General features: G+C 59.0%; 186 protein-coding genes and 5 pseudogenes. 89 read left to right on the top strand and 102 right to left on the bottom strand.

The annotated features are described in order from the left end of the window. The 3 genes and pseudogenes from AC5I5B_RS00955 to AC5I5B_RS00945 form a co-directional block, all read right to left on the bottom strand. Positions 1-235: pseudogene (locus tag AC5I5B_RS00955) on the bottom strand (sugar ABC transporter permease); the annotation flags it as partial. A 54-nt stretch (positions 236-289) separates the two neighbouring features. Then, positions 290-1,567, bottom strand: coding sequence for a D-tagatose-bisphosphate aldolase, class II, non-catalytic subunit (locus AC5I5B_RS00950; RefSeq protein WP_111781222.1), 1,278 nt, complete (start codon positions 1,565-1,567; stop codon positions 290-292). After that, the gene (locus AC5I5B_RS00945) at positions 1,564-2,553 is read right to left on the bottom strand and encodes a tagatose kinase (protein WP_111781229.1); all 990 of its coding nucleotides are present in this window, start codon (positions 2,551-2,553) and stop codon (positions 1,564-1,566) included. The genes AC5I5B_RS00950 and AC5I5B_RS00945 overlap by 4 nt, the downstream gene beginning before the upstream one ends. 328 nt (positions 2,554-2,881) lie before the next feature. Between AC5I5B_RS00945 and AC5I5B_RS00940 the strand changes: the two genes are divergently transcribed. The 4 genes from AC5I5B_RS00940 (at position 2,882) to AC5I5B_RS00925 (ending at position 7,383) form a co-directional block, all read left to right on the top strand. Then, positions 2,882-4,195, top strand: coding sequence for an ABC transporter substrate-binding protein (locus tag AC5I5B_RS00940; RefSeq protein WP_174055153.1), 1,314 nt, complete (start codon positions 2,882-2,884; stop codon positions 4,193-4,195). Between the two features lie 260 nt (positions 4,196-4,455). Next, positions 4,456-5,226 (top strand): galactitol 2-dehydrogenase, encoded by a 771-nt coding sequence (locus tag AC5I5B_RS00935; protein ID WP_112958754.1) that lies wholly within the window; start codon positions 4,456-4,458, stop codon positions 5,224-5,226. Between the two features lie 16 nt (positions 5,227-5,242). After that, entirely contained in the window at positions 5,243-6,253 is a 1,011-nt protein-coding gene (locus AC5I5B_RS00930) for a D-altritol 5-dehydrogenase (protein WP_112958755.1), read from the top strand. 116 nt (positions 6,254-6,369) lie between these two features. Further along, positions 6,370-7,383, top strand: a complete 1,014-nt coding sequence (locus AC5I5B_RS00925; protein WP_003510378.1) for a LacI family DNA-binding transcriptional regulator — start codon at positions 6,370-6,372, stop codon at positions 7,381-7,383. Between the two features lie 100 nt (positions 7,384-7,483). Here AC5I5B_RS00925 and AC5I5B_RS00920 read toward each other — a convergent pair whose 3' ends face one another. Next, a complete protein-coding gene (locus tag AC5I5B_RS00920) occupies positions 7,484-8,680 on the bottom strand; it encodes an MFS transporter (RefSeq protein ID WP_003510380.1) in 1,197 nt (398 codons plus the stop codon). Between the two features lie 124 nt (positions 8,681-8,804). On the opposite strand from AC5I5B_RS00920, the gene AC5I5B_RS00915 reads away from it, so the two are divergent. Further along, positions 8,805-9,659 (top strand): AraC family transcriptional regulator, encoded by an 855-nt coding sequence (locus tag AC5I5B_RS00915; protein ID WP_003510382.1) that lies wholly within the window; start codon positions 8,805-8,807, stop codon positions 9,657-9,659. Between the two features lie 137 nt (positions 9,660-9,796). Here AC5I5B_RS00915 and AC5I5B_RS00910 read toward each other — a convergent pair whose 3' ends face one another. Beyond that, complete coding sequence (locus AC5I5B_RS00910; protein ID WP_003510385.1) at positions 9,797-10,687, bottom strand: helix-turn-helix domain-containing protein; 891 nt, start codon at positions 10,685-10,687, stop codon at positions 9,797-9,799. Between the two features lie 92 nt (positions 10,688-10,779). On the opposite strand from AC5I5B_RS00910, the gene AC5I5B_RS00905 reads away from it, so the two are divergent. From AC5I5B_RS00905 to AC5I5B_RS00880, 6 genes are all read left to right on the top strand, one after another. Further along, the gene (locus tag AC5I5B_RS00905; protein WP_112958752.1) at positions 10,780-12,051 is read left to right on the top strand and encodes an ABC transporter substrate-binding protein; all 1,272 of its coding nucleotides are present in this window, start codon (positions 10,780-10,782) and stop codon (positions 12,049-12,051) included. A 261-nt stretch (positions 12,052-12,312) separates the two neighbouring features. After that, entirely contained in the window at positions 12,313-13,173 is an 861-nt protein-coding gene (locus tag AC5I5B_RS00900) for a carbohydrate ABC transporter permease (protein WP_003523586.1), read from the top strand. Next, the gene (locus AC5I5B_RS00895) at positions 13,170-14,006 is read left to right on the top strand and encodes a carbohydrate ABC transporter permease (RefSeq protein ID WP_003510390.1); all 837 of its coding nucleotides are present in this window, start codon (positions 13,170-13,172) and stop codon (positions 14,004-14,006) included. The genes AC5I5B_RS00900 and AC5I5B_RS00895 overlap by 4 nt, the downstream gene beginning before the upstream one ends. Positions 14,007-14,017: 11 nt before the next feature. Further along, on the top strand, positions 14,018-15,103 hold the full coding sequence (locus tag AC5I5B_RS00890; RefSeq protein WP_003510391.1) for an ABC transporter ATP-binding protein: 1,086 nt from the start codon (positions 14,018-14,020) through the stop codon (positions 15,101-15,103). A 36-nt stretch (positions 15,104-15,139) separates the two neighbouring features. Beyond that, positions 15,140-17,143, top strand: a complete 2,004-nt coding sequence (locus tag AC5I5B_RS00885) for an aldo/keto reductase (RefSeq protein ID WP_003510392.1) — start codon at positions 15,140-15,142, stop codon at positions 17,141-17,143. A 328-nt stretch (positions 17,144-17,471) separates the two neighbouring features. Continuing rightward, positions 17,472-18,704, top strand: a complete 1,233-nt coding sequence (locus AC5I5B_RS00880) for a M24 family metallopeptidase (RefSeq protein ID WP_026372461.1) — start codon at positions 17,472-17,474, stop codon at positions 18,702-18,704. A 22-nt stretch (positions 18,705-18,726) separates the two neighbouring features. On the opposite strand, the gene AC5I5B_RS00875 is transcribed toward AC5I5B_RS00880, so the two are convergent. From AC5I5B_RS00875 to AC5I5B_RS00865, 3 genes are all read right to left on the bottom strand, one after another. After that, positions 18,727-19,044 carry a cupin domain-containing protein gene (locus tag AC5I5B_RS00875; protein WP_003508111.1) on the bottom strand — a complete coding sequence of 106 codons (318 nt, stop codon included), beginning with the start codon at positions 19,042-19,044 and terminating at the stop codon, positions 18,727-18,729. A 38-nt stretch (positions 19,045-19,082) separates the two neighbouring features. Next, complete coding sequence (locus AC5I5B_RS00870; RefSeq protein ID WP_003508113.1) at positions 19,083-19,820, bottom strand: FadR/GntR family transcriptional regulator; 738 nt, start codon at positions 19,818-19,820, stop codon at positions 19,083-19,085. 110 nt (positions 19,821-19,930) lie between these two features. Continuing rightward, entirely contained in the window at positions 19,931-20,728 is a 798-nt protein-coding gene (locus AC5I5B_RS00865) for an NAD-dependent epimerase/dehydratase family protein (protein WP_112958751.1), read from the bottom strand. Between the two features lie 139 nt (positions 20,729-20,867). Here AC5I5B_RS00865 and kduI point away from each other — a divergent pair, with 139 nt between their 5' ends. The 5 genes from kduI to AC5I5B_RS00840 all read left to right on the top strand — a co-directional run bounded on the left by kduI (position 20,868) and on the right by AC5I5B_RS00840 (position 25,506). Next, the gene (gene kduI / locus AC5I5B_RS00860) at positions 20,868-21,692 is read left to right on the top strand and encodes a 5-dehydro-4-deoxy-D-glucuronate isomerase (protein ID WP_020812567.1); all 825 of its coding nucleotides are present in this window, start codon (positions 20,868-20,870) and stop codon (positions 21,690-21,692) included. Beyond that, entirely contained in the window at positions 21,689-22,432 is a 744-nt protein-coding gene (gene kduD / locus AC5I5B_RS00855) for a 2-dehydro-3-deoxy-D-gluconate 5-dehydrogenase KduD (RefSeq protein ID WP_020812566.1), read from the top strand. The genes kduI and kduD overlap by 4 nt, the downstream gene beginning before the upstream one ends. Before the next feature lie 114 nt (positions 22,433-22,546). Next, complete coding sequence (gene kdgD, locus AC5I5B_RS00850) at positions 22,547-23,458, top strand: 5-dehydro-4-deoxyglucarate dehydratase (RefSeq protein WP_080867429.1); 912 nt, start codon at positions 22,547-22,549, stop codon at positions 23,456-23,458. Positions 23,459-23,494: 36 nt separating this feature from the next. Continuing rightward, entirely contained in the window at positions 23,495-24,631 is a 1,137-nt protein-coding gene (locus AC5I5B_RS00845) for a D-galactarolactone cycloisomerase (protein WP_080866736.1), read from the top strand. Next, positions 24,628-25,506 carry a D-galactarolactone isomerase gene (locus AC5I5B_RS00840; RefSeq protein ID WP_080570353.1) on the top strand — a complete coding sequence of 293 codons (879 nt, stop codon included), beginning with the start codon at positions 24,628-24,630 and terminating at the stop codon, positions 25,504-25,506. Before AC5I5B_RS00845 ends, AC5I5B_RS00840 begins: the two co-directional genes overlap by 4 nt. A gap of 51 nt (positions 25,507-25,557) precedes the next feature. On the opposite strand, the gene AC5I5B_RS00835 is transcribed toward AC5I5B_RS00840, so the two are convergent. Further along, complete coding sequence (locus tag AC5I5B_RS00835; protein ID WP_003508126.1) at positions 25,558-26,484, bottom strand: helix-turn-helix domain-containing protein; 927 nt, start codon at positions 26,482-26,484, stop codon at positions 25,558-25,560. Between the two features lie 212 nt (positions 26,485-26,696). On the opposite strand from AC5I5B_RS00835, the gene AC5I5B_RS00830 reads away from it, so the two are divergent. From AC5I5B_RS00830 to AC5I5B_RS00805, 6 genes are all read left to right on the top strand, one after another. Next, complete coding sequence (locus AC5I5B_RS00830) at positions 26,697-27,578, top strand: carbohydrate ABC transporter permease (RefSeq protein ID WP_003508128.1); 882 nt, start codon at positions 26,697-26,699, stop codon at positions 27,576-27,578. A 4-nt stretch (positions 27,579-27,582) separates the two neighbouring features. Next, complete coding sequence (locus AC5I5B_RS00825; protein ID WP_003508131.1) at positions 27,583-28,467, top strand: carbohydrate ABC transporter permease; 885 nt, start codon at positions 27,583-27,585, stop codon at positions 28,465-28,467. Positions 28,468-28,469: 2 nt separating this feature from the next. Continuing rightward, positions 28,470-29,570: an ABC transporter ATP-binding protein gene (locus tag AC5I5B_RS00820; RefSeq protein ID WP_099086907.1), complete on the top strand. Its 1,101-nt coding sequence runs from the start codon at positions 28,470-28,472 to the stop codon at positions 29,568-29,570. Positions 29,571-29,613: 43 nt separating this feature from the next. Further along, on the top strand, positions 29,614-30,882 hold the full coding sequence (locus AC5I5B_RS00815; RefSeq protein WP_112958750.1) for an ABC transporter substrate-binding protein: 1,269 nt from the start codon (positions 29,614-29,616) through the stop codon (positions 30,880-30,882). Between the two features lie 114 nt (positions 30,883-30,996). After that, positions 30,997-32,550 carry a polygalacturonase PglA gene (gene pglA, locus AC5I5B_RS00810; protein ID WP_112958749.1) on the top strand — a complete coding sequence of 518 codons (1,554 nt, stop codon included), beginning with the start codon at positions 30,997-30,999 and terminating at the stop codon, positions 32,548-32,550. 8 nt (positions 32,551-32,558) lie between these two features. Then, positions 32,559-33,695: a glycoside hydrolase family 88/105 protein gene (locus AC5I5B_RS00805; protein WP_112958748.1), complete on the top strand. Its 1,137-nt coding sequence runs from the start codon at positions 32,559-32,561 to the stop codon at positions 33,693-33,695. 13 nt (positions 33,696-33,708) lie between these two features. Here AC5I5B_RS00805 and AC5I5B_RS00800 read toward each other — a convergent pair whose 3' ends face one another. Next, positions 33,709-33,945 (bottom strand): acyl carrier protein, encoded by a 237-nt coding sequence (locus AC5I5B_RS00800; RefSeq protein ID WP_020810476.1) that lies wholly within the window; start codon positions 33,943-33,945, stop codon positions 33,709-33,711. A 310-nt stretch (positions 33,946-34,255) separates the two neighbouring features. Here AC5I5B_RS00800 and AC5I5B_RS00795 point away from each other — a divergent pair, with 310 nt between their 5' ends. Beyond that, positions 34,256-35,353, top strand: a complete 1,098-nt coding sequence (locus AC5I5B_RS00795; RefSeq protein WP_112958747.1) for an acyltransferase family protein — start codon at positions 34,256-34,258, stop codon at positions 35,351-35,353. A 380-nt stretch (positions 35,354-35,733) separates the two neighbouring features. Here the strand turns inward: AC5I5B_RS00795 and AC5I5B_RS00790 are convergent, their stop codons facing one another. From AC5I5B_RS00790 to AC5I5B_RS00735, 12 genes are all read right to left on the bottom strand, one after another. Beyond that, positions 35,734-36,021 (bottom strand): hypothetical protein, encoded by a 288-nt coding sequence (locus AC5I5B_RS00790; RefSeq protein ID WP_035213201.1) that lies wholly within the window; start codon positions 36,019-36,021, stop codon positions 35,734-35,736. Between the two features lie 548 nt (positions 36,022-36,569). Then, positions 36,570-36,710, bottom strand: coding sequence for a hypothetical protein (locus AC5I5B_RS00785; RefSeq protein ID WP_003508140.1), 141 nt, complete (start codon positions 36,708-36,710; stop codon positions 36,570-36,572). Positions 36,711-36,806: 96 nt separating this feature from the next. Further along, positions 36,807-37,022, bottom strand: a complete 216-nt coding sequence (locus AC5I5B_RS00780; RefSeq protein ID WP_003508141.1) for a hypothetical protein — start codon at positions 37,020-37,022, stop codon at positions 36,807-36,809. A 35-nt stretch (positions 37,023-37,057) separates the two neighbouring features. Further along, positions 37,058-37,294, bottom strand: coding sequence for a 30S ribosomal protein S21 (rpsU, locus tag AC5I5B_RS00775; protein WP_020810479.1), 237 nt, complete (start codon positions 37,292-37,294; stop codon positions 37,058-37,060). Positions 37,295-37,322: 28 nt separating this feature from the next. Then, positions 37,323-37,712: a cold-shock protein gene (locus tag AC5I5B_RS00770; RefSeq protein ID WP_236775588.1), complete on the bottom strand. Its 390-nt coding sequence runs from the start codon at positions 37,710-37,712 to the stop codon at positions 37,323-37,325. A gap of 10 nt (positions 37,713-37,722) precedes the next feature. After that, a complete protein-coding gene (locus tag AC5I5B_RS00765; RefSeq protein ID WP_003508146.1) occupies positions 37,723-37,932 on the bottom strand; it encodes a cold-shock protein in 210 nt (69 codons plus the stop codon). Between the two features lie 281 nt (positions 37,933-38,213). Further along, positions 38,214-38,384: a hypothetical protein gene (locus AC5I5B_RS00760; protein WP_003508147.1), complete on the bottom strand. Its 171-nt coding sequence runs from the start codon at positions 38,382-38,384 to the stop codon at positions 38,214-38,216. 337 nt (positions 38,385-38,721) lie between these two features. Beyond that, a complete protein-coding gene (locus tag AC5I5B_RS00755; RefSeq protein WP_003508149.1) occupies positions 38,722-39,957 on the bottom strand; it encodes a Gfo/Idh/MocA family protein in 1,236 nt (411 codons plus the stop codon). Between the two features lie 19 nt (positions 39,958-39,976). Beyond that, positions 39,977-40,798 (bottom strand): sugar phosphate isomerase/epimerase family protein, encoded by an 822-nt coding sequence (locus AC5I5B_RS00750; RefSeq protein ID WP_003508150.1) that lies wholly within the window; start codon positions 40,796-40,798, stop codon positions 39,977-39,979. 24 nt (positions 40,799-40,822) lie between these two features. Further along, on the bottom strand, positions 40,823-41,986 hold the full coding sequence (locus tag AC5I5B_RS00745) for a DUF993 family protein (RefSeq protein ID WP_112958724.1): 1,164 nt from the start codon (positions 41,984-41,986) through the stop codon (positions 40,823-40,825). A 10-nt stretch (positions 41,987-41,996) separates the two neighbouring features. After that, complete coding sequence (locus tag AC5I5B_RS00740) at positions 41,997-43,139, bottom strand: Gfo/Idh/MocA family protein (protein WP_020811350.1); 1,143 nt, start codon at positions 43,137-43,139, stop codon at positions 41,997-41,999. 245 nt (positions 43,140-43,384) lie between these two features. Further along, a complete protein-coding gene (locus AC5I5B_RS00735; RefSeq protein ID WP_003508154.1) occupies positions 43,385-44,095 on the bottom strand; it encodes a TetR/AcrR family transcriptional regulator in 711 nt (236 codons plus the stop codon). A gap of 117 nt (positions 44,096-44,212) precedes the next feature. Here AC5I5B_RS00735 and AC5I5B_RS00730 point away from each other — a divergent pair, with 117 nt between their 5' ends. From AC5I5B_RS00730 to AC5I5B_RS00715, 4 genes are all read left to right on the top strand, one after another. Next, positions 44,213-45,502, top strand: coding sequence for an ABC transporter substrate-binding protein (locus AC5I5B_RS00730; RefSeq protein WP_026372436.1), 1,290 nt, complete (start codon positions 44,213-44,215; stop codon positions 45,500-45,502). Between the two features lie 6 nt (positions 45,503-45,508). Continuing rightward, positions 45,509-46,462, top strand: coding sequence for a carbohydrate ABC transporter permease (locus AC5I5B_RS00725; RefSeq protein WP_020810284.1), 954 nt, complete (start codon positions 45,509-45,511; stop codon positions 46,460-46,462). Beyond that, a complete protein-coding gene (locus AC5I5B_RS00720; protein WP_020810285.1) occupies positions 46,455-47,330 on the top strand; it encodes a carbohydrate ABC transporter permease in 876 nt (291 codons plus the stop codon). The genes AC5I5B_RS00725 and AC5I5B_RS00720 overlap by 8 nt, the downstream gene beginning before the upstream one ends. Positions 47,331-47,416: 86 nt before the next feature. Next, positions 47,417-48,490 carry an ABC transporter ATP-binding protein gene (locus AC5I5B_RS00715; protein WP_080866727.1) on the top strand — a complete coding sequence of 358 codons (1,074 nt, stop codon included), beginning with the start codon at positions 47,417-47,419 and terminating at the stop codon, positions 48,488-48,490. 138 nt (positions 48,491-48,628) lie between these two features. Here the strand turns inward: AC5I5B_RS00715 and AC5I5B_RS00710 are convergent, their stop codons facing one another. Genes AC5I5B_RS00710 through AC5I5B_RS00695 form a run of 4 tightly spaced genes read right to left on the bottom strand, consistent with a single transcriptional unit; the run spans position 48,629 to position 53,349 of the window. Further along, the gene (locus AC5I5B_RS00710; RefSeq protein WP_495752196.1) at positions 48,629-49,405 is read right to left on the bottom strand and encodes a sugar phosphate isomerase/epimerase family protein; all 777 of its coding nucleotides are present in this window, start codon (positions 49,403-49,405) and stop codon (positions 48,629-48,631) included. Then, positions 49,402-50,418, bottom strand: a complete 1,017-nt coding sequence (locus tag AC5I5B_RS00705; RefSeq protein ID WP_080864971.1) for a hydroxyacid dehydrogenase — start codon at positions 50,416-50,418, stop codon at positions 49,402-49,404. The genes AC5I5B_RS00710 and AC5I5B_RS00705 overlap by 4 nt, the downstream gene beginning before the upstream one ends. Continuing rightward, a complete protein-coding gene (locus AC5I5B_RS00700) occupies positions 50,415-52,292 on the bottom strand; it encodes a DUF2264 domain-containing protein (RefSeq protein ID WP_495752195.1) in 1,878 nt (625 codons plus the stop codon). The genes AC5I5B_RS00705 and AC5I5B_RS00700 overlap by 4 nt, the downstream gene beginning before the upstream one ends. Next, positions 52,285-53,349, bottom strand: coding sequence for a LacI family DNA-binding transcriptional regulator (locus tag AC5I5B_RS00695; RefSeq protein ID WP_003508175.1), 1,065 nt, complete (start codon positions 53,347-53,349; stop codon positions 52,285-52,287). Before AC5I5B_RS00695 ends, AC5I5B_RS00700 begins: the two co-directional genes overlap by 8 nt. Positions 53,350-53,461: 112 nt before the next feature. On the opposite strand from AC5I5B_RS00695, the gene AC5I5B_RS00690 reads away from it, so the two are divergent. The 7 genes from AC5I5B_RS00690 to AC5I5B_RS00660 all read left to right on the top strand — a co-directional run bounded on the left by AC5I5B_RS00690 (position 53,462) and on the right by AC5I5B_RS00660 (position 61,703). After that, positions 53,462-54,754, top strand: coding sequence for an ABC transporter substrate-binding protein (locus tag AC5I5B_RS00690; RefSeq protein ID WP_026372429.1), 1,293 nt, complete (start codon positions 53,462-53,464; stop codon positions 54,752-54,754). Between the two features lie 180 nt (positions 54,755-54,934). Beyond that, the gene (locus AC5I5B_RS00685; protein ID WP_020812829.1) at positions 54,935-55,864 is read left to right on the top strand and encodes an ArsR/SmtB family transcription factor; all 930 of its coding nucleotides are present in this window, start codon (positions 54,935-54,937) and stop codon (positions 55,862-55,864) included. 121 nt (positions 55,865-55,985) lie between these two features. Further along, the gene (arfA, locus tag AC5I5B_RS00680; protein ID WP_495752194.1) at positions 55,986-57,497 is read left to right on the top strand and encodes an arabinosylfuranosidase ArfA; all 1,512 of its coding nucleotides are present in this window, start codon (positions 55,986-55,988) and stop codon (positions 57,495-57,497) included. Between the two features lie 7 nt (positions 57,498-57,504). Continuing rightward, positions 57,505-58,578 carry an ABC transporter ATP-binding protein gene (locus AC5I5B_RS00675; protein WP_112977690.1) on the top strand — a complete coding sequence of 358 codons (1,074 nt, stop codon included), beginning with the start codon at positions 57,505-57,507 and terminating at the stop codon, positions 58,576-58,578. 75 nt (positions 58,579-58,653) lie between these two features. Next, positions 58,654-59,928 carry an extracellular solute-binding protein gene (locus tag AC5I5B_RS00670; protein ID WP_495752193.1) on the top strand — a complete coding sequence of 425 codons (1,275 nt, stop codon included), beginning with the start codon at positions 58,654-58,656 and terminating at the stop codon, positions 59,926-59,928. 66 nt (positions 59,929-59,994) lie between these two features. Then, on the top strand, positions 59,995-60,879 hold the full coding sequence (locus tag AC5I5B_RS00665) for a carbohydrate ABC transporter permease (protein ID WP_162687303.1): 885 nt from the start codon (positions 59,995-59,997) through the stop codon (positions 60,877-60,879). Continuing rightward, positions 60,876-61,703 carry a carbohydrate ABC transporter permease gene (locus AC5I5B_RS00660; protein WP_003508186.1) on the top strand — a complete coding sequence of 276 codons (828 nt, stop codon included), beginning with the start codon at positions 60,876-60,878 and terminating at the stop codon, positions 61,701-61,703. Before AC5I5B_RS00665 ends, AC5I5B_RS00660 begins: the two co-directional genes overlap by 4 nt. A gap of 12 nt (positions 61,704-61,715) precedes the next feature. Here AC5I5B_RS00660 and AC5I5B_RS00655 read toward each other — a convergent pair whose 3' ends face one another. The 4 genes from AC5I5B_RS00655 to AC5I5B_RS00640 all read right to left on the bottom strand — a co-directional run bounded on the left by AC5I5B_RS00655 (position 61,716) and on the right by AC5I5B_RS00640 (position 65,783). After that, entirely contained in the window at positions 61,716-62,447 is a 732-nt protein-coding gene (locus tag AC5I5B_RS00655) for an ABC transporter ATP-binding protein (protein ID WP_112958722.1), read from the bottom strand. After that, on the bottom strand, positions 62,444-63,313 hold the full coding sequence (locus AC5I5B_RS00650) for an ABC transporter permease (RefSeq protein WP_112958721.1): 870 nt from the start codon (positions 63,311-63,313) through the stop codon (positions 62,444-62,446). The genes AC5I5B_RS00655 and AC5I5B_RS00650 overlap by 4 nt, the downstream gene beginning before the upstream one ends. Then, positions 63,310-64,305: an aliphatic sulfonate ABC transporter substrate-binding protein gene (locus tag AC5I5B_RS00645; RefSeq protein WP_020812836.1), complete on the bottom strand. Its 996-nt coding sequence runs from the start codon at positions 64,303-64,305 to the stop codon at positions 63,310-63,312. The genes AC5I5B_RS00650 and AC5I5B_RS00645 overlap by 4 nt, the downstream gene beginning before the upstream one ends. Before the next feature lie 149 nt (positions 64,306-64,454). Next, complete coding sequence (locus tag AC5I5B_RS00640) at positions 64,455-65,783, bottom strand: LLM class flavin-dependent oxidoreductase (protein ID WP_111821041.1); 1,329 nt, start codon at positions 65,781-65,783, stop codon at positions 64,455-64,457. On the opposite strand from AC5I5B_RS00640, the gene AC5I5B_RS00635 reads away from it, so the two are divergent. Further along, on the top strand, positions 65,782-65,961 hold the full coding sequence (locus tag AC5I5B_RS00635) for a hypothetical protein (RefSeq protein ID WP_107677469.1): 180 nt from the start codon (positions 65,782-65,784) through the stop codon (positions 65,959-65,961). The two genes, AC5I5B_RS00640 and AC5I5B_RS00635, sit on opposite strands and share 2 nt — an antisense overlap. A gap of 248 nt (positions 65,962-66,209) precedes the next feature. Here AC5I5B_RS00635 and AC5I5B_RS00630 read toward each other — a convergent pair whose 3' ends face one another. From AC5I5B_RS00630 to AC5I5B_RS00610, 5 genes are all read right to left on the bottom strand, one after another. Further along, positions 66,210-67,331, bottom strand: a complete 1,122-nt coding sequence (locus AC5I5B_RS00630; protein ID WP_112958720.1) for a sn-glycerol-3-phosphate import ATP-binding protein UgpC — start codon at positions 67,329-67,331, stop codon at positions 66,210-66,212. Positions 67,332-67,364: 33 nt separating this feature from the next. Then, entirely contained in the window at positions 67,365-68,249 is an 885-nt protein-coding gene (locus AC5I5B_RS00625) for an ABC transporter permease subunit (protein WP_003508199.1), read from the bottom strand. 7 nt (positions 68,250-68,256) lie between these two features. Then, positions 68,257-69,147: a carbohydrate ABC transporter permease gene (locus AC5I5B_RS00620; protein WP_003508200.1), complete on the bottom strand. Its 891-nt coding sequence runs from the start codon at positions 69,145-69,147 to the stop codon at positions 68,257-68,259. Positions 69,148-69,228: 81 nt separating this feature from the next. Beyond that, positions 69,229-70,572 carry an extracellular solute-binding protein gene (locus AC5I5B_RS00615; RefSeq protein ID WP_003508201.1) on the bottom strand — a complete coding sequence of 448 codons (1,344 nt, stop codon included), beginning with the start codon at positions 70,570-70,572 and terminating at the stop codon, positions 69,229-69,231. Between the two features lie 248 nt (positions 70,573-70,820). Continuing rightward, positions 70,821-71,294, bottom strand: a complete 474-nt coding sequence (locus AC5I5B_RS00610) for a VOC family protein (protein ID WP_112954108.1) — start codon at positions 71,292-71,294, stop codon at positions 70,821-70,823. 490 nt (positions 71,295-71,784) lie between these two features. On the opposite strand from AC5I5B_RS00610, the gene AC5I5B_RS00605 reads away from it, so the two are divergent. The 3 genes from AC5I5B_RS00605 to AC5I5B_RS00595 all read left to right on the top strand — a co-directional run bounded on the left by AC5I5B_RS00605 (position 71,785) and on the right by AC5I5B_RS00595 (position 75,367). Beyond that, a complete protein-coding gene (locus AC5I5B_RS00605) occupies positions 71,785-73,569 on the top strand; it encodes a methyl-accepting chemotaxis protein (RefSeq protein ID WP_112958719.1) in 1,785 nt (594 codons plus the stop codon). Between the two features lie 325 nt (positions 73,570-73,894). After that, positions 73,895-74,788 carry a lytic transglycosylase domain-containing protein gene (locus tag AC5I5B_RS00600; protein ID WP_112958718.1) on the top strand — a complete coding sequence of 298 codons (894 nt, stop codon included), beginning with the start codon at positions 73,895-73,897 and terminating at the stop codon, positions 74,786-74,788. 267 nt (positions 74,789-75,055) lie between these two features. Further along, positions 75,056-75,367 (top strand): hypothetical protein, encoded by a 312-nt coding sequence (locus AC5I5B_RS00595; RefSeq protein ID WP_236775591.1) that lies wholly within the window; start codon positions 75,056-75,058, stop codon positions 75,365-75,367. Positions 75,368-75,403: 36 nt separating this feature from the next. Here AC5I5B_RS00595 and AC5I5B_RS00590 read toward each other — a convergent pair whose 3' ends face one another. Beyond that, positions 75,404-76,306, bottom strand: a complete 903-nt coding sequence (locus AC5I5B_RS00590) for a hypothetical protein (protein ID WP_112958717.1) — start codon at positions 76,304-76,306, stop codon at positions 75,404-75,406. 190 nt (positions 76,307-76,496) lie between these two features. Here AC5I5B_RS00590 and AC5I5B_RS00585 point away from each other — a divergent pair, with 190 nt between their 5' ends. The 6 genes from AC5I5B_RS00585 (at position 76,497) to AC5I5B_RS00560 (ending at position 82,683) form a co-directional block, all read left to right on the top strand. Then, a complete protein-coding gene (locus tag AC5I5B_RS00585; protein ID WP_112958716.1) occupies positions 76,497-77,477 on the top strand; it encodes a 3'-5' exonuclease in 981 nt (326 codons plus the stop codon). Positions 77,478-77,658: 181 nt separating this feature from the next. Beyond that, entirely contained in the window at positions 77,659-78,744 is a 1,086-nt protein-coding gene (locus AC5I5B_RS00580) for an ABC transporter ATP-binding protein (RefSeq protein ID WP_112958715.1), read from the top strand. A 30-nt stretch (positions 78,745-78,774) separates the two neighbouring features. Continuing rightward, complete coding sequence (locus tag AC5I5B_RS00575; protein ID WP_059758747.1) at positions 78,775-80,064, top strand: ABC transporter substrate-binding protein; 1,290 nt, start codon at positions 78,775-78,777, stop codon at positions 80,062-80,064. Between the two features lie 69 nt (positions 80,065-80,133). Next, positions 80,134-81,045, top strand: coding sequence for an ABC transporter permease (locus AC5I5B_RS00570; RefSeq protein WP_003508215.1), 912 nt, complete (start codon positions 80,134-80,136; stop codon positions 81,043-81,045). Positions 81,046-81,049: 4 nt separating this feature from the next. After that, on the top strand, positions 81,050-81,868 hold the full coding sequence (locus tag AC5I5B_RS00565; RefSeq protein ID WP_004432890.1) for an ABC transporter permease: 819 nt from the start codon (positions 81,050-81,052) through the stop codon (positions 81,866-81,868). Between the two features lie 11 nt (positions 81,869-81,879). Then, positions 81,880-82,683, top strand: a complete 804-nt coding sequence (locus AC5I5B_RS00560) for an aspartate/glutamate racemase family protein (RefSeq protein ID WP_112958714.1) — start codon at positions 81,880-81,882, stop codon at positions 82,681-82,683. Here AC5I5B_RS00560 and AC5I5B_RS00555 read toward each other — a convergent pair. Beyond that, entirely contained in the window at positions 82,575-83,201 is a 627-nt protein-coding gene (locus AC5I5B_RS00555) for a hypothetical protein (RefSeq protein ID WP_112958713.1), read from the bottom strand. The two genes, AC5I5B_RS00560 and AC5I5B_RS00555, sit on opposite strands and share 109 nt — an antisense overlap. A 78-nt stretch (positions 83,202-83,279) precedes the next feature. Between AC5I5B_RS00555 and AC5I5B_RS00550 the strand changes: the two genes are divergently transcribed. The 6 genes from AC5I5B_RS00550 (at position 83,280) to chrA (ending at position 89,641) form a co-directional block, all read left to right on the top strand. Beyond that, complete coding sequence (locus AC5I5B_RS00550; protein ID WP_155272865.1) at positions 83,280-83,447, top strand: hypothetical protein; 168 nt, start codon at positions 83,280-83,282, stop codon at positions 83,445-83,447. Between the two features lie 594 nt (positions 83,448-84,041). Beyond that, positions 84,042-84,944, top strand: coding sequence for a hypothetical protein (locus AC5I5B_RS00545; protein WP_112958712.1), 903 nt, complete (start codon positions 84,042-84,044; stop codon positions 84,942-84,944). A gap of 50 nt (positions 84,945-84,994) precedes the next feature. Next, entirely contained in the window at positions 84,995-86,863 is a 1,869-nt protein-coding gene (locus tag AC5I5B_RS00540) for a tyrosyl-tRNA deacylase (protein ID WP_112958711.1), read from the top strand. A gap of 217 nt (positions 86,864-87,080) precedes the next feature. After that, the gene (locus AC5I5B_RS00535; RefSeq protein ID WP_111781190.1) at positions 87,081-87,623 is read left to right on the top strand and encodes a hypothetical protein; all 543 of its coding nucleotides are present in this window, start codon (positions 87,081-87,083) and stop codon (positions 87,621-87,623) included. A 140-nt stretch (positions 87,624-87,763) separates the two neighbouring features. After that, positions 87,764-88,246 (top strand): hypothetical protein, encoded by a 483-nt coding sequence (locus tag AC5I5B_RS00530; protein ID WP_087745469.1) that lies wholly within the window; start codon positions 87,764-87,766, stop codon positions 88,244-88,246. A gap of 165 nt (positions 88,247-88,411) precedes the next feature. Next, positions 88,412-89,641 carry a chromate efflux transporter gene (chrA, locus tag AC5I5B_RS00525; protein WP_111798448.1) on the top strand — a complete coding sequence of 410 codons (1,230 nt, stop codon included), beginning with the start codon at positions 88,412-88,414 and terminating at the stop codon, positions 89,639-89,641. Positions 89,642-89,644: 3 nt separating this feature from the next. On the opposite strand, the gene AC5I5B_RS00520 is transcribed toward chrA, so the two are convergent. Then, positions 89,645-90,526 carry a LysR family transcriptional regulator gene (locus AC5I5B_RS00520; protein ID WP_099086931.1) on the bottom strand — a complete coding sequence of 294 codons (882 nt, stop codon included), beginning with the start codon at positions 90,524-90,526 and terminating at the stop codon, positions 89,645-89,647. Between the two features lie 133 nt (positions 90,527-90,659). On the opposite strand from AC5I5B_RS00520, the gene ampC reads away from it, so the two are divergent. Both ampC and AC5I5B_RS00510 read left to right on the top strand, forming a co-directional pair. Beyond that, positions 90,660-91,817, top strand: coding sequence for a class C beta-lactamase (gene ampC, locus AC5I5B_RS00515; RefSeq protein WP_112958710.1), 1,158 nt, complete (start codon positions 90,660-90,662; stop codon positions 91,815-91,817). Positions 91,818-92,066: 249 nt separating this feature from the next. Next, complete coding sequence (locus AC5I5B_RS00510) at positions 92,067-93,389, top strand: solute carrier family 23 protein (protein ID WP_111785143.1); 1,323 nt, start codon at positions 92,067-92,069, stop codon at positions 93,387-93,389. A gap of 81 nt (positions 93,390-93,470) precedes the next feature. Here AC5I5B_RS00510 and AC5I5B_RS00505 read toward each other — a convergent pair whose 3' ends face one another. The 4 genes from AC5I5B_RS00505 to AC5I5B_RS00490 form a co-directional block, all read right to left on the bottom strand. Continuing rightward, positions 93,471-94,043, bottom strand: a complete 573-nt coding sequence (locus AC5I5B_RS00505; RefSeq protein WP_080864989.1) for a cytochrome b — start codon at positions 94,041-94,043, stop codon at positions 93,471-93,473. A gap of 66 nt (positions 94,044-94,109) precedes the next feature. Then, on the bottom strand, positions 94,110-95,648 hold the full coding sequence (locus AC5I5B_RS00500; RefSeq protein ID WP_060723478.1) for an MFS transporter: 1,539 nt from the start codon (positions 95,646-95,648) through the stop codon (positions 94,110-94,112). A 164-nt stretch (positions 95,649-95,812) separates the two neighbouring features. Next, positions 95,813-96,877 (bottom strand): ATP-binding protein, encoded by a 1,065-nt coding sequence (locus AC5I5B_RS00495; protein WP_060723477.1) that lies wholly within the window; start codon positions 96,875-96,877, stop codon positions 95,813-95,815. Beyond that, positions 96,874-97,563 (bottom strand): response regulator, encoded by a 690-nt coding sequence (locus AC5I5B_RS00490; protein WP_003508238.1) that lies wholly within the window; start codon positions 97,561-97,563, stop codon positions 96,874-96,876. Before AC5I5B_RS00490 ends, AC5I5B_RS00495 begins: the two co-directional genes overlap by 4 nt. Before the next feature lie 163 nt (positions 97,564-97,726). Here AC5I5B_RS00490 and AC5I5B_RS00485 point away from each other — a divergent pair, with 163 nt between their 5' ends. Both AC5I5B_RS00485 and AC5I5B_RS00480 read left to right on the top strand, forming a co-directional pair. Continuing rightward, positions 97,727-98,893, top strand: a complete 1,167-nt coding sequence (locus AC5I5B_RS00485; protein ID WP_087745456.1) for an efflux RND transporter periplasmic adaptor subunit — start codon at positions 97,727-97,729, stop codon at positions 98,891-98,893. 14 nt (positions 98,894-98,907) lie between these two features. Then, on the top strand, positions 98,908-101,988 hold the full coding sequence (locus AC5I5B_RS00480; RefSeq protein ID WP_174055154.1) for a multidrug efflux RND transporter permease subunit: 3,081 nt from the start codon (positions 98,908-98,910) through the stop codon (positions 101,986-101,988). A 43-nt stretch (positions 101,989-102,031) separates the two neighbouring features. On the opposite strand, the gene AC5I5B_RS00475 is transcribed toward AC5I5B_RS00480, so the two are convergent. After that, entirely contained in the window at positions 102,032-102,916 is an 885-nt protein-coding gene (locus AC5I5B_RS00475) for an SDR family oxidoreductase (protein WP_111794088.1), read from the bottom strand. Positions 102,917-103,023: 107 nt separating this feature from the next. Between AC5I5B_RS00475 and AC5I5B_RS00470 the strand changes: the two genes are divergently transcribed. Further along, positions 103,024-103,842, top strand: a complete 819-nt coding sequence (locus AC5I5B_RS00470; RefSeq protein ID WP_112488830.1) for a helix-turn-helix transcriptional regulator — start codon at positions 103,024-103,026, stop codon at positions 103,840-103,842. 15 nt (positions 103,843-103,857) lie between these two features. Here the strand turns inward: AC5I5B_RS00470 and AC5I5B_RS00465 are convergent, their stop codons facing one another. Together AC5I5B_RS00465 and AC5I5B_RS00460 are read right to left on the bottom strand one after the other, a co-directional pair. Continuing rightward, on the bottom strand, positions 103,858-105,411 hold the full coding sequence (locus AC5I5B_RS00465) for an FAD-dependent monooxygenase (RefSeq protein ID WP_112958775.1): 1,554 nt from the start codon (positions 105,409-105,411) through the stop codon (positions 103,858-103,860). A 322-nt stretch (positions 105,412-105,733) separates the two neighbouring features. Beyond that, a complete protein-coding gene (locus tag AC5I5B_RS00460; protein WP_236760043.1) occupies positions 105,734-106,435 on the bottom strand; it encodes an MgtC/SapB family protein in 702 nt (233 codons plus the stop codon). 224 nt (positions 106,436-106,659) lie between these two features. On the opposite strand from AC5I5B_RS00460, the gene AC5I5B_RS00455 reads away from it, so the two are divergent. The 9 genes from AC5I5B_RS00455 (at position 106,660) to AC5I5B_RS00415 (ending at position 118,821) form a co-directional block, all read left to right on the top strand. Then, positions 106,660-107,181: a YqhA family protein gene (locus tag AC5I5B_RS00455; protein ID WP_003508248.1), complete on the top strand. Its 522-nt coding sequence runs from the start codon at positions 106,660-106,662 to the stop codon at positions 107,179-107,181. Positions 107,182-107,378: 197 nt separating this feature from the next. After that, positions 107,379-108,521, top strand: coding sequence for an efflux RND transporter periplasmic adaptor subunit (locus AC5I5B_RS00450; RefSeq protein WP_060723470.1), 1,143 nt, complete (start codon positions 107,379-107,381; stop codon positions 108,519-108,521). Continuing rightward, the gene (locus tag AC5I5B_RS00445; RefSeq protein WP_112958776.1) at positions 108,518-111,670 is read left to right on the top strand and encodes an efflux RND transporter permease subunit; all 3,153 of its coding nucleotides are present in this window, start codon (positions 108,518-108,520) and stop codon (positions 111,668-111,670) included. Before AC5I5B_RS00450 ends, AC5I5B_RS00445 begins: the two co-directional genes overlap by 4 nt. Before the next feature lie 3 nt (positions 111,671-111,673). Continuing rightward, complete coding sequence (locus tag AC5I5B_RS00440; protein WP_495752192.1) at positions 111,674-113,104, top strand: basic amino acid/polyamine antiporter; 1,431 nt, start codon at positions 111,674-111,676, stop codon at positions 113,102-113,104. A gap of 81 nt (positions 113,105-113,185) precedes the next feature. Further along, complete coding sequence (locus tag AC5I5B_RS00435; RefSeq protein ID WP_099086982.1) at positions 113,186-114,616, top strand: basic amino acid/polyamine antiporter; 1,431 nt, start codon at positions 113,186-113,188, stop codon at positions 114,614-114,616. A 17-nt stretch (positions 114,617-114,633) separates the two neighbouring features. Next, positions 114,634-115,878, top strand: coding sequence for an arginine deiminase (locus AC5I5B_RS00430; RefSeq protein ID WP_112958778.1), 1,245 nt, complete (start codon positions 114,634-114,636; stop codon positions 115,876-115,878). Positions 115,879-115,985: 107 nt separating this feature from the next. Then, positions 115,986-117,422: a metal-dependent hydrolase family protein gene (locus AC5I5B_RS00425; RefSeq protein WP_112958779.1), complete on the top strand. Its 1,437-nt coding sequence runs from the start codon at positions 115,986-115,988 to the stop codon at positions 117,420-117,422. Positions 117,423-117,527: 105 nt separating this feature from the next. Further along, the gene (locus AC5I5B_RS00420; protein WP_112958780.1) at positions 117,528-118,565 is read left to right on the top strand and encodes an AI-2E family transporter; all 1,038 of its coding nucleotides are present in this window, start codon (positions 117,528-117,530) and stop codon (positions 118,563-118,565) included. A 10-nt stretch (positions 118,566-118,575) separates the two neighbouring features. After that, positions 118,576-118,821: a DUF378 domain-containing protein gene (locus tag AC5I5B_RS00415; protein WP_162724196.1), complete on the top strand. Its 246-nt coding sequence runs from the start codon at positions 118,576-118,578 to the stop codon at positions 118,819-118,821. Between the two features lie 101 nt (positions 118,822-118,922). Here the strand turns inward: AC5I5B_RS00415 and AC5I5B_RS00410 are convergent, their stop codons facing one another. Then, a complete protein-coding gene (locus AC5I5B_RS00410; protein ID WP_080570356.1) occupies positions 118,923-119,171 on the bottom strand; it encodes a YXWGXW repeat-containing protein in 249 nt (82 codons plus the stop codon). 20 nt (positions 119,172-119,191) lie between these two features. After that, positions 119,192-120,232, bottom strand: coding sequence for an alpha/beta hydrolase (locus AC5I5B_RS00405; protein ID WP_174055155.1), 1,041 nt, complete (start codon positions 120,230-120,232; stop codon positions 119,192-119,194). Positions 120,233-120,534: 302 nt separating this feature from the next. Between AC5I5B_RS00405 and AC5I5B_RS00400 the strand changes: the two are divergent. Beyond that, a pseudogene (locus tag AC5I5B_RS00400) lies at positions 120,535-120,630 on the top strand (L,D-transpeptidase); the annotation flags it as partial. A 48-nt stretch (positions 120,631-120,678) separates the two neighbouring features. Here AC5I5B_RS00400 and AC5I5B_RS00395 read toward each other — a convergent pair. After that, entirely contained in the window at positions 120,679-121,197 is a 519-nt protein-coding gene (locus AC5I5B_RS00395; RefSeq protein WP_035213215.1) for an Lrp/AsnC family transcriptional regulator, read from the bottom strand. A 161-nt stretch (positions 121,198-121,358) separates the two neighbouring features. Here AC5I5B_RS00395 and AC5I5B_RS00390 point away from each other — a divergent pair, with 161 nt between their 5' ends. Next, complete coding sequence (locus AC5I5B_RS00390) at positions 121,359-121,925, top strand: PPC domain-containing DNA-binding protein (RefSeq protein WP_003508264.1); 567 nt, start codon at positions 121,359-121,361, stop codon at positions 121,923-121,925. Next, the gene (locus AC5I5B_RS00385; RefSeq protein WP_162633726.1) at positions 121,912-122,319 is read left to right on the top strand and encodes a PPC domain-containing DNA-binding protein; all 408 of its coding nucleotides are present in this window, start codon (positions 121,912-121,914) and stop codon (positions 122,317-122,319) included. The genes AC5I5B_RS00390 and AC5I5B_RS00385 overlap by 14 nt, the downstream gene beginning before the upstream one ends. A gap of 38 nt (positions 122,320-122,357) precedes the next feature. On the opposite strand, the gene AC5I5B_RS00380 is transcribed toward AC5I5B_RS00385, so the two are convergent. From AC5I5B_RS00380 to AC5I5B_RS00305, 16 genes are all read right to left on the bottom strand, one after another. Further along, positions 122,358-123,251: a PCC domain-containing protein gene (locus tag AC5I5B_RS00380; RefSeq protein ID WP_112958784.1), complete on the bottom strand. Its 894-nt coding sequence runs from the start codon at positions 123,249-123,251 to the stop codon at positions 122,358-122,360. Beyond that, positions 123,248-124,027: an SDR family NAD(P)-dependent oxidoreductase gene (locus AC5I5B_RS00375; RefSeq protein ID WP_065705476.1), complete on the bottom strand. Its 780-nt coding sequence runs from the start codon at positions 124,025-124,027 to the stop codon at positions 123,248-123,250. Before AC5I5B_RS00375 ends, AC5I5B_RS00380 begins: the two co-directional genes overlap by 4 nt. 31 nt (positions 124,028-124,058) lie before the next feature. Beyond that, the gene (locus tag AC5I5B_RS00370; protein WP_495752191.1) at positions 124,059-125,699 is read right to left on the bottom strand and encodes an acyl-CoA synthetase; all 1,641 of its coding nucleotides are present in this window, start codon (positions 125,697-125,699) and stop codon (positions 124,059-124,061) included. After that, positions 125,696-126,865: an acetyl-CoA acetyltransferase gene (locus tag AC5I5B_RS00365; RefSeq protein WP_003517520.1), complete on the bottom strand. Its 1,170-nt coding sequence runs from the start codon at positions 126,863-126,865 to the stop codon at positions 125,696-125,698. Before AC5I5B_RS00365 ends, AC5I5B_RS00370 begins: the two co-directional genes overlap by 4 nt. Continuing rightward, positions 126,862-127,728, bottom strand: a complete 867-nt coding sequence (locus tag AC5I5B_RS00360; protein WP_495752190.1) for an IclR family transcriptional regulator — start codon at positions 127,726-127,728, stop codon at positions 126,862-126,864. Before AC5I5B_RS00360 ends, AC5I5B_RS00365 begins: the two co-directional genes overlap by 4 nt. Before the next feature lies 1 nt (position 127,729). Beyond that, positions 127,730-128,533, bottom strand: coding sequence for an SDR family NAD(P)-dependent oxidoreductase (locus AC5I5B_RS00355; protein WP_495752189.1), 804 nt, complete (start codon positions 128,531-128,533; stop codon positions 127,730-127,732). A gap of 76 nt (positions 128,534-128,609) precedes the next feature. Next, entirely contained in the window at positions 128,610-129,620 is a 1,011-nt protein-coding gene (locus tag AC5I5B_RS00350; protein WP_112293377.1) for a TRAP transporter substrate-binding protein, read from the bottom strand. A gap of 65 nt (positions 129,621-129,685) precedes the next feature. After that, positions 129,686-131,563 carry a TRAP transporter large permease gene (locus tag AC5I5B_RS00345; protein WP_003508278.1) on the bottom strand — a complete coding sequence of 626 codons (1,878 nt, stop codon included), beginning with the start codon at positions 131,561-131,563 and terminating at the stop codon, positions 129,686-129,688. 742 nt (positions 131,564-132,305) lie between these two features. Continuing rightward, positions 132,306-133,115 carry a cyclase family protein gene (locus AC5I5B_RS00340; protein WP_003508279.1) on the bottom strand — a complete coding sequence of 270 codons (810 nt, stop codon included), beginning with the start codon at positions 133,113-133,115 and terminating at the stop codon, positions 132,306-132,308. Between the two features lie 94 nt (positions 133,116-133,209). Then, positions 133,210-134,322 carry an FAD binding domain-containing protein gene (locus tag AC5I5B_RS00335; RefSeq protein WP_112958790.1) on the bottom strand — a complete coding sequence of 371 codons (1,113 nt, stop codon included), beginning with the start codon at positions 134,320-134,322 and terminating at the stop codon, positions 133,210-133,212. A gap of 110 nt (positions 134,323-134,432) precedes the next feature. Further along, positions 134,433-135,680, bottom strand: a complete 1,248-nt coding sequence (locus tag AC5I5B_RS00330) for an oxalate decarboxylase family bicupin (RefSeq protein ID WP_112958791.1) — start codon at positions 135,678-135,680, stop codon at positions 134,433-134,435. A 1-nt stretch (position 135,681) separates the two neighbouring features. Beyond that, complete coding sequence (locus AC5I5B_RS00325; protein ID WP_087745436.1) at positions 135,682-136,149, bottom strand: hypothetical protein; 468 nt, start codon at positions 136,147-136,149, stop codon at positions 135,682-135,684. 311 nt (positions 136,150-136,460) lie between these two features. After that, complete coding sequence (locus tag AC5I5B_RS00320) at positions 136,461-136,835, bottom strand: response regulator transcription factor (RefSeq protein ID WP_003508307.1); 375 nt, start codon at positions 136,833-136,835, stop codon at positions 136,461-136,463. Between the two features lie 66 nt (positions 136,836-136,901). After that, positions 136,902-137,558 (bottom strand): response regulator transcription factor, encoded by a 657-nt coding sequence (locus tag AC5I5B_RS00315; protein ID WP_060723814.1) that lies wholly within the window; start codon positions 137,556-137,558, stop codon positions 136,902-136,904. Continuing rightward, entirely contained in the window at positions 137,551-139,131 is a 1,581-nt protein-coding gene (locus AC5I5B_RS00310) for a PAS domain-containing sensor histidine kinase (protein WP_112958792.1), read from the bottom strand. The genes AC5I5B_RS00315 and AC5I5B_RS00310 overlap by 8 nt, the downstream gene beginning before the upstream one ends. Positions 139,132-139,381: 250 nt before the next feature. Further along, complete coding sequence (locus tag AC5I5B_RS00305; RefSeq protein WP_112958793.1) at positions 139,382-141,676, bottom strand: FdhF/YdeP family oxidoreductase; 2,295 nt, start codon at positions 141,674-141,676, stop codon at positions 139,382-139,384. 415 nt (positions 141,677-142,091) lie between these two features. Between AC5I5B_RS00305 and AC5I5B_RS00300 the strand changes: the two genes are divergently transcribed. The 4 genes from AC5I5B_RS00300 to AC5I5B_RS00285 all read left to right on the top strand — a co-directional run bounded on the left by AC5I5B_RS00300 (position 142,092) and on the right by AC5I5B_RS00285 (position 144,203). Continuing rightward, positions 142,092-142,610, top strand: a complete 519-nt coding sequence (locus AC5I5B_RS00300; RefSeq protein ID WP_003508311.1) for a Dps family protein — start codon at positions 142,092-142,094, stop codon at positions 142,608-142,610. 19 nt (positions 142,611-142,629) lie between these two features. Continuing rightward, positions 142,630-143,610, top strand: coding sequence for an alpha/beta fold hydrolase (locus tag AC5I5B_RS00295; RefSeq protein WP_112958794.1), 981 nt, complete (start codon positions 142,630-142,632; stop codon positions 143,608-143,610). Positions 143,611-143,677: 67 nt separating this feature from the next. After that, positions 143,678-143,848 carry a hypothetical protein gene (locus tag AC5I5B_RS00290; protein WP_003508313.1) on the top strand — a complete coding sequence of 57 codons (171 nt, stop codon included), beginning with the start codon at positions 143,678-143,680 and terminating at the stop codon, positions 143,846-143,848. Between the two features lie 151 nt (positions 143,849-143,999). Further along, a complete protein-coding gene (locus tag AC5I5B_RS00285; protein ID WP_003508314.1) occupies positions 144,000-144,203 on the top strand; it encodes a hypothetical protein in 204 nt (67 codons plus the stop codon). A 153-nt stretch (positions 144,204-144,356) separates the two neighbouring features. On the opposite strand, the gene AC5I5B_RS00280 is transcribed toward AC5I5B_RS00285, so the two are convergent. The 11 genes from AC5I5B_RS00280 to AC5I5B_RS00230 all read right to left on the bottom strand — a co-directional run bounded on the left by AC5I5B_RS00280 (position 144,357) and on the right by AC5I5B_RS00230 (position 158,665). Further along, a complete protein-coding gene (locus AC5I5B_RS00280) occupies positions 144,357-145,679 on the bottom strand; it encodes an epoxide hydrolase family protein (protein WP_112958795.1) in 1,323 nt (440 codons plus the stop codon). Positions 145,680-145,876: 197 nt separating this feature from the next. After that, the gene (locus tag AC5I5B_RS00275; RefSeq protein WP_112958796.1) at positions 145,877-147,295 is read right to left on the bottom strand and encodes an aldehyde dehydrogenase family protein; all 1,419 of its coding nucleotides are present in this window, start codon (positions 147,293-147,295) and stop codon (positions 145,877-145,879) included. Positions 147,296-147,605: 310 nt separating this feature from the next. Continuing rightward, the gene (locus AC5I5B_RS00270) at positions 147,606-148,022 is read right to left on the bottom strand and encodes an Ohr family peroxiredoxin (RefSeq protein ID WP_112958797.1); all 417 of its coding nucleotides are present in this window, start codon (positions 148,020-148,022) and stop codon (positions 147,606-147,608) included. A 145-nt stretch (positions 148,023-148,167) separates the two neighbouring features. Next, positions 148,168-149,484, bottom strand: a complete 1,317-nt coding sequence (locus AC5I5B_RS00265) for an ATP-binding protein (protein ID WP_112958798.1) — start codon at positions 149,482-149,484, stop codon at positions 148,168-148,170. Further along, positions 149,481-150,221, bottom strand: a complete 741-nt coding sequence (locus AC5I5B_RS00260) for a response regulator (protein ID WP_112958799.1) — start codon at positions 150,219-150,221, stop codon at positions 149,481-149,483. Before AC5I5B_RS00260 ends, AC5I5B_RS00265 begins: the two co-directional genes overlap by 4 nt. 95 nt (positions 150,222-150,316) lie before the next feature. Beyond that, the gene (locus AC5I5B_RS00255) at positions 150,317-151,363 is read right to left on the bottom strand and encodes an alpha/beta fold hydrolase (RefSeq protein ID WP_112958800.1); all 1,047 of its coding nucleotides are present in this window, start codon (positions 151,361-151,363) and stop codon (positions 150,317-150,319) included. A gap of 201 nt (positions 151,364-151,564) precedes the next feature. Continuing rightward, complete coding sequence (locus AC5I5B_RS00250) at positions 151,565-152,323, bottom strand: alpha/beta hydrolase (RefSeq protein ID WP_495752188.1); 759 nt, start codon at positions 152,321-152,323, stop codon at positions 151,565-151,567. A gap of 45 nt (positions 152,324-152,368) precedes the next feature. Then, positions 152,369-154,117 carry a cytochrome c biogenesis protein DipZ gene (locus AC5I5B_RS00245; protein WP_495752197.1) on the bottom strand — a complete coding sequence of 583 codons (1,749 nt, stop codon included), beginning with the start codon at positions 154,115-154,117 and terminating at the stop codon, positions 152,369-152,371. A 172-nt stretch (positions 154,118-154,289) separates the two neighbouring features. Continuing rightward, on the bottom strand, positions 154,290-154,799 hold the full coding sequence (locus tag AC5I5B_RS00240; protein WP_003508332.1) for a cytochrome P460 family protein: 510 nt from the start codon (positions 154,797-154,799) through the stop codon (positions 154,290-154,292). 367 nt (positions 154,800-155,166) lie between these two features. Further along, a complete protein-coding gene (locus AC5I5B_RS00235) occupies positions 155,167-156,375 on the bottom strand; it encodes an MFS transporter (RefSeq protein ID WP_495752187.1) in 1,209 nt (402 codons plus the stop codon). A 520-nt stretch (positions 156,376-156,895) separates the two neighbouring features. Further along, positions 156,896-158,665 (bottom strand): diguanylate cyclase, encoded by a 1,770-nt coding sequence (locus AC5I5B_RS00230; protein ID WP_112958735.1) that lies wholly within the window; start codon positions 158,663-158,665, stop codon positions 156,896-156,898. Positions 158,666-159,078: 413 nt separating this feature from the next. Here AC5I5B_RS00230 and AC5I5B_RS00225 point away from each other — a divergent pair. The 11 genes and pseudogenes from AC5I5B_RS00225 to AC5I5B_RS00175 form a co-directional block, all read left to right on the top strand. Further along, positions 159,079-159,345: pseudogene (locus tag AC5I5B_RS00225) on the top strand (phosphogluconate dehydrogenase (NAD(+)-dependent, decarboxylating)); the annotation flags it as partial. 150 nt (positions 159,346-159,495) lie between these two features. After that, the gene (locus AC5I5B_RS00220; protein WP_099086986.1) at positions 159,496-161,133 is read left to right on the top strand and encodes an ABC transporter ATP-binding protein; all 1,638 of its coding nucleotides are present in this window, start codon (positions 159,496-159,498) and stop codon (positions 161,131-161,133) included. Between the two features lie 301 nt (positions 161,134-161,434). Next, positions 161,435-161,920 carry a MarR family winged helix-turn-helix transcriptional regulator gene (locus tag AC5I5B_RS00215; protein WP_003509618.1) on the top strand — a complete coding sequence of 162 codons (486 nt, stop codon included), beginning with the start codon at positions 161,435-161,437 and terminating at the stop codon, positions 161,918-161,920. Next, positions 161,917-162,630 carry an SDR family NAD(P)-dependent oxidoreductase gene (locus tag AC5I5B_RS00210; protein WP_003509620.1) on the top strand — a complete coding sequence of 238 codons (714 nt, stop codon included), beginning with the start codon at positions 161,917-161,919 and terminating at the stop codon, positions 162,628-162,630. The genes AC5I5B_RS00215 and AC5I5B_RS00210 overlap by 4 nt, the downstream gene beginning before the upstream one ends. A gap of 1 nt (position 162,631) precedes the next feature. Continuing rightward, the gene (locus AC5I5B_RS00205) at positions 162,632-163,963 is read left to right on the top strand and encodes an NAD(P)/FAD-dependent oxidoreductase (protein WP_003509622.1); all 1,332 of its coding nucleotides are present in this window, start codon (positions 162,632-162,634) and stop codon (positions 163,961-163,963) included. 137 nt (positions 163,964-164,100) lie between these two features. Continuing rightward, complete coding sequence (locus AC5I5B_RS00200; RefSeq protein WP_112958734.1) at positions 164,101-165,762, top strand: peptide ABC transporter substrate-binding protein; 1,662 nt, start codon at positions 164,101-164,103, stop codon at positions 165,760-165,762. Between the two features lie 129 nt (positions 165,763-165,891). Next, complete coding sequence (locus AC5I5B_RS00195) at positions 165,892-166,842, top strand: ABC transporter permease (RefSeq protein WP_060723831.1); 951 nt, start codon at positions 165,892-165,894, stop codon at positions 166,840-166,842. A gap of 41 nt (positions 166,843-166,883) precedes the next feature. Next, complete coding sequence (locus tag AC5I5B_RS00190; RefSeq protein WP_003509628.1) at positions 166,884-167,774, top strand: ABC transporter permease; 891 nt, start codon at positions 166,884-166,886, stop codon at positions 167,772-167,774. Between the two features lie 12 nt (positions 167,775-167,786). Continuing rightward, complete coding sequence (locus AC5I5B_RS00185) at positions 167,787-169,112, top strand: NAD(P)/FAD-dependent oxidoreductase (protein ID WP_003509630.1); 1,326 nt, start codon at positions 167,787-167,789, stop codon at positions 169,110-169,112. Between the two features lie 55 nt (positions 169,113-169,167). Beyond that, complete coding sequence (locus AC5I5B_RS00180; protein ID WP_003509631.1) at positions 169,168-169,515, top strand: cupin domain-containing protein; 348 nt, start codon at positions 169,168-169,170, stop codon at positions 169,513-169,515. A gap of 43 nt (positions 169,516-169,558) precedes the next feature. Beyond that, on the top strand, positions 169,559-169,804 hold the full coding sequence (locus tag AC5I5B_RS00175) for a hypothetical protein (protein ID WP_003509633.1): 246 nt from the start codon (positions 169,559-169,561) through the stop codon (positions 169,802-169,804). 102 nt (positions 169,805-169,906) lie between these two features. Here AC5I5B_RS00175 and AC5I5B_RS00170 read toward each other — a convergent pair whose 3' ends face one another. The 25 genes and pseudogenes from AC5I5B_RS00170 to AC5I5B_RS00050 all read right to left on the bottom strand — a co-directional run bounded on the left by AC5I5B_RS00170 (position 169,907) and on the right by AC5I5B_RS00050 (position 196,793). Further along, positions 169,907-170,971, bottom strand: coding sequence for a class I SAM-dependent methyltransferase (locus AC5I5B_RS00170; RefSeq protein ID WP_112958733.1), 1,065 nt, complete (start codon positions 170,969-170,971; stop codon positions 169,907-169,909). A 251-nt stretch (positions 170,972-171,222) separates the two neighbouring features. Continuing rightward, positions 171,223-172,806 (bottom strand): Na+/H+ antiporter, encoded by a 1,584-nt coding sequence (locus AC5I5B_RS00165; protein WP_060723833.1) that lies wholly within the window; start codon positions 172,804-172,806, stop codon positions 171,223-171,225. Between the two features lie 270 nt (positions 172,807-173,076). Then, positions 173,077-173,883, bottom strand: coding sequence for an ethanolamine ammonia-lyase subunit EutC (eutC, locus tag AC5I5B_RS00160; RefSeq protein ID WP_080868580.1), 807 nt, complete (start codon positions 173,881-173,883; stop codon positions 173,077-173,079). A 1-nt stretch (position 173,884) separates the two neighbouring features. Further along, positions 173,885-175,276, bottom strand: a complete 1,392-nt coding sequence (locus AC5I5B_RS00155) for an ethanolamine ammonia-lyase subunit EutB (protein WP_111785482.1) — start codon at positions 175,274-175,276, stop codon at positions 173,885-173,887. 8 nt (positions 175,277-175,284) lie between these two features. Continuing rightward, on the bottom strand, positions 175,285-176,073 hold the full coding sequence (gene hisN, locus AC5I5B_RS00150) for a histidinol-phosphatase (RefSeq protein WP_003509642.1): 789 nt from the start codon (positions 176,071-176,073) through the stop codon (positions 175,285-175,287). Next, on the bottom strand, positions 176,073-177,008 hold the full coding sequence (locus tag AC5I5B_RS00145) for a choline/ethanolamine kinase family protein (RefSeq protein WP_003509644.1): 936 nt from the start codon (positions 177,006-177,008) through the stop codon (positions 176,073-176,075). The genes hisN and AC5I5B_RS00145 overlap by 1 nt, the downstream gene beginning before the upstream one ends. Before the next feature lie 49 nt (positions 177,009-177,057). Next, positions 177,058-178,023, bottom strand: a complete 966-nt coding sequence (locus tag AC5I5B_RS00140; RefSeq protein ID WP_174069896.1) for a phosphotransferase family protein — start codon at positions 178,021-178,023, stop codon at positions 177,058-177,060. Continuing rightward, positions 178,020-179,309 (bottom strand): Zn-dependent hydrolase, encoded by a 1,290-nt coding sequence (locus AC5I5B_RS00135; protein ID WP_003509646.1) that lies wholly within the window; start codon positions 179,307-179,309, stop codon positions 178,020-178,022. The genes AC5I5B_RS00140 and AC5I5B_RS00135 overlap by 4 nt, the downstream gene beginning before the upstream one ends. Beyond that, positions 179,302-180,063 (bottom strand): DeoR/GlpR family DNA-binding transcription regulator, encoded by a 762-nt coding sequence (locus tag AC5I5B_RS00130; RefSeq protein WP_003509648.1) that lies wholly within the window; start codon positions 180,061-180,063, stop codon positions 179,302-179,304. Before AC5I5B_RS00130 ends, AC5I5B_RS00135 begins: the two co-directional genes overlap by 8 nt. A 60-nt stretch (positions 180,064-180,123) precedes the next feature. Further along, positions 180,124-181,962: an ABC transporter ATP-binding protein gene (locus tag AC5I5B_RS00125; RefSeq protein ID WP_003509649.1), complete on the bottom strand. Its 1,839-nt coding sequence runs from the start codon at positions 181,960-181,962 to the stop codon at positions 180,124-180,126. Continuing rightward, the gene (locus tag AC5I5B_RS00120; RefSeq protein WP_112958730.1) at positions 181,962-182,879 is read right to left on the bottom strand and encodes an ABC transporter permease; all 918 of its coding nucleotides are present in this window, start codon (positions 182,877-182,879) and stop codon (positions 181,962-181,964) included. Before AC5I5B_RS00120 ends, AC5I5B_RS00125 begins: the two co-directional genes overlap by 1 nt. Then, the gene (locus AC5I5B_RS00115) at positions 182,879-183,859 is read right to left on the bottom strand and encodes an ABC transporter permease (protein WP_060723840.1); all 981 of its coding nucleotides are present in this window, start codon (positions 183,857-183,859) and stop codon (positions 182,879-182,881) included. Before AC5I5B_RS00115 ends, AC5I5B_RS00120 begins: the two co-directional genes overlap by 1 nt. Positions 183,860-183,934: 75 nt before the next feature. After that, complete coding sequence (locus AC5I5B_RS00110; protein ID WP_112958729.1) at positions 183,935-185,518, bottom strand: ABC transporter substrate-binding protein; 1,584 nt, start codon at positions 185,516-185,518, stop codon at positions 183,935-183,937. Between the two features lie 421 nt (positions 185,519-185,939). Beyond that, the gene (locus AC5I5B_RS00105) at positions 185,940-187,094 is read right to left on the bottom strand and encodes an iron-containing alcohol dehydrogenase (RefSeq protein WP_060723842.1); all 1,155 of its coding nucleotides are present in this window, start codon (positions 187,092-187,094) and stop codon (positions 185,940-185,942) included. A gap of 11 nt (positions 187,095-187,105) precedes the next feature. After that, complete coding sequence (locus AC5I5B_RS00100; RefSeq protein WP_162724184.1) at positions 187,106-188,857, bottom strand: nitrilase-related carbon-nitrogen hydrolase; 1,752 nt, start codon at positions 188,855-188,857, stop codon at positions 187,106-187,108. Between the two features lie 25 nt (positions 188,858-188,882). Next, positions 188,883-189,578: an urea ABC transporter ATP-binding subunit UrtE gene (gene urtE / locus AC5I5B_RS00095; RefSeq protein ID WP_111785478.1), complete on the bottom strand. Its 696-nt coding sequence runs from the start codon at positions 189,576-189,578 to the stop codon at positions 188,883-188,885. Then, the gene (gene urtD / locus AC5I5B_RS00090; RefSeq protein ID WP_112958728.1) at positions 189,578-190,327 is read right to left on the bottom strand and encodes an urea ABC transporter ATP-binding protein UrtD; all 750 of its coding nucleotides are present in this window, start codon (positions 190,325-190,327) and stop codon (positions 189,578-189,580) included. Before urtD ends, urtE begins: the two co-directional genes overlap by 1 nt. A gap of 1 nt (position 190,328) precedes the next feature. After that, on the bottom strand, positions 190,329-191,468 hold the full coding sequence (gene urtC / locus AC5I5B_RS00085; RefSeq protein WP_129566753.1) for an urea ABC transporter permease subunit UrtC: 1,140 nt from the start codon (positions 191,466-191,468) through the stop codon (positions 190,329-190,331). 1 nt (position 191,469) lies between these two features. Further along, positions 191,470-192,363 (bottom strand): urea ABC transporter permease subunit UrtB, encoded by an 894-nt coding sequence (gene urtB / locus AC5I5B_RS00080; RefSeq protein WP_035213515.1) that lies wholly within the window; start codon positions 192,361-192,363, stop codon positions 191,470-191,472. Between the two features lie 155 nt (positions 192,364-192,518). Further along, positions 192,519-193,769: a transporter substrate-binding domain-containing protein gene (locus AC5I5B_RS00075; RefSeq protein WP_035213517.1), complete on the bottom strand. Its 1,251-nt coding sequence runs from the start codon at positions 193,767-193,769 to the stop codon at positions 192,519-192,521. Positions 193,770-194,017: 248 nt separating this feature from the next. Continuing rightward, a complete protein-coding gene (locus AC5I5B_RS00070) occupies positions 194,018-194,626 on the bottom strand; it encodes an ANTAR domain-containing response regulator (RefSeq protein WP_080866655.1) in 609 nt (202 codons plus the stop codon). Positions 194,627-194,637: 11 nt separating this feature from the next. Beyond that, positions 194,638-195,789, bottom strand: coding sequence for a transporter substrate-binding domain-containing protein (locus tag AC5I5B_RS00065; protein WP_080866654.1), 1,152 nt, complete (start codon positions 195,787-195,789; stop codon positions 194,638-194,640). A 149-nt stretch (positions 195,790-195,938) separates the two neighbouring features. Beyond that, positions 195,939-196,178: pseudogene (locus tag AC5I5B_RS00060) on the bottom strand (transposase); the annotation flags it as partial. A gap of 51 nt (positions 196,179-196,229) precedes the next feature. Continuing rightward, positions 196,230-196,454 carry a hypothetical protein gene (locus AC5I5B_RS00055; protein ID WP_080866653.1) on the bottom strand — a complete coding sequence of 75 codons (225 nt, stop codon included), beginning with the start codon at positions 196,452-196,454 and terminating at the stop codon, positions 196,230-196,232. A 129-nt stretch (positions 196,455-196,583) separates the two neighbouring features. Beyond that, positions 196,584-196,793 (bottom strand): cold-shock protein, encoded by a 210-nt coding sequence (locus AC5I5B_RS00050; RefSeq protein WP_003504088.1) that lies wholly within the window; start codon positions 196,791-196,793, stop codon positions 196,584-196,586. 550 nt (positions 196,794-197,343) lie between these two features. Here AC5I5B_RS00050 and AC5I5B_RS00045 point away from each other — a divergent pair. Then, positions 197,344-197,637 (top strand): hypothetical protein, encoded by a 294-nt coding sequence (locus AC5I5B_RS00045; protein WP_080866652.1) that lies wholly within the window; start codon positions 197,344-197,346, stop codon positions 197,635-197,637. Then, complete coding sequence (locus AC5I5B_RS00040) at positions 197,634-197,903, top strand: DUF1488 family protein (RefSeq protein ID WP_111791577.1); 270 nt, start codon at positions 197,634-197,636, stop codon at positions 197,901-197,903. Before AC5I5B_RS00045 ends, AC5I5B_RS00040 begins: the two co-directional genes overlap by 4 nt. A gap of 63 nt (positions 197,904-197,966) precedes the next feature. Here AC5I5B_RS00040 and AC5I5B_RS00035 read toward each other — a convergent pair whose 3' ends face one another. Beyond that, positions 197,967-198,254, bottom strand: a complete 288-nt coding sequence (locus tag AC5I5B_RS00035) for a hypothetical protein (RefSeq protein ID WP_003509678.1) — start codon at positions 198,252-198,254, stop codon at positions 197,967-197,969. A 333-nt stretch (positions 198,255-198,587) separates the two neighbouring features. On the opposite strand from AC5I5B_RS00035, the pseudogene AC5I5B_RS00030 reads away from it, so the two are divergent. Further along, a pseudogene (locus AC5I5B_RS00030) lies at positions 198,588-198,921 on the top strand (adenylate/guanylate cyclase domain-containing protein); the annotation flags it as partial. A 152-nt stretch (positions 198,922-199,073) separates the two neighbouring features. Here the strand turns inward: AC5I5B_RS00030 and AC5I5B_RS00025 are convergent. Then, positions 199,074-200,282: an MFS transporter gene (locus AC5I5B_RS00025; RefSeq protein WP_425904063.1), complete on the bottom strand. Its 1,209-nt coding sequence runs from the start codon at positions 200,280-200,282 to the stop codon at positions 199,074-199,076. 302 nt (positions 200,283-200,584) lie between these two features. Between AC5I5B_RS00025 and AC5I5B_RS00020 the strand changes: the two genes are divergently transcribed. The 4 genes from AC5I5B_RS00020 to AC5I5B_RS00005 all read left to right on the top strand — a co-directional run bounded on the left by AC5I5B_RS00020 (position 200,585) and on the right by AC5I5B_RS00005 (position 203,560). Continuing rightward, positions 200,585-200,836: a ribbon-helix-helix domain-containing protein gene (locus AC5I5B_RS00020; protein ID WP_112958810.1), complete on the top strand. Its 252-nt coding sequence runs from the start codon at positions 200,585-200,587 to the stop codon at positions 200,834-200,836. 2 nt (positions 200,837-200,838) lie between these two features. Further along, positions 200,839-201,195 (top strand): type II toxin-antitoxin system RelE/ParE family toxin, encoded by a 357-nt coding sequence (locus tag AC5I5B_RS00015; RefSeq protein WP_112958809.1) that lies wholly within the window; start codon positions 200,839-200,841, stop codon positions 201,193-201,195. Between the two features lie 128 nt (positions 201,196-201,323). Further along, positions 201,324-202,982, top strand: coding sequence for a putative dsRNA-binding protein (locus AC5I5B_RS00010; protein WP_112958808.1), 1,659 nt, complete (start codon positions 201,324-201,326; stop codon positions 202,980-202,982). A gap of 2 nt (positions 202,983-202,984) precedes the next feature. Then, positions 202,985-203,560, top strand: a complete 576-nt coding sequence (locus AC5I5B_RS00005; RefSeq protein WP_112958807.1) for a hypothetical protein — start codon at positions 202,985-202,987, stop codon at positions 203,558-203,560. The last annotated feature ends 1,057 nt before the right edge of the window (positions 203,561-204,617 follow it).

Genomic DNA, 204,617 nt, shown 5'->3' with positions numbered 1-204,617 from the left:
CGCCGCCGACGATCAGCAGCGTGTTCCAGATCGACTGGAAGAAGGCCGGATCGGTATAGAAATACTGGTAATTGAACAGGCCGGCGAAGCTGACATTGGCAGGGTTGAGCAGATTGTAGTTCTGGAACGAGAACCACAGGGTCATCGCCAAAGGCACGATCATCCATACCAGCAAAAGCAGGACCGACGGCGCTAGCATCACCCGCGCCAGACCGCTCGTGTTCCGTGTTGCCATGATAGTCCCCTCCCAGAAAGACACCCGCTGGGGCATCCAAACTCAATGATTGTCTCAGTGGCGACCTTCGCCCGTTGCTGCGTGGTAGGTCGCCAGTACCTGATCCACCGCCGCGACCAGAACCTCCTCCATATCCTTGCCCGCAACCGTCGCGAGCGGTAGCTCGCCGAGATACTGCCGCAGCAGGGTCTCGGGAATTGTCTTCCCATCCAGTGCCTTGTGCAAGGCGGAAACGGCCGCAAGCGCCTCCGGCCGCGTCCAGTAATAGCGGATACGGTCGCTGTAGCTGTAGTGGCGCTGCAATCGGAGCGTGATGTCATCGCCATGATAATGTCCGCGCCAGTCACCGGGCGAGGAGAGCATCAGCTCTTCCATGGTCCGCGCCAGGGGACGATCGCCATAGTCGCTGACCATCTCGGATGCGATCATGTCGAGAGCGTAAAGCGCCTCGCGATAGGCGAAGGTCAGGCCGGGACCCACTTTCAGGATGGGATATCCATCGCATACCAGTGTCGTGAGAGCGGCCTGTGTCTGGTAATCGGTGGAATGGGCCTCGAAAACCAGTTGTGGTTCGGCATCCAGCACGGCGCTCAAGGCAATGGCTGCCTGTGGATTATAAGCGACGACATTGTCGCTGCCGAATTCCACGCCGGGCTGTACGACGAAGGCGATGACCCGTTCGAACGCATCGGAAAGACCATGCCGTGCGAAGATTTCGCGGTGAAGCTCGATTGTCTGGCGCGCTGCCTGCGGCTCCGTTGGTGCAACCGTGTCGAGCACATGATCGGCGCCGCCCGGCACCGGCACTTCGGTACCGAGAATATAAAGCGGTTTTGGCAAGCCGGACTCGATGGCTGCCTTTTCGGCGACGGCCGCGAGTTTCGCGGCCCGGTTGGCAATCGTGACGTCGTCCAGCGCTGCCGGCTCACCGTCGCAGCCCATCGATGCATCAAGATGGATCTTGCGAAAACCCGCCGCCACATAGGCCTCGACCATCGCGGCGGCTTTTGTCAGCGCATCTTCGGCCTTTTCCCTGCGCCAGGGATTGGGGCCGAGATGATCGCCGCCAAAGATCACTAGTTCGCGGGGCAATCCTTCTTCCTCGGCAATGCTGTTGACGAAGGTGACGAAGTCCCGCGGTGTCATGCCGGTATAACCGCCGAGGTGATTGACCTGGTTGCAGGTGGCCTCGATCAGCACCGGTGTTTTGCCGGCGGCGGCGCGGCGAATTGCGGCGCGCAAAACCACGGGATGGGCGGAGCAGACTGAGGTGATGCCAGCGGGCCTGCCGGAGCGGCGCGCGGCGGCGAGATTTTCGAGTATGCCGGTCACAGGATTTCCTCCGACAGTTGCGCGGCCAGAAAGGCGTCGAGTTCGGAAAGGCTGACGGCGCCCTCCATCGGGCCGCGGCGAGTGACATTGTGCGCGCCGGCGGCATTGGCGTAGGCGAGCGCCTTTTGTGGATGCATGCCGAGGCGGCGGCAGGTGAGATAGGTTGCGCCGAAACAGTCGCCGGCACCGGTCGGGTCGACTTCGCGAACCCTCAGGCCGGGGGCATCGATACGTCCATGGGTACGGCTGAAATGGCTTGCGCCATCCGCACCGCGTTTCAGCACGATCTCGCCGATCCCGGAGGCGAGGAGCTTTTCGATCGCTGCGTCCTCGTCATCCAGACCTGAGGCGGCCTGAAGCTCTTCGCCGGAAGGCAGCAGAAGATCGGTGACACCAAGGAGATCATCGATCAGCCTGCGGCCGGCATCGTCCTGCGCCAGTTCCTTGCGGATGTTCGGATCAAAGGACACCGAGCCGCCGCGCGCCTTGACGCTTTTGATCGCTTCCAGAATGATCTCGCCAATACCGGCAATCGCGAAGGCCGATCCCATGACATGCACATGCCCGGCTTTTTCAATGAGGGCCTGCGCTTCATCCGTCATATGCGTTTCGCGCGCCGCCGAATGGGCTATGTTGAAAACGAAGTCCCGTGCGCCATTTTCCCGGTAACGCACGAAGGCGCTGCCCGTCGGCCGGTCGGCTATTGTGGCGATGGCCGAGACATCAACGCCGTCGCGGCGAAGCCTTTCGACATTGAGACGGCCGAAATCATCGTCACCAACTGCGGCAATGATGCCGGCGCTTCCGCCGCAACGCGCCACCTGATCGGTGAAGATGGCCGGTGCGCCGCTCGGGAAGGGGCCGATCAGCGATTGCGGTTCGAGAAACCCGTCGCCCACCGTCGTCGCCATGATTTCCACGAGGATTTCACCTGCCGTGATGGTCGGACCTTTCGTGTGCGGCGCCAGTGCGGATGTCTGCCTCATCGTCTACTCCTCATGCATTCGGTCCCGGCCTTTCGGGCGAGGAAAATCCCGCCATTTCGCGGACTCTTGCTTTCGGATATCATTCAAAAATTTACGCGCGTCAATATATGTGGTGATAAAAATTTTGCTGCATCGCAGCGGGATGGCTGCTCGATGAAATAATTTTTGAAGATGTTATTCGCGGTAAAACAATCATTTATGGTATTTTCGGCGACGTGGCCGTGATTGGTTTTATTTTCGTATGTTGACAAAGGAGTGAGTTTTGAAGGATAAAAAATTTACGCATGTATTGTTGTGCGTGGACATCCGTAAAGGAGGAGCGGGTATCATGAACAAATTTATGGGAATTCTGTCATCGTCCGTGGTCGGCATCGGCCTTTTCGCCGGTCTTGCGCAGGCGGAAGAAATCAACATCGCCACCGTCAACAATGGCGACATGATCATTATGCAGAAGCTTTCCAGCGCCTGGGAGAAGGAAACGGGCAACAAGATCAACTGGATCGTGCTGGAAGAGAATGTCCTGCGCGAGCGTGTCACCACCGATATCGCCACCAATGGCGGCCAGTTCGACATCATGACCATCGGCGGTTATGAAGCGCCGATCTGGGGTAAGCAGGGCTGGCTGGCGCCGGTCGATGATCTCGGCGACGATTACGATTACGCCGATCTGCTCGATCCGATCAAAAAAGGCCTGACGGTGGACGGTAAGCTTTACGCGGTGCCGTTTTATACCGAAAGCTCGTTTACCCTTTACCGTAAGGACCTGTTCGACGCGGCCGGTCTGAAGATGCCTGATAATCCGAGCTACGACCAGATCAAGGATTTTGCCGCCAAGCTGACCGACAAGTCGAAGCAGCAATATGGCATCTGCCTGCGCGGCAAGCCGGGCTGGGGCGAGAACATGGCTTTCCTCGGGACCATGATCAACACCTATGGCGGACGCTGGTTCGATATGGACTGGAAGCCGCAGCTGACGAGCGAGCCGTGGAAAAAGGCGATCTCGGATTACGTCGCGCTGATGACCTCTTACGGCCCGCCCGGTGCGGCAGCCAACGGCTTCAACGAGAACCAGACGCTGTTTTCATCCGGCCGCTGCGCCATGTGGATCGACGCCACCTCGGCGGCAGGCCGGGTCTATGATCCCAAACAGAGCCAGGTCGCCGACAAGACCGCCTTCACGCGGGCTCCGGTCGAGGCGACGCCGAACGGGTCGAGCTGGTCCTGGTCGTGGAACCTTGCAATTCCGAACAGCACGAAGAAGCTCGAAACCGCCAAGTCCTTCGTCAAATGGGCGACCTCGAAGTCCTATGTGAAGACGGTCGGTGAAAGCGAAGGCTGGGTAGCCGTGCCGCCGGGCACGCGCAAATCCACCTATGAGCTGCCGGAATACAAGAAGGCGGCGCCCTTTGCGGATACGGTGCTGAAGGCCATCATGTCGGCCGATCCGTCGAAACCGACCAAGGATCCGGTTCCCTATACCGGCGTGCAGTTCGTCGCCATACCGGAATTCCAGTCCATCGGCACGGTTGTCGGCCAGCAGATCGCGGCAGCCCTTTCCGGCCAGCAGACCGTCGATGCGGCGCTTGAGGGCGCACAGAAACAGGTCGAGCGTGACATGACCCGCGCGGGCTACATCAAGTAGCCGCGTCCTCCCGGCGTGCCGCCCGTTCGTCACTTTGGCGGCGGGCGGCATGGGTGGCCCCACACCCGCCGCCATCATTCCTGTGCTTGTCACAGGAATCCAGCCAGCCCAAGCCCTTGGGCTGAAAGAACTCTCTCCGCCGCATGAGAGTCACGTCGACTGGATTCCCGTGACAAGCACAGGGATGAGGGGGTGAGAAAATTGCATCTAACAACAAGCGAGCATGGCCGAGTTGTCCGCCATGCATCACGGAGATCGACATGAGATTGAACAACAAGGTCGCGCTGATTACCGGCGCCGCCCGCGGTATCGGCCTTGGTTTCGCACAGGCTTTTGCCGATGAAGGCGCAAAGGTCATCATCGCTGACATCGATATCGCCCGTGCGACGGCGTCTGCCGCCGCCATCGGCCCTTCTGCCAAGGCCGTAAAGCTGGATGTGACTGACCTTGGTCAGATCGATGCGGTGGTGAAGGCGGTGGATGAGGAATTCGGCGGCATCGATATCCTTGTCAACAATGCCGCTATCTTCGATATGGCGCCGATCAACGGTATTACCGAAGAGAGCTATGAGCGGGTTTTCGACATCAATCTCAAGGGACCGCTTTTCATGATGAAGGCCGTCTCCAATGTCATGATTGCCCGTGCACGCGGCGGCAAGATCATCAATATGGCGAGCCAGGCCGGCCGTCGCGGTGAGGCGCTCGTCACGCTTTATTGCGCTTCCAAGGCCGCGATCATTTCCGCCACGCAGTCGGCGGCGCTGGCGCTCGTCAAGCACGGCATCAATGTCAACGCCATCGCGCCCGGTGTCGTGGATGGTGAGCACTGGGAAGTGGTCGATGCACATTTTGCCAAATGGGAAGGCCTGAGGCCGGGGGAGAAGAAGGCGGCGGTAGCTAAATCCGTGCCGATCGGCCGTTTCGCCACGCCCGATGACATCAAGGGGCTGGCGGTTTTCCTCGCCTCTTCCGACAGCGATTATATTCTCGCCCAGACATACAATGTCGATGGCGGCAACTGGATGAGCTGAAAAGCCGGAGATGACCATGCATGCCATTCAATTCGTCGAGAAGGGACGCGTCGTGCTGGCGGAGGTTCCGGTCGCGGATCTACCGCCGGGCCACGCCCTCGTGCGGGTCAAGGCTTCGGGGCTTTGCCACACCGACATCGATGTACTCCATGCACGTTATGGCGACGGTGCCTTTCCCGTTATCCCGGGCCATGAATATGCCGGTGAAGTCGCGGCCGTGGCCGCTGATGTGACTGGCATCAAGGTTGGCGAACGGGTGGTGGTCGATCCCAATCTGCCCTGTGGCGTCTGCGCGAGTTGCAGGAAGGGGCTTACCAACCTCTGCAGCACACTGAAGGCCTATGGCGTCTCCCATAATGGCGGCTTTGCGGAATTCAGCGTGGTGCATGCCGATCACCTGCACCGCATCGGTTCCATGCCCTATCATGTCGCGGCATTGGCAGAACCGCTCGCCTGCGTCGTCAATGGCATGCAGAGCGCGGGCATCGGCGAAAGTGGTATCGTACCGGAAAACGCGCTGGTTTTTGGTGCCGGCCCTATCGGCCTGCTGCTTGCCTTGTCGCTGAAATCGCGCGGCATCAGGACGGTGACGATTGCCGACATCAATGAAAGCAGGCTGGCCTTCGCCGAAGATCTCGGGCTTGAGGTGGCGGTTTCCGGCTCGGAAGCGCTCCTGCGGCAACAGAAATCGTTCGATTTCGTGGCCGATGCGACCGGCATCGCCGCTGTTGCGGAAGCGATGATCCCGCTGGTTGCCGATGGCGGTACGGCGCTGTTCTTTGGCGTCTGCGCGCCGGATGCCCGCATTGCTGTCTCGCCCTTCGAAATCTTCAGGCGTCAGTTGAAGCTTGTCGGTTCACATTCGCTGAACCGTAACATTCCGCAGGCGTTAGCTATTCTGGAGACGGATGGTGATGTCATGGCGCGGCTGGTGTCGCACCGACTGCCGCTTTCGGAGATGCTGCCGTTCTTTACGAAAAAGCCGTCCGATCCGGCTACAATGAAAGTGCAATTTGCGGCCGAATGATCTTTTGGCCGTTGATAACCACATTCGACCGGCTTTTCGTGCGAAGGCCGGTCGATATAGAATACCACATGTAATATTTCATGGGGGCAAGCACTTTGGCCAAATCTATCAGGACGATGGAAGAGTTTTCGGAATTCGTCGGCCTTTCCCGCCCGACCGTTTCGAAATACTTCAATGATCCGGCCTCGGTCCGCAAGAAGACCCGGGATGCCATTGAGGACGCGCTGAAGAAATCGGGCTTCAGGCCCAATATCTTTGCCGTGAACCTCAACCGCCGCCGCTCCAATATCATCGGCATCATCATCCCGAACTCGACGGACCCGTTCTATATGGCGCTGACGAGCCGTATCGAACTCATCGCCAATGAGGCGGGGTTCCTTGCCTTCGTGCTGTCATCTGACGGCAAGGCGGAGATTGAAGACCGCGCCATCCGCACCTTCAAGTCGATGAATGTCGCGGGCGCCATCATCGCCCCGCTCGGTGTCAAATCCCACCGCGCCACGCTGGAGCAGCTCGCGGCCAGTATTCCGATCGTTTATGTGGATTCGCCTCTCGATGAGACCTCGGCCTTTGTCGGCACCGACAACCGCCAGAGTGTCGGGCTGATGGTGGATTATCTCTGCCGTTCGGGCGAGCCGCCCTGTTTCTTCGACATGCCGCAGGTCAACACCAATGCTGCGACGCGCCGCACGGCTTACGTGGAGGCCATGCAGCGTCTCGGTTTCGAGCCGCATGTGATCGATGTCCCTGATATCGTCACCTGGGATTTCGAACGTTTCGCCTTTGATGAAGCCTCCCGGCTGCTTGATGGGGCAGGGCTTTTGCCATCGCGCACCATTCTGTGCGCCAACGACCGTATCGCCTTCGGCGTCATCGCCGCCGCCTTCCAGAAAGGGATCAAGGTTGGTCACGGTGCGGATTACGATCTCCGGGTCGCCGGCCATGATGATCATCCGCTGTCGCGTTACGCCTGCCCGCCGATTACCACGGTGGCGCAGAACTATAACGAGATCGGCAGGCTCTCGATCGAGCTTCTGTTGCAGAAGCTGGATGAAGAGGCGGATGACGCAACCCGGATGCGCGAGCGCATTCTCCTCAGCGCCGATCTGATGTTGCGTAAATCGGCCTGACGGTTTTTGGCGCAGAGTGCGGTCTTCGCTTAACGGATCACGGCGATCACCTGAGTATCACAGGTGACCGCCGTGATGAAAAGCGTTGAACGCAAGGCTTTTAGCGGTGGCTTGGCAGCTTCGGCAGGAACACCGTCAAAAGGCCGAGCAGCGGCATGTAGGAGCAGATGCGATAGACGAATTCAATGCCTTCCTTGTCCGCATAGACGCCCAGAACCGCCGCCCCGATACCGCCGAAACCGAAGGCGAAACCGAAGAACATGCCGGCGATGAGGCCGACGCGACCCGGCACCAGTTCCTGTGCGAACACCACGATGGCCGAGAAGGCCGACGAGAAGACGAAGCCGATCACGACGACCAGAACCGCCGTCCAGAACAGGTTGGCATAGGGCAGCATCAGCGCGAAGGGAATGACGCCGAGGATCGAGAACCAGATGACCACGCGGGAGCCGAAACGGTCACCGATCGGGCCGCCGAAGAACACGCCGAGTGCTGAAGCCCCGAGGAAGAGGAACAGCAGAACCTGCGCGTCCTGCACGCCAAGACCGAACCGGTCGATCGTGTAGAAGGTGAAGTAGCTGGACAGGCTGGCGAGATAGGCGTTCTTGGTTGCGGTCAGGACCACCAGAACGAGAAGCGTCATCATAACCGTGCCGCGTGCCAGCGGCAGGGCGCGGCTGACAGGGGCCTTGCCGACGGTGGCGCGGCGATGGCGGGTATACCAGACGCCGACCCACGAAAGCACGCCAAAACCGACGAGCGCAATCAGCGAGAACCAGCTGAGGCTCGACTGGCCGAGCGGTATGACGATGAAAGCGGCGAGCAGCGGGCCGATGGCCGTTCCGGTATTGCCGCCGACCTGGAAGAAGGACTGTGCAAGGCCGTGACGGCCGCCGGATGCCAGGCGCGCAACGCGCGAGGCTTCCGGATGGAAGATCGCCGAGCCGATGCCGATGAGGCAGGCGCCGATCACCAGAACCTCGAAACTGTGGGCGAAGGCGAGCGTGATGAGGCCGGCGCAGGTGGACAGCATGGCGACGGGCAGGGAGAAGGGCATGGGCCAGCGATCGGTCACCATGCCGACGACCGGCTGCAACAGCGATGCGGTGACCTGAAAGGCGAAGGTCAGCAGCCCGATCTGCATGAAATCGAGCGCGTAATTGGCCTTCAGCAGCGGGTAAAGCGACGTCAGCAGCGATTGCATGATGTCGTTGAGCATATGGCAGAAGCTCGCGGCAGCGATGATTGAAAACGCCGTGCGTTGCGGGTTGAACCCGGCGCTGGTGACGGTGGCCATGGTGTATCCTCTCCAGATTCCCGATGGAAGGGCGGGAAACGTGTCTTTATTTCTTCCCGCTTTTATTCATATTGTTTCTGGCCTGCATTTGTGTTCTGGACGAGTTTCTTTGTGAGTGGGCCAAATGGCAAAAATCAAATCGCGGCCGCCTGCAGGGCTGACGCAGGACGAGCATGAACGCAGTCTGAAATTGATCGACGGCACCAATGAACCGGTGCTGGCGCTTTGCCGCGTCTATCCCACGGGGCACCGAACCCCGCCCCACAGCCACAGCCGGGTGCAGATCTGGTGTGCCCGTCAGGGTGTGGTGCTGGTCAGCACCGCCGATGGGCGCTGGATGATACCGCCCGGTCACGGGCTCCTCATTCCTGCCGGGCTGCAGCACGAGGCCGAGACCATTTCCACGGTGGAGATGCACTCGATCTACGTTCATCCCGATCTCTTCCATGCCGGCGCGCCGCGGGTGGTGGAAATAACCGATCTCGCCTCCAGCCTGATTTCGGAACTGCTGGCTGAGGAACACCAGCCGTCGGCATTTCATCGGCAGGGCCTCGTGCGCGCGCTTTTGCTGGACGAGGTCAACCGCCTGCCGGAAAGGCCGCTCGGATTGCCTTTTCCCGATAATCAGCGTCTGGCTGCGCTCTGCCGCGATTTCCTCAAGAAGCCCGTAGCACGGGTGGAGATCGACGACTGGGCGGCAGCCATGGGAATCAGCCGCCGCTCTTTCACGCGCCTGTTCCGCCGGGAACTCGGGGTGAGTTTCGTCACCTGGCGCCAGCAGGCCTGCATTTTCGCTTCACTGCCGAGGCTGGCGGCCGGCGAGGCGGTGACCAATGTGGCGTTGGATGCCGGTTATGAAAACATTCCCGCCTTCACCACCATGTTCCGGCGGATGCTCGGCAGTTCGCCCCGGGCTTATCGGCAGGCGGCGCGGCAGCGCGGCGGAGCTTTTCCGAAACCGGAAGAAATTGGGGACTAGGCTTCAGGCTCCTCCTCATCCCTGTGATTGTCACAGGGATACAGCCCGCCAAAGTCTTGAGCTGAAAAGAGTCCTCTCGCCGCGTAGACGCGCGTCGACTGGATTCCGGTGACAAGCACAGGAATGAGGGAGGTGCCCTAAGCCGCCGTCGCCCGCATGTCGCGGCGGAAATCGGAAGGTGACATGCCGGCGATCTGGCGAAACGCCTTGTTGAAGGCGCTGACGGAGCCGAAGCCGCTTTCCATGGCGATCTGCAGAATATTGTCCTTGCCGGTCATCAGCATTGCCTGTGCACGCGAAAGGCGTAGCAGGGTCAGATATTTGATCAGCGTCATGCCTGTGGATTTCCGGAACAGGTTCATCGCGTATTTCGGATGCAATGATGCGGCGCGGGCAATATCGGTCGCGTCGATATCGTCGAGGAAATTGGCGGCGATGAAATCGCACATGCGCACCACGCCGATGGATGGCGCCATGCCTTCCTCATCCTCTCTGTGTTTTGCATCGGCGGCGGACGATACGACGGAATAGGGTTCGAGAAACATCCGTTCCACCCGCAGCAGCAATTCCTCCACCGCATGTTGCGCTCTGGCCGGATCACCCGAGGCGACATAGCGGAACCAGCGGCCGAAATTCTCCTTATCCGCCAGGTCAGTTTCGGCGCTCACCATTGTGGCGCCACCCATCAACTGGCTGGAGACGGCGGCAGGCAGGCGCATACGGAAGAAATGCACGAGCGGCAGATGCGCGCCCGCATAAAAGGAATCGTCGGAGGAGCGGTCCATCTGGTGCGGCTGGCCACCCCAGAAAATGCACATCTGGCCGGCCTCGAGCGAGAGTTCATGATCGCCCATGCGGTAATGCACCGATCCCGACATCACATAATTCACCTCGACCTGCGCGTGCCAGTGGGGGCGGAGCATGATGGGCGGGTGATTATGAAAGAGCTGAAGCGTTGTCGGCATGCCTTCGATGCTGCTCGCACCCGGTTGGTAGAAGGCTCTTTCGGCAATCTTACTTTCCGCCAAATCGGTGTTCCCTTTTTACGAGACAGATTTCCTGCCGCCGCTAATGTGCCCATGTTCGCTTAAGAACGGCAATTGAAAAAGGGAGGTTTTCAATGTGCTTGAAATTTCTAGGCGCGTCTACCGCTATGCTGCTTCTTGCAGCCCCGGCTTTCGCGCAAACCGAGACCGTCACCATCTGGAGCTGGAATGTCGCGGCTTCCGCGCTGAAATCCACGGTGGAAGGTTTCAATAAACAGAATCCGGATATCAAGATCGTCGTTGAAGACCTTGGAAACAATCAGGTTTTTGACAAGACGCTTGCCGCCTGCGCAGCCGGTGGTGATGGTCTTCCGGACATTGTCACCATAGAGAATTTCGAGGCGGAGCTGTTCTGGAGCCGCTTCCCCGATTGTTTCGCCAATCTGACCGAGCTTGGCTACACGCCTGAGAAACAGGCGCTTTTCCCTGATTTCAAGCGCACGGAACTAGAGGTTGACGGCGTCGCCTATGCGGTTCCGTGGGACTCGGGTCCAGTGGCGGTGTTCTATCGCCGCGACTTCTATGAAAAGGCGGGTGTAGATCCCGCCACCATCAAAAGCTGGGATGATTTCATCGCTGCGGGCAAAAAGGTCATGGCTGCCAATCCCGGCACGGTGATGGCGCAAGCCGATTTCAACGGCGACAGCGAATGGTTCCGCATGATCGCCAATGAACAGGGATGCGGTTACTTTTCGACCGATGGCCAGAGCATCACCATCAACAAGCCCGCCTGTGTCGCGACCCTTGAAAAGGTCAAGGAGATGAAAGACGCCGGCATCATCACGGCCGCGATCTGGGATGAAAAGATCCAGGCCAATACGGCAGGAAAGGCCGCAAGCCAGATGTATGGCGCCTGGTATGAAGGCACGGTGCGTTCCAGCTCTCCTGATCTTTCCGGCAAATGGGGCGTCTATCTGATGCCGAGCCTGACGCCGGATGGCCCGCATGCGGCCAATCTCGGCGGTTCGTCACTCGCAATCAGCTCGACATCCCAGCACAAGGAGGCCGCTTGGAAATATATCGATTACGCGCTGACCACCAATGAAGGGCAGGTGACGATGTTGAAATCCTTCGGCCTCGTTCCCTCGCTGCTGTCAGCCATTGACGATCCTTTCGTCAAGGAAAAGCAGGCCTATTGGGGCGGGCAGGCTGTGTGGACCGATATTCTCGCCACCCTGCCGAAGATTGTGCCAAGCCGCGGCACGGCGTTCCAGTCGGATGCCGATGCGATCTACAAGGCGACGCAGACGAAGTACTTTGCGGGCGGGTACCCCGATGCGAAGGCCGCGCTGGATGATGCGGCCAAGCAGATCGAAACGGCAACAGGTTTGCCGGCCGCGGAGTAAACAGTCGGTAGCTGATGGACCGAGCGGGTGCCGCGCGTTTCTTCTCCCCGAGGGGGAGAAGTCCGCGGCAGCGGGATGAGGGGCGAGGCCAGCGATAGACCGCGAGCTAGCCCCCTCATCCGGCCCTTCGGGCCACCTCCTCCCCCACTGGGAGAAGAAACGCGCGGTACCGCCTTGCCATGGCCTCGCCCTCAAACGGGGGCAGGCCTCTTTCAAACTTTTCCATTTACCCGGCAAAACCGCCGGCATCTGGAGGTCGTCATGCCGTCAAGGAACAGGATCGCTTATGCGTTCCTTGCGCCCTATCTCCTGATTTTCGCCACCTTCTGGGTCTGGCCGATCATCAGCTCGTTCATGCTGTCGTTCCAGAATACACGCATCAATCCGTGGCGGTTCGCCCCCTCCATGAACTGGGGGCGGCTCGTCTCCGACCCGGCTTTTTATAATGCGCTCTACAATACGCTGATCATTCTGGTCATTCAGGTGCCCGTCATGATCGCGCTCGCCACCGTCATGGCGGTGCTCCTGAATTCGCCGCTCCTAAAGGCGCGGCCACTCTACCGCTTTGCCTTTTTCGCGCCTGTTGTTGTCGGCGAGGTTGCCTATGCCGCCGTTTTCCGGCTGATGTTCAGCGCCGATTTCGGCATCATCAACAAGCTCATCACCTCCGTCGGCCTTTCGCCCATTTCGTGGTTCGACAATGCCAATGCCGCCATGGCGCTCGTCATCATCGCGGTTACCTGGCGCTGGGCGGGGTATAACGCCATCATCATTCTGGCCGGGCTGCAATCCATCCCGGGTGATGTCTATGAGGCGGCGACGCTGGACAAGGTGAGCAAACGGCAGCAGTTCTTCTACATAACCCTGCCGCTCCTCAAACCCATCATCCTCTTCTGCGTCGTCCTGTCGGTCATCGGCACCATGCAGCTTTTCGCTGAACCCTTCCTCATCACCAACAGGGGCGGGCCAGGCGGCGGCACGGAGACGCTGGGGCTGTTCCTTTACCGGCAGGGCTTCACCTCGCTCAATTTCGGTTATGCCTCGGCCATTGCCTACACCATGGCGGCGCTCGCCATCGCCATTTCGCTGCTCAATCTATGGGTCGGGAGGGAGCCGAAATGAGATCGAAATCGAGATCGCTTTTCTGGCAGAAGATCGCGCTGCATGCGGCGCTGACGCCGCTCGCCATCATCTGGCTGTTTCCGCTGTGGATGATGTTCGTGTTCTCGACGATGCCGGATTACGGCATTTTCAGCCCGGACATTGTGCTGGTGCCGTCCACCAACTTCATCGATAATTTCGAGAACCTTCAGGCGGATACGAATTTCCTGCGGGCCATGTTCATCTCGATCACCGTCGCTGTCATCTACACTGTCCTTTCGGTGTTCCTGACCTCGATGGCGGGCTGGGCGCTGGCGCGGTACCGCTTTGCGGGACGCGGGGTGGTGATCGCCATCATTCTCGGCACCATCACCCTGCCTTTTGCGGTCGTCGTCATCCCGCAGTTCATCATGGTGGCGCGCGAATTCAAGCTCGCCAATACCTGGGTGGCGCTGATCGTGCCGCCGCTGTTCAATTCGCTCGGCGTGCTGTTCATGCGGCAATCCTTCTCGATGATGCCGACGGAACTCTTCGATGCGGCACGGGTGGAGGGCGTCAAGGAGTGGCAGATATTTCTGCGCATCGCCCTGCCGCTGGCGCGTCCCACCATGGCGGCGCTGTCGATCATCCTCTTCCTGGCCTCGTGGAACAACTACCTCTGGCCGCTTCTCATCAATTCCCGCCCAGGAATGATGACCGCACCCGTGGCGCTTGGCACCCTCATCGGGCTCACCAAAGTGTCATGGGGCGGCATCATGGCCGGCGCGGTGCTGCTCACCGCACCCATCCTCGTGGTTTTCGTGGCCTTGCAGCGTCACTTCATCGCCGGCATTTCCGCCGGGGCAGTCAAGTAAGGGGAGGCCGCATGGCGGAACTTTCGCTCAAGAACGTGGTCAAGCGTTACGGCGCGCTCGAAGTCATCCACGGTGCCGATCTGGATATTGCCGACGGCGAATTCGTCGTCTTCGTTGGCCCCTCCGGATGCGGCAAATCCACGCTGCTGCGCATGATTGCCGGGCTGGAAGACATATCGGATGGTGATGTCAGCATCGGCGGCAGGACGGTCAATGATGCCGATCCGGCGGATCGCGGCATCGCCATGGTGTTCCAGTCCTATGCGCTTTATCCGCATATGACGGTTGCCGAAAACCTGTCCTTCGGCCTTCGAATGAATGGCAATCCCAAGGCCGATACGCAAAAGCGGGTCAACCGCGCCGCCGAAATCCTGCAGATCAACGAGTTGATGGAGCGCCGGCCGAAGCAACTTTCCGGCGGCCAGAGGCAGCGTGTCGCCATCGGCCGCGCCATCGTGCGTGAACCGCAGGTTTTCCTGTTCGACGAGCCGCTCTCCAACCTCGATGCGGAGCTGCGGGTGCAGATGCGCGTCGAGATATCGCGGCTGCACAAGCAGCTGGGGACAACGATGATCTATGTGACCCATGACCAGACCGAGGCGATGACGCTGGCCGACAAGATCGTCGTCCTGCGCGCGGGCAATATCGAACAGGTCGGCGCGCCGCTCGATCTTTACGATGATCCCGCCAACCGTTTCGTTGCCGGTTTCGTCGGTTCGCCGAAGATGAATTTTCTCGACGCCACCATCATCGGCAGCGGCGCGGAGAGCGTGACGCTCTCGCTCGACAGCGATCCTGCGGTGCGGCTGACCCTGCCGACAAAGGCCCGCTTGAACGACGGAGCCCGTGTTTCGCTCGGCATCCGGCCCGAACATTTTTCCGATGCGGGGCAGGGCGATGCCGATCTCACCGTGCATGTCGATGTCGCCGAACATCTCGGCAATACCAGCTACGTTTATGCCCGTACCGAAGGCGGCGAGCAGCTCATCATCGAGAGGCCGGAATCGCGCGACGTCGGCAATCGCGACCGGCTGACGGTCGGTCTTTCCGCCCGCCGGGCCTTCCTTTTCGACAGCAAGGGCGAACGCCTGCGCTGAACCTTTTCCCAAGCACCTACATAAGACGAGGATTTCATGACGACCGAACAACCGATCCGCTGGGGCATCATCGGCCCGGGTACTATCGCGAAAACATTCGCTGACGGCATCGCCCATTCCCGTACCGGCAGGTTAGAGGCCATCGCCACCCGCAATCCGGACAAGCCCGGCCTGGCCGAGGCCTTCGCCGGTGCGCGCATCATCCATGGGTACGATGCGCTGCTTTCCGATCCCGATATCGATGCCGTCTATATCGCCACACCCCATACCGGCCATGCCGAATGGGCGATCAAGGCCATCCGCGCCGGCAAGAATGTATTGGTGGAGAAACCGATTGCGCTTTCCGCCTACGATGCCGACGCCATTTTCCACGAGGCGAGAAAGGCAGGCGTCTTTGCCGGCGAGGCCTATATGTATCGCCTGCACCCGCAGACGGCTAAATTGCTCGAACTGGTCAAGAGCCGCGCGGTTGGCGATATCCGGATCATCCGTTCCAGCTTCGGTTTCAACATGGGTTCGTTCCGGGCCGATCACCGGCTCTTCGCCAATGAGATGGCGGGCGGCGGCATTCTCGATGTCGGCGGTTATCCGGTCTCGATGGTGCGGCTGATTGCCGGCGCGGTGGATGGCAAACCCTTTGCCGAGCCGGAAAAGGTGGCGGGCGCTGCCCATCTCGGCCAGTCGGGTGTCGACGAATGGGCCTCGGCCGTGCTGAAATTTTCCAACGGCATCGTCGCCGAAGTGTCCTGCTCGATCATGGCGGGGCAGGACAATGTGCTGCGCATCATCGGTTCGGAGGGCCGGATCGAGGTCAAGGATTTCTGGTACGCTTCCGGCCATAAGGGCGGCACCGGCCGGATTGATATCTTCAGGGGCGACAAGGTGGAAACCATCGAGCTGCCGGAGGATCGTTGGCTTTATTCCTTTGAGGTCGATGCAGCGGGTGAGGCGATCCGTGAGGGCAAAAAGGAATTCGATGCACCGGGCATGGGCTGGGCCGACAGCCTCGGCAATCTGCGTGTCATGGATCAATGGCGCGCCTCGGTCGGCCTTGAATACAGCGTCGAAAAGGCAACCTCGCGCGTTGCCAACATTACCGGCGGCAAGGTCGTGGCTGGAAACGCGGTTCCGAAGCGGCAGATTCCGGGCCTTGCCAAGCCCGCCTCCGTGGTCGCGCTCGGTTTCGAATTTTTCCCCAATTTTGCCTCCGCGTCCCTGACGCTCGATGCCTTCTACGAGGCGGGCGGCAATCTGTTCGATACGGCTTATGTCTATGGCGCAGGCAGGACCGAGGCGATTTTCGGTGACTGGCACACCAGCCGCAATGTGCCGCGCGAGGAGATCGTGCTGATCGGCAAGGGTGCGCATTCGCCGCTCTGCTATCCTGATATGATCGCCAAGCAACTCGACCAGTCGCTGGAACGTCTGAAGACGGATTATGTCGATGCCTATTTCATGCATCGCGATAATCTGGATATTCCGGTCGGTGAGTTCGTCGATGCCATGGATGCCGAGGTTCGGCGCGGCCGCATTCGCGGCATTTTCGGTGGTTCGAACTGGACGCGCGAGCGCATGGACGAGGCGGCCGCCTATGCTCAGAAGAACGGCAAACAGGCCCCGGGCGCGCTTTCAAACAATTTCTCGCTCGCCGAAATGCTCGATCCGATCTGGGCGGGATGCGTGGCGGCATCGGATGACGAGTGGAAGGAATGGCTGAAATCCCGCCAGATCCCCAATTTTGCCTGGTCCAGCCAGGGGCGCGGTTTCTTCACCGACCGGGCAGGGCGCGACAAGCAGGATGATGAGGAAATCGTCCGCGTCTGGTATTCCGACCGCAATTTCGTCCGCCGCGACAGGGCGATCGAGCTTGCGCAGAAACTTGAGCGGCACCCGATCCATATCGCGCTCGCTTATGTCATCGCCCAGCCTTTCCCGGTCATCCCGCTGATCGGACCGCGCACGATTGCGGAGCTGGAGGATAGTCTTTCGGCGCTGGATATCAGGCTGACGGCCGAGCAGGTGAAGTGGCTGGAGGCGTGAAAGACAACGAGCGGTGGATTTATCCGCCGCTCGTTCGGATAGGGCAAGGCATTGCGGCATATTTCTTCTCCCCGCCGGGGAGAAGGTGGCCCGAAGGGTCGGATGAGGGGGCAAGCTCTCCGCATATCTCGACGCTTGCCCCCTCATCCCGCTGCCGCGGACTTCTCCCCGGTGGGGAGAAGAAACAAGGGGCATCCGCTCGCTCCAACTGACGATCTTCGGGGTGGAGACATCATCTTCCACCTTCTTTCCTCTCACGGTGACTGCTAAAGCGTAGGTTCATAAACCTGCAGCGAAACACCGCAGCTAAACAGTCACCGGGGTTCCCATGAGCGATATCGACCGAAGCCGTGCCCAGCAGTTGATGCGAGAAGCGGGCATGGATGCGCTGGTGCTTTTCCAGCCCGAAGCCTTTCGATATGCGGTCGGCGCGCATGCCGGTGTGGCAACCATGTGGGGCAGGGCGGGTTCGGCGATTGCGCTGGTGCCGGCCGATACGGGGGCGGGGATTGCCGCCGTCGTCAGCGATCACGCCGCCCCGACCATCAAAAAACTCGCGCCTGATGTCGATCTGCGCTGCCATCGCATCTGGATCGATATGGTCGATCTGTCGGGTGTGGGAACCATCGCGCAGGTGGACGATGCCTATCGCCGCAATAATTGCGGCGGGCCGAGGCCGGAGACATTCGACCGCGCCGCCTGTTTCGGCCTGCTCTCCGATCTGCTGCGAGAGCGCGGGCTGTCTGCGGCGCGCATCGGTGCGGACCTTGAATTCATGCCCGCCGCCGATTTTTCAGCGCTAAGGCAGGCGCTGCCCGACGTGAAATGGATTGATGGTTCGACGGCGCTGAAACGTCTGAGGGCAGTGAAATCCGAACGCGAGATAAAACTTCTCAGGAAGGCCGCCGCCGCCGCCGAGGCAGGCTTGGTCGAGATGGCAGCCGCCGTTCGACCGGGCGCGATGCTTGGCCAACTCTCCGACGCCTGGAAATCCGGCGTGCAGGCATATGCCGCGAAATCCGGTTTTTCGCTGAGCGGGCATTGGGATTACATATCCGTGGGGCCTGCCTTGTCGGATATGGCGGCGGCTGTGACGCCGGGTGCGCTGATCAAGGCCGATGTCGGCACGCTGGTCGACGGTTATTCATCGGATGGCGCGCGGAGTTTCTCGTGGGGACCGGTCTCGCCTTTGGCGTCCGATATCTTCAAAGCGCTTGAAGCGGCCTTCGCCTGCGGGCTGGAAGCGCTTCGCCCCGGTAACAGCTTCGGTGCGGTGCACGCCGCCATGCTCGCCTCGATGCGCAAGGACGGTTTCAGCGAATATTATCGCGGCCATTTCGGCCATTCCGTCGGCGGCGGTGTGGGTATCGAGGAATGGCCATTCTTTTCCCACGACAACCCGGAAATCATTCTTCCGGGCATGGTGGTCGCGCTCGAAGCACCTTTTTATGGCGAAGGGCTGGGGGCTTTGATGATCGAGGACCAGTTTCTGGTCACACCTTCAGGGGTGGAGTGCATGAACAGCCTGCCACGCACCCTGCGGGATTTGTCACTGGAGTGACGACCTGCCGCCGCGCTCTGCCTCAGAGAAAATCGTCGCGGCGCGGGGTGAAGCAGTCGATCAGCTCGCCCTCTTCCAGGCACAGGCAACCATGCTCGATATGGCCGGGCACAATAAGGCTGTCGCCCTTCTGCAGGTCATAGGCTTCACCATCGCGGTAAAAACGGAAACTGCCGCTGGCGACATAGGTGGATTGCACATGCGGATGGCTGTGCAGCTTGCCTTCGGCACCGGTTTTGAAACGGAACGAAACCACCATCAGCTCCGGCGCTTCGGAAAGCACGGTGCGTTCGACACCATCGTCGGGTGAAATGGTGGGGAATGTCGGTAGCTGCTGCATGTCGTTCTCCTCAATCATGTAATGCGGTTTAGGCAGTTTCAGCGTGGTGCGCGCAGCATGGCGCGATACCGCGTCTGGCTGCTTTTCAGGTGGTTGCGCATGGCGCTTCGCGCCGCATCCTCGTTGCCGTCCTGTATGGCGATCAGGATCGCTTCGTGTTCGCCGACGAGACGGCTGAGATCGGCAGGTGAAAGCACGGTTTCCGAGCCGTTTTCGGCCACGGCGCGGCGTGGAATGACGGTCGGCCCCAGCACCTGCAGGAACTCGCTGAAGCGGGGATTGTTGGTCGCCTCGGCCACGGCGAGATGAAAGGCGAAATCGGCTTCGGCCGTCGGGCTGCCCTTGGCGGCGCTGGCGCGGAAGGCATCGAAGGCCTCGATGATCTTTTCTTCCTGCGCCGGTGAACGGCGAATGGCGGCAAGGCCGGCGGCATCGCCTTCCACGGCCGTGCGTAGCTCCAGCATCTCGATCAGCGAGGAGACGCGTGCGAGATCAACATTGTGGAAGGGCCGCCGCTCCGCAGGTGCGGGCTCCAGCACGAAGACGCCGGCGCCCTGACGGGGTTCGACCAGACCGTCGGATCGCAGCGAAGCGATAGCCTCGCGCACCACCGTGCGGCTGACGCCGAATTCCTGCGTCATCTGCGCTTCGGAGGGCAGGCGGTCGCCCGTCTTGTAACGGCCCTTGGCGATCTGGCTGCGGAGTTCCTCCGAAACCTTCACCACAAGCGTTCTGCCCTGTGGAGCGCCCGGTTCGGAGGTTGTCGCTTTTGTCATCTTGGTCGCCGTTCTAAAAAATGTCGGTTGCGTGCACCGGTCCTCGATACGTCATTCGCTGCCCGGCTTGCAATCCCGCCGCTTGCGCCGGGAATGTTTCATGCGGCATCTCAGCTTTCCTTGAAGATCGGATTGTCGACGAACACACCGCCCTGAAACCGCACCAGCGCATCCTCAGGGGCAGGCTTCGGCGTTGTCGCTGATATATGCTGCCGGAAGGTCTCGGCATTGTCCTTCGGTTTCCAGCCGAGATAACCGAGATGCGAATTGTCCCACCAACCGGCATCATTGGCCGATGCGCCCCAGACGACCGGGCAGCCGAGCACCGGCGCGCGAAACACCGCTTCGATCAGCGATACGAAATCATCGTATGAGAACCAGGTGGACAACATACGGTAATTGGTCGGTTCCGGCGTGCAGGAGCCGATGCGCACCAGCGCCGTCTCCTGCCCGAACTTCTCGAAATACATGCGGGCAAGGCTTTCGCCGAAACATTTGGAAACGCCGTAAAGCCCGTCCGGCCGGACGGGCACGTCGGGACCGAGCCTCTCGGTCTGGGAATAATAGCCAATTGTATGGTTTGAGCTGGCAAAGACGATGCGCGGCCGGCCATGGGCGCGGGCGGCCTCGTAGAGATTGTAAAGCCCGATGATATTGCCCTGAAGGATTTGTTCGAAGGGCTTCTCCACCGAAATGCCGCCCAGATGAACAATGCCGTCGCAACCGGCGACCATGGCATCCACGGCATTCGCATCCGCAAGGTCGCATTGCACGCATTCCTCGTTCGGCCCTGCCGGGTTGAGCGGGGCGAGATCGGCAAGACGCAATATCTCGGCCATCGGTGCAAGGCGTTCACGCATCACGCGGCCAAGCTGGCCCGCCGCACCGGTAACAAGAAGCCGTTTCATTGCAATTCTCCCAAGCCTGTTCCACGTCCGCAGCGTGGTCGAGATATGCCGGCACCTCTTGACCTTGTCATACAGATCGTACAAAAAGCGGATAACATATATTATGTGCCATACGCAACAATCATGAAGGATGAGTTTGATGCTGACCGTCGAGACAAGGCAGGCCGTGAACCCGGAATATGCAAAAACGCTGGATACCGAAGGGCTCCGCCGGCATTTCCTCGCCAACGACATGTTCCGTTCCGGTGAAATCAGGCTGATCTATACCCATTACGACCGTTTCGTCATGGGCGGCGCGGTGCCAAATGGTGCGCCGCTGACGCTGGACAAGGTGGAAGAAACCAAGACGCCGTCCTTCCTCGACCGGCGTGAAATGGGCATCGTCAATATCGGCGAGGCGGGCACCGTCAGCGCCGGCGGCGAGACCTACACACTCAATCGCGGTGACGTGCTTTATCTCGGTGCGGGCAGCGGCGCGGTAACGTTTGATGGTGCCGGCCGATTCTACATCACGTCTTGCCCGGCGCATCGCAGCCTGCCGGCAAAGCTCGTCAGCCTTGCCGACAGCAAGGAGGTCAAGCTCGGCGCGACCGAAACCTCCAACAAGCGCACCATCAACCAGTTCATCCATCCGCTTGTCATGGAAAGCTGCCAGCTGGTGCTGGGTTATACGATGCTTGAGGACGGCTCCGTCTGGAACACCATTCCCTCGCATATTCATGACCGCCGCATGGAAGCCTATCTCTATTTCGGCATGGATGAAAAGTCGCGCGTCCTGCATCTGATGGGCGAGCCGCAGGAGACCCGCCATCTGTTCATTTCGAACGAAGAAGGCGCGATTTCGCCGCCCTGGTCCATCCATTCCGGTGCCGGCATCGGTTCTTACACCTTCATCTGGGCCATGGCGGGCGACAATGTCGACTATACCGACATGGACTTCATCCAGCCGGGGGATCTGAAATGAGAAATCCCTTTTCGCTTCAGGGGCGTAAGGCGCTCGTGACAGGCGCGAATACCGGTCTTGGTCAGGCGATTGCGGTGGGGCTCGCCGCAGCCGGTGCGGAGGTGGTCTGCGCCGCGCGCCGCGCACCGGATGAAACGCTTGATATCATCGCGAAGGATGGCGGCAAGGCGAGCGCCCTGTCGATCGATTTCGCCGATCCGCTGGCGGCGAAGGACAGTTTTGTCGATGCCGGCTTCGATATTCTCGTCAACAATGCCGGCATCATCCGCCGTGCCGATTCAGTCGAGTTTTCCGAACTCGACTGGGACGAGGTTATGGATGTCAATCTCAAGGCGCTGTTTTTTACCACGCAGGCCTTTGCGAAAGAGCTGTTGGCAAAAGGTCGGCCCGGCAAGGTGGTCAATATCGCCTCGCTCCTGTCGTTTCAGGGCGGCATTCGCGTCCCGTCCTACACGGCGGCGAAACATGGCGTTGCCGGTCTCACCAAGCTTCTGGCGAATGAGTGGGCTGCGAAGGGCATCAATGTGAATGCCATCGCGCCCGGTTACATCGAAACCAACAATACCGAGGCGTTGCGCGCGGATGCCGCCCGCAACAAAGCCATTCTCGAGCGTATTCCGGCCGGCCGTTGGGGTCATTCCGAAGATATCGCCGGTGCAGCGGTCTTTCTGGCTTCGCCGGCGGCGGATTACGTGCATGGCGCCATTCTCAATGTTGATGGCGGCTGGCTGGCGCGTTGATCTGTGACAGATTTTCGAAATTCATCATACAAGATGTATGATGAGTTGTTGACAAAGATGCGGCAAGCGGCTTAGGTGGCTTTCAGTCAGTGAACTTGCAGAGGAATTTCGATGATGAACCCTGAACAAATCAAGACGGCGCTTGGCTCCGGTCTGTTGTCTTTCCCGGTCACCCATTTCGATGCCGAGGGTCGTTTTGCGGCCGATAGCTACAGGGCGCATGTCGAATGGCTCGCCGGATACAAGGCGCCGGTGCTGTTTGCCGCCGGCGGCACGGGTGAGTTCTTTTCGCTGAAGCCGGATGAGATCCCCACCATCGTCTCCGCCGCCAAGGAAGTTGCCGGCGAAACCGCCATTGTTTCCGGCTGCGGTTACGGCACCGAGATCGCCGTTGATATTGCCCGCTCTGTCGAAAAGGTCGGTGCTGACGGTATCCTGCTTCTGCCGCATTACCTCATCGATGCGCCGCAGGAAGGGCTTTACGCCCATATCAAGAAGGTGTGTCAGTCGGTCGGCATCGGCGTCATGGTCTATAACCGTGACAATTCCGTGCTGCAGGCCGATACGCTGGCGCGTCTCTGCGACGAATGCCCGAACCTCGTCGGTTTCAAGGACGGCACCGGCGATATCGGCCTTGTGCGCCAGATCACCGCCAAGATGGGTGACCGCCTGATGTATCTCGGCGGCATGCCGACGGCGGAACTGTTTGCCGAAGCCTATCTCGGCGCCGGTTTCACCACCTATTCCTCGGCGGTCTTCAACTTCGTGCCGGGCCTTGCCAATGAGTTCTATGCGGCGCTGCGTGCCGGTGAGCGCGCCACCTGCGAGCGCATCCTGACGGAGTTCTTCTATCCGTTCATGGCGATCCGCAACCGCGCCAAGGGTTACGCCGTCTCCGCCGTCAAGGCCGGCGTGCGCCTGCAGGGCTTCAACGCCGGTCCGGTGCGTGCGCCGCTGAAGGACCTGACGAATGAGGAAATCGGCATGCTCGATGCCCTGATCGGCACGCATAAGCGCAAAGCCTGATTAGGGGGCCTGATCGAGACAAGCGGGAGGGGAGCCATGAAAATCACGGCGGTGCGCACGCATCTGCTCGAGCACCGGCTGGACACGCCGTTTGAAAGTGCATCCATGCGCTTTGATCGACGCGCCCATATTCTGGTTGAGATCGAATGTGACGACGGGACCGTCGGCTGGGGTGAATGCCTCGGCCCGGCACGGCCGAATGCCGCCGTGGTTCAGGCTTATGCGGGCTGGCTTATCGGCCAGGACCCGCGCCAGACCGAAAAAATCTGGGCCGTGCTTTATAATGCCCTGCGCGATCAGGGCCAGCGCGGCCTCAGCCTCACTGCCTTGTCCGGCATCGACATTGCGCTCTGGGACATCAAGGGCAAGCACTACGGTGCTTCCATCTCGATGCTGCTCGGCGGGCGCTGGCGCGAAAGCGTTCGCGCCTATGCGACTGGCAGTTTCAAGCGCGATGGCGTTGACCGCGTCTCCGACAATGCCTTGGAGATGGCGGAACGCCGGGCAGAGGGTTTTCACGCCTGCAAGATCAAGATCGGTTTCGGTATCGAGGAAGACCTCAGGGTCATCGCTGCGGTGCGGGAGGCCATCGGGCCGGATATGCGGCTGATGATCGACGCCAATCACGGTTATACCGTCACCGAAGCCATCACGCTCGGCAAGCGCGCTGCCGATTATGGTATCGACTGGTTTGAGGAACCGGTGGTTCCGGAACAGCTTGATGCCTATGCCCGGGTGCGGGCGGGCCAGCCAATCCCGGTTGCGGGCGGCGAGACCTGGCATGGACGTTATGGCATGTGGCAGGCGCTTTCCGCCGGTGCTGTGGATATTCTCCAGCCCGATCTATGCGGCTGCGGCGGCTTTTCCGAAACACAGAAGATTGCGACGCTTGCCACGCTGCACGGCGTGCGCATCGTGCCGCATGTCTGGGGGACCGGCGTGCAGATCGCCGCCGCGCTGCAATTCATGGCGGCGATGACGCCAGATCCGGTGCGGGTCAATCCGATAGAGCCGATCATGGAATTCGACCGCACCTATAATCCGTTCCGCCAGGCCGTGCTTAGCAAGCCGATCGAGGCGGTAAACGGCATTGTCGCCATTCCCGATGGTCCCGGTCTTGGAATTGAGATCAACCGCGACGCATTGCTTGAATTCAGGATGCCAGACCCGTGAGCGAACTCGTCAGAAAACTGAGCGGCACAGCACCTCGGCCCGCCTTCCCGAAAGGGGCCGTCGACACGCAGATGCATATGTATCTGCCCGGTTATCCGGCCTTGCCGGGCGGGCCGGGCCTGCCGCCGGGCGCCCTGCCGGGACCGGAGGACTATCGCAAGCTCATGCAATGGCTCGGCATCGACCGGGTCATCATCACTCAGGGAAACGCCCATCAGCGCGATAATGGCAACACGCTCGCCTGTGTTGCTGAGATGGGCGAAGCGGCCCGCGCCGTGGTCATTATCGATGCGAGTACGACCGAGAAGGACATGGAAAAGCTTGCCGCCGCCGGTGCCGTTGGCGCGCGCATCATGGATCTGCCTGGCGGTGCGGTGAACCTTTCCGAGCTTGAGGCGGTGGATGAGAGGGCGCACGCGGCTGACTGGATGGTGGCGGTGCAATTCGACGGCAATGGTCTTCTCGACCACCTGCCACGTCTTCAGAAAATCCGCTCACGCTGGGTGTTCGATCACCACGGCAAGTTCTTCAAGGGCATCAAAACGGACGGTCCGGAAATGACTGTTCTTCTGAAGCTGATGGATCGCGGCAATCTCTGGTTCAAGTTCGCCGGCGTCTATGAAAGTTCGCGGGAGAAGTGGCCCTATGAGGATGTCGCCGCCTTTTCGCGGGTGATCGCCGCCCATGCGCCGGAGCGCATCGTCTGGGGCACCAACTGGCCGCATAATTCGGTGCGCGAAACGGCTGCCTATCCGGACGATGCTCGCCTTGCTGAACTGACGCTCGGCTGGCTACCAGATGAGGCGGCCCGTCATCGTGCACTGGTGGAAAACCCTGAGGCCCTGTTCAAGCTGCGGCCATTTACGACGGCATAGTTCACACCGGGATGGCCGATAGCTTCCAGGCCCCGTCGCAATAAGGCCCCGCTATGCCGGGGCCGTTTCCGTTTCGGCGGCAAGCAGCCTCTGCTGTTCGTGCTCGTCAAACGCCATCAGGTTGCCATGCCGGCTGCGGCGTATGCGGTTCATATGCTCGCGCGGACTTAGCCCCAGCGTGCGTTTGAACATGCGCGAGAAATAATAGGGGTCGCCATACCCCACCTCGGCGGCGGCCGCCGAGACTGAAAGCCCTGCCTCGAGAAAATGCATGGCGCGTTCCATGCGCTTGAATTCCTGATATTTCCGCGGCGTCCGGCCAACCCGTTTCTGGAATTCGCGCAGGAAATAATCGCGATTATAGGGGGCTGCATCGGTCGCCCTGCCGGCAATATCAGGGTCCAGCGGATTGGCCGAAATCATGGTGATCGCCTTCATCACCGCAAGGTCGAGGCCTTCCGTGCCTTCCGGCTGGAAACTCGGGCGGTCAACCCATCCGAGGAAGGCATCGTCGATGAAGGCGATCAGAAGCACCATGAAAAGATGGTGCTGGCCGAGTGTCACGGAAGAGGGCGGGGCGCTCTGCCGGTAGTGACGCACGAGCGGCTCCAAAAGCGCCCAGCGGCTCAGCCGTAGTTTCGGCTTCAGGTCCATCTGCGCGATCAGGTTGTGGCGGCCATAAATATCGAGCGTGAAATGCTGCGCCACGCCGCGATAGGTCACGGCCTGCTCGTTCCAGCCAACAAAGCGCTGCCCCTCCAAAATCAGCATCGCATCACCGGGCTCCAGCACCCGTGATTCGCCATCGACGAGATAATGCCCTCGCCCTTCCAGGCAGATGATGAGGTCGTCTACCTGGTTGGATTTGTCGATCTGCCAGGTGCGCGAATGTTCCATCTTGATCGTCGCGCGCGTCAGGTTGAGGTTCAGCGCCGCAGGTGGAACGGACGACAGAATACCACCTTCGATTTCGTCCATCTTTTTCCTCGTCTTTGTTAATTCACCTTGGCGCGGAAATTTGGTTTTGTCATCGGATAAATAGCTTTTACGCGCCGTATCAATGAGGGAGGAGATCGGCCGCGGTGAGAAATTGCGCCATCATACGCCCGCCGCCGGCCGTTCCGGGAGATTCACTTGTACGAAATTGTATTCTGTCATTCGCGTTCCATCGGGGCGCGGGGAGGAGCATCATGAAATCTCAGCGCTTCCTCGGGCTGGGATATCTGACGCCTTACATCATCGGGCTGCTGGTCTTCACGGCAATCCCGTTTCTCGGCTCGCTCTATCTCAGCTTCACCCGTTACGACCTGATGAGCGATCCCAGCTGGGCGGGGCTGGCCAATTACGAGCGGCTCTTCACCCGCGACCGCACCTTCATGAAATCGCTGAACGTTACCCTGTTTTACGTGTTTCTGACGGTGCCGCTGAAGCTTGCCTTCGCCCTCTTCATTGCGGCTATACTCAATTACAAGCTGCAATTCATCAACTTCTTCCGCACGGCCTTTTACGTGCCGTCCATCCTCGGCGGCTCGATCGCGATTGCGGTGCTGTGGCGCTACATCTTTGCAAGCGAGGGGCTCGCCAATATGGCGCTTGCCGCCATCGGCCTGTCGCCGGTGGACTGGTTCGGCGATCCCGGCAACGCGCTTTTCACCATCACGCTGCTGCGCTGCTGGCAGTTCGGTTCGGCGATGGTGATCTTTCTCGCCGCCCTGCAATCCATCGACAAATCGCTTTACGAGGCGGCCGCCATCGATGGCGCGGGCAAGGTCAGGACCTTCTTCTTCATCACGCTGCCGCTTTTGACACCCGTGATCTTCTTCAACCTCATCATGCAGATGGTGCAGGCATTCCAGGAGTTCAACGGACCTTACATCATCACCCAGGGCGGGCCGCTGAAGTCCACTTACCTCCTGCCACTTTATATCTACGACGAGGCCTTCAAGAAGTTCAACATGGGCTATGCCTCCGCCATCGCCTGGGTGCTTTTCACCATCATCACCGTGCTGACCCTCGTGGCCTTCTGGTCCTCGAAGAAGTGGGTCTATTACGCCGGCGACAAGCGGAATTGATGCCATGACCGATATCGCAACCCTAAACGACATGCAGGCGGCCCGCCGGGCACGGCTCAGGCTGCTCTCCACCTCCGTCCGCTACGTGCTGCTGTTCGCCGTCGGCCTTGTCATGCTTTACCCGCTGATCTGGCTGGTGGGCGCAAGCTTCAAGACCAATTCGGAAATCTTCTCCGGCGCCGGCTTCATCCCGGAAAACCCGACGCTGGATGGCTATATCCGCGGCTGGGAAACCTCGACGCCCTATACGTTCGGCCGGTTCTTCTGGAATTCCTTCCTGATCATCCTGCCGAAGGTCATCGGCACGGCGATTTCCTGCACCATGGCGGCCTATGCCTTTGCCCGCTTCGATTTTCCGCTGAAGAAAATCCTGTTCGGCTCGGTCATCGCCATCTTGCTCCTGCCGAATGTCGTCACCCGCATTCCGCAATATATTCTGTTCCGTGATCTCGGCTGGCTGGATAGTTTCCTGCCGCTCTGGGTTCCTTCGGCGTTCGCCGGTGATGCGTTTTTCGTCTTCATGCTGGTGCAGTTCCTGCGCTCGCTGCCATCGGACATGGAAGAGGCCGCCCGCGTGGATGGCGCCAACAGCCTGCAGACGCTCATCTATATCGTCGTGCCGATGCTGGCGCCGGCGCTGATCTCGGTCTGCCTGTTCCAGTTCATGTGGACGATGAACGATTTCCTCGGGCCGCTGATCTACCTGTCCTCGGTCGACAAATATCCGGTGAGCCTTGCGCTCAAACTCTCCATCGACACCACCGAAGCCTTTGAATGGAACCGCATCCTGGCGATGTCGGTGCTGACGATCGCACCTGCGCTGATCGTGTTCTTTGCGGCGCAACGGTATTTCATTGAAGGGATCTCGTCTGGCGGGGTCAAGGGCTGACAATGGCAAGCGTTCAACTTAAAAATCTCGAAAAAATCTATGGCGGCAGCTTCAAGGCCGTGCATGGCATCAATCTCGACGTCGAGGATGGTGAGTTCATGGTGTTTGTCGGCCCCTCCGGCTGCGCCAAATCCACGACGCTGCGCATGGTGGCGGGGCTGGAGGAAATCACCGGCGGCGAAATCCTCATCGGTGACCAGCGTGTCAACGACCTGCCGCCCGGCAAGCGCTCCATCGCCATGGTATTCCAGAATTATGCGCTTTATCCGCATATGAAGGTGCGCGGCAATCTCGCCTTCGGCCTGAAGATCGCCGGTGTCGCCAAGCCTGAGATCGAAAAGGCGATCGACAATGTCGCGCGCATTCTCGAAATCGAGCCGCTGCTCGACCGGTTGCCGAAGCAGCTTTCCGGCGGACAGGCGCAGCGTGTGGCGCTGGGTCGCGCGCTCATCAAGAAACCTGGCGTGTTCCTGTTCGATGAGCCGCTGTCCAATCTCGATGCCAAGCTGCGCGCCTCCATGCGGGTACGCATCACCGATCTGCACCGCCAGCTGAAGGCGGAAGGTCTGTCCTCCACGGTCATTTACGTTACGCATGACCAGACGGAAGCCATGACCATGGGGGACCGCATCTGCGTGATGCAGGCCGGGCGCATCATGCAGGTCGCGACGCCAAAGGAGCTCTACAACCATCCCGCCAATCTGTTCGTGGCCGGTTTTATCGGTATGCCGGAAATGAACCTCGTGGATGTGACCATCGACGGTGCGGAATTCGTCATTGGCGGGCAGCGCCTGCCGATCGGCGCGCATCTTGAAAGGCGTCTTTCAGCAAAGCCGGTAGATGCCGTCATCGGCATTCGCCCGCAGCATCTCTCGCTGGCAGGCGAGGCTGATGGTCCGGTCTTGCAGGCGAAGCTGACCAACGCGGAATTCATGGGTCATGAGGTCTATCTGCACGCCGATCTCGGCGGCCAGAAGCTGGTGAGCGTGGTGGGGGCGGCGGAGTTCGAAGCGCTCGGACGCGACGGTATCCTACGGCTGAAGCCGGACCCGGAGAAGCTGCATATTTTCGACAAGGCCGATGGCCGCAACGTCTCGCTGTGAGGAGGGGACGCGCGTGCCTGATTTTTCGAGGAGGAGAAGAACAATGAAGACGATGACAAGAATGATGGCGATGCTCGCCGGTGCCGCCTATGTCGCCATGGCGGCGGCCCCCGCGGCGAATGCTGCGGAACTGCGCATGTCGTGGTGGGGCGGTGAAAGCCGCCATGTCGCCACCCAGAAGGCCATTGCCGCCTGCGGCGAGAAATACGGCCACACGGTGAAGGGGGAATTCACCGGCTTCGATGGCTATCTGGAAAAGCTGACCACGCAGATGGCCGGCAAGACGGAAGCCGATATCGTTCAGGTCAACTGGCCATGGCTGCCGCTGTTTTCCAAGAACGGTGAAGGTTTTGCCGATCTGCGCCAGCTGAAACCGCTCGATCTTTCGCAATGGGCAGAGAGCGATCTGGACGCTGGTTCGATGAACGGCGTGTTGCAGGGGCTTTCCGTCTCCACCACCGGCCGCGTCTTTTTCTTCAATGCCACCACCTTCGAAAAGGCGGGTGTTGAAATCCCCAAGACCTGGGATGAGTTCTTTGCGGCAACCAAGACCATCAAGGAAAAGCTCGGCAAGGACTATTACACCTTCAATGCCGTGAAAGAGACCGCCCAGCTGCTCGTAACGCTGGCCATCGTGCAGAAGACCGGCAAGGATCTGGTCGACCCCAAGACCAACCGCGTGGCCTGGACGCCGGAGGAGCTGGCAGAGGGGATCTCCTTCGTCGGCAAGCTGGTCGAAACCGGCTCCATCCGCTCCCAGAAAGAGGAAGCGGCCGATGGCAACGTCAATCTCTATGAAAAGCCGTCCTGGTCCGAAGGCCGCATCGCCGGCTCCTATGAATGGGATTCGACCTATTCGAAATATGCCGATCCGCTCAAGGAGGGGCAGGTTCTGAAACCGGTGCCGATGCTGAAGCTTGCTGATGCCGCGACTGAAGGCGTTTATCGCAAGCCCTCCATGGTGTTTTCGATCTCGAAAAACTCCAAAAATCCAGAAGCGGCTGCGCAGATTCTGAATTGCCTGCTTAACGAGCCGGAGGGCGTCGACGCGCTTGGCACCTCGCGCGGTCTGCCGGCGTCGAAGGCTGCGGCGGCGCGTCTGGGTGACAAGGGCGAGCCGGAAGTGCGCGCCGCCAACGCCATCGTCATGGCGGCATCGGGACCGGTGGTTTCCCCCTTCAACGAACATCCGGAAATCCGCTCGGGCTTTATCGATACGCTTGAAGAATATGCCTATGGCCAGCTGACGGCGGAACAGGCAGCCGAGCAGATCATCGATACGACCAACGATGTTCTTGCCAAGTTCGATTGACGACAATGGCCCGCCGCCTCTGGATAGTGGCGGGCCCTTTATCCGGCCGCCGGATGATATGAAGCATGTCCGCCAAGGGTTTGGCCGGCCATTCACGAAAGACGAGAAGAGAGCATGAACGAACCCCTTGTCATCGCGTCTTCGGCGCGAACGGCAGCGCTTTGCCTTGCCGCGCCCGGCGCTCGATATTTCCTTCCGTCCAGAACGGAATGGCGTCTGACGTCGCCGGATGGCGACGAACGGAGCGGCGAAACCGCGACCGTCGTGACGCTGCTGCATGATCTATCCCCGGATACGCGCTATATCTTTAAAGCGGAAGGGTTCGGAAGGCTGGAGTTCAGAACTTCTCCCTGTGCCGGGCTTGTGGAGGCTGCGGCATTTCCCCTGACGCCGGATGTCGCGCTCGATGATGAAGAGGGTGTGCGCGCCAATGCGCAGGTGCTGGAAAGGGCGATTGCCGCCGTGCCGCAGGGCGGCGCGTTGCGGCTTGCAGCCGGTGTCTGGACCGCCTTTCCCGTGCGCCTCAAAAGCAACATGACCTTTCACCTTGCGCAGGGAGCCGTGCTGCGCGCACCCTCCACCCGCAAGGGTTGGCCGATATTGCCCGCACACGATGAGGCCGGCCGCATGCTGGGCAGCTGGGAAGGATTACCGGATGCCTGTTTTGCCGCGCCGGTTCATGCCATCGGGGCAGATAAACTCGTCATCGAGGGCAGGGGCATTCTCGATGGCTCCGGCGACGCGGGCGACTGGTGGAGCTGGCCGAAAGAAACCCGCGATGGCGCGCGCCGACCGCGCGGCCTTCACCTCGTCTCCTGCCGGAAGACAAATCTGCTCGGTTTCACCATCCGAAACGCCGCCTCATGGACGATCCATCCGCAGGGCTGTGAAGAGATGATCGCCGCCGGTCTCAGCATCGTCGCGCCGCATGACAGCCCGAACACCGATGGTTTCAATCCAGAAAGCTGCCGCAACGTCACGATATCAGGCGTGCGCTTCTCCGTCGGAGACGATTGCATCGCGGTGAAGGCGGGAAAGCGAGGCCCTGACGGCGAGGACGATCATCTTGCGGAAACACGCGGCGTGCGTGTAGGTCATTGCCTGATGGAGCACGGCCATGGCGGGCTGGTGATCGGTTCGGAAATGTCCGGCGGCGTGCATGACGTGGCGGTTGAGGATTGCGACATGATCGGCACGGATCGCGGCCTGCGCCTCAAGACACGGCGCGGGCGGGGCGGCACCGTCAGCAACATCGCCATGCGCCGGGTGCTGCTGGATGGCGTGAAGACCGCGCTTTCCGCCAATGCTCACTACCATTGCGACGCCGACGGACATGATGACTGGGTGCAGTCGCGAAACCCGGCGCCGGTCGATAGCGGTACTCCCTTTATCGACGGCATTACCGTGGAGGACGTGGAAATCCGCAATCTCTCCCATGCTGCCGGCGCTTTTCTCGGTCTTGCCGAAGCGCCCATCCGCAACGTCACCATCCGCAACGTCACCATCGTCTCGCGCGATCTGTCGGCCATCGCAACGCCGCCGATCATGGCCGACCGGGTGCGCCCCATGCGCCATGAGGCGATTGTTTTCGAGCAGGCGCATATAGTCTGCGATAATCCCGCCCTGCTGAGCGACGCTTCCGTTTCCATTGTGTCAGATTTCGATTGAGAAACTCCATGAAAGCCAATGAATATTTTGATCAATTCTCGAGCCGCTATCGTTACTACAAGGGCGGAAGCTGGTGTTATGAGGATGGATGTGTCTATCGCGGCTTGCAGCAGCTGTTCGAGGCGACCGGAGAGGCGCGCTGGAATGACCATCTGCACCGTCTGGCCGATGCACAGATAGCGGCTGACGGAACGCTCGCCGGTTACGATCCGCAGGAATATAATATCGACCATATTCTCGCCGGCCGCATTCTCTTTCCCCTTGCGGTGGAAACGGATGATCCGCGTTACCTCGCTGCGGCGGAACATCTGGCGGGACAACTCCGCAGCCATCCGCGTATTGCCTCCGGGAATTACTGGCACAAGAAGCGTTACCCGCACCAGGTCTGGCTGGACGGGCTTTATATGGGGCTCCCTTTCCAGATCGAATATGCGCAGGCGACGGGCCGAACAGAACTGATCGACGATGCGCTGCGGCAGTTTTCAGCGGCGCTCGCGGCCACGGCGGATAGTGGCGGGCTTTATGCCCATGGTTACGACGAGAGCCGCAGCCAGCGCTGGGCCGATCCTCAGAGCGGCAAGTCTCCCGCCATCTGGGCGCGCGCGGTGGGCTGGCTCGCCATGGCGCTGGTGGACGCACTGACCATCCTGCCTGAGGATGGAGCGACGGCGGAGCTTCGGGAGAGCACACGGCGTCTTCTGGCGGGCATCATCGCACGGCAGACTAAGACGGGCCTCTGGATGCAGGTTCTCGACAATCCGGGCCTTGCGGGCAATTATGAGGAAACATCCGCCTCGGCGATGTTTGCCTATGCCTTGCTGCACGCAGTGCGACTGAAGCTTGTGCAGGGCGAAGAGGCGAATGCCGCCGTTTCGGCGGGTCGACGCGCGCTTGAGGCGCTTCTGGAAACCCGGCTGAAAGCCGATGAAGAGGGCGTGATGCGCCTCACCGGCATCGTGCATGTCGCGGGCCTTGGCGGCTTCGAGGGCAATTATCGCGATGGAACGCCGGAATATTATCTGACCGAACCGGTGGTGTCCGATGATGCCAAGGGTGTCGGGCCGTTGATGATGGCCTATGCCGAAAGCCTGCTTCTGGCCAAGCCGCAGGCGCAGGCTGTTTCAGCGGCGTCATCTGCGGGGTAAATTCCCCCGTCGGTCACGCCTTGTTTTTTTCGATGAAACGGATGGCGTCGCCGACGGTCAGGATCGTGCTTGCGGCGGAATCTGGAATTTCCACTCCGAATTCCTCCTCGATTTCCATGACGATCTGAACCGTCTCCAGGGAATCCGCACCGAGATCGTCAGCAAAATTGGCATCGTCCACCACATTGGCGGGGTCGGCGCCAAGCTGGTCCACGATGATTTTTCTGATACGTTCTGCAATGGTGGACATGGTGAGACTCCGAGAAAGTTGTTTGCCGCCGAACCCGCCCGATCTGAATTTGCGCCGAAGATATCCAAGTGAAATCAAGCTGAATTCAAAAGGACAGGCCGCAGAGTCAAAGGGTCAAAAGATCGATGACATCCGGACGTAGCACGCCTTTCGCAGCCGCGAAAGGGTGTCGATCACCCTTTAGTACCCTATAATAATACGGGATGTTTGCCACGTTAACCAGTTTGTGACTGGCAGCGGCAAACCGCTACGCGCTAAAGCTCGTTGCTTGTGAACTTTTAAATCCACCAGCCACACCGAGCCTCACGCCATGGTCCAGTCGTCCCCGGAACGCTTCATATTACTCGACGGCATAAGGGGAGTGGCTGCCCTTTTCATCGTCCACCGCCATGCCGAGGATCTGTTCGGGAAAAGCACGGCTTCGAGCTATCTCGCCGTGGATTTGTTCTTTGCGCTCAGCGGTTTCGTGTTGGCGCATGCCTATAGCCGGAAGCTGAGCGAAGGGGCGATTACACCGGGCTTTTTTTTGAAGGCGCGCTTTGCGCGTCTTTACCCTCTTTATGCGCTGGCGCTGGCGTTGATGGCGGCTTATTTCATCTGCCTCTACGTGCTGGGCGTGCCGACGCCGATCGACGATCTGCATCGTCTGGTCGATCCCGGCGAGCTCGCTTTTGCCCTTTTCACGGGGCTGCTGTTTTTGCCGGCGCCCTTCACGTTGACCCTGAACGGCGCGTTGTTTCTCGTCAGCCCTGCATGGTCGCTTTTCAACGAACTGGTGGTGAATGCGTTTTATGCCCGCTGGGGTGTTCGGGCCACGATGAGACAGACCGCTGTGGTGCTCACCGTCAGCGCGCTTGTGCTGATGGTGGCGGCCGCCGAGTTCGGCCGTTTGCATGCGGGGTTTCGCTGGCACGAAATGTATGCAGGCATGGGCCGGGTGTTCTTCTCGTTTTTTGCCGGCGTGCTGATTTACCGTTTCCGCAATCGCGTACCGCAGTTGAAACCCTTTCAGGCGGCGCTTTGCCTTCTGCTGGTCTGTTTCATTCTGGCTGTGCCCATGTCGCGCGAGCTTCGGCCGTTCTTCGATCTTGCGGTTGTCCTGTTTGTCTGGCCGCTGCTGCTATTCGTGGCCAGCAAGACGGTTCCGGGGCGCGGGGTGGGAATGGTGTCGGTGTTTCTCGGCACGGCGTCCTATGCGGTCTATGTGCTGCATATTCCGCTTCTGGCCTGGACGGAGTTTCTGATCCCGGCGGGGCACAGGGAAAATCTCGCTCTGCCGGCGGGCATTGTTTTTCTCATCGCCACGACGTGCCTGTCATGGTGGCTGACGGTTTATTATGACCAGCCCGTTCAGAAATGGTTGAAGAACCGGTTGAGAAAGCGGAGTGAAATCCGCCAGCCGGTATGATCCTGCCTTGCGGCTGCGAACCTCAATAATGGGCGAAAATCGGGGCTGTCAGCACGAAAGCTGCGACGAGGCTGATGATCGTCAGTTTCGCCGCTCGCATGCGGCGCATTTTGCGGCCGCTCCAGTCATACGTCATACTCACCTCCACGCAGACGCAAAACTTACCGGCATGGGGACAGTCGGGACCCGGCGCAGGCCGGTCATGGTCCCGCAACTCACCTGATGCACATTCCATACCCAAGCTTCCCGGATGCGCCTGATCGCGCGCGGGACGCTCAATTTCAGTGTTGCCTGATATATGGCTTTTGCCAAGCCGTTATTTTCATCGGTGATTTTGAAGGCCGATTCGCGTGGTTGCCACGAAAAGGGCGGCAACAGCATCACCGGTAAAGAGGCGGCAGACCCTGGATGGCATAACGCGGCAGCGGTCTCCACGGTCTTACGCGTTCATGTTTGTGAACCCCGAACAGAAACAGCATTTCCTCCGAGATATCGGCGGGGTCGGTCAAGCCATCCTGAAAGAGCTGGATCACCTTGCGGGCGGCATTGTTGTAGAGAATGATTTCGTCATCCATGGTGTGGCGATCATAACCGAGACCTTCCAGCACGGACTGGAGCATTTTGAGGTCCTGCGATGTGATGATGCAATTTTCATATGCGGAAGACATGGCGTCCTCCTTTCTTGTGAGGTTCACAAAAGCCGGAGCGTCGCGCTGCCATCCGGAGATGGTGCGAGGACGCTTCAACGCCTTGAGACGCGGGCAGCGCCAGGGAAACCGTTGCCGGCCCGTGGCGTCATGCATGTCGCGTGAATTCCGAATCGCTTCCCTGGTGGTCAGCAGGCGGGACAGGGCTGGAAATGCAGCAGGCCTGACGGTGGCAACGCCCTTTAATTACCGATGAAGAAGCGTGCGCCGTTTATGGGGAATAGGCAAGTTAATTCCGTTACCGCAGGGAAGATGCAGCATTCGCTGCCGCAGGCAACAAAAAAGGCCGGGGCAATATTGCACCGACCTTCCTCATATCGCTCTCAACACCAGTGCCAGTACATCCGTGGTCAAAAGTCTGAAGCGACTAAAACAACTGCGAACATCGATTTCATTCGCGCTCACCAGCAGTTGCCATGAGAGCTATTTAAACTGGCAATGTGGCCAAAACAAGTCCGGCGCCTATCGCGATGTTTTTATTCGTCGTGGCTTGCCGGCTGCGCGTCGCACTACTTCTTTTTGCCGTCCGCTGTCGTGGCATTTGCGAACTTGACCTGCGAACCGGCTGGCGGCGCTGCAGCCACTTTCGCCGTCTTGTCCTTCTTCGGTTTTCGGACTTCCTTGTTACTGCGCAATTGACCCTTGGCCATGGTGTCCTCCTCCTGTTGGATTGATGGGGCCTTGAGCGGGTATGAGATAATCCGTTCAAGACCCGTTCGATCGTCGATGCTGGAAATCCCGTCCGGCTATTTCTTGCCGGATCGTTTTTTTGCGGAAACGGGCGTGTCGGTTATGATCGTCGCTTCCTGGGCTTCGCGAAGCTGGCGAAGGCGTTCCGTTTTGCGGGCGCGCTGAGCGGCCTCGGCGTTTATGATCTGCTTTGCGGCGCTATCCGTCAGTGACGCCTTGTCCTGCGCGGATAGTTTGCCGGGTTTGAAAAAAGCTTCTTTTGTCGCAGCCATGGCATTCTCCTTTACGGAAGAGCAGTATCGAACGGCTAGCGGGGGCGGGCAACCTTTTTGGGGGCGGGCAACAGCCCTTCGCGCTGCATTTTTTTCTTCGCCAGCTTGCGGTGGCGGCGCACGGCCTCTGCTTCTTCGCGGACGCGCTTTTCCGAGGGCTTTTCATAGGACTGCCGGGCCCGCATCTCGCGGAAAATGCCCTCACGCTGCATTCTCTTTTTCAGAACGCGAAGGGCCTGCTCTATATTATTGTCTCGAACGAGTACCTGCACGAATATCTCCTTTATGCAGCCGCAGCTGCTATTTTCTGATTTTAATCCTGTCCGGATTGATCCAGCTCGATCCCGTTTCGCGCGCCGATGGGCTTTCGCTGTTGCGCGACGGCGATGGCGCCGAGGTGGGCGCACTTATTTCATCGAGTGCGATGTTGCGCTCGAAATTTTCATGCTGGAAACGCACCCTGTAGCGTACAGTTCCCTGCGCTTCGGGCAGGATCGATACGACCCTGCCAGGACCGTCGGGCTGGTTGTTGCCCAGCACGCCTGGCTTCAAGAATATGGCATCGCCGCATCGGTAGGGATTTTTACGCATGAGGACCTCCATGGCCCAAAAACAAAAGGCCGGGCTTTGACCCGACCTCTCACAATCACTTAAACCTGCAGCCAGTACATCCGTGGTCTGCGTGGTCAAATGACGAATATCAAGCTGCCTGAAGGTTGTCAGCCGAGCTCTTGCCGGACCGACGGTCCTGGACGATCTCGTAGCTGATCTTCTGGCCGTCGTTCAGCGAACGCATGCCAGCGCGCTCAACAGCGGAAATGTGAACGAAAACGTCCGTGCCGCCGTTGTCAGGCTGAATGAAGCCGAAGCCCTTGGTGGCGTTGAACCACTTTACAGTACCAGTGTTCATAACGATTTCCTTTCGTAGAATCGTTGTGGTTCCCGCGATACCTTGCGGGATAAGATCGATTATTTGAGAGGAAATCCGACGGGGAACAGTCTGTTCCAGAACGACGTCACAAGCAATGGTCGATATCCAAAATATAGGCTCAATTTTTGATTTTGCAATGGGCGGAGAACAAAAAAGCACCGGCGAGCCACTGCCCAGCGGGTAAGTATCTGGTTCAGGACACTATTTCCCGATCGCCGCAGAGTCCTTCGGGCTTGGCGCGGCCCTCCGTCCCGTGCGCATCAACCCGCGCCGGGAGACACGTCTTTCTCACGGTCATCCGGCAGGCTGCCCGCGCCCGGCGTCTTGTCATAGTCGGTGAGGGAGGGTTTGGCATGCGGGCCGGCGGGGGGAATGTCGTTCGGGCTGGAAGGCCCTTTTTCAACGGTTTTCGATTTCTTTTTCTTCGTCATATTGCGTCCTCCTTCTTGCAGGGAAAACGCCGGAGAAAAGGTACTGGTTCCGCCTCCACGCCGCGCGGGCGCGTTTTTCCGCCATCAGCGGCGGGAACGCGGTTTTTTCTCTTCCCGGTTCATATCTCGCCCCACCCATTTGAAGAATACGACGAGGCTGACGCCGATGATGATGAGCGGAACGAAGGATTCAAAACTGGACATGACTCACTCTTTCTTCCCCCGGCGATCATTTTATCGGCAGGGAAGAAGCGCGTAATCTGCGGAATATCGTCCGTTCTTTTTTGGTAATTGCCGTCTGCGGCCCATCTGTCGACGAGGCCGCAGGCTGTCGCGGCTAAACTGGCAGCGATTTCACCGCCGCTGTGCCGCCCTCACGGGCGCTTTTCAGCGCGGCCACGCCTGTCAGAACGGACATCGCGCCGGCGCGTGAACCCGCCCGCTGCCGCAGCCGGTCGTTCGAGCCCGGCTTGAAGATCATGTCTCGCATGCGGTTGTCGCCGCCATAGTGGCCGCCTGGCTCATGCGGCACCCATATGCGTTCAACACCGCCGCCGAAGCTTTTCACCAGCAGGATTTCGTCGGCCGGCGGCTCCGTCCAGGGCTGCTTTTCATATTGGCGCATTTCGATACGGCCTTTATGGCCGTTGAAGGCAATATGGTGGCCCTCGATCGGCATATAGGTGTTGAGCGAATAGGAGACCTGCACGCCGCTGGCATAGCGGATCGAGGCGCTCATGGTGTCGGGAATGTCGATTTCCTCGCGGAAGACGCAGGCATCGCGCATATAGCCGTCCACCGCCGAAGGGTCCTCATAGAGAGCATCGAGGAAAGGATCGGCGCCCAGATCCATGAAATAATCGCACTCGTTTTTGTGTGGACAGGTGCGACAGCGCGTTCCCCGGAACGGGCCGTTCTTGCCATAATGCAGCAACTGTCCGAACCCCTTTACCTCCACGGGGTCGGAATCGAGATACCAGTTCAGAAGATCGAAATGGTGCGTGGCCTTGTGCACGAACAGGCTGCCGGAATGTTCGGTGAAGGCGTGCCAGCGGCGGAAATAATCCGCGCCGTGCTGGTTATCGAGATACCAGTGAAAATCGACCGAGGTGACGGTGCCGATTGCACCCTCATCGATCAGCTCCTTGATGCGTGCGGCGGTGGGAGAAAAACGATAGTTGAAGGAGACATCCACACGGCGGCCGCTTTTCGCCTCCGCGGCGCGAATACGGTCAATCTTTTCCGGGGTGGTGGTCATGGGCTTTTCGCTGATGACATCGGCCCCGCCTTCCAGCGCGCGGATGATGATGTCGTCGTGAGTATCGTCAGGCGTGCAGACGATGACGAGTTCCGGGCGCTGCTCTTCCATCATCCGGTCGAAATCGTCGTAAAGCGGCGCGCTTGATCCCATCATGGCGCGGGCGCGTTCGGCGCGCATCAGGTTCAGGTCGCAAATGCCGACCAGTTCGACATAGTCGCTCCAGCCGGCCAGCAATTCGCGGCCCCACATGGTGGTGCCGCGATTGCCGGTGCCGACCAGCGCATAGCGTTTGCGTTTCACCTTTTCAGGCATTTGCTCTCTCCCGGATATATCAACAAACAGTCTTGAAACGCTCCACCACGGTGGCGAGGACCTCGTCCACCGGCCGCGCCTGCCAGCGATGCGAAAAGATTTCCACTTCCTGCGGGCCATGGAAGCCGGCGGCCTCGATCATGGCGCGAAATGCCTTAAGGTCAATCACGCCGTCGCCCATCATGCCGCGATCATTGAGCGGATCGGTGGTAGGCACCAGCCAGTCGCAGATGTGATGCGCCAGAATTTGCCCGTTCCTTCCCGCACGCGCCACTTGCTCCTCCAGTTCAGGGTCCCACCAGACGTGGTAGACATCGATCGCAACGCCTGTTCCCGACCCTAACCTGTCGCAGAGATCGAGCGACTGTTTCAGCGTGTTGAAGCAGGCGCGGTCGGCGGCATAGAAGGGATGCAGCGGTTCGATGGCCAGCGGGACGCCGGCGGCGCGGGCATAGGGGAGCAGTTCGGCCATGCCGTCTTCCACCATCTGCCGCGCACCTTTCAGATCGCGCGAGCCGGCGGGCAGGCCGCCCACGACAAGCACAAGGCAATCGGCTTTCATCGCGGCGGCTTCATCGACGGCGCGTTTATTGTCTTCGATGGCGATGCGGCGGCCTTCGGCATCGTGGGCGGGGAAAAAGCCGCCACGGCAATGGCCGCTGAGACGCAGCCCGTTCCGTTCGACGATGCGGGCGGCTTCGGCAAGCCCGACACCGTGCACCTGCTCGCGCCAGGGCGAGATGGCGGTGATGCCGTGCGCAAGGCAGGCATCGACAATAGCGCCGAAATCGCCACCCTGCCGCACGGTGGCGAAATTGATGGAAAGGCCTTCAAGGCTCATGTCGGTATCTCCCCTCATTCTGTTTCAGCTGATACCCCGGACGGCGAGAAACGCGTTCATGCGCTGCGTCGCCAGATCCGGCTCTGCAAGCACATTGGCCTTGTCCGCCAGCCGGAAAAGCTCGGTGAAATGCTGCGTGGAGCGGGTGCTTTCCTGGCCGCCAACCATGGTGAAATGGTCCTGTAACCCGTTGAGGTAGGCGAGAAACACTACACCGGTCTTGTAGAAGCGGGTCGGGGCCTTGAAGATATGACGCGAAAGCGCCACCGTCGGCTCCAGAATGTCGAAGAATTCATTGTCCGCGCCACGCTTCAGGCTGGCCAGCGCTTTGGAGGCGGCCGGCGCAATGGCGTCGAAAATGCCGAGCAGCGCATCCGAATGGCCCTGTTCGTCGCCGGCGATCAGTTCGGCATAGTTGAAATCGTCGCCGGTATACATGCGCACGCCAGCCGGCAGGCGACGGCGCATGACGATTTCCTTTTCCTTGGAAAGAAGCGAAATCTTGATGCCGTCGATCTTGTCGGCATTCTCCTCGATCATGGCAAGGCAGGTTTCCATGGCCGTCATATGGTCGCCCGAACCCCAATAGCCCTCCAGCGCCGGGTCGAACATTTCGCCCAGCCAGTGGATCACCACTTTTCCTTCCACACGGGAGAGAACCCTGGCATAAGCCCTCAGATAATCATCCGGCGAGCGGGCGGCAGCGGCCAGCGCACGGCTGGCCATCAGGATCACGCGTCCACCTTCTCCCTGAACAAAATCAAGCTGTTCGAGGTAAGAGTCGACAATCTTGTTGAGGTCGTAACCACTGCCATTGAGATGGTCGGTGCCCACCCCGCAGGCAATCAGCGCATCCTTGCGGCTGGCGGCTTCCTTCAGCGAACGGGAGATGAGTTCCTGCGCCTGCGGCCACGCCAGCCCCATGCCGCGCTGCGCCGTATCCATCGCCTCGGCGACACCGAGACCGAGGTCCCACAGGCGGTGACGGAAGCGCAGCGTGGCGTCCCAGTCGATGGCGGGCGTGAGCCACGGATCATTATCGGCAAGCGGATCGGCCACCACATGGGCGGCGGCGAAAGCGACGCGGTTGAAATCCGCAGCACTTCGTTTTTCAACGGCGAACGGCGTGCCTGAGAGTTTGTAGACCTCGATGCTGCGGTCGTCTTTCGGAAGCTTGAGCTCGCTCACATCAGCCTCCTCAGGAAAGGGCGGGAACGTCGAGCCAGCGGCGTTCCTTCCACGATCTCAGCCCAAGTTCGGCAAGCTGCACGCCCTTCACTCCTTCCATGAGGCCATAGGGCCACGGATCATTGTCGACGAGGTGGCGCACGAACATTTCCCACTGCGCCTTAAAGCCGTTATCGTAGACGACATTGTCCGGCACCTCCTGCCAGGTCTTGTAGAAATCGATGGTCTGCGGCTGGTCCGGGTTCCACACCGGCTTCGGCGTATTGGTGCGGTGCTGGGTAAAGCATTTGGTCAGGCCCGCCACCGCCGAACCATGGGTGCCGTCCACCTGGAAGGTGACGAGGTCGTCGCGGCGCACCCGCACCGCCCATGAGGAGTTGATATGGGCAATGGCGCCGCCTTCCAACTCGAAGGTCGCATAAGCGGCGTCGTCAGCATCCGCCACATAAGCGCGGCCCTGCTCATCGAAACGTTCCGGAATATGGGTGGCGCCGAGGCAGCTTACGGATTTCACCGGTCCGAACAGATTGTCGAGCACATAACGCCAGTGGCACAGCATATCGAGAATGATGCCGCCGCCATCTTTCAGGCGGTAATTCCAGGAGGGCCGCTGCGCCGGTTGCCAGTCGCCTTCAAAAACCCAGTAGCCGAATTCGCCGCGCACGGAGAGGATTTTGCCGAAAAAGCCGCTGTCGCGCAGCATGGCGAGCTTGCGCAGGCCCGGCAGGAACAGCTTGTCCTGCACCACGCCATGTTTGATGCCGGCGCTTTCGGCGAGCCGGGCGATGGCCAATGCCTCTTCCATCGTGTCAGAAATGGGTTTTTCGCAATAGACGTTCTTGCCGGCCTTGATGGCTTTCTCCAGCAGGCTGCCGCGCATCTGCGTCGTGCCGGCATCGAAGAACAGTGTGTCATCGGGGTTTGCGAGGGCAGCGTCGATGTCGGTCGTCCAGCGCGCGACATTGTGCTTTTTGGCGATTTCCTCGATCTTCGCGCCATTGCGGCCGACCAGAATGGGGTCGAGCATGACCCTTTCACCGTTCTTCAAAAGCACACCGCCCTGATCTCGAATGGCGAGAACGGAGCGCACGAGATGCTGGTTGTAACCCATGCGGCCGGTGATGCCGTGCATGATGACGCCGATACGTTTCATGAATTTCCTCCCAAGGCGGCCTTTTCCCGAAAGCCGCTTCTGTCAAACATGGAAATTTGTAACCATTTGGTTATTTGTGGTCGTGAAGGATGCGATCTGTCAAGGTGTTTTCGACAGGAAAAATTCGTCTTGTGCGAACTGTCGCGTTTACGTATCGCCACCGCGCCGCAAAAGAAAACGACGCGCTTCGCGGATGCGAATGGCGCGTCGTCGCTGTTGTTAAAGAGGAATTCGGTTCGGCCGGCTCAGACCGGCCGCACTGCAGCAAGCAGGGTATCGACGATGTGCTGGCCCCAGCGTTCCAGCTCGGCCGGATCGGTGAGGTCGCGCTGGAAGATCGTCGACAGCGTGAACCGGTTCGAAAGATAAAAAGCGCCGAGCGAAGCGATGGTCAGATAGACGTCGATCGGATCGAGGCCATCACGAAATTCGCCCGCGTCGCTGCCTCGCCGCAGCACGTCCTCGAGTTCTGAAATAAAATTCGAATGCATCGCCGCAATCGTCGGAGATTGCCTGAGATATCGGGCTTTATTGAGGTTTTCCGTGGCGAGGATACTCAGGAATTCGGGATGGTCGAGGAAGTAGTGCCAGGTGAAAAGCGCAAGCTCGCGCAAGCCCTCCGACGGGGCCTTGCGGGTCAGGTCAAGCCGTCTTTCGGTGTGGCGGATATGGCGATAGGCATCCTCCAGAACGGCGAGATAAAGCGCATCCTTGTCGCCGAAATAATGGTAGATCATCCGCTTGTTGGTGCCGGCGCGCCGGGCGACGACATCGATTCGAGCCCCCGCCAGCCCCTTGGCGGCCACCTCGCGACGGGCGGCTTCGAGAATGGCGGCGCGCGTTCTTTCCGGGTTTCGCACCTGTGTCGTCGCGCGTTTGCGCTTGGGCGACGGTGTATTCTCCATGGCCGGATCGGGGGCCGGATCGGACGGCTGGTTTTTTGTCGTTTCTTCCATTTCAGCACCCGCTTGACAATGTTTGCGATCAGTGTTCCCATGTAACCAATTAGTTATAAAACGGCAAGTGTCGTTTACGTTCATCATCAATTGGCAGTCAATAGGGAGGAGTTGCCAATGCCCATGATGCTTCACAGGAGAGGCGTGCTTTCAGCAGGGCTTGCGGCCCTGTCGCTTGCAACATTGGGAGGGGGTTCGGCGCAGGCTCAGGCCGCGCGCCTTCGCATGTTGTGGTGGGGTTCGCAGGAGCGCGCCGATCGCACCAACAAGGCGATAGCAGCTTATAAGCAGGTCAAGCCGGATCTCGACATTGCCGGTGAATTCGCGGGCTGGAGCGATTACTGGCCGCGCCTTGCAACGCAGGTTGCCGGCCGCAATGCGCCTGACCTGATCCAGATGGATTATCGCTACATCTTCGAATATGGCCGCCGCGGCGCGCTGGCGCCGCTGGATGACTATATCGGCAAGGGCCTGAAGATCGAAGATTTCGGCAAGATGAACATCGATTCCGGCCGGGTCGATGGCAAGCTCTACGGCATCAATCTCGGTGTCAATTCCAGCGCTGTCTTCTTCGATAAGGCAGCCTGGGAGAAATCAGGCGCAACGCCGCCAGCGATCGGCCAGACCTGGGAAGAGTTTGCCGAAAACGCCGCCAAGCTCAGCAAGAACAAGCCGAAGCCCGGTTATTACGCGACGGCCGACGCCAGCGGCGTGGAGCCGAGCTTTGAAAACTGGCTGCGCCAGAACGGCAAGTCGCTCTACACGCAGGATGGCGGCATTGGCTTTGATCCGACCGATGCGACCAAGTGGTTCACCCTGTGGGCGGATCTGCGCAAGAGCGGCGCCTGTGTGCCCGCCGATGTGCAGGCACTTGACCAGCTCAACATCGAAACGAACCCGCTGACGACGGGCAAGGCGGCAACCGCATTTGCCCATTCCAACCAGTTCGTCGGTTATCAGAAGCTCAACAAGTCCAAGCTTGCCATAAGCTCCTATCCGAAGAGCACGAAGGATGGCCCTTCCGGCCATTACCTCAAACCTTCCATGCTCATCAGTGTCGCAAACGGCAGCGCCGGCATCGAGCAGGCGGTCGGCTTCATCAATTTTCTCGTTGCCGAACCGCAGGGTATCGACATTCTCGGTGTCGAGCGCGGCGTTCCGGCATCGGAATCCATGCGCAACCAGCTGAGCAGCAAGCTCGACGAGGTCAGCAAGATCATGGTGGACTATATCGCCGAGATTACCCCCGGTGTCGGCGAACTGCCGCCGGCACCGCCTCCGGGCGCGGGCGAATTCGCCTTCGTCCTCAAACGCACGGCGGAGGAAATCGGTTTCGGCAAGGTCACGCCGGAAGAGGGCGGCGACCGCCTCGTCAAGGAATCCGAAACCGTTATCAAACGGAAGTGATGGTTTATGGCCTTTCGATCTGAAACTCTTGTAGAGGAGAGCCGTGGCGCGGCTCTCCCGAAACGGGGCGGTGTGAAGCGGATTTTCGACCGCAACATTCACGCCTACCTGTTTCTCCTGCCCTGGCTGATTGGCTTCTTCGGCCTCACCCTCGGTCCGGCGCTCGCGTCGCTTTATCTGTCTTTCACCAATTACGACCTGTTGCAGTCGCCGGACTGGGTGGGGGCGGCAAATTACGTGCGCATCGCCACGGCCGACCCCAAATTCGCCGCCGCCATGCAGGTCACCTTTACCTATGTGCTGCTGTCGGTGCCGCTGAAGCTGATCTTCGCGCTTCTGGTGGCGCTCGCCTTCAATCGCGGCATCAAGGGCCTGACGCTTTATCGGGCGATCTTCTATCTGCCGTCGCTGCTCGGTTCCAGCGTCGCTATTGCCGTGCTCTGGCGCCAGCTTTTCGCCTCTGACGGTCTCGTCAACATGATCCTGTGGCAGGCTTTCGGTTATGAAGGGCCGAGCTGGATTTCCAATCCGGATTACTCGATCTACACGCTGGTCATCCTGTCCGTCTGGCAGTTCGGTTCTCCGATGATCATCTTCCTCGCGGGTCTGAGACAAATCCCGCAGGATATGTACGAGGCCGCCGAAATCGACGGTGCGAGCAAGGTGCGGCAATTCTTCCGCATTACGCTGCCGCTTTTGACGCCTGTCATCTTCTTTAACGCGGTCATCCAGACGATCGACGCCTTCAAGGCCTTCACCCCCGCCTTCATCATTTCCGAAGGCACCGGCGGGCCGATCAACTCGACGCTGTTTTATACGCTTTATCTCTACCAGGAAGCCTTCGGTTTCTTCCGCATGGGTTATGCCTCGGCGCTTGCCTGGATTTTGGTGATCATCATCTCGCTGTTCACGGCCTTCTCGTTCCTCAGCGCGAAATACTGGGTGCACTACGATGACTGATGCTGTTACCGCCCCCCGGCCGGGACAAGGCCCGCAACGTTCACCGCTGAAATCGGTGATGCTCCACACGGCTCTGATCATCGCGTCCTTCGCGATGCTCTATCCGATCCTGTGGATGATATCAGGTTCCTTCCGGCCGCAGGACGAGCTGTTCGGCTCTTCCTCGCTCATCCCCTCGGCGGTCGATTTCGGCGGTTATATTCGCGGCTGGACGGGGCTGCAGGTGAGCTTCGGGCAGTTCTTCTGGAACTCCTTCTTCATATCGATACTCGCCACCATCGGTAATGTCGTCGGCTGCTCGCTTGCCGCCTTCGCTTTCGCCCGCCTCCGCTTCGGCGGGCGCAATTTCTGGTTCGCGCTTATGCTCGGCACGCTTATGCTGCCCTATCACGTCGTGCTCATCCCGCAATATATCCTGTTTCTGGAAATGGGCTGGGTGAACACCTCGCTGCCGCTGATCGTGCCGAAATATCTGGCGACGGATGCCTTCTTCATTTTCCTGATGGTGCAGTTCTTCCGTGGCATCCCGCGTGAGCTGGATGAGGCGGCTGTCATGGACGGTTGCTCACCCTTCCGCATCTACTGGAAGATCATGCTGCCTTTGTCGCTGCCGGTGCTGGCCACCGCCGCCATCTTTTCCTTCATCTGGACCTGGGACGATTTCTTCGGGCCGCTGATCTATCTGAACGACATCAATACCTACACCGTGCAGCTCGGTCTCCGATCCTTCGTGGATTCCACCGGCAGCTCGGATTGGACCTCGCTTTTCGCCATGTCCAACCTGTCACTGGTGCCGGTCTTCCTGTTCTTCCTGTTCTTCCAGAGGCTGCTCATCGAAGGCATCGCCACCACGGGCATGAAACGCTGAACGGAACCGAGATCGGGAACGCATTTTAAGACAATCAACACTGTCGCTGCCGCCCTGAATGCGGCGCGGCAGTCGGGAGAAACAGCATGGCAAGCAGCATTACTCTGGAAAAAATCGTCAAGCGGTTCGGCGCCTTTCCGGTCGTTCACGGCATCGACCTCAAGATCGAGCCGGGTGAGTTCACCGTCTTCGTCGGCCCCTCGGGCTGCGGCAAGTCCACGCTTCTGCGCATGATCGCCGGTCTGGAGGAAATCTCGGAAGGTGATCTTCGTATCGACGGCGAAAGGGTCAACGAAACAGCCGCCTCCAAGCGCGGCATCGCCATGGTCTTCCAGTCCTATGCGCTCTATCCGCATATGAGCGTCTACAAGAACCTCGCCTTCGGTCTCGAAACGGCAGGCTACAAGAAACCGGAAGTCGAGGCGCGGGTGCAGAAGGCCGCCGATATCCTGCAGATCGGCCCGCTGTTGCAGCGCAAGCCGAAGGCACTTTCGGGCGGTCAGCGCCAGCGTGTGGCCATCGGCCGCGCCATCGTGCGCGAGCCGAAAATCTTCCTCTTCGACGAGCCTTTGTCCAACCTCGATGCCGAACTGCGCGTGCAGATGCGCGTCGAAATCGCCAAGCTGCACCAGACGCTGGGCAGTACCATGATCTATGTGACGCATGACCAGGTGGAGGCCATGACCATGGCCGACAAGATCGTGGTGCTGCGTGACGGCCGCATCATGCAGGTCGGCCGCCCGCTCGATCTCTACAACAATCCGGCCAACCAGTTCGTGGCAGGTTTCATCGGTTCGCCGAAAATGAATTTCCTCTCCGCAAAAGTGGCTGCAGGGGACAGTTCCAACCGCACCATCGAGGTGGCCGGCCAGCGCATCGTGCTGGAAAAGCCCGTCGCGGCTGCGCAGGGCGAGCCGCTCACCTTCGGTGTGCGTCCCGAACATGTGAACCCGCAGGCGCAATCCTCGCTCGGCGAAGCTTCTATCCAGCTCGTGGAACATCTCGGCGGCTCGACGGTGGTTTACACCAACACCCCCGACGGCCAGCCCGCCACTGTGCTGCTGGACGGCCAGCGCCAAATCCGCATCGGCGAGACAATTCCCTTTGCCTTTGATCTTTCGAAGACGCATGTGTTCGGGGCGGATGGGCGGCGGATATAAGGTGCAGAACCGGATGGGGGAGGCAAACCCTCCCCTCATTCCTGTGACGGGCACAGGGATGAGGGCCGCAGGACGCTCTGTGACGGACAGCGAGTTTTTAGTTCGCCGCATTGGTTTTCGATAAGGGAAAAAGCGGTTCTACGAACCGGCAAGAATTCGCCGCAGCATCACCGCATCTGCCGAAAACTGCCCGACGTCGTCACCTTTGACGAATTCCAGCATCGCATAGCCCGTCTTTTCCCAAGCGCTTTCCGGCAGCGCATCAATGCAGGCCCGCCAGTAGTCCGTGCGCTCGGCAAGCGGCAGGCGGTTGGCGTCGGCAAGCCAGGCGAAGACGTGAAGATGGCAGATGCGCGAGCCGAGTGCGGATATTTCCGCAAGTGCATCGTCCAGCGGCAGGCCGGGTGCGGGTTGCCAGTAGAAGAAAAGGTTGGGTGCGGCCAGATCCTGCGCCAGTTGCAGGGCCGAGGGCAGGGTGTCGGTCAGCGAATTGGGGTGATATTCGAGGCCGATCGTCATGCCATAGTCTTCCGTCCGGCGGGCGATTGACGCCAGCGCCTCCGTTGCCGCGCGGCGCTCCGAGGGCGAATAATCCGCTGAGGGGCGTTTGCGATGGCCCGGCCAGATGCGGATATGGCCGGCGCCGAGCGCCTTTGCTGTTTCCAGCACGGCGGTCATGTCCTTGGGCGAAAAATCGGGTGCGAAAATGTAGGAGCCGTAGGAAGAGACGACGAGGCCCGCTTTCGCCGTCCGCGCCGCCACATCCCTTGCATTGGCAAGGTCGCCTGACGGCACATGGATATCCGCGCCCCATTCGATTGCCCTGATGCCATTTGCGGCGGCAAGGTCGATGACGGCCTGCACCGACAGGGAGCGGAAGGTGACGGAGCAGAGGCCCGGCTCAAACATTCTCATGCGATCAGTTCCAGATGTTCCGGCCGCACCTGCTGTTGCAATGGCGCTGCGCGGCAGAAGCGTTCGATTTCGGCAATCGCCATGTCGCCGAGCCTTGCACGTTCAAGGCCGGTGGCGCCGGCGATATGCGGCGTCAGAAAGACGTTCGGCAGGCTGTAAAAGGGTGACTCCGGTGGCGGCACTTCCGGGTCGGTGACGTCGATGACGGCTTCGATGCGTCCGGTTTTCAGTTCGGCCAGAAGCGCGTCTTCATCCACCAGTGCGCCGCGCGCCGTGTTGATCAGGGTTGCGCCGTCCTTCATGCGGGCAAGCGCTGCCGCGCCGATCATATGCCGTGTCTGCGGCAGGGAGGGCGCATGCAGGGAGATGACATCACTCACCGCCATCAGTTCCTCGAGCGAGACAAGACGCACACCTAGCTTTTCCGCCTCCGCTACGCTCAGGAGCGGATCAAAAAGGATGAGGTTGAGATCGAACGGTTGCAACAGATTGATGACGCGGCGTCCGATGCGCGATGCGCCGACGATGCCGACCGTCAGGCCGAGATTGCCGATGGCCTGCGCCTGCAATCGCTCGACAGGTGCGCGGTCGCGATGCTCCAGATAAAGACGTCGGAAGCCGAAAGTGCGCTTGCCGGCCAGCAGGATCATTGCCAGCGAAAATTCGGCGACCGGCTGCGCATTCGCCTCCGCCGCGCTGCACACGGTAATGCCGCGATCGAACACCGCTTGCGACAGGAAATATTTGACCGTGCCGGCGGCATGGGAAATCAGCCTGAGACGCGGCATCAGCGCCAGTTCCCGCGCGCCGATATCCGGACAGCCCCAGCCGGTCAGAAGAATATCCGTCCGCGCCAGCTGCTCCTTTACTGAAGCGGCGTGGAAATCGCAGATTCGCCCTGCATCGAGAATCTCGACGCTCTGTGACAGCCTTTCGAACGCCTGCGGTGTCAGCACATGCTGGGTTCGCTCCGGGTCCATGGCGAGGCTGAGACGCGGAAGCGGGCTCGTCATTGCGGCTCTCCCGTGGCCGCCATGCTGCTGACCGGAACACCCTGTTCCGCAAACAGGCGGTCGAGCGCCCCCATATCCGGAAGTGCCGGAACTGTCGCCAGCGCTTTTTCGCTTTCTGGCCCGGCCACCCCCGCAAAGACCGCGCAGGCAAGCAGGGTTTCGCCCGCCGGAATCTCGCCCCGCAATTGCGGCACCGTGGTCTTGGCGTTGATGAGATTGGTGTTGGGCAGCGCCTTCAGCGCCACGCCGTGACGGATTATGCTGGAGCCGAGATCGATGATGGCGGATATGTCGGCGCCGCAATCGGCTGTCGCCCGGCCCGCCTCTTCGCTCACGGCATCACGGTCGCCGTCGTTGCGGTTGATGGCGAAGCCGCCTTCGGTCACCGAAAGGAGGCCGGTCGACCTGATCCGGTGCAGCCTGACATGCCAGTCACCGGCCGCAACCAGCGTGGTTTCAACGTCGACATCGGGGAACGGCTTCCATGTCGCCCGCAGGCTTTCTCCCGCCAGCAGAACCTTTTCGTTGGTCTCACGCACGCGGTAATGCAGGCCGTCTTCGGAAAAGGCCAGCATATTGTCGAAACCATTGGTGCGGAAGCCGCGCTCATCCACTTCCACGCCGAAACCATAACGCGAGGAATAGGCGAATTTGGCATATTTTTCCGGCCCACCGCGCATGGAAAGGTTTTCCTGGCCGCTGGAAAGCGCCGTGACATTGCCTGTCGCCCGCATCATCACCATGCCGGGATGCGCGAGCGGCTTTGGGTTTGCGGATGTTTCAGGCTGCTTTTCCTCCGCCAGCCAGAAGGGGTGGTTTTTTGGCAGGGCCAGCGGCAGAAAGGCCTTGAAGGCCCAATAGGGCGAGCCCGCCGAATTATAGCTCTCAGACATGGTGAGCTGCGGATAGGCATAGCCGATGGAGAGCACGCCGTCGCGGTCGGCAATCGGCTTTTTCGCCCACCAGCGCAGATGCTGCAGATAAAGCCCCTTGATCTCGCCCCAGGGCAGCGCCTCCTCATCGGCAAAGGCCAGACCTGCCCAGAAGCCGCCGCAGGCGAAACGATAGGTCATGGAGCGCCCGAAGGCGAGTGTGCCGCCATCCTCATCGAACCAGCTGGCGAAATCGCCAGCGAAGAGGCGAGCGCGCTCGCGGTAGCGTTCGGCATAGGCATCATCAGGCTTGCTGAGCTTCGCGTAGATCAGGCCGTAAAAATGCATGGCGAAGGCGATGTAGTGATCGATGCGGCGGTAGTTGCCATCGCGATACCAGCCGTCAGCGATATAAAACTCGTCCAGTTCCTTCTGGAATGTCTCGGTCAGGCTGCGGTCGAAATCGATGCCGAGATGATCAAGGGCCATATCGACCATCACCCGGAAAAACTTCCAGTTATTATCGGCGTAATTGCGTTCGCGCGCCGTCAGCAGATAACGGCGCACATTGTCTTTCTGCACCTCGGACAGCGGTTCCCACAGGTGTTGAGGCGCAAGCCGCAGCGCAAACCCGATTGCGGCAAGCTCCACCAACCGCTGGTCCTTCTGGCGCACGTTACCCCAATATTCGGGATGGGAGGGATCGGTGCCGTTGGCTATTCCCTGCGCCAGAAGCGGCCAATGGTCGAAATGATCGCCGCTGAGCGCAAGCGGGGCGATGCCCCAGAGCGGCCGGGCGAAACCTTCCAGATCCGCCGCCGCCCGGTCGAAATGCGCGGCGGCCCCGCTGAGCGTCACTCTCGCGCCGCCCGGCGAAAAATAGGCAAGAAGCGGCGCGAAACTGTCATCCAGCGCCCGCCGGACATCGGCGCGGCTTTTGAGCGGATTGCCGTGCAGCGGATTAAACCTGGCCATATTTACCTTGGTCATGGTGTCATGCATCGCGTGTGGCCTTTCCCGTCTTTTTCGCCTTGCCGGCCGTCTGTCCTTCCACGAGCTGCACGCCAAGCTGCACCTGGCGGGCATTGGCGGAAGGTTCCGTCAGCCGGCGGCGCATCAGTTCCACCGCCTCACGGGCGATTTCGCGACGATCGACCCGGATTGTGCTGAGACGGGGCGTGGAGAGTTCGGCAAAGGGCAGGTCGTCGAAGCCGATGATGGAAAGATCATCCGGCACGCCGAGCCCAAGCTCCTGCGCCGCCCCAAGCGCACCCAGCGCAATCGCGTCATTCATGCAGAAAATGCCGGTGAGTTCAGGGTTTTTGGCCAATAGCTGACGAACCGCATCGCCTGCCTGTCCGAAACCGCTATCCGCCGTCGAAAGCAGAAACTCCTCATAGGTCGCGCCCTCTTCCTCGAGGATCGTATGGCGAAAGCCGCGCATACGCTCCCTTATGGTGTGGCGATGATGCGGGCCGATATAGGCGACCTTGCGATGGCCGAGTTCCAGAAGCCGCCGCGCCGCCAGCGCGCCGCCGTAAAAATTGGAAGGCGAGACGCAATCCAGCATCATCGAGGGATCGGCGCTGTTGACCAGAACCGGTTGCAGCACACCCTGCGTGATGCGGTGGATGATTTCGTCCTCGGGATCGAGACCGATGGCGAGAAGACCGTCCACCTCGCAGACCCGCTGGGTCAGGGCGTCGTCGATCTGCTTCTGATGCAGAAGCCTGATATCAAGTTCGAAGCCATCCGTCTGGGCAAGGCTGCGCAGCATGTCGAAAATATCGTGATAAAAAGCGCCGATATCGCCGGTCGCCCTTTCGGCGGACATGAGCGCAAGGATTTTCTTGCCCTCCAGCGGCACGCCCCCGGTCTGGGTCGTGACCGGCCGCAATGGATAACCAAGCTCCGCCGCCACCCCCAGAACCTTGGTCTGGATGGATGCGCTGATACCCTTTTCCCCTGCGAGAACCCGCGAAACGGTGCTGATGGAAACGCCGGCGCGCTGGGCGATATCCGACTGGCGCGGGCGGCTGATGTCGGGCGTATCGTTCATATCGCCTCCTGCGCTTGCAAAAAAATCTAATATGATGCAAATATTGCAAACTAAGAAAATTTGCAAGAATTTAAGTGTTCAGTGAAAAATTTGCAAAACGCGGGAGGAGCAGATGCAAACTATCGACAGACGTGGATTTTTGGTGACGGCGGCGCTGGCCGGTCTCGGCGTGGCGGCGGGCGGTTTTCGCGCGGCCGCGGCCGAAACCCGGCTTCGCTGCGTATGGTGGGGATCTGCCGACCGCAGCAAGCGCACCAACGACGTGATCGCCCTTTACCAGAAGGCGAACCCGCAGACGGAGATCAGCGGTGAGATGATCGCCGGTTCCGATTACTGGACCAAGCTCGCGACATCGATGGCGGGACGGAACGTCGCCGACATCTTCCAGCTAGAACCTTCCACCATTGCCGATTATTCCGGCCGTGGCGCCTGCATGGAGCTGGACCAGTTCGTCGGCAAGTCGCTTGATCTTTCCACCTTCGGCAAAAGCGAAGTCGATCTCTGCCGTATCGATGGCAAGCTTTACGGCGTCGGCCTCGGGCTGAATTCCTTCTGCATGATGTATGACGCCGATACGCTGAAGGAAGCCGGCGTTTCCGTGCCGCAGGATCAGATCACCTGGAAGGCGCTGGCGGAACTGGCGCGCGATTTCAAGAAGAACGGCCCGGCAAAACGGAACTATTGGGCGGTGCCTTATGGTGCGCGTTATCACTATGTTTTCGATGTCTGGCTGCGCCAGCGCGGCAAGCTTCTGTTTCAGGACGGCACCATCGGCTTCAACAAGGAAGATGCGAAGGAATGGTTCGCCTATTGGGAGGACCTGCGCGAGAACAAGCTCTGCGTTTCCGCCGATATCCAGACTCGTGACGACAATACCATCGAATCCAACGCCCTGACGCTTGGCAATTCGGCCATTGGTTTTGCCTATTCCAACCAGCTTGTCGGTTATCAGAAGCTCAATAAACAGACGCTGTCCATCGGCATGCTGCCGGGTGAGGGGGCGGGCAAGCCGACCGGGCATTATTACCGGCCGGGCCTTATCTGGTCCATTTCGTCCACATCGACCAATGCGGAAGCGGCGGCGAAATTCATCAACTTCTTCGTCAATGATCTGGAAGCGGGCAAGGTGCTCGGTGTCGAGCGTGGCGTGCCGCCGGCCAAGGTCGTGCGCGAGGCATTGTTGCCGAGCCTCAACGAGACCGAGCGCAAGACGGTGGATTATATCGAAAGCCTGTCGGGCAAGCTCGATTCCTATCCGGAGCCTGCCCCGATCGGCGCCAACGAGTTCGACCGTGGCGTGATGCGTCCCATCGCCGATTCGCTCGCCTTCGGCCGCGCCAGCGTGGATGAAGCGGCGCAAAACCTCGTCGACACCGGCACGCGGACCCTGCGCAAGCGCGGCTGACGACGAAACGGGCGCCGCCACACGGAATCGAAGCCGTGTGGCGGTGCTTTTTATGGCATGCCTAGGGTGAATGGCGCTTCACACCTTTGAAAATTGTTTGTCAGACAAACAGTGCTGGACAAGTGCATGGCATTTAAGCCAGAAATTCTGATCTGGATCGATAAATCTGAAGATTAGAATATGGCGCCCAATTTCCTTCTCGTTGATGCTGAAAAAGAGTTCGATGTCCTGAAAGCGGCGGCGTCGCTGATCCGCGTGCAGATATTGAAGCTGCTGCACGAGGCGAGCGGCCTCAATGTCAACGAAATTGCGCAGAGGCTGGATTTGCCGCAGTCCACAGTTTCCGCCGGCGTTGCCGTTCTCGAGGAGGCGGGGCTGCTGCGAACCGAGACGCGCAAGGCGCGCAAGGGCAATCAGAAAATCTGCTTCGCCACCTGTGACGAACTCATCGTTTCCTTCCGCAAACCCGAGGCGCCGGCAGCATCAAATTACATCGCGGTCGCCATGCCGCTCGGCCTTTATACCCAGAGTTCGGTCACCGCGCCCTGCGGTATCTGCTCGCCGGAGGGCATTATCGGCCTTCTTGATGTGCCCGATACTTTCATGGATCCAGACCGGATGAAGACGGCGCTGTTGTGGCTGACATCGGGCTTCGTGGAGTATCAATTCCCCAACAATGCCAAGATTCAGGGGCGGAGCGTCGAGGAAATAGAGTTTTCGATGGAAGTCAGTTCCGAGGTGCCGGGAACGCACAGCGACTGGCCGTCCGATATCACGCTGTCCGTCAACGGCAGGGAAATCGGTGTCTGGACATCGCCCGGGGACTTCGGCGACAAGCGGGGCGTGTTTACGCCTGACTGGTGGAAGCTTTCCGGTTCCCAATACGGCATGCTCAAGACCTGGCGCATCACCGCGCAGGGAACCTATGTCGACGGAACCCGGATTTCGGATGTGACGCTCGCAGATATTGATCTCGCCAGCCACCGCTCCATCCGGTTGCGCATCGAGGTCAAGGCCGATGCAAAACATCCGGGCGGGCTGAATATCTTTGGCCGCGGCTTCGGAAATTACGATCAGGACATTGTCCTGCGCCTGCGCACCGCTGACTGATCCAGCCAATTTTCAAAAGTATGATTTTCGCGGTTGACAGGCGCGGATTCCCTCGGCAACTATATTATCAAATATGGTTTATATCATATTTTAGGATATAAATGCGCAGGGAGGAGAGCCTATGAAAGCGCGGGTTTCAGTCCACCGGGACTTCCGGATTGGGCGTATCGACGATCGTCTGTATTCCGCCTTCATCGAGCATATGGGGCGTGCGATTTATGGCGGGATTTATGAGCCCGGCCATCCGCAGGCGGATGCAAACGGCTTTCGCCAGGATGTTCTGAAATTTGTTCAGGACCTGAAAATTCCGGCCATCCGTTATCCCGGCGGCAACTTCGTTTCGGCCTATCGCTGGGAAGACGGCATCGGGCCGCGCGACCAGCGCCCCATCCGCCTCGACCTCGCATGGCGCTCCAAGGAAAGCAACCAGATCGGCATCAACGAGTTCGCCGACTGGGCGCAGATGGCTGGTATCGAGATGATGCTCGCCGTCAATCTTGGTTCTCGTGGTCTGGATGACGCCCGTAATTTCCTTGAATATGTGAATTTTCCGGGCGGCACCGCGCTTAGCGATCTGCGCCGCAGCCACGGCACGGAAAAACCCCACGACGTGAAAATGTGGTGCCTCGGCAACGAGATGGACGGCCCCTGGCAGATCGGCCACAAGACCGCGGTGGAATATGGCCGCCTGGCGAACGAAACCGCCAAGGCCTTCAAGGGCTTCGATCCGACGATTGAAGCCATCGTCTGCGGCAGTTCCAATGACGGCATGCCGACCTATCCTGAATGGGAACGCGAGGTGCTGGAGGAATGCTACGAGAATGTCGATCACATCTCGCTGCACAAATATTTCGGCAATAACAGCCGCGACACGCTGAATTATTTCGGCAAGATCGAGGAAACCGGGCGTTACATCCAGACCATCGCCGGCGTCATCGATTATGTGAAGGCGAAGAAGCGCGCCAAGAACGATGTTTCCATCTGCTTCGACGAATGGAACGTCTGGTATCACATCCGCGAGGAGGACGGCAAACGCATCAAGAGCTGGGACTGGCCGGAAGCGCCGGCACTTCTGGAAGAGACATACAACTTCGAAGATGCGCTTTTTGTCGCCGGCCTGCTCAACGAGTTCATCCGCCGTTCGGACCGCGTGCGCATCGCCTGCATCGCCCAGCTCGTCAACGTCATCGCCCCCATCCGGGCGGAAAAGAACGGGCCGGCCTGGCGTCAGACAATCTATTATCCCTATCAGTTCGCCTCGCTTTATGGCCGTGGCGTTGCGCTGAACGTTGCGGTCGATTGCCCGACTTACGATTGCAACGCGGCCGATGACGTCAAATATCTCGATGTCGCCGGTGTCTATGACGAGGCGGAAGGCATTGTGACGCTGTTCGTGCTCAATCGTCATCTGACCGAGGCGGCAGAGATCAATGTGAGCCTCACCGGGTTCTCCTCGGCGACGCTCAATCTGCATCTGGCCATGGCGGGATATGACCTGCGCGTCGGTAATGGTCCAGATCAGCCGGATCGTGTCGTGCCGGTGCCCGGCAGCGGCGTCGGCGTTGAGGACGGGGCGCTGAAGGGTTCCGTGCCGGCGCTGTCATACCATGTGCTGCGGCTGAAGGTTCAGTGAGGCGGCCATGGGTGTCCGTCTCAACAATATCGCCAAGTCCTTCGGCTCCTTCGCTGCGATCCGGGATGTCTCGATGGAAATCCCGACCGGCAGTTTTGCGGTCTTCGTCGGGCCTTCCGGCTGCGGAAAATCTACGCTGCTGCGCATGATCGCTGGTCTTGAGGAGACCAGCGGCGGCCATATCGCCATCGACGACCGCGATGTCACGGCCGTCGAACCGGCCGATCGCGGTGTCGCGATGGTGTTTCAGAACTATGCGCTTTATCCGCATCTCAGCGTGTTCGAGAACATGGCCTTCAGCCTGCGTCTCGCGCGCCGCCCGAAAGCGGAGGTGAATGAGAGAGTGGGCGAGGCTGCCCGCATCCTGCAGCTTGAAGACCACTTGCATAAAAAGCCGTCGCAGCTTTCCGGCGGCCAGCGGCAGCGCGTGGCGATAGGCCGCGCGATCGTCCGCCAGCCGAAGGTTTTCCTCTTCGATGAGCCGCTTTCGAACCTTGATGCGGAGCTGCGTGTCCAGATGCGTCTGGAGCTGACACGGCTTCATCGCAAGCTCGGCGCCACGATGATCTATGTCACGCATGACCAGGTGGAGGCCATGACGCTTGCCGACAAGATTTTCGTGCTGAAGGGCGGCGTGGTGCAACAGGCGGGTGCGCCGCTTACCCTCTATGACGATCCGGATAACCGCTTCGTGGCGGGTTTCATCGGCTCGCCGGCGATGAACTTCCTGCAGGCGGAAATTGTCGAGCAGGCAAACGGCGTCGTGACGCTTTCGCTTGATGGCGGCCAGAGACATCTCGAAGCGCGGCTTTCACAGCCTGTTTCCACCGGCCAGCGTATCGAAATCGGCGTTCGGCCGGAACATCTGATGATTTCGCAAGATGGCGCCCTGCCTGTCAATGTCGAGGTGGCGGAGGAGTTGGGTGATGTCTCCTACCTCTATACTCGCGCGCCGTCCGGCAAGGAAATCATCGTGCAACGGCAGGGATCGCGCGAAAGTCTGGACGGCCGGTCCGTGTCGCTGAGCGCTTCGCCCGACCATATTCTGGTTTTCGACACGGACGGCAAAAGGTTGCGATAGGCGCGAGGAGGCGTCTTTCGATGCAGCAGACCGCCTCTTCAAGGGGTGTTTCCACATAAACGGGAGGAGTAAACGATGCGATTGATCAAGACATTGCTTGTTGGCGCGGTTCTGGGTTTGACCGCCCTGCCGGCGCTGGCCAAACAGGATATCGTCTGGTGGGACTTTCTGTCCGGCGGTGACGGCGTGCGCATGAAGGCGCTGATCGATGCCTTCAACAAGGAGCACCCCGATATCCAGGTCAAGGGAACGACGCTGGAATGGGGTGTTCCCTTCTATACCAAGGTGCGAACCGCCTCTGCCGTCGGGGAAGGGCCTGATGTCATGACCTACCACCTGTCGCGTGCGCCGCTCGCCCTGCAGGAAAAGGTGCTGAGCGAGATTACCGACAAGGATCTCGAGGAGGCCGGACTAAAGAAAGACGATTTCTTCAGCGCACCGCTTGAAGCGGCCACCCATGACGGCAAGCTTTATGCTGTGCCGTTCGATATTCACGCGCTTGTACTTTATTACAATGCCGATCTCCTGAAAGGCTCGCCCTACCTCGATGCCGAAGGCAAATTGACCGGCATCCAGACGATGGATGATTTCGAAAAGGCGCTGGCCTGGGCGAAGGAAAAGGGCGTTGAAACGCCGGTCACCTATCAGTCCGGCGGCGAAGCCGGTGTCTGGCGCGTCTTTTACACCCTGTTCTCGCAGCAGGGCGGCGAACTCGTCACCAATGGCGAGGTTCTGGCCGGCGACAATGCCGAGAAGGCCGCCAAGGCAATCGACACCATGTCGAAATGGCGCGAAAACGGCTGGGTGCCGGAACAGGCCGAGTATCCTGCCTCCGTCGCGCTCTTCTCCGCCGGAAAATCCGCCTTCCAGCTGAACGGCGTATGGGAAGTGCCGACCTACAAGGACCTGGAGAAAAACGGCAAGCTGGGCTTCAAGTGGAGTGCGGTCGAGGTGCCGCCCTTCATGGGCAAACGCGCCACCTGGGCGGATTCGCACGCTTTCGCCATCCCCAATCAGGGCGACAAGACCGTTTCCGGCGAGAAGCGCGCCGCCGTGATGAAGGTGATCGGCTGGATGGAAAAACACGCCATCAGCTGGGCCGATGCCGGCCATATTCCGGCCTATAAATCGATCACCGAAAGCAGCGAATACAAGGCGATGCAGCCGAACGCCACCTATGCATCGCTGGCGGAAGCGGCGGTGTTCGATCCGAAGACGACGATCACCGGTGTCGCTTCGCCCGCCTATGATGCGGCTCTCAACGTCATCGCCCCGGCCATTCAGGGCTTCATGAGCGGCACGGATGCGGTGGAGCAGATCAGGGAAGAGCTGCAAAGCAAGCTGAAGTAACAGGAAACCTGCCCTCCGGTTTCTGGCCGGAGGGCAGCACGCAATGCAAGGTTCCGGAGACATTCCATGGCTATGATTGAAAACCGGCGCAAGAAATCGCTGATCGCGCTGTCGATGGTGACGCCGTTCATCGTGGTCTTCGTCACCTTCTTCCTTTACCCGCTGATCGAGATGGTCCGCATCAGTTTCACCGATGCGCCGCTGATCGGCGACGGTGACTGGGTGGGGTTCGCGAATTACGCAAAGCTGCTGAGCGACCGCCTTTTCGTCACGTCGCTGAAAAACAACGGCTATTTCGTGCTTCTGACCGTCGTGCCGACGACCGTCATCGCCCTGATGATCGCTCTCGCCGTCAGCCGCCTTTCGGGCGTCAAGCAGACGATTGCCATGAGCCTGTTTTTCCTTCCCTATGTGCTGCCGGTTTCGGTCGTCACGGAAATCTGGGCGTGGATGCTCGATCTGCAGTTCGGCATTCTCCAGCCGGTGATTTCGCTGATTGCCGGCAAGCCGGTCGCGGTTTTCAAGAACCCCTACTGGGTCATGCCGATGGTTGCCGTCGTCACCATCTGGTGGACGAACGGTTTCAACGTGCTGCTGTTCATCGCCGGTTTGCGCAATATTCCGACGGAGCTTTATGAGGCGGCCTCACTTGACGGCGCAACGACGTGGCAGCGCTTCTGGCGGGTGACATGGCCGCTTCTCTGGCCCGTCACCGCGCTCATTCTCACACTGCAACTGATCCTGCAGCTGAAGATATTCGACCAGATCTATCTCCTGAGCGGCGGCGGGCCCTTCAATTCCAGCTTCGTGCTTCTGCTCAAGGTCTATCGCGAGGCGTTCCAGCTGAACAATGGCGGTTACGCTTCCGCCGTCGCCACCGTGCTCTTCCTGCTGATCGTCACCGTTTCCATTCTCCAGTTCCAGTTGCTGCGCATCCGGAGGAACTCATGAGCTTCACGAAAAGACTAGAAAACGTCGTTCTGACCCTGCTGACGTTCTCAGCGGCGCTCGTGTGGATCTTTCCGCTCTATTGGGGTTTCGTGACGTCGTTACGTTCGGACAATAATGTTGCCGGCAACATGTCGCTGCTGCCAGATGAGTTTCAGCTGGGGGCTTATGTGAACGCCCTCTTCAACACGCGGCTGTTGACCTGGTACGTAAATTCCATCGGCACCGCCGCAATCGTCACTGTCTCCGTGCTGCTGATTTCGATGCTGTGCGCCTATGCCCTGTCGCAGATCCGCTTTCCGGGACGGCGTCTGCTTTATGGCATCGTGCTTGCGAGTTTCATGGTGCCGGCGCAGACACTCGTCGTCACCCAGTTCATCCTGATGAAGAACCTCAACCTCATCAACACCTGGGCGGGCATCATCCTGCCGCAGCTCATCACGCCCATCGTCATCATCGTTTATAAGCAGTTCTTCGACAGCGTGCCGAAGGAGATGCGCGAAGCGGTGGTTCTGGATGGCGGCGGCGAATATACCATCCTGTTCAAGGTCTATCTGCCGCTGAACTGGGGGATCACCACCGCCATGGCGATCGTGACCTTCATCACGGTGTGGAACGCCTTCTTCTGGCCCTTCCTGGTCGTCACCTCTGAAAACATGATGACGATCCCCGTCGGCATCACCCAGGTCAACGACACTTTCGGCATTGTTTATGCGCGCCTGATGGCCATCGCCATGCTGGCGGCGCTGCCGGTCATCATCGCCTACGTCATCTTCCAGAGGCGCGTGACGGAAGCGATCATGATCTCGTCCGGCGTGAAGGGGTGAGGGCGGCGCTGCTCAGATGACGTGGGCATTGTGCAGGGCGGTCAGCACCTCGTTCTTGAGGTGTGCGAGTTCAGGAGACCGCCGGTCGCGCGGGCGCGACACATCCACCTCTATCCGCTGCTGGATACGGCCATCATGGGCGCCCATCATGTAGATCCGGTCGCCGAGATAGAGCGCCTCGTCGATATCGTGGGTGACGAGCAGGAAGGAGATGCCGCGCTGTTCGATGAGCTTCAGCACAAGGTCCTGCAACTTCATACGGGTGAAGGCATCGACCGCACTGAAAGGTTCATCGAGCAGCAGAATGTGCGGCTCGGTATAGAGCGCCCTTGCGATCGCCACGCGTTGCGCCATGCCGCCCGAAAGGGCCTTCGGTAGCGCGCCGCCGTGGCCGCTCAAACCGACATCGTCAATCAGCCCCTTCACGCGCTCGACATCATATTTCCTGCCGGCCGCATAACCGATGTTTTCGGCAACCGTCAGCCACGGCATCAGGCGGGGTTCCTGAAAGACAAAGGCGATGGGCGGTAAGTCCGATGCCTTCTCCTCGTCTTGCTGAACTCTGACAGCGCCTGAAAAACGCCGGTCGAGGCCGGCGGCGATGCGCAGCAGCGTGCTCTTTCCGCAACCGCTGGGGCCAAGGAGAACCGCCGCTTCGCCATCACCCAGCGTGAGCTGGATATCCTGAAGGATCACCGTGTCGCCGAAAGCCTTTTCGCGCACATCGACATTGAGCAAACTCATCGCAGGCGTCCTTCCTGCTGAAGGGGATAGCTGTCGCGCCAGCGCAGGCAGCGGTCTTCGACAATCTTGAAGATGCTGTCGGAAATCTTGCCCAGCACCGCAAGGCAGACGATGGCGATCATGACGAGATCAAGCCGGGAAAGCTCCCGCCCGTCGGAAAGCATGTAGCCGATACCTTCGGACGCGGCCAGAAGCTCGGCCGCAACGACACTTAGCCAGGCAAGCGACAGCCCGTAACGCAGGCCCGTGAAGAGATGCGGCAGGGAGGCGGGAATGAAAATCCGCCAAACCAGCACGGGCAGCGGCTGACGATACATCTCGCCAACCTCCACCAGCTTGCGGTCAACATTTCGGATGCCGGAAAAAAGATTGAGGTAGACGGGAAAAAAAGCGCTTTTGGCGATCAGCACGATTTTCGAGGTCTCGCCGATGCCGAACCAGATCATCAGCAGCGGCACCCATGCAAGGCTTGGGACCGCCCGCAGCGCCTGAAATGTCGGCTCGAGATAACGCTCGGCGGCGATCACCAGCCCCACCAGCGAACCGACCACGATGGCGAGCAGGGAGCCGATGACGAAGCCGACGAAGACGCGCGCGGTACTGGCCGCAACATTCGTCCACAGGGGACCTTCCGCAAGCCGCAGGAAGGTGTCGTAAAGTTCGGAGGGCGGCGGCAGCACATAAGGGCTGACCCAGCCGAGGCGAACGAAAAGTTCGAGCAGCAGCAGCGACCCGACGGGCACGATTGCGCCGCGCAGATCAAAGCGGCCAAGGAAATTCCCCACCCTTTGCGCAAGTGGCAACCGGGAAGGGAATTGTTTCGCAGTCTGTTTCACGCGCTGGAATTCGCGCGGATGGGAATTCATGCGCCAAGTGCCTTTTTCGCCGGTGCCGGATCGATCAGCGATGACAGGACAGTGTCGACATTGACGCCCGGGCGCAGGACGTCGTCGCCCAAGAGCGGCGTGACGATGCGGATCGAGTTCAGCAATTCCTCACCGGGAACGGGATCCTTCCAGTCGCGCTTCTCGATCGTCAGCTTGGTGATCTTGGGATCGTTGCCGGTGACCTGTGTGACGAAATCGATGAATTCGCCCTTGTTTTCACGGATCCATTTCTGCGTCTGCACCCAGACGCCAAGAAGCCTGTCGACCGCTTTCGGGTGCTTCGCCAGAAACTCCTCGGAAACGCTGAAGACGCTGCCGTCGCGCCAGCTGCGCTCATCGAAAATCGCCCGGTCGCCCGCAAGCTCGGCCTGGGATGTATGCGGATCGATACCGACCCAGGCATCCACCTGACCCTGCTGAAGAGCGTTGAAACCTTCCGGATGCTGCAGGTTCACGACCTTGAGGTCATCGATGGACAGCTTGTTCTGGTCTAGCGCGCGGACGAGGGTGAAATAGGGCGCGGTGCCCTTGGTCACCGCAATGGTCTTGCCCTTGAGATCGGCGACGGTCTTGACCGGCGAGTCCGGGCGCACCTGAATGATGGAGGAACCGCCCCAGCTCGCCACATAGATCACCTTCAGCGGCACGCCGTTGGCGCGGGCGAGAAAGGCTGACAGTGCGGCCGAGCCGGCAAAATCCGTCGAGCCGACTTTCAGGAATTCGAGCGAATTGTTGCTGCCGCGGGATTGCACCCAGGTGATCTTGGTGCCGACATCCTTGAAAGCCTCCTCAAGCCAGCCCTTGTTCTTTATCAACAGCGTGTGGGAGGAGTAAAACCCCCAGTCCAGCTTCAGCTCCGCAGGAAATTCCGGAGAACTCTGGGCCAGGGCATTGCCCGTGACAAGTGGTGCTGCGAGCGCGCCGGCAATGCCGAATTTGAGGATCTGGCGGCGGGAATGTTCGGCCTTCATATTAATTCACCTAATTTATGTAATTTGTGTACTTAAAGGGTATGGGCGGGTGTTTTTAAGGTCAATCCGCCGTTCTGGAACCCCATGCCAAACTTTGCGAGCGGCGTGGAAAATCTCCCTACCGCGAGTGCGATTGGCGCGATGGCGCGTTATTCAGGAAAAAAACGATTGGCTGGCCGTTGCAGGCCAAGATGGTCGCGCAATGTCGGCCCCTCATAGTCCTTGCGGAACAGCCCGCGCTTTTGCAACTCCGGCACCACCTGCGTCGTGAAGTCGTCAAGGCCGGCTGGCAGGAAGGGGAAGGTGACATTGAAACCGTCCGAGCCCTCTTCGTGGAGCCATTGCTCCATTTCGTCGGCGATGGTCTTTGGCGTGCCGACAAAGGCAAGACCCGCATAGCCGCCCAGCCGTTGGGCGAGCTGGCGCACCGTCAGGGCTTCGCTTCGGGCAAGCTCGATGACCCTTTCGCGGCTGGATTTGCTGGCATTGGTCTCGGGAATATCAGGCAGGGGGCTATCGGGATCGAAACCCGAAACATCGTGGCCGAGCGCAATGGAAAGCGAGGCGATTGCGCTGTCATAATGGACAAGGCTGTCGAGCCTGGCGCGTTTGGCCTTTGCCTCTTCCACACTGTCACCCACGAGAACGAAAGCGCCGGGCAGGATGACAATTCCGTCGCGGGAACGACCCGCCGCGACGGTCCTGTCCTTGACGTCCTTATAGAAGGCCTTTCCTGCCGCAAGCGTGGGTGTTGCGGCAAAAACGACCTCCGCGGTTTCTGCGGCAAGCTGGCGTCCCGGCTCCGATGCGCCGGCCTGCACGATGACGGGCCAACCCTGCACCGGGCGCGCGATGTTGAGCGGTCCGCGCACGGAAAATTCGGGGCCCTTGTGGTCCAGCACATGCATCTTATCGGGATCGAAGAACAGCCCGCTATCGACATCCCGGATAAAGGCGTCGTCCGAAAAGGAATCCCAGAGGCCGGTGACGACATCGTAAAATTCTCGCGCACGGCCATAGCGCTCCGCATGGTCAGGCTGTTCCTCGCGGCCGAAGTTCCGGGCTGCGTCGGGATTTGACGTGGTGACGATGTTCCAGCCGGCGCGGCCATTGCTGAGGTGATCGAGCGAGGCGAAACGCCTGGCGACGTGATAGGGCTCATCGAAAGTGGTGGAGGCGGTGGCGACCAGCCCGATACGGGAGGTGACGGCGGCGAGCGCCGAAAGCAGGGTGAAGGGCTCGAAGGAGGTGACGGTATGGCTGCGGCGCAACGCCTCCGTGGGCATGTTCAGCACCGCCAGGTGATCGGCCATGAAGAATGCATCGAATTTCGCGGCCTCGAGCTGTTGTGCGAAACGCGCGAGATGGGCGAAATTGAAATTCGCATCCGGGAAGGCGCCGGGATAACGCCATGCACCCGTGTGGAGACTGACGGGCCGCATGAAGGCGCCGAGATGCAGTTTGCGATCATTTGCCATGGGCTTCGCTTTCGTTGATGTTTTCGGCTCGCGCGGCGCGTTGCTGATGGCTTTAACTGCAGGCAGGCCTTTGCTTGTCGCGACGATATCCCTGCCGGACGATCGACGCGGCGAAGGCTATTCCGATTATGATTTCCGAACCGAAAGATTTTTGCTGAAATTCTGCATTTGGCGGTGATCCCGTGGCGGCAGCCGCTCGGTCATCTTCGAAGTGTAACAGCGGAGTGGCCGCACTAAGATGGGTGGCGGCAAGCATTTATCTGGCATGCAGATTTTAATTAATGTATGGAAATCAAAATTTTGATTGAATTTCCTGATGTAATATCTCTGGTGTCATCAGTCGCAAGGCACCAAGATTGCATCTCTGCAGGAGCCGGTGCGGACGGACCATATCCGAAGCCGCACCGGAGGCATCTTGCGCGGTGCTTAAACCGCCAGCAGTTTCTCGTTGCCGATACGGGTGGTTTCGATGGCGCCCTCCGTTTCGATACGCTTGCCCGTGGCGGGATCGAAGAAGTGGAGGTGGGCGGTGGGGAGATCGAGGTGGATGCGCTGCCCGGGTTTTACCGAGAGGTCTTCACCAATGGCGGCGGAGAAGGTCTCGCCGGCGATATTGGCATGGACGATGCGGCCCGAGCCCAGTTCTTCGACGAAATCCACGATAGCCGGTACGCCCGCGCCGTCCGTGCTCACGACGCATTGTTCCGGGCGGATGCCCACTGTCACGTCGCGGCCCCGCAGTTCCAGTGCGGTTTCGGGGAAGAGTTTCACCGGTGTGCCATCCAGCATCACGGCGGGGGATTCCACCTCCACCCTTGTGGCGAAAAGGTTCATGGCAGGCGAGCCGATGAAGGACGCCACGAAGGTGCTGGCCGGGCGATGATAGATATCCAGCGGATGGCCGACCTGCTCGACATTGCCCTTGTTCATCACCACCAGCCGGTCGGCCAGCGTCATGGCTTCCACCTGATCATGGGTGACGAAGATCGATGTGGCGGAGAGACGCTGGTGCAGCTTGCGGATTTCCGCGCGCATGGTCACACGCAGCTTGGCGTCGAGGTTGGAGAGCGGCTCATCGAAAAGAAACACCGCAGGTTCGCGGATGATGGCGCGGGCCATGGCGACGCGCTGGCGCTGGCCGCCGGAAAGGGCGGCCGGTTTGCGCTCCAGATAATCGGAGAGGCCGACGATCTTTGCGGTTTCCTCGATGCGGCGCTGGCGTTCGGCCTTGGGAACACCGGCGACCTTCAGCGCATAGCCGATATTGCCGGCCACCGACATATGCGGGTAAAGCGCGTAGTTCTGGAACACCATGGCGCAGCCGCGCTCGCGCGGCTCCAGCGTGTTGACCACCCGCCCGCCAATGGCGATCTCGCCGGAGGTGATGTCCTCCAGACCGGCGATCATGCGCAGAAGCGTGGATTTGCCGCAGCCCGATGGGCCGAGGATGACGACGAATTCGCCGGAGTCGAAAGTGAGGTCCACGCCGTGCAGGGTGGGCGTCTTGCCATAGGATTTGCGGACCTGACGGATATCGATCTGAGCCATGATGGGAAAACCTTGTTGTTGAAAGCCGCGCTGTTACTTGTCGGACGAGACGAGGCCGCGGACGAACCAGCGTTGCAGGAAGGCTACGACGAGAAGCGGCGGCAGGATGATGATGAGGGAACCGGCCAGCGTGACGTTCCAGTCCGGCGTACCGTCATCGGCGGGCAGAAGTGCGCGGAGCGACATCATCACCGTCTTGTAGGACGGGTCGGTGACCATCAGCAGCGGCCACAGATACTGGTTCCAGGCATAAACGAACATGATGGTGGTGAGCGCCAGCATGTTGGTGCGCGACAGCGGCAGCAGCATGTCCACGAAGAAACGCGCGGCACCCGAACCGTCCATGCGCGCGGCCTCCGCCAGCTCGTCCGGGATTGTCATGAAGAACTGCCGGTAGAGAAACGTGCCGGTGGCGGTGGCGATCAGTGGCAAAGTGAGGCCGGCATAGGAGTTGAGGAGGTTCCATTCCAGCGTGACCTCGATGCCGAACAGGCCGAGAATCGAGCGGAACGGCTGGAAAAGATCGGCGGCGACCGAATAGGTCGGCACCACGCGCACTTCGAGCGGCAGCATCAGGGTGATAAACACCGTCCAGAAGAACAGGTGTTTGAGCGGCGAGCGGAAGAACACGATGGCAAAGGCGGTGAAGGCCGAAAGGGCGACCTTTCCGATGGTGACCAGCGTCGCCATGATGATGCTGTTGAAGAGGGCGTTGCCGAGATTGGCGCGTTGCCAGGCAGCCTGCGCATTGGTGAAGAATTCGCCCTGCGGCATGAAGCTGAAGGGGACGCTGTTGACCTGCTGGACCGTCTGGCTGGCGCCGGAAATAACGACGATGAAGGGGCCGATAAGCAGGAGGAGGCCGGCCGCCATGATCGCATAGGTCAGGGCGTCGGCGTAAGGGGTGCGCTGGATCATGGCCGTCTCACTTGTAATGGACTTGCCGCTCGACAAAGCGGAACTGGATGAAGGTGAAGACCATGATGAGGCCGATGAGGACGAGGCTCTGCGCCGAGGCGCCGGAATAGTTCAGCCCCTCGAAGGCTTCGCTGACGATGCGGTAGACCATCACTTCGGTAGCATGGTTGGGGCCGCCCTCGGTGGTGGAGGCAACGATGCCGAACGTATCGGCGCCGACGAAACCCTCGGTCATCATGATGACTGTCAGGAAGAACAGGGTTGGCGCGAGCAGCGGCACCTGAATGTCGATGGCGCGGCGAATGGGCCCGGAGCCGTCCATGGCGGCGGCCTCCGTCAGCGAACGCGGCACGGATTGCAGGCCGGCGAACAGGAAGATGAAGGTGTAACCCGCCCATTTCCAGATGAAGATGACGATGACGAGGATGAGCGCGTGTTCGCCGTATTTGGCCGGGTTCCAGATATCCGGCCACCAGGAATTCAGCGATGCGGCGAGACCGCGTTCCGGCGACAGGATGAAGCGGAAGGCCATGCCGGCGGCGGGACCGGCAATCGCATAGGGCAGGATATAAAGCACCCGGAAAAAGCCGGAGCCGGGAAGCTGGCGGTCGACCGCAAGGGCGAGCACGAGGCCGATGAGGATCGCGAAAAATGGACCGGCGATCGCGAAGATCAGGCTCGTGAGGATCGATTGCCAATAAAGCGGATCACCGAAGGTTTCCACGAAATTGGCCAGGCCGACAAATTCCGCCTGGCCGCCGAAGGGCGGTTCCAGGGTGAATGCCCAGTTCAGCACCGCCGCAACCGGCCAATAGAAGAACAGAAGGATGAGCAGGAACTGCGGCAGGGCGAAGAGCACAGGCAGCCACGTGCTTTTGAAGACGGTACGCTTTTCCATTGGAGTCCGGCAATGTTCGAGATTTCGGCGGGCCTGCCCGGAGATTGTCCGGACAGGCTTCTGGCAGCGATGAAAGAGTGCTTAGTTCAGCTTGGCGCCTTCATAGGTCTTTTCGAAGCGGCGCAGACCGGTGTTGGAGCGCTCGACGGCCTTGTCGAGTTCAGCCTGGATATCGGCGTTCTGCATGAAGATGGCTTCGAGCGAAGTGGCGACTTCCTTGCGGATCTGCGTGAAACCGCCGAGGCGGATACCGCGGGTATATTCGGAAGGCGGGGTGAAGGTCAGGCTCTCGATCGCCTTTTCGCGGCCCTTGTAGGGAGCCTTGTCGTAGAAACCATTGGCCTTCATGGCGTCGAAGCCGGTCTTGGTAACCGGGATGTAGCCGGTAACGGTCGACCACCACTCAACCATATCAGGCTGGGCGATGAAGTTGAGGAATGCGGCTGCACCCTTGTATTCGGCGTCCGGACGACCGGCCATGACCCACAGCGAAGCGCCGCCGACGAGCGAGTTGTGACGCTCCGCGCCCTTCCAGATCGGCAGCATGGCGACGTCCCACTTCACGCCTTCAGGCATGGCCTTGCCGACGGTGCCGTGGCTGGCGATCGAGGACATGAACATCTGGCAGGTCTGCGAGGTGAAGGCGGGCAGGATGTCCATGCCGAGCTGCTTGGTCTTGACGACGAACAGCTTCTCGTCCTGCATCTTCTTGAAGAACTTGACCTGATCGACAAACTTGGTCTTGTTGATCGTCAGTTCGGCGTCGAGACCCTGATAGCCATTGCCCTTGGTGGCGATCGGCTGGTTGTGGATGGCGGAGAACTGCTCCATCAGCATCCAGGTGTCGAAGTTGAAGGCGAGCGGGCATTCGAAACCGGCGGACTTCAGCTTCTTGGAAGCTTCTTCAACCTGCTCCCAGGTGTCGGGCTTGAAGGTGATGCCGGCTTTTTCGAAAGCGTCGACATTGTAATAGAAGACGGCCGTGGAGGAGTTGTAAGGGAACGAGTTCAACTCACCGGCGGCCGTGGCGTAATAATTGGCGATGCCGGGGAAATAATTGTTCCAGTCAATCTTGTAGCCATTGTCGGCCATCAGCTTCTTGGCGGGGACGAAAGCCTTGGACAGCATCATGTCCAGCGTACCGGCGTCATAAATCTGGGTGATGGCGGGCTGCTTCTTGGCGCGGTAGGCCGCAATCGTGTTCTGCAGGGTGGATTCGTAATCGTTCTGCGAGGTGCAGACGATCTCGAACTGGGCCTGGGAATCGTTGAACTTCTTGCAGGTCTCCTGCACGCGGTCACCAAGATCGCCGGAAAGGCCGTACCAGAATTCGAACTTGGTCTTTTCTGCCTGGGCGGCCGTGGCGCCGAAGGCGGCGGCGATGGCGACGCCGGCCACGAAGGAAGTCAGAGCGGAAGATTTCATGAGTTAGCCCCGTTGATGGAATGATGGCCTGCTCGGCAAGGACCTCATGTCCCAGGCACGTAGCCACGGGCTCTGCTAACAGCCGTCTTTGACGGATCGCTTACATTTTGTTGAACATTTTATGATGACTGGCCGCGCAGCCAAATCTGCGCGGCGGAAAAGCCGGAAAACCTTTATTTATCCTTATTTATCAAGCGGTTTGCGTTTTTGGCCCGTTTCACTACTTGCTGCTGAACATCTCTCGCAAGTCAACCTTGGCGTGCGGCTTCGATGGTAGCAACGTCGATTTTCTTCATATCCATCATCGCGTCGAAGGCGCGCTTGGCTTCCGCGCCGCCGGCGGCCATGGCGTCCATCAGCACACGCGGCGTGATCTGCCAGGAGACGCCCCATCTGTCCTTGCACCAGCCGCAGGCGCTTTCTTCACCGCCATTGCCGACGATGGCGTTCCAGTAGCGGTCCGTCTCTTCCTGGTCTTCGGTCGATATCTGGAACGAAAAAGCTTCGCTCTGTTTGAAGGCCGGTCCGCCATTGAGGCCGATGCAGGATACGCCTGCAACGGTGAACTGCACCGTCAGCACGTCTCCCTTCTTGCCGGACGGATAATCGCTCGGCGCATGGTGGACGGCGGTTACCGCGCTGTCTGGAAAGGTCTCGGCATAAAATCTGGCGGCTGCCTCCGCATCCTTGTCGTACCAGATACAGATCGTGTTCTTTTCCACGTGCATAATCCTCCCTAGTTGAAATCGTCCCCCTGTCGCCGGGCAACTTGCTTGCCTATTGCCGGCTCCCCATCAGGCATAAAATGCAGCCGCGGCGCAAACGTTCCGAAAACGCTGCGTCGACCACCGTTAAGCCAGCGCCAATAGGGCCGTCAGCCAAAAAAATCCGCCGACATAGGCCCACACCGCAAACACGACCATCAAATCAGCCATGTTTTCCCAATGCATTGCCGAGCCCTGCGATCTAGACGGAAAGCAAGCTACGGACCCGGAGCCAAAGTAACGATAGAACTGTTACACCGTCGTGACTTCAACCACGGGAACACGCCTGAAATTTTTAAAGGAAAACCGGAGAATGGACATTTTTATGGGCCATTTAAATACATATGACAAAAATCAATATTGTCCTTAAATGTAATTTAATAATGTAATCGTAATATTCGTGAATAATTTTGGATGGAAACATTCTATTTTAATCGGAGGATTGTGCGTGAGTATTCTTGATCGTGGTGCCAATGCTTTTGCGGTTCTCGCCGCGCTTTCCAAATCCCAGGCCATTATAGAATTCGACCTTTCGGGAAAGATTCTTACCGCCAATGAGAATTTTTGTCGGGCGCTCGGTTATGAGCTTTCGGAAATCGTCGGCAGGCACCACAGCATGTTCGTGGAGCCCTCCGTCGTGTCTTCGCAGGATTACAAGGCCTTCTGGTCCAAGCTTTCGGCCGGCCAGTTCGATCAGCGGCAATATAAGCGCATCGGCAAGGGCGGCCGCGAAGTCTGGATCGAGGCATCCTACAATCCGGTGTTTCGTCGCGGCAAGCCGGTGAAAGTGGTCAAGATCGCCACCGATATCACCGATCGCAAGCTGAAGGCGGCGGAAGATGCGGGCAAGATCGACGCCCTGTCACGGGCGCAGGCCATCATCGAATTCTCCCCTGATGGAGAGGTGCTGACCGCCAACGAGAATTTTCTGGCGGCGCTGGGGTATTCGCTGGCGGAAGTGCAGGGCAGGCATCATTCCATGTTCTGCGAACCGGCCTATACGCAGTCGCCGCAATATAAACAGTTCTGGGAAAGGCTGGCCGGCGGCGATCTCGTTGCGGACGAGTTCATGCGGCTTGGCAAGGGCGGCCGCAAGGTCTTCATTCAGGCGTCCTATAACCCGATCTTCGATCTCAACGGCAAGGTGTTCAAGGTCGTCAAATTCGCGACCGATGTGACCGGCCGCGTCGAAAATGTCGAAAAACTCGCACAATGCCTCACCGATCTGGCCGAGGGCGATCTTGCCCAGAGCATCGACAAGCCTTTCATCCCTTCGCTTGAAAGATTGCGCACGGATTTCAACGCAGCGTCGGAAAAGCTCAAGAGGGCAATGACGCTGGTGTCTGAAAATGCCGGCGCGATTTCTTCCGGCTCCAACGAGATCAGGTCCGCTGCCGATGATCTCGCTCGCCGTACGGAGCAGCAGGCCGCTTCCATCGAGGAAACGGCAGCCGCGCTGGAAGAAATTACCACTGCCGTCAACGATTCAAGCCGCCGCGCGGAAGAGGCGGGCAAGATTGTCGCCCGCGCCCGTGATCATGCGGAACATTCGGGCCAGGTGGTGCGCGATGCGATCGGCGCCATGGACCAGATCGAAAAATCATCGCGTGAGATCTCCAACATTATCGGCGTGATCGATGAGATCGCGTTCCAGACCAATCTTCTGGCGCTGAATGCCGGCGTGGAAGCCGCCCGTGCGGGTGAGGCGGGCAAGGGTTTTGCCGTGGTTGCGCAGGAGGTTCGCGAACTCGCGCAACGCTCCGCAACGGCGGCCAAGGAAATCAAGAGCCTGATCAATGCCTCCGGCACGCAGGTGGAAAACGGCGTCGGTCTTGTCACCAGGGCTGGCTCGGCGCTGCAGGAAATCGCCGAGCAGGTGCGGGACATCAACACCAATGTCGTGGCGATTGTCGATGCAGCGCGCGAACAGTCCACGGCGCTTGCGGAAATCAATCAGGCGGTCAACACCGTCGATCAGGGCACCCAGCAGAATGCCGCCATGGTGGAGGAGCAGACCGCCGCAAGCCACAGCCTTGCGCGGGAAGCGACCGCGCTGTTCGAGCTTCTCGGGCAATTCCGGTTCGAGGAAATGGCCCGATCCTCCGCCTCAGCGCGCAGCGGCTTCGAGCAGCAATCCGCGCCGGTGAGCTCGCATCGCAGCGCATCCCGCCCGCTTACGGCGCGCGGTTCCGCTGCGGTTGCCGTCAAGCATGAGGAGTGGCAGGACTTTTAGGGTGAGGCCTCAGCAAGCCGAGCCAATCACGCCAACGTCATCCTCGGGCTTGTCCCGAGGATCTGCAACGTATTGATTTTATTCGACGTGATTAGATCCTCGGCACAGGGCCGAGGATGACGTCGACAGAATGTTGATCCTCCATTACTGACTTGAAAGGCGCTGCCCGCCGTCCGCGCCCCATCCGATCACGCCAGTCCATTCGGTGTTCGATACGTGATGACAAGCCGGAAAGCTGGGCATATCTTCCGGATTGGCCGATAATCGGCACATCGCGTTTGGAGTTTTCGGGGACTTTCGCTTGGCAGGGATATCGACAAGCCGCGTGGCTCTTGCCCTGTGTCTGCTGGCCGCAGCCTGCGGCGCGGCGCAAGCAGAAGAGCCCGCCAAGGGAAAGACTTCCTGCGCCTACACCCATGATGTCGCGCCGGAATTATGCATCAATGCCGGCAGTTACAATAATGATCTTTGCCACGCCATGGAGGTTCTGGCCGCCCGCCATGCCGTTCCGCCTGATTATTTCGCACGGCTGATCTGGCGGGAAAGCCTGTTCCGGGCGAGTGCGGTCAGCCCGAAGGGGGCGGAAGGCATCGCCCAGTTCATGCCGGGAACGGCGCGGCTTCGCGGTCTTGACGACAGTTTCAACATCATCGCCGCCCTTGAGGCATCTTCCCGTTATCTCTCCGAATTGAATGTGCAGTTCGGCAATTTCGGCCTTGCCGCCGCAGCTTATAATGCGGGCGAGGCGGGCTTGCGGAACTTCATCGCCAACGGCCGCCTGCCGACCGAGACCCGGGATTATGTGTTTGCGATCACCGGTTATCCGGTGGAGACCTGGAAGGACAACCCGCCGGAAAAGGCGGCGCCGGCACTGGATGACAGCCGCCCTTTCCTCGATGCTTGCGTGCGCCTCGCCGACACCCGCACCATGAACGATCCCGTCCTCATTGCATCAGCCGACTGGGCGCCCTGGGGCGTGCAGCTTGCGGCGCATTATAACCCTGCTGTAGCGAACCGGCTGTTCACCCGGGCGATCCTGCAGCTTTCGGAACCGCTGAATGCCGAACGGGCTCTGATCGTGCGGCAGAGGGGTGGAAACTTCGGGTCGCGGCCGCGTTATGCCGCCCGCATCGGCCGCGAAACCAGAGCCGAAGCCAACACCCTTTGTGGCGATATCCGGCGGGCGGGTGTTCCCTGCACCGTGTTTCGCAACCGATAAAAACGGCCGCGTCGGACCGATAAGTCTTCCTCCCGCGACAAGGCTGATCATAACAAGTTGATCGGCTTGAAGGCCGTCCCATCTTTCAGGGGGGAATGATCGTGCATAGATTTGCCGCGAATGCTGGCCGACAGGGGTCGGCTGCATGTGGGGAATGATCTGGAAATGAAATGGTTTGAAACCTGATGTCTGGCGGCCGTTCTGGTCGTCGTTGCAGCGTGCACCAGCACCGACGAGACGCAGGTCTCCCGCACGGTCGCAAGTTTCGTGGGGCAACCGCGTGACGCCGCAATCGCCCGGCTTGGCCGCCCGAACAAGGTTATCATCGAAAACGGCGAAACCGAGTCCTATTGGCTGAAGGTCGATGTGGAGACCTATGCCGGCCTCAGCAATAGGCGCGAAGTCAAGACCGTGGACGGGCAGGCGAGGGTCTCGGAAACCGAAGGCATGAAGATCAAGGAACATCGTCGCGACTGCATCATCAAGATCACCGCGAATGCCGCCTCAACCATCAAGACGAGTGAGATCATCGGCAATCCCGCCAACTGCGAGACGCTTCTCAATCGTCCAGCCTCCTGAGAAGGTCCGTCGCAGCCGCTCCGGTTCCCGAGTGCCTCAGAGCTCCATCTTGATGGTCAGCATATATTCGGTGCCCTTTGCCCGGTCGCGCGTGCGGGATACTTCAAGTGTGACCTTGTCCAGTTTGTGCCCGAGGCTTTCCTTGATCGTTCCGCCCGGCGTGTCTTCGCGCCGGAACGAGGTGTTGCCGTAACCGACGCCCATTTTGCGTGTAATGGCGTTTTCCGTGTAGGTTCTTCCGAACATGGCGGAAGCCTGGCCGCTGCGCACCGTCGTCTCGAAGCCGCGGGAATCGATATCCCGATAGGCCGAGGCGGCAATCGAATTGTCCGAACTGCTATAGCTGCCGCCAGCACTTATTCTGGCGAGGCGATGACCGTCGTGCTCGAGAGAGAGATTGCCGTCGGCCGAAGATCCGAAACGCCCGCCGTTCATCGCGTCCTTATAGGTGAAGCGGAAGCGGCCGCTGCGCGCATCCACCTGATAATTATAGGAGGCGTCGCCGCTGCGGATCTGGATGCCGGGCGCCGGCTCGCTGCCGAGGATCGGGGAAACCTTGTCCGCGAACTGGAACAGGGGTTTGGTGACCTGATCGAACTCCGACTTCGACAATTCCAGCGGCTTACCATCGGGGTCGAATTTCCCAACCGCCAGGCAGGGGCGCTGGTTGATGATGCTCTTCAGGGCAAAGACCGTGCAATTGTCGCTGGTCGTGCCGGCAATCGCGGCGTGGACGGAATTGCGCAGGGTGTAACTGCCGCAGCAGGAGAAGGCTTCATTGTCCCGACTCGCATCGCGCGTATAGCCCGTAAAAACAATGCCGCTCGCCCCGTTGGTCAGGCCGACATTGGCAAAGTGCGGGCCGCTTTGTAGCGGAAAGAGCTTCAACTGGCCCTGGTCGGCAAGCGTTTTCGGGTTGGAAGGTGATGGAAGCGGCATTCTTCTTCTCTCCTGAAACACGGGAACGGTGTGTTTTTTTACCATCGTAAATTGAAGCCGCAACCCTTAACTGTACCCCGTGATATATCCCGTTCCTGTGGATGAGAGTGACCGCTGTTGTTACTGTGAGCCTGTGCGCATATGTTGGAGTACTTAATCTTGATTTGCGGGCAAGGCGGACAGGCGCATAATGACCTCCCAGTTGGATTTTTTCGCACCCGCGTCAGCGCGGCTTCCTCAGGCTGAAAGAGGGCGAAAAGCGGGTGGTCGCGAAACGACCCAAAAGACCGCTACGGACGATGAGACCCTTGCCGGATACCTTGAATCCACCGGCAATTATCGTGTCCTGCGCCGGCTGCAGCCGCGCACGGTCGTTGATCGGCCAAGGCCGGAATTTCCCCGCCAAGGCGTCATCCTCGATACGGAAACGACGGGCCTCGACCATCGCACGGACGAGATCATCGAAATCGGCGTCATCACCTTCACATTCGACGATAACGGTGCGATCGGCGATGTCACCGGCATCTATGGCGGGTTGCGGCAGCCTGCTATTGCCATTCCCGAAGAGATCACCCGCCTGACGGGGATTACCGACGAGATGGTCGCGGGACAGTCGATCGACATGGCGCGGCTGACTTCCCTCATTGCCGATGCCGATTTGATCGTCGCTCACAATGCGGGTTTCGACCGCCCCTTTTGCGAGACCTTCTCACCCATCTTCCGCGACAAGGCCTGGGCCTGTTCCGTTTCGGAAATAGACTGGCGGGTGCGTGGTTTTGAGGGCAACAAGCTTGGCTATCTGATCGGACAGTCAGGTTATTTCCACGACGGCCATAGGGCGGTGGACGATTGTTTCGCCCTGCTGGAAGTGCTGGAGCAGACGCGCCCCGGCCAAAGCAGCACGCCCTTTGCCGAACTCCGTGAGGCGAGCCAGCGGTCAAGGGTGCGCCTCTACGCGGAAAACAGCCCCTTCGACATGAAGGATCATCTAAAAAAGCGGGGCTATCGCTGGTCCGACGGTTCCGATGGCCGGCCGAAATCCTGGTGGGTGGAACTGCCTGAAGAAAAGCTCGATGAGGAACTGCATTTCCTGCGGACCGAAATCTACCGCTGGGATGCCGACCCGACAGTCAAATATCTCACCGCTTTCGACAGGTTCAAGGCCGGCTGAAACGCGAGATATTTTGGGCTTCAGATTGCATACAATTTCTGCAATGAATCGAAAACAATCGATGTAAAATTGAGCAGGTCCGCACACGGGTTTCGGGTGCGCAGAAAAATATCATTTTACATCAATGGCTAAGCCGATTGGCACGCCTCCTGCATGACAAAGACGTCGCAGGAGAGTGTTTATGAGCAAAGCCGCAGCAATCGACATCGCTTCCGTATCCAAGATTTACGGCAACACCACCGCCGTGCATGCGATAAGCCTCAAGATACCGGCCGGGAGCTATTGCTGCCTGCTCGGCCCGTCGGGCTGCGGCAAGACCTCGACGCTCAGGATGATCGCCGGCCACGAGAGCATCTCCAGCGGTGATATCAGGCTCGGCAATACGGTCGTCACTGATCTGCCGCCCGCCAGACGCGGCACGGCGATGATGTTCCAGTCCTACGCGCTGTTTCCACATCTCGATCTCGTCGACAATGTCGCCTTCAGCCTCAAGATGAAGGGTGTGGACAAGGAAGCTCGCCGGGCGAAGGCGCTTGAGATGCTGCAGCTGATGCAGCTTGAGCCCTATGCCAACAGGCGTCCGGCCCAGCTTTCCGGTGGGCAGCAGCAGCGCGTGGCGCTGGCGCGTGCGCTGATCACCGATCCCGAGGCGCTGCTGCTGGACGAGCCGCTTTCGGCGCTCGATCCGTTCCTCAAAATCCGCATGCGCGCCGAATTGAAGAAGCTGCAGACCTCGCTCGGCATCACCTTCGTCCACGTCACCCACAGCCAGGAAGAGGCCATGGCGCTGGCCGATATCATCGTCGTCATGAATGACGGCCGTATCGAACAGTCAGCCACCCCGCGCGAGGTGTTCGAGCGTCCCGCCACCGCCTTCGTTGCCCGTTTCATGGGCGACCACAACGTTATTTCCGGGCGTTATCGGGAAAAATCAGATGATCTCGTCACGCTCGAAGTGGTGGGCGGCGGCACTTTCACAGCAAGCGGCGTCGCCCCCGATGACGGCGCAGTCGACATCGCCGTGCGCACCGACCGCGTCCGCGTCGGCGAAGCAGACCATCCGGGCCTCGGTTTCACCGGCATCGTCTCGAATGTCGAATATCGCGGCGCAAGCGTGAAGATCGCCGTAACCGGCGCGGGCATCGAGGATTTCAACGTCATCCTCAGCGATGCCGCCTTCTTCGAAAATCCGGTCAGGACCGGAGACGCCATACCGCTTTCATGGAATGCGGCCGATGCCATCGTGCTCGGCCGGGTAGAGAAGTGACCCCAAAAATAACCAGAGGAGAACTTTGAAATGACCGATACCACCAACAGCAAAAAGGGCCTGTCCCGCCGCGGCCTCCTGAAGGCGGGCGCAGCCGCCACGGGTGCCGCAATCGGCTCCGGCCTCATTACCGGCTTCCCGACCATCTGGGCGCAGAACCCGATCACCATTCGCCAGTTCGGCACCGGTGTGTCGAACCTCAACGCCATTGCCGAAAAGTGCAAGGCCGATCTCGGCATCACGCTCGAAATGACGGCGACGGATTCGGATGCCGCCGCCCAGCGCGCCGTCACCCAGCCGAATTCCTACGATATCGCCGATATCGAATACTGGATCCTGAAGAAGGTCTATCCGGCCGGCGTCATCCAGCCGATGGAAATCAAGAAGCTGAAATATTACGACAAGATCGTGCCGCTGTTCAAAAACGGCAAGCTGAAGCCAGACAGCGTCGTGGCGCAGGGCACGGCCCCGCACACCGTCGGTTTCGTCGAAAAGCCCGGCGACAAGACATTTGCGAAGGGCGAGACCGATTATTTCACCATGGTCCCGACCATCTACAATGCCGATACGCTCGGCATCCGCCCCGATCTCGTCGGCCGCGATATCTCCAGCTGGGCCGATATCATGGACCCGAAGTTCAAGGGCAAGACCTCCATTCTCAACATCCCCTCCATCGGCATCATGGATGCGGCGATGATCATGGAAGCCATGGGCAACATCAAATATGCCGACAAGGGCAACATGACCAAGGAGGAGATCGACAAGACCATCGACTTCCTCATCAAGGCGAAGAAGGACGGCCAGTTCCGCGCCTTCTGGAAGAGCTTCGACGAAAGCGTCAACCTCATGGCGTCGGGCGAAGTCATCATCCAGTCCATGTGGTCGCCCGCCGTCGCGGCGGTCCGTTCCAAGGGCATCGCCTGCAAATACCAGCCGCTGAAGGAAGGTTATCGCTCCTGGGGCGGCGGTCTTGGCCTTGCGAAGCACCTTTCGGGCGCGAAACTCGATGCGGCCTATGAATATATCAACTGGTACACCTCGGGCTGGGTCGGCGCTTACCTCAACCGTCAGGGTTATTATTCCGCCGCCATGGAAACGGCCAAGGAGCACATGACCGCCGACGAGTGGGGCTACTGGGTCGAAGGCAAGCCGGCGCAGGGCGATATCATCGCGCCCGACGGCAAGGTCATGGAAAAGGCCGGCGCGGTGCGCGATGGCGGCTCCTTCGAGGAACGCATGGGCAAGGTCGCGTGCTGGAACTCCGTCATGGATGAAGACCGCTACATGGTCCGCCGCTGGAACGAATTCATCGCGGCCTGATGTCCTGAAAAGACGGCGCCGGCGGTCAATGCCGCCGGTGCCTGCCCATAAACAGCGAAAGGCTTCATGATGGTGACGGTCAGACTCATCGGCGTCAGCGACAAAAAGGACAGGCCGCCCCGCAGCTTCGCGCTGCCGCAAAAGCTCGTGTCCTATGTTCAGGCCGCTCCGCTTTTGCTGATCCTCGGCTTTTTCCTGGCTCTGCCGATCCTCATGATCGCCGTCGTCAGCTTCTGGGATTACGATTTCGCCCAGATGTATCCGGATTTCGTGACGTTCAACTATCTGGAAACGCTCGGCTCCTGGGTCACCTGGCAGACCTATCTCAACACCCTGAAATATGCCGCCGTGGTCTGGGCCATCACGCTGTTCTGCGGTTTCTGGGTCGCCTATTTCCTCGCCTTCCACATCCGCACCACCACCATGCAGATGGTGCTCTTCCTCGTCTGCACCGTGCCCTTCCTGACGTCGAACATCATCCGCATGATTTCCTGGATTCCGGTGCTTGGGCGAAACGGCCTCGTCAACAGCGCCCTGGTCGGAACCGGTATCATTCCCGAACCGATCGAATGGCTGCTTTATTCGGATTTCGCCGTGGTGCTCGCCATGGTGCATCTTTATACGCTGTTCATGGTCACGCCGATCTTCAACACACTGATGCGTATCGACAAATCGCTGATCGAGGCGGCGCGGGATGCCGGCGCGACGGGCTGGCAGACGCTCAGCAACGTCATCATTCCGCTTGCCAAGCCCGGCATGGCCATCGGCAGCATCTTCGTCGTCACGCTGGTCATGGCCGATTTCTCCACGGTTCAGGTGATGTCCGGCGGTCAGAGCGCCTCGGTGGCGCTGATGATGAAGAACCAGATGTCGCTGCTGCAATATCCGGCCGCCGCTGCGAACGCCGTCATCCTGCTCATCCTCGTTCTTCTGATGGTCGCGGGCATCCTGCGCATCGTCGATATCCGCAAGGAGCTTTGATCCCATGCATCAGGAAAAACGCGGCCGCGAATTCTATATCCTCGCCTTCTTTTTCGCCCTCTTCGTGCTGTTTCTTTACGGTCCGCTGTCGGCCATCCTCATCCTCGCCTTTCAGGGGCCGAATGGCGGCCTGACTTTCCCGCTGAACGGCGTTTCGCTGCACTGGTTCGGCAATCTTTTCGAACAGCAGGCCGTCGGCGATTTCGGCGGCTCCTTCCGCCGTTCCTTCGCTCTCGGGCTGATGGTCATGGCCGTTACCGTGCTGGTCTCGCTGCTGGCGGGCCTTGCCTTCCGGCGCAAATTCATCGGTGCGACGCCGTTGTTCTATCTGTCGGTCGCAAGCCTGGTGGTGCCGTCGATCATCATTTCGCTCGGCATCGGCGTTCTGTTCCAGCAGCTCGGGCTGGAGCCGTCATGGTATACGTCCGCCTTCGGCGCGCATCTCACCTGGACGCTGCCCTTCGGCGTGCTCATCATGCTGGCCGTCTTCAACCGGTTTTCGCCGTCCTATGAGGAAGCGGCCCGCGATCTCGGGGCATCCTCCTGGCAGACCTTCGCCCATGTGGTGCTGCCGATGATCGCGCCGAGCCTGATCGGCGTCGGCCTCTTCGGCTTCACGCTTTCTTATGACGAGTTCGCCCGCACATTGATGACGTCAGGCACCTACAACACGCTGCCGCTGGAAATCTACGGCATGACCACCAATGTCACGACGCCGGTGCTTTATGCGCTCGGTGCTGTTACAACCCTGTTTTCCTTCCTGGTGATTGCGGCCACGCTCGGCCTGATCGTCACGCTCAATCGCCGCCATTCGCGCGGATAAAGAAACGTAAAATGCGCATTCTCGTCATCAATCCCAACACCACGCAATCCATGACCGCGACCATTGCCGACGCCGCGACGCGGATAGCCGGCCGCGATACGGACATACTGGCCGTCACCTCGTCCATGGGGCCTGTCTCCATCGAAGGTTATTACGACGAGGTTTTCGCCGTGCCCGGCCTGCTGCTGGAGCTGGCAAAGGCGCCGGCGCTTGGAGCCGACGCGGCGATCATCGCCTGTTTCGACGATACCGGGCTCGATGCGGCCCGCGCGCTCGCCGATATTCCCGTTATCGGCATCTGCGAGGCGGCGGTCTCCGCCACCGCCTTCATCGCGCAGAAATTCACCATCGTCACAACGATGGAACGCTCACGGCTGCCTCTGGAACATCTCGTCCACCGTTACGGCATGTCCGCCCGCTGCAACGTGCGCGCTGCCGATATTCCTGTCCTGTCGCTGGAAGATCCCGGCTCGAACGCCCGCGAAAGGCTGCGGGAGGAAATCTCGCTGGCGCTGAAAGAGGACAGGGCGGAGGCGATCGTGCTCGGTTGCGCCGGCATGGCCGACCTTGCCGCCGAACTGCGCGATGAATTCGGTGTACCGGTTGTCGATGGCGTCGCGGCGGCCGTCAAACAGGCGGAATCGCTGGTGTCGATGGGGTTATCAACCGCCAAGCGCGGCGCTTATGCCACGCCGCTCACCAAGCCCTATCGCGGATTGCTGGAGGCATTTCGGCCGGACAGGCTCTCCGGGCCATCGGCAGACGGCGGAGACGTTTTCGCCGCCTCCGTCCATAAAACGACGAAGGCGAGCTGATAGGCCAGATCGCGCTGGACATTCTGCAATGCCGGATCGCTCAGAACTATTCTTGATCCGTTTCTCATCAGCATGTTGAACCGCTCGGCCCTGGCAAGCATGGCCGTAACGTGAGCGCGGCTGATCCCGTACGCACGGGCGGCCGCCTTGCGGGAGAACGCGCAACCCGTCGCATCGCAAGCGCCTGTTTTCGCGGCCGACAGCAAGTCCAACAGGATGGGGAAACCGGGCGCATGCCCAAGGAACATCCGCATCTCCTCCGAAAGAAAAGACAAGTCCTGCGCGTGCCGCAGTGACCAGCTCACACCGTCGATAACGGCGTCTGTTCCGATAGCCTCTTCGTCTGATGCCTCCATTGCCGGGGAGATTCCCCATGGCGAAGCCGCGGTGAGATAGGCCGTGGCGAGCGTCTCGATTGCCGCAATGAGCCAGCCATTCAGGCTCCACGGCCGCTCGCGATTATCGCCGCCTGGCGGGTGCCGCTGCGCTGTATCTTCCAGTTCCAGCCAGTCGATCAATGCGCGTGTCCTGCGGCTGGATGCCCAGCCAGGTGGAACGACAACTGCCTGAACCGCCGCCAGCGTAAATTGCCCGCCATGAACAGATCCGAGGCCGACGGCGCACATGACGGTGGCGAAAGCGCCGAAGTCTCCGAACGCGCGGACGAGGCGCTGCTCCTGTTTGAAGACGGCCGATATGTGGGTGCAAAGATGGGTGACAGCATCACCAAAGGCGTCATCGTTCAGGATGCGGTTCGCAAGTAAGCCCAGCCTCTCTCGAAGCACGTCCGGCTGAGACCGGACGAAGTCCCTTTTGGGGTGCGTCTTTGAAACTGGAGCGCCTGCTTTTCCGGATACCTTTCTCCCGTGGTTTTTTGCTCTTCGCTACTTTATGGCGAATTCGAAAACGTGAGTTCTGCTCGCTGACGACGGCTGCTTGGGGCAGGCGTGACAGCCGAAAGGTTCCGCTCCGGAAGATGCGTGCATTTTGTTGCACTCCCCCGAGGCTCTGTTGCGCGGTATTAAAAAATACTCTCATAAATTGAATGTTAAGGGGCGCGTTAAAATGTGTTCCCTTTTGAGACGGTTTGCGAGGGTGGCGCTGACAAAGAAGTTATCTACTGTTTTTATTGCATAATTTAATGAAGCCGTGGATGCGAAATCTTTAGTCCATTTGCCGTGAATACAATCTTTGATGGTTGCTTTTTAGGCATTGACGACATCGCGAAAGATGCATCCGAAACCACATGACACCGGAATGTTACTGCCATGTCTCGAACGCGGTCGGCAGCGATGCCGGGCGGCGCGTAGAGCCCGTCATGCCTTTTATTCATCCCCGATTCTTCAGAGGAGGTTGAAATGATTCAACTTAAACATGTTGTTTTTGTTGGCCTTGCGGCCATCGCGATGCAATTCGATATCCCGTCCATGGGCCAGCCGGCCCTTGCGAACGCGGCAACCCTCACCGCCGAGCAGACGGCGGCTTTCCAGTCGAAACTGGAACAGGCGGAAGCGAGCCGCGAACTGCTCGGCCGCCGATCCGTGTGCCTGATGGAGCATCTGACGGCGCAACAGCAACTCAGCGCCGACCGCGAGAAGGCGCTGGGGCAGGCCATGTACCTGCAGATCGAGTTGGAGCGGCAGGTGGTGCAGTCCGAAACCAGCGTGAAGGGCTATGAGGAGCTGGTTCAGTCCGAGAGCGAGAACGTCAGGGCGCGTCAGGCCACCTTCGAAAAAGCCCGGAAGGAAATGGACGAGCAGGCCAAGCGAGTAAAAATATGCAGCGGCGTCCTCTTCTTCCTGCCGGGAATTTGCCAGGCGGGTGACGCGGCGGTCAAGGCGCTGGGCTGGATGAATGATGCGGAGAGGGAATACCGCACCGCGCAGCCGCGTCTGGACAATGCCCGGGCGGCTCTTGAAGGCGTTCGCAACCAGCTCGAAAACAATCGCCGCCAGCTTGCGGCGGCACAGCAGAGCCACTCGGAGAACGAGAAAGCGGTGAAAACTCTGGAGGAGCAGATCACCAAGCTCAAAGCGACGATCTCCACCATCAACGTCAAGGTTCAGGACTTCAACATTCAGGTCGGCAACTTCACCAGCGCTCTGAAGGAAGCGAGCGAGGTCAATCCTGACGACGCGAAAATACGTCAGGTTACGCGGCTCTCCACCGAGATCGACGGCCTGACCAAAGACGTGCCGCAGTTCATTTCCTCCACCGAGGCCGGACTGCCGGACGACGCGAAGAAGCAGTGCGGATCGTGAACGATCAATCCCATGACTCTCCGTAACCACCCATCAACAGGAGCATGAAAATGAACAATGTCGTGACTTTCGAAAGCCGGACCGCCCAGATCAACAGCGCAATCGACGCCGGCGTCGATGCGATCGTTTCGCAACCGAATTTCAGCCTTCCCAAGTCGGATACGGCGCTTGTCCGGTCCTATGTCGATAAGGTCCAGGGAACCTATGATGTCGAGCGCGCCAAGCGCGACACCGACAATGCGATTGATCTGCTTTACATCGCCTACAACACAACACCGCAGGAAAACGGCGATATTCGCGTCCGCATCAGCGCTATCATGAACAGGCTGATCACGTCGCAGCAGAAAAGCGAAATAGTCATGAAGAATGCGATGGAGGCGGCGACCCGCATCGGTCTGTCTATCGCCGATCTTTTCCCGGACTGGCTCGATGTCAGGGAAGAAAACGATCAGGCCGAAATAAAGGCATTCGTCTCCAACGATCTGATAAAGCTCGCAACGGGCATCCGGGATAGGGCGCTCAGCGTTCGAGACGAGCTTCTTGCCCTTGCTGCGACCTATGACGCCATCATCAGGGACACGGCCCAAACCACGGATATGAGCGAAACAGCCTTGAGCAAACGCCTCGCCGATAAAGCGGTGATGGAACGGGAAATCCGGGAGGCGGACGCACGACGGGAACAGCTTGAATCGCTTGTCAACGATCTCAAGGAACAGGTTGCGGCATTCGAAAAGAAGGCTCGGGAATATGAGCAGCGGGCCAATACGGCCGAGCAGCGTGCTTTTGTCATGTCGATCGTCCGGGTCGGCGCGCAGATGATTTCAAGCGCGATTCCCGCCATTGCCATGGTGGCAGGCGGTCCCGCCTCCATGCTGGCCTCGTCGGTTGGCGGCGCACTTTCAGGACAATCCAAGGCCGGACAGGATACGGACGGGCAGGGGCAGGGCGGCGGCTCCCGCACCCCGTCAGGCGGCGGAAGCAAGGCCGATGCGGCCGCCAAGCAGAGCGAGCTTTCCGAAAAGAAAGCCGAGCTTCGCAAGAGCGAGGAAAAACGCGACGCTCTGAAGGGAGATGTCAAGTCGCTCGAGGACGCCAAGGCAAAGCTTGCGGACGACGCGGAAAGCGCCGACCCCAAATCGAGCAAGGCCATCGAGCTTGCCGAACTCGATAAACGTCTGGCTGCACGCGCCGCGGAACTCAAGGCGCAGGAAGAAAAGATCGCCGCTCAGCAAACGGTTATTTCCAGCCTGCAGGCCTCGCTCGATGCTTTGGACAAGGGGCTGGGCAAGCTTTCCGAAGAGCAGCAGCAGCAGGCGGCCAGCCTGCGCGAAATCCAGATGCAGATGATCGACAAGGCGGAGGCCTATGAGAAGGAGCGCCGTACCCAGGCGGCCGAGCTCATCAGGATCAACGCCCTCCTGAAGGGAAAGCAGGCAGAGGATGACAAGATCAAGCTTGCGGTGCAATCGCTCAATGTCAGCATTTCGGCGCTGAAACGCATGAAGGAAATCGTTGAAGAAATAGCCTTCTTCTTCAAGGGCTTCGCCGATTTCATGCAAGCGGTTGCAGATGATGCCCAGCATCAGATCACCGGCATTGAAAATGTCGCCGGGCAGGAGACGCTGCGAAAGAACCGCTTCGCGCAGCTCATCCGTTCTGTCGACGAGTTCTTCGTCAGGCAAACCGCCCAGTGGCACGCGGTGGTGATCGTCTCCGACCGCTTCAACCGCAGCTTTGCCGAAGGATGGTCGAAGCTGAACAAGTTGCAGGGCGGATATATCGACAGTGCCAATCTGCCGGCCTATCTGGCAGGTGTCGCGGAGAAGCTCTCGGCCATCGTCGCCGAACGCGAGGCCGCTGCGGACGCAAAAATCGCGTCGCTGCAGGCCTATCGTCAGGATCTGAGCAAGACCGCCTGATCCCCTGAGACCCTGCCGTTCCCTTTCCGGCCCGGCAGGAAGCGCATCCATGGTCTCAGCCGGAATCGTCCCCCTTGGCATGGATCATGGGCATGTCCTGCCGGCGCATATGCCGGCAGGACGGCCGCCGGAACTTCGACATTCACCAAATCAACGACGGGCACCGGGCCGCCATCGAAGCGCGCCATGCCGCGTCATTTTCAGAAAGGAGAAGACCATGCCGACAGTCAACAACCCTCCCGTTTTGGTGCCTCAGGACACCCCCGCCTGGTGCTTTGCCGCCGTCGAGCAGATGGTGCGGGCCTATCGCGGGCTTCCTGCGGCCACCCAATACGACATTGCGAGACGCAATACCGCAGCGCTCGCGACCGTCGATCCACAGGTTCAGGAACGCTGGGAGCTGGCGCAGGTTCTGGATCAATCCGCCGGCATCCTTGAACTGGGCGGGGCAAATCCGAACAGCAATATCGTCAAGCTGGTGTCCAGCCAGTGGAACGCCTTCGATCACACCACGACCGGCGGCCATTTCGTCAACGGTCTGACGGCCGATATCGTCAGGAGCGAGATCGATAACAACCGCGTCTTCGTGATCGGAACCGAATACCACTATTACCTCGTCTACGGCTACACCGTGAACGGCAAGGATCTCGAACTGCATATTCTCGACCCATGGCCGGCCGGGAGGGGCGGCGCCAGAACGCGCCTCGGCCTGCAGGAGTTTTTGGGCATGCCGGCCCGCGTCGCCATCACCTTCGGTTAGGCCGGCAAGCCGAACACTAACCGCATTCCCATCGATTGCCGGAGATATCCCGGCACCCAATCAACACAGAATCCCACCATGCGATCCCGCACGTCAACGTCCGGAAACAGGTGGCTCATGTCCCAAAAAAGGAGACAAACATGCCAATTCTCAGCAATTTCGTGGTCAAGCATATCCGGCCCTTTGGTGAAGCGGGCTATGATGCTTTCGGCAATGCGCAGACCATCGAATTCCTCTCAAGCCTCGGCCTCAGCACGGGGGATATCACCAATATCTTCGCGGCATGGCGTCTGGCGGCCCTGGCCGATCCCGTCGGCGAGAGCAATCTTCTCGTTGCGGCAGCCAATGCGCTGGCGCAGGCGCGATGGGAGAACCTCTATGAGACCCAGATGAGCACGGTGCTGTTCCTCGATGATGTCCAGCTTGAATCCCTCAGCCATCTCGAGCCCGGTCCGAACCGCAACTTTTCGTGGCGGTCGCCGACCCCCATCGCCGCCGCGGTGACCATCCACAACGGCAGCAACAGGCATCACATCATCTGGGAGGCAACGGGTTTTTCCGGCGGCACGGATGAAAATGGCTGGATTTCGCACTTCACCGACTTATTGCCGACCGAGCGATAGGCCCTTCGTCGAATAATCGCCAGACGACGCCGGAAACTTCTCGCAACTTTCCGGCGTCCCTGCCGCCAGCCCCTTCATATCCCTGTCATAATGGTGTCTGATACCAAAACCGTCTTGAGGCCGATATGTGTTGACGAATAGCCGTTGCACGCAGGGAGTTCTTTCGTGAAATCGTCAACACGAACCATAGAGACCGAAGTGCGCAGCCAGAGACACGGCACGCCCGGCGAGGTTTTTGCGGCCTTCCTGAAGCTCGGCGTCACCTCTTTCGGCGGCCCCATCGCCCATCTTGGTTATTTTCGCGATGAACTGGTTGTGCGGCGCAAATGGATCGATGAGGCCGGTTACGCCGATCTCGTGGCGCTGTGCCAGTTTCTGCCCGGCCCGGCCTCCAGCCAGGTGGGGTTTGCGCTTGGGCTGTTGCGCGCAGGTCCGCTCGGCGCGCTGGCGGCCTGGACGGCATTCACATTACCATCCGCCATTCTCCTCCTTCTCTTCGCCATGGTTGCCGCCTCCATTGATGGGCCGGTCGGCACCGGCCTCCTGCATGGGCTGAAAATCGTCGCCGTCGCCGTCGTGGCGCAGGCGGTCTGGGGTATGGCGAAAAGCCTCGCGCCGGATCGTGAACGCGCCAGCATCGCGCTGGCCGGCATCGTCTGCGTGGTGTTTGTCGCCGGCGCCTTCGGGCAGGTTCTGGCGCTTGCCATTGGGGCCGTTGCCGGGCTGGTCTTCTGTCGTTCCGATGCCGCGGGGCAGGCCACCCATCTCGCCTTCCGGGTGCCCAAAAGCGTCGGATACGTAGCGCTTGCCGCCTTCGCCCTGCTTCTCGCCCTCCTGCCGCTGCTTGCGGCTGCGGCAGCTTCACAGGGCCTCTCCTTGTTCGACGCCTTTTATCGCGCCGGTGCGCTGGTTTTCGGCGGCGGCCACGTGGTGCTGCCGCTGCTGCAATCGGAAGTCGTCGCCACAGGCTGGGTCACGGAAGATGCCTTTATCGCGGGTTATGGCGCAACCCAGGCCGTGCCCGGTCCGCTCTTCACCTTCGCCGCCTATCTCGGTGCGGTGGTGGGGCCGCAGCCCAACGGTGTTGCGGGCGCGGCGATCGCCCTTGTTGCGATCTTCCTTCCCGGCATGCTGCTGCTCGTCGGCGCGCTGCCCTTCTGGGAAGGGTTCCGCAAGCACCTTCTGGCGCAGGCTGCCATGCGTGGCGCAAATGCCGCCGTCGTCGGCATTCTTGGCGCGGCGCTTTATGATCCGGTCTGGACAAGCGCCATCTTCACCCCGAAGGATTTCGCCCTGGCGCTGACAGGCTTCATCCTGTTGACGATCTGGAAAACACCGCCATGGGCCGTGGTGGTCCTCTGCGCGGCCGGCGGCGTTCTACTTGCCTTGATATAGTCGTCATACTGCGGTGCCCATGGTCTCGAACATCCAGCCGGAAAAGGCCTGCATGGCGGGTGTGGGCGGTTTCGACTGCAGCCGGGTCAGCCAATAGCTTCCGAGCGAAATGGTAACCGGAAAAGGCTGGATGATTGCACCGGAGGCGAGATGCCGCGAAAACATCGATGGCGGCGCCAGCGCCACGCCGAGCCCCTGCAGGGCGGCTTCCATCATGCCCAGAGACGTGTCGAAAACAATGCCTGCATTCACCTGTGCTGCAGGCGTTATGCCGGCGGCCGCAAACCAGTTGCTCCATTCATCGGCCCTGTAGCTGCGCAGCAGCGTCGTTTCCATCAGATCGGCGGGCGTTTTCAGCGTCTCCGCCAGTTTCGGGGTGCAGAGTGGGGAAAGAGGCGCCTCGAATAGTCGAAAGGCATCCGTGCCGTGCCAGGAGCCCTGGCCGAAACGGATGGCGAAATCCAGCCCTTCAGCCGCCATATCGACGCGGTTGTTATTGGTGGAAACCCGCACATCGATGAAGGGATGCTGCTTTTGAAACGCCTGCAGCCGTGGCAGCAGCCAGCCCACGGCAAAGGTTCCCACGACACCCAGAAACAGCAGCTCGCGCACCTGTCCGGCCTCAATCCGGTCGAGCGTCGTCGCCATCTGGTCGAAGGAGCTGGTCACCGTCGGCAGCAGGGCCTCACCTTCGGCGGTAATTTTCAGCCCGCGTGGAAGCCGCTGAAACAGCGCAACCCCCAGCCGCTTTTCCAGCCCCTTCACCTGCTGGCTCACAGCCGCCTGCGTCACGCACAGTTCGATGGCCGCGCGGGTGAAGCTCAGGTGCCGGGCGGATGCTTCAAAGGCCCGCAAGCCGTTCAGGGGAAGAAATTGCCGAACCATTCAAGACCTAGATTTTCTTGTGTCTCTTCCGAGATATCATGATTTGTTCGTGCAATGTAGGGCGGTTAAACGTTTTTCGCTGGGGATGGCGAACAAGCCGAAAATCCACTCAAGGTTTTGGAGAATGCGAAAGATGAAACTTAATCGCAGACATATCGCACTGGCTGCGTTGCTCTCGACGAGCCTGTTCACGCAGGCCTTTGCCGCCGATGAAACGAGGCTGAAAGCGATAGCGGATGCCGCGATCAAGCCGGTCATGGAGAAGAACGGCATCCCCGGTCTTGCCGTTGGTATCAGCATTGATGGTCAGAGCCACATCTTCACCTATGGCGTCATGTCCGAAAGCACGAATGAGCCCGTGACCCCGCAGACGCTGTTCGAACTCGGCTCCATCTCCAAGACATTCACCGTCACGCTCAGCACCTATGCCGAGATAAACGGCCAGCTCTCGCTTTCCGGCAAGGTTGAAGATTATCTTCCCTCCATGAAGGGCAAGCCTTTCGGCAATGTCGGGCTGATGCATCTCGGCACCCACACCGCCGGCGGCTTTCCGATTCAGGTGCCCGACAACATCAAGACGGAACAGCAGTTGCTGGCCTATCTGAAGGCCTGGAAACCCTCCTACAAGCCTGGAACGCACCGAACCTACGCCAATCCCAGCATCGGAATGCTGGGATACATTACCGCAAAAGCCATGGGCCAGAGCTTTGATGTCGTCATGCAGGACACGTTGTTCCCCGCGCTCGGTCTGAAGAACACCTTCACCGTAGTGCCCAAGGCAAAGATGGTCGACTACGCACAAGGTTATAAGCGAACCGGCGAACCGGCCCGCATGACGCCCGCCATTCTTTCATCCGAGGCCTACGGCGTCAGATCGACAGCGCAGGACATGATCCGCTTCGTCAACGCCAATATGGGTCTGGAAAAGCTGGATGGAAAAATCCAGCAGGCGCTCACCAACACCCATACGGGATATTTCAGCGTCGACGCCATGACGCAGGATATGGTCTGGGAGCAATATGCCCATCCAACGCCGCTGAAGACGCTGCGAGAGCTGAACTCCGGCGCCTTGCTCAAGACCGTTCCGGTCTCCGAAATCTCGCCGCCCATGAAGCCGCGTCAGGATGTCTTCATCAACAAGACCGGCTCCACCAATGGTTTCGGCGCCTATGTGGCGTTCATCCCCAGCCAGAAATTGGGCATCGTCATTCTGGCCAATAAAAACTATCCCAACGAGGAGCGGGTTTCCGCTGCCTATGAGATCATGACGGCGCTTGAAAAAGCGCAATAAGACCGTCCGTCGATCTGGTGCTTTTTACTGGCGCGGGAGCCGATTTTTCCGCGCCGGAATGCGTAACAGTGGGTAACACGCCGTTGCCGATGACAGAGGCAGGCAATCGCGCTAACGGAGAAAAGATGCGCCGGCTGCCGATTCGATCTCGGTTACACGCGCAAATCATAAAAGCAAATCTCTGCGCGGCTACGGACTGAAACGGGAAAACCCGGGAAGCGCGTGCCGGCTGTTTCCTGGGGGGACGACATGAGCGATACCGGTGGTTATTTTCCGCGCTGGCGACTGAAAACCGAAGGGCGCATCCTGCCCGATGAGCGGCTGCCTGCGGGACAGACAGCGGTGCTCGGTCTTCAGCATGTCGTGGCGATGTTCGGTTCCACGGTTCTTGCGCCGCTGATCATGGGGTTCGATCCGAATGTCTCGATCCTGTTTTCGGGTATCTCGACGCTCATTTTCTTCATTGCCGTCGGCGGTCGTGTGCCGAGCTATCTCGGCTCCTCCTTTGCCTTCATCGGGCCCGTGCTTGTGGCAACGGGTGCAGCCGCGGGTGCGGCAAGTCCTGATATCGCGCTGGCACTCGGCGGCATCATCGCCGCCGGTGTGCTCTATGCGCTGATCGGCGTCATCGTCATGATCGCTGGCCATAACTGGATCGAAAAGCTGATGCCGCCGGTTCTGACCGGCGCGATCGTTGCGGCAATCGGTCTCGTTCTCGCCCCCATTGCGATCGCAAGCGCTTCCGGCTCCGGCCCCGGCAACCCCGATGGCGACCAGCTGTCGCGCTGGATTGCGATCCTGACTGTCACATCGGTCGGTGCGATTGCTGTCTATGCCCCCGGCATGGCGCGCCGTTTGCCCATTCTTCTCGGCGGCGCGATTGCCTATCTCGCTTATCTCGTGCTCGCCAACGGCTTCGGCTTTGGCAAGTCTGTCGACTTCTCGGGCGTGGCGGCTGCACCGTGGTTCGGATTGCCGACATTCACCGCACCGGTGTTTTCAGGATCCGCGATTGCGCTGATCGCACCGGTCGTCGTCATTCTGGTGGCGGAAAATCTCGGACATATCAAGGCGATAGGCGCGATGACCGGGCAGAACCTTGATCGTTATCTCGGCCGCGCCTTTATCGGCGACGGCATTGCGACGATGTTTTCAGGCGCCTTCGGCGGAACCGGCATGACGACCTATGCCGAAAACATGGGCGTCATGGCGATAACCCGCATTTTCTCGACGCTCGTCTTCATCGTTGCCGCACTGGTTGCCATCATTCTCGGCTTCTCTCCGAAATTCGGTGCGCTCATTCAGACTATACCGGGGCCGGTCATCGGCGGCCTTTCCGTCGTGGTCTTCGGCCTCATCGCGGCGACCGCCGGACGGATCTGGGTTGAAAACAAGGTCGATTTTTCCGAACCCCGCAACCTCATCACCGTGGGTATTGCGCTGGTATTGGGCGCGGGCAACTTCAAGCTTAATGTCGCCGGCTTCACGCTTGATGGTATCGGCACGGCAACAATTGGGGCGATTGCCTTTTACCACCTGCTGGGCCTTGGCAGGCCGGCGTCGGACAAGTGATTGCCTGCCGCCTGAACATCCACCATCTAAAGAGGCAGCATCGGTTTTCCGATGCTGCCGGAATTTATCGGTCAAGCCCCGTCACAACATGCGCGGAAGCACATCGGTCGGGCCGCGCCTGTCCATGAGCCTGTGTTTGAGAGCACCCAGCACATGAAGGCCGATCAGGATCAGAATTGCGTAAGCGCCGTATCGATGCAGCGTTTGGAAAATCACGAAGGCGCTGTCGTTTTTGGGAAGCAGCTCCGGCAGATGTGAAATTACGAAAAACGGTACCCCGTCGCTCTCAGAAAAACTGCTGGACAGCGAATATCCGAGCAGCGGCACAAGGAAAGTCAACAGGATCAGGAGCTTGTGTACCGCATGGGAGAGAATTCTCTCCCATGGCGCCAGAGCCGCTGGCGCTGAAGGCATGATCTGCCTGTAGCGCCAGCGAAGCGCCAGATGAACGAGGGCAAGCAGCCAGACCAGAACACCGAACTGTTTATGGTTGGGATAAAAGATCGAGGCGGTGGCCATGTCGCTTTCCGGCAATCGCGTCATGTACCAGCCGGATGCGATAAGCCCGATGATGAGCGCCGCCCTTACCCAATGCAGACAGCGTATCGGCAGGGGATATTTTACGGCTCGGCTCTCATTGATGATGTGTGACATCGCAATATCTCCTTGATCGAGGTCCATTCGGCCCGATTGATTTTGGCGAATGATGAAAAGACGGGCTCAGTGGCCCGCCTTCACATTTTTCAGGGCAAAGAAGACCGCTGCCGAAAGCAGACCGATCAAGGTTCCCGCCGCGGTCAGCAGAACCGCATGCGCCTGTGAAAAGGCGCTCTTGCCGGCGGTTACCAGAGCTGCCGCGAGGTCTTGCGGCAATTTTCCCGCCAACACGTAGGTATCGCCGATCGAGTGGCTTGCCGCGTCGGCCAGTTGTGGCGGAATGCCGGCCGGCAGCACCAGCGCCCCCATGTAGATCGCCGATAGCGCCACGCCAAAGAAAGTGATGCCGAGGCCCGCGCCGAGTTCGTAACCCGTTGCCTCCAGGGAGCCGGCAGCGCCCGCCTTTTCAGCCTCAACTGCGCCCATGATGGCAATCGACGAGGCGGTCAGGCCGATGCTGAGGGATAGGCCGAGCAATGTCAGGCATGCCGGCACGGCGAGGCCCGGATCATGGAAATCGGACTGCGCCAGCGTCACAAGGCAGGCGGCTGCAACAAGAAGCGAGGCGCTCGCAACCGCCCGAAGGCCGAGACGGTTCGACAGGAAGCCGGCAACCGGGCCGCCAACGGCCGCCGCGACCATGATGGGCAGCATGAAGAGGCCGGCCTGCAGCGGCGACTTGCCGAGGACGAACTGCAGCTCCTGCGCAAGCGTAAGCTCGACGCCCGCAAGCGCTCCGGCGGTGACGACGGCCATGCCGACACCCGTGACGATGGCCGGGCGGGAAAAGAGCGTCACGTCAAGCATGGGTTCTGCGACGGAGAGCTGGTTGCGAACGAAGATTGCAAGGGCAGTCGCGCCGATCAGAAGGGCCAGTCCGACGATTGCGAACGGCTCTTTACCGCTGAAACCGGTTTTGGCGGCAAAGACCAGTCCGATGATCCCCACGATCAAAAGCAGGGCCTGGCTTATCTGCCATTTGCCCGGAGAGAGGATTTCCTTTTCCGGGAGGATGAAGGCGATGATCGGCATGATCACAAGCACCACGGGAACATTGATGAGGAAGACCGATCCCCACCAGAAATGCTCGAGAAGGGCGCCGCCCACCAGCGGGCCGACCGCCGCACCCGCTGCGCCGACCGTTCCCCAAAGGCCGAGCGCCATGGCGCGCTCGCCCGGATCTTCGAATGTGCGCCTGATGATGCCGAGCACGCAGGGCATGATCATCGACGCGCCAAATGCAAGCAGGATGCGTCCGGCGATCAACATCGACGGCGTAAGCGAAAACGCCGCCACGACGGAGGCGAGGCCAAAAACGAACAGGCCCGTCAGCAGCATTTTCCTGTGGCCGATCCTGTCGGCGAGGGTGCCCATCGGCACCAGCAAACCGGCCATGAGCAGCGAATAGATATCGATGATCCACAGGACCTGTGTGGTCGATGCCTGCAGCGCAAGCGTCAGCGACGGCACGGCGATATGCAGGATCGTCATGTCGAGAACGACAGGCAGAAATGCCAGCATGACCGCAATGAGAATGATCCACCGGTGCGCATGAAGCGGCGAGGGCGGGGGGACGTGGTTCGGGTCGAAAGACACCGTCATTGTTTTCACCATCAAAATGCCAGATCGCGGCAGTGAGACGTCGCTGTTGCGGCGGCGACTACTTCCGCAGCCTGAACGCTACCGGCTGCGCTTTGTGGTTTCATGGAGGAAGTGTGGAGAATGTGTGGAGATGGGCGGCAACCGGCAGCGGGCGCTGGTTGCGGTCAGGACACTGGCTGACCGAGCGAAATTTCGAACATGGCGCCGCCTTTTTCAGATGGCGCATAACGTATCTTGCCGCCGTGAGCCTCCACGATTGCGCGAACGACGGAAAGGCCGAGCCCGTTGCCGCTCTCTTCCGTCAAGCCGGTCTGGCTACCCCTTCGAAACGGTTCGAAGGCGCAAGGAGCGATATCACCGTCAAGCCCGGGCCCTTCGTCCGTGACCCGCAAGACCGTGACACGGTTTTCAACGCCAAGGCTTATGTCGATCGCGCCGCCCAGGGCGTAACGGCGCGCATTGGTGATGAGCGCAAGGAGGGCCTGTCGAATGCGCATGGTATCGGCCCGCACCACCATATCGGAGAGGTGAAGCCGAAGCTCGAAACCTTCCTGCCTCAATTCCTGTTCCAGCACGGCGGCAAGCTGCTCTATTTCTTCCTTCAGCCGCACGGGTTCGATACGCAGCTCGAGATGGCCGCTATCGGCAAGTGTGACGGTGCGCAGATCCTCGACAAGCCGGGCAAGGGAATCCACCTGCAGCACGAGACCCTGAAGCGACGTCTCATCCGGTTCGAACACACCGTCGATCATGCCGCGCAGTTGACCTTTGAGGATAGTGAGCGGCGTGCGCAACTCGTGGGCAATGGTTGCATTCCAGAGCTTCATATCCGCCGCCATATCCTCCAGACGCTGGGCCATGGCGTTGAAGTCCTCGACGAGATGGGCTGTCTCTCCCAAAGAATGATCACCCGGCAGGGCGCGCGCCGAAAGATCGCCGTCCTTGATGCGTCTCGCGCTGTGGGCGAGGGATTCGAGCGGCTGCAGAATGCGCCGGGTCAAGCGGACGGAGGCGATGGCGGCAACGATGAGGGCGATGAAGATCAGGGCGGAGAGGATGATGAAATCAACGCCCGTCAGCCAGTTGTCCTCGCTTTCAGACCAGGGATAAAAATAGAAGATGATGCTGAAGGCGATGTAGGTGCCGAAAAAGACCACCAGGCCGGCAATCACCGTCATTGATGACATGGCCAGCAATATTTGGCGGCTGAGGCCTTTTTTCAGCATCATGGCTCGACCGCCAGACGATAACCGACACCTCGAATGCTGGCCAGCATGCCTTCGCCACCGGCCTGCTCGAGTTTCTTGCGCAGTTTGCTCAAGTGGCTGTCTATCGTGCGGTCCAGCGCATCCGAACCGGGCAGGCAGGCATCGACCAGCTCGCCGCGTGTAAAGGCCTTGGTCGGCGTGCGCGCAAGATGCGCCAGCAGCCTGAATTCGGTCAATGTCAGCGACAGGCGAATGGTGGCATCGTCTTTTTCGATCTTTGCCTCGTAGCTGTCGAGATCGATGGTCAGGTTGCCGACCCGAACGACGGCGCCCGCCTGCCTGAGCCCCGCGCGCCGCAGCACCGCCTTTGCCCGTGCGACAACTTCGATGGGATTGAACGGCTTGACGATGTAGTCATCCGCCCCGATGCGCAGCCCCTGAAGACGATCAACATCCTTGTCCAGTGCTGTGACCATGATGACGGGCGTATGGCCGCGCCTTTGTATCTCCGCCAGAACCTCCCAGCCATCCAGCCGCGGCATGGAGACATCCGCCAGCACGATATCTGGTTTCAGGGCGCGATGAAGTTCCAGCGCCACCTTGCCGTCACGGGCATGCACGGTGCGGAAACCTTCGCGGGTAAAATAGGCTTCGAGAATGCCGGCGATCTTCATGTCGTCTTCAGCGATCAAAACTAGTTCTGCCATCGTCTTCAAACTCCTTGATACATCCATGCCACCGAACGGCCACGCCGTCGAGTATTGGGTGCCGGCCTCCACAAAGCCGCAACAAAACCTCCACAAAGCGCAAATGCACAGAGCCTAGATAGCCGCCATCGAGCTCGTTGTTTAAAATGGATGGTGGATACTCATGCGACGCGGATCATACTTCTGGAAACTTGGCGCGCTGTGCCTGCCGATCTTTCTTCTCTGTGCCTGCAGCGATAACGGAACGGGTGCCGGTGGTGCCGCCGAAACGACGCCGCCCGCACGCGTCAGCGTCATGACCGTTCAGCCGGAACCCGTGACGGTCTACGACGAACTGCCCGGCAGGGTGTCGGCCTACCGCACGGCGGAGATCCGGGCGCAGGTGAGTGGCATCATCCAGAAGAAGCTCTTCACGGAAGGTGCCTTCGTGGAAGCCGGCACACCGCTTTTCCAGATCGATCCCGCACCTTTTTCAGCCGATGTAGACGCTGCAACCGCCGTGCTGGCGCGGGCGGAGGCGGAACTTCTGAACGCACAGGTTAAATACGAGCGCGCCAGATCGCTGTCTTCGCGCGAGATCACCAGTGCGGAATCCTTCAATAACGCCACCGCCGCCCTTGCGCAGGCGAAGGCGAATGTCGCGGAAGCGGGCGCCATTCTCGCCCGGCGAAAGCTGGAGCTTTCCTATGCGACGCTGCGCAGCCCGATCAGCGGGGTCATTGGCCAGTCCTTCATGAGCGAAGGCGGACTTGCCTCATCCTCGGCAACTGCACCATTGGCGGTCATTCAGCAGATCGATCAGGTCTATGTGGATGTTCGCCAGTCAGCGATGAGCCTGGAGGCCCTGCGTGACACGGCTTCCGGGGCGGGCACCGAAAATCCGGACGAGTTGCCGGTGAAGATCATCACCATCGCCGGCAAGCCGTTCGGCCACGATGGAAAGGTCCTGTTCTCCGACATCTCCGTCGACAGCGCCACGGGCAGCCTCGGCATTCGCATCCTCGTTCCAAACCCGGAGGAACAGCTGCTTCCGGGCATGTATATCCGCGCGATGGTTCCGCGCGCCATATACGGCGCTGCGATCCGCGTGCCGCAGGAAGCAATCATCCGCGATCCGGCCGGACGGCCGCAGATCGTTGTTGTCGGCGCAGACAAGACCGGTGCGCGCCGCGCGGTGGAACTGGGGCCGCTGGCCGACGGTCGATACATCGTCACGGGAGGCCTTGCCGCCGGAGAAACCATCGTCGTTCTGGGGCAGGATCGCGTCCAGGGCGGACAGCCGCTCGAAATCTCGCCCTTTTCCCCTGCCGCCCCAGAGACCCGAACCTAAGGAGCGGACAGATCATGCCGCAGTTTTTCATCAACAGGCCTGTTTTCGCCTGGGTCATCGCCATTCTGATCGTGATCGCGGGGGTGATGTCCATCCCGCAACTGCCCGTCTCACGGTTTCCCGTCATCGCTCCGCCCAGCGTTTCGATCTACGCCACCTATACCGGCGCCACGCCGCAGACGATCAATGACAGCGTGACGAGCCTGATCGAACGCGAACTTTCGAGCGCGAAAAACATCCTCTATTTCGATTCATCCGCCGACTCCTCGGGTTCGGCCACCATTACCGTCACCTTCAAGCCGGGCACCAATCCCGAGCTTGCGCAGGTGGATGTTCAAAACCGGCTGAAGGCCGTGGAACCGCGCCTGCCGGAACAGGTCCGCCGCGCCGGACTGACGGTGGAATCGGCATCGTCAGGATTTCTGATGATCGTTTCGCTGAAATCGAGGGACGGCTCGCTCGACGCTCTCGCTCTCGATGATTATCTCGTCCGCAACATTGCGCCGGAACTGAAACGTGTCGGCGGTGTCGGTCGCGTGCAATCCTTCGGGTCCGAAGCGGCGATGCGTATCTGGCTCGATCCCGTCCGCCTTGTGGCCCATTCCATCTCGATGGCCGAGGCGACACAGGCCATACAGTCGCAGAATATTCAGGTCGCCCCCGGCCGTCTGGGTGAAACGCCAACCGTGCCGGGCCAGAAGGTCAGCGTGCCGCTCAGCGTAAGCGGTCAATTGCAGACGCCCGATGAATTCGCGCAGATCATTCTGCGTTCTAACCCAGACGGCTCCAGGCTGACACTGGGAGACGTAGCGACAATCGAAGTCGGATCACAGACATCGAGCTTCTCCATCCTCGATGGCGGCAAACCTGCGACGGCCGCTGCCATTCAGATGACGCCCGGCGCCAATGCGGTGAGCACCTCGACCGGTGTGAGGGAGCGTCTGGCGGAGCTTTCCACGACCATGCCGGAGGAAATGGAGTTCGCCATCTCCTATGATACGGCACCCTTCGTGAAGGTTTCGATAGAGAAGGTAGTCCAGACGCTCGCCGAGGCCATGGTCCTGGTTTTCCTGATCATGCTGCTGTTTCTCCAGAACCTGCGTTACACGCTTATTCCCGCCATCGTTGCGCCGATCGCGCTTCTCGGCACATTCGCGGTCATGCTGGCGATCGGCTATTCGATCAATGCCCTGACCATGTTCGGCATGGTTCTGGCAATCGGCATCATTGTCGATGACGCCATCGTGGTCGTTGAAAATGTCGAGCGCCTGATGGCTCAGGAGGGCCTGTCGCCGCTTGAAGCGACGCGCAAGGCGATGACGGAAATATCCGGCGCGGTCATCGGCATCACGCTGGTCCTGACCGCCGTCTTCCTGCCGATGGGCATGGCCTCCGGTTCGGTTGGAGCGATCTACCGGCAATTTACCGTCTCTATGGCCGTATCGATCCTGTTCTCGGCATTTCTGGCCCTCAGCCTCACGCCCGCTCTGTGCGCGACCCTGCTGAAGCCGGTCGGTCACGATCACCATCAGAAGAAAGGTTTCTTCGGCTGGTTCAACCGCGCCTTTGAGCGCCTGACCGCGCGTTATGCCGGCTGGGTCGCCATCCTTGTGCGCAAGATCGGGCGTACCATGGTGGTTTACCTCGCTATCATCGGCGCGGTTGCCTATGGATATGGCACGCTCTCGACGGCCTTTGTGCCGGATGAGGACCAGGGTTCCTTCATGACATCCTTCACCCTGCCGGCGGAGGCCACGGCCGAGCGCACCCGCGTCGTCGTCGACCTCTTCGAAAATCACGTCAAGACCCGGCCTGACATCGCCAATAATCTGACGGTGATGGGTTTTGGTTTCTCGGGCTCAGGCCCGAACACGGCGATGTCCTTCACCACGCTCAAGGAATGGGGCGAGCGCAAGACAGGCGTGGACGACGAAGTCGGCGCTGCGACGAGCGCGATGGCGGCCGCCGACGAGGGGCAGATATTCAGCCTCAAGCCGCCCGCAATCGATGAGCTCGGCACGACATCGGGCTTTGCGTTGCGGCTGCAGGACCGCGCCAACCACGGGGCGAATGCGCTCGGCGAGGCTGCGGCCCAACTGACCCGGCTTGCGGCGGAGAGCAAGCTCGTGACCGATGTCCGCATCGATGGTCTTCCCAGCGGCCCGAGCGTCACCGTGAACGTGGACCGGCAGAAAGCGAGCGCGCTCGGCGTGTCCTACTCGACCATCGCCGATACGCTCGGCGGGGCCATTGGTTCGACCTATGTCAATGATTTCCCGCGCGATGGACGCCTGCAGCAGGTGATCGTGCAGGCCAGGGCCGCAAGCCGCATGCAGGTGGATGACGTGCTCAACCTCCACGTCCGCAACGATGCCGGCAAGATGGTTCGCCTTTCGGAAATCGTCACGCCGCAATGGTCGACAATGCCGCTGCAGTTCACCCGCTATAACGGCTATCCCTCGACCAGCATTTCCGGCTCCGCCGCATTGGGCGTATCCAGCGGTAAGGCGATGGAAGAAATGGAACGGCTCGCAGCCAAATTGCCCAAGGGCTTTGCGGTTGAGTGGACCGGTCAATCGTTGCAGGAACGCCAGTCCGGTGCGCAGGCGCCCATGCTGATGGCGTTTTCGTTCCTCATCGTTTTCCTTGTTCTTGCAGCACTTTACGAAAGCTGGACGGTGCCGCTTTCCGTCATGCTCGTCGTGCCGCTCGGCATTATCGGCGCTGTCATTGCGGTGCATCTGCGCGGGCTGGAGAACGACGTGTTCTTCAAGGTCGGCCTGATCACGCTCATCGGGCTTTCGGCAAAAAATGCCGTGCTGATCGTGGAATTTGCCCGAAAACGCCAGCAGGAGGGGCAGACGCTTACTGATGCCGTCATTGCGGCATCACGCCTGCGTCTGCGGCCGATCGTGATGACATCGCTCGCCTTCACGCTCGGCATCGTGCCGCTTGTCATCGCCAAGGGCGCGAGTTCGGAGACGCAGAACGCCATCGGCACCGGCCTTTTCGGCGGCATGATTTCGGCGACCGTGCTGGCGGTGCTCTTCGTTCCCGTCTTTTACGTCGTCGTGGCCCGTCTGCGCCGCAACTGATGCTGGAGGCAGGCGTCCGCCTCAGCGGACGCCTGCCTCCAGATTAGTAGTCCATGGCTCTGAGATCATCGAGCAGGTTCGGCCCTTTCGGCTCCCAGCCGAGCTTCTTCCGTGTCAGGGCGCTGGAGGCCCTGAGATCCATCGAAGCGAACAGGGCAAACCAGCCGAAATGGCCGGCGGCCTCATCTTTGCCTATGGAAACGAGTGGCAGCCCCAGCCCCTCGGCAACGATCCCGGCAATATCGCGCACGACAACGCCTTCTTCCGCCACGGCATTATATCGAGCACCCCGTTCACCCCGAACGAGCGCCATCACGTATAGCTTTGCCACATCGTCCACATGACCGGCGGACCAGCGATTGCCACCGTCTTCGACATAAGCGACGACGCCTTTGTCGCGCGACATCTCGATATAGGGCGAGATGAGACCCTGCTTCACCGTGTCATGCACCTGCGGAAGCCTGATGACGCCGAGATTGACGCCCGCCTGCAATAGCTCCTGGCCCGCCAGTTCGGAGGCGATGCGCGGGTTGAAATGATGCGTGTCGAACACATTCTCCCGTGCAGGTTCGCCATTGCCGGGATCACCCATGCCAACCCCTGAGGTGATGAGCATCGGCCGTTCGGAGCCAGCCAATACAGAGCCCAGCGCCGCGATCACCCGGCGATCCTTTTCGCAATTGGCGGCAAAATTCGCAAAATCATGATCGAAAGCCGTATGGATGACGGCATCGGCAGTTTCCGCACCCGCGGCAAGCCCTGCTGCATCTTCCAGCGTGGCGATATGGGCGGAAGCGCCTGCGGCCTGCAGCGCTCTTGCGCCGGCCTCCGAGCGGGTGAGACCGATCACCTCATGGCCACTCGCCAGCAGTTCGCGAAGAATCCGGGAGCCGATGAACCCGGTGGCACCTGTCAGAAAAACACGCATATAAATCTCCCGCGTTGACGGGAGAGGTGATCTCATGAAGAATTGTCCTGTTAAAGTAGTGACCTTATCATGGTATAATTCTCAACAGGCTGCGGCGGGGAAATGCAATGACGGACAATGCACTCAGCACCTTCCTGCGCGATCGTCGCCTGCGGCTTGATCCCGGAACCTTCGGTTTTCCCATCGGCCGCCGCCGCACACCGGGCCTGCGCCGGGAAGAGGTTGCCCAGCGCGCCAACATAAGTCCGACCTGGTATACCTGGCTGGAACAGGGTCGTGGCGGTTCGCCCTCGGCGGATGTGCTGGATCGCATCGCCAAGGGATTGATGCTGACCGATCCCGAGCGCGATCACCTGCATATACTGGCCTTCGGACATCCGCCCGAGCAGCGTTACCGTCAACCCGAGACCATAACGCCCCGGCTACAGGGCGTGCTAGACGCCATGCCCTTCAGCCCCGCCATCATCAGGACGGCGACATGGGATGTTCTGGCATGGAACCGGGCCGCCGCCCTCATCCTGACGGATTACAGCAAACTGGGGAGGGAGAACCGCAACATTCTGCGTCTGATCTTCTCCGATGAACGGGTGCGCACCGCCCAGGAGGACTGGCGCAATGTCGCCCGCTATGTCGTCGGCGCGTTCCGGGCGGATGCTGCGCGCGCCGGCGCGGGGGCCGGCATCCAGCAACTGGTCGATGAGCTCTCTGCCGCCAGCCCCGAATTCAAGGCCATGTGGGATGACAATGAGGTCACAAGCATGCATGAGGGCCTCAAGCGCCTCCACCACCCGGTTCTCGGAACGATCGAACTGGAGTTTTCAAGCTTTGCGGTGGAGGGACGCTCGGATCTCAACATGATGGTCTATAATCCCGCCAATCCCGAAATGACCGAACGGTTTCGCTCGCTGATCTCAAAATCCGCTTGATCCCATCACGCCGTCCTATCCACAATCGGGGCGCTCCAGTTCCAGAACCGAGACGCCCAGCCAGCGAACGATACTCTCTTCAAGTTCCGCCTCGTCGGGGGTGGCGTCACAGGCCCATGCGACAATGCCATCGGGGCGTACCAGCAAGGCACTCAGTCCCATTCGATCTTCGGCATCCACCGCAACGTAGTCTAGCCGATCAGACCAGCGTTCCGCGACATTGCCGAGCATTGGGCGCGCATCGAAATCGAGTAGCACCGCATGGCAGCTCCGCAGGTGCTCATTCAGTCTTGTGCCGTCAAGGAGCGCGAAATCCGGCGCGCTGCGGCCGACAAGGGCTTGGGGAGAGCCAAGATCGTAGCGGATACCGATGCCCCAGACGCGCTCGGCGAAATAGGTTGCGCCATCGCGCGTGGCGGCGAGATCGCGGATGATGCCTTCCAGCGCCCGCGAGCTTCGGCTGGGCCGCATCAGCGCCACCTGCGCACGCGACCAGTCCAGAACCTGCGAGGCTATGGGTTGGCGCTCGCTGGCATAGCTGTCGAGCAGGTCCGGCGATGCGTCGCCGCGGATGACCGCAGCGAGTTTCCAGCCAAGGTTCATCGCGTCACCAAGGCCGAGATTGAGCCCCTGGCCGCCCAGTGGCGAGTGAATGTGGGCGGCATCGCCCGCCAGCAGCACGCGTTTCCGGCGATATTCCACCGCCATGAAGGCGCGGTCGGTCCATGTGGTGGCCAGATCAAGCCTTGTTACCGAAACATCCGTGCCCGAGACCCTGCGCAGCACCGCTTCGACATGTTCACGCGTGATCGGTGCGGAACGATGAAAGGCGCCACCGTCGAAATCGGCCATGGCGATCGTACCTGTTGGCGTGAACATGTACATGCCAGCAGTGGTATAGTGGCGGCCGGGCTTCAGCGCCCCGGCATCGGCCAGTTCGACCTGCGCGGAATAGCCGGTGAATTCGGGTTCAGTGCCGGCAAAAGCGATCCCTGCCACCTTACGCACTATGCTGCGAGCGCCATCGGCGCCGACAAGCCAGCGGCCCCGAAACACCGCGCCGCCCGCCTGAACGGCGATATCCTCCTCGGATTGCTTGAAGCCTTCCACGGCAAACCCACGCCGTATCTCGACGCCCAGAGCTTCGGCCCGCGCCGCCAGAACGGTCTCTATACCCGCCATATCGGTGGCAAGGTTGCTAGCCGAACCGGCAAGGCGATAAGGCCAGCGTTGCGCGTCGATCTGGTCGTGAAAAAACTGGATGCCCGCGAAATGCCCGGCGGGCCGCCGCTGCCCTTTCATCCAGTGCGCCGTCCCAGGTGTGTCACGGCCTGCCTCCCGCTCTTTGATCGCCTCGAGCAGACCGCGTCGATCAAGGCTTTCGATCGTCGGCACCGTCAGGCCGCGCAGGCCGAAGGGAGGCCGTTTCAGGGGTGAATCCGGATATGGCGATGCTTCGAGAACCAGCACCGAGCAACCGGCCTGCCTTAACTCGCAGGCGAGAAACAGGCCGACCGGGCCAGCGCCGACGATCAGGACGTCATGAAAACAAATAGAGGGTATATGCACGGTCGGACTCCTTCAGTCGATGTTCGACCGGAGCGTTTCTCCAACCCGAGACCCACACGGACGAACAGATGGATGCACAATGCATCCTTCGTTCGTCGCGGGGATCTCCGACCAGAGGCCAAAGACCAGAGCTTCCGTTACCAGAAGGACTTGGGCTTACCAAACCAAGTCTGCCTTTTCCGACGGGGCCAAAATAGCGCAATGACTGGCGGTATGCAACGGATGCCGTTTTCGAGGCCAGTGAGGGCCATGCCAACGGTTTGAAGGCATCCAACCGACGCCGCAGTTGCGGTAGGTTCTCTCCACATGCGGATTGAATGCATTATCTGTAAGCGCAATAGAGGACTGTTGGGGAAAGACTGAGTGATTGAACAAGCGCGCTGACGACTTCGGTATCGATCACTTCGCCTGAAATAACGATCTCGATGGTAATCGTCTGATCAAGCGAGTTACTGCGCCGTGCAAGCGATTTGACCGATAGCTGGTGATCTCCGATCTGCGCCATCAGGCACGCCCGGACCTCGGCTTCGTTTTCGGCGGCCGTGCGAACCTCGATCGTATGTTGTTGTGCGGTGATTGGACCATGCGGAACGACCCTTGCAACCAGCCGGACCAATTTGGGAGACGTTATGTTGATCAGCAAGATCAGGAGCGTGGCTTCGGCCGCTTCGAACAGTTCTCCGTAGCCGGCCAAAACGCCGATCGCTCCGGTCGCCCAGACAGTTGCTGACGTGCTGAGCCCACGGATGTTATGGCCGTCGCGCATGATCAAGCCGGCGCCAAGAAAACCTATTCCCGTGACGACCTGGCCACCCATTCTGATGTCTTCGTTGACGTTGAGTATTGCAGGCAGCGCGCAATAGGCTGCGGCGCCAAAGGCGACAAGCGCATGCGTCGTCAGCCCGGTCATGCCTTGTCGCCATTGTCGCTCGAGGCCGATTATCGTTCCGAATACGACGGCCGCAATCAAGCGAACCGAAATGGATAACGTGTCATGGAGCCAAGGGATGAGGTCATTGATCAAGTGCGCCACCCGCCGATTTTTACACGCGCTACAAGTCTAAACTCCAGATTTTCCGAATGCGTCCAGCATAGAAACACTTATGAAACTGATGAAGTCGACCCCAAGATTTCATGAATTATATTGGGTGCTGCAGCATTCTTGCAGTGCCGATCATAGTTGAGGCACAGTGTCTGCAAAAGCATGCAGGAAGTTGGAAGTCCGGCGCACTTGCGGGGAGATGGGGCATGTTGACACTTCTGCTAAGCCTTCGATACGTCATGGCCCTTGCGTCTGTCGGCGTGATTGCAGCCTCGTCGCTTATGTTCTGGGAAGGTTTGTCGGCCATCGGCAAAGCCTTCGTCCAGGTTCGGACGAACCCCGATCAGGTAATTGTCGCAGCGGTGTTGCAGGGCGTCGACAAATTGCTCTTCGCTGTTGTTCTTGTGATTTTCGGCTGTGCAATTACGGTCGGTTTCGTTGTCAGTTCAACCGCAAACTGGAGAGCGCAACTCCCTCCCTGGATGCTGATAGAAGGCGTCGCCGAACTCAAGAATCTCTTCTTTCAGATGATCATTCTCTATCTCGTCGTGCATTTCGTGACGCTGGTCGCGGAATTGGAGGAGATGCCCGATTGGAATGCATTGGTGTTACCGGTTTCCATCCTTCTCCTCGCGGCTGCCATGAAGATCATCGCGACGACACACGGTTCGTCGCGCCATGTTGCGGAGACCAGCGACGTCAACCGTTCTTCTGCGGGAGACGACTAACTCACTACTTCTTGTAGTTGTGTCATATTTTTTTTGCGTTACAGCTAGTATCCGGTAGATGAAATTGTGAGTGGATGCAGTTCTAAGTACCTGCATTCTTTAGTTTTAAACGTGCATCTGCGGCTTACCGCAATAACTCTGTAGCCAAGATCGATAGTCGGCAGTTTCCTGTCAGCTAAAGATGGAGTGTGAGTTGAATGCGCCAATGTAACTTCATCACTATCCCAAGATTGAGATGGCTGTGTGCAGCCCTGTTATTCTCGGCGGTTTCTTTCGATCTCAACGCGCAGCCACTTCAGAGCGTAGAGGTTGTTCCAGTACTATTGATGAATGTCTCTCCGAAATACGAATTCGTTGGCCGGGTAGAGGCGGCGAATTCGGTGGACATCCTCGCGAGGGTGCCGGGATTTATCCAGCAACGAACGTTTCAGGAAGGGCAGATGGTCACTATTGGCCAGCCCTTGTATGTAATCGAGCAGGACGGCTATCAGCTGGCGCTGGACGATGCGCAGGCTACGCGTGACGCCGCGCAATCCAGCCTCGTGAACGCCGAACAAAGCCTCAGCCGGAACCTTTCACTCGCCAGAGGCAGCGTTTCCCAGGCGGTTCTCGAGCAAAGTCAGGCCGCACGCGATTCCGCAGCCGCCAGTCTTCGTTCTGCCGATGTGAAGGTCAGCCAAGCCAGGCTGAACCTCAGCTACACAAAAATTTCCTCGCCGATCCAGGGGAGGATAGGTGTCTCGCACGTTTCCGTTGGCGGCTTTGTGGCCAACGCCACGACTGTGCTTGCTCGCGTGGTCCAGATGGATCCAATTCGGGTGGTTTTTTCGATAAGTGATCGCTCTATCCTCGACCTGCGCGCCGCCGCCGGCGGAGTTTCCAAGGAAGAGCTTGCGAGGCACTTCAAGACCAGCCTGCGTTTGTCCAATGGCCAGATTTACATTCAGACGGGCGAGATCGAGTTCCTCGACAATCAGGTTGATATGCAGACCGGGACGCTGGCCGTACGGGCGTTGTTTGCCAACCCGGATGCTTTGCTCGTGCCCAACCAGTTCGTGACTGTTGTCGTGACTGAGGGAGCGCCCGTGATGAAACCGGTGGTTCCGCAGGAGGTCGTACAGCAGGATCAAGAGGGGAAATATGTGCTCGTCGCCGGTGCAGGCGATCGTGCAGAATTGCGCCGCATCAAGGCTGATAACGAAATATCCGGCAACTGGATCGTGGAGGAAGGTCTCGCCGGTGGCGAGCGGCTTATTACGGGAAACCTCCAGAGTGTTGCCGAGGGTATGCCGCTCAAAGTGATGCCCGGGGATACCGGCGGCGCGGGAACGAAACCATGATAGGCCCCGGAAGCTTCATCCGGCTTCCCCGCTTTGCGATGGTTATCGCGATCGTCATGGTGATTGCCGGCGCCCTTGCGATGACGCAGATCCCGGTCACGCAATTTCCGCCGATCACACCTCCCGAAATACAGGTTTCTGCGAGTTATCCCGGCGCCAACGCCAATGTCATGGCGGAAAGCGTGGGGGCTCTGATCGAGGAGCAGGTGAATGGTGTTGAAGGCATGCTCTACATGTCTTCATCCAGCACCAACAACGGCACCTATTCGCTCACCGTTACATTTGCCGTCGGGACGGATCCCGAAATTGCGCAGATCAACGTGCAAAACAGGGTGGCGACGGCCACGCCGCGTTTGCCGGCAGTGGTTTCGCAGACGGGCGTTACGGTCAGAAGCCGATCGTCAAGCATGTTGATGGGGGTCGCGGTTTATTCGCCGAAGGGCACGAAGGATGCGCTCTTTGTCAGCAATTACGCCTCGATCAACATCAGAGATGCGTTGGCCCGCATTTCGGGTGTTGGCGATGCCGGCGTCTTTGGTCCCGCCTACAGCATGCGCATCTGGATGAACCCCGATCGCATGGAGGCGCTGGGTGTCACCGCGGCTGATCTTGGTGCCGCAATCCAGGCCCAGAACGCCCAGGCGTCCGCTGGCCAGATTGGCTCGCCGCCGATCTCGGACGGACAACAATTACAGCTCACCATACTTGCAAAGGGCAGGCTGAGCGATCCCTCGGAATTCGGCAACATCGTTGTCCGCACCAACAGCGACGGGGCGATCGTGAGATTGCGTGACGTGGCGAGGGTCGAGCTTGGCGCTCAGTCCTATGACACCGTGTCGACTTTCAACGGAAGGCCGAGCGCGACGATTGTTCTTTATCAATCGGCCGATGCAAATGCCTTGTCGGTATCTCAGGCCGCAAGAGCCGAACTGGAGCGCTTGCAGCAGCAGTTCCCTGAAGACATCGCTTATACCGTTGTCTTCGACACAACGAGCTTTCTCAATGCGACGATTCAGGAAATCATCATAACCCTTGCCATAACATTCGTTCTGGTGGTCGCGGTTGTCTATGTCTTCCTGCAGGATTGGCGGGCCACAATCCTCCCGACGCTCACGATTCCGGTTTCGTTGATCGGCGCTTTTACCGTTCTTTATTTCATTGGCTACTCTGCAAACACGATCACATTGTTCGCAATGGTTCTGGCGATCAGCCTTGTCGTGGATGACGCGATCATCGTGGCGGAAAATGCGCAGCGCGTCATGCAGGAAGAAGGGCTGTCGATTACCGACGCGACGCTCAGGACAATGGAACAGGTTACGGGCCCGATCATCGCAACAACGCTTGTGCTTGCGGCATTGTTTGTTCCCGTATCCTTTCTGCCGGGAATAACCGGACAGCTCTATCGGCAGTTTGCAGTCACGATATTGGTGACGATCAGCTTTTCGACGATCAATGCCCTCACTCTCAGCCCGGCGCTGTGTGCCATGCTGCTGAAGCCGCCGCCGGCGAAACGGGCGAAGGTCTTTGAAAGGTTCAATTCTTCATTGGGCTGGATCAGGGATTTCTACATCCGGATGTTCCTTGCGCTGTCGACGCGTTTTGCCGTGTCGATCCTGGTCATCCTTGGGATTTTCGCCGGGACCTATGCACTGGTGCGCGTGCTGCCGACGGGTTTCATCCCTTCGGAGGATCAGGGCTATCTTTTCACAAATGTCCAGCTCCCGAATGCCGCAGCGATCGGGCGGACGGAACAGGCCGTGGCGCAGGTCCAGACAATTCTGCGCAACACGCCCGGCGTTGAAAACGTCATCGGCATTTCAGGCATGAGCCTCATTGGAGGAGGCGGGTCGAACGCCGGGATGGTGATTGCTGCCTTGAAGCCGTGGAGCGAGCGTGGCCCGGACGAAAGCGCCGATGCTATCCTGCGGAAACTCAGAGGCGATTTTACCGTATTTTCCAACGCCTCCGTCGTTGCTTTCAATCCACCCGCGATACCTGGACTGGGCACCACGGGCGGTTTCGATTTCCGGCTGCAGGCGCGCGATGGGCAGCAGCCGGACGAGCTTGGTCAGGTTATGCGCGGCCTCATAGGCAAAGCAAATCAGAGCCCCGATCTTGCTGGGGTGTTCAGCACATTCTCGGCGGATTCGCCGCAATTATTCATGGATATCGACCGAAACCGGGCGGAACTATATGGCGTATCGCCGGCGGCCATTTTCAGCGCCGCGCAGGCGCAGCTTGGTTCTGCCTATATCGATGATTTCAATCTTTCCTCCCGCGTCTTTCAGGTGCGGTTGCAAAACGACGGTCAATTCCGCTCTCGTGTCGAGGACATCCAGCGTCTCAGAGTGCGGTCTTCAAACGGTGCGCTCGTGCCGATACAGGCCGTGGCGTCTGTTTCCACGATATACGGCCCAAGCTCGATCAACCGTTACAATCTTTTTCCCGCTGCCGCGATCAACGGCCAGCCGGGTCCTGGCGTGAGCACGGGAGAAGCGCTTGTCGCGATGGAGAATGTCGCCGCTGAGGCGCTTCCTGCGGGATTTGGTTTCGAATGGACCGGGCTGGCGTTGCAGGAACGGCAGGCTGGCGCGCAAACCGCCGTGCTGCTCATCATGGGCGTTGTCTTCACCTACCTGTTCCTCGTCGCCCAGTATGAGAGCTGGTCGGTGCCGTTAGCCGTCATATTTTCCGTAGTTGCTGCTGCGGCCGGCGCGCTGTGCAGCCTCCTGATTGCGGGTCTGGATCTGAATGTCTACGCACAGATCGGACTGGTTCTCCTGATAGGACTTGCGGCCAAGAATGCAATTCTGATTGTCGAATTTGCCAAGGACCGGCGGGAGGCGGGCCTCGAGATTACCGAGGCTGCACGGTTGGCCACATTCCAGCGTTTCCGGCCCGTCTTCATGACGGCGATGGCGTCCGTTCTCGGCGTGCTTCCACTGGTTTTTGCGACGGGGGCCGGAGCGGCAAGCCGACAGGCGATCGGCGTCTCGATCTTCGGCGGCCTGCTGGTCGGCACTTTGGTCGGCATTCTGATCATTCCACTTCTATACGTCCTTGTTCAGACCACGCGGGAAAGGATCAAGTCGTCCTGGTTTGGCAGGCACGCGCAACTCCGGCAACCGATGGCAGGCGAGGGGGAATGAACCATGTCCGGAAAAGATGACGCAAAGCTGTCGCTGGCAACGTTGACGGGCATGGTCGTCGGCTCAATGGTCGGCGCCGGGATATTTTCGCTGCCGCAGGCATTCGGAAAGGCGACCGGACCGCTTGGTGCGATTATCGCCTGGACCATCGCCGGAATTGGCATGCTCATGGTGGCGTTCGTTTTCCAAGCCCTGGCGCAGCGGCGCCCGGACCTGGATGCGGGCATCTTCATGTATGCGAAGGAAGGCTTTGGAGATTATCTCGGCTTTCTCTCGGCGCTTGGTTACTGGGCAGCGGCTCTTCTCGGAAACGTGACTTATTTCATTCTGGTAAAATCGACGCTTGGTCTGTTTTTTCCAGCCTTTGGTGATGGCAACACGTTGATTGCGGTTGCGACATCGTCCGTATTGCTGTGGGTGTTTCACAGTCTGATCCTGAGAGGTATCCGGCAGGCGGCAGCGCTCAATACCGTTGTGACAATTGCCAAGCTTCTGCCGATCTTCGCGTTTCTCCTGCTGGTCCTGATGGCGTTTGAGTGGGAGACTTTTCGTGAGAATTTCTGGGGCGCCAGCGAGGCCGGATTGGGGCCACTTGCGAGCCAGGTCAGAAATACGATGCTGGTCACCGTTTTCGTATTTGTCGGGATAGAGGGTGCGAGCGTTTATTCGAGATACGCTCGAAAGCGCGCCGATGTTGGAACCGCCACGGTTGCCGGCTTTCTGTTTGTTCTTGCTCTGATGCTGGCCGTCACACTGCTCTCCTATGGGATCATGCCCAAGGAAGAGCTTGCACAGTTGCGCAACCCGTCAATGGCAGGGGTGCTGGCAGCGGCTACGGGACCGTGGGGAGCGGTCTTCGTCAGTATCGGCCTGGTCATATCTGTCGCCGGCGCTTATATCGCCTGGGTGCTTCTGGCGGCGGAAATCCTCTATTCCGCCGCGACAAACAAGACCATGCCAAAGTTTCTGGCCAGGGAAAACAGGTCTGGCGTTCCGGCCAATGCGCTCTGGCTGACGAACATCATAGTCCAGTTGTTTTTGATCGTATCGATGTTTTCGAACTATGCGTTCATGCTCGCCGTCGCGATGACAAGCTCCATGATCCTTGTGCCGTATCTGCTTGTCGCGGCATTCGGCGTGAAAACGAACTTGCAGCGCAATGGCGCGCTGATCAAAGGCGAGCTCAATCGGACTGAAACGATACAGTCGTTCCTCGCGCTGATCTACACCGCCGGACTTATCTATGCGGCCGGAGTGAAGTATCTCCTTCTTACAACCTTGATATATGCTCCAGGTACTTTGCTTTTCTTCATGGCTAGAACTGAGCAAAGTATGAATATATTTAACCGTCTGGAGTGGATTGTCTTTACAATTCTGGGCGCCGGATTTTGTATTGTCATTTTCAGTATTATGAACGGTTATCTGGTTATTTAGTTTTTGCGATTGTCGAAGAGGTGTTTGCTCGCTTTTGCGAGCTTGGTGCTGAATTTATACTTTAATGGGAGAGGTATGTTTATGGCAACGTCGCAACAGAAACTCACGTTATTCTCACTGACGGCAATGGTTGTCGGCTCCATGGTGGGGGCGGGTATTTTCAACCTTCCGGGCCGCTTCGGATCTGCCACGGGACCCTTTGGCGCGATCATCGCCTGGGTTATCGCGGGGACGGGCATGTATATGCTCGCGCGCGTCTTTCAGGCGCTCGCGGAGAAGAAGCCGGACATAGATTCAGGTGTTTTCGCCTACGCCAAGGAAGGTTTTGGAAACTACATGGGTTTCCTTTCCGCCTTCGGTTATTGGCTCGGCAGTTGCCTTGGCAACGTTTTTTACTGGGTTTTGATCGGCTCGACTCTCGGTCGCTTTTTTCCGTCAATCTTCGGAGATGGAAGCAGCGCGACGGCAATCATCGTATCGCTTGTCGGCATATGGGCGTTTCATTTCATGATTTTGCGCGGCGTGGAGCAGGCGGCTTTTGTCAATACGATCGTCACCATTGCCAAGATCGTTCCGATCCTGGTCTTCATTGTGGCGTTGATCATATTCTTTAACTACACACAGTTTTCCGAGAACTTTTTCGGTGGCGCCGACATGCCCGTGAAGTCGCTTGTCTCACAAGTGCGGGATACGATGCTCATTACCGTTTTCGTGTTCCTCGGCATCGAAGGGGCAAGCGTTTACTCCCGCTTCGCCCAGAAGCGATCTGACGTCGGCTCTGCCACGATCCTCGGCTTCGTCGGTGTGACAGGCCTCATGGTCGCCGTAACGTTGCTGCCCTATGCGGTCTTGCCCCAATCGGCCATTGCAGCGGTTCAACAGCCATCCATAGCCAGCGTTCTCGAAGCGGTCGTTGGGCATTGGGGTGCTGTGTTCATATCCATCGGCGTCCTGATTTCTGTTCTCGGCGCATATCTGGCGTGGTCTCTCATTTGCGCGGAAGTGCTTTTTGCCGCAGCCAAGTCGCAGGACATGCCGAAAATGTTTGCAGAGCAGAATGGCAACAGGGTGCCCGCAAATGCGCTTTGGCTGACCAATATCGTTGTCTCGCTTTTCGTCATTTCGACCTACTGGTCGCGAGATGCATTCAACTTCATGCTGGACATGACAAGCGTGACGGCGCTCTTGCCCTATCTTCTCGTTGCTGGTTACGGCGTGCTGGTGGCTCGTCGGGGTGAGGGTTATGAGACCACACCGGAACAACGGGGGCGCGATCAATTCTTCGCCTGGGTTGCGGTCGTCTACACGCTCTTCATGTTTGCCGCCGCCGGTTTGAAATATGTCCTGCTTGTCGCAGTGCTGTTCGTGCCGGGCACCATTCTCTACTTCTGGGCGCGACGCGAACAGAAACTCACATTGTTCACACCGGCCGAACTCATCGTGTTCGCAGTGACGATTATCGGAGGCCTGGTTGGGGCCTACGGATTGCTTACAGGTATCATCACACCCTAAACTGAGAGGCGAAGGTCATGACACAAACGACACCTTTTGGCGTTCATTCCGAAGTTGGGCAACTGCGCAAGGTCATGGTCTGCGCACCCGGGCGAGCGCACCAGCGGCTGACACCAACCAATTGTGACGCGCTTCTCTTTGACGATGTCCTGTGGGTGGAAAACGCCAAGCGTGATCATTTCGACTTCATGACGAAAATGCGGGATCGCGGAATCGAGGTCTTGGAGATGCACAATCTCCTGGCGCAAACCGTGGCCATACCGGAAGCCAGAACCTGGATTCTCGATCAACAGGTCGTGCCCAACCAGATCGGGCTGGGTCTTCTCAATGAGGTCAGGTCCTATCTCGAAGGACTGGGAGATCGGGAACTCGCCGAAACGCTGATCGGCGGATTGTCGACCTTTGAGTTTCCGGACAGTGTCGGGGGAGAGCAGCTCGCTCTGATACGCGATGCTGCGGGGGTCAACGAATATCTCCTGCCACCTCTGCCGAATACCCTCTACACACGGGACACGACATGCTGGATCTATGGCGGCGTTACCCTCAACTCGCTTTATTGGCCGGCGCGTCATGAGGAGACGATCCTCACCACGGCTATCTACAAGTTTCATCCGGACTTTGCGGGCAAGGTCAATGTCTGGTGGGGCGATCCGACCAAGGACTGGGGCCTTGCCACGCTGGAAGGCGGTGACGTGATGCCGATCGGCAAAGGCAATGTCCTGATCGGCATGAGCGAACGAACGTCCCGCCAGGCCATCAGCCAGGTCGCGGCCGCCTTGTTCGAGAAGGGAGCGGCGGAACGTGTGATTGTCGCCGCCATGCCCAAGCTGCGCGCAGCCATGCATCTCGATACGGTCTTCACCTTCGCCGACCGCGACTGCGTCCTGCTCTATCCGGATATCGTCAACGGTATCGAGGCCTTTTCTTTCCGCCCGGACGGCAATGGAGGGGTCGAGCTGCACAAGGACAAGGGCAGCTTTGTTGAGACTGTCAGGGATTCCCTCGGCCTGAAAAAGATGCGCGTCGTGGAGACCGGCGGCAACGACTATATGCGCGAGCGAACCCAATGGGACAGCGGCGCGAACCTCGTATGTGCTTCACCTGGCGTCGTCTATGCCTATGACCGAAACACCTACACCAATACCCTGCTTCGCAAGGAGGGCATCGAGGTCATTACGATCACGGGCGCCGAGCTTGGGCGCGGTCGCGGCGGCGGCCATTGCATGACGTGCCCGATTGTCCGCGATGCCGTTGACTATTGAAGCATTTCACGAAACCGCTGGGAGCGCGCACCTGACACGCGCGCTTCCTGTCTTGCCGTAATGGGATGCCGTCATCCAGGCAGCCCCTGTTGAGGAGACGACGCCTCATGCAAAGTTTCGGACGGAAATATAGCCATCTGGTCCACAGTGCTGGCTGCGGCTGCTTCAATCCTTCGCTGCAGACCGTCTCGCGTCGGCTGGAATCCCTGTCGAGACGGGGATTCCTGGCGGGTCTCGCAGCTGCCGCGCTTTCGACCGGGATGCCGAAGTCCTCCACTGCCCAGGAAGCCCAGTCAAAAACCGTATTCCGCGAGGTGCGTCTTTTCGACGGTAAATCAGGCACGGTGCAAACGGGTGTGCAGGTTCTTGTAGAAAACGGGAAAATCATCGCTGTTGACCCGGCCAACAATCCGGTACCTGCAGACGCGACTGTCATAAATTGCCGCAATGGTGTTCTGCTGCCGGGTTTGATCGATGCTCACTGGCATACGATTTTTGCGGCGGTTCCCCTTAATATCCTCTTGGCTGGAGACCCCGGTATCATTTTTGCGGCCTCGACTGCCGAAGCCGAGCGGACGCTCATGCGCGGCTTCACAACGGTGCGCGATCTTGGAGGACCTGTATTTTCATTCAAGCAGGCCGTGGACGCAGGGATGATACCCGGGCCACGCATATTCCCGTGCGGGGCGATGATAACGACGTCAGGTGGTCACGGCGATTTACGTTTGTCGACGGAAATCCCAAGGGATGGAGGGCGGCTAAGCTCAAGCGAGCTGATGGGGGCATCGGCAATTGTCGACGACATAGGCGAGATGAGATTGCGTGTTCGGGAGCAATTGCTCCAGGGAGCATCGCAGATCAAGATCGTCGGAAGCGGGGGTGTGTCGTCTCCGCGAAGTCCGCTCGACATGACGACATTCAGCGAGGAAGAGCTGAGGGCAGCCGTCGAGGTGGCGCGGGACTGGAACACCTATGTTACGACCCACGCCTATACGCCTCGCGCGGTGCAACGGGCGCTGGCAGCGGGTGTCGCCTGTATCGAGCACGCCCATCTGATCGATGAGGAAACGGCGGGAATGATCGCCGACAAGGGAGCATGGCTCAGCATGCAGCCCTTCCTGACGATGGAGGACGCGGCATCGCAGAGTGGACCGGGTCTGGAGCGTATCCAGCAACTATTCGCCGGCACGCCCAGAATCTATGAGTTTGCCCGGAAATACGGGATCAAGACGGCCTGGGGGTCGGATGTTCTGTTTTCGCCACAACTCGGTCCGCGTCAGAATTTCATGCTCACGCATCTGCGTCACTGGTACACAAGTGCAGAAATCCTGCAGATGGCGACATCAGGCAATGCGGAATTGCTGGCACTTTCCAGTTTCCGCAATCCCTATCCCGGCAAGCTCGGTGTGATCGAAATCGATGCACTGGCAGATCTTATCGTCGTTGACGGGAATCCGCTCGATGACATCAGCCTCATGGAAAATCCTCAGAAATACCTTTCCGTCATCATGAAGGATGGCCGCATCCATAAAAACATTCTTTGAAATCAATCCATCCGGGTTCTATGGCGGCCGCCGAAGGCCAGCTTTAGCGCTTTGGGCCACGAGACAAGCGAGCATACCCGATTTGGTAGCTGTCAGGAGCGGAAAATGCCGGAAGCACCTCGCAAACCGATGACAGGCATGCTCGTTTCCGGCATTCTCGTTTTAGCTCTCCTGTTCGCAGCGCAAGCGGTTTTTGCGCCCCTATTTTTCGCTCTCTTCATCATCGCCATCGTGTGGCCTTGCCAGCTTGCCTTGCAGACAAGGCTTCCGCGTCTTCTGGCGCTGCTGATCACGTTGATCATCACGATCGGCTTCATCGTCGCGATCGGTTCCTCGCTCGCCTGGGGATTGGGCAGGCTGGGCCAGTGGCTGTTCATGAATGCCGACCGCCTGCAAGCCACTTATTCGGCTGTCGTGGATTGGCTGGAACAGCATGGCATAGCGATAGCCGGGCCGATCGGGGACTGGTTCGATGTCACCAGACTGCTGTCGGTTCTGCAGAGCACGGCGGGGCGCCTGAACAGCTTCGGCGGGTTTACGCTGCTGGTGCTGATCTTCGTCATGCTGGGGCTTCTGGAGGTCGAGGATTTCGCCGTTCGCTTGGGGCTGCCGGCTACGCAGCCTCACGGCCAGATCATCCTTGCAGCGAGCCGCATCATTGCAATGAAATTTCGCCGTTTCATGCTTGTGCGTACCTTCGCCAGCATTCTCACGGGATTGCTCGTATGGCTCCTGTCCATCGGGGCGGGATTGGAACTGGCTGCGGCCTGGGGCGTCATCGCATTTGCCTTCAACTACATTCCGTTTCTGGGGCCATTGGTGGCGACGACCCTGCCGACCCTCTTCGCCATTGCCCAGTTTGATACCTGGCAGCCAGCACTGCTTATCTTTGTGAGCCTCAACCTCATACAGTTCGTTATCGGCAGTTACCTCGAACCGAGGCTGGCGGGTGCATCGCTGGCCATATCGCCTTTTGCGGTCATCTTTTCGGTGTTCTTCTGGAGTTTCATGTGGGGGCTGGCCGGAGCCTTCATAGGGGTTCCGATATTGATCACATTCATCGTCTTCTGTTCGATGGTCGCCTCCACGACGTGGCTCGCCACCGTCCTTTCAGACAGCGAAACTGCAAATTCAGATGGGTAGGAGCGGCGAGATGCGTATACTCAACACGATTACATTGCTTCTTATCGTCATCGGCGGGCTTGACTGGCTTCTCATCGGCCTGTTCCAGTTCGATCCCATAGGGCTTTTGTTGGGAGGCCCGGGCGCCATCCTTGCGCGTATCATCTATGCGTTGATCGGGGTTTCCGCTCTCTGGCAACTCCTTCCCCTCTTCGGTGCGGTGGCTCGTCGCGACGCTGAAGCCAAGATAAAGCGTAGCAATGTCCATCGGCCATAGATGATGCAATCTGCTCCGGGGGCACCATTTTTGGCGGAGCAGAATGTCGTTGTGAAAGCGCAGGACGACCTGATCCTTCGCGGCTATAGCCTGATCTCGTCCTATGACCGATGGCGTTGAAACCGCCCGGCCACCCAGACATATCGGCTTCGCCGGATATTCCATACCCATCGTCCCTCAATCCATCGATAGCCCTTTCGTGGAGGAGGAGTGTGTTCTTTCCGTTTCGGCGGCGGCGGCGGGCGTCTGCCCACGGGAGCACGGGGCCCCACCGTTTCCGAGGATGCTGCCCCTGGTACCAGTATCAAGGCTCCAATGAGCTGAAGAAACAATCTGCGATGTCTTTCCATTTCACTCACCTCTCGCGTTATTACATTGAACCGGCGGATCGACGTGGCAATGCCGGATGGTTGTCTTCGTCCAGCAATTCGGCGGCCTCCCTGAGAATACGTTCATCCTCGGAGTTGGCCGGCGAGACGGAAAGCGTGCCCGTTCCCACCGTTCCCGCCGTCAGGGCCCTCAAGGGAATCCGGGGCAGCATGGTCGCCAGCGTGACGAATCTGTCGTGTCTGATCCTCGTCGGCGCCCTCACATCGCTAATATCGATGATCTGGAGATTGCGTTCTTCGGCCAATGCGATGGTGCGGGGATCATCGATATCGAGCGCCCCGGCTTTGGCTGATGCACCTGAGAGCCATCGTGATGTCGCGAGAGCGAGATCGTCCTTTGTGGACAGTACGATGATCGGTTTTTTCAGGTTGCCGACGACTTTCAGTTGCTTCCGGAAGATATCGATGTCGATATCAGGCGCGGCAAGTATCACCTGGTCGATCTGGCCAAGGGAAAGACTTTTCGACTGAAGGCGCAATTGCCGCAATGTCTCGACGGTCAGCCAACTGCCCATGCTATGTGCCAGAATTTTCGTCTCGACTTTTCTGGTGCCGAGATCATCAAGGGTTTGCACGAGTTCGTCACGGGAGAAATTGCTGGAATCCCTGTCGGCGAGATAGCTCGAGAAATTTCCCCGAGACGGCCACGCAAACAATATCGGTGTGCTTCTGGCGTCAGCGTCGGCCGATATCTGGACGAGCCGGAACAGGCTTTCCTGGAAATTGTTGTTGTAACCGTGCACGAAGACCAAAGCCGAGCGCCCGGCTGCAGCCATATCGACGAATTTCTCGTGAGAGATAACTTTGCTTTCGATGACCGCAAAGGAAGACGCGGCATTTGGTGTTCCGCGTGGCCATTCGATCGTCCCCGGTCTGTGTCCCGGTGGAACCGAAACGACCATGCGGAGATAGGTCGGATATTGGGCTCTTTCGCTGGAGAAGCCGTTATTGCCCAATTTATCCGGTTCGCGCGTTGTCACGACCAGAATTGTCTGCTGTGTCGCGCCCCTTGCCGGCTGCACGACCTGCAAACTCGCCTGGCCTGGCCGCGCACACGAGGCCAGGAAAAGACATACAGAAACACTCAGCAAAAGGCATAACGCCTTAAGGGTGGATACCCCGAAACACCTTGGTTTCTCCAACATGGCGAGATTAAAACATACCCCGAGGATATTGGTAAATAGGGATAATATCACGCTGCCAGGTGATGATCATCGGACGAGTTCTTGCAGCGCTTGCCGAGGGAGACGCCAAGCACCACAACGATCGTAAGAGCCGCAGGCCGGATGCCAGGAGGTGGATAAACTGTCGAGCCCGATGCGCCGCCATGCGCTATGGCGTCGGCATTGGCCGGGATGGATTTGCGTGGCAGGGGCGGGGTAACATCCATTGGCGTCAGCCATGGCCGAGATGGAAGCCTTTGCGAACTCAAGGGACAGACCATGCAAAAGAATGGGAATGCATTCCGCTATCTTGCCGGCACGCGGGCAATGCCTGCCGCTTCGGTTATTGGAGGTTCGGGATCGGGCACGACTGATAATGTGTGTTTGAGACATTTGAGCGCGAAACAGGATCGGGAGTGGCGCACACCCTCTATCTTATAGAGTTTCCGCCTCAGAAACTGCTCGTAGCCTGCGGTTCCCGCCACTGCCACCTTGATGAGATAATCATATTCACCTGTTGTCAGATAGGCTTCCAACACCTCTGGAAGAGCGGCCATCGCTTCCCCGAAACGCTCCAGAACCTCGTCGTCGTGGCGCTCCAGCATCACCTCGATGATAACGGTTTCGGTCAGTCCGAGCTTGGCTTGATCGAGAATGGCGGTGTAGCCGCGAATGACCCCTTCGTCTTCCAGCCGCTTGACGCGCTGCCAGCAGGGGCTGGGCGAGAGCCCCACCTTTTCCGAAAGCTCCGAATTGCTCAACCTGCCGTTCTCCAGGAGGGTGCGCAATATTTTGCGGTCAATTCTGTCTAGCGGCTTCGTCATGCCGGCCTCCCCAAAATACGTTGCAAAAAAATCTGCCGTCGCTGCGGCAGCCTGCGAAAGAAGTGTTTTCCGACGCGCCGTTTGGTGGTGTCATTCGAAAGCACCTTCGGCTGATCTTTGAGTACCGTACTGCAAGGTACAGGCAGCAGGGAGGAGCAGGCGTGGCATCGATAGAGCAGCAACATTTTCCAAGGCCGAGAACGCTCATCCATCCCGGCATTTCCGCGCCAGTGCGCATCAACAGCCTTCGCTCGCCATCTGCGCGCCATGTGCGGCTGTTCGTCGCGCCGGGGCGTAGCCTTTACGATGGCATCGTGCGGCCGCTTTTCGAAAACGGCATTGAGAATGCCTCGCTCACCATTCTCGGCGGTTATTTTGACATATTGTCCTATTGCGTGGCCCCGCCCGACCCTTCCGGCAGAGCGGTCATTGCCTATACGAAGCCCATCGACGCGGGTGCTGCCTGGCTTGTCTTCGGCAATGCTACGCTCGGGCGCAGCATGAAGGGCGAGCCGATTGTTCATTGCCATGCCGCCATGCGCACCGCGGCGGGTGTGGTCAAGGGCGGCCATCTGCTGACTGAATCCTGTATTGTTGGCGAGGGCGGCGTTTCCGCCCTGGTGACGTCACTCGACAGTTTCGTGCTGCAGCAGTCCTTCGACCCTGAAACCAACATTCCCCTTCTTCAACCCAGGAACCGTACGGAGCGCGCCGATGAACACGCATAACACTGTCGAAACCGGATCCATGGGGCGTGTGGCCTATGCCCGCATCGCACCCAATGAAGACCTCGTTCTCGGTGTCGAAAAACTGTGCCTTGCCGAAGGTTTCAGAAATGCCTTTGTGCGCGGCGCGCTGGGCAGTCTGGTCGATGCCTGTCTCGGCACCCGCAGCGGCGCGTTCTTGCAAATACGCGGTCCCGCCGTGGAAATCGTCTCCATTGCCGGCGAAGTGCGTGCCCAGCCGGACGGCTCGCTGCGCGCCTCGCTGACCGGTGTCGTCGCCGATACCGAAGGTTCGGTTTATGGCGGTCCCTTCATCGCCGGAGCTAACCCGGTTTGCATGACTTTTGAAGTGACGCTGGAAGAGTGGTTGCCTGCGGAAAAGCCGCAGGCGGCGTGAGTTGTAGTAAGGCGGGCCGGTGAGTTGCTGAGCGCAACTCATACTGCGTGCCTCTGTCTTTCGGTCAGAAGTAGTTCGAAAGTAACGCAGACCGGGTTTTTGCCGCGCACCAGCCGCCCGCCGCTGATATGTGTGGTGAGGTCCACCATCGCAATATCCAGCATTGCTTTGCGGCCTCCGGGAACGGCTTGGCCGATACGGCCCTTGTTTATGAGGATTTCGCTCGCGTAGGCAGTGAGGCTTGTTCCGTCTTCATAATCCGCACCGACCAGGCTGCCAATTCCATTGACTTCGGCTTCTCGCAGGCCAAACTGGGTAGAGACCTCTTCGAGTGCCGTGCATATATCGGTATTGGGGCGCACTGTGCATAAAAGTGCCCGAAGACCCGAACGCTTTTGGTGGCGCTGTTGCGCGATGGGTGTAAAAAGGGGGAAGTTGGTTTCCTCATCCTTTTGCACATCGAGGATCGCTCCATCCAGTGCCAGAGCTTCTAGCGGTGTTTCTACAGCAAATTCGGTCTCGAAAGGCAGCAGATGCCCCATGGAGACAACGCCGTCGGCACTCTTCCATGACCCATGGCAATGCAGAAACGGCGCGCTATCACGCCGGCCCATATGCAGGCCGGCATCGATGATTGTGCCACCCGGCACGGAAAAGGTTTCGCTATACCATGCGGCATGTGCGTCATCCGGTGCGGCCGCCGGCATGACATAATGCAGCCGTTTCATCGGTACGTTCTTAAGTCTTACGTAACCGCCTTCGAACCCCAACTCCGCAAAGGCATCGGCAATCGCTTGGTTGGCGCTTACGCCGGGCCGGACCGTCAGAGTAACAGGATAGGCATGGCAGCCGACGGCACGAAAGCGTTCAGGCGTTATCGGTCCGGGATGGACGATGTGGCGGGGAAGCTCTTGCGTGCCTGTCTCCGTCATACCGCAAGCCCCGCGGTAATGAAGCCCCCATCCACGGCGAGTACCTGTCCGTTGATGTAGCTTGCGTCATCCGACACGAGGAAAGCCACGGCAGAGGCGATCTCGTCCGTCCTGCCATAGCGATGCATCGGAACGCGGCTATGCCATTGGTCGCGAACATTTTCCGTATGAACTGCCTGGGTGAGGGGGGTATCTACCGGACCGGGAGCAATTGCGTTGACACGAATGCCCGATTGCCCCAGCTCGTTTGCCATTACCATCGTCAGAAGATTGACGCCGCCTTTCGAAGCGCCATAGGCACTGCGGCCACGATTTCCACACATGCCGGAAACAGAGCTGATATTCACGATCGAGCCGGCAAGATCGCGCTCCAGCCAGTAACGTGCGGCAGTGCGCGCTACCGCGAAGCTGCCGACGAGATTGACATCAACGATGCGGCGAAATTCTTCGACGCTTGTGTCGACGGACAGCTTGTCGATACCGATGCCGGCGCTGTTGACGACGGCGACCAGATCAACCGCATGATCGGCACCGTTAGCCGTCAGGGCGGCGAATGCCCTCTCTATCGATGCCTCGTCCGCAACATTGCAGACGATGCCGCGCGAGAGATCGATACCGAGCTTTTCGCAGGCTATATCCAGCGCCTCGCGCTTGAGATCCAGCAACCATGGCTGCCAGCCGCGCGCCATCAGGAGTTGCGCAGTGGAGAAACCGATGCCGGATGCACCGCCGGTGATCGCGACGGCCCCTTTTGTCCCTGTTTTCTCTTGTGTCATACCGTCTCCTCCCGATTGAATGTCACGCCTGTCAGCCTGTCCGCTTTTCTTCGAAAGCCGGCATCTGACCGCGTTTCTCCAGTTCCTCGCGGATCATTTTCTTGGTGATCTTGCCGTAGGCGGATTTCGGCATGGCATCCCAGAACACCACTGATTTCGGCAGCTTGTAGCGGGCCATCTTGCCTTCCAGATAGGCCTTCAGATCGATGGCGGCGATATCCGCGCCCTCGCGGGCCACGCAAACGGCCACACCGACCTCGCCCCATACCGCGTCCGGCACACCCAGAACCGCAGTCTCGCTGATGTCAGGATGCATGAGGATTTTTTCTTCGATTTCACGCGGATAGATGTTCGAGCCGCCCGAAATATACATGTCGGAGGCGCGCCCGGTGATGTAGAGGAAGCCGTTCTCATCGCGATGACCAAGGTCGCCCGTGCGGAACCAGCCATTGCGGAAGGCTTTGGCATTTGCCTCGGGATTATCGTAGTAGCCGGCGAAAACGGCGGGACCGATTACACAAATTTCGCCGGTTTCGCCTGCGTCAACTTCCTCGCCCGCATCGTTCTGGATCTGCACTTCCATGCCGGTGCGGTCGAAGCCGCAGGTGCCGATGCGCGTTTCCGGACCGTCCTCGGCGTTATGAAAAGAAGGCGGCAGCACGGTGATGTTACCGGTGACTTCACCCAGGCCGAAATATTGCACCAGCACCGGGCCGAGCTTTGCAAGCGCCCGTTTCTGGTCCGCGCGATACATCGGCGCACCGGCATAGATGACATAGCGCAGCGAGGAGTGATCGAAACGATCCACAGAGGGGTCTTCGACGAGCATTTTAAGGATGGTTGGTACAGTGAAGGCGTTGGTGATACGCCATTTTTCGATCAGCGCCCAGACGGCGGGCACATCGAGTTTTTCCGCCGCCGGCAGCACGGTTTTCGCGCCATGCGCCACCTGCACCAGCTGGTGAATGCCCGCACCGTGTGAAAGCGGGGCAACGACGATGGAGGCGTCGTCCGGTCCGGTGTCGGGCATCAGATCGCAGAGATGGTTGGTGATGACGAACGCCATCTGGCCATGGGTAAGCACTGCAGCCTTGGGCCGGCCGGTGGTGCCTGAGGTGAAGAAGAACCAACACGGGTCATCCCGATCCACTGCCTGGCTTTTGACTTTGTGCCCCATATGACGGGCCACGATGGCATCGTAATCCTCACCGAACTTTGCCGTGCCGATGGCGATGCTGAAATCGATCGTGCTTGCCTCATGGCTGGCTTTAGCATGATCGGGAAAAGCACTGGCGCAAATCATGCCGCGTGCGCCGCTGGCCTTCGCCAGATAGGCAACTTCATCGGGCGATTGACGGTAATTGGTCGGCACCCACACCGCACCCACGCGGAAGCATGCGAACATGGATTCGAACATCTGGTTGTTGTTGGAGGACTGCACCAGAATGCGGTCCCCCTTTCTGACGCCGAATTCAGTCTCCAGCGCATGGGCCATTGCGTCGACGCGGGCTTCCATTTGAGCCCAGCTCCAAGTCTTTTCACCCCAGACGAAACCGATATGGTCCGGGTTGCGGCGTGCCGCCTGCGTCAGGAAATGCGAGAGGTTCATCACCCGCGTGGTGGAGGGCGCAACCCCGCCCGCGGGATGCTGTACGGCACTTTGCGTCGTCATTTCACACGCTCCATGATCGAGACGTAATTGGCAACCGCCGTGCCACCCATGTTGAACACGCCAGCCAGCGAGGCATTGGGAATTTGCATGTCGCCTGCCTCGCCCATCAATTGCATCGCCGCCATGACATGCATGGAAACGCCGGTCGCCCCGACGGGATGACCTTTCGATTTCAATCCACCCGATGGGTTGATTGGCAGGCGTCCGGTCTTCAGGGCCGTTCCATCCTGGACAACGCGATATCCTTCACCGGGCTTCGCAAGCCCCATGGCCTCATATTCGATAAGTTCGGCAATGGTGAAGCAGTCGTGCGTTTCAACGAAAGAGAGGTCGTCGAGCGTTGCGCCGGCAAGTTCCAGCGAGCCGGCCCAGGCGCGGCGCGCGCCTTCGAAGGCCAACGGATCGCGACGGCTCAATGCCATGATGTCGTTGACATGCTTGCGGCCCCTGAAACCGATGGCGCGGTTGAGTGTGGCTGCCGTTTCCTCGTCGGCCAGAATGATCGCGGCAGCGCCATCAGAAATCAGCGAGCAGTCGGTGCGGCGCAGCGGGCCTGCGACGTAGGGGTTCTTGTCCGAAACCGTATTGCAGAAATCGAAGCCGAAATCCTTGCGCATATGGGCATAGGGATTGACCGCGCCATTGGCGTGGTTCTTTGCGGCAATCATCGCCAGCTCTTCCGAGCGGTCGCCATAACGTTGAAAATATGCCTGTGCGATGCGGCCGAACTGGCCGGCAAACCCGCCGGGAATATTGGCCTCCTCCGCACGGTAACAGGCGGAGAGCAGGATTTCGCCCACCTCTGCGGTCGGCAGCGCCGTCATTTTTTCGGCGCCGACAACGAGTGCGATGCGGCCGCGCCCGGCTTCGATGAAGTCCATGGCGCTATAGAGGGCGGCCGATCCTGTTGAGCAGGCATTTTCGAAACGCACTGCCGGCGTATAGGCGAGGCGCTCATCGCCCATCGCTACCAGGGCGCCCTGAAAATCCTGTTTCGAGAAGCCATTGTTCATCACGCCGACGAAAATGCCGTCGATATCGCTGACATCGACGCCCGCATGGTCTATGGCCGGCGCCACGACCGAAGCCATCAGTTGCTCGGTATTTTCAAGGGCCGACTTGCCGAAAGGCGAATGCGCCCAGCCGACGATCTGCGCTTTGCTCATTTGCTCGTTCTCCTCGTTTGCCGTTTCGTGTCGCCTTCACCGCGCGTGCGGGCGCGGCTGGCCATCATTTCTGCGATGCGTGTCTCGATGCGGGTTACTTCCTCGCGCAGCAGCGCTGCGAGTTCCGGCTGGCGCTCCGGTCGCATGCGGCTGTCCACAGCGGCAATGCTCAACGCTCCCGCTACCGCGCCATCAGGCGCGCGGATGGCAACGCCAATACCCCAGGAATTAGAAAGGATCAGGCCGGGGTTGAGCGAATAGCCATTGGCTCTCGTCAACTCGACATCACGGCGCAGGCCCTCAAGCGTGATGCCGGGATAATTAGCGGCAATCAGCCCGCTATTGGCCGCAATGATACTTTCCACCTCGGCGTCCGGCAGCGCCGCCAGCATGGCGAGCGAACCCGCACCAATACCCAAGGGGTGTTCGAAACCGGCCTGAAGCGCATGGGTGCGCACCGGCCAGGTGCCTTCTTCGCGGTAAAGGCACAGGGAAAATGTATCACGGCGCACGGAAAGGAAGCTCGAATCCTCCGAGCGGCGGGAAATGCGCGTCAGGCCGTCCTGCGCCATTTGAAGAAGGCCAAACCGGCGCGACGACAGGCTGCCCAGCACATAGGTTTCTTCGCCGAGGTAGTAACGCCGCGTTTCCTCATCCTGCTCCACAAGGCCGGCGCGGATCAGAGCCAGCAGCAGGCGGCGGGCCGTGGGCTTGTTCAGTCCGCTTTCTGTCACGATGACCGAAAGCGCCACGCCGCGTTCCGCGTGCCTCCCGACCATGGAGAGCAGCGCCAGAGCCCGGTCCACCGCACGCGCGCCAGTCAGATCTTTTTCTACCGGGATCGTTGTTGTTGTTGTTGCCATCTCAGGAAAACGCCCCCACCGCACAGCTTTGCCCGCCATCGACCGGCAAACAGACGCCGGTGATGAACTTAGCCTCATCAGATGCGAGAAAAACGGCGGCGCGGGCAATATCGAAGGCATCGCCCATGCGGCCCACCGGGACAGCCGCATTGCGCGCCGCCACCATCTCCTCGACAGACGCATATTGATTGCTGATCTGCTTGTAGATCAGTGGGGTGTCGATCATTCCCGGAAGAATGCAATTGGCGCGAATGCCCTGCCGGGCATATTGCATGGCCAGCGCCACAGTCGCCTGATTTACAGCTGCCTTCATGGCGTAATAGGCAAAATAGGGATAGCCGGTCCAGCGAATGGAGGCGAGCGACGAGATATTGACAATGGCCCCGCCGCCCTGCGCCAACATCACCGGCAACACAGCCTTGGAGGTGCGATAAACGGAGCCGATATTAAGATCGACCGAGGCGCGAAAGCTTTCCTCATCCAGCTCAACCGGCCCGCCCATATGGGTCACGCCGACATTATTGTGCAGAATATCTATGCCACCAAAGGCCTCGCAGGTGCGGGCAACGGTGGTCGATACGGACTGTAGTTCAGTGACATCGGCGGCAACCGCAATCGCCTCCAAGCCTTCTCCGCGAATGATCTCAGCCGTCTCTTCGGCTGCGTCAGCGGAGAGATCGACACAGGCTACGCGCGCGCCTTCGCGGGCAAATTGCACGGCCGCAGCCTTGCCGTTGCCAAAACCCGGCCCCGATGATCCTGCGCCAAACACAAGCGCACGTTTTCCCGTCAGGCGACCTGTCAAAGCAGTCTCCATTCCAATCGTCAGACATAGTCGGGTTGGCCCCGCTACGGGCGGGGCCAGTTACTCAACGGGCCGGTCAGGTCAGGCTTGCACCAACGGCCTTTTCAAGAATGGCCCAGGCTTCATCGCCGTATTTGCCTTTCCACTCGGAATAGAAGCCTGCCTCTTTCAGCGCGGCGCGGAAAAGTGTCGCATCCGTGTCGTTGAAGGTCATGCCCTTGGAAATCAGATCTTCCTTGACCGAGGCATTGAGCTTCGCCACATCGGCGCGTTCATCCTTGCCCGACTGGTTGAGGTTTTTGGCGACGATGGCGCGCAGGTCATCCGGCAAACGCTCCCAGGCGCGCTTGTTGGCCAGGAACCAGAACCCGTCCCACATGTGATTGGTGACCGAGCAGAATTTCTGCACTTCGAACAGCTTTGCGGTGGAAATGATCGCCAGCGGATTTTCCTGGCCATCGACCACACCGGTCTGCAGTGCAGTATAGACCTCGGCGAAATTGATCGAGGCAGGGGCAGACTTGAACGCCTTGAACATAGAGGTCCAGAGCGGGCTCACTGGCACGCGGATCTTGAAGCTTTCGAGATCTGCCGGCGTGGCGATGGGCTTGGAAGCGCTGGTGATCTGGCGGAAGCCGTTGTCCCAGATTGTGTCCATGGCAACGAGATTCTGCTTGGCAATTTCGCCACGGACATATTTACCGAGATCGCCATCCATGGCCGCCCATACGGACTCGTAGTTCGGGAAGGCGAAACCGATGCCGCTGATGGAGGCGTTCGGTACCAGCGTCGACAGGATCAGCGGCGAAAGCGTGAAGAATTCAACGCCTCCAGAGCGCACCTGGCTCAGCACGTCCGTATCCGCGCCCAACTGGCTGCTGGGGAAGATATTGATCATCACCTGACCGTCGGTTTCCTTGGCAATCCGGTCAGCGGCCTCCTTGGCGCGAATGTTCATCGGGTGCGCGGCAGGCAGATTGTTGGCATATTTATAATTGTACTGGGCAGCGCGGGCGCGCGACACGAAGGCTGTGGCCAGAACGGCGGAACCGGCGCCGGCGAGCATGGTACGTCTGTTGATATTCATTGCTTTCTCCTCCCAAAATAAAGCATGCATCATTCATCGGCGTGGCGGGTGGACCCGCCACGGTCTTAGAGCAGAATGGTCGAAAAGCCGGGGATTGCGGCGATCAGCAGCAGGCCGATGACCATGGCCGCGAGATAGGGCCAGATGGCGCCCATGGCTTCATCCGGCGAGACGTTGCCGATCTTGCAGGCGATGTAGAAGCCGATGCCGATGGGCGGCGCCATCAGGCCGATATTCATGGCAACCACCACGACCATCGAATAATGGATGTCGTTGATGCCAAGTGTACGGGCGATCGGGAACATGATCGGCGCGAGCAGAACGATCGCCGGCAGACCCTCCAGAACGCAGCCGAGGATCATGAAGATCAGGATCGACACGACCATATAGGTCATCCAGCCGCCCGGCAGATCGGTGATCATCGCGGTCAGCTGGAAGGCAAAGCCGCTCTGCGTCAGCCCCCAGGCCATGGCCGATGCGCAGCCGAGGATCAGCAGGATCGCCCCGGAAAGGGCTGCCGTCTCGACCAGCATGGAATAGAGCTTTTTGAGGCTGATGCCGCCATAAAGCACCGCGCCGATGATCATCGCGTAGAGCACGGCGATAGTGGACACTTCGGTTGCCGTGGCGACACCGCCGCCCACCAGGCTGCGGATGAGGAAGGGCAAAACGAGCGCCGGGGCGGCAATCAGGGCTGCCTTGCCCACCAGCGGCCAGGGGGTGCGCTTTGCACCTTCCATGTTTTCATGCCGCGCCTTCCAGCGGGCCAGAACGGCCAGCACCAGAAGCAGCACCATGGCAATCATGAAACCGGAGGTGAAGAGGCCGGCAATCGACACACCGGCCGCCGACCCCAGGACGATCAGCACGATGGAGGGCGGAACCGTATCGGCCATGGCGGCACCGGTGGCCAGAAGCGCGATCATTTCCTTGGGCTTGTGGCCACGGCGCTTCATTTCCGGAAAAAGCGCCGGTGCGACGGTTGCCATATCGGAAACCTTGGAGCCGGAAATGCCGGAGACGAGAAACAGCGAACCGAGCAGCACATAGGACATGCCCGCCCTGATATGGCCGAACATCGAGGACAGAAGCTCGACAATCGCCCTGCCCATGCCGGTGGCATCGAGCACGCAGCCCAGCAGCACGAAGACCGGCACTGACAGCAGAATGATGCCGGACATGCCCTCGTCCATGCGCCCGATCATCACAATGGTCGGAACCCAGGTGGTGAAGGTCAGATAGGCGAGGGTTCCAAGGCCGAAGCAGAAGGCAATCGGCACGCCCAGCACCAGAAATACCGCAACGAACAGGCCGAGGAAGATCGCCAGATTAAAATTGCCGAGGGATTCCAGCATCGGCGATGCCAGATAGAGCAGGCCGGAGGCAACGGCGACGGTTACAAGGGCCGTGATGATATCGCGCAGCTTTTCCCGCCGGAAAAGATTGTTGAGCACCAGAAGCAGCATGAGACAGGCGCCGACCGGCAGCGCCGCAGCGCGAAACGACATCGGAATATTCAGCGCTGCTGACGTGACCACCCATTCCTCGATGGCGTATTCCATGGCGGGCTTGATGATTGCTGCAAGAAATGTCGCCACCAGCACCAGCGCCAGCGAATTGATATAGCCCAGAACACGTTGCGGGAACATGTTGAGAAACAGCGTCAGGCGCAGATGTTCACTGCGATCGATGGCAATCGCCGCACCCAGCATGGCAAACCACAGGAAGCACAAGGACGCCGTTTCATCGATCCAGACAATCGGTAGATGCAGGGCATAACGTGACGTCACGCCCAGCAGAAGCAGGCCGATCATCACCGCCAGCAGCACGGCCGCCACGGCCTCGATGGGGCGCATGAACCACGAGCCCGTTACCGGTCCGGTGTGCAACAGTTCGCCATCGAGTACAAATACGTCGTCATTCGCGTCTGCGGTCATGGTCATCGGGGCCTCCTCTCCCACAGAACAACCTTCGCAATAAGATGTCAGCAAAACAGGATGTCCATGCCACGACCGCGACATCAGGATAGCTGTTGTTGCCAGACTGGCCAGACCCCTCCAAAAGTCTGAATGTATCGGTATATTGCCTCCACAATATGGACCACTACAAAACCATGTATCCGGGATACACAGGAATATTTGTGAAATCAACAGTAAATAGACGGATTTGTGCAGTTTATTTGCGCATCTGCAAGGTCCATATAGTGGATCATACTTTGTTTCGACCTTCATTCGCCGGTAACGACCATGCAGCACGGCACCTGATGCAAAGGCCAGCCAATGCAGATCGTGTCGGCCCGACCGGGGCAGGCCGCCATACATGCGGGGTGCCTGCGTCGCGCCACGGAGAGCCGGAAAACATTTCTGCTTAGCCTTGAACTGGCTGGGATGGGGAAGGGCCTTGACGTGACGACCACTGGTCGAACTGGGAAAATGACGGTGGTGCGGCTGAGCACTCTCTAACCGGCAATCCGGGCGTTGATTATCTCTTGAAATTCTCCCGTGCGGAGGTTTTTGCGGCAAGGGGATATGTTCTCAGCGATGCCGCCGCCCGGCGTTCTTCCTGTCAGGCGCGGGGCGATGTTTCGCCCCGCCTTTTCCCGAACAACCGCGGCGGATTCGGAGCGGCTTTATCTGATGCAGCAGGTGAGCCGCTGGTGCATCCGGGCCGCCCGCAATGCTGCTTTCAGACCAGGGCCAGAATCCGGGCCGGACCGCCTGTTCCGCCACGATGTGCCGGCGCGCCGACGACGACGGTTGCGCCCTTGACCGGCAAAGCCTCGAGGTTGTTGAGGCCTTCGATACCGTAGCGCCCGGCCGGAAGCCAGGAATTGTGAACGGCGAAATCGGCAGAGTTGCCCGGATCCAGCGAAAGCGTGTCGACGCCGATCGCGACCGTGTCGCGCTTGAGCAGAAGGTCGGTTGCCGACTTGCCGAAACCGGGAAAGGCGAATTTTCCGGCGTCGTCGGTGCGGAATGAGGGGCTCTTCACTCTGGTTGCCCAGCCGGAGCGCAGGGCGACGATCGCACCTGCCGGGATATCGCCATTTGCAGATATCCAGCGCTCGATGTCTTCAGCCTCGATGGTGGAATTGGCATCCTCTTTTGCGCGGTCGGTGATGTCGATGATGACCAGCGGCGCGACAAGTTTCTGCGGCTCCAGCTGATCGACGCTCGCGCCGTCGGCGCTGAAGTGGAACGGTGCATCGATATGTGTGCCGGTATGTTCGTAGATGGTGAGCTTGTGGAGCTGATAACCATCCTTGGTGATATCAGCTGCCCATTCGTATTCGATGCCCGGTTTGCCGTCGAAGGTGGGAAATGCGGAATCATAGGTGTGGGTGAGATCGATGACCCGTCCGGGTGTTTGCGCAAGCACCGGAGCCGCGAGGCTGCCTGCCGCCACCGCCGTTACACCGGCCACGGCGCCCTTGAACAGCAGGCGTCGTGACAGCATGTTCTTTTTCACGTTCTCGATCACGCAGTGGTTGCACATTCCTCAGTCCCTCCATTGAGAAATCCCTGATCGCAAGCGTAGCGCAAAGATGGGGTGAAGCAAGACAGGACCGTCCCTGATTTTTGACCCGTGTTCAGATGGCGGTTTCGGCAAGTCGCCGCCCAAAGGCTGCAATTGCCTTGCCCACCGGCAGGCGGCTTCTCTGATATCGTGAAAGGGCGGTGGGCAGGTCGTCCGTTTGCCGCAGGGCGTCGCGCAGCGCCATTGCGTCTCCCGCGGCCTTGGAAACGCCCATCGCGGTGTGAGGGCGAACCACAAAGGCGGCATCTCCGACCAGCGCCATGCGCGGCGACACCATCTGTTCAGCCTCATAGTCAAAAATGCCTTGGATCGATGGGTTTTCCTCCGCTTCCACCGCAAGCGCCAATTGCGGCGGCAGAAGGGAGGACGCGTCCCTGCGCAGTTGCTCGCGGCGCTGCTCAGTCAGTTCGCCACGGGGCAGCGAATATTCGAAATGCCTGCCGTCGCGGCCGGTGAAGGTTCGGCCAAGCTCATCGGCCGGTGTAGGACGATACCACACCCAGTTGTAACGGCGCTGTCCATGTTGTGTCTCACCAAGTGGCCCCGGCACGAGGTAACCCAGAACATGAATTCCGGGTGTGATGTAAAAAGCGAAGCGGTCGAGCAGCAGGGACGCATCGGCCGGTAATCTGGTTTCGGGTATCAGCCCGCGCCAGGCGACATAACCCGCAAAGGCGTTTTCCGAATGGCGATTGACCGCCTTGCGGATGGCCGAACCCAAGCCATCCGCGCCTATTACGAGATCAGCGCGCTCTTGCCTGCCGTCGGCGAAGGACAGCATCACTCCATCAGGGCCTTCCCGAACCGCGTCGACATGGTGTCCCAGGAGATAGGTATCGGCGAGGAGGCGGGAGGACACGCGCTCAAAGAGGTAGTCCCATGAAATCTGCATCTGCGGCGTCTTCTGGCGCTGGGCCACGCGGCCGCCAGCATCGAGGTAGATGCGCTCCTTCGCAACCACACCGACATGGGTGACGTCTTCGCAGCCGATCTGGTCCAGAACCTCGAACAGGTCCTGCTGCGGCACCAGTCCTGCACCACGCCCGCCGAGGCCGGACGACGAGCGTTCGTAGACTTTCACATCGTGCCCGTCCTGCTGCAGCAATATCGCCGTGAAAAGACCGGCAAGCGAGCCGCCGGCGATGCGGATTGTCAATGGTTTCATGGCCGTTCCTGTCTTTCGATATTGGTTTTGCGGCGTCGCGCCTTGTCTCGGTGAGAAAAGACCGGCGGATCGGACATGCCGAAACGCCGGTCAATGGGCGGACAGGATGTTCAGCCCGGCATGATCGCCGGCTGGTTTGCGGGAAATTTCGCCACGTCTTCGACGCTGACGTTGAGGTGCTGGGCCACCAGCGCCGGTGGGGTATGCGTCAGCCAGAAGGACAGGCTGACCTCCTGGTATTCGGCGGTCTTGAAGACCGCGACGAATTGCAGGTCGGTCTTCCCGGTATTTTCGATGATGTGTCCCTGACTTCTTTTCACGTAACCGATATCGCCGGCGCGGAAATCGGCGGTCTGGCTGCGCGGGCCCGCGTCGAACACGGTCATCCGGCCTTCACCCTTGATCCAGTATTGCCATTCGTCCGCATTGGGATGCCAGTGCATTTCGCGCACACCGCCGGGCTTGATCGTTTCGATGGCGGCGGCGATGGTTTTGGACACGGTAAAGGCGCTGCTATCCGCAAGGCGAATGACCCCGGCAGCATTTTCCTTCAGTGGTTTTGATGCAGCGAGTTTGTAGGTGAAAGGGAATGGGGGAAGTCCCGCGCCGGCAACGGCTTCCTGATCCCTGGAGAGCGGTCCCGGCTCCTTGCCCTGGAAAATCCAGAGGTTCTGCAGCGGAATGTTCCGGAACACGTCCTGCGCGACGCCGAAATTCTTGGCCAGCAGTTCGGGTGAGGTATGCGCCAGCCAGTCCGTCAGAAGCAGGGTGCCATATTCGGACTGGTCGCCTTCGTCGAACACGATGACGAATTCGCACCCTTCAGGGCCAAGTCCCTGCAGCGAATGGGGGTAGCCGGCCGGAAAATACCAGAGATCACCGGCCTCGACATCCTGCACATAGGCGCGGCCCTGCGTATCGAGCACCGTGATGCGGCAACGGCCATTGGTCATGATCGCCCATTCTGCGGCACGGTGCCAGTGCATCTCACGAACGCCGCCCGGTCCGAGCCGCATGTTGACGCCGGACACGGCATCCGAAATCGCGAAGTCCGATTTGGTCACCTGACGTGCCCATCCGCCGTTCTGGATACGCTTGGCGGCGTTGTTGAACGAGCCCCAGAAGAGCTGCATGTCGCCCACATCGGTCGCCGGCGGGCTCTGGAAGGATGGAAACTGATCGTTGATCGCAGGGTTCTTCGGGCCGGGATCGCTGAGACCCGCGGCATTGGCGTTGATTGCTCCCTCGGCGGGCTGGTCGGGATTGCCGAAAGAGGCTGCCCCGGCCGTGCTGGCGGCAAGGGCGGTGCCGCCGACGGCGCCGATTGCGAGGACTGCGCGTCTGGTCAATGTTTCCATTTCAGAACTCCTTGTTCATGGCGAGTTGGGACGAGGTGTCGATAGAGCGGGTCTGTGATGCGAGCTGGAGCACGGCGATGCGGTCGATCAGCTCGGCATTGAAGAGGCGGTGCTGCAGCTGGCAGAAGGCCTTGGGATCGAGCGCGTCGTGCCGGTCCGTTTTCTGGGCGGCGCGGGTGGCGACGCAGGATGTCTTGTCCAGTGCCGGAACAGCCTGTGCGCCTTTGGACGTTTCACTGAGCGTCGGCGCGGGAGCGGAAAGTCCGCCCAGCCTGTCGATCGCCTGTGGTGTGAGGGTGCGGAAGGCGCTGGCTGATGCGACGTCTTCGGAGGCCGCAAGCGCCGGTTCGCCATTCCTGATCAGGAAAGCATTGCCACCGAGCACGGCAACCGTACCCAGTGCCAACACCGCTGCGACTTTGAGACGACGGGGTCTCTGCTCGTCCGCATTCTTGCTGATGGAGGTCATGCCCTGCTCCTAAAAAGGGTGATGGTGTCGTCAGGAACGTTCGGAGGGGAAGCGCTTGACTGGAGCAAAGGCTACGGCGGAGAAGCGGAGCCGGCATCTATACAGAGGTCTAGTTCGTATAGCGGAAGGTGTTGGCGGCGGGATAAGCGCCCAGAGGCATCCGCTCAATGGCAATGCCTGCCCGGACGCCAGGCGTCGGAGCATGAAATAGCGACGGATTTCACTTGGAAGAGATGCAAGCAGAGCGATGGAAGGCTTGTCTGCGAGCGGATATAGGCTGGCTCGCCCGCTCGGTGGCGAAGCGTCAACCGTCAGGACGGCCGGGCGAGAACGGATTCCAGGCATCCGATCAGACTGACGATATTGACCGGCTTGCCGAGAAAGGCCAAAGCGCCGCCGTTCAAGGCCGCATTCCGGGTGCGCTCATCCTGATAGGAGGTGACGAAGATCATCGGCGGGTGGTTGCCGCGCCTGTTCAGCTCGCTCTGCAACTCGATGCCGGAAAGACCGGGCATTTTGACATCCACGACGATGCAGTCGATGTCCGCCTGCTGCTTCGATTCCAGGAATTGTTCGGCAGAAACAAACAGGCGGCATTCGTAACCGAAGGACATGATGAGATCATCCATGGCTTCGCGAATGGCGGGATCGTCGTCGACGACGGCAATGACGGGAACGGGGGGCAATGAAAGCGACCTTTTCTGTTTTTCTTTCTTTCTCTATGCGCCCATGCCGCTCTCAAAGATACCATACTAAGATACAGGTGGCCTGAACTTCTCGCCGATCAGCTCCGCTTTCCGCACGAGGTCGGCAACCGATCTCGCTTCCATTTTGCGCATGACATTGCCTCGGTGCAGTTTCACGGTGACTTCGCTGATGCCGAGCTCATAGGCGATCTGCTTGTTCATCAGGCCGCGGACAACGGCGCCCATGACCTCGCGTTCCCTTGGCGTCAGCTGTTCGGCAAGGGAGGTGACTGCCTCGTTCTGGGCGCTTTCGCGGCGGCGCGACGCATCCCGCTCCATCGCGGCCGCGACGGCGTCCAGAATGTCCTGTTCCTTGAAGGGCTTGGTCAGAAAATCGACAGCGCCGGCCTTCATCGCCCGCACGCTCATCGGGATATCGCCGAAGCCGGTCATGAAAATGATCGGCATCCGGTTGCCGACGCGTTCCAGCTGCATCTGGAAATCAAGACCGCTTATGCCCGGAAGCCGCACATCAAGCAGCAGGCAGCCGGGCCGGTTCAGATTGGCTTTTTCAAGAAAGGCGGCGGCGCTGTCGAAAGCTTCGGCATCGAACTTCATGGAGCGGAAAAGATCGGTGAGCGCCTCGCGCATCGACACATCGTCGTCGACGATGAACACGATGGGTGACGGCGGCTCCTTTGTCGTCTTGCGTGGCTCAGGCATGTTCCATCTCCTGGCTGATCGGCATGGAAATGGTAAAGACCGCCCCGCCGAGAGGATGATTGTCACCGGTAAGCCTGCCGCCCCGTGCTTCCAGTGTCGTGCGGCAGATGGACAGCCCCATGCCCATTCCCGTCTCCTTGGTCGTGAAAAACGGCGAAAACAGCTTTTCCTTCATCTGCACCGGGAAACCCGGTCCATTGTCGTGAACCGCAATATGAATATTGTCCCTGTCTTCGCGCTCCTTCCGCACCGTGATGGTGCGATTGCCGGTGCCCGCCTCGTCCATGGCCTGAATGGCATTGGTGAGAAGGTTGATGAGGACCTGCTGCAATTCGATCCTGACGGCCGTTATCGGCGGCGTGGCCGCTTTTTCCACATGCACCGTGGTTCCACTGCGTTCCAGCTCATGTTCGAGAAGGCTTAGCGTTTCGTCGATGAACTCATCGAGGTCGAAGGTTTCCAGCTTGCCGCTCGTATGGGCGAGCAGGCTGCGCGTGTTCTGGATGATTTCACTGGCGCGCTGCCCGTCGCGGATCATGCGTTCGGCCGAGCGGCGGGCGGCGGCAATATCCGGCGGATCGCGATCGAGCCAGCGCAGCAATGTCTGCGCATTGACGATGATGGCGCCAAGCGGCTGGTTCAGTTCGTGGGAGAGCGATGCGGACATGGCGCCGACGGCTGCCGCCTTCGAGGCCTTTGTCAGCTCCGCCTGTGCCTCGGCCAGCGCCTTCAGCGCCATTTCGCGCTGGGTGATATCCACCATGCTGACCACCACACGGTTGAAGGAGGCCGCCTCCGCGGGGAAACTGATTGAAAGAAGCACCAGCTTGTCTTCGCCGACGTCGGTGCGCACCACCACCTTGTCTTCGAAAACACGCCGGTTGTCGATGATCGCCTGCAGGACATCGACGAACTTGCCGGACGAAGAAACGACCGATTGCTGGAGGGTGCCGCGGATAGAGGAATCGTAACCCAGCATTTCCTTTCCGGCTTCATTCGATGCAACGACCGTGATGAGATCGATGCATTGCTGCGTAAAACCCGGATTGGCGCGCGCATGGGCCCGCATGTCGGTGATGCCCCGTTGCTTGAGGCCCATCAGCAGGGCGTGAAGCTTCGAATAGTCGCGTTCCCAGAGTGCGACGCGCGTACGGTCGAAAATGGAACGATAACGCTCCTCGCTTTCCTTCAGCGCCGCATTGACGGATAGCATTGCCAGCCGGGCGGTCTCCGTTTTCAAAAGCAGCATGGTTGTGACGGCAAGTGCCGCAAGGGCGACGACCAACCGAAGCGCCGACTGGAAATCCGCATCCTGCGCGTGGGTCGCTGCATAGGACAGGAGGGAAAGAATGGCGCAGGCGCAGGAGATCGCGATCAGTCCCGACCAGCTTACAGTCTGCGCAGCCAAAAGGACCGTGATGACATAAAGCACCGCGATCGCGCCTTCTATGTCGGTATAGGTATCGACGTAAAATACCGCGGCCGCCAGCGCCAGCGCCCCAAGGCCAAAGGCCAGATGGTGGGCTCGGCCTTCCGGCTCGCGCGCGCGAAACATCCTTGACGCAATCGACATTGTTCCCCCGATGCGATTTTTGCCGACAATACGGTTTTTTCAGCACAACCTGACCTATACATAGGTCTTGGTTGCCACCGTCGTCGAAACATCAGGATAGCGGTAAAACGGCACGGCGCTATATCGAAAAATCCGCATATATGGCCGGTCATCCACAGGCCATGCCTGATGGCCCGAGGTGAGGTCCAACCCAAACGGTGGGGAGAAGAGCGCGCAACGACCGCTGCGTTGCGCGCCGGGCCTTCGGTCGTCAGGCGGCTGCCGGGCTCACCGTGATCGGGACACCCTTGTAGGAAGGCGTTCCGGAAAGGCGGTCATAATGGCCGAGCGCCACCACCGCATTCATTTCCGGATAATAGCCTGCGGCCGACCCCTTCGGGATATTGTATTCGACGGCGGTGAAACCCTGAACGAGGTGTCGGTCTTTATTTTCTGGGCCGATGCCGTGAATATCGATGCGATCACCATCCTTCAGGCCGCGCTCCGCAAGGTCGTGCCGGTTCATGAAGATGATGTCCCTTCGGCCGAAGACGCCGCGATAACGGTCATCCATGCCATAGATCGTCGTATTGTACTGATCGTGACTGCGGATCGTGGTCAGCACGAGGGCTTCCGGATTGGAGATGAGCGGGTCTTCCTCAAGTCCTGTGGCGACAAGGAAATTGGCCTTGCCGCTCTGCGTGTTCCAGCGGCGGAAGGAGGCCGCGACATCAAGGCGAAAGCCGCCTTTTATCCGAACCCGGCTGTTGAAATCCCTGAAATCGGGAAAGACCTCTTCGATCTTGTCACGGATCCGGTCGTAATCGGCAATCAGCCAATCCCAGTCTATTCCATGGCGGCTGCCGATTGTCGCTTTGGCGATGCCCGCGATGATGGCCGGCTCCGACCTGACCAGCTCCCCGGGCGGGTTCAGGAAACCGCGAGAGGCATGCACCATCGACATCGAGTCCTCGACTGTCACGGCCTGCGGGCCCAAGGACTGGGTATCCAGATCGGTGCGTCCAAGGCAGGGCAGGATCAGCGATATCTTCGCTGTCAGAAGGTGCGAGCGGTTGAGTTTTGTTGCGATGTGAACGGCGAGATCGAGGTTGCGCATGCCCTTGAAGGTCGCGCCGGTATCCGACATGGCGACGGCGAGGTTTCCACCAAGACAGATTAGCACCCGGGACTCGCCGGCAATGATCGCCTCGACGGCCTCTATGGCATTGTGGCCTTTTTCCGCAGGGGGACGAAAACCGAAAGCGCGCTCCATGCCGTCCAGCAGCGCCTTGTTCGGGATTTCGGTGATGCCGACGGTGCGGTCGCCCTGTACGTTGGAATGGCCGCGAATGGGCGCTATTCCCGCACCCGGGCGGCCCATATTGCCGCGCAGCAGCAGGAGATTTGCGATCTGCTGCACGTTGCCCGTGCCTTTGGCGTGCTGCGTGATGCCCATGCCGTAACAGATGATGACATTGGAGGCGTTCACATAAATCCGGGCAGCGCTTTCAAGCGCCTCCTTCGTCAGCCCACTGACGGAGCAGATGGTGTCCCAGGAGGTAGCGTCGATGTCGGCGCACAGTGCGTCGAGACCGTCGGTGTGTTCTTCGATGAAGGTTCGGTCGAGCACACCGGCACCACCCGCCTTCTGGTTTTCTGCATCCAGTTCGAACACCGCTTTCATGATGCCCTTGAGGGCTGCGAGATCGCCGCCGGTGCGCAGTTGATGGTAGGCGGAGGCGATGGGCGTCGAAGAGAGTGTCGCCATTTCGATCGGGTCCTGTGGCGCGGCGAAGCGTTCCAGCGCCCGTTCCTTCAGCGGATTGAAGACCACGATCGGCACGCCGCGTTTTGCGGCATTATGCAGCGTCGTCATCATGCGCGGATGGTTGGTGCCGGGATTGTGGCCGAAGCTGAAGATCGCATCGGCATGATCGAAATCCTCTAGCGTCACCGTGCCTTTGCCGACGCCGATGGATTTCGGAAGGCCGACGCTGGTGGCCTCGTGGCACATGTTGGAACAATCAGGGAAATTGTTCGTCCCATAGGCGCGCACGAAAAGCTGATAGAGAAAGGCGGCCTCGTTGGACGCCCGGCCGGATGTATAGAATTCCGCCTTGTCGGGGTCGTCGAGCTTGTTGAGTTCCTGCGCGATCAGATTGAAGGCGTCGTCCCACGCGATTGGCTCATAGCGATCGCTTTCGGCATTGTAATGCAGGGGAAGGGTCAGCCGGCCGGCATCCTCCAGCTTGTGATCCGTCCATTGCCACAGTTCGGAAACCGTATGCTGGGCGAAAAATTCGGGTCCGGATCGTTTCGCCGTCGATTCCCAGGTGATGGCCTTGGCGCCGTTTTCGCAGAACTCAAAGGATGAGGTGTGTTTGGGGTCGGGCCAGGCGCAGCCGGGACAGTCGAAACCTTCGGGCTGATTGGCCTTGAGCAGCGTCATCGTGCCCTGCGCGACGATCTGCTGGTGCGCGAGCGTTTTCGCAACGGCTTTCAATGCATCCCAGCCGCCGGCTGGGTGATCGTATTTTTCAATACCTTCGGGCCGTTCTTCCGCCATGTTGGAATTCCTTCGATTTTGCAGATTGACGATTGTCGTGCCCGCTGAGGCTAACGCAACGGCGAAAGAGTAAACATAATACTCAGGCATAGGTTGCCTGCAGGTCCGAGGCCGAAACGAAAAAAAGGCCGCCTCCTGCGGCGGGGGCGGCCTTGGCGGATCGGGAGGAGATCCGCAGCTCCGGGGGAGGGGGACACCGGAGACGATGGCTTCTGCGAGCCAATCGCCCTGGGGCGGGGCGACAGGCGAAAACTATCCCGGGTTCGAAATTGCCGAAACTACACTTAGGTATCGGGTGGACTGTACCAGCAGCCGATTTCTCCCGAGCCATCCTTCTTTCTATCCTCGGTGCCGATCAGACAGCCGCAACAGGGGCGCTCAACAACGGGCGGTCGATTGCAAAAGGAGAACGATCATGGACACGACCACAGCCGCCAAAAACCGCAAGCTTCCACTCGCAACGCCGACCGACCTTGGCGCTGAAGCGAGCCGCGACATCTCCGCTGCGCTGACCGCGCTGCTGGCGGATGTCTTCACGCTCTACATCAAGACCAAGAATTTCCACTGGCATGTTTCCGGTCCGCATTTCCGTGATTATCACACGCTGCTGGACGAACAGGGCGCCCAGATCTTTGCGATGACCGACGACATTGCCGAAAGGGCGCGCAAGATCGGCGGCACGACCATCCGCTCCATCGGCCATATCGGCCGCCTCCAGCGTCTCCTTGATAATGACGCCGACTTCGTCACGCCGGAGGATATGCTTGCCGAACTGCGTGAGGACAACAAGCAGCTTACCGCCATCCTGCGGCAAACGCACAGCCTCACCTCCGACCTCAACGACCACGCCACCACCAGCCTGATCGAAAACTGGATCGACGAGACCGAGCGCCGCACCTGGTTCCTGTTTGAAACCACCCGCCGCGCCCGCTGAAACCAGGCAGGAAACCGAAATGACCGACAATCCTATCGAGCTCGCAATTTCCAGACGGTATGTTCTGCTGGCCGGCGCCGCTCTTTCCACCGCGATGGCCATGCCATCAACAGCCTTTTCAAAATCCATCCCATCCCGCAACGAAGGAGCATTTCCAATGACCGGATCATTCGTAAAGACCAAGGACGGCGTCGATATCTATTTCAAGGACTGGGGTCCGAAGGATGCCCAGCCGATCGTCTTCCATCACGGCTGGCCTTTGTCCTCCGACGACTGGGACGCGCAGATGCTGTTCTTCGCCCAGAACGGTTACCGCGTCGTGGCCCATGATCGTCGCGGCCACGGCCGTTCCCAGCAGGTGAGCGACGGCCACGACATGGATCATTATGCCGCCGATGCATCCGCCGTTGCCGAACATCTCGATCTCAGGAATGCGGTTCACATTGGCCACTCGACCGGCGGCGGAGAGGTTGCGCGTTACGTCGCCAAATTCGGCGAGCCGCAGGGCCGCGTTGCCAAGGCCGTGCTCGTCTCCGCCGTTCCGCCGCTGATGTTGAAGACGCCTTCCAATCCCGGCGGCCTGCCGATCGAGGTCTTCGACAGTTTCCGCAAGGGCGTAGCCGAAAACCGCGCCCAGTTCTTCCTCGACGTGCCGACCGGTCCGTTCTATGGCTTCAACCGTCCGGATGCCAAAGTCTATCCCGGTGTCATCCAGAACTGGTGGCGTCAGGGCATGATGGGTAGCGCCAAGGCCCATAATGACGGTGTAAAAGCCTTCTCGGAAACCGATCAGACGGAAGACCTGAAGGCGATCACGGTGCCGACGCTCGTTCTCCACGGCGATGACGACCAGGTCGTGCCGATCGCAGATTCTGCCGAATTGTCGGTCAAACTGCTGAAGAATGGTACGCTGAAGGTGTATAAGGGGTATCCGCACGGCATGCTGACCACCCATGCCGATGTCATCAATCCGGATCTGCTGGCCTTTGTGAAGAGCTGATCACCGGAAACGGCCGCCGCCGGAAAAAGCGGATGGCGGCCAATTTCTCGCGCGGAAGGAGATTCCGATGCCGTTCAAACCATCTTATGAAGACCTTGCCCTTCGTGACGGCATCGCAAGCCTGCCCGAGATGGAGGATATTCAGCTGGAGCTTCCTCTGTCCCCGCAGGCCGAGGCGGAAAACCGGATCGACGCGAACCCGGAGCCGTCGAGCGACGAAACGAAATTTCAGGACTGATCGATGCGATCGCCGTCCTCGACGGTAGCTTATTGTATCAGCAACCAGTCTGACTACATCGAGGTACCGTTTTCGGTTTCGGTGGAAAACTCTCGACACAACGCTTCTCCATCAAGTGACGCAATATCGTTATTCATGATGGAGATCCGAGATGACCAACGCAGTGTCGCTTCTGTCGATCCGCAGGGTTTTGAATGAGTTCTGCGCAGAGAACCGCCTGCCGATCGGCTGCTCGATAGCCGTTGACGCCGCAAAATACCTGATCAGGATCGCCTCCACGGACGCCGTGTCCGGATCAATGCTGCGATCTGCGCTGGATCAGTGGATGGCGGAACGTGTCGCGGTTGCGGCCTGAAATCTCCTGGCCTCAGATACGGAAAAAGCCGTTCCTCGACTGGTGTCGAGCGACGGCTTTTTTGGTGCAGAAACGCCCAAGCGTTAAATCGGACAGCAACACGAGGATGTGGTGAAGCGCGGTCCGGGAACCGCGCTTCCAGAATGACGTCTCTCAGCGCAGCTTTCTGAAAGCGTCACGAAGCTCTCTTGAGAAGATCCCGGGCTGCTCCCAGGCGGCGAAATGTCCGCCATGATCGACCTGATGATAATAGGTCAGCGATGGATAGGCCTGCCTGCTCCAGCTCTCCGGCGCCTGATAGATTTCCTTCGGGAAAACGGTGATGCCGACGGGGATCTTGATGTCCCTTGTCTTCTGGGCGTCCGCGCTGAAGTTGTTGTTGTTGTTTTCCCAATAGAAACGCGCGCCGGACGCGCCGCTGTTGGTCAACCAGTAGAGCGTGATATCGTTGAGCATTTCATCCCTGGAAAGCACGCTTTCGGGCTCGCCATTGCTGTCGCTCCATTGCGCGAATTTCTCGTAGATGAAGGATGCAAGACCGACAGGTGAATCCGACAGGGAATAGCCGATCGTCTGCGGTCTTGTGACCATCATTGCGCCATAGGCAGCGTTCCTGCCGAAAAACTCTTTGAGCGAGTCATAGGCATTTCGTTCCTGCGCAGACAGGTCCGCAGGGGCCGGATCACCGCTGTTGATGGCTTTCATGAGCGTAGCGGGAACGGTGGCCGGCATATTGAGATGGATGCCGAGCAGACCCTTTGGCGCCTGCCGGGCAAGCGCATCGGAAATGACCGAACCATGATCGCCGCCCTGGGAAACATAGCGCGTGTAGCCGAGGCGCTTCACAAGGGTGTCCCAGGCGCGCGCAACACGGTCCGGTCCCCAGCCCAGATCGGTCGGATGGCCTGAAAAACCATAGCCGGGGATGGAGGGAATGATCACGTCGAACGCGTCTTCGGCTTTGCCGCCATAAGCGGTCGGGTCCGTCAACGGGCCGATAACTTTTGTGAACTCGAAGATTGAACCCGGCCAGCCGTGGGTGAGGATGACAGGCAAGGCGTTGGGATGGCGTGAGCGGACATGAATGAAGTGGATGTCGACGCCGTCGATCGTGGTGATGAACTGCGGCAAGGCGTTGAGTTCTTTCTCTGCATTTCGCCAGTCATAGTCGCTGCCCCAGTATCGAACGAGATCCTGAACCCGCGCCAGCTGGATGCCCTGGGAGATATCGCCAACGGTTTCCTTATCCGGCCAGCGCGCATTCCTGATCCTGGCCTTGAGGTCGTCAATCTGTGACTGATCGACATGAACCTGGAACGGCCGGATGCTGTCGTCGGCAGAGGCGGTTTCGGATTGGGGTGGTTTGACAGTCTCAACTGCCAAGGCAGGGGTGAAGGCCATCAACACGGCCATTGCAGACCCAAGGACAATCGCGGTGCCGTGCCCGCCTTTTTCCGGGTGAAGGACGTCGGTCATATTTCTCTCCATATCGGTGTGTTCCGCGACCATTTCGCGTCCGAAACAGGTAGATGTTGATCGTATCCCGGCTGTTTCTTTCGACCTGCTGTTGCGTCACCAAACGTCGGTTTTCGCACGGCTGACACTTCTGGATACAAAGTCGGCCTGAAGCAGAACGGAGAGTGCGCCGTGACCGGCGCTGCAGACTTCTCGCGTTACGGGGTGAGAACGGCTCGCGGTTCGAGCATGCCGTCGAGACCGAAGGCGCCGATCTCCCTGCCGATACCGGATTGCCTGAAACCGCCGAAGGGGGCGCGAGGATCGTGCGGTGCGCCGTTGATGACGACGCGGCCGGCCATCAGCCTTGCGGCTATGTGTTCGGCACGTCTGAGGTCGGATCCAAGCACATAGGCCTGCAATCCGTAATCGCTATCATTGGCGATCTCGACGGCCTCATCTTCGTCCTCATAGGCGAGAAGACACAGGACGGGACCAAAGATTTCTTCGCGGGCGATGCGCATTTCGTTCGTGACATCTGCGAAAATTGTCGGGCGGGCGAACCATCCTTTTTCAATCCCGGCCGGTCGTCCGGTTCCGCCTGTCAGCAGGGTTGCTCCTTCTTCGACACCAAGCCGGATGTAAGTCTGAATCCTCTCCCACTGGGCAAGGCTGGCGAGAGGGCCTACCCGAACCTCCGGATCACGGGGATCGCCAACTTTGAATTTTTCAGCCGCCATCCTCAACCGCTCGGCAATCTCGGGGAGACGGGACCGCGGAGCCAGGATGCGGGTACCCGCGACGCAGGCCTGGCCGCTGTTTGCAAAGCCCGACATCAGGGCGACAGGTATGGCCTTGTCGAGGTCGGCATCCGGCAGGATAATGGTGGGTGCTTTTCCTCCCAGCTCCAGAACCACTCTTTTCATGCCGTCGATAGCCGCGCGTTGAATGATCTTTGCAGCCTGGGTGGAACCGGTGAAACTGATGGTCGCAACGTCGGGATCCTGCGTCAGCGCCGCACCGACCACCGGACCCGTGCCGTTGACAATGTTGAAAACCCCTGCCGGCAGGCCGGCCCGATGCAGCCTTCTCACCAGAATATCCGTCTGAAACGCACTCTGTTCGGCCGGTTTGATGACGAGGGACGAGCCTGAACCGATTGCATGCGCAAGCTTGGTGGCGATAAAACCGAAATTGCTGTTCCAGGGCGTGATGGCGGTGAGAACGCCGCGCGGCAGCATCGTGACCGTGCTTTTGCCCACGACCCGGTCAAAGTCGTAGTTCGCCACGGTCTCAGCCATAACATCAAAAATCGACGCTGCGTTTTGAACGGAGAAAGCCGTGAAATAAGCGGGCGCGCCGTATTCTTCGGTCATGACCTGCGTGAGCTCATCCGGTCGCTCTGCGATCGTATCGCGCAGGCTGCGCAGCATATCGATACGCTGCGCCTTGGTGGATGTTGCCATGGCGGGAAAAGCGCGTTTCGCGGCTTCCACTGCGGCCCTTGCATCATCGGCGTTGCCAAGCCGGACATCGCCGATTTTTTCTTCCGTTGCCGGATTGAAAAGGTCCAGCCGTTCATTGCCGTCTGGCACCACAAATTTACCGTCGACATAGATGTGTTCAATTGATCGCATTGATCTGGCCTCGTTTAAGATGGTTGGAAATCCGGCTCGTCTGGCCGCCGCGGAACGCGCTGGAGGCGCGCCGCATGGGGAGCAGGCAGGCTTCCTTGAGTTGATCAGAGGGATGGCAGGAAGAAGTTGAAACGCGAAAACGGCTGCGGCGGGCGCCGAGCCGTTCCCTTGTGGTCACATCGATGAAACTGCGCCCAGAAGTCCTGCAAGCGGCGAGGGCTCGTCGGATGTAGCATCATATACGCACGGTGCTGCGAATATCGCCGCAAACACGATGGCGACGACAAACGCACGGGCGGAAACAATCGGCTTAAGCGAGCTTGAGCGTAACATCGATGTTCCCCCTGGTTGCCTTCGAATAGGGGCAGATCTGGTGGGCATCCTCTATTATCGTCTGCGCGATGGGACGATCGATACCGGGCAGGCTGACAGTCAGGCGAGCCTGCAGAAAGAATTCGCCACCCGTTGTGCCGAGGTCGACCTCCGCATCGACAGTGGTGTCGGCTGGAAGCCGGAGCTGGTGTTTTGCCGCCGCCTTTGTCATGGCGCCGATGAAACATGCCGACCAACCTGCCGCAAAGAGCTGCTCGGGATTCGTGCCCGGCTTTCCGCTGCCCGGAGGGGAAAGCTTGATGCCAAGCGCGCCATCGTCACTTTGCGCCGATCCGTCACGCCCACCGGTCGTGTGGGTCTTGCCGGTATAAAGAACAGTCTCGATCTTGGTCACGGGAGGTTCCTTTCATTTTGCCGCTGTTGCGGCGTTTCGTGATAGGAGCTTTGTGACGGATCGGCGTATCCGGCATGTTTCCGGAAACTGCAAAACTGTATCGAAAAGTATCGTTGTTACTGGTTATCGTTGACCTGCGTCCCTCTCAGGCAAAAGCCACCTCGGCTGCAAGCCCGCCGCCTTGCCTGTTATAGAGGCGCACCGAGCCGCCGATTGTTCCGGCGAGCTGCTGCGCGATCGCAAGTCCGAGTCCTGTTCCGCCGGTGTCGCGGTTTCTCGAGGTTTCAATCCGGAAAAAGGGCTGCATGGCATTTTGCAGCATCTCGTCGGGGATGCCCGGCCCACGATCGAGCACCGTGATGACGACGGTGCCTTCAGTGCGCCGGTCGACCTTGATTTCCGCACTGCCCCCGAATTTGAGTGCGTTATCTATCAAGTTCGTCAGGATTCTTCGCAGGGCATGTGGCTTTGTCGATACTGTGCCGCGCACCATACCGTCAACCGTGACTGCTTTTCCGGTATCCTGATAGTCGTAGGCTAGGCTGTCGATGAAAGAGGCCAGATCGATACGTGAGGATTTCTCGCCATTGCCATGAGCGCTGCGTGCATAAGCGATACCATCCTGTACTAGACGTTCGATTTCACGCAGGTCACTGACCAGCTTTTCCTTTTCCGGCGTATCGTCTGCCATGTCGGCCCGCAACCGCATCCGGGTGATGGGCGTCTGCAGGTCGTGCGAAATCGCCGCGAGAATCTGGACCCGCTCCTCGAGGTATTGGGCGACGCGATCGCGCATCGCGTTGAAGGCGCGGGCGGCGTGGACAACTTCGCTTGGGCCGCTCTCACTCATCGGCAACCCCTTTTCGCCCGGATCCAACGCTTCGGCTGCCGCAGCCAGCGCGCTGAGCGGTCTGGTCGTCTGTCGCACTGCAAACCAGGTGCACAGAAGAAGAAGCGCCATCTGCGCGGCGAAGACATAAGGCAGCCATTCCGCCAGCGGCATCACGCCGCGCGGTGTCACGTCAATTGTCAGGGGCGAGCCGTCCGATAGCGTCAGATGCGCCTGAAGCCGCTTGCCGTCGCCGGGAATGGACTCGACCTTGACGGGGAAACGGTGTCCTGCGGCCTCCTCGATCCTCTGCGCAATTTCAGCGCCGCGGCCGGACATGTCGGAAACACCTGGAACACCCGGGCCGAGGACGAGTTGATAATTGCTGCGGCTCAGGCGATGGACCCATTGCGCCCGCTCTTCCGCAGGCAGGCGGTCGATTATGGCGATCGATACAGCCAGATCCTGCTCAAGAGTGCCGAGCATGATCGCCTTTGCCGACATATATCGTTCGGCAAAGAGGATGCTGAACGACAGACCGTAGGCAATGGCGAGGCCCGCAAGCAGGATGATGAAAAGTCTGGACCGCAACGAGCGCGGCCACCAGCCGGCGAGCAGGCGTGGGCCGTTCATATCCTCGGCTCCGAAATCTCCACGGGCACCGCAAAGACATAGCCCTCCGCCCGCACGGTCTTGATGTAGACGGGTTCGCGCGCGTCATCCCCCAGCCTTTGGCGAACGCGGCTCACGAGAAGATCGATCGACCGGTCAAAAAGTTCGGCATCGCGGCCCTGCGTGAGATTTAACAGCTGGTCCCGGTTGAGGACGCGCTGGGGATGATCGATGAAGACCCTGAGGAGCCGGTATTCGGCGCCGCTCAAGGCCACGGTCGTGCCCTCCCTGTCGAGCAGGTGACGGCCCACCGTGTCGAGGCGCCACTCACCAAAGGTCAGGAGCTGCCCGGCCTCGCTGATCTGCAGATTGGGAGGCAGCATCCGCGTCCGGCGCAGTATGGCTTTGATCCGCGCAAGAAGCTCACGGGCAGCGAAGGGCTTCGACAGATAGTCGTCGGCGCCCATTTCGAGCCCGATAATGCGATCCATCTCGTCATCGCGGGCCGTCAGCATCAGCACCGGCGTGGCTTTGTGTTTCCCCGCCCGCAGCTCTCGGCATAAAACTAGCCCGTCATCGCCAGGCATCATCACGTCGAGCACGATGAGATCGACGGTATTGCCGTCGAGAAAACTTCTCATCTGCCGTCCATCGGCCGCCACGCGCGTGCGCAGGCCGTTCTTCTTCAGGTAGCTGGAGACCAGCTCCCGGATTTCCCTGTCGTCGTCCACGACGAGAATATGGTCGATATGGTCCATTGGATGCCTTCGTCGTCCGGACGGTTCGAGTGGCCCGCTACCGCGCGCCCCGCTGTCACATGCAGTAAGACAACGGTTCGCGGGCTTCGGCAAGTTTAAAGCTTTGCGACGTCCAGAACAGCCCTGGCAAAAGCTTCTGGCGCTTCCTGCGGAAGGTTGTGGCCTATGCCGCCGATGATGTTGCGGTGCTGGTATTTGCCGGAAAACTTCGATGCATAGGCGGAAGGGTCCGGATGCGGAGCGCCGTTCGCGTCGCCTTCCAGCGTTATCGTCGGCACGGTGATGACGGGAAGTTTCGCAAGCTTACGCTCGTAATTATCGTACTTGGCTTCCCCGTCTGCCAGTGCCAACCGCCAGCGGTAGTTATGGATGGTGATGGCCACATGGTCGGGATTGTCGAATGCGGGGGCCGAACGATTGAAGGTCTCGTCACTGAATTTCCAGGTCGGAGATGCCGTCTGCCAGATCAGGCGCACGAAGTCGCGGGTGTTCGCTGCGTAACCCGCACGGCCGCGTTCCGTCGCGAAATAGAACTGATACCACCACGAAAGTTCCGCCTTGGGCGGAAGTGGCTTTCTATTGATTTCCTGACTGCCGATGAGATAGCCGCTGACCGACACGAGCCCGGTGCAACGCTCGGGCCAGAGTGCGGCCATGATGTCGGCGGTGCGAGCGCCCCAGTCATAACCGGCCACGACGGCCTGTTTGACGCCGAGTGCGTCGAGAAAGGCGATCATGTCGACCGCAAGCGCCGCCTGCTGTCCGTTGCGTGCCGTGTCGTCCGAGAGAAAACGGGTCGTGCCATATCCGCGCAGATAGGGGATGAGTACCCGATATCCAGCCGATGCAAGGATGGGTGCGACATCGACATAGCTGTAGATGTCATAAGGCCATCCGTGCAGCAGCAGCACGACTGGGCCGTCTGCGGGGCCGGCTTCTGCATAACCGACGCTGAGTACACCCGCTTCAACCTGCTTCAGGGCGCCAAAGGAGGTGGCTCCCTCGTGTCCGGTTGACGGCTGAGGCGAAGGCGCTTCGCCCTTGGCATGAGCAAGGCCTGCGGCCCCGAATTCGACGGCGGCAACCGTCATTGCGGCAATGCCGAAGAAGCGGCGGCGCTGGAAATTGATCTCGGAATTCATTGCTGTCTCTCCTGTCCATGTTGGATGCGGGCAGGTAACGCGGTGCGTGTATCCTCGATGTGTCCCAAGGGGGACGAATGTGAATGGTTTTGTAGCAGGGGGCATTCCGGATACAGACTGATACATTCGGTCAGCCCTCTGGACGCAATCAGCCGCCCCGGTGTCTGGGGCGGCTGTGTTGGACTTCGAGGCGGGCGCGGTTTATTTCGCAGATTGCCGGGCGGCCTGTTCGATGACGTCTGCAACCTTATCGGGCTGGGAGGCAAAAACCGCATGGCTTGCAGCAATCTCGGTCACCGCACTGCCGGCGCGCTTGGCCATGTCACGTTCGAGATCGGGGTTGATTGACCGGTCCTGCGTTGCGACAATCGACCAGCTTTTTTTGGTTTTCCAGGCGGGTTCGCCGGCCTTGGCGGCAAAGGCGGCCTTGGCGGCGAAGACCTGACTTCTTGCCATGAAGGCCGCGTCCTCACGCGGCAGATCGCCGGCGAAATCTTGTCCAAAGACGGCGGGATCGAGATAAAGGAACGTGCCATCCTTCGTCGGCTTGATGCCGTTGCCGGCCGGCGGTTTGGAGCCGGCGAGGTCGAGAAGGCTCTCTCCTTTCTCCGGCTGGAAGGCGGCGACATAGACCAGCCCGGCCACATCCGGCCGGTTGCCGGCTTCCGAGATCACCATCCCGCTGTAGCTGTGCCCGACAAGCAGGCTCGGCCCCTGCTGGAGATCGAGAACACGGTTGGTGGCCGCCACGTCATCGGCAAGAGAGGTGATGGGCTCCTGCACGATCGTGACGTTGAAACCACGGCTCTCAAGGATGTCTGTCGCCCTGCGCCAGGCCGAACCATCGGCCAGCGCGCCATTGACGATGACGATATTCTTCACCTCTGCCGCTTGTGCGGCAAAGGCGATCAGCGCGGTTGCGACGGCAAGCGCGAATTTTGGCATGAGACGATGGTGCATCATATTTCTCCTTTGGTTTTGATGGGAACGGGAGGAAAATCCGGGTCAGCCGAAAGTGAAGGCATAGGCCTGCGCGCCGGGGTCGAGGAAGCGGATGGCAAAGGTTCTCGCTTCGACGGCGCCGGTCTGGCGGACGAGCTGGTAAAGACGGGTTGAGGTGACGACGCCATTGCCCTCGGCATCCGTGTCGGCGCCATGATCCGCACCCGGCGGATGCCCGTCGACGGTGACCTGGAAACGAACCGGTTTTCCGGCGTTTGCCGGCCCAAGGACCAGATGCAGGTCACGGGCGCTGAAGCGGTAGGTTATGCCGCCATCAGCCGCATCAAGTGTGGCCGCTTCCGCGCCAACCGTCCAGGTACCGGAAAGTCCCCATTCGTTGAGGGAAGGCGTCTTGACGGAGTAGTCGCGCGGCGTGTCTGCACGCATCGCCTCGTTGGATGCGAAGCTGCGAGCCTGCCGGTAGCCTATATAGGTTTCGCCCGAGCGCATGTGCCCGATATCCGCACCGGCTTCGGCTCCTTTCGCCTCCGGGCTCACCGGCGCGCTGGCGGAGGCGCTGCTGCCGGCCTCGCGCAGCAGGTCCTGGATCGCCTCTTCGGTCTGCCGGTAATTGCCCTCGCCGAAATGGTGGTAACGGATCTGGCCCCTGGCATCGATCAGGTAATGCGCCGGCCAATAGCTGTTATCAAAGGCGCGCCAGATCCTGTAGTCATTGTCGATTGCCACCGGGTAATCGATCTTGAAGCCGGCGACGGCCTGTCTGACATTGTCGATCTTCTTTTCAAAGGCGAATTCGGGGGCGTGAACGCCGATGACGACGAGGCCCTGATCCCGGTATTTGTCCGCCCAGGCACGCACATAGGGAATGGTGCGGATGCAGTTGATGCAGGAATAGGTCCAGAAGTCGATGAGCACCACCTTGCCACGCAATTGCTCCCGCGTGAGCGGCGGGGAGTTGAGCCACTGGACGGCGCCATCGAGGGATGGGGCCTTGCCCTCAACCGGCAGCTCCGACCGGGCCGCGGCTGCGCTGCCGCCTGCCGCCGTCGTCACTTCAGGCGCTTTGGCGGTTTGGAGCCGATCGAGCACCCGCTGTTCGAAGGATGCCGTGCTCGCATAGGAAATCTGCGACAGGACACCCGTATCCAGCCCGAGTGCGATGACCGTGACGCCGGCAAGCACCGCCGCGCCAAGCGCCTGCCGAATCCGCTCGCTGAAACCCAGAGACCGCTTCATAACCGCAAATACCCGGCCGCCGATGAGGATGGCGACGGCAAGGGATGTCGCTGCCCCGGCGGCATAGGCGGCAAGCAGCAGGCTCGTTTCCAGATTGGCCCCCTTCAGGGCCGCCCCCGTCAGCACGAGCCCGAGGATCGGTCCGGCGCAGGGCGCCCATAAAAGGCCGGTGGCGATGCCGAGTATCAGCGAGCCCGCAATCGTCGGTACTGACCCGGGCTTGCCGCCGGCATTGGCGAGCCGGTTACCGAGTTCGACGACCGGGCGGGTGATGATGCTGGCCGCACGGGGCGAGACCAGCCCGACGCCGAAGACCGCAAGCAGCGCAAGAGCCGCGAGCCGGCCATATTCATTGGCGCTGATTGCCCAGCTGCCGCCCACCGCGGCCAGCGTCGCGACGGCGCAAAAGGTTGCCGCCATTCCCGTAAGCAGGGGCAGCGTGCTGCGCAGGAACGGTTGCCCGGCCCGCGCAAAAACGAAGGGAAGGATGGGCAGGATACAGGGGCTGAGAATTGTCAGCGCCCCTCCGAGATAGGCAATGACCAGAAACGTCATCATCTTGTCCTTTCAGGCAGGAATTTGCGGCTCCGGGCGGCGAAGGCGACCCGGTGATGGCGCCAATTTCCCGGTCTCACGTATCCCTGATGTGTCGGGGCTTCGGTGAATTTGTATTCGAGTGTAAAAGCCGCCAGCGGCGCACGGCCGCGAAAGCGAAGCCTGTCATTCGTCACTGCGCATAGCGCGTGAAGACGAAATCATGGTCCTTGACGTTGCCTTCGTGGCAGGAGAGACAGGTCTCATGCTGTGCGGCATCCACCGGCTTGCCGTTGACAAACCGCCCGAAGCCCCAGCCGTGGCTGCCGGCATATTTCTTGGAATCTTTCACCATCACCTGCACGGTGGTTGCCGCTCCCGGCACCGTGGCCGGAGGAAACTCGGTGGATTGCTGCCGCTTATAGGCAAGCTTCACCAGTATCGAGCCATCGGGAAAGGGCAGGGTTCCGCTCTTGTAGGCGTTGACGGCGATATCGTTTGCCAGAACAGCGCGAAGCTCGTCCAGCGGCGGCGCTTCCTGCGCGGGCGCGATGAACTTCCAGTCACGATATCCTTCGGGAAGAGTGACGCCATAGATGGGAGAGGCGTTTTCCGGCGGCGTGTCCGCAAAGCTCGAATAAGCGGCCCCAAAACCTGCTCCCGCAACCGAGAGAACGACGGCAAAGAAAATCTGGCTCTTCATGAAACATCCTGCCTGATCCGAAAAAGATCAGGCAATGATCTGCGCCGGAGGTATCCGGCATGTTTCATGAAACCCGCATTTATGTATCAGATCGTAGCAGGGAATGTGCCCATCAAGCCTGTGGCTAGATCAGCCTTTCCGCGACGCATTCTTCATCGTTTTGCCGCTTGCGACAGCAAACCAGCGTCGCCGGCCAAGAAACATTTCCGGTGTGGCGGCATGCAGATGCGCAGGAACGACAGTGCGATACCGAGAGCGGGGGACCGGGAGCGTTAAAAACATGCGTGCTGGCGTCAGGCAACGCCAGCACAATTGCGCGTAATCAGGTGCCTTGCCTCCAAAGGGTGCGAGGAGGAAAAGGCAACAATCAATCAGGACGCTGCAGCAAGGCCAGAGCGACCGTGGATGCAGCCAGGATCGCGGTCAGAGCCAGCGGAGCAGTTGCACCGTAGGAATCCACGATATAGCCGCCGAAAACCGCACCGATACTGATGGCCACCTGAAAGGAAACGACCATCAGGCTGCCTGCTGCTTCCAGGGCGTCGGGTGCGCCGCGGGAAAGGTTGGTCGGCAGCACCACGGGCGCCATGCCGAAGGCAAGGCCCCAAAGGGCGACGAGGGCAAATGCGGCACCGGTATGAACACCCCAGACAACGAGGGCGATCGTCGCAAATGCCATCAGGGCGGCGGTGACGATGAGCGCGAGGCGGATACTGGTGTCAGCCATCCGGCCCCCCAGCACATTGCCGATCACCGAAGCGACGCCAAAGCCGAGCAGGGCGAGGGCAATCGGCGTGGTCTCAAGCAGCGTCACCTGTTCGAGGAAGGGACGCACATAGACCGAACCGGCGAAATGCCCCGTCATCAGCAACAGGATTGCCAGCATCCCCAGTTGAACGCTGCGCCGCCGCGTCAGCCGCAGAACATCGGAAAGACTGTTGCTCGTACTTGCCGGCAGCGACGGCAGGCTGAGTATCTGCAGCAGCATCGCAATTACGGCAAGCCCCGCCGTCATCGACATGGCGATGCGCCATCCCAGCCAGTCGCTGATCAAGGCACCCATTGAAGGGGCAGCGATGGTGGCAAGCGAAACGCCGAGGGTGACGATAGCCATGCCGCGCCCGGTCGAGTTTGCGCCAACGAGCCGTGCAACAACCGCAACCGAAAGCGCCCAGAAACCGCTGAGCGCGATACCCAGTCCGGCCCGGCCCACCAACAATAGCCAGAAATCGCTCGCAAATGACGCGAGAATGTTGGAGCCGATCGCCAGCGCACTAAGACCGACAAGCACGCTCTTGCGGTTTAGTTTGCCGATGAGAACGTTGCTCAGCAAGGCCGTCACGGCGCCCACGGAAGCTGTAGCCGTAACAACCTGCCCGGCTGTACCCTCGGTAATGCCGAGATCGCGCGCCATGGGCGTCAACAATCCCGCTGGCAGAAACTCGGCCGATACCAGCGCAAAACTGGTGGCCGCCATCGAAAGAACCGCAAACCAGGTTGCGGTGGTCCATGCGGGTTCCTCTGCGGCCTCCAGGCCAATCGTTGCCCCATCAAATTCTGATGTCGTGTCCGTCATGGTCTCTCTCCTTGAGTTGGGAGAGTTTTAGACGAATTTTTTCGGATGATATGTATCTAAAAATCCGAATTTCATGCCTATTCCTCCGAAATTTGTGCGTTGCACAACGTTTGGATGTACATGTGCGTGGCCGCTGTTTCAGGTTCAAACGCGGGCGATGTGGTTTAGGGAGATGCCGTACATCACGTGGGTAAATTGATAGAGGGACATTCCAGGTAATGTTGCGGGGATTATGGAGGCGTTCGGCCCGCGAGTGGATCACGCGCCTCACGGTAATTGCCGCTGATCTCGATATTTTTCAATTCACGGAGCCCGTTATGTTGGTTAAGCCATCATACGGCACGGCACAGACGGGCGAACGGCACGTTTTCGCTGTCCTTGGCATTTAGGGTTCCAGGTCATGGCCTGCCGTTGGTCGGACAGGTGTCCAGTTTTGAGTTCCAAAGGGCGCTGGCAGGCACCGTCGACGCCCGTGGCATGAGGCGTTTATTTACGGCCTCGTTGTGCCAAGCCCCTTGGCTCACATCGCGTCGGAAGATACCCATTTGTTGCGACCGCTCTGTTTGGCGTTCAAGAGTGCGGCGTCTGCTCGTTCCAGCACGCTACTCACTGTCCCTCCCGCCGGTGCGGTTGCAATACCGACGGATACGGTGACCGGGTCAAGCAGGCGACCGCGATAGTTGAATGGCGCGCGTTCGACTGCACGCCGGAGTCTCTCCGCAACCTTGATGGCATCTTCAATACCCGCAGCCGGCATCAACACAGTGAATTCCTCGCCGCCGAAACGGAATAGTTCACCCAGCTCGCCGACGGCTTCGGAAAGGACTTGGGCAACATATTGCATCACCGCGTCACCGGCATCGTGGCCAAAGCGGTCATTGAAGCGCTTGAAATGGTCGATATCAAGCATGAGACAGGCGAGTGAATCGTCTGGCTTCTCAATATGCCTGTTCAGCGCCTCATCAAGAGACCGACGGTTCAGGAGACCGGTCAAGGCATCCTGTCTGGCCATGCCAAGCAGCCGCTGCCGCAGCTGGAGGTTTGCGACGGCAAGACCAATATTCTCGGCGAGGAGTTCCAGATAAAGTCGCTCTGTCTCCAGCGTTTCGTTTCTTGCGGGAATTTCGAGGTACAACAGGCCTACGGTGTCCCCCAAGGCGGTCAGCGGTATACAGAGACCGGTTCCGAAATTTCCATGGAGGTGATGGCAGACGACGTCGTCCCCGTCCGGGTTGTTGGTGTGGGGGCGTCCGCGACGCAGAGCCCAGCAATCATCGATCAAAAACTCGGGCGCGGAAAACGAAGGGTCGGACCATTTTCCGGTCGATTGGAGAAGTGTACTGTTTTCCTTGAGCACAAGCAGCCGGCCCGCGATAGCGGGGAAAATCTGCGGCATGAATTTCGCAACGACGTCGGACAATTCATCCTGATTCTGGCACGCCTGAATTCGATGCATCATTTGGAGGATTAGGTCCTTGATGCGTTGGTTCCTGCGGTGCTCTGCATCAAGCCGTTCCCGTTCCAGCCCGTTGCTGCGGAAGATGCGAATGGCTTGGTTCATTTCTCCAATTTCGTCACGTCGCCCTTCGTCTGGTACCTCTATACTGTAGTCCTGCCGGGCAAGGCGCATGACGATATTGCTCATTCTGATAAGGGGCGCGGCAACACGTCTGCTGAGGACAAAGTACAATACGGCCAAAAACATCAGTGCGGTCAGGGCAAGCATCACCTTGGCGATAGATCCGTAGAAATCACTTCGGCTTTTGGCCTGGTCGACTGTCGCCTGCGTGCGTGCCGCAACGGTCTCTCTCACCTTTGCAACGGTATTCAGCAGACTCGTATGCAGTTGATAGTACTCGTCGCCGAACAGGACCTGTTGCGCATCACTCTGGCGCCCGGAGCGATAAGAAGCGATGGCCCCTCGCTCCATCGCATCCAGCCTGTCAGCGCTCTTTCGTATATCCTGAAACAATCCTTCTTCCTGCGGCGAGGCACCGAGCGCGGAGAGTTTATCCAAGGCTTTCTCGAGGTGGTTTTCCTGATCTTCGTCGACATAGAACTTTGCCAGATGCTGCTCGTCGCCTCGCATAACGTAAAGACGTGCCTCCTCGGCGCGCTCGTCCGCGATGATCACCAGTTCCTCGGCAAGATCGTTTAATTCGAGATGAGACTCGATTGTCGCGCGCTCTTGAGACGCGCTTCTTGCCGACAAAATGAATGTGGTGGCTGATACTGTCGTCAGTATCAGCGTCACGGCATAAGCCAGGTTTGTGATGGTGCCAAGTCGCATGGTGGTGCCAAATCTTGCCGCACGGTATCACGACCGGGTGCGGCGGGTCCAATTTGTGGGTTTGACCAATCATTTCGCCAGGTCTGTCTGATCCCCTATGGCTACCTCTTAGTCCCGCAGTCCAAAATGTCCAACGCGCTGTGTGGATTAAATTACCAAATCTTTAGTTGTGTGCCATTTCGCCAGTACCTAGCTTACCGGTAAGGCCGCATCCGATGTGGACATGCGCCACATGATAATGCGCGTGGTACTGCATTCTGCGTTCGTATTTCGTTGACTGGCCCATGCAGGACATAGCGTGCAGCCAGATCGTCTTCACCTGCTTTTGGGGGAACGCGGGAGTTTGGTAAAACGGCGCTTTACCGTTCGTCTCGGTGAATGAAGCACCCATAGCGCATAGCACAGAAGGAGACGGGTCTGTCATCGGCTCGTGGCTGCTCGATCTGACGGCCGAGGCCCTGAAGCAGGACCCTGATCTAGACCAGTATGGTGGCCGGGTTTCGGACTCCGGCGAGGGGCGCTGGACACTGCAGGCGGCTGTCGAAACGGGCGTACCGGCTCCCGTGCTGGCATCGGCGCTGTTTGAGCGCTTCTCGTCACGCGGTGAGGCCGAATTTGCCGGCAAAGTGCTCTCGGCAATGCGCAATGCCTTTGGTGGCCATTTGGAAAAGGTAAAATAGGCGCGCAGGCCATCGACAAGTAACGATCGGACGGGCCGGCTTCAGGCGGAAGCCGCTACTGGACAAGATAGTGGATATAGTCCACTATTTTGTCTCCGGCGCGATATGCCGGGCAAACGCGAACAAAGTTACAAAAAACAAGGGGAACTTATGTCGCATTCAGCCACGTCGGCCGACGTGGTGCTGTCCGTTCGTCATCTCACGGTGGATTTGCCGCCGGGAATGGAGCGCAGCCACGCGGTCAAGGATATTTCGTTCGACCTTCACGCCGGGGAAATCCTTTGCATCATCGGCGAGTCGGGATCCGGCAAGTCCGTTACCGCAAGTACGATCATGGGACTTTTGTCGCCGGTCATCACAGTCAGTTCCGGCGAAATCCACTTTAGAGGAATGGACATCCTCTCGGCCAGAGAGGAAAAAATCCGGCCTTTACGCGGTCAGGCGGTCTCGATCATATTTCAGGATCCGCTTTCCGCGCTCAACCCGTTGATGACCGTCGGCGACCAGATATCAGAAGTCCTGGAAGCCCATGGGGCCGGAACGCCGCAGAGCCGAAACGCCAAGGTTCTGGAATTGCTGGAGGAGGTGGGCCTTCCCGACCCGTCGTTGATGCGACTGCAATATCCATTCCGCCTCTCCGGCGGACAGCGGCAGCGTGTCATGATCGCCATGGCGCTGGCGCTTGATCCGGATGTCCTGATTGCCGATGAGCCGACGACTGCGCTTGATGTTACCACGCAGGCGCAGATCCTTGACCTTATCCGAAAAATCCAGAAGCGGAAAAACATGAGCGTGATGTTCATCACCCATGATTTCGGTGTGGTTGCGGAAATTGCCGACCGTGTTGTGGTGATGGAAAAGGGATATCTCGTCGAGCAGGGAAGGGCGGATCAGGTTCTGGTCAGCCCGGTTCACCCCTACACGCAGCGGCTGGTTGCTGCTGTGCCGCGCATGCGCAACGCACAGCGCCCGCTTGACGAAGGCGCTCCCGTTGTTCTCGAAGTGGAAAACCTCGAAAAGGAATACCGCAGTTCCGGCTCGTTTTTCCGCAAGGCCCGGACCGTCAAGGCGGTGAACGGCGTCAGCTTCAAGCTGAGAAAAGGGCAGACACTCGGTGTTGTCGGGGAGAGCGGCTCGGGCAAGTCGTCGCTTGGGCGCGTTTTGCTGAAGTTGCTTCACTCGGATGGCGGCGCCATTCGCTTCGACGGTCGCGATATAGCTGCGATGGACGAAAGCGCGTTTCGATCCTTGCGGCCCTATATTCAGATGATCTTTCAGGATCCGTTTGCTTCGCTCAATCCGCGCCACACCATCGGCAGAATTCTGACGGTTGGTCCGCTGGCTCATGGAATGGCCTTGCACGAAGCGAGAACAAAGGCCCTTGGAATTCTAAAGCTCGTTGGTCTGGACGAGCAGGCCTATGACCGTTTTCCGCACGAGTTTTCCGGCGGTCAGCGCCAACGCATCGGTATTGCCCGCGCCCTGATGTTCGACCCGGTTGTTCTGGTGGCCGACGAAGCCGTTTCTGCGCTGGACGTGTCCATACAGGCGCAGGTCCTGCAACTTCTGGCCCATGTTCAAAGAGAAATGAAGGTGGCGATGATCTTCATTACCCATGATCTCAGGGTCGCAAGCCAGATTTGCGATGATGTGCTTGTCATGCACAAGGGAACCGTGGTGGAGCAGGGGCCGCCCACCCAAATCTTCCGATCGCCCACGCACCCCTATACGCAGAAACTCGTTGCGGCCATACCCGGCGCAGACTGGGAGCCGGCGGCTACGGCCTAGGCCATGTAACAATTTAGACGTCCGGGCAGTTTGCCCTAACGTCTATTTGTCTCGAGCGCCAATTCCAAACGCTCTGACCGCCGGACTTCGCCTGGTCCGACGGCGCTTTAACACGTTGATATAAGGCAATGAAATATATAAATAAATTTCATAATTTGTGGAAAAGTAGTTGCATTTGTCCACTAACTGTCATTTCATATAGTCACAAAACTGCAATACGACATGGCCGAAACCTGCACTGTGGCGCGCCCGGAAAGCGTACCCGCAACTGCTGTCCTGTGGCCATTCGATCGGAAAACTCATGCATAAGCCAACTGCGAAACCGCCCGTATCACCGACCGACATCAATCTCGATGTTCTCGAAGACACGTTGAGCTTCTACATCCGCACGATCAATCTTGCCGTGTCGCGCGATCTCGATGACCGGCTGGAGGGACTGGATGTGGCGAAGGGAACAGGAAAAATCACGACCCTGCTGCTCGTTGATGACTATCCTGGCATCCGCCCTTCGGTGATAGCGCATCTCACGATGCGTGACCGTTCGGCCATGGGCAGGATTATTGACCAGATGGTTTCACATGACCTCATCCGCCGGGAAGTGTCGCAGGAAGACAGCCGCGCGCAGGAACTTTATATCACCGAAGCAGGGGCGGCACTCGCCGTGAAAGTTCGCGAGATCGTTCCGCAGCAGTCTCGCGATTTCTTCAGCTTCATTCCAGAGGACGAACAGAAACAGGTGATCGACATCTTGCGTCGGGCCTATCGGCATATCGTGGGGCTTTCATGACAAATCGATCGGAACAACGCGTTGCTCTCATCTCCGGTGCAAGCCGCGGCATAGGCGATCAAATTGGCGCAACCCTCTTGGAGGAAGGCTGGCGGGTTTCACTTGGTATGCGCACCCCCGCGCTGCCTTCCTGGGCCGCAGGTCACGAAGAAAAAGTTCATCTCTTCACTTACGATGCGAATGATGTGGTTGCTGAAAAAAGATGGACGCAAGATGCCCTTAAGCGGTTCGGTCGCATCGATGCCATCGTGGCGAATGCGGGCATCATGATCCCGAAGACCGTGATCGAAGCTGACGACGACGATATCGATGCAATGTTTTCCGTGAACGTCAAGGCGCCGCGGAGGCTTGTGAAGGCCGCATGGGATCCATTGTGCGAAAGCGGTCGTGGCCGAGTGATTATCCTCGCATCTCTCTCGGGCAAGCGCGTCAAGTCGGCATCGTCGGGCAGCTATTCCTTGTCCAAATTTGCCGCCGTGGCCCTCTCGCACGCCGTTCGGCAGGCGGGCTTCGACAAGGGCGTGCGCGCGACCGCCGTCTGCCCCGGATTTGTGGCAACCGACATGGCTGCGGTCCTATCCGAGCGGCCGGCCGCGCAGATGACCCAGCCCGCGGATCTCGCCCGTATCATTGCCATGCTGCTGTCCCTTCCGAACGAGGCCTCCGTTGCCGAGTTCGCCATTAATTGCCAGCTTGAGGAGTTTTTCTGACATGCCCGGTCCTTATGTCGTTCCCGTTCATGGGGATGCGGAATTACCGAAAGAAGTCGACGTCGTTGTCATAGGCGGCGGCATCATCGGTACCTCTACCGCGCTCGAACTTGTCGATCAGGGGCTGCGAGTTGCCCTGTGTGAAAAAGGCGGCATCGGGCACGAGCAATCGAGCCGAAACTGGGGTTGGGTGCGTATTTCCCGCCGCGACCCGCGCGAAGTGCCCCTAATGGCAGAGGCGCTTCGCATCTGGGCCGACCTCAATCGCCGGTCCGGGCGGGAGACGGGTTTTAAACAATCCGGCATCGTCTTCACCTGCGCCAATGAACGGGAATTTGCCGAGCACGAACGCTGGAACCACAATCTTGAGGGCTACCAGATTGAGAGTCGCATGCTGAGTGCGGCGGAATTCAAGTCAAAATATCCTGGATCCAACATGAATATTGCCGGTGCGCTCTACACCGCCGGTGATTGCCGCGCGGAGCCGCAGCGGGCAGCGCCCGCGATTGCGGAAGCGGCACGCGATCGGGGCGCCGCTATCCTCACAGAATGCGCAGTGCGCGGCCTCCAGCTTTCAGGTGGAAGGGTCTCCGGCGTGGTGACGGAGCGTGGCGAAATCGCCTGCAAGGCTGTGGTAATGGCAGGAGGCGCATGGTCCAGCCTCTTCCTGGGTAATAACGGGCTCGACTTACCGCAGCTCAAGGTCATGAACTCTGTGCTGCGGACAAAGCCGCTGGAGGGCGGGCCGGAAGAGGCAATTTGGTCAAATGGTTTTGCTATCCGCAAGCGTCTGGATGGTGGATATACGATCGCAAACGGCTTTCAGAATATCGTCGACATCGTTCCGGCATCTTTCCGCTACGCGTTGAAATTCCTGCCTGCTTTGCGGCACGAGTGGCGTTCGCTCGATCTGCGTCTGACGGGCAAGTTCTACGATGAATGGCGCATACCGCGTCGCTGGAATCTCGATGAGCCGTCGCCCTTCGAATATAACCGCGTGCTCGATCCGGTTCCGTCGAAAGCGATGACGGACGGCGCTCTGGCGAAGCTGAAACAGGCATTTCCGATTTTCGAAAAGGTGGAAATCTCGCAGCGCTGGGCAGGCATGATCGATGTAACGCCGGACGCCATTCCGGTCATCGACGCCGTTGACGCCATTCCGGGTTTCCATGTCGCGACCGGTTTTTCAGGCCACGGGTTTGGAATAGGGCCCGCGGCCGGAAAGTTGATGGCCGACATTGTAACCGGCCGTAACCCGATCGTTGATCGCCATGATTTTCGGTTCAGCCGCTTTAGCGATGGCTCGAAGATCAAACTCGTCAGCGGATTCTAGGGTGACGCCACGGGGCCGAGCGCAAGCCGTCATGTCAAAGCACAATGCAGGCAACTGTCGAAGGGAGCCAAACTGCCCAAAGAGGCGGAAGAAACAATAATCGTCATGTTCAACCATCGGATCAAGGGGAACTAAAAATGTCCGACCAGAACAAGCCGCTTATCAATACCACCCGCCGCCAGGCACTCGGCCTTTTTGCACTTGGTGCATCCGGTGTCGTCCTTTCCGGACTTCCGGTCTTTTCCCGCGCCATGGCGCAGGACAAGTCTGCCAAAGGCCAGCTGACCGTCGGCTTCTCTCAGGAACCCACTGTCTTCAATCCGCATATGCCCCACATTGAAGTGGATGAAGGGATCCACTTCAGCATTTTTGACCCGCTGTTTTACGTGGACGAGAAGGGCGCCTTCGTCGCCGCGCTAGCAGCGGAGGTCCCAACAGTCGAAAACGGCGGTATTTCCGCCGATGGTCTCAATTGGAAAGTCAAGCTTCGTGACGACGTCAAGTGGCACGATGGAAAGCCGTTTACCGCCGAAGATGTCAAGTTCACACTTGAGCTTCTCGTCGATCCGAATTTCCGGTCGTGGCGCAAGACCGGACATGAATTCGTCCGTGACCTAAGCGTCGTGTCCCCGACGGAAATCACCTGGAAGATGGAGAAGCCCTTTGCGCCCTATCCGTCTATCCTTGCTTCCACCTTCATGACCCCGAAACATCTTCTCGGTGCGGAAGCCGACCGCAACACAGCCGCCTATAACAACGCACCTGTCGGTACCGGAGCCTTTAAATGGAAGGAACGCGTCGCCGGCGATTACATCCTTCTTGAAGCCAACACCGACTATTTTGGTGACGGCCCGCATGTCGAGCGTCTGATTTACAAATATGTCCCTGACCTCAATGTTCTGTACACCCAGTTCAAGACAGGCGATATCGACGTTGTTGGTCTGCAGTGGATCACGCCGGACCACTATGACGAGGCCAAGGATCTTTCCGGAAAGGTTGTCAATGTCGTACCCGGTTCAACGATTGAATCGCTCTCCTTCAACATGGAGCGGCCACAATTCAAGGATCCGGCTGTCCGGGAGGCTCTCTACTCCGCAATCGACAAACAGTCGATCATAGAGGCGCTCTATTACGGTTTGCCAACTCCCACGGAGAGCTACGTCCCCCAGCAGTCATTCTATTACAATCCGGATTTGCCCAAACATGAATATTCCATCGAAAAGGCGAAGAAGCTTCTGGATGATGCGGGCTGGGTGGCCGGTGCCGATGGTGTTCGCGCGAAGGACGGGGTGAAGCTTGCCTTCACCTGCTCGACAACAGCGGGCAATCACATCCGCGAACAGGTGCAGCAATACATGCAGCAATCCTTTAAGGATATCGGCGTGGAAATGACCATCTCCAACCTGCCGCCGGCTGTCATGTGGGGCGACTACTGGATGTTGTCGAAATTCGATTCCGTTATTGTTGGTCTCGATTTTCTGACCGGGCCCGACCCCGATACATCTGATTTTTTCCGTTCGACGTCGAGCCCGGCGAAAGGCGGTTCGGGCCAGAATACCTGGCAGTTTGCCAACGGGGAAGTTGATGATCTTCTCGCGAAAGGCGGCAGCCTCTTCGTGCCGGAGGAGCGCAAGGCGGTTTACCTGAAAATTCAAGAGATCATGCGCAAGGAAATGCCGCTTCTGCCGCTGTTCCAATATGCGACGGTCCGCGGCCACAAGCAGGGTATCGAGAACGTCAAGCCGAACGTCAATACGCGCATCGACACATGGAACGTTGCGACCTGGCATCTGGCGTAAAGGCGAGCCACGAAACGGGGCTTTGCTCCGAGATATGTGGAACGCGCCGGCTTTGAAACAGCCGGTGCACTGACGGCTATTCGTGGACGGGCTTGATGCCTGTCCACGATGCGACCTGGAGTCTCACCCATGCTGACCTTTCTTTTGCACCGCATATGGCAGAGCCTTGTGCTCCTGCTGCTTGTTTCGATTATTGGATTTGCGATCCTCAATCTTGCGCCGGGCGGGCCCCTGTCGCAATTTGCTCTCACGCCGGGCATGACGCGGGAAGCTCTCGACCGCATCGCCCACCAGATGGGCCTCGATCGGCCTTTGCCGATCCAGTATCTGGATTGGGCCTGGCGATTACTGCAGGGTGATTGGGGTAAATCCTATCGCGACCAGCGCCCGGTTCTCGACATTATCTCCGGACATCTTTTCGCGACATTGCTTTTGATGATCTCATCGACGGTCGTCTCGATCCTTGTCGGTACGTGGATCGGGATCAAGGGTGCCACCAAGCGTTATACGTTGTTCGATTATACCGCGACAGTCGGCGCGATGATCGCACTGTCCATTCCAACTTTCTGGTTCGGCCTGGTTGCGATCTATGTTTTTGCGCTGCGGCTGAAATGGCTGCCTGCGGGCAACATGTACACCATCGGTGACCAGTCATTCTACGACTATGCGATCCACCTGATCATGCCGAGCCTGGTGCTAGCCCTCGTCAATATCGCCGTCTGGAGCCGCTATATGCGGACCGCGACGCTTGACGTCATCAATCAGGATTTCGTCCGCACCGCGCGGGCCAAGGGGCTGTCGCCACGTCGGGTATTGATGAAACATGTCGTTGGTAACGCCCTCCTGCCGATGATCACGCTTGCCGGCCTTCAGCTCCCGACGATCCTCGGAGGTGCGCTTGTTACGGAAACCGTCTTTACCTGGCCGGGCATGGGGCGTCTCTTCCTCGATAGCCTTGGTTATCATGACTATCCGGTGGTCATGGGCCTTTTGATGTTTTCCGCAATCCTCGTGCTGCTCGGCAGCCTGCTCGCTGACCTGATGGTCGCTCTCGTCGATCCCCGTATCCGGCTCGGATAGGACTTAACCGGCGAGCACCGCAATCAACGGAAGGAAAGACCATGTCCGCTGCCACACTCCAACCCACCCGCGCCGTGCCACGCTTCCGCTGGTGGCAGAACCGTACGCTTCTCCGCTTTGCCCGCCACAAGCTGGCAGTTCTTGGCGTCATCATGATCACGATCATGATCTTTGCCTGCGTTGTCGGCCCATATCTCTTGCCTTACGACGAGTTGTTCATTGATCTGCGCGCGCGCTTTGCGCCGCCTATGACCGGCTACCACATATTCGGTACGGACCCCCTCGGGCGCGACATCGCGGCGCGACTGTTCAATGCCGGCCGCATCTCGTTGCTTGTCGGGTTTTTCGCCATGGTGCTGTCGACGGTGATCGGGACAGTCATCGGTGTCGTTGCCGGTTATTACGGCGGTCGCGTCGGCGCAATCCTGATGCGCTTCGTTGATGCGTTTCTTTCTTTCCCGAGCATTTTCCTGCTTCTGGCACTGGCCGCTTTCGTCAAGCCGAGCCCGTTCATGATCACGGTCATCATTGCCGTCACGAGTTGGATGGAGATTGCACGTCTGGTCGAGGCAGAGGTCCGTTCCTTGCGCGAGCGAGACTTCGTGATGGCAGCCCGCATGCTTGGTCTGCCCAATGGCTGGATCATGTTTCGGGAATTACTGCCAAATGCTGCCGGGCCCATCATCGTCGCGGCGACGTTGACGGTGGCGCGCGCCATTCTTCTTGAGGCCTACATCAGTTTTCTGGGTTACGGCATTCAGCCGCCGCTGCCAAGCTGGGGCAACATGTTGAACGGTGCCCAGCAATATCTCGACAAGGCGCCCTGGCTCGCCATCGTCCCCGGTGTCGCCATCACACTCGCCGTCACGAGTTTCAACTTCATAGGCGACGGACTTCGCGACGCGCTCGATGCCCGCAGCGATCTGAATTGAGAGTGCGGGTTGATGGCTTCTTTCTCGCCCTTTGACGTCACGCTCTGGTATGCGACGGCCGCTTCCGCGCCGCTGACGAAACCTCTCTCCGGTCGCATCAAAGCCGATATTTGCATCGTCGGTGCCGGGTACTCTGGTCTCACTACCGCGCTCGAACTGGCCAGGGCCGGCGTTGACGTCGTTCTTCTGGAGCGGCAGGAAATCGGTTTTGGAGGTTCCGGCCGCAATGCCGGGCATTGCACTCCGACCTTTACGCATTACAGCCTGCCTGAACTGCGCAAGATGCTTGGCGAACCTTGGGCGGAACGGCTCATCGAACGGCAGACGCGGGCGAATGATCGCGTTTCACAGATGATCCGCGATTACCAGATCGACTGCGAATGGGTGCAGAGGGGTTATGTGATGGGCGCGCCGCATGAAGGTGCGATGGAGGAGCTGAAACGCAAGGTCGAGACCTACAATCAGGTCGGCGCCAGAACCCGGCTTCTCGACCGGGATGAAGTGGCCGCGGTGACCGGGAGCCCGCGTTTCCATGGGGGGTGGCTGCACGAGGAGGCGGGCCATCTCAATCCGCTGGGTTATGCCAGAGGACTTGGCAGGGCAGTCCTCCAGGAAGGCGGGAGGATATTCACCGGCTCGGGCGTAGCAGGGTGCGAGCGCGAGGCAGGTGGCGGCTGGAAAGTAACGACGGAGTACGGCGAGGTCGTTGCATCGAAAGTAATTTTCACCACCGGTGCCTACACTGTGGGCGGGTGGCCGAAGCTCGACCGCACCTTCAAGATTCAGCGCGTCTTCGTTGCCGCATCGCAAATCCTGTCCGCAGACACCCGCCTTTCCGTCCTGCCACAGAACACGACGATCCACGACGGCCGTGGTGACATCTATGTGTATAAATATAATGCCGAAGGCCGGATTGTGGCTTCGATGTTTCCCATGGGGCGCCGTGGGCGGGACATGATCTATACAAAACAGGTCATGAGCGAGCGGCTGAAATGGCTGCATCCCCAGATCACAGAGGATATTCGCTGGGACTATGTCTGGTTTGGCGAACTGGACATGCAATATCGCACCGTTCCACGCTTTTATGATCTCGCACCGGGCGTCGTGGCTTTGACAGGTCTCTCCGGTCGCGGCGTGCCAACAGGCTCGATGCTCGGTTCCATCCTTTCGGAATGGGCGCTCGGCAAGCCGGAAAACGGATTGGCCCTGAAACTGGAGCCGCTGAAATCCGCACCGTTCTACATGAATTTCGCGCCAGCCCTGACCCTAAGATATTACCGCCTGCGCGATAATATCGCGACAAGGCTCGCGGGCAGGGAGCTTCCGCCCCATGCGTGACGCGCCAAGCTTTAATCCGACGAACCCTAAATCAAACCTAGCGAGGAGAATGTTCATGACAATGCCGATTTTCAATATTTCCGACGATGTGGACCTTGTTCCAGCCATGCCGGCCGAAGGACGAGGCAGCGGCTCCTACCGCCGCCAGATATGGCAGGACGACATCGAGAATGGTACGATCGTCGCCGTCTGGAGGGCGGAGCCCGGCATCTACAACTACCCTGGCCGCGAACTTGAAGAAACCTTTGTGGTGGTGGAGGGCGAGGCGATCTATTCGCAGGCGGACGCCGATCCTGTGAAGATTGGTCCGGGCTCGATCGTCAGCATCGCCAAGGGGGTTCCAAGCCGTCTCGAAATCCTGTCGCCGTTTCGCAAGCTGGCAACGGTTATTCCGAAGCCTTAACAATCTGCCGTCTCTTCCAGCAACCTTGCACGCTGCGGTGCCGATGCGTTCTGGTTCGGCAGGGGTGCACGGCGCCGATATCGTGCATCGGTTGCGGGCCGATGACACTCTGGTATTCACCAGCGATCTTTTTGTATCCAAGGCCGCTTTGCTGGCGGCCACAACGGTGGTTTCGGCAAATGAACTGTTGGTCGCGTCGCCGGATGGCGGTTCGATCCAGTTCCTCGACACCACACTGAGCGATTTGCAAAAAAGCGGTTTCGCGGTCGCAGACGGCTTGTTCGTCTAAGCTGTCGCCGATAGCCTTATTATTCCTATTTGCCGTGCCGACAAGGCCAGCGACGCGAGGTTTTCAATATCGACGCGACGCTTTCCCCACCTGCGAAACCTCCTAAGCCCGCGCCTCCAGCACCATGTTGAAAGGCCCCGTAAAGGCCCGCCTGACGTGGGTAAAGCCACCCGAGCGGATGACCTCGGAAAGCTTCGCTTCCCCAGCCTGAGCCCCCAATCCTTCACCCACCTCCTGGTCAAGTGAAGTCGGCACGCAGATCATGGTTGAGGCATTGTAGTAAAGGCGGCCGATAGGGTTCATATTGTCCGCTGGGCGATCGCCCGCGATGGGCTCGACGATCATCCAGGTGCCGTCCTTTTTGAGAATGCGCGACATGTGCCCCGCGCACCCACGCGGATCACCCATATCGTGCAGACAGTCGAAACTGGTGATGAGATCGAAATCCGTATCCTTGATGTCTTTGGCCGTCGCCGCGACGAACTTCACCCGGTCGTCCACTCCATGGCTTCGGGCATGTTTGTTCGCCTCTTCTATGGATGGCTCGTGGAAGTCGTAGCCGATGAAGCTGGCGTTGCGATATGCCTCGGCCATAAGAATTGTCGAGAAGCCAACGCCACAGCCGACATCGGCCACCTTGGCCCCTTTCACCAGTTTGTCCTCCACGCCCTGAAGGGCAGGCAGCCACGATTGCACGATATTGTTCACATATCCCGGCCGAAAGAACGCGCCCGTTGCGCAGAACAGGCAACCCGCAGTGTCTCCCCACCGCACCCCGCCGCCGGTCCGGAAACTGTGCTCAACCTTTGGCTCTCCCTCGATCATCGCGGCCACCAGATCGAAAGCGCCTTCCAGATAGACGGGGCTGTCCTTGTTGACGAAAACCATCGCCTGCTCGAGTGAGAGACTGAACATCTCGGAACCGCTGTCGTAGTCGATGTACCCGTTCGCAGCCTGTGCCAGCGCCCACTCCCTGACATATCGCTCAGAAAGGCCGCCAGAGGCCGCCGCCAGGCCTGCGGACGTTACCGGTCCGACGCGATGCAGCGCATCGAAGAGGCCCAATCTCAAACCGATCCTGACAGTTGGAACGCTGAAGGCTCCTCCGAGGTCGCCCAGCATTTTGCCAATGAAAGAATGTAGTTTTGTTTCGTCGAGCTGTGTCATCGCATTCCCCCCAATAAGCTTCGTTGGCGGGCAAAGGCTGACCGCAAATTGATTGCGTCAGTGAATGCTCGTAGACCATGTAACATAGCCGAATGCCCCGAAATTGTCACGCGAACGACTATCGCCCTTTTCGGTAGTCCGCTCCTGTCCAGGGTCACCCACACGGGCGATGGTCGACGGTTTGGGGACGTCGTAAACTGGCTCGAAGTAATAAGGTTCGCTGGGAGATGGCACTGGGAGTCGACCCCCAGTCACGCCTTCGCAGAAATTGCGCTGAGCTCTTCAAGATCGAGATCATGCTCAAGCTCTCGTAGTGTTTCGTCATCGATCTTCCCTTCGCGTCGCAGACGAATGAGTTCTCTTCTGCCGGCAGCGACAGCTTGGAGAACGACATCGAAGTGGGCATGAAGAAGTGGCGAATATTTCTCGGTGCTTTCGGCATATTTGACGCTTGCCGTCAGTCGATGTTCGTATCTCTTCAGGAGTTGGGGATGGATAAGCTCTCCGTTTTCATCATGGGCAAGCGCTTGAACAGTTGCGAACTGGACCTGCGCCATGGAGGCTTCGGCCTCGCTCATTGTCATCGGTGCACGCTCCGGTTCGATATTGCCGAGCCCCGCCCACGCGATAATCCATCCAAGCGTCGTTCCCTGTATGAGAACGGTTCCCACGATGACCGCGAATGCCATGACCAGAATGAAGTCGCGTCCCGGAAAATCCTCCGGCAGGCTGAGAGCAAGCGCCAGCGTGACGACGCCGCGCATGCCTGCCCAACCCAGCGCTGTTACCCCTCCTGCTCCGAGGGGTGTGGAGCGAGCGAGTTTCAAGCCATGAAATAACCCGATGACGAAATCCGATACGAATATCCACACGAACCGCGCGATGACGAGCGTAACGAGGACCGTCACCGCGGGGAGGGCCATGGAACCAACCAGTGAGCCAAAGCCGCCGCCACGTTCAACGACGTCACGTAGCGACAGTCCTATCAGGATGAAAACCATTGCCTCCATCAGGAAAACAAGGACGTTCCAGAATGACGTGCCGCGCATGCGTGTCGCTGCAGACAGCACCGTGTGCTGATGCCATGATGCAATCAACCCCGCGGTCACCGTGGCGATCACACCGGATGTGTGCATCCGTTCCGCCAAAAGATAGGCGGCCCACGACAGAATAGCCGTCGCGGCGATCATCAGATATTCGTCACCCAGATGCCGGACAAGCTTTACCCATGCGAAGCCGACCACCGCGCCGATTGCGGCGCCACCTGCGGCCAGAAAGATGAATTCACCAAGTGCGTCTGTTGTGCTGAACGTACCGCCAGCCGCAGCCGCTACGGCAAAACGAAAGAGTACGAGTCCACTGGCGTCATTCAGGAGGCTTTCTCCTTCCAGAAGGATATGGAGGCGTCTCGGAATCTTCACCCGTTCGAGCACGGCCCGTGCCGAAACTGCGTCGGGAGGTGAAACGATGGCACCAAGGGCTGCGCAGGCAGCCCACGGCAGGGACGGCATCAGGAAGTGGACAACAACCGCAACGACGATTGTTGTGAACAGCACTGCGCCGATCGCGAGAGATGCAATTCCGAAGACGTGTCGTTTCAGGCGATCCACGGCGATCGACCAGGCTCCGTCGAGCAGCAGTGGCGGTAAAAATATCACCAGAACCAGTTCCGGATTGACGGAGATGGTGGGCAAACCGGGGACGAATGCCAACGTTCCCCCGCCCACCAAAAGCGCTACGGACGGCGGCAGGCCCATGCGGTGTGCGATGTAGTGCAGCACGATAATGGCGAGAAACATCGCGATCACGAGTTCGAAAAGATGCGTGCCGTCCATATGCGTCCCCAATCCGCGTCGGACAGGTATCAAATGACGAGTTCCGTGAAAATGCAACGGCCTTAATTTCTGTTGGTTCGACGGAGTTTCAGGCAACTGAGCGAAGGTTGGGGGACGCCCAGTGGCGGGAACGGCTACAACGCGAAAGAAAGCCCTGAGATACACAGGGCCTTGTCCTATACAGCTCTGGAGCATTACCACCCTCCAGAGAAAATCCCTTGGAATCCATTGCAAACGCCAGGTTCGATAGGGCTTCGCAATCTCAGGGCTTCAAACGAGTACTAGCTCTTTGGGCGGCGCGGAACCGTTCTGGTTTTTAAGGAGCCCCGCGATCGCAGCCTTGAGACCTACACCACTGACGCGGGTGCTCATCATATCTCGCGTAAGGGCGGTAATAATCTCTGCAGCTTCATGGATCGGCAAGCCGCCATCCCTTATATTGGAGACACAGTTGCGGCTGGAATCCGGGTTTCCAGACCTCGGGCCATAAGTGATATAGGCACCGAGACTGTCGGCAGCTGAAAGTCCCGGACGTTCGCCCACAAGCACGATCGTTAATTTTGCACCTAACGCCTCACCGACGGGATCGCCAACCGCGACGCGCGCTTGGTTAGCGAGGACAATTGACGCGGCCGAAAGGTTGAGAGATGCCAGCCTCGGCACAAGCGCCTCGATCAAAGGCACCGCATTAAGGTCAACTGCGCTGGACGAGAGGCCGTCCGCAACGATGATTGCGACATCATAACCCTCGATCGTCCTTTTATGTTTCAGCAGTGCCGCAGATTCTTCCGAAAGCTGCCGTCCGAGATCAGGCCGCCGCACATAGATGTTGCGGTCACGTGCCATGCTCTCAACATTGACAACAGAAAGGCCAAGGCGAGCGAGCCTATCCGCCAGCGAGGACCGGTCGATGCTTGTCCAGACTGCTTCACGCGCCCGCGCGTGGTCGAGAAGAAAGGCGAGCTGCGCGCGCGTCGGAAGGCCCGCGCCATGGCGGCCGAGCGAAACACGCGCATCGGTCATGTCCTTGAGGCCCAGAGTTTTATCGCTGGCTGCTGGTTTGAGCATTTTTACCATATCAGGCTCCCATCAGTTCGCTGTTTCGGACATAATTGGACAGCGCAATAGGCTCACCAACCAGCGCCCCGTGGCGATCAGTCAGTCCAATCTCAAACAGCCATTTCTCGAATTCCGGTGCGGGTGGCCGCTTCAGAGTCTCGCGGCAATAGACGGCATCGTGATGGGAAAGAGACTGGTAGTTCAGCATGATGTCGTCAGCGCCAGGAACTGTGATGACGAAGTTGACGTTGGCCGCGCAAAGCAGGGTAAGCAGCGTATCCATATCCTCCTGATCAGCGTCGGCGTGATTTGTATAGCAAACGTCCACACCCATCGGCAGGCCGAGGAGCTTTCCGCAGAAATGGTCTTCAATGCCGGCTCGGATGATCTGCTTGCCGTTGAAGAGATACTCCGGTCCGATGAAGCCGACGACCGTGTTGACGAGCAGCGGGTCGAACTCGCGGGCAACCGCATAGGCGCGCGTCTCCATCGTCTGCTGGTCGACGCCGAAATGGGCGTCGGCGGAAAGAGCCGCTCCCTGACCTGTTTCAAAATACATGACGTTTGCTTCGGGTGGGCTGCGTTTGAGCGATCGTGCCGCTTCATGCGCTTCCTTAAGGAGCGCCAGATCGATGCCAAAACCGCGATTGGCCTTTTCTGAACCGGCCACAGACTGGAAGACAAGGTCGACAGGCGCGGATCTTTCCATTGCCTGCATCGCTGTTGTGACATGTCCAAGGCAGCAGGTCTGAGTGGGGATAGCCAGTTTTTCCCGCAATTCGTCAAGCAGCGAGACGATGCGAATGTAATCATCCGTTGCATCGGTTGCGGGATTGACACCAATCACGGCATCGCCGGACCCCATGAGGAGACCGTCGATCGCAGAGGCGATGATGCCGCGGCTGTCATCTGTTGGATGATTTGGCTGATTCCGTGTGGAAAGTCGGCCGGCGAGCCCCAAGGTGTTTCGGAAACGCGTCACGACACGGCGCTTGGCCGAAACTGCGATCATATCCTGTAGCCGCATGATTTTCGACACCGCGGCGACCATTTCCGGCGTCAGGCCCCACGTCACCGCCTCAAGCTGATCCTGCGTCGTCTCGGGTCTCAGCAGCCACTCGCGGAATTCGCCTACGGTGAGCGAGGAGACCGGCGCAAACGCCGCCGCATCATGCCGTTCAGCAATCAGCCGTGACACCTCGTCCTCATCGGACGAAATCAGTTCTTCGCCCAGGAATGCCTTGAGCGGCAGATCGGCCAGCGCCATTTGTGCAGCAAGCCTCTCGACCGGACCTTCGGCGGCGATTCCTGCCAGTTGGTCACCGGAGCGCTCTGGCGTTGCCTTCGCCATGAGAACTTTCAGGTTATCAAAACGGAATACAGTTTTCTCGATCGTCGTAGTGTAGGGCATGGAATGGATTACCGGTTGAGGAGTGTCAGGGCTTTGTCGTGGAGCTTTGTGTTAGCCGACGCCAAAACCCGTCCATCCGAATGAAATGACAGCGCGTTGCCCTGCCAGTCGGTGATTGAGCCGCCGGCGCCCGTCACGATCGGCACGAGCGCCATGTAGTCATAGGGCTGCAGACCCGTTTCGAGCGCGATCTCACAATGCCCAGATGCAAGAAGGCCATAAATGTAGCAATCACCTCCGAAGCGTCTCAGCTTCGTTGCTCTGGAAAGGCGCTCGAAGCAATCAGTCTCGGCACCTTCGAACATGTCGGGTGAGGTCGTATAGAAGCGGGCGTCAGAAAGGCTTTCATTGCTGCTGGTTCGTGCGGGCGTTCCAGCAAATACCGTTTCTCCCGGCCGCCCCAGCCACCGCTCGCCGGTTGCGGGAATATCGATTACGCCACAGTATGGTTTTCCCTGATAGGCCAGTGAAATTAGCGTGCCAAACAGAGGAAAGCCGGTGATAAAGCTCTTTGTGCCGTCGATCGGGTCTAGCACCCATGTAAAGTCGTCGCCTTGCTTGACGCCAAACTCCTCGCCATAAATACCGTGTTCTGGAAAACGCGCCTCGATCATCGCGCGAAGATGTTTCTCAATTGCGCGGTCGGCGATCGTGACCGGGCTGTCATCGAGTTTTGAGATCACGTCCAATGGAGTCCTGAAATAGGAAAGCGCCAGCGGGCGTGCGGCGTCGGCGAGCGCTTCGGCAAAGGCGATGTAAGGCGCGGTATCTTGCAGGTGGATATCGTTGTTGGTCATCAGAGCGCTTTCAGGAAAAGAGGCCATCGGGGATCATGGATGATCGAGCGGGCGCGCATGTGTTTCCATATCCCGTATTTGTAGAAGTCGAAATCAAGTGTCGAAATCCTGTTCTGCACCATCGCCCAGGTGCTCCACTTGATGTCGGCCAGCGCCTTATGCACGATGAAGCGGGCGTGACATGCCTTGTTGTAAAAGCCGAAATACTCCTCGATGATTTCGCAGTCGACGTCCTCGGAATAGAACATTTCGCCGCTCCAGATCGCCAGATCGTAGAGGCGTTCATTGTTCGAGGCATATTCGAAATCGATGAGCTTGATCGACTTGTCGTCGCCGATCAGGAAGTTTCCCGGCATTGGATCGTTGAAGCACGGAACGAGATCAAGCCCGGAAGCCTCAAGTGCTGCACGCGCCTGCTTATAGGACCGGAACAGCCAGTCATGGTCGAGCGGCCAGTGGCCGCCAAGTACCCGCACCTGATCAAAATGCTCTTCGATCATGTCGAAGACGGTTTTTGTCAGTGGCAGGGCAGGGGCGTCGTGAAACTGCCGGTACACACGCACCGCCTCGTTTCTGATCGCCGGATCTGCAAAATCCTTATGGGTCGACGCGCGGCGGCCGTCGATAAACTCCGCGATCTCTATATCGAGGTGATCGAGGTAATCGAACGTCTTCGGCCCGACGCCGATCGCCTCGGCCTGCTTGCTCGCCGCCGCCGCCGCCTTTCGGTCGATGAACATCTCCGTGCCGCGGCCGGGAATCTTCAGGAAATATCCGAGGTCATCACCTTCGACCTCGATGCGAAAATTGGTGTTGCTGATGCCTCCGGAGACCGGACGGTAGCGCAGTCGCCTGCCTTTCCAGGGTTTCACCTGGATGATCGCGGCTTCCAGCGCCCGTTCGGCATCGGATCGTGCCATTCCCAATTCGTTCATAGGCTTGTTCCCATTATCGTTTTTTAGCCCGTGGTTATTATGGCTGCGTTTAAAGCGCCCGGAGTCTGCTTTCGAAGTCCGGCTGGCCAAGCAGCATTCGGCAACGCAGAAAACGCCAGCCCGCATATTTCAGGAATTCGACACCCCTTGGTGGTGACCGAAGCTCCAGCACGAGGCTGCGCAAGGCCCAATAGAGATCGTCCGCCGCGGCATAGACACGGCAGCGACTGAACGCCTTTTCGGTGAACGCGCCATCATGCATCTCGAGCAGCGGCTTCATCTGGCTTTCGAACTGGTAAAGTTCGTTCATCTGCACGCCGAGCTGATAATAGGGGTCGATATCAGCGGCCATGTCGAAATCAACGAGTTGCAAAGACTCGTTGGGGCCAAGCATGACATTCGAAGCCTGCGGATCACCGTGGGCCGGTTTCACATCGAAGCCTGCGGCCGCAACGGCCTCGCGGATTGGCCTCATCCAGGACAGCATCCACTCAGCATCGTCGGGCAGATCGGCATCGCCAGCGGAGACGATCGACCATAGCTCATCGATCCCGTCGAAGACCGACCATCTGTGACCGACGGGAACACCGGCTGCGATTGTCTTCTGCATCTCAATCAGTCTGGCAGCCCTTGCCGGCTGCATAAGGTCATCGATCTTGGCCGTCCGCCAGCCGTCTGCAAGTCGGCAAAACAGCGTCGCACGGGTCCTGCTATCGTAGACGATAGGCTCAGGTGAGAAGCCGAGCTTGTGAAAACGGGTTCCGGCAGCAAAAGCCACCTCATCATCGACGAGGTCGGCGACTTCATCAGCACCAAGGCGTAGGAAATAGCGCGCTTCCCCTTCTGCGCTTGCCACTGAAAAGCCGCTCGACTCGACGGCGTGGTATGACGGTGATGCGACCCCTGCAGTTGACAGAGCGTAGGCTGGTCTGGCTCCGACCACGGCAGAAAATGCAAGAAGCGCATTTTCCGCGCGTTCTTCCAACGGGTTTTGCGGTGAGCCCACTATCTTCATTCGGCAGCCTCGACGAGTTCTGCGGCCTGCAGGCCTTCGCAGGCGATCCTGTAGAGCATGTCGGCAAGAATCTGCGTGCCAATGGCCTGGTCTTCCGGGGAGGTATATTCGGTTGGATGATGAATGACGCCATCACGGCTGTGCACTGCAAGCACCACTGCCGGGCAAACCGCTGACATCGCAACTGAGTCATGGCCGCCGATCGTATCGAGGTGGCGAGCGCTCAACCCAAGATTCGCTGCCGCACTTTCAGCCAGAGCAATCAGCCCCGGCGCGAAGTTCCCGGCCTTGCGGCGGTCGATTGCGCGCACTTCGGAGGTTACTCCGGCCTTCAGCGCGGCCTCGTCGATCTTGATTTTCATCTTGCGCTCAGCTTCCGCCAGAACCTCCGGCGAGCCTGAACGCAATTCAATGAACAGCACTGCTTCGGCTGGCACCACGTTGGGTGAATTGGGAAAGACTTCCAGTCGGCCGACCGAGGTGTGCAAGTCGAGGCCATGCTCGGTCGAGATTTGTTTAAGGTCGGCGATCAGATAGGCCGCGGCGAGCAACGCATCCTTCCGGTCTGCCATCGGAGTGGCGCCCGTGTGGGCCTGACGGCCCAGGAAGGCCAAGCGATATTTTATAGCGCCCCAGAAGCGTGTGAATATACCGAACCGCTCGCCGGCGTTACTGAGAGAGGTGTCTCCCTCGATATGCAGTTCAATCAGGGCGTCGGGGATCTCGACCTTGTCTCTTCCCGCATAACCGATCTCTTCCAGCGATTGGCGCACCGTGACGCCGTCGCCGTCAGCCCTGTCAAGCGCCCATTCAAGTTCCGCTGCCCCGGCAAAGACACTGCTGCCCAGAAGGCTCGGCTGGAAACGTGCGCCTTCTTCATTGGTCCAGTTGACGATCTGAAAGTTGCAGGCGGAAATTCGGCCCTCAGCCTTGAGGCGCTCGGTCACCGCGAGAACGGCTTCACAGCCCGCGATGACGCCAAGCGCGCCGTCGAAGCGCCCGCCGTTCGGTTGACTGTCAATGTGAGATCCGACCATGATCACCGGAGCGTTGGCGCCAGCCAGCGTCATCTTGCCGAACTGGTTGCCAATTGCGTCGATGGACTGCGTGAAACCGTTGTCGGCAAACCATCGGCCCAGCCAGTCGCGTGCCATGCCGTCTTCTCTGGAAAGCGTAAGGCGGGTCATCGATCCATCAGGACCACCGCCGAAGGTGGACACGGCCTCCATCAGCGACTGAAGACGCTGGGGATTGATCGGGGCAGGAGAGGAGAGAACGTCAGGCATGTATGATTTCCACATTTGATTGATTGAATTGTTCCGAGAATTCCCGGGCCATCACGCCACTGGTTACGACGGCATCGATTCCGTTGAGGCCAAAGGTGTGAATGGAGCCAAGACGGCCAAATTTCGAGCTGTCGGCAACGACCACCGAGCGCTTGGCCTGCGCCTTGGCTACGCGGCGCAAAACGGCCTCGTCTTCGCCGAAGTCCATGAAGCCTCGATCAGAATGGATGGCGCTGATGGCGATGATGGCCAGGTCGAAGAAGTGCTCTTTCAGAGCTGCCACGGTTTCATGTCCGTAAGTCGCCTGGTATTCGGGCCGCATCCGCCCCCCGAGCACGCGAACACTTGCCTGCGGCAGGTGGAAGAAATGGGCAGCGACGGCGAGAGAATTGCTGACGACGGTGATATCCTTGCGGTTCTCGAGATGTTTCAGGCAGGCAAGGGTGGTCGTACCGGTGTCGATGAACACCTTCATCCCGTCCTCGACCAAGGCCGCCGCTGCCTCCCCGATCCTTGCCTTTTCCCGAGATGCGACGCGCAGACGCTCGGTAAAGGGCTGGTCGCTTTCCTGCTGGTCGAGAACTGCTCCGCCATAGACCCGGCGGGCATAACCGCGTGATTCAAGCTCCTTCAGGTCACGCCGGATTGATTCCTGGCTGACCTGCAGATGATCGGCGAGTTCCTTCACGTTGACGCGCTGGGTCTGTTTCAGCGTGTCGAGGATAAGCTTGAGGCGATGTTCCGTGAAACTCATGAAAATGTACCTTGAATGCTAGCGACTGCCGGGATCCCCTTGCTGGGACCGCGACCACGTTCAGGCCGAAGCCATTTGAGGTGTCTGCGTATCACCGCCAGCGACTGACTGAACAAGATGGCAGGCGGCGAAATCCTGGCTGCCTCGCACAGTCAGAACAGGCTGAAGGCTGCCACATTTCTCCATCGCACGCGGACAGCGCGACTTGAAGCTGCAACCGGTGGGAATATTGATCGGGCTTGGCGGCTCGCCTTCGAGAAGGCAATCTTCCGGCTGGTAACGGCGTTCCTCAAGCGTCGGCATCGCGCTTAGAAGCGCCATGGTATAGGGATGGCCAGGATCGAAGAACAACCGCTCATTGTCGGCCAGTTCGAAGACCTCGCCGAGGTACATCACAGCGACACGGTTGCAAACCTTGCGGACCATCGCGAGGTCGTGGGAGATGAAGATGTAGGTGAGGTCGTATTCTTTCTGCAGTTTCTGGAAAAGATCGAGCAGCTTGAATTGTTCCGTCTGGTCGAGCGCAGACAACGTCTCGTCCATAATGAGAATTTCCGGCTCCAGAACGAGCGCCCGCGCGACATTGATCCGCTGGCGCTGGCCGGCGCTCAGCCCTATCGGCAGCTCTTCATAGAGATCGGAGGACAGGCCGACTTCGCCCATCACCTTGAGTACGCGTTCGCGAATCTTGGCGCCGTCTCTCCATCCATGAGTGCGAAGCGGGCCTTCCAGCATCCTGCCCACAGATGTGCGTGGCGGAAGCGAGCCGAACGGATCCTGCAGAACCATCTGCAGCTTCTTGCGGAAGGAAAGAAGGTCCTTTCCGCTAAGGGTTGCGATATCATTGTCACCGCACAGGACCTGGCCGGAACTTGGCAATTCCAACCGGCTGAGAAGCCGCATCAGTGTGGATTTGCCGCAGCCGGACTCACCGACAATTGCAAAGCTATCGCCACGGCGCACATCGAAGGTGACATTTCTGACGGCCCGCACGTGATTGAAACCGCCAAAGCCGGTTTTCTTTCTAACCTTGTAGATTTGCGATGCGTCGCGCAAACTCAAGACTGTTTCGCGCTTGTCGTTCAGGCGCGGGATTTCGCTTTTCTCGATCCAGATCTTCGGCGTCTGCTGGACAAGGTCCTTCGTGTAGGCGTGGGCAGGCGACGCAATCAGCCGCTCGGTCTCCTGCTCCTCGATGATGCGGCCTTCCTCCATCACCAGCATCCTGTCACAGGCTTCCCGGGCAACCGGCAGGGAAGAGGAGACGAACAAGACGGCCGTGTCGAAGCTCGAAGTCAGTTCCTTCATCAGACGGATGACTTGAGCGGCAACGGTGACGTCGAGCGGTTGAGTCACATTGTCGGCGATGAGAAGCGCAGGATTGGTAACCAGAGCATCGACGATCAGGGCGCGCTGCATCATGCCACCGGAGAATTGCGAGGGGTAATCGCTGAAACGGCTGCGGGCAGATGGAATGCGGACCGCCTCAAGCAACTCGATTGTTCTCTTTTCCGCTTCCTGCCGGGAGGTGCCTGGCACGACGGCACGCAGCTTCTCCACGATTTGAGAACCAACTGGCAAGGTTGGATCGAGGGCGCCCATCGGGTTGGAGCCAACATAGGCGACACGCCGGCGCAGGACGCGCATCTCGCTCTCAGTGATGCCGTAAATATCCTTTCCTTCGAAGAGCACGCTTCCGGATTGCAGGGCGAGCGGCGCTTCCAGCCAGTTGACGACGGCTTTTGACAAGACCGTTTTACCAGCACCGCTGGCACCAACGACGCCAACGATCTCGCGCGGCGCAATGCTGAAAGAAATATCATCAAGGATGATCTTCGCCTCGACCCCACGTCGAGCGGTAACAGTGACATTCGTGAGTTGGAGAAGCGGCTGGTTCATCACTCTGACCCTCCGTGAATGGTGTTTCGGGCGCGCTCCAGCGACGCACCGATAAGATTGATGCTGGTCAATGTCAGGCCAAGGAACACGCCGGGCATGGTGGCGATCCACCAGGCATTGAGAAGATACTTCCGGCCATCCGCGATGATATTGCCGAAGGTCGGGGTCGGCGGCTGGACGCCCAGGCCGAGGAATCCGAGGGTCGATTCAAAAATCATCATTCGGGCCACATCGAGCACGGAGGTGAAGATCACCGGCGGGAGCAGCAGCGGCAGAAGCAAGCCGATGATTATGCGAGCATCGGTCGAGCCACCCAGCCTTGCTGCGCGCACGTATTCCCGTTGTCTCTCCGTCATCACGATACTGCGCATGATGCGCGCGTAGACCGGCCAGCTCGACAGGCCGAGGACAAGAACGATAGCGGGAATTGTCGGGCGTGAGACACCAAGGACGGCGATCGCCAGAATGATCATCGGTATTGAAAGCTGCGCGTCTGTAAGACGCATGATCAGCATGTCTATGCGGCCGCCGAAATATCCGGCGATGGTTCCGAGGGCGCAACCAATGATGAGCGTCACGGCAACAGAGGCGATGCCGATCAGGAAAGAATAGCGCAGGCCGACAAGCGAGCGAACCAGCATGTCGCGGCCGATCTGGTCAGTGCCGAGCGGATGGACCCAGCTCCAGTTGTCTCCGATGAAAAGCGGTGGCAGGAGGCGCGCCTTCACATCCATCTTGGTGGGGTCGATACCGCTGATTTCAGGATAAAGAGCGGCTGCGATCGCAAGCAGGAGGAAGATTGCAAGGCCGATGCGAAAACCGGGCGTTGAGGCGGCGCGGTCAAAGATGCGCCGTGCAATCGAGCGGCCTGCGGCCTTCGATATGAGCGGGGTGTTGAGTGCCGATGTGATGGACATCAATATTCAAGCCTCGGATCGATGGTGGTTGCGACGAGATCGACAATGATGTTGATCAGGACAAAAATTGCACTGGTGACGATGGCAATGCCCTGGATCAGGGGGAAGTCGCGCTGCAGCACGGCGTTGATGGTGAGAAGACCCAGTCCTGGATAATCAAAGATGTATTCGACGATAATGACGCCGCCGAGAAGGCCCGAGAACTGCACGCCGAGCAGATTGAGCAACGGTACCGAGGCATTGCGCAGCGCGTGGTTGGAAATGATCCGAGCCTGGCTCAGGCCACGCACGCGTCCGACCGAAACATAGGGCTCCATCATCTGCCCCGACACGGAACTGACCAGCGTGCGGATCAGGACCGGCGACAATTCGACCGCCAGTACGATGGCAGGCAGTATCGTATAGGCAAAGCCCTGATAGCCGATCGCTGGCAACCAGCCGAGCTTGACTGAGAAGAGCAGTGCCAGAACGATGCCGAGCCAGAAATTCGGCAGTGAGATGAAGACCGAGGAAATGTAGAATGCCAGCTTGTCGGGCCATCTGCCGATCGACAGTCCACCGGCAATGCCGACGATCGCCGAAAAGATCAGCGCGATCACCAGTGTAACGGCAGCAAGCTGGAGCGTCATTGGCAGGGCGTCGAAAATCAGGTCGAAGACCTTTGCGCGCTCGCCGCGGGTCGTGTCGTTGAATGTGGCTCCACCTGTCGACGCGCCGTTCGCCGGGCGCACGAAGGATTGACCGAGATCGCCGCGAACGACGCCGCTCATATACCGGCCGAATTGCACGGGGATGGGATCGCGCAGGCCCATATCAGTCGCGATCTTCTCAATCAGCGCCTCGGGCGCCATGCCGCCCGCCATGAGGCGCACCGGATCTCCCGGCACCACCCGCAACAGGGTGAAGATCAGCAGGGAGACGAGGAATATGATGATGACGCCTTGGAAAAGGCGCCGCACCAGGAAGTTCACGGCAAACATTCAGCCACTCCGCTCGGAAACTCACGTGAAAGTCTGCACGCCCCCTCAGGAAAGGTGGCGTGCACATGAATGCCGTCAGGCAGCTGGTTTGGCGGCGTCGATCGATCCGTCCGGATAGATGTACATGCCTTCAAAGTCCTTCTGCATGGCGTGGATCATTACCGAGGTGAACAAGGAAAGCGCCGGCATTTTTGAGGCTATGAGCGGCATGGTTTCCTCCTGAAGGATTTTCTTGCGTTCCTCCAAAGTTGGTGCCGAACGCTCCTTGTCGAGACTGGCATCGATATCCTTATCCTCGATGCCGCAGATGCGGTGAGAAGTGGAGTGGAAATGGGTGCGCAGCACGAGGTCCGGTTCCGGAGAGGCCGTCGACCAGCCGCAATCGACCATGTGCCCCGGGCCGCCGCCGGGCCGATGATAAAGCTGCTCGTTCCAGGCTGCGGGCTCAAGGACGGTTAGGCTGACGTTGAAGCCCTGCTCCTGCAACATGGCCGTGATCATCTCGCCATATTCCTTGGTCTTCGGGTAAAAACCGACAGAGGTAATGTATTCGAGCGGCGGTAGCCCTTTGCCGTTCGGGAAACCGGCTTCGGCGAGCAGGGCCTGTGCCTTTTCCGGGTCGAATTTCGGGTAGTCGGGCAGGTCGACATAGCCGAACTTGACCGGCGATACGAAGTTGGATGAGGCGTGGCCCGCCGAACCCATCAGCTCCATGATCATGTCCCGATCGATCGAATGGCAGGCGGCCAGACGGATACGCGGATCGTCAAAAGGTGCTTTCGAGCAGCGGAACCACAGATACTTGTTTTCGACCGAAACGACCTTGTTGATGAATATTGCCGGATTGTCCTTGATCGAATCCACCTGTTCGGGCTCAAGCCGTTCGACAATCGAAGCCTGACCATTCATCAACGACAGCATCCGGGTGGTAGAGTCGCCGGTGAAGGTGAAATTGATACCGGGAATGGCGGGTTTGCCTTTGAAATACCCGTCATACGCCGCCATCACGGTGTCGTTGCCGCGCTGTTCTACAAACTTGAACGGGCCGGTGCCGTTGAGCCGCTGCGAGAGCGGACCACCGGGGCCGCCGGCGATATCCTTGGCCGACATGATCGGCAGGAAGGATGCGAGGAAGATGAAAAGGTGGGCCGGATAACCGCCCTTCGATGTATCGACGATGACGGTGAAATCATCGGGTGTTTCGATGCTCAGGGTTTCGGTGGGGCCGGGATACCACTGTGCCGGACGATCTGCCCGTGAGCCGTATTCAAAGGTTGCCTTGACGTCTTCCGCCTTGAAGGGTTTGCCGTCATGAAAGACGATGCCGTCGCGCAGTTTGATCTGCAGGCGGTGGGGATCAAGCAGCTTGATGTCGGTTGCCAGCTCGTAGACGACCGCACCCGGGTCGTCGAGCTTCATCGGCGTGCGGGTCAGGAAACCCATCACGAAGCCTTCGATGTTCTTCTGCGACAGCGTGGTGTGAGCGGTGGGGTCCCAGTTGCCGGTGATGTTTTCGGCCGACAGGAAGGTCATTGTCTTGCCGGCCTGTGCAAAAGCCGACGAAATGAAGAAATCAGGATTAATCTGCATATAGCCGGCGACAGCGGCGGCGCCAACAGAGCCTTGAAGGAAGCGGCGGCGACTGAATTCTGAACCCATTGAGTTCCCCTTTTCTATTTTGAGCAAACCGTCAAATCAGTCAAAACGGTCAAATCAGTCATAAGCAAAAGGCGTGCCAATTCGATTTTTCCGTCAAAACCCAGCTTGTGGTCAGTGTGATTTGTGGGATTTGACCATTTATTGGTCGATTGAGAAAGAATTAGTCGACAGGCGCGACCGCTGAAAGCGCTAGCGTGGCTGTTCCCCTTTAGAGACACTGATCCTTGCTGCCCGTTGCCAGACGGCGCGCGGGACAAAGATCACCGGCGCCTGCAGGCGGGGGTGCTTCTGGAGCTTGGGTGAAGACTTCGTTTTTATACAGGCCCTATTCAAAGCGAACAGGCAGTTTTCGGGGCAATGCCGAGCAGCACGTCTTGCTGCATGCAGATTTTTGTGCGGGTTACGGTGGCGTTTAGCGGTGTTACCAAGCATCCTCGTAGATGCCGGCAACATCCGATAGCGACATCTCGCGCGGATTGTTGACCAGCAGGCGGGTCTGCTCCATTGCGTTTTCAGCCAGCAGAGGAATTCCCTCCTTTGGAATTCCGACATCCCTCAGCCGTACAGGAAGATTAAGGCGCGCGGGCAGCATCGCGAGTCCTTCGATGAATCCGGATAGACGCTCCATCTGGTCGGCAGATTGGAGATGCGCAAAAAGGTACGGCGCCAGTTCCGCATAAGAATCGCCGCACGCTGGTGCATTGAAGCGCAACACGTGCGGCAGTACCAGGCTGTTGGAAAGGCCGTGGGGAACGTGGTAGCGGCCGCCGATCGGATAGGCGAGAGCATGTACGGCCGCGACGGGCGAATTGGCAAAGGCCTGCCCGGCCAACATTGACCCTAGCAACATCGACTGTCTGGCGGCGAGATCGGCTCCGTTCTCAACCGCAATTGTGATGTTTGCCCCGAGAAGACGGAGGGCTTCCTTTGCAAGAACGCGGGAAACCACATTGTTGTTTGCACTGGCGGACGTAAACGCTTCTATGGCGTGGACCATCGCGTCAATCCCCGTCGCTGCGGTCACAGCCGGCGGAAGACCGATCGTCAGGTTCGCGTCCAGAACAGCGGCGTCCGGCAGCAGGACCGGTGATACAACCCCCTGTTTTTGATCTGCGCCGGTGGTAACGATGGAAATGGGCGTGACTTCTGATCCGGTCCCCGCTGTTGTCGGCACAAGCACCAGCGGCAGACGGCCACCCGTCACCTTGCCAACGCCGTAAATATCCTCAAGTGCTTCGCCACTTCTGGCGAGAAGGGCGACGAGCTTGGCGACATCGAGTGATGAGCCGCCGCCGATGCCCAGCACACCTGTAACGCCAAATTCGATCGCCTGCGCCAGGGCGGCGTGAATGATGGCTTCCGGTGGGTCGGCGATAACGCCGGCGAAGATTGACGTTTCAGCGCCGGTTTCCGCAAGGTGGGCGAGGGCCGGCTGAGCGAGCCCCGCCTTCACGACCCCGTCGTCCGAAACCACCAGAACCCGCGACCCGAGCAGGGCGCGAAGCTCCGAAATCCGTGCGATGGAGCCCGGTCCCGCGATGATCTGCGGGACGGTTGTGAAGGTGAATGAGGACATCGGGCCGCCTTTCACTGGTGCCATTTGACCAGAGGCTGATAATGATGCGGCTGACGCATGACGACAAGGTCCTTTCGCCTGACGATGTTTGTCGGATAGGGCGTGTCGAGATTGGTGGTATCGACGACAGCAGCGGCGATCCCCTGCTCATCGAGAATGGGCGATTCCTGACGGGGAAAGGCAAAGGAATCCGGCCCAAAGACTGCGCTCTTGCCCAGATATCCCCTTTCTGTGTCCAGCACATTGGCAAAGGCGAAATAGACGTTGTTTTCGCCACCGCGCACCCGTAGCGCATGCCAATGAAAAGGATCTGCCCCTTTGGGGATCGGATAGTTGTGCGGGATCTTGGTGCCCGCATGGCTGCCGGTGAATATTCCGGCGATTGCAGAAGGGCAGGCGACCAGATCGCAGCCCATCAGCGAAAGCGAGCGGATAGCTTCCGGATAAAGCGCGTCATGCCCGATCGCGAGACCCACCCGTCCGATGGCGAGATCGTAGATTTTCCAATCGTCGCCCGCCGTTGCCCAACTATCGGCGACGCCCAGATGCGTCTTGCGATAGCTTCCCACCAATCCCTCGGGACCCGCAAGGACCGCGCTGTTGTAGACCTTGTCTCCGTCCGCTTCGGCAAACCCTGCGACGAGATAGAAACCGAGCTTCATTGCCAGGCGCACGAAGGCGGAGACCGTCGGGCCCGAAAGCGGTTCCGCCCGGGAACCGGGAGCCTCAAGCCCGGTCAGCGACAGTTCCGGGAAAACCAGAATATCTGGCGCTGTGGTCGCCTTTGCCTCGGTGGCCAACGCGGTGATCTGGGCAATATTATCCGCTATCACCGGGGACGGGGCGAACTGGGCAACGGCTGCGCGCGATTTGCGCCCCGGCGGAATGGGCTGATAACCGTAGAGGCGGAAGTAGTCACCCGGATTCCAGGTGAAACTGTTGGTCATCATGTTCATGTAAAGCTCGGGCCGGCGCGACTCGAATACCGGTTCGCTCAGGACTTCGCGACGGCGCGCGCGGGCAAGATCGATCTGGCTATAGGCAATTCCGTCGCCTGTATCGATCGCTGCTGCAACTGTCCCATCAGGCTCGATCACGCAGCTTCCTCCGGAGAACTGCACGGTTCTCTCCAGTCCCCACCTGTTGCTTTCGATGACATAGCAGGCGTTTTCGAAAGCGCGGTTGATCCAGTAGGGGGCGGGCGCGCGCTCCTGCAGCCAGTTGGAAATGTGGCAGATGACGTCGGCGCCGCCCAGGGCCTCCAGCCGCGCCGTTTCGAAGAAGTGCAGATCCATGCAGACCAGCATCGAAATTCGGCCGATTTCCGTTTCAAACACCTCATGTACGATATCGCCATTCGCAGCCCACTTTGGCTCAGCGATATACGGATGCGACTTGCGGTGCCGGCCAACGACGCCGTCCGGACCGATCAGAACGGCTGTGTTGTAATAGAGGTCGCTCGCCGGATCGACTTCCGGCATGCCGACGACGATATAGCAGCGGTGCTTGCGGGCAATCGCATGGAAAATATCGGTGGTTGGCCCGGGGACGGTCTCGACGAAAGGTTTCACCTCAGCCCTGTCGAACCAGCAATAGCCGGTCGTTCCCATTTCGGGCGTGACGATCAGGCGCGCCCCCGCCTGCGCGGCCTCCTCGCAAAGGGCCGTCAGCCTGCTGATATTGCGCGCCTTTTCGAACATGGTCGGTTCGAACTGGATAGTAGCGGCGGTGTAGCTCTGTGTGGATGTCATGATTGTTCCCATTGTCTCTGTGAAAGGTCGGCCTTTTTCAGACGGCCATATGGCGGTGAACGAGTGCGTCGGAGAGCATGTCGATGGCGCCTGTCGCAACCACGGCGCCTTTTTCGAGCATGGCGAAGTGGTGGGACGCCTGGCGCGCAAATGCGACGTTTTGCTCGACGAGGATGATCGTCATGCCGATCTCCCGGTTGAGCCGGATAATGATCTTTTCAATCTCCTCGACGATGGAGGGCTGGATACCTTCGTTGGGTTCATCGAGAAGCAGTACTTTCGGGTCGGCGGCCAGCGCGCGTGCGATGGCAAGCTGCTGTTGCTGCCCGCCCGAAAGCACGCCGCCGGGCCGGTCCAGATTGGCCATCAGATAGGGGAAAAGTTCCGGCACCAGCGCTGGAATTTCGCGTTTGCCATCCGCACGTGCAAAGGCGCCCATGAGGATGTTTTCGCGGATGGTAAAATCGGGGATAATCTCCCTGCCCTGGGGGACGTAGGCGATACCGGCCCGCGCCCTCCTGTGCGTCGGGGATGCGCCGATGTCCTTGCCCTGAAGATGCATCTCGCCCGTCATGCGATCGGTCAGCGCCATCAATGTTTTCAAGAGGGTGGTCTTGCCGGTACCGTTGCGACCGAGAATACTTGTGACCTTGCCGGTTGGAACATCGAGGGTGACGCCGTGCAAAATGTGGCTGCGTCCGTAATAGCTGTGCACGTCTTTCAGGGTCAGCATCAGGATATTCCTTTCGAACCGAGATAGGCTTCACGGACTTTGGGATTGTGTTCGATATCGCCGACGCTGCCTTCCGCCAGAACCTCGCCCAGATGAAGGACGGTGATGCGCTCGGCGATTTCACGCACGAAACCCATGTCGTGCTCAACGACGAGGATGGTGTGGCGGCCTTTGAGATTTTTGATGATGTTAGCTGTCTTGCGGGTTTCCGCCTGGGTCATGCCAGCCGTCGGCTCGTCCAGCAGGATGACCTTGGGGTCCTGCACGATGAGCATGCCCAGTTCCAACCATTGCGTCTGGCCATGGCTGAGATAGGCGGCGGTCAAGTCCGCCTCGGCTTCCAGGCCGGTCAGCGCGAGCGCCTCATCGACGCGGTTTGCTTCCGCACGCGAAAACCCGAACCGGAGATTGGCGAACACCGATGGATTGCGGCAATTGGCCACTTCCAGATTCTGTCGCACGGTGAGATCACGGAAAATGCTGGGGATCTGGAATTTTCGGCCGATCCCGGCGCGGGCGATCCTGTGTTCGGGCCAGTTGGTGATGTCGGTATCGTAAACGAAGACCTTGCCCTGCGTGCTACGGGTCTTGCCGCTGATAAGATCCATCAGGGTCGTCTTGCCGGCGCCGTTCGCGCCGAGCAACACCCGCAACTCACCATCATGGACGGTGATGCTGACATTGTTGACGGCTCTGAAGCCGCCGAAATCGACGCCGAGACCGTCGATGGTCAATGCGATTGCACTCATATCACAATGCCTCGCTTTGTTGCTGTAACGATGGAGACGACGCTGATGGCTTAAGGCGGCGGACGAGCTGCCGCAGAAGATCATGCGCGACGCCGCCGAGGCCACGCGGCATGAACAGGACGACGAGGACGAAGATGAGGCCGATGATCGCTTTCCACGCCTCCACCAGCGCTTCGGTTTCACTCACCTCGGCCTCGATCATGTTGATCAGGATCGCGCCGATGCAGGCGCCGAGCAGGGAGGAGCGCCCGCCGACGGCAGCCCAGACGACCATGGTCACCGAGAAAGACAGGTCCATGAAGGTGGGCGAGGCAAACTCCGCGACGACCACGTAAAGCATGCCGGCAACACCTGCGATCCCAGCCGAAATGGCAAAAAAGAACATCTGGTAGAGCGAGACGTCGAAGCCGAGATAACGGGCGCGGACCTGATCGTCGCGGATCGCCTGCAGGATCATGCCCGCGCGGGTCTCCACCACCAGACGCGCTCCGATGAGCGTCAGCGACAGGCATATGGCACACAGATAATAGGTCGCTCGGCTGTAAGGGTCGAATTCAATCCCGCCGATCGTCAGCCAGCCGAGGTCCGTCAGGCCGTTGAAGCCATTTGTCACCGGTTGCGCATCGACCATGACGAGACGCACGAGCAGAACGAGTGCCAGCGTGATGATCGACACGAAGACACCGGAGATGCGTTTGCGGAAAACCAGCATGCCGAGTGCGCCGGCGATCATCACGGGAAGCACGATGCCGAGCACGAGGCCCACCGTCTGACTTTGAAACGGAAGCCAGAGGAAAGAGCCCTTGTTGATGCAGCATAGTTCCGTCGGTGCGCCGGGTTCGGCGTTCCATAGCATGAAATCGGGAACAGGCCTTTCGGAGCCCTGCTGCAGACTGGTCGCGCTGGACAGCTTCAGCGACATGGCGAGCATGTAGGCGCCGAGACCGAAGAACAGCCCCTGGCCGAGATTGAGAATGCCCGCATATCCCCATGTCAGCGCGATGGCGACGCCGAGCATGCCATAGACAAGATACTTGGAGATACGGTTCAGCCAGAATTCGTCGCCGAAAACGGGTGCTGCAAAGATCAGCGCGATGAAGACGACATAGGCGGCGATCTGCAATTTTCGTTCGATGCTCATGTTAGCGCCCCTTGAACGAGAACAGCCCGCTGGGCTTGACGAGAATGACAATGATGACGACCCCGAAAACCACCGCGCGCGCCAGAATGTCGTTCGTGCCGATGGCCACCAGTGCATTGATCTCGCCGAGAAGCCCTGAAGACAGGGCGGTGCCGAACAGGCTGCCGACACCGCCTGTCACCACGACCATGAAGCCGTCGACCACCATCGTTGTGCCCATGTCGGGGAAAACAGTCTTGAAGCCGGACATCATCACGCCGGCGACGCCGGCGAGACCGGAACCGAAGGCGAAGGTCAGGGCGTTGATGCGTTTCACGTCTATGCCGCAGGCCGCAGCCATTTTCGGATTGCGGATGATGGCGCGCACCTGCATGCCTGCCGTGGTTCGGTAGAGAATGAACCACGTCGCCAGCGTCAGCACGGCAGTCACCGCAATGATGAAGGTGCGGTAGGCGTTGATGTCTGCACCGGCGAGCCGGAACGTGCCCTGCAGATAAGAAGGCACGGCGACGTTTTGCAGCCCGGCTCCAAGGCCTTCGAGGTGAATGCCGAAAAAGGTGAGGCCAAATTCCAGCCTTACCGCCTGCTGCAGAAGGATGGCGATGCCCCAGGTGGCAAGCAGCGTATCCAGCAGGCGGCCGTAGAGCCGCCGCACGACCACCCGTTCTATCGCCAGGCCAAGCAGCGCGGTGATGACGAAAGCAAGCGGTATTGCGAGCAGAAGACTGGTTTTAAGCCAGATGCCCGAGAGAACGGCGACATATGCACCGATCATGACCATTTCGCCGTGGGCCATGTTGATGACGCCCATGGCGCCGTACGTGATGGCGAGACCGAGTGCCACCAGAAGAAGGATCGAGCCGAGACTGAGGCCGATGAAAAGAATATCGAGCATAACGCCACCGTTCATGAGAAGGGCGGGCCAGACTTTTTCCTGCTCCTTGCCAATCCCGAAGCGGGTTGACGCCACGCAGAGGAAAAAACGCAGATCCGCCTTGCCGAGACATGGTCCCGCCAGGCATGCCTTGGCGGGACGACGCGGGGAAGGGATCAGCCCTTGAGCTTGGTTGCGTCGAGACCGTTGCCGGTGCAGAAGAGATTGCTTTCCGTCTCGCCATAGGCCGAATAGGGCAACGGCTTGATCGGCGCCGGATAGGCGTTGACGACCTTGCTCTGGCCATCCGGCTGCCATTGCCCGATCCGCGGTGTCAGCCAGCAATGCAGGTTGTCGGGATCGGTCGTCACCTTGCCGCCGGGCGCGTCATAGGTCTGGCCGCGAATGCCGGCCCGGATCGCATCGGCAGACAGATCGCCGGATTTCTCGACTGCCTGTTTCCATAGAAATACCTGGAAATACGCGGCCTCAAGCGAATGGTATGTCACGGCTTTCGGGTCGTTTACGAATGTTCTGAAGCGCTCGATGAAGCTTTTGTTCGCAGGCGTTTCGATCGACATGAAATAGGGGAACGATGTGTAGCTGCCCGCCGCATATTCGGCCCCCATGGCCGCGATCTCGATTTCGGATGTCACTGTCGCGCAGATCGGGATTGTCTCCTGCGACAGTCCCTGGTTCTTGAATTCGCGATAGAAGGCGATGATCGAGTCGCCGACAACGTTGGAGAGAACAACGTCCGCGCCGGACTCCTTGATCTTGCTGACCATGACCGCCCACTCCGAGTGGCCGAGTTCCAGATATTCGTCCGCCACCCATTCCGCCCCGGCCGCCTCGATGAGTTTCTTGGAAACCTTCGCCATCTCGCGCGGATAGACATAGTTCGAGCCAACGATGAAGAACTTCTTCTTGCCCAGTTTCTCCACGATCCAGGGAATGTAATTGGAGAGCTGCTGGTTCGGAACTGCACCCGAATAGACAACGTTACGGGAGCACTCGAAGCCTTCATAATGCGTCTGGTAAAACAGCATTGCGCCGCGTCGTTCGAAGATCGGCAGTACGGCCTTGCGGCTGGCGGAGGTGTGGCAACCGAACACGGTGGAGATCTTGTCCTTGAGGATCAGTTTCGAGGCCTTTTCGCTGAAGGTCTTCGGATCGGAGGCACCGTCTTCAACGACGACCTCGACCTGCCGGCCGAGCACGCCGCCGGCCGCGTTGATTTCGGCCACGGCCATCATGACGCCGTTGGCCAGAAGCTTTTCAGCCACGGAAAGGCCACCCGTCTGCGAGTAGAGCGCGCCGACCTTGATGGCATCGGCGGCAAAGGCCCGGCCGCCGAGAGCCGGCAGGGCGAGTGCGGCGGAAGCGGTAGCTGCGGTTTTCAGAAATTCACGTCTGTTGAACACCATCTTGGTTCCCCTTTTTTTGATTGGCGCACGCAGCGGCATTGCCCGGCTCAGGGCCGAGGCTTTCATGCCGAAAAAGTATTGGAGGGCTGACGTCACTGTCAGCAGACAACAAAAAACCCGCGAGGCTTGTCACAGCCTGCGGGCACCTTTGCCATCACCGCATCACGGCTACGCCGCGTGCAACATCGGCACATGGCTTCATAGACGAAGGGATGTGCCGGAGGTGTTCGTCTGGAACACTTGAAAAACTAATCATGTTTTTGGGGTGGGCGCAAGAGCTGTTCGGCGCTTATAATTGAATTGGCGATTTCATCAATCGGCACGCGCCGGGCCATCGCCTCCTCGCGCATTTGACGGTATGCTTCACTCTCGCTTGTGCCGCGCTTGGCCATCAAAATTGCCTTTGCCCGAGCGAGCTTCTGGTCTCCCAGGACCTTGCGCTTGTATTTACGCGCCTCCTTGACGAGCTTTTGGCGCTCGAGCCAGAGGCTGCGTGCGATGGCAAGATTGGTAAGCAAGCCAAACGGTTTGATCGGTCTCTCGACAATGGCAAGTGCGCCGCTTTCCAACACGATCTGCAAAGTCGAGGGATTTTCGTAACCGACGATGGCAAGCATTGTCGGAGCAGGATTGGGGAGACATTTCAGCAAGCGTTCGATTTCCGGCCGCGCCTCGTCTTCCATTGCAAGGAAGACGACATCGGTGCCAAGCGGCAATTCGGCAGGCACAGGCCAGAGGCAACTGACCGTGCAGCCGATACGCCGCAGGTGATCGACCAGAAACTCACCTTCAGACGTCCGGGGATGAATAACAAGAACCTTGAGATCCCGCAAATCTCTAAGAAGGGCGAAAGACATGTTGCTCCCTCTCAGACCTTGACACGATGCGGAAAAGTTTGCGTCAGGTCCGGGCGATATTCGCGCATGAAGGGATCTGGCGCTACGCGCAGCGAAGGATCGTAGACGATGTCGTAGCCGCCCTGCGCGTTCACTCTTGCCACTCGCGGCCAAAGGTGCGTGTGGTTGGTTAGCCGGTCTACTTTCACAGCGCCCTGCGGGGCATCGTACTCGACCTCATATAGGGCTGGCAGCAACTGCTCAAGCCCATCGCTCCCGGCTTGCTGCAACGCCGCTGCATAGAGATAGACCTGGAAATAAGCTGCTTCTGCCGGAGCGGTCGGCAGCATCTCCCGTCCATATTGCCGCTGGAAAGCGTCGACAAAGGCGCGGGCGCGGGGCGTGTTGAGCGAGGCAAAAAATGGGGCGGCCGTAATGTGGCCTTCGGCGACGTCCGGTCGCATGCGGATCACGTCGGCCTCGCTGGTCGATTGGCTTGCGATTGGCATCGTCGCTGAATTAAAGCCCGCTTCCTTGAAAGCTGTGTAGAACGGGATGATGCCGTCGCCTACGATCGTCGAATAGATAACATCAGGCCTGGCCGCCTGGATGTGACGGATGATCCTGGCGATATCTTCAGTTTTGAGGTTCAGCGGGACGTACATCTCGTCGAGGACTTGACCTCCGATTTGAAGGAAGAGATCGCTGATCGTCCGGTTTGATTCATAAGGATAGACGTAATTCGAACCGACGAGAAAAACCCGCTTTCCGTAGTGCGTGGTCAGGAAATCAACCAGTTGAACGGAGTTTTGATTAGGGGCGGCGCCGGTGTAGATGCAATGCCGAGAGTACTCGAATCCCTCGTATAGCGTCGGATAGAACAGCAGCGCATTACGAGCCTCGATGACGGGCAAAGCTGCTTTGCGGGTGCTCGACATATGGCAACCGAAAACCACTCGGACCCTGTCTTCATCGCAAAGCTTGACCGCAAGTTCTTTATACAGGTTGGGTGTTGATCGTGGATCATAGGCCACAGGTTCGATCGCTCGGCCAAGTACACCACCAGCTGCATTGATTTCGTCGATCGCCAGCAGGCTCGCAGCCCTCTGGGTACTCTCCACAGCTCCAGTCACGCCCGTTTCAGAGAAAAGCACACCCACCCGCCAATTTTCTGAAGTCATCATCGCCACCAAAAAATAAAAAAGCCCCCGCCCGTTTCCGGTCGAGAGCTACCCTGCTCATGGAATGTCAGCGGCTCATTTAAGCCTGTTCCTGTATGATGTCAGTTTCCTCGTCGGGTGACAATAGCCAAAGGAAGCGTCTCGATGGTTGTCCTATGGGTGGGTGCCAGCGGTGATCGCCGACATATACGTTCATCTTCCATAACGCATAGGCGAATGCCCATGGAATAGCCGATGATCAGCATTCGCATCATAAGCTCGGGATCAATCTAGGGGCGGCCCGTGGCGCTGTAGAAAGGCTTCAACTGCGCTCGTAAGCTGTCGAGATCGAGATGGCGGTCGATCCCGCGTAGCATGTGGTCTGCAGGAACGGGATCCGGGCGGGTGGTCAAGTTGTCAAGGCAGGTCTTTTGTGCGGACGGCGATCACGGCGCGGATTTTGATCAACGCGCGCGGGCGCGTTTGGCAAGCAGAGCGGATGTTGCGGCGGTACGATCCGACAATTCCTTCGCAAGACGGGCTTCCCGAAGGCGCAGGGTCTTTGCATCGCGGGATTGCGCAATGGAATCGAGCTCTTCAAGCGCTTTTTCCTTCGCGAAGAACGGCGCCTGGATGTGGCTGAAGGCGAGTTCGGCCTTCTGGCGGGAAATACTGTATTTTTCTGTCATGGGTGTTCCGGTGATGATGCTCGAAGAGCGAGCGAAAAACAAAAGGCCAGGCAATTTGCCTGGCCTTGATTGGGTTGGCGTGCTTCCGGCAGTGCCAGTACATCCGTGGTCAAAGGGAAGCACAGACCCTTAGGCAGCCTGCAGATTGCAGGCCGACATTTTGCCCGACTTGTTGTCGCGCTCAAGCTCGAAGCCGATCTTCTGACCTTCGACGAGTTCGCGCATGCCGGCGCGCTCAACGGCGGAGATGTGGACGAACGCATCGGCGCCGCCATTGTCAGGCTGAATGAAGCCGAAACCCTTGGTGGAATTGAACCATTTAACTGTGCCAGTGGTCATGATGAACCCTTTCATAGCAATAGAGAAACCACAGCACTCAGGCGCTGCGGATAGTGATAGCGATTTTGAAAGGAAGGTTCGTTCAGAACGCGTTGCCAGTCGCGCGATAAGCAAAGCTCAGCAAGCAAATTCGATTGCCCCTTATATACAGCCCTTGCCGGAGTGTCAACCATTGGTTTTTCTTGAGTACTTCATCTCGTTAAAGGGTTGTGTTGCCGCGCGCAACGCTACGGCCCCGTCGCCTTGTTTTCCGCGCAATCCGGGCGCATGATCCGGTTTCGTCGTGCTGGCAGCATGACGCTGCGGTGTCAGAGAGGCGCCGTCTTCTTTTCTCCGTCCGATAGCGAAAATTCGCGCCAACGGTGCGACGTCATTTTTTGCCACGCCGCGAAGTTTTCACCCATTGCGACATGCGGCTGCCAGATGGTGGCCGATCGTACATCATCAGCCATTTCTTTAAAGCCTCCGCATGGCATCCATCCGGGGAGACTCCAATCGAGACGTCGAATGAAACAGCTTCACGTGGACGAAATCCGCGCGTGAGTTCCATATGAAAGGCAAGTCCATGGACACGTATAACGAACACAGGCGCCAGGCGCTCAGAATAGAAGCCTGGGAGAACGAAGGCGGCGCTTTAGTCGCCGATACGCTCGAGACTCAATATGGAAGAAGGATAGAGAGGGATCAAAGCTGGACGATATACCATGTGTTCACCGGCGTGCCGGTACGCATAGGTGGCCGCAGGCTGACGGATCTCAGCATAGCGGAAGCGACCGATGGCATGTTGTCGCTCAACCGGCGTAACGCCTTGCGAAGGGAAGAGCGCAACAGGTGCCAACCATGACGCTCGCTTTCCCCAACACGGCCCGCAGTTTTGACGAGGTGCGCAAAGCCGTACGCTTTTTCGGCCATGACGGCATGTTTGAAATCCGGTTTTTTGTCGAGGCGGAGGCGCTCGCCAAGGGCCGGGGACATGCCATGGGCATGTCGGAAGCCCAATGCCTTTCGACTTTCGACGCGATGCGCACGCCCATCTATGCCGCCGCGAAGAAGGTCTACGCCAAGTATAAGCGCAATATGAATATCCTCACAGCCTCAGACCTTGGCTAGGCAACTGCGCCTGATCCCCTTTCGCCGGGATTACCCATGCGGCAATCCTCGAGCATGGCGAAATTATGGAACGACACGCGGGCTGACGTCCGCGCTTGCGCCATCAAGAGCCAATGCCTCATCGATCTCGGCTGATGATACCTGCAGGAACTGGCGTCGGGTCACCGCGATGGAAATTGCGGGAATCTCAAGGTGGGTTGCCACCCGGCGATATGCCGTGAAGCTCAAGCCTTCTATCAATTCCTCGTCTACGACCAGGCGATATGTGCCCGCTCCCAGGGGTTCCGTAAGGGCTTCCAGACGGAACGGATGCATGAATGTGATTTCGGTCTCTGTGGTTCTTTCGATCATTTCGAACACCGCTTTCCGTTGCGTTGAACCGGCGCATTTGCAGCCAGCTATTCGCAACTATGCTCCGAAGAGGATGTAGACGATCAGCGCAACGCTTGCCGCAGACAAGACGTAGCCAGCCACAGTTGCGAGATTATGTTTCGTCGGTTGGTGAAATATGGAAGACATGGCGTCCTCCTTTGTCGGGGCCAGGGTATTCAACCCTTAAACAGCAGCGCCCGTAATATGGCTGCTGGAACAATCATAATGGACCTGTTCCGCTCGTTTAGCAATGAAGCAATTCGGTAGTTTGGGAGTGCTGATCAAAGGCCTCCGGTCTCTTTGGCGATAACCATGGCCGTGTTCTCCTCAACGCCATTTGCCGTGGATTGCGCCATTGATATCCAACGCGAGTTCCATCGCTATAACAGCGATAAAGGCGAGCCCATCCACATCCGCATCGGGCTGGATTGTGGTGAGCCAATCGAAGACAGCAATGATTTCTTCGGCACGACCGTGCAATTGGCCGCAAGGCTTTGCGCTGCCGCCGAGAGCGATCAGATCCTGATATCGGACAAGACCCCTGCAGGAATATGGCAGCGCCGATGTCCTCGTGCATGGGGATCGTTACAGGCTGAAAGGCTTTGCCGAGCCGGTCCTCGCCTATCGTTGCGAGTGGCTGCACTAATAACGGTTGCTCGCATCGAATGCGATCACGACGAACCCGCCTGCCGGTAACGGCAAGCGTGGAAACCCGTGTGCTGGCGTCAGGCAACGCCAGCACAATTGCGCTTGATCAGACGCCTTGCCTCCAGATGATGTGAGGCGGGAAGGCAGCGATCAATCGGGGCGCTGCAGCAAGGCCAGAGCGACCGTGGATGCAGCCAGGATCGCGGTCAGCGCCAGCGGAGCAGTGGCACCGTAGGAATCCACGATATAGCCGCCGAAAACCGCACCGATACTGATGGCCACCTGAAAGGAAACGACCATCAGGCTGCCTGCTGCTTCCAGGGCGTCGGGTGCGCCGCGGGAAAGGTTGGTCGGCAGCACCACGGGCGCCATGCCGAAGGCAAGGCCCCAAAGGGCGACGAGGGCAAATGCGGCACCGGTATGAACACCCCAGACAACGAGGGCGATCGTCGCAAATGCCATCAGGGCGGCGGTGACGATGAGCGCGAGGCGGATACTGGTGTCAGCCATCCGGCCCCCCAGCACATTGCCGATCACCGAAGCGACGCCAAAGCCGAGCAGGGCGAGGGCAATCGGCGTGGTCTCAAGCAGCGTCACCTGTTCGAGGAAGGGACGCACATAGACCGAACCGGCGAAATGCCCCGTCATCAGCAACAGGATTGCCAGCATCCCCAGTTGAACGCTGCGCCGCCGCGTCAGCCGCAGAACATCGGAAAGACTGTTGCTCGTACTTGCCGGCAGCGACGGCAGGCTGAGTATCTGCAGCAGCATCGCAATTACGGCAAGCCCCGCCGTCATCGACATGGCGATGCGCCATCCCACCCAGTCGCTGATCAAGGCGCCCATGGAGGGAGCCGCAATGGTGGCGAGTGAAACGCCGAGTGTGACGATAGCCATGCCGCGCCCGGTCGAATTTGCGCCAACGAGCCGCGCCACGACAGCAACCGAAAGCGCCCAGAAACCGCTGAGCGCAATACCCAGTCCGGCCCGGCCGACCAGCAATAGCCAGAAATCGGCAGCAACTGATGCGAGAATGTTGGAGCCAATCGCCAGCGCGCTAAGACCGACAAGCACAGTCTTGCGGTTCAGTTTGCCGATGAGAACATTGCTCAGCAAAGCCGTTACAGCGCCCACGGAAGCTGTCGCCGTAACGACCTGTCCCGCCGTGCCCTCTGTAATGCCGAGATCGCGCGCCATGGGCGTCAACAATCCCGCTGGCAGAAACTCGGCCGATACCAGCGCAAAACTGGTGGCCGCCATCGAAAGAACCGCAAACCAGGTTGCGGTGGTCCATGCGGGTTCCTCTGCGGCCTCCAGGCCAATCGTTGCCCCATCAAATTCTGATGTCGTGTCCGTCATGGTCTCTCTCCTTGAGTTGGGAGAGTTTTAGACGAATTTTTTCGGATGATATGTATCTAAAAATCCGAATTTCATACCTATTCCTCCGAATTTTGTGCGTTGCACAATGTTCGGATGTGCATGTGCGTGGCCACATTTCCTAGATTCATAGCCTGACTGGAAATCAGTCACCGACCACACGGAAGGTGAATGTGTCCGGCGCGAAGAGCTATCAACTTATGCGCCAATTGCCGGAGCCTGTGATGAATATTGACAATATATGCTACGCTTTCCATAGTTGAGGAGAGAAAAAGGAAAACGTCATGCCGTCAGGTAGCATTCACGTCAAAGTTAGCGGAGCGCTGCAAGACCATATCCAGCAGCAGATTGGTGATGACGGTCTTTATGAGAATGCGAGCGAGTATATTAGAGCGCTTATCCGGCGTGACCTGCAAACCCGCGACGAAGCATGGGAGGCCTTGCGAAAGGAACTGGCTCCCGCCATGCGCGCGGATGATAGCGAGTTTATAGCCGTCTCTGCTGACGATGTAATCGGCCGAAATAAGCGTCGCTAGTTATGGCAACTTACCGCTTTTATGCGGCTGCCGACGCCGCACAAGATAAAATTTGGCGTGACACCGTGGATGCTTGGGGCGAAGCGCAGCCTGAGACCTATATACGTGGCCTCCACGCGCATTTGCAGCGCCTCTGTGACAACCACCTGCTTTGGCGGCGTCTTCCCCAAAGACTTGCCGTTCCCGGTGACATCATGCGCGAGGCTTATTTCAGTAGGCATGAGCATCATTACCTGTTTTTCCGAGAGCTTGATAACGGCGATCTGGGCGTGATGAGTATATTGCATGCGCGGATGGATATGGCCGTACGCTTGAGAGAAGATCTTACGGCGCTCGACGCTAGGGGTTATCGGCTTTAGCGGCTTATCCAAACGGAAACCGGAGCTGAAATTACCGCTCATGAAGTGAAAGCTCTTGCAGATTTGGCAACTACAAGGTGATATTGTCGCCAGCAAGCGGCTAAGTGCAGAAACATTAAAGTCTAAAAATGGCTGAAGAGACCTCATCTGACATCCGGGAACTGGTTGCTTCCATACTGGAAGAGAATGATCCACAGTTTTCAAAGCATGCCCCTAAAGACGAGCTATCCGCGATATACGAGAGTGAGCTTCTATCATTTTCGACGGAGGCCCAACAGTTCGTCCGACGTATTGAAAACGCAGAGTCGTTGCAGAAAGCCTGCATCGAGTACTACGAGCGCTACTGGAAGAAGTTTCGTGCTGTATTGGGAAACTTGGGACCGGAGTTCGCCTCTGTACTGATGCGGCAACCCGACATAGAAGCGATACGAGCGATTCCTGACAAAACCGGCCTCGTAAGACGGACCTTCGGCCATCAGGAACTTCTGCCGATTTACGGAAATCTCCTCTTCAAGTTCGTGATATCAAACCATCTAGCGAAATCAGTCGCGTATGCAAATTTCGCACCGCGGCTGTTGAGTCCGGTGCTTCATCACTACACCAAGGGTGAGACTGTCGAGCGAGTTTGGGTCACTCTTGGTTTCGGCCCGCCAATAGACCAGAAGTCCACTGTTGTATCGAAACAAGTAATCGTTGACGCCTTCCACAAACTCGTTACCTATCTTGGCACTAACAAATCAGAGAATGAAGCAATAACGTTTATTGTGGAAAAATACATTCCGACTGTAGATATCGCCAGTAAGGACGTCATCGACATCGTTTGCGGTGATTCAAAGATGATGCTCCAGGAGTTTTGCCATTCTGCTGGATTGAGAGTGCCTCAGTATCGGATCGAACGAGTCGGAGGACCAGACCACGCCGCCGTAATGAGCTGTATTGTGTCAACCGATGGTCTAGAATCCTCTGCCGTGGAAGGCGGGTCGAAGCTCGAGGTATCCGCGCGCGCAGCAGCTAATCTCCTTGAGAAGGTAGCCACGTCAAGAAGCCATAGGCCACGTCTCCAGCAGTTGATCCGAGATAAATACTTTAGGAGAAGGAAGTACGGGCAGAATCTCGCGAGATTGTCTCCATCGATAGTCGCTAGCGCGGAGAAGCTTAGGGGCACGCTTGGCTTTGGTCAAAGTGTCGAAGGCCTAGCTGCATCCTTCACGTTGAGGAGCGATCTCGTGCCAGGCGAAAGTTTCAGAGACAACGAACGAGATTCGTTCTTCGGGTCTCAGCTTGAAGCGTTCATCACAGTGCGTCCTCATACCGATCGGTTCACACAGCGAACAATCGTTAAAGAAGCTGTGGTTCCGGTCATCGAGCGGTTTCACGCACAGGTCGGGAACTCACGGAATCCGCTGAGCGATGCACAGAGGCGGGATATCGTGCAGAGCGTTATCTATTCTGAGTATCGCGAATGCGGTCTTGAAAAAGCGGCTTTGTTATTTGAAAAATTTTTCGAGCGGCGTTCGACGCAGGTTCAGATTGGCGCGACTGTTCCTGAGTTCGATCCGGGCCTGTCGTTCACGACCATGCTGCTGGAGAGTATGCATAAGCGACCCGACCTCGAATCTCACGTTTCATACCGCCTGCTGACTGAAAAGCGCCAAAGTCATGCCCCGATTTTTGAGTGTTCGATTGAGTACGCTGGCCACATTACGAAGGGAGTTGCAGGCACAAAAATCAAGGCGCGCAACAAAGCATCCTATGAGATGCTGAAGATGCTAGCCGGGGCCTGTTAGTGATGTCAGACTATAGCTATGCCTACCACTATCTTTCTAACGTCCGCTTGGAGCCGCCGCCCGAACTGCGGACTTTCACTGGAGGCGGGAAGGTCTTGACGTCCTTCATTAATTCGCTGAGGAATCGTATCTTGATTTGCGGAGCTGGTGCAATCTCCGCAGCCACGGATCGTCACTGGCTACAGTCGAGCCTTTTCGCTCGCGCGAATATAGAGGCCTGCGCACTGTTTGTAGCCTTCTCGGAAGATGTGAATCCGAGAAAACCGGATATAAATACGCTTAAGCGAGCTGAAAAATATCTCTTCTCGACGAAAACGTTTGGTGCTGGCCAAGGTGTTCATATAAACGACTGCCTTCGGGTCATCTACAAGAAGGACGAAAGTCTTCAAGCAACATACGACGTGCTTTGTGAAGCCGTTCATCCGAACTGGCTTGGGGTTTTGAAACTAGATATTGCCGCCGACGAAAATATTGAAACACACGTTCGCGACGTCATAGTACAATCGGTAAACGCCTGTGGCCAACTAGTCATCGAGGCTGTTAGATGGCATTTCGACGTTATTGAGGCCGAAAGCTAAGTACACTTATAAACGTGGCCCCTGCTAGCTCCCAGCTATTTTACCTCCGCATCGAGCCAGAAGTGGGCATGAATGATGTAGAAGTAAAAATTTGTTTTTGGTTTCGATTTGCGCATTTTGGCGTAAAGCCCCTTATTTTCCAGCGAGTTGGTGCTTTTATTCCCTTCCGCCTTTGTCCTCAGCCCGTTGGGAAGGGCTTTTTTCCTCTATGGTTATCCCCACTCTGTTTACCTGGCCTATACTAAGCCTGTTCTGCGATGAACCGGTAAGTGCTCCGGTTTTGCGCTGAACCAGCGCCGGTTGTGGGAGAAGACGTCGCTCTCATATTTCGGGGTCTGACAGGGAAAGCCCTCTGGCAATGACCGGAGGAGAGATGGAATCTGGTTTGTGGTGGGCCTCTCTATTTCTCCGAAACGCATTTTCTGAAGGACACGCTCTGACAGGCATAAACCGCTGAGGCGGGGCACTGATAAGTGTCTTTATTTTCCACAGGCGGCAATTTTCAGTGCCCCGTTGCAATGCCCATCGAGCTGAAAGGCTGATGGAAAAAAGAGATGAAGCTCACAACACGGTCGCAACTGCGTCGCGTGATAGGAAAGGTGTGTTCAATGGGTCTCTATGAGATGTACGTCCTTGCTGCTCGTGCAGATACCGCCCTGGGGAGGAGGAGGTGGGCACGATCTCTTTATGTGAGGGCAAAGATTCGAAATCGGCAGCTCAAGAAACAATATTTACACAACCAGAAGGAGAGTGCGGATTCGTTGGTGGATACGAAGAGTGCAGGCCGGATGCGATCTGGGCGGCTCCCATAAACATATATTTATGTAATATCCAGCAAGAAAACATATAAAATATATGTTGCGATGGATTATATATGCGTGACTGAAGGCGGGTGAGAATCCGTGAGCAGAATTGACTTTTACGGACCTGCAATTTGCGGATTGCGGGCCGACTACGTGTAAATATATGAATTTTATGTTGAATTTGCTGATATGGATGGAGAATTGTTATGCGCGGAAACTATATAACCGAGATGGATTTGATTGGAGTTGATTTC

It is taken from the genome of Agrobacterium sp. (assembly GCF_059499945.1).
This window is presented reverse-complemented; position numbering and strand designations above follow the sequence as displayed.

Coding starts and splice junctions, on each gene's coding strand:
- AC5I5B_RS00945 (WP_111781229.1), bottom strand. CDS start 2,553: ATGAGGCAGACATCCGCACTGGCGCCGCACACGAAAGGTCCGACCATC.
- AC5I5B_RS00940 (WP_174055153.1), top strand. CDS start 2,882: ATGAACAAATTTATGGGAATTCTGTCATCGTCCGTGGTCGGCATCGGC.
- AC5I5B_RS00935 (WP_112958754.1), top strand. CDS start 4,456: ATGAGATTGAACAACAAGGTCGCGCTGATTACCGGCGCCGCCCGCGGT.
- AC5I5B_RS00930 (WP_112958755.1), top strand. CDS start 5,243: ATGCATGCCATTCAATTCGTCGAGAAGGGACGCGTCGTGCTGGCGGAG.
- AC5I5B_RS00925 (WP_003510378.1), top strand. CDS start 6,370: ATGGAAGAGTTTTCGGAATTCGTCGGCCTTTCCCGCCCGACCGTTTCG.
- AC5I5B_RS00920 (WP_003510380.1), bottom strand. CDS start 8,680: ATGGCCACCGTCACCAGCGCCGGGTTCAACCCGCAACGCACGGCGTTT.
- AC5I5B_RS00915 (WP_003510382.1), top strand. CDS start 8,805: ATGGCAAAAATCAAATCGCGGCCGCCTGCAGGGCTGACGCAGGACGAG.
- AC5I5B_RS00905 (WP_112958752.1), top strand. CDS start 10,780: ATGTGCTTGAAATTTCTAGGCGCGTCTACCGCTATGCTGCTTCTTGCA.
- AC5I5B_RS00900 (WP_003523586.1), top strand. CDS start 12,313: ATGCCGTCAAGGAACAGGATCGCTTATGCGTTCCTTGCGCCCTATCTC.
- AC5I5B_RS00895 (WP_003510390.1), top strand. CDS start 13,170: ATGAGATCGAAATCGAGATCGCTTTTCTGGCAGAAGATCGCGCTGCAT.
- AC5I5B_RS00890 (WP_003510391.1), top strand. CDS start 14,018: ATGGCGGAACTTTCGCTCAAGAACGTGGTCAAGCGTTACGGCGCGCTC.
- AC5I5B_RS00885 (WP_003510392.1), top strand. CDS start 15,140: ATGACGACCGAACAACCGATCCGCTGGGGCATCATCGGCCCGGGTACT.
- AC5I5B_RS00880 (WP_026372461.1), top strand. CDS start 17,472: ATGAGCGATATCGACCGAAGCCGTGCCCAGCAGTTGATGCGAGAAGCG.
- AC5I5B_RS00875 (WP_003508111.1), bottom strand. CDS start 19,044: ATGCAGCAGCTACCGACATTCCCCACCATTTCACCCGACGATGGTGTC.
- AC5I5B_RS00870 (WP_003508113.1), bottom strand. CDS start 19,820: ATGACAAAAGCGACAACCTCCGAACCGGGCGCTCCACAGGGCAGAACG.
- AC5I5B_RS00865 (WP_112958751.1), bottom strand. CDS start 20,728: ATGAAACGGCTTCTTGTTACCGGTGCGGCGGGCCAGCTTGGCCGCGTG.
- kduI (WP_020812567.1), top strand. CDS start 20,868: ATGCTGACCGTCGAGACAAGGCAGGCCGTGAACCCGGAATATGCAAAA.
- kduD (WP_020812566.1), top strand. CDS start 21,689: ATGAGAAATCCCTTTTCGCTTCAGGGGCGTAAGGCGCTCGTGACAGGC.
- kdgD (WP_080867429.1), top strand. CDS start 22,547: ATGAACCCTGAACAAATCAAGACGGCGCTTGGCTCCGGTCTGTTGTCT.
- AC5I5B_RS00845 (WP_080866736.1), top strand. CDS start 23,495: ATGAAAATCACGGCGGTGCGCACGCATCTGCTCGAGCACCGGCTGGAC.
- AC5I5B_RS00835 (WP_003508126.1), bottom strand. CDS start 26,484: ATGGACGAAATCGAAGGTGGTATTCTGTCGTCCGTTCCACCTGCGGCG.
- AC5I5B_RS00830 (WP_003508128.1), top strand. CDS start 26,697: ATGAAATCTCAGCGCTTCCTCGGGCTGGGATATCTGACGCCTTACATC.
- AC5I5B_RS00825 (WP_003508131.1), top strand. CDS start 27,583: ATGACCGATATCGCAACCCTAAACGACATGCAGGCGGCCCGCCGGGCA.
- AC5I5B_RS00820 (WP_099086907.1), top strand. CDS start 28,470: ATGGCAAGCGTTCAACTTAAAAATCTCGAAAAAATCTATGGCGGCAGC.
- AC5I5B_RS00815 (WP_112958750.1), top strand. CDS start 29,614: ATGAAGACGATGACAAGAATGATGGCGATGCTCGCCGGTGCCGCCTAT.
- pglA (WP_112958749.1), top strand. CDS start 30,997: ATGAACGAACCCCTTGTCATCGCGTCTTCGGCGCGAACGGCAGCGCTT.
- AC5I5B_RS00805 (WP_112958748.1), top strand. CDS start 32,559: ATGAAAGCCAATGAATATTTTGATCAATTCTCGAGCCGCTATCGTTAC.
- AC5I5B_RS00800 (WP_020810476.1), bottom strand. CDS start 33,945: ATGTCCACCATTGCAGAACGTATCAGAAAAATCATCGTGGACCAGCTT.
- AC5I5B_RS00795 (WP_112958747.1), top strand. CDS start 34,256: ATGGTCCAGTCGTCCCCGGAACGCTTCATATTACTCGACGGCATAAGG.
- AC5I5B_RS00790 (WP_035213201.1), bottom strand. CDS start 36,021: ATGTCTTCCGCATATGAAAATTGCATCATCACATCGCAGGACCTCAAA.
- AC5I5B_RS00785 (WP_003508140.1), bottom strand. CDS start 36,710: ATGGCCAAGGGTCAATTGCGCAGTAACAAGGAAGTCCGAAAACCGAAG.
- AC5I5B_RS00780 (WP_003508141.1), bottom strand. CDS start 37,022: ATGGCTGCGACAAAAGAAGCTTTTTTCAAACCCGGCAAACTATCCGCG.
- AC5I5B_RS00765 (WP_003508146.1), bottom strand. CDS start 37,932: ATGAACACTGGTACTGTAAAGTGGTTCAACGCCACCAAGGGCTTCGGC.
- AC5I5B_RS00760 (WP_003508147.1), bottom strand. CDS start 38,384: ATGACGAAGAAAAAGAAATCGAAAACCGTTGAAAAAGGGCCTTCCAGC.
- AC5I5B_RS00755 (WP_003508149.1), bottom strand. CDS start 39,957: ATGCCTGAAAAGGTGAAACGCAAACGCTATGCGCTGGTCGGCACCGGC.
- AC5I5B_RS00750 (WP_003508150.1), bottom strand. CDS start 40,798: ATGAGCCTTGAAGGCCTTTCCATCAATTTCGCCACCGTGCGGCAGGGT.
- AC5I5B_RS00740 (WP_020811350.1), bottom strand. CDS start 43,139: ATGAAACGTATCGGCGTCATCATGCACGGCATCACCGGCCGCATGGGT.
- AC5I5B_RS00735 (WP_003508154.1), bottom strand. CDS start 44,095: ATGGAAGAAACGACAAAAAACCAGCCGTCCGATCCGGCCCCCGATCCG.
- AC5I5B_RS00730 (WP_026372436.1), top strand. CDS start 44,213: ATGCCCATGATGCTTCACAGGAGAGGCGTGCTTTCAGCAGGGCTTGCG.
- AC5I5B_RS00725 (WP_020810284.1), top strand. CDS start 45,509: ATGGCCTTTCGATCTGAAACTCTTGTAGAGGAGAGCCGTGGCGCGGCT.
- AC5I5B_RS00720 (WP_020810285.1), top strand. CDS start 46,455: ATGACTGATGCTGTTACCGCCCCCCGGCCGGGACAAGGCCCGCAACGT.
- AC5I5B_RS00715 (WP_080866727.1), top strand. CDS start 47,417: ATGGCAAGCAGCATTACTCTGGAAAAAATCGTCAAGCGGTTCGGCGCC.
- AC5I5B_RS00710 (WP_495752196.1), bottom strand. CDS start 49,405: ATGAGAATGTTTGAGCCGGGCCTCTGCTCCGTCACCTTCCGCTCCCTG.
- AC5I5B_RS00705 (WP_080864971.1), bottom strand. CDS start 50,418: ATGACGAGCCCGCTTCCGCGTCTCAGCCTCGCCATGGACCCGGAGCGA.
- AC5I5B_RS00700 (WP_495752195.1), bottom strand. CDS start 52,292: ATGCATGACACCATGACCAAGGTAAATATGGCCAGGTTTAATCCGCTG.
- AC5I5B_RS00695 (WP_003508175.1), bottom strand. CDS start 53,349: ATGAACGATACGCCCGACATCAGCCGCCCGCGCCAGTCGGATATCGCC.
- AC5I5B_RS00690 (WP_026372429.1), top strand. CDS start 53,462: ATGCAAACTATCGACAGACGTGGATTTTTGGTGACGGCGGCGCTGGCC.
- AC5I5B_RS00685 (WP_020812829.1), top strand. CDS start 54,935: ATGGCGCCCAATTTCCTTCTCGTTGATGCTGAAAAAGAGTTCGATGTC.
- arfA (WP_495752194.1), top strand. CDS start 55,986: ATGAAAGCGCGGGTTTCAGTCCACCGGGACTTCCGGATTGGGCGTATC.
- AC5I5B_RS00675 (WP_112977690.1), top strand. CDS start 57,505: ATGGGTGTCCGTCTCAACAATATCGCCAAGTCCTTCGGCTCCTTCGCT.
- AC5I5B_RS00670 (WP_495752193.1), top strand. CDS start 58,654: ATGCGATTGATCAAGACATTGCTTGTTGGCGCGGTTCTGGGTTTGACC.
- AC5I5B_RS00665 (WP_162687303.1), top strand. CDS start 59,995: ATGGCTATGATTGAAAACCGGCGCAAGAAATCGCTGATCGCGCTGTCG.
- AC5I5B_RS00660 (WP_003508186.1), top strand. CDS start 60,876: ATGAGCTTCACGAAAAGACTAGAAAACGTCGTTCTGACCCTGCTGACG.
- AC5I5B_RS00655 (WP_112958722.1), bottom strand. CDS start 62,447: ATGAGTTTGCTCAATGTCGATGTGCGCGAAAAGGCTTTCGGCGACACG.
- AC5I5B_RS00650 (WP_112958721.1), bottom strand. CDS start 63,313: ATGAATTCCCATCCGCGCGAATTCCAGCGCGTGAAACAGACTGCGAAA.
- AC5I5B_RS00645 (WP_020812836.1), bottom strand. CDS start 64,305: ATGAAGGCCGAACATTCCCGCCGCCAGATCCTCAAATTCGGCATTGCC.
- AC5I5B_RS00635 (WP_107677469.1), top strand. CDS start 65,782: ATGGGCTTCGCTTTCGTTGATGTTTTCGGCTCGCGCGGCGCGTTGCTG.
- AC5I5B_RS00640 (WP_111821041.1), bottom strand. CDS start 65,783: ATGGCAAATGATCGCAAACTGCATCTCGGCGCCTTCATGCGGCCCGTC.
- AC5I5B_RS00630 (WP_112958720.1), bottom strand. CDS start 67,331: ATGGCTCAGATCGATATCCGTCAGGTCCGCAAATCCTATGGCAAGACG.
- AC5I5B_RS00625 (WP_003508199.1), bottom strand. CDS start 68,249: ATGATCCAGCGCACCCCTTACGCCGACGCCCTGACCTATGCGATCATG.
- AC5I5B_RS00620 (WP_003508200.1), bottom strand. CDS start 69,147: ATGGAAAAGCGTACCGTCTTCAAAAGCACGTGGCTGCCTGTGCTCTTC.
- AC5I5B_RS00615 (WP_003508201.1), bottom strand. CDS start 70,572: ATGAAATCTTCCGCTCTGACTTCCTTCGTGGCCGGCGTCGCCATCGCC.
- AC5I5B_RS00590 (WP_112958717.1), bottom strand. CDS start 76,306: ATGCCGCTTCCATCACCTTCCAACCCGAAAACGCTTGCCGACCAGGGC.
- AC5I5B_RS00585 (WP_112958716.1), top strand. CDS start 76,497: ATGACCTCCCAGTTGGATTTTTTCGCACCCGCGTCAGCGCGGCTTCCT.
- AC5I5B_RS00580 (WP_112958715.1), top strand. CDS start 77,659: ATGAGCAAAGCCGCAGCAATCGACATCGCTTCCGTATCCAAGATTTAC.
- AC5I5B_RS00575 (WP_059758747.1), top strand. CDS start 78,775: ATGACCGATACCACCAACAGCAAAAAGGGCCTGTCCCGCCGCGGCCTC.
- AC5I5B_RS00570 (WP_003508215.1), top strand. CDS start 80,134: ATGGTGACGGTCAGACTCATCGGCGTCAGCGACAAAAAGGACAGGCCG.
- AC5I5B_RS00565 (WP_004432890.1), top strand. CDS start 81,050: ATGCATCAGGAAAAACGCGGCCGCGAATTCTATATCCTCGCCTTCTTT.
- AC5I5B_RS00560 (WP_112958714.1), top strand. CDS start 81,880: ATGCGCATTCTCGTCATCAATCCCAACACCACGCAATCCATGACCGCG.
- AC5I5B_RS00550 (WP_155272865.1), top strand. CDS start 83,280: ATGAACAGATCCGAGGCCGACGGCGCACATGACGGTGGCGAAAGCGCC.
- AC5I5B_RS00545 (WP_112958712.1), top strand. CDS start 84,042: ATGATTCAACTTAAACATGTTGTTTTTGTTGGCCTTGCGGCCATCGCG.
- AC5I5B_RS00540 (WP_112958711.1), top strand. CDS start 84,995: ATGAACAATGTCGTGACTTTCGAAAGCCGGACCGCCCAGATCAACAGC.
- AC5I5B_RS00535 (WP_111781190.1), top strand. CDS start 87,081: ATGCCGACAGTCAACAACCCTCCCGTTTTGGTGCCTCAGGACACCCCC.
- AC5I5B_RS00530 (WP_087745469.1), top strand. CDS start 87,764: ATGCCAATTCTCAGCAATTTCGTGGTCAAGCATATCCGGCCCTTTGGT.
- AC5I5B_RS00520 (WP_099086931.1), bottom strand. CDS start 90,526: ATGGTTCGGCAATTTCTTCCCCTGAACGGCTTGCGGGCCTTTGAAGCA.
- ampC (WP_112958710.1), top strand. CDS start 90,660: ATGAAACTTAATCGCAGACATATCGCACTGGCTGCGTTGCTCTCGACG.
- AC5I5B_RS00510 (WP_111785143.1), top strand. CDS start 92,067: ATGAGCGATACCGGTGGTTATTTTCCGCGCTGGCGACTGAAAACCGAA.
- AC5I5B_RS00505 (WP_080864989.1), bottom strand. CDS start 94,043: ATGTCACACATCATCAATGAGAGCCGAGCCGTAAAATATCCCCTGCCG.
- AC5I5B_RS00500 (WP_060723478.1), bottom strand. CDS start 95,648: ATGACGGTGTCTTTCGACCCGAACCACGTCCCCCCGCCCTCGCCGCTT.
- AC5I5B_RS00495 (WP_060723477.1), bottom strand. CDS start 96,877: ATGATGCTGAAAAAAGGCCTCAGCCGCCAAATATTGCTGGCCATGTCA.
- AC5I5B_RS00490 (WP_003508238.1), bottom strand. CDS start 97,563: ATGGCAGAACTAGTTTTGATCGCTGAAGACGACATGAAGATCGCCGGC.
- AC5I5B_RS00485 (WP_087745456.1), top strand. CDS start 97,727: ATGCGACGCGGATCATACTTCTGGAAACTTGGCGCGCTGTGCCTGCCG.
- AC5I5B_RS00480 (WP_174055154.1), top strand. CDS start 98,908: ATGCCGCAGTTTTTCATCAACAGGCCTGTTTTCGCCTGGGTCATCGCC.
- AC5I5B_RS00475 (WP_111794088.1), bottom strand. CDS start 102,916: ATGCGTGTTTTTCTGACAGGTGCCACCGGGTTCATCGGCTCCCGGATT.
- AC5I5B_RS00470 (WP_112488830.1), top strand. CDS start 103,024: ATGACGGACAATGCACTCAGCACCTTCCTGCGCGATCGTCGCCTGCGG.
- AC5I5B_RS00455 (WP_003508248.1), top strand. CDS start 106,660: ATGTTGACACTTCTGCTAAGCCTTCGATACGTCATGGCCCTTGCGTCT.
- AC5I5B_RS00450 (WP_060723470.1), top strand. CDS start 107,379: ATGCGCCAATGTAACTTCATCACTATCCCAAGATTGAGATGGCTGTGT.
- AC5I5B_RS00445 (WP_112958776.1), top strand. CDS start 108,518: ATGATAGGCCCCGGAAGCTTCATCCGGCTTCCCCGCTTTGCGATGGTT.
- AC5I5B_RS00440 (WP_495752192.1), top strand. CDS start 111,674: ATGTCCGGAAAAGATGACGCAAAGCTGTCGCTGGCAACGTTGACGGGC.
- AC5I5B_RS00435 (WP_099086982.1), top strand. CDS start 113,186: ATGGCAACGTCGCAACAGAAACTCACGTTATTCTCACTGACGGCAATG.
- AC5I5B_RS00430 (WP_112958778.1), top strand. CDS start 114,634: ATGACACAAACGACACCTTTTGGCGTTCATTCCGAAGTTGGGCAACTG.
- AC5I5B_RS00425 (WP_112958779.1), top strand. CDS start 115,986: ATGCAAAGTTTCGGACGGAAATATAGCCATCTGGTCCACAGTGCTGGC.
- AC5I5B_RS00420 (WP_112958780.1), top strand. CDS start 117,528: ATGCCGGAAGCACCTCGCAAACCGATGACAGGCATGCTCGTTTCCGGC.
- AC5I5B_RS00415 (WP_162724196.1), top strand. CDS start 118,576: ATGCGTATACTCAACACGATTACATTGCTTCTTATCGTCATCGGCGGG.
- AC5I5B_RS00410 (WP_080570356.1), bottom strand. CDS start 119,171: ATGGAAAGACATCGCAGATTGTTTCTTCAGCTCATTGGAGCCTTGATA.
- AC5I5B_RS00395 (WP_035213215.1), bottom strand. CDS start 121,197: ATGACGAAGCCGCTAGACAGAATTGACCGCAAAATATTGCGCACCCTC.
- AC5I5B_RS00385 (WP_162633726.1), top strand. CDS start 121,912: ATGAACACGCATAACACTGTCGAAACCGGATCCATGGGGCGTGTGGCC.
- AC5I5B_RS00380 (WP_112958784.1), bottom strand. CDS start 123,251: ATGACGGAGACAGGCACGCAAGAGCTTCCCCGCCACATCGTCCATCCC.
- AC5I5B_RS00375 (WP_065705476.1), bottom strand. CDS start 124,027: ATGACACAAGAGAAAACAGGGACAAAAGGGGCCGTCGCGATCACCGGC.
- AC5I5B_RS00370 (WP_495752191.1), bottom strand. CDS start 125,699: ATGACGACGCAAAGTGCCGTACAGCATCCCGCGGGCGGGGTTGCGCCC.
- AC5I5B_RS00365 (WP_003517520.1), bottom strand. CDS start 126,865: ATGAGCAAAGCGCAGATCGTCGGCTGGGCGCATTCGCCTTTCGGCAAG.
- AC5I5B_RS00360 (WP_495752190.1), bottom strand. CDS start 127,728: ATGGCAACAACAACAACAACGATCCCGGTAGAAAAAGATCTGACTGGC.
- AC5I5B_RS00350 (WP_112293377.1), bottom strand. CDS start 129,620: ATGAATATCAACAGACGTACCATGCTCGCCGGCGCCGGTTCCGCCGTT.
- AC5I5B_RS00345 (WP_003508278.1), bottom strand. CDS start 131,563: ATGACCATGACCGCAGACGCGAATGACGACGTATTTGTACTCGATGGC.
- AC5I5B_RS00340 (WP_003508279.1), bottom strand. CDS start 133,115: ATGTGCAACCACTGCGTGATCGAGAACGTGAAAAAGAACATGCTGTCA.
- AC5I5B_RS00335 (WP_112958790.1), bottom strand. CDS start 134,322: ATGAAACCATTGACAATCCGCATCGCCGGCGGCTCGCTTGCCGGTCTT.
- AC5I5B_RS00330 (WP_112958791.1), bottom strand. CDS start 135,680: ATGGAAACATTGACCAGACGCGCAGTCCTCGCAATCGGCGCCGTCGGC.
- AC5I5B_RS00325 (WP_087745436.1), bottom strand. CDS start 136,149: ATGACCTCCATCAGCAAGAATGCGGACGAGCAGAGACCCCGTCGTCTC.
- AC5I5B_RS00315 (WP_060723814.1), bottom strand. CDS start 137,558: ATGCCTGAGCCACGCAAGACGACAAAGGAGCCGCCGTCACCCATCGTG.
- AC5I5B_RS00310 (WP_112958792.1), bottom strand. CDS start 139,131: ATGTCGATTGCGTCAAGGATGTTTCGCGCGCGCGAGCCGGAAGGCCGA.
- AC5I5B_RS00305 (WP_112958793.1), bottom strand. CDS start 141,676: ATGGCGGAAGAACGGCCCGAAGGTATTGAAAAATACGATCACCCAGCC.
- AC5I5B_RS00300 (WP_003508311.1), top strand. CDS start 142,092: ATGGACACGACCACAGCCGCCAAAAACCGCAAGCTTCCACTCGCAACG.
- AC5I5B_RS00295 (WP_112958794.1), top strand. CDS start 142,630: ATGACCGACAATCCTATCGAGCTCGCAATTTCCAGACGGTATGTTCTG.
- AC5I5B_RS00290 (WP_003508313.1), top strand. CDS start 143,678: ATGCCGTTCAAACCATCTTATGAAGACCTTGCCCTTCGTGACGGCATC.
- AC5I5B_RS00285 (WP_003508314.1), top strand. CDS start 144,000: ATGACCAACGCAGTGTCGCTTCTGTCGATCCGCAGGGTTTTGAATGAG.
- AC5I5B_RS00280 (WP_112958795.1), bottom strand. CDS start 145,679: ATGACCGACGTCCTTCACCCGGAAAAAGGCGGGCACGGCACCGCGATT.
- AC5I5B_RS00275 (WP_112958796.1), bottom strand. CDS start 147,295: ATGCGATCAATTGAACACATCTATGTCGACGGTAAATTTGTGGTGCCA.
- AC5I5B_RS00265 (WP_112958798.1), bottom strand. CDS start 149,484: ATGAACGGCCCACGCCTGCTCGCCGGCTGGTGGCCGCGCTCGTTGCGG.
- AC5I5B_RS00260 (WP_112958799.1), bottom strand. CDS start 150,221: ATGGACCATATCGACCATATTCTCGTCGTGGACGACGACAGGGAAATC.
- AC5I5B_RS00255 (WP_112958800.1), bottom strand. CDS start 151,363: ATGAATTCCGAGATCAATTTCCAGCGCCGCCGCTTCTTCGGCATTGCC.
- AC5I5B_RS00250 (WP_495752188.1), bottom strand. CDS start 152,323: ATGCACCATCGTCTCATGCCAAAATTCGCGCTTGCCGTCGCAACCGCG.
- AC5I5B_RS00245 (WP_495752197.1), bottom strand. CDS start 154,117: ATGACGTTTCTGGTCATTGCCTATCTCGGAGGGGCGCTGACAATTCTC.
- AC5I5B_RS00240 (WP_003508332.1), bottom strand. CDS start 154,799: ATGAAGAGCCAGATTTTCTTTGCCGTCGTTCTCTCGGTTGCGGGAGCA.
- AC5I5B_RS00235 (WP_495752187.1), bottom strand. CDS start 156,375: ATGACGGACACGACATCAGAATTTGATGGGGCAACGATTGGCCTGGAG.
- AC5I5B_RS00230 (WP_112958735.1), bottom strand. CDS start 158,665: ATGCGACTTGGCACCATCACAAACCTGGCTTATGCCGTGACGCTGATA.
- AC5I5B_RS00220 (WP_099086986.1), top strand. CDS start 159,496: ATGTCGCATTCAGCCACGTCGGCCGACGTGGTGCTGTCCGTTCGTCAT.
- AC5I5B_RS00215 (WP_003509618.1), top strand. CDS start 161,435: ATGCATAAGCCAACTGCGAAACCGCCCGTATCACCGACCGACATCAAT.
- AC5I5B_RS00210 (WP_003509620.1), top strand. CDS start 161,917: ATGACAAATCGATCGGAACAACGCGTTGCTCTCATCTCCGGTGCAAGC.
- AC5I5B_RS00205 (WP_003509622.1), top strand. CDS start 162,632: ATGCCCGGTCCTTATGTCGTTCCCGTTCATGGGGATGCGGAATTACCG.
- AC5I5B_RS00200 (WP_112958734.1), top strand. CDS start 164,101: ATGTCCGACCAGAACAAGCCGCTTATCAATACCACCCGCCGCCAGGCA.
- AC5I5B_RS00195 (WP_060723831.1), top strand. CDS start 165,892: ATGCTGACCTTTCTTTTGCACCGCATATGGCAGAGCCTTGTGCTCCTG.
- AC5I5B_RS00190 (WP_003509628.1), top strand. CDS start 166,884: ATGTCCGCTGCCACACTCCAACCCACCCGCGCCGTGCCACGCTTCCGC.
- AC5I5B_RS00185 (WP_003509630.1), top strand. CDS start 167,787: ATGGCTTCTTTCTCGCCCTTTGACGTCACGCTCTGGTATGCGACGGCC.
- AC5I5B_RS00180 (WP_003509631.1), top strand. CDS start 169,168: ATGACAATGCCGATTTTCAATATTTCCGACGATGTGGACCTTGTTCCA.
- AC5I5B_RS00175 (WP_003509633.1), top strand. CDS start 169,559: ATGCGTTCTGGTTCGGCAGGGGTGCACGGCGCCGATATCGTGCATCGG.
- AC5I5B_RS00170 (WP_112958733.1), bottom strand. CDS start 170,971: ATGACACAGCTCGACGAAACAAAACTACATTCTTTCATTGGCAAAATG.
- AC5I5B_RS00165 (WP_060723833.1), bottom strand. CDS start 172,806: ATGGACGGCACGCATCTTTTCGAACTCGTGATCGCGATGTTTCTCGCC.
- eutC (WP_080868580.1), bottom strand. CDS start 173,883: ATGGTAAAAATGCTCAAACCAGCAGCCAGCGATAAAACTCTGGGCCTC.
- AC5I5B_RS00155 (WP_111785482.1), bottom strand. CDS start 175,276: ATGCCCTACACTACGACGATCGAGAAAACTGTATTCCGTTTTGATAAC.
- hisN (WP_003509642.1), bottom strand. CDS start 176,073: ATGACCAACAACGATATCCACCTGCAAGATACCGCGCCTTACATCGCC.
- AC5I5B_RS00145 (WP_003509644.1), bottom strand. CDS start 177,008: ATGAACGAATTGGGAATGGCACGATCCGATGCCGAACGGGCGCTGGAA.
- AC5I5B_RS00140 (WP_174069896.1), bottom strand. CDS start 178,023: ATGAAGATAGTGGGCTCACCGCAAAACCCGTTGGAAGAACGCGCGGAA.
- AC5I5B_RS00135 (WP_003509646.1), bottom strand. CDS start 179,309: ATGCCTGACGTTCTCTCCTCTCCTGCCCCGATCAATCCCCAGCGTCTT.
- AC5I5B_RS00130 (WP_003509648.1), bottom strand. CDS start 180,063: ATGAGTTTCACGGAACATCGCCTCAAGCTTATCCTCGACACGCTGAAA.
- AC5I5B_RS00125 (WP_003509649.1), bottom strand. CDS start 181,962: ATGAACCAGCCGCTTCTCCAACTCACGAATGTCACTGTTACCGCTCGA.
- AC5I5B_RS00120 (WP_112958730.1), bottom strand. CDS start 182,879: ATGTCCATCACATCGGCACTCAACACCCCGCTCATATCGAAGGCCGCA.
- AC5I5B_RS00115 (WP_060723840.1), bottom strand. CDS start 183,859: ATGTTTGCCGTGAACTTCCTGGTGCGGCGCCTTTTCCAAGGCGTCATC.
- AC5I5B_RS00110 (WP_112958729.1), bottom strand. CDS start 185,518: ATGGGTTCAGAATTCAGTCGCCGCCGCTTCCTTCAAGGCTCTGTTGGC.
- AC5I5B_RS00105 (WP_060723842.1), bottom strand. CDS start 187,094: ATGTCCTCATTCACCTTCACAACCGTCCCGCAGATCATCGCGGGACCG.
- AC5I5B_RS00100 (WP_162724184.1), bottom strand. CDS start 188,857: ATGGGAACAATCATGACATCCACACAGAGCTACACCGCCGCTACTATC.
- urtE (WP_111785478.1), bottom strand. CDS start 189,578: ATGCTGACCCTGAAAGACGTGCACAGCTATTACGGACGCAGCCACATT.
- urtD (WP_112958728.1), bottom strand. CDS start 190,327: ATGAGTGCAATCGCATTGACCATCGACGGTCTCGGCGTCGATTTCGGC.
- urtC (WP_129566753.1), bottom strand. CDS start 191,468: ATGAGCATCGAACGAAAATTGCAGATCGCCGCCTATGTCGTCTTCATC.
- urtB (WP_035213515.1), bottom strand. CDS start 192,363: ATGCTCGATATTCTTTTCATCGGCCTCAGTCTCGGCTCGATCCTTCTT.
- AC5I5B_RS00075 (WP_035213517.1), bottom strand. CDS start 193,769: ATGGTGTTCAACAGACGTGAATTTCTGAAAACCGCAGCTACCGCTTCC.
- AC5I5B_RS00070 (WP_080866655.1), bottom strand. CDS start 194,626: ATGTCTTTCGCCCTTCTTAGAGATTTGCGGGATCTCAAGGTTCTTGTT.
- AC5I5B_RS00065 (WP_080866654.1), bottom strand. CDS start 195,789: ATGATGACTTCAGAAAATTGGCGGGTGGGTGTGCTTTTCTCTGAAACG.
- AC5I5B_RS00055 (WP_080866653.1), bottom strand. CDS start 196,454: ATGACAGAAAAATACAGTATTTCCCGCCAGAAGGCCGAACTCGCCTTC.
- AC5I5B_RS00050 (WP_003504088.1), bottom strand. CDS start 196,793: ATGACCACTGGCACAGTTAAATGGTTCAATTCCACCAAGGGTTTCGGC.
- AC5I5B_RS00045 (WP_080866652.1), top strand. CDS start 197,344: ATGAAAGGCAAGTCCATGGACACGTATAACGAACACAGGCGCCAGGCG.
- AC5I5B_RS00040 (WP_111791577.1), top strand. CDS start 197,634: ATGACGCTCGCTTTCCCCAACACGGCCCGCAGTTTTGACGAGGTGCGC.
- AC5I5B_RS00035 (WP_003509678.1), bottom strand. CDS start 198,254: ATGATCGAAAGAACCACAGAGACCGAAATCACATTCATGCATCCGTTC.
- AC5I5B_RS00025 (WP_425904063.1), bottom strand. CDS start 200,282: ATGACGGACACGACATCAGAATTTGATGGGGCAACGATTGGCCTGGAG.
- AC5I5B_RS00020 (WP_112958810.1), top strand. CDS start 200,585: ATGCCGTCAGGTAGCATTCACGTCAAAGTTAGCGGAGCGCTGCAAGAC.
- AC5I5B_RS00015 (WP_112958809.1), top strand. CDS start 200,839: ATGGCAACTTACCGCTTTTATGCGGCTGCCGACGCCGCACAAGATAAA.
- AC5I5B_RS00010 (WP_112958808.1), top strand. CDS start 201,324: ATGGCTGAAGAGACCTCATCTGACATCCGGGAACTGGTTGCTTCCATA.
- AC5I5B_RS00005 (WP_112958807.1), top strand. CDS start 202,985: ATGTCAGACTATAGCTATGCCTACCACTATCTTTCTAACGTCCGCTTG.